Annotated in this window: 144 protein-coding genes, 1 tRNA gene and 3 pseudogenes; 77 read left to right on the plus strand and 71 right to left on the minus strand. The window is 67.1% G+C overall.

The window, feature by feature from the left end:
• The first annotated feature begins 222 nt into the window (after nucleotides 1-222).
• Nucleotides 223-984 carry an SDR family oxidoreductase gene (locus J2X98_RS11630; protein ID WP_307308165.1) on the plus strand — a complete coding sequence of 254 codons (762 nt, stop codon included), beginning with the start codon at nucleotides 223-225 and terminating at the stop codon, nucleotides 982-984.
• Between the two features lie 23 nt (nucleotides 985-1,007).
• Here the strand turns inward: J2X98_RS11630 and J2X98_RS11635 are convergent, their stop codons facing one another.
• The 3 genes from J2X98_RS11635 to J2X98_RS11645 all read right to left on the minus strand — a co-directional run bounded on the left by J2X98_RS11635 (nucleotide 1,008) and on the right by J2X98_RS11645 (nucleotide 4,106).
• Nucleotides 1,008-1,385 (minus strand): sterol carrier family protein, encoded by a 378-nt coding sequence (locus J2X98_RS11635; protein ID WP_141945923.1) that lies wholly within the window; start codon nucleotides 1,383-1,385, stop codon nucleotides 1,008-1,010.
• 37 nt (nucleotides 1,386-1,422) lie between these two features.
• Nucleotides 1,423-2,439 carry an asparaginase gene (locus J2X98_RS11640; protein WP_307308169.1) on the minus strand — a complete coding sequence of 339 codons (1,017 nt, stop codon included), beginning with the start codon at nucleotides 2,437-2,439 and terminating at the stop codon, nucleotides 1,423-1,425.
• A 71-nt stretch (nucleotides 2,440-2,510) separates the two neighbouring features.
• Nucleotides 2,511-4,106 carry a molybdopterin-dependent oxidoreductase gene (locus J2X98_RS11645; protein WP_307308172.1) on the minus strand — a complete coding sequence of 532 codons (1,596 nt, stop codon included), beginning with the start codon at nucleotides 4,104-4,106 and terminating at the stop codon, nucleotides 2,511-2,513.
• 98 nt (nucleotides 4,107-4,204) lie between these two features.
• On the opposite strand from J2X98_RS11645, the gene purD reads away from it, so the two are divergent.
• Both purD and J2X98_RS11655 read left to right on the plus strand, forming a co-directional pair.
• On the plus strand, nucleotides 4,205-5,521 hold the full coding sequence (gene purD, locus J2X98_RS11650; protein ID WP_307308476.1) for a phosphoribosylamine--glycine ligase: 1,317 nt from the start codon (nucleotides 4,205-4,207) through the stop codon (nucleotides 5,519-5,521).
• Between the two features lies 1 nt (nucleotide 5,522).
• Entirely contained in the window at nucleotides 5,523-6,461 is a 939-nt protein-coding gene (locus J2X98_RS11655; protein ID WP_307308174.1) for a phosphoribosylaminoimidazolesuccinocarboxamide synthase, read from the plus strand.
• A gap of 56 nt (nucleotides 6,462-6,517) precedes the next feature.
• Here the strand turns inward: J2X98_RS11655 and J2X98_RS11660 are convergent, their stop codons facing one another.
• On the minus strand, nucleotides 6,518-7,783 hold the full coding sequence (locus J2X98_RS11660) for a helix-turn-helix domain-containing protein (RefSeq protein ID WP_307308177.1): 1,266 nt from the start codon (nucleotides 7,781-7,783) through the stop codon (nucleotides 6,518-6,520).
• A 128-nt stretch (nucleotides 7,784-7,911) separates the two neighbouring features.
• Here J2X98_RS11660 and J2X98_RS11665 point away from each other — a divergent pair, with 128 nt between their 5' ends.
• Entirely contained in the window at nucleotides 7,912-8,139 is a 228-nt protein-coding gene (locus tag J2X98_RS11665) for a hypothetical protein (protein ID WP_307308178.1), read from the plus strand.
• Nucleotides 8,140-8,276: 137 nt separating this feature from the next.
• Here the strand turns inward: J2X98_RS11665 and J2X98_RS11670 are convergent.
• The 5 genes from J2X98_RS11670 to J2X98_RS11690 all read right to left on the minus strand — a co-directional run bounded on the left by J2X98_RS11670 (nucleotide 8,277) and on the right by J2X98_RS11690 (nucleotide 15,574).
• A tRNA-Pro gene (locus J2X98_RS11670) sits at nucleotides 8,277-8,353 on the minus strand.
• Nucleotides 8,354-8,446: 93 nt separating this feature from the next.
• The gene (locus tag J2X98_RS11675; protein ID WP_307308181.1) at nucleotides 8,447-10,273 is read right to left on the minus strand and encodes an ABC transporter ATP-binding protein; all 1,827 of its coding nucleotides are present in this window, start codon (nucleotides 10,271-10,273) and stop codon (nucleotides 8,447-8,449) included.
• Complete coding sequence (locus tag J2X98_RS11680) at nucleotides 10,270-12,078, minus strand: ABC transporter ATP-binding protein (RefSeq protein WP_307308184.1); 1,809 nt, start codon at nucleotides 12,076-12,078, stop codon at nucleotides 10,270-10,272. The genes J2X98_RS11675 and J2X98_RS11680 overlap by 4 nt, the downstream gene beginning before the upstream one ends.
• A 190-nt stretch (nucleotides 12,079-12,268) precedes the next feature.
• Entirely contained in the window at nucleotides 12,269-13,213 is a 945-nt protein-coding gene (locus J2X98_RS11685; protein ID WP_307308187.1) for a metallophosphoesterase, read from the minus strand.
• A 6-nt stretch (nucleotides 13,214-13,219) separates the two neighbouring features.
• Complete coding sequence (locus J2X98_RS11690) at nucleotides 13,220-15,574, minus strand: transglycosylase domain-containing protein (RefSeq protein WP_307308190.1); 2,355 nt, start codon at nucleotides 15,572-15,574, stop codon at nucleotides 13,220-13,222.
• A gap of 37 nt (nucleotides 15,575-15,611) precedes the next feature.
• On the opposite strand from J2X98_RS11690, the gene J2X98_RS11695 reads away from it, so the two are divergent.
• The 3 genes from J2X98_RS11695 to J2X98_RS11705 are packed head-to-tail and all read left to right on the plus strand — an operon-like array spanning nucleotide 15,612 to nucleotide 17,232.
• The gene (locus J2X98_RS11695) at nucleotides 15,612-15,767 is read left to right on the plus strand and encodes a DUF4177 domain-containing protein (protein ID WP_009359196.1); all 156 of its coding nucleotides are present in this window, start codon (nucleotides 15,612-15,614) and stop codon (nucleotides 15,765-15,767) included.
• A gap of 1 nt (nucleotide 15,768) precedes the next feature.
• Nucleotides 15,769-16,305, plus strand: a complete 537-nt coding sequence (locus J2X98_RS11700) for a RidA family protein (protein ID WP_307308194.1) — start codon at nucleotides 15,769-15,771, stop codon at nucleotides 16,303-16,305.
• 15 nt (nucleotides 16,306-16,320) lie between these two features.
• Entirely contained in the window at nucleotides 16,321-17,232 is a 912-nt protein-coding gene (locus J2X98_RS11705) for an NUDIX hydrolase (RefSeq protein ID WP_307308197.1), read from the plus strand.
• A 76-nt stretch (nucleotides 17,233-17,308) separates the two neighbouring features.
• Here the strand turns inward: J2X98_RS11705 and J2X98_RS11710 are convergent, their stop codons facing one another.
• Nucleotides 17,309-17,986 carry a Crp/Fnr family transcriptional regulator gene (locus J2X98_RS11710; protein ID WP_013602309.1) on the minus strand — a complete coding sequence of 226 codons (678 nt, stop codon included), beginning with the start codon at nucleotides 17,984-17,986 and terminating at the stop codon, nucleotides 17,309-17,311.
• 196 nt (nucleotides 17,987-18,182) lie between these two features.
• On the opposite strand from J2X98_RS11710, the gene J2X98_RS11715 reads away from it, so the two are divergent.
• Nucleotides 18,183-19,367: a MarP family serine protease gene (locus tag J2X98_RS11715; RefSeq protein WP_141945946.1), complete on the plus strand. Its 1,185-nt coding sequence runs from the start codon at nucleotides 18,183-18,185 to the stop codon at nucleotides 19,365-19,367.
• A gap of 11 nt (nucleotides 19,368-19,378) precedes the next feature.
• Here the strand turns inward: J2X98_RS11715 and aroQ are convergent, their stop codons facing one another.
• The 7 genes from aroQ to acs all read right to left on the minus strand — a co-directional run bounded on the left by aroQ (nucleotide 19,379) and on the right by acs (nucleotide 28,591).
• Nucleotides 19,379-19,843: a type II 3-dehydroquinate dehydratase gene (gene aroQ / locus J2X98_RS11720; protein ID WP_141945948.1), complete on the minus strand. Its 465-nt coding sequence runs from the start codon at nucleotides 19,841-19,843 to the stop codon at nucleotides 19,379-19,381.
• An 83-nt stretch (nucleotides 19,844-19,926) separates the two neighbouring features.
• Nucleotides 19,927-22,140, minus strand: coding sequence for an alpha-galactosidase (locus J2X98_RS11725; protein ID WP_307308205.1), 2,214 nt, complete (start codon nucleotides 22,138-22,140; stop codon nucleotides 19,927-19,929).
• Between the two features lie 101 nt (nucleotides 22,141-22,241).
• Nucleotides 22,242-23,030, minus strand: coding sequence for a DeoR/GlpR family DNA-binding transcription regulator (locus tag J2X98_RS11730; RefSeq protein ID WP_141945953.1), 789 nt, complete (start codon nucleotides 23,028-23,030; stop codon nucleotides 22,242-22,244).
• Between the two features lie 58 nt (nucleotides 23,031-23,088).
• On the minus strand, nucleotides 23,089-24,003 hold the full coding sequence (locus J2X98_RS11735; RefSeq protein WP_141945954.1) for a carbohydrate ABC transporter permease: 915 nt from the start codon (nucleotides 24,001-24,003) through the stop codon (nucleotides 23,089-23,091).
• The gene (locus J2X98_RS11740; RefSeq protein WP_141945956.1) at nucleotides 24,000-24,965 is read right to left on the minus strand and encodes a carbohydrate ABC transporter permease; all 966 of its coding nucleotides are present in this window, start codon (nucleotides 24,963-24,965) and stop codon (nucleotides 24,000-24,002) included. The genes J2X98_RS11735 and J2X98_RS11740 overlap by 4 nt, the downstream gene beginning before the upstream one ends.
• Nucleotides 24,966-25,052: 87 nt before the next feature.
• Nucleotides 25,053-26,363, minus strand: coding sequence for an ABC transporter substrate-binding protein (locus J2X98_RS11745; RefSeq protein WP_307308211.1), 1,311 nt, complete (start codon nucleotides 26,361-26,363; stop codon nucleotides 25,053-25,055).
• A gap of 206 nt (nucleotides 26,364-26,569) precedes the next feature.
• Entirely contained in the window at nucleotides 26,570-28,591 is a 2,022-nt protein-coding gene (gene acs, locus J2X98_RS11750; protein ID WP_307308477.1) for an acetate--CoA ligase, read from the minus strand.
• 406 nt (nucleotides 28,592-28,997) lie between these two features.
• Between acs and J2X98_RS11755 the strand changes: the two genes are divergently transcribed.
• Genes J2X98_RS11755 through J2X98_RS11765 form a run of 3 tightly spaced genes read left to right on the plus strand, consistent with a single transcriptional unit; the run spans nucleotide 28,998 to nucleotide 31,955 of the window.
• Nucleotides 28,998-30,443 (plus strand): NADH-quinone oxidoreductase subunit J, encoded by a 1,446-nt coding sequence (locus J2X98_RS11755; protein ID WP_307308214.1) that lies wholly within the window; start codon nucleotides 28,998-29,000, stop codon nucleotides 30,441-30,443.
• A gap of 43 nt (nucleotides 30,444-30,486) precedes the next feature.
• Nucleotides 30,487-31,281, plus strand: coding sequence for an endonuclease III (nth, locus tag J2X98_RS11760; protein ID WP_307308480.1), 795 nt, complete (start codon nucleotides 30,487-30,489; stop codon nucleotides 31,279-31,281).
• Entirely contained in the window at nucleotides 31,278-31,955 is a 678-nt protein-coding gene (locus tag J2X98_RS11765) for an NUDIX hydrolase (RefSeq protein ID WP_141945961.1), read from the plus strand. Before nth ends, J2X98_RS11765 begins: the two co-directional genes overlap by 4 nt.
• Before the next feature lie 3 nt (nucleotides 31,956-31,958).
• Here the strand turns inward: J2X98_RS11765 and J2X98_RS11770 are convergent, their stop codons facing one another.
• The gene (locus J2X98_RS11770; protein ID WP_141945963.1) at nucleotides 31,959-32,147 is read right to left on the minus strand and encodes a YegP family protein; all 189 of its coding nucleotides are present in this window, start codon (nucleotides 32,145-32,147) and stop codon (nucleotides 31,959-31,961) included.
• Between the two features lie 159 nt (nucleotides 32,148-32,306).
• On the minus strand, nucleotides 32,307-34,043 hold the full coding sequence (locus J2X98_RS11775; RefSeq protein WP_307308219.1) for a bifunctional 3'-5' exonuclease/DNA polymerase: 1,737 nt from the start codon (nucleotides 34,041-34,043) through the stop codon (nucleotides 32,307-32,309).
• A 274-nt stretch (nucleotides 34,044-34,317) separates the two neighbouring features.
• On the opposite strand from J2X98_RS11775, the gene ssd reads away from it, so the two are divergent.
• From ssd to J2X98_RS11810, 7 genes are all read left to right on the plus strand, one after another.
• On the plus strand, nucleotides 34,318-35,358 hold the full coding sequence (gene ssd, locus J2X98_RS11780) for a septum site-determining protein Ssd (protein WP_307308484.1): 1,041 nt from the start codon (nucleotides 34,318-34,320) through the stop codon (nucleotides 35,356-35,358).
• Nucleotides 35,355-36,656, plus strand: a complete 1,302-nt coding sequence (locus tag J2X98_RS11785; RefSeq protein WP_307308223.1) for a TadA family conjugal transfer-associated ATPase — start codon at nucleotides 35,355-35,357, stop codon at nucleotides 36,654-36,656. Before ssd ends, J2X98_RS11785 begins: the two co-directional genes overlap by 4 nt.
• Complete coding sequence (locus J2X98_RS11790) at nucleotides 36,653-37,450, plus strand: type II secretion system F family protein (protein WP_307308226.1); 798 nt, start codon at nucleotides 36,653-36,655, stop codon at nucleotides 37,448-37,450. Before J2X98_RS11785 ends, J2X98_RS11790 begins: the two co-directional genes overlap by 4 nt.
• Complete coding sequence (locus J2X98_RS11795; RefSeq protein ID WP_141945972.1) at nucleotides 37,447-38,049, plus strand: type II secretion system F family protein; 603 nt, start codon at nucleotides 37,447-37,449, stop codon at nucleotides 38,047-38,049. Before J2X98_RS11790 ends, J2X98_RS11795 begins: the two co-directional genes overlap by 4 nt.
• A gap of 168 nt (nucleotides 38,050-38,217) precedes the next feature.
• Nucleotides 38,218-38,628, plus strand: a complete 411-nt coding sequence (locus J2X98_RS11800; RefSeq protein ID WP_141945974.1) for a DUF4244 domain-containing protein — start codon at nucleotides 38,218-38,220, stop codon at nucleotides 38,626-38,628.
• 128 nt (nucleotides 38,629-38,756) lie between these two features.
• Nucleotides 38,757-39,164, plus strand: a complete 408-nt coding sequence (locus J2X98_RS11805) for a TadE family type IV pilus minor pilin (protein WP_307308231.1) — start codon at nucleotides 38,757-38,759, stop codon at nucleotides 39,162-39,164.
• Nucleotides 39,161-39,601, plus strand: a complete 441-nt coding sequence (locus J2X98_RS11810; RefSeq protein ID WP_307308234.1) for an Rv3654c family TadE-like protein — start codon at nucleotides 39,161-39,163, stop codon at nucleotides 39,599-39,601. The genes J2X98_RS11805 and J2X98_RS11810 overlap by 4 nt, the downstream gene beginning before the upstream one ends.
• Nucleotides 39,602-39,655: 54 nt before the next feature.
• Here the strand turns inward: J2X98_RS11810 and J2X98_RS11815 are convergent, their stop codons facing one another.
• Both J2X98_RS11815 and J2X98_RS11820 read right to left on the minus strand, forming a co-directional pair.
• Nucleotides 39,656-42,031 carry a DEAD/DEAH box helicase gene (locus J2X98_RS11815; RefSeq protein WP_141945977.1) on the minus strand — a complete coding sequence of 792 codons (2,376 nt, stop codon included), beginning with the start codon at nucleotides 42,029-42,031 and terminating at the stop codon, nucleotides 39,656-39,658.
• Between the two features lie 83 nt (nucleotides 42,032-42,114).
• On the minus strand, nucleotides 42,115-42,807 hold the full coding sequence (locus J2X98_RS11820; RefSeq protein ID WP_307308239.1) for a GNAT family N-acetyltransferase: 693 nt from the start codon (nucleotides 42,805-42,807) through the stop codon (nucleotides 42,115-42,117).
• A gap of 131 nt (nucleotides 42,808-42,938) precedes the next feature.
• Here J2X98_RS11820 and trhO point away from each other — a divergent pair, with 131 nt between their 5' ends.
• Complete coding sequence (gene trhO, locus J2X98_RS11825; RefSeq protein ID WP_307308241.1) at nucleotides 42,939-43,835, plus strand: oxygen-dependent tRNA uridine(34) hydroxylase TrhO; 897 nt, start codon at nucleotides 42,939-42,941, stop codon at nucleotides 43,833-43,835.
• A gap of 103 nt (nucleotides 43,836-43,938) precedes the next feature.
• On the opposite strand, the gene J2X98_RS11830 is transcribed toward trhO, so the two are convergent.
• Together J2X98_RS11830 and J2X98_RS11835 are read right to left on the minus strand one after the other, a co-directional pair.
• Nucleotides 43,939-44,502: a hypothetical protein gene (locus J2X98_RS11830; protein ID WP_307308244.1), complete on the minus strand. Its 564-nt coding sequence runs from the start codon at nucleotides 44,500-44,502 to the stop codon at nucleotides 43,939-43,941.
• Between the two features lie 51 nt (nucleotides 44,503-44,553).
• Complete coding sequence (locus J2X98_RS11835) at nucleotides 44,554-45,030, minus strand: hypothetical protein (RefSeq protein ID WP_307308247.1); 477 nt, start codon at nucleotides 45,028-45,030, stop codon at nucleotides 44,554-44,556.
• Between the two features lie 44 nt (nucleotides 45,031-45,074).
• On the opposite strand from J2X98_RS11835, the gene J2X98_RS11840 reads away from it, so the two are divergent.
• The 5 genes from J2X98_RS11840 to proC all read left to right on the plus strand — a co-directional run bounded on the left by J2X98_RS11840 (nucleotide 45,075) and on the right by proC (nucleotide 52,140).
• Nucleotides 45,075-46,712 (plus strand): DUF7059 domain-containing protein, encoded by a 1,638-nt coding sequence (locus J2X98_RS11840; protein WP_307308250.1) that lies wholly within the window; start codon nucleotides 45,075-45,077, stop codon nucleotides 46,710-46,712.
• A 112-nt stretch (nucleotides 46,713-46,824) separates the two neighbouring features.
• On the plus strand, nucleotides 46,825-49,551 hold the full coding sequence (topA, locus tag J2X98_RS11845; protein WP_307308253.1) for a type I DNA topoisomerase: 2,727 nt from the start codon (nucleotides 46,825-46,827) through the stop codon (nucleotides 49,549-49,551).
• An 83-nt stretch (nucleotides 49,552-49,634) separates the two neighbouring features.
• Nucleotides 49,635-50,054, plus strand: coding sequence for an SseB family protein (locus J2X98_RS11850; RefSeq protein WP_141945988.1), 420 nt, complete (start codon nucleotides 49,635-49,637; stop codon nucleotides 50,052-50,054).
• A 7-nt stretch (nucleotides 50,055-50,061) separates the two neighbouring features.
• Nucleotides 50,062-51,051 (plus strand): Ppx/GppA phosphatase family protein, encoded by a 990-nt coding sequence (locus J2X98_RS11855; RefSeq protein WP_307308257.1) that lies wholly within the window; start codon nucleotides 50,062-50,064, stop codon nucleotides 51,049-51,051.
• A gap of 255 nt (nucleotides 51,052-51,306) precedes the next feature.
• Nucleotides 51,307-52,140 carry a pyrroline-5-carboxylate reductase gene (proC, locus tag J2X98_RS11860; RefSeq protein WP_141945991.1) on the plus strand — a complete coding sequence of 278 codons (834 nt, stop codon included), beginning with the start codon at nucleotides 51,307-51,309 and terminating at the stop codon, nucleotides 52,138-52,140.
• Nucleotides 52,141-52,184: 44 nt separating this feature from the next.
• Here proC and J2X98_RS11865 read toward each other — a convergent pair whose 3' ends face one another.
• Nucleotides 52,185-52,823 (minus strand): potassium channel family protein, encoded by a 639-nt coding sequence (locus J2X98_RS11865; RefSeq protein ID WP_174237627.1) that lies wholly within the window; start codon nucleotides 52,821-52,823, stop codon nucleotides 52,185-52,187.
• 40 nt (nucleotides 52,824-52,863) lie between these two features.
• On the minus strand, nucleotides 52,864-54,297 hold the full coding sequence (locus J2X98_RS11870) for a TrkH family potassium uptake protein (RefSeq protein WP_307308262.1): 1,434 nt from the start codon (nucleotides 54,295-54,297) through the stop codon (nucleotides 52,864-52,866).
• Nucleotides 54,298-54,402: 105 nt separating this feature from the next.
• Between J2X98_RS11870 and J2X98_RS11875 the strand changes: the two genes are divergently transcribed.
• Together J2X98_RS11875 and J2X98_RS11880 are read left to right on the plus strand one after the other, a co-directional pair.
• Nucleotides 54,403-55,614 (plus strand): acetoin utilization protein AcuC, encoded by a 1,212-nt coding sequence (locus J2X98_RS11875; protein ID WP_307308265.1) that lies wholly within the window; start codon nucleotides 54,403-54,405, stop codon nucleotides 55,612-55,614.
• Between the two features lie 75 nt (nucleotides 55,615-55,689).
• Entirely contained in the window at nucleotides 55,690-56,319 is a 630-nt protein-coding gene (locus J2X98_RS11880; protein WP_141945999.1) for an ArsR/SmtB family transcription factor, read from the plus strand.
• Nucleotides 56,320-56,324: 5 nt separating this feature from the next.
• On the opposite strand, the gene J2X98_RS11885 is transcribed toward J2X98_RS11880, so the two are convergent.
• Nucleotides 56,325-57,662, minus strand: coding sequence for an alpha-hydroxy acid oxidase (locus J2X98_RS11885; protein ID WP_307308268.1), 1,338 nt, complete (start codon nucleotides 57,660-57,662; stop codon nucleotides 56,325-56,327).
• 66 nt (nucleotides 57,663-57,728) lie between these two features.
• Here J2X98_RS11885 and J2X98_RS11890 point away from each other — a divergent pair, with 66 nt between their 5' ends.
• The gene (locus J2X98_RS11890; protein ID WP_307308272.1) at nucleotides 57,729-58,448 is read left to right on the plus strand and encodes a FadR/GntR family transcriptional regulator; all 720 of its coding nucleotides are present in this window, start codon (nucleotides 57,729-57,731) and stop codon (nucleotides 58,446-58,448) included.
• Here J2X98_RS11890 and J2X98_RS11895 read toward each other — a convergent pair.
• Nucleotides 58,445-60,940, minus strand: a complete 2,496-nt coding sequence (locus J2X98_RS11895; RefSeq protein ID WP_307308274.1) for a beta-glucosidase family protein — start codon at nucleotides 60,938-60,940, stop codon at nucleotides 58,445-58,447. The two genes, J2X98_RS11890 and J2X98_RS11895, sit on opposite strands and share 4 nt — an antisense overlap.
• Entirely contained in the window at nucleotides 60,941-62,275 is a 1,335-nt protein-coding gene (locus J2X98_RS11900) for an MFS transporter (RefSeq protein WP_307308277.1), read from the minus strand. It lies immediately after the preceding gene.
• Between the two features lie 110 nt (nucleotides 62,276-62,385).
• Here J2X98_RS11900 and J2X98_RS11905 point away from each other — a divergent pair, with 110 nt between their 5' ends.
• Nucleotides 62,386-62,976, plus strand: coding sequence for a TetR/AcrR family transcriptional regulator (locus tag J2X98_RS11905; protein WP_307308279.1), 591 nt, complete (start codon nucleotides 62,386-62,388; stop codon nucleotides 62,974-62,976).
• Between the two features lie 6 nt (nucleotides 62,977-62,982).
• Here the strand turns inward: J2X98_RS11905 and J2X98_RS11910 are convergent, their stop codons facing one another.
• Nucleotides 62,983-64,017: a LacI family DNA-binding transcriptional regulator gene (locus J2X98_RS11910; protein ID WP_141946014.1), complete on the minus strand. Its 1,035-nt coding sequence runs from the start codon at nucleotides 64,015-64,017 to the stop codon at nucleotides 62,983-62,985.
• Nucleotides 64,018-64,304: 287 nt separating this feature from the next.
• Here J2X98_RS11910 and J2X98_RS11915 point away from each other — a divergent pair, with 287 nt between their 5' ends.
• The 5 genes and pseudogenes from J2X98_RS11915 to J2X98_RS11935 form a co-directional block, all read left to right on the plus strand.
• Nucleotides 64,305-65,717, plus strand: a complete 1,413-nt coding sequence (locus J2X98_RS11915; RefSeq protein ID WP_307308285.1) for a Gfo/Idh/MocA family protein — start codon at nucleotides 64,305-64,307, stop codon at nucleotides 65,715-65,717.
• 10 nt (nucleotides 65,718-65,727) lie between these two features.
• On the plus strand, nucleotides 65,728-66,687 hold the full coding sequence (locus J2X98_RS11920; protein ID WP_307308286.1) for an NAD-dependent epimerase/dehydratase family protein: 960 nt from the start codon (nucleotides 65,728-65,730) through the stop codon (nucleotides 66,685-66,687).
• Entirely contained in the window at nucleotides 66,684-67,589 is a 906-nt protein-coding gene (locus J2X98_RS11925; protein ID WP_307308288.1) for a 5-dehydro-4-deoxyglucarate dehydratase, read from the plus strand. Before J2X98_RS11920 ends, J2X98_RS11925 begins: the two co-directional genes overlap by 4 nt.
• Nucleotides 67,589-68,692: a mandelate racemase/muconate lactonizing enzyme family protein gene (locus J2X98_RS11930; RefSeq protein WP_307308291.1), complete on the plus strand. Its 1,104-nt coding sequence runs from the start codon at nucleotides 67,589-67,591 to the stop codon at nucleotides 68,690-68,692. Before J2X98_RS11925 ends, J2X98_RS11930 begins: the two co-directional genes overlap by 1 nt.
• 31 nt (nucleotides 68,693-68,723) lie before the next feature.
• Nucleotides 68,724-70,181: pseudogene (locus tag J2X98_RS11935) on the plus strand (aldehyde dehydrogenase (NADP(+))); the annotation flags it as partial.
• Between the two features lie 69 nt (nucleotides 70,182-70,250).
• Here J2X98_RS11935 and J2X98_RS11940 read toward each other — a convergent pair.
• From J2X98_RS11940 to J2X98_RS11985, 10 genes are all read right to left on the minus strand, one after another.
• Nucleotides 70,251-71,366 (minus strand): M24 family metallopeptidase, encoded by a 1,116-nt coding sequence (locus J2X98_RS11940; RefSeq protein ID WP_307308294.1) that lies wholly within the window; start codon nucleotides 71,364-71,366, stop codon nucleotides 70,251-70,253.
• Nucleotides 71,363-73,405, minus strand: coding sequence for a DUF6807 family protein (locus tag J2X98_RS11945; protein ID WP_307308297.1), 2,043 nt, complete (start codon nucleotides 73,403-73,405; stop codon nucleotides 71,363-71,365). Before J2X98_RS11945 ends, J2X98_RS11940 begins: the two co-directional genes overlap by 4 nt.
• A gap of 34 nt (nucleotides 73,406-73,439) precedes the next feature.
• Nucleotides 73,440-74,558, minus strand: a complete 1,119-nt coding sequence (locus tag J2X98_RS11950) for an acetylxylan esterase (RefSeq protein WP_307308300.1) — start codon at nucleotides 74,556-74,558, stop codon at nucleotides 73,440-73,442.
• A gap of 100 nt (nucleotides 74,559-74,658) precedes the next feature.
• Entirely contained in the window at nucleotides 74,659-76,683 is a 2,025-nt protein-coding gene (locus tag J2X98_RS11955; protein WP_307308303.1) for a beta-galactosidase, read from the minus strand.
• Nucleotides 76,684-76,746: 63 nt separating this feature from the next.
• On the minus strand, nucleotides 76,747-80,064 hold the full coding sequence (locus J2X98_RS11960) for a family 78 glycoside hydrolase catalytic domain (protein ID WP_307308306.1): 3,318 nt from the start codon (nucleotides 80,062-80,064) through the stop codon (nucleotides 76,747-76,749).
• Complete coding sequence (locus J2X98_RS11965; RefSeq protein ID WP_307308309.1) at nucleotides 80,061-81,266, minus strand: Gfo/Idh/MocA family protein; 1,206 nt, start codon at nucleotides 81,264-81,266, stop codon at nucleotides 80,061-80,063. Before J2X98_RS11965 ends, J2X98_RS11960 begins: the two co-directional genes overlap by 4 nt.
• 36 nt (nucleotides 81,267-81,302) lie before the next feature.
• Nucleotides 81,303-82,253: a carbohydrate ABC transporter permease gene (locus tag J2X98_RS11970; protein WP_307308313.1), complete on the minus strand. Its 951-nt coding sequence runs from the start codon at nucleotides 82,251-82,253 to the stop codon at nucleotides 81,303-81,305.
• Entirely contained in the window at nucleotides 82,243-83,184 is a 942-nt protein-coding gene (locus J2X98_RS11975) for a carbohydrate ABC transporter permease (protein ID WP_307308316.1), read from the minus strand. Before J2X98_RS11975 ends, J2X98_RS11970 begins: the two co-directional genes overlap by 11 nt.
• Nucleotides 83,181-84,482, minus strand: coding sequence for an ABC transporter substrate-binding protein (locus J2X98_RS11980; RefSeq protein WP_307308318.1), 1,302 nt, complete (start codon nucleotides 84,480-84,482; stop codon nucleotides 83,181-83,183). Before J2X98_RS11980 ends, J2X98_RS11975 begins: the two co-directional genes overlap by 4 nt.
• Nucleotides 84,483-85,216: 734 nt before the next feature.
• The gene (locus J2X98_RS11985; RefSeq protein ID WP_307308320.1) at nucleotides 85,217-85,690 is read right to left on the minus strand and encodes an ABC transporter substrate-binding protein; all 474 of its coding nucleotides are present in this window, start codon (nucleotides 85,688-85,690) and stop codon (nucleotides 85,217-85,219) included.
• 272 nt (nucleotides 85,691-85,962) lie between these two features.
• On the opposite strand from J2X98_RS11985, the gene J2X98_RS11990 reads away from it, so the two are divergent.
• Nucleotides 85,963-86,340, plus strand: coding sequence for a DUF7793 family protein (locus J2X98_RS11990; protein WP_141946065.1), 378 nt, complete (start codon nucleotides 85,963-85,965; stop codon nucleotides 86,338-86,340).
• A 17-nt stretch (nucleotides 86,341-86,357) separates the two neighbouring features.
• On the opposite strand, the gene J2X98_RS11995 is transcribed toward J2X98_RS11990, so the two are convergent.
• Nucleotides 86,358-87,380: a LacI family DNA-binding transcriptional regulator gene (locus J2X98_RS11995; protein ID WP_307308323.1), complete on the minus strand. Its 1,023-nt coding sequence runs from the start codon at nucleotides 87,378-87,380 to the stop codon at nucleotides 86,358-86,360.
• A 151-nt stretch (nucleotides 87,381-87,531) separates the two neighbouring features.
• On the opposite strand from J2X98_RS11995, the gene J2X98_RS12000 reads away from it, so the two are divergent.
• The 8 genes from J2X98_RS12000 (at nucleotide 87,532) to J2X98_RS12035 (ending at nucleotide 95,688) form a co-directional block, all read left to right on the plus strand.
• Nucleotides 87,532-87,885, plus strand: coding sequence for an L-rhamnose mutarotase (locus J2X98_RS12000; protein ID WP_307308492.1), 354 nt, complete (start codon nucleotides 87,532-87,534; stop codon nucleotides 87,883-87,885).
• Nucleotides 87,886-87,951: 66 nt separating this feature from the next.
• Nucleotides 87,952-89,118 (plus strand): L-rhamnose isomerase, encoded by a 1,167-nt coding sequence (rhaI, locus tag J2X98_RS12005; RefSeq protein WP_307308324.1) that lies wholly within the window; start codon nucleotides 87,952-87,954, stop codon nucleotides 89,116-89,118.
• Between the two features lie 7 nt (nucleotides 89,119-89,125).
• Complete coding sequence (locus J2X98_RS12010) at nucleotides 89,126-91,162, plus strand: bifunctional aldolase/short-chain dehydrogenase (protein ID WP_307308326.1); 2,037 nt, start codon at nucleotides 89,126-89,128, stop codon at nucleotides 91,160-91,162.
• The gene (locus J2X98_RS12015) at nucleotides 91,159-92,616 is read left to right on the plus strand and encodes a rhamnulokinase (RefSeq protein WP_307308328.1); all 1,458 of its coding nucleotides are present in this window, start codon (nucleotides 91,159-91,161) and stop codon (nucleotides 92,614-92,616) included. Before J2X98_RS12010 ends, J2X98_RS12015 begins: the two co-directional genes overlap by 4 nt.
• A gap of 70 nt (nucleotides 92,617-92,686) precedes the next feature.
• Nucleotides 92,687-93,706, plus strand: a complete 1,020-nt coding sequence (locus tag J2X98_RS12020) for an acetylxylan esterase (protein ID WP_307308330.1) — start codon at nucleotides 92,687-92,689, stop codon at nucleotides 93,704-93,706.
• A 242-nt stretch (nucleotides 93,707-93,948) separates the two neighbouring features.
• Nucleotides 93,949-95,070 carry a 3-deoxy-7-phosphoheptulonate synthase gene (locus tag J2X98_RS12025; protein WP_307308332.1) on the plus strand — a complete coding sequence of 374 codons (1,122 nt, stop codon included), beginning with the start codon at nucleotides 93,949-93,951 and terminating at the stop codon, nucleotides 95,068-95,070.
• A gap of 155 nt (nucleotides 95,071-95,225) precedes the next feature.
• A complete protein-coding gene (locus tag J2X98_RS12030; RefSeq protein WP_141946079.1) occupies nucleotides 95,226-95,438 on the plus strand; it encodes a helix-turn-helix domain-containing protein in 213 nt (70 codons plus the stop codon).
• 151 nt (nucleotides 95,439-95,589) lie between these two features.
• Nucleotides 95,590-95,688 (plus strand): 30S ribosomal protein bS22, encoded by a 99-nt coding sequence (locus J2X98_RS12035; protein ID WP_003792170.1) that lies wholly within the window; start codon nucleotides 95,590-95,592, stop codon nucleotides 95,686-95,688.
• A gap of 103 nt (nucleotides 95,689-95,791) precedes the next feature.
• Here J2X98_RS12035 and J2X98_RS12040 read toward each other — a convergent pair whose 3' ends face one another.
• Nucleotides 95,792-96,610 carry an HAD family hydrolase gene (locus J2X98_RS12040; RefSeq protein ID WP_141946081.1) on the minus strand — a complete coding sequence of 273 codons (819 nt, stop codon included), beginning with the start codon at nucleotides 96,608-96,610 and terminating at the stop codon, nucleotides 95,792-95,794.
• Between the two features lie 78 nt (nucleotides 96,611-96,688).
• On the opposite strand from J2X98_RS12040, the gene J2X98_RS12045 reads away from it, so the two are divergent.
• Nucleotides 96,689-96,943 (plus strand): glutaredoxin family protein, encoded by a 255-nt coding sequence (locus J2X98_RS12045; protein ID WP_141946083.1) that lies wholly within the window; start codon nucleotides 96,689-96,691, stop codon nucleotides 96,941-96,943.
• A gap of 9 nt (nucleotides 96,944-96,952) precedes the next feature.
• Complete coding sequence (locus tag J2X98_RS12050; protein WP_141946089.1) at nucleotides 96,953-97,657, plus strand: redox-sensing transcriptional repressor Rex; 705 nt, start codon at nucleotides 96,953-96,955, stop codon at nucleotides 97,655-97,657.
• A gap of 76 nt (nucleotides 97,658-97,733) precedes the next feature.
• On the opposite strand, the gene J2X98_RS12055 is transcribed toward J2X98_RS12050, so the two are convergent.
• Complete coding sequence (locus J2X98_RS12055; RefSeq protein WP_307308347.1) at nucleotides 97,734-98,522, minus strand: hypothetical protein; 789 nt, start codon at nucleotides 98,520-98,522, stop codon at nucleotides 97,734-97,736.
• 221 nt (nucleotides 98,523-98,743) lie between these two features.
• Nucleotides 98,744-99,292 (minus strand): YceI family protein, encoded by a 549-nt coding sequence (locus tag J2X98_RS12060; protein ID WP_141946093.1) that lies wholly within the window; start codon nucleotides 99,290-99,292, stop codon nucleotides 98,744-98,746.
• Between the two features lie 200 nt (nucleotides 99,293-99,492).
• On the opposite strand from J2X98_RS12060, the gene J2X98_RS12065 reads away from it, so the two are divergent.
• From J2X98_RS12065 to J2X98_RS12110, 10 genes are all read left to right on the plus strand, one after another.
• Nucleotides 99,493-100,173: a histidine phosphatase family protein gene (locus J2X98_RS12065; RefSeq protein ID WP_307308351.1), complete on the plus strand. Its 681-nt coding sequence runs from the start codon at nucleotides 99,493-99,495 to the stop codon at nucleotides 100,171-100,173.
• Between the two features lie 56 nt (nucleotides 100,174-100,229).
• Nucleotides 100,230-100,790, plus strand: a complete 561-nt coding sequence (locus J2X98_RS12070) for a TlpA family protein disulfide reductase (RefSeq protein WP_307308495.1) — start codon at nucleotides 100,230-100,232, stop codon at nucleotides 100,788-100,790.
• Nucleotides 100,791-100,805: 15 nt separating this feature from the next.
• Nucleotides 100,806-101,561 carry a cytochrome c biogenesis CcdA family protein gene (locus J2X98_RS12075; RefSeq protein WP_307308352.1) on the plus strand — a complete coding sequence of 252 codons (756 nt, stop codon included), beginning with the start codon at nucleotides 100,806-100,808 and terminating at the stop codon, nucleotides 101,559-101,561.
• A complete protein-coding gene (gene resB / locus J2X98_RS12080) occupies nucleotides 101,561-103,324 on the plus strand; it encodes a cytochrome c biogenesis protein ResB (RefSeq protein WP_141946099.1) in 1,764 nt (587 codons plus the stop codon). Before J2X98_RS12075 ends, resB begins: the two co-directional genes overlap by 1 nt.
• Nucleotides 103,324-104,412, plus strand: coding sequence for a c-type cytochrome biogenesis protein CcsB (ccsB, locus tag J2X98_RS12085; RefSeq protein ID WP_307308356.1), 1,089 nt, complete (start codon nucleotides 103,324-103,326; stop codon nucleotides 104,410-104,412). Before resB ends, ccsB begins: the two co-directional genes overlap by 1 nt.
• Nucleotides 104,413-104,594: 182 nt before the next feature.
• The gene (locus J2X98_RS12090; RefSeq protein ID WP_444964469.1) at nucleotides 104,595-106,667 is read left to right on the plus strand and encodes an Hsp70 family protein; all 2,073 of its coding nucleotides are present in this window, start codon (nucleotides 104,595-104,597) and stop codon (nucleotides 106,665-106,667) included.
• Between the two features lies 1 nt (nucleotide 106,668).
• Entirely contained in the window at nucleotides 106,669-108,756 is a 2,088-nt protein-coding gene (locus tag J2X98_RS12095; RefSeq protein WP_141946101.1) for a LuxR C-terminal-related transcriptional regulator, read from the plus strand.
• A gap of 162 nt (nucleotides 108,757-108,918) precedes the next feature.
• Nucleotides 108,919-109,947, plus strand: a complete 1,029-nt coding sequence (locus tag J2X98_RS12100; RefSeq protein ID WP_307308361.1) for an IniB N-terminal domain-containing protein — start codon at nucleotides 108,919-108,921, stop codon at nucleotides 109,945-109,947.
• Between the two features lie 26 nt (nucleotides 109,948-109,973).
• Entirely contained in the window at nucleotides 109,974-111,887 is a 1,914-nt protein-coding gene (locus J2X98_RS12105; RefSeq protein ID WP_307308363.1) for a dynamin family protein, read from the plus strand.
• The gene (locus J2X98_RS12110) at nucleotides 111,884-113,377 is read left to right on the plus strand and encodes a dynamin family protein (protein WP_307308365.1); all 1,494 of its coding nucleotides are present in this window, start codon (nucleotides 111,884-111,886) and stop codon (nucleotides 113,375-113,377) included. Before J2X98_RS12105 ends, J2X98_RS12110 begins: the two co-directional genes overlap by 4 nt.
• 9 nt (nucleotides 113,378-113,386) lie before the next feature.
• Here the strand turns inward: J2X98_RS12110 and J2X98_RS12115 are convergent, their stop codons facing one another.
• A complete protein-coding gene (locus tag J2X98_RS12115) occupies nucleotides 113,387-113,953 on the minus strand; it encodes a hypothetical protein (RefSeq protein WP_307308368.1) in 567 nt (188 codons plus the stop codon).
• Nucleotides 113,954-113,957: 4 nt separating this feature from the next.
• Nucleotides 113,958-114,347: a PLDc N-terminal domain-containing protein gene (locus tag J2X98_RS12120; RefSeq protein WP_307308498.1), complete on the minus strand. Its 390-nt coding sequence runs from the start codon at nucleotides 114,345-114,347 to the stop codon at nucleotides 113,958-113,960.
• A gap of 64 nt (nucleotides 114,348-114,411) precedes the next feature.
• Here J2X98_RS12120 and J2X98_RS12125 point away from each other — a divergent pair, with 64 nt between their 5' ends.
• Complete coding sequence (locus J2X98_RS12125) at nucleotides 114,412-114,720, plus strand: DUF4229 domain-containing protein (RefSeq protein ID WP_307308371.1); 309 nt, start codon at nucleotides 114,412-114,414, stop codon at nucleotides 114,718-114,720.
• Here the strand turns inward: J2X98_RS12125 and J2X98_RS12130 are convergent.
• The 5 genes from J2X98_RS12130 to J2X98_RS12150 form a co-directional block, all read right to left on the minus strand.
• Nucleotides 114,717-115,598 carry a 1,4-dihydroxy-2-naphthoate polyprenyltransferase gene (locus J2X98_RS12130; protein ID WP_307308373.1) on the minus strand — a complete coding sequence of 294 codons (882 nt, stop codon included), beginning with the start codon at nucleotides 115,596-115,598 and terminating at the stop codon, nucleotides 114,717-114,719. The genes J2X98_RS12125 and J2X98_RS12130 overlap by 4 nt on opposite strands.
• Before the next feature lie 76 nt (nucleotides 115,599-115,674).
• Nucleotides 115,675-116,886, minus strand: coding sequence for an AMP-binding protein (locus J2X98_RS12135; protein WP_307308374.1), 1,212 nt, complete (start codon nucleotides 116,884-116,886; stop codon nucleotides 115,675-115,677).
• Between the two features lie 12 nt (nucleotides 116,887-116,898).
• Nucleotides 116,899-117,852 carry a 1,4-dihydroxy-2-naphthoyl-CoA synthase gene (locus J2X98_RS12140; RefSeq protein WP_141940268.1) on the minus strand — a complete coding sequence of 318 codons (954 nt, stop codon included), beginning with the start codon at nucleotides 117,850-117,852 and terminating at the stop codon, nucleotides 116,899-116,901.
• 22 nt (nucleotides 117,853-117,874) lie between these two features.
• Nucleotides 117,875-118,315: a VOC family protein gene (locus J2X98_RS12145; protein ID WP_307308380.1), complete on the minus strand. Its 441-nt coding sequence runs from the start codon at nucleotides 118,313-118,315 to the stop codon at nucleotides 117,875-117,877.
• A gap of 55 nt (nucleotides 118,316-118,370) precedes the next feature.
• Entirely contained in the window at nucleotides 118,371-119,132 is a 762-nt protein-coding gene (locus J2X98_RS12150) for a CPBP family intramembrane glutamic endopeptidase (RefSeq protein ID WP_307308383.1), read from the minus strand.
• A 208-nt stretch (nucleotides 119,133-119,340) separates the two neighbouring features.
• Between J2X98_RS12150 and J2X98_RS12155 the strand changes: the two genes are divergently transcribed.
• Nucleotides 119,341-120,801, plus strand: coding sequence for an amino acid permease (locus J2X98_RS12155; RefSeq protein WP_141940271.1), 1,461 nt, complete (start codon nucleotides 119,341-119,343; stop codon nucleotides 120,799-120,801).
• Between the two features lie 103 nt (nucleotides 120,802-120,904).
• Here the strand turns inward: J2X98_RS12155 and J2X98_RS12160 are convergent, their stop codons facing one another.
• A complete protein-coding gene (locus J2X98_RS12160) occupies nucleotides 120,905-121,639 on the minus strand; it encodes a dienelactone hydrolase family protein (protein WP_141940272.1) in 735 nt (244 codons plus the stop codon).
• A gap of 99 nt (nucleotides 121,640-121,738) precedes the next feature.
• Here J2X98_RS12160 and J2X98_RS12165 point away from each other — a divergent pair, with 99 nt between their 5' ends.
• On the plus strand, nucleotides 121,739-122,809 hold the full coding sequence (locus J2X98_RS12165; protein WP_444964468.1) for a DNA polymerase IV: 1,071 nt from the start codon (nucleotides 121,739-121,741) through the stop codon (nucleotides 122,807-122,809).
• A 90-nt stretch (nucleotides 122,810-122,899) separates the two neighbouring features.
• Here the strand turns inward: J2X98_RS12165 and J2X98_RS12170 are convergent, their stop codons facing one another.
• The gene (locus tag J2X98_RS12170; protein ID WP_307308389.1) at nucleotides 122,900-123,076 is read right to left on the minus strand and encodes a CsbD family protein; all 177 of its coding nucleotides are present in this window, start codon (nucleotides 123,074-123,076) and stop codon (nucleotides 122,900-122,902) included.
• A gap of 129 nt (nucleotides 123,077-123,205) precedes the next feature.
• Here J2X98_RS12170 and J2X98_RS12175 point away from each other — a divergent pair, with 129 nt between their 5' ends.
• From J2X98_RS12175 to J2X98_RS12190, 4 genes are all read left to right on the plus strand, one after another.
• The gene (locus tag J2X98_RS12175; protein WP_307308392.1) at nucleotides 123,206-123,880 is read left to right on the plus strand and encodes a pentapeptide repeat-containing protein; all 675 of its coding nucleotides are present in this window, start codon (nucleotides 123,206-123,208) and stop codon (nucleotides 123,878-123,880) included.
• A 118-nt stretch (nucleotides 123,881-123,998) separates the two neighbouring features.
• On the plus strand, nucleotides 123,999-125,225 hold the full coding sequence (locus J2X98_RS12180) for a thiolase family protein (RefSeq protein ID WP_307308395.1): 1,227 nt from the start codon (nucleotides 123,999-124,001) through the stop codon (nucleotides 125,223-125,225).
• Entirely contained in the window at nucleotides 125,225-126,028 is an 804-nt protein-coding gene (locus J2X98_RS12185) for an enoyl-CoA hydratase/isomerase family protein (RefSeq protein ID WP_307308397.1), read from the plus strand. Before J2X98_RS12180 ends, J2X98_RS12185 begins: the two co-directional genes overlap by 1 nt.
• A gap of 4 nt (nucleotides 126,029-126,032) precedes the next feature.
• Nucleotides 126,033-126,905, plus strand: a complete 873-nt coding sequence (locus J2X98_RS12190) for a 3-hydroxyacyl-CoA dehydrogenase family protein (protein ID WP_307308400.1) — start codon at nucleotides 126,033-126,035, stop codon at nucleotides 126,903-126,905.
• Between the two features lie 9 nt (nucleotides 126,906-126,914).
• Here the strand turns inward: J2X98_RS12190 and J2X98_RS12195 are convergent, their stop codons facing one another.
• On the minus strand, nucleotides 126,915-127,148 hold the full coding sequence (locus tag J2X98_RS12195; RefSeq protein WP_141940277.1) for a DUF6480 family protein: 234 nt from the start codon (nucleotides 127,146-127,148) through the stop codon (nucleotides 126,915-126,917).
• A gap of 72 nt (nucleotides 127,149-127,220) precedes the next feature.
• Here J2X98_RS12195 and J2X98_RS12200 point away from each other — a divergent pair.
• Nucleotides 127,221-127,841 (plus strand): annotated as a pseudogene (locus J2X98_RS12200) (GNAT family N-acetyltransferase).
• A gap of 1 nt (nucleotide 127,842) precedes the next feature.
• On the opposite strand, the gene J2X98_RS12205 reads toward J2X98_RS12200, so the two are convergent.
• The gene (locus tag J2X98_RS12205) at nucleotides 127,843-128,019 is read right to left on the minus strand and encodes a hypothetical protein (protein ID WP_307308404.1); all 177 of its coding nucleotides are present in this window, start codon (nucleotides 128,017-128,019) and stop codon (nucleotides 127,843-127,845) included.
• Nucleotides 128,010-128,168 (minus strand): hypothetical protein, encoded by a 159-nt coding sequence (locus tag J2X98_RS12210; RefSeq protein WP_307308406.1) that lies wholly within the window; start codon nucleotides 128,166-128,168, stop codon nucleotides 128,010-128,012. The genes J2X98_RS12205 and J2X98_RS12210 overlap by 10 nt, the downstream gene beginning before the upstream one ends.
• A gap of 82 nt (nucleotides 128,169-128,250) precedes the next feature.
• On the opposite strand from J2X98_RS12210, the gene J2X98_RS12215 reads away from it, so the two are divergent.
• On the plus strand, nucleotides 128,251-128,982 hold the full coding sequence (locus J2X98_RS12215; protein ID WP_307308408.1) for a tyrosine-protein phosphatase: 732 nt from the start codon (nucleotides 128,251-128,253) through the stop codon (nucleotides 128,980-128,982).
• Between the two features lie 58 nt (nucleotides 128,983-129,040).
• Complete coding sequence (locus J2X98_RS12220; RefSeq protein ID WP_307308409.1) at nucleotides 129,041-131,674, plus strand: trypsin-like serine protease; 2,634 nt, start codon at nucleotides 129,041-129,043, stop codon at nucleotides 131,672-131,674.
• Between the two features lie 43 nt (nucleotides 131,675-131,717).
• Here J2X98_RS12220 and J2X98_RS12225 read toward each other — a convergent pair whose 3' ends face one another.
• Entirely contained in the window at nucleotides 131,718-132,161 is a 444-nt protein-coding gene (locus J2X98_RS12225) for a PaaI family thioesterase (RefSeq protein ID WP_307308411.1), read from the minus strand.
• A gap of 144 nt (nucleotides 132,162-132,305) precedes the next feature.
• Between J2X98_RS12225 and paaZ the strand changes: the two genes are divergently transcribed.
• Together paaZ and J2X98_RS12235 are read left to right on the plus strand one after the other, a co-directional pair.
• Nucleotides 132,306-134,417 (plus strand): phenylacetic acid degradation bifunctional protein PaaZ, encoded by a 2,112-nt coding sequence (paaZ, locus tag J2X98_RS12230; RefSeq protein WP_307308414.1) that lies wholly within the window; start codon nucleotides 132,306-132,308, stop codon nucleotides 134,415-134,417.
• A 182-nt stretch (nucleotides 134,418-134,599) separates the two neighbouring features.
• A complete protein-coding gene (locus tag J2X98_RS12235; protein WP_141940283.1) occupies nucleotides 134,600-134,995 on the plus strand; it encodes a VOC family protein in 396 nt (131 codons plus the stop codon).
• A gap of 89 nt (nucleotides 134,996-135,084) precedes the next feature.
• Here the strand turns inward: J2X98_RS12235 and J2X98_RS12240 are convergent, their stop codons facing one another.
• The 5 genes from J2X98_RS12240 to J2X98_RS12260 form a co-directional block, all read right to left on the minus strand.
• Nucleotides 135,085-135,390: a hypothetical protein gene (locus tag J2X98_RS12240; RefSeq protein ID WP_307308417.1), complete on the minus strand. Its 306-nt coding sequence runs from the start codon at nucleotides 135,388-135,390 to the stop codon at nucleotides 135,085-135,087.
• Between the two features lie 13 nt (nucleotides 135,391-135,403).
• Entirely contained in the window at nucleotides 135,404-136,543 is a 1,140-nt protein-coding gene (locus J2X98_RS12245; protein WP_307308420.1) for a S1C family serine protease, read from the minus strand.
• A gap of 103 nt (nucleotides 136,544-136,646) precedes the next feature.
• Nucleotides 136,647-137,303: a TetR/AcrR family transcriptional regulator gene (locus tag J2X98_RS12250; RefSeq protein WP_307308423.1), complete on the minus strand. Its 657-nt coding sequence runs from the start codon at nucleotides 137,301-137,303 to the stop codon at nucleotides 136,647-136,649.
• 61 nt (nucleotides 137,304-137,364) lie between these two features.
• A complete protein-coding gene (paaK, locus tag J2X98_RS12255) occupies nucleotides 137,365-138,750 on the minus strand; it encodes a phenylacetate--CoA ligase PaaK (RefSeq protein ID WP_307308425.1) in 1,386 nt (461 codons plus the stop codon).
• 7 nt (nucleotides 138,751-138,757) lie between these two features.
• Complete coding sequence (locus J2X98_RS12260) at nucleotides 138,758-139,228, minus strand: hotdog fold thioesterase (protein WP_307308428.1); 471 nt, start codon at nucleotides 139,226-139,228, stop codon at nucleotides 138,758-138,760.
• Between the two features lie 269 nt (nucleotides 139,229-139,497).
• On the opposite strand from J2X98_RS12260, the gene pta reads away from it, so the two are divergent.
• On the plus strand, nucleotides 139,498-141,594 hold the full coding sequence (gene pta / locus J2X98_RS12265; RefSeq protein WP_307308431.1) for a phosphate acetyltransferase: 2,097 nt from the start codon (nucleotides 139,498-139,500) through the stop codon (nucleotides 141,592-141,594).
• A gap of 83 nt (nucleotides 141,595-141,677) precedes the next feature.
• Here pta and J2X98_RS12270 read toward each other — a convergent pair whose 3' ends face one another.
• Nucleotides 141,678-143,009, minus strand: a complete 1,332-nt coding sequence (locus tag J2X98_RS12270) for an MFS transporter (protein WP_141940288.1) — start codon at nucleotides 143,007-143,009, stop codon at nucleotides 141,678-141,680.
• Nucleotides 143,010-143,252: 243 nt separating this feature from the next.
• On the opposite strand from J2X98_RS12270, the gene J2X98_RS12275 reads away from it, so the two are divergent.
• From J2X98_RS12275 to J2X98_RS12290, 4 genes are all read left to right on the plus strand, one after another.
• On the plus strand, nucleotides 143,253-143,975 hold the full coding sequence (locus tag J2X98_RS12275; protein ID WP_307308435.1) for a GntR family transcriptional regulator: 723 nt from the start codon (nucleotides 143,253-143,255) through the stop codon (nucleotides 143,973-143,975).
• Between the two features lie 165 nt (nucleotides 143,976-144,140).
• Nucleotides 144,141-145,487: an L-fuconate dehydratase gene (locus J2X98_RS12280; RefSeq protein WP_307308438.1), complete on the plus strand. Its 1,347-nt coding sequence runs from the start codon at nucleotides 144,141-144,143 to the stop codon at nucleotides 145,485-145,487.
• Entirely contained in the window at nucleotides 145,484-147,028 is a 1,545-nt protein-coding gene (locus J2X98_RS12285) for an aldehyde dehydrogenase (NADP(+)) (RefSeq protein ID WP_307308440.1), read from the plus strand. Before J2X98_RS12280 ends, J2X98_RS12285 begins: the two co-directional genes overlap by 4 nt.
• Nucleotides 147,025-148,233, plus strand: coding sequence for a fumarylacetoacetate hydrolase family protein (locus tag J2X98_RS12290; RefSeq protein ID WP_307308442.1), 1,209 nt, complete (start codon nucleotides 147,025-147,027; stop codon nucleotides 148,231-148,233). Before J2X98_RS12285 ends, J2X98_RS12290 begins: the two co-directional genes overlap by 4 nt.
• Nucleotides 148,234-148,316: 83 nt before the next feature.
• Here J2X98_RS12290 and J2X98_RS12295 read toward each other — a convergent pair whose 3' ends face one another.
• Nucleotides 148,317-148,607 (minus strand): hypothetical protein, encoded by a 291-nt coding sequence (locus tag J2X98_RS12295; RefSeq protein WP_141940292.1) that lies wholly within the window; start codon nucleotides 148,605-148,607, stop codon nucleotides 148,317-148,319.
• A gap of 139 nt (nucleotides 148,608-148,746) precedes the next feature.
• On the opposite strand from J2X98_RS12295, the gene J2X98_RS12300 reads away from it, so the two are divergent.
• Nucleotides 148,747-149,907 (plus strand): acetate kinase, encoded by a 1,161-nt coding sequence (locus J2X98_RS12300; RefSeq protein ID WP_307308445.1) that lies wholly within the window; start codon nucleotides 148,747-148,749, stop codon nucleotides 149,905-149,907.
• 5 nt (nucleotides 149,908-149,912) lie between these two features.
• Entirely contained in the window at nucleotides 149,913-150,479 is a 567-nt protein-coding gene (locus J2X98_RS12305; protein ID WP_307308447.1) for a GNAT family N-acetyltransferase, read from the plus strand.
• Here J2X98_RS12305 and J2X98_RS12310 read toward each other — a convergent pair.
• From J2X98_RS12310 to J2X98_RS12320, 3 genes are all read right to left on the minus strand, one after another.
• Nucleotides 150,476-151,672, minus strand: coding sequence for an NAD(P)/FAD-dependent oxidoreductase (locus J2X98_RS12310; protein WP_307308449.1), 1,197 nt, complete (start codon nucleotides 151,670-151,672; stop codon nucleotides 150,476-150,478). The genes J2X98_RS12305 and J2X98_RS12310 overlap by 4 nt on opposite strands.
• Nucleotides 151,673-151,676: 4 nt before the next feature.
• Entirely contained in the window at nucleotides 151,677-151,883 is a 207-nt protein-coding gene (locus J2X98_RS12315) for a hypervirulence associated TUDOR domain-containing protein (protein ID WP_307308451.1), read from the minus strand.
• An 81-nt stretch (nucleotides 151,884-151,964) separates the two neighbouring features.
• Complete coding sequence (locus J2X98_RS12320) at nucleotides 151,965-154,181, minus strand: S9 family peptidase (RefSeq protein ID WP_307308453.1); 2,217 nt, start codon at nucleotides 154,179-154,181, stop codon at nucleotides 151,965-151,967.
• 133 nt (nucleotides 154,182-154,314) lie between these two features.
• Between J2X98_RS12320 and J2X98_RS12325 the strand changes: the two genes are divergently transcribed.
• The 4 genes and pseudogenes from J2X98_RS12325 to J2X98_RS12340 all read left to right on the plus strand — a co-directional run bounded on the left by J2X98_RS12325 (nucleotide 154,315) and on the right by J2X98_RS12340 (nucleotide 157,424).
• The gene (locus J2X98_RS12325; RefSeq protein WP_307308456.1) at nucleotides 154,315-154,878 is read left to right on the plus strand and encodes a hypothetical protein; all 564 of its coding nucleotides are present in this window, start codon (nucleotides 154,315-154,317) and stop codon (nucleotides 154,876-154,878) included.
• A 13-nt stretch (nucleotides 154,879-154,891) separates the two neighbouring features.
• Nucleotides 154,892-155,452, plus strand: a pseudogene (locus tag J2X98_RS22235) (FAD-dependent monooxygenase); the annotation flags it as partial.
• Nucleotides 155,453-155,487: 35 nt separating this feature from the next.
• The gene (locus J2X98_RS12335; protein ID WP_307308459.1) at nucleotides 155,488-156,546 is read left to right on the plus strand and encodes an FAD-dependent monooxygenase; all 1,059 of its coding nucleotides are present in this window, start codon (nucleotides 155,488-155,490) and stop codon (nucleotides 156,544-156,546) included.
• A gap of 455 nt (nucleotides 156,547-157,001) precedes the next feature.
• Complete coding sequence (locus tag J2X98_RS12340) at nucleotides 157,002-157,424, plus strand: Hsp20/alpha crystallin family protein (RefSeq protein WP_141940300.1); 423 nt, start codon at nucleotides 157,002-157,004, stop codon at nucleotides 157,422-157,424.
• A gap of 176 nt (nucleotides 157,425-157,600) precedes the next feature.
• Here the strand turns inward: J2X98_RS12340 and J2X98_RS12345 are convergent, their stop codons facing one another.
• From J2X98_RS12345 to J2X98_RS12365, 5 genes are all read right to left on the minus strand, one after another.
• Complete coding sequence (locus J2X98_RS12345; RefSeq protein ID WP_307308462.1) at nucleotides 157,601-158,548, minus strand: ADP-dependent NAD(P)H-hydrate dehydratase; 948 nt, start codon at nucleotides 158,546-158,548, stop codon at nucleotides 157,601-157,603.
• The gene (locus J2X98_RS12350) at nucleotides 158,532-159,323 is read right to left on the minus strand and encodes a histidine phosphatase family protein (protein WP_307308465.1); all 792 of its coding nucleotides are present in this window, start codon (nucleotides 159,321-159,323) and stop codon (nucleotides 158,532-158,534) included. Before J2X98_RS12350 ends, J2X98_RS12345 begins: the two co-directional genes overlap by 17 nt.
• Nucleotides 159,324-159,496: 173 nt before the next feature.
• Nucleotides 159,497-161,179 carry an alkaline phosphatase D family protein gene (locus J2X98_RS12355; protein ID WP_307308468.1) on the minus strand — a complete coding sequence of 561 codons (1,683 nt, stop codon included), beginning with the start codon at nucleotides 161,177-161,179 and terminating at the stop codon, nucleotides 159,497-159,499.
• A gap of 211 nt (nucleotides 161,180-161,390) precedes the next feature.
• The gene (locus J2X98_RS12360; RefSeq protein WP_307308471.1) at nucleotides 161,391-162,518 is read right to left on the minus strand and encodes an LCP family protein; all 1,128 of its coding nucleotides are present in this window, start codon (nucleotides 162,516-162,518) and stop codon (nucleotides 161,391-161,393) included.
• A gap of 79 nt (nucleotides 162,519-162,597) precedes the next feature.
• Nucleotides 162,598-163,323, minus strand: coding sequence for an arsenate reductase/protein-tyrosine-phosphatase family protein (locus J2X98_RS12365; RefSeq protein ID WP_307308473.1), 726 nt, complete (start codon nucleotides 163,321-163,323; stop codon nucleotides 162,598-162,600).
• Nucleotides 163,324-163,526: the final 203 nt, after the last annotated feature.

Genomic DNA, 163,526 nt, shown 5'->3' on the forward strand with positions numbered 1-163,526 from the left:
ACTCAACCCACTCGGCAGTCTCTTCCGGATCACGATCAGGCAGCTGGTTAGTCAACCCGCTGAGGATATGGGAGGTATCTTCTCCTGCAGCCACGGCAGCCTCTTTTCATCTTTGAATGCGTAGGCAGTGTTTTCGTATGGTGAGAAAACACTTTTGCCATTCGAGATTAGGGAGGCTTGGACGTACGATGCAATTATGACTGGCCGAGCAAGGAGAACGCCATGAGTACCCCTGATCAGATCCGAAGAGTCGCCGTCGTCACCGGGGCCGGCTCCGGCATCGGCCGTGAGGTTGCCCGGCAGATGCTGGCCGACGGCTACTGCGTCGTGCTGGCCGGCCGCCGGGAGGCGCAGCTCAAGGAAACGGCTGACGGCCACGCGGACGCGTTCGTGGTGCCCTGCGATGTCACCCGGCCCGACGACGTCGAACGCCTCTTCCAGGCGGCGCTGCAGCAGTGGGGGCGTGTGGACGTGCTGTTCAACAACGCAGGCGTGTTCGGCCCCGCAGCCAGTGTTGACGAGATCAGCCTGGCGGACTGGAATGCCACCCTGGCCGTAAACCTCACCGGGTCCATGCTTTGCGCCGCAGAGGCCGTCCGGACCATGAAGGAGCAGGAGCCGCAAGGCGGCCGGATCATCAACAACGGCTCCATCTCGGCCCACTCGCCCCGGCCGCGGACAGTGGCATACACGGTCACCAAACACGCCATGACAGGGCTGACCAAGAGCATCGAACTGGACGGCCGCGAATACGGCATCACCTGCGGGCAGATTGATATCGGCAACACCGCCACGGACATCATGGACACCATCGGCGTGGGCTCGGGGGCGCTGCAGGCGGACGGCAGCCGGAAGGTGGAACCGATGTTCCCGGTGGCGGACGCGGCGCGGGCAGTGCTGATGATGGCGAACATGCCGGCAACGGCCAGCGTGGGCTCGGTGGTGGTCACCGCCGCCGGTATGCCGTTCATCGGCCGCGGGTAGGCACGCAAAGGGGAAGGCGCGGCCTACAGCGGGAGCAGGGCCGAGAGGTCGGCACGCAGCCCCGACGCCGCAACCTTGCCGGCCGCGACTGCGTCCGCCCAGTCAATCCTGCCGGTGACCATGGCGAGCCAGGTAGCGGCGTCGCACTCAATGACGTTGGGCGGGGTGCCGCGCGTGTGCCGCGGCCCCTCCACGCATTGGGTGACGCCAAACGGGGGCACGCGGACTTCCACCGAATTTCCCGGGGCACGCGCGGTCACCTCCTCAAGGGTGTACCGCACAGCCGTAGCCAGGACGGTGCGCGGCGGGGGCGCGTCCGACGGCGGTTGGGCAGCTTCCAGCCACGCCTTCAGCGCTGCTTTGCCTTCCTGGACGTCAATACGACGGCGGGCTACGGCCATGCGTTCAGTCTTTCCTTTTGTATCGGGGAGGTAAGGGTCAGTCCAGGAGCGCCGAAACCGCCGGGCCCAGCCGGATCTTGCCCACGGGGCGGCCGCCGCCGAGTACAGGTTCCACCACCTTTTCCAGGGCGTTGGCCACGCCAGGAATTTCGATGGCCCCCGCTGCAGCGAGAAGGGTCAAGGCAACGAGCGAGGTGGCACGGACGTTGCCGTCCAGGATCTTGACGGCAACGGAAACACCCTGCGGCGTGGCCATGGCCAGGACACCCTCGGCGCCTATCTTGGCGATGATCTCCAGCTCGTCCATCACCACGGTGTTGGCTTCGCCCTGGCCCTGGACGGCCCATGGGTAGTCAAGCATTGAGGTGGCGATAGTGGCGGCACGGGCACTGAAACTATGGTCACCCGGAGCCTTGGCCAGCTGCGAGTACGCCCTGGCCAGACCCTTCAGGGATACGGCTGCCACGGGCGCGCCGCAGCCATCAATCCCCAAGTGCGCGATCTTTTCGCCGGTGTATTCCTCGATAACGGTGCGCACCCGCTGCTGCAAGGGGTGGTTCGGCTCCAGGTAGCTGTGCGTGTCCCACCCGTTCTCCGTGCAGGCCCAAAGGAACGCGGCATGCTTGCCGGAACAGTTGTACGCCAGCCGCGACCTGCCCTTTTCCGAGCGGACCAGCCAGTTCCGTGCCGTTTCATCCTGCGGCCAGGCTTCAGGACACTGCAACTGGTCTTCACGCACTCCGGCCGCGTTGAGCATCCCGGCCACCACATCCATGTGGTCCAGGGAACCTGTATGGCTTCCGCAGGCGATGGCCACCTGCGCGCCGCGCAGCGGGACTCCTGACTGCATGGACGCCAGCGCCTGGAACGGTTTCAGCGTGGACCGGGCGTAGATGGGAGTATTGATGTCGCCCAGCTCTGTCACGACCGACCCATCGGCGGACATGAGGACTGCGGAACCAATGTGGCGCGACTCCACAAAGCCGCTGCGTTCGATCACGGCCAGTTCGACGGCGGAGTCCACGGTGAAGGTTGCATGCGGATTATGCGGCATACCGCCAGTCTATGGGCCACCCCGATACGGCACGGGCATCCTCTGCACACGACCACCTACTGCACGGTGACCTACTGCACGGTGACCATCACGGACTGCCAGCCGGAGGCGCCGTCTGGCACGGGATCCGCGCGCTTGTCCGTCTGGACTTCGCCGGTGCCGTCAGTGGCGCGCACTTTGATGTAGTGCGGGCCGGGCGTGGCGTCCCATTCGTAGGACCACTGGCGCCACGTGACCGTGGAGGCTTCGGTGGAAAGGGTGGTTTCCACCCAGTCGCCGTTGTCGATCTGGATCTCCACTTTGGCGATTCCCCGGGTCTGCGCCCAGGCGGTGCCGCCCACCGCCACTTTCCCTGCCGGAACTTTGGCAAAGGACTTGGGCACCTCCACGCGCGCCATGGTCTTGATCGGACCGCGCTCGGACCAGCCGCGGTTGGTCCAGTACGCCTTGTTGTCGGCGAAGCGGGTGACCTCCAGGTCCACCACCCACTTGGTGGCAGAGACGAACCCGTAAAGCCCTGGGACCACCATCCGCACCGGGTAGCCGTGCTCCAGCGGAAGCGGCTCACCGTTCATGCCGATGGCCAGCATGGCGTCGCGGCCGTCCTGCAGGACCTCGAGGGGAGTGGAGGCGCTGAACCCGTCGATGGATGTGGAAAGCACCATGTCCGCACCGTCTTTAGGCCTGGCGCGGGCCAGCACTTCGCGGATGGGCAGGCCCAGCCACTTGGCGTTTCCTGCCAGGTTGCCGCCCACCGGGTTGGACACGCAGGTAAGCGTCACGTGTGATTCGATCAGTTGGGCGTCCAGCAGGTCCTTGAACCTGAGGGTTACCTCCTGCTCCACCAGTCCGTGGACCCGCAGCTCCCAATCGTCAACGTTGATTTCGGGCACGCTCAGGGCCGTGTCGATCCGGTAGAAATCGTTATTGGGCGTCAGCCACGGCGTAACCCCCGGCACAGGGGACTGGACGCCTGCCGGCACCGCGGCTGCGGCCTTGGCCGGCGCCGGCAGCGAGAGCGCTTCGCGCGCCTTGGCGACGTTGTTTCGGGCGGCCCCGAGCAGCCGGCCGCCCGTTGCGGCGACGCCGGCGGCCACGGCAGTAATCCCGGCGGCAGTGAAGAAACCGCGGCGGCTGGTGCCGGCGCCCTGCCGCCGCGCGTCGTCGTCGGCTGCCTGGTCAGCCGGCGCTTCCGGCCAGGGCTTGGGCTCTTTCAACCGCCACACGGACGCCATAAGCACGCGCAGGACCACCAACCCGGCGATGGTCCCCAGCACGGACGGGATCGCGTCCACTGCGCTGACACCGGCGCGGGTTACCACGCAGGCAACGATCACGGCCCCCATGAATAGGACCCCCAGAACGCCCAGCGCCCACTTCCGATAGGCAACCACGCCAAGGACGCAGGCAAGTATCGCAATGGTCAGCCCCATCCCCACGAACAGCGCAGCCTTGTCGTTAGTGCCGAATGTAGCGACCGCAAAGTCCTTCAGCTTGGGCGGCGTGAAGTCGATGAACGTTGATCCCAGGGCGAAAAGCGGGGTTGCCCTGGCGGTGAAGAACGCGCCGATCAGCTCCGCAACGGCAAGCACGACGGCGGCCGCCACCACGCCTGCCAGCGCGGCCATGGCGGTGGGGCCGGTAATCCTGTTCCGAAGCTTTGTCATGTATATGGTTCGGAGCGGGAGGCGACCCGGATTGACCGGCGGGCAGGGAAGGACACAGCTTAGGAGCGGGAAGGGTGCACAAAGTACCCTTGGAGACTGTGAAGGTACTCGTCATTGGCCCCGGAGGCCGCGAACACGCCATTGTCCGCTCCCTGCTTGCCGACCCGAACGTGTCCGAGGTCCACGCGGCGCCGGGCAATGCCGGCATCAGTAAACTGGTCCCCACTTACAACATCAACGGCAACGATCCTGAGGCTGTAGCGGAGCTGGCAACACGGCTCGGCGTTGACCTTGTGGTGGTGGGCCCCGAGGCTCCGCTGGCAGCAGGCGTGTCAGATGCTGTCCGTGAAGCCGGAATTCCCGTCTTCGGTCCCAGCAAGGCCGCCGCCCAGCTGGAGGCCTCGAAAGCGTTCGCGAAAGAGGTCATGGCGGAGGCCGGCGTTCCCACAGCGATGGCCATGGTGGCCACCAACGCAGAGGAAGCAGCGTCGGCCCTGGATACATTCGGCGCGCCCTACGTGGTGAAGGACGATGGCCTGGCCGCCGGCAAGGGCGTGGTGGTCACCAAGAACCGCGACGAAGCCCTGGCCCACGCCCAGTCCTGTTTCGACGCCGGCGGATCCGTGGTCATCGAGGAGTTCCTGGACGGACCGGAAGTTTCCCTGTTTGTCCTGTGCGACGGCCAAAACACTGTGGCACTCTCGCCTGCCCAGGATTTCAAGCGCATCTTCGACAACGATGAAGGGCCCAACACCGGTGGCATGGGCGCCTACACCCCGCTTGAGTGGGCCCCCGAAGGCCTGGTGCAGGAAGTCCTTGACCGGGTGGCCCAACCCACCGTCAACGAGATGGCACGCCGCGGAACCCCCTTTGTCGGCGTGCTGTTCGTCGGGCTGGCGCTGACCTCTCGCGGCACCCGCGTCATCGAATTCAACGTCCGCTTCGGCGACCCCGAAACGCAGGCCGTTTTGGCCCGGCTCAAGACCCCCCTCGGTGCCCTGCTGATGGCTGCTGCCAAGGGCGAACTGGATAAGGCAGAAGAGCTGCGTTGGGCCAAGGAGTCCGCCGTCGCCGTCGTTGTGGCCGCGGAGAACTACCCGGGCACGCCCCGCACCGGTGACCGGATCCGCGGGCTCAAGAAGGTGGAAGCCCTCGACGGCGTGCACGTCATCCACGCCGGGACCGCCCTGGACGGGAACGGCAAAGTGGTTTCCGCCGGCGGCCGCGTCCTGGCCGTTGTTGCCTTGGGCAGCGACCTGGTGGAGGCGCGCGAAAAGGCGTACGACGGCGTTGAGCTGGTCCAGCTGGAAGGCTCGCAATTCCGCAGCGACATCGCCCGCAAGGCCGCACGTGGCGAAATCAAGGTTCCGTATGGCGCCACCGGCTCACTGCCCATCGTGAAAGCAAAGGCCTGACATGAGTGAAACTTCCCAGAACCGCGGCTACGCCACCCAAACCCTTGACCTGGCCGGTTGGACGCACGTCTACTCCGGCAAGGTCCGCGACCTTTACGAGCCCGCTGACGCGTCAATCGTGCAGCGCCTGGGGCAGGACTGCGTCCTGGTGGTGGCCAGTGACCGTATCAGTGCCTACGACCACGTCCTGTCCAGCGAGATCCCGGACAAAGGACGCATCCTTACCCAGTTGAGCCTCTGGTGGTTCGACCAGCTGGGCGTGGAACACCACGTGCTCGGTTCCACGGCGGAGGACGGCGTGCCTGCCGAGGTTGTGGGCCGGGCCATGATCTGCAAGAAGCTGGACATGTTCCCGGTGGAGTGCATCGCCCGCGGCTACCTGACGGGATCCGGGCTGCAGGAATACAAAGCTTCCGGCACCGTCTGCAACATCCCGCTGCCCGAAGGCCTGGTGGACGGTTCACGGCTGGAGCACGCCATCTTCACGCCGTCCGCCAAGGCGCTGATCGGCGAGCATGACGAGAACATCACCTACGACGCCGTCGTGGCGTTGGTGGGTGACGACATCGCGGCCCGCCTGAGCGAGCTGACGTTGAAGATCTACACGACGGCGGAGAAGATCGCCCGGGAGCGCGGCATCATCCTTGCGGACACCAAAGTGGAATTCGGCTACGACGCCGTCTCCGGGTCCATCACGCTGGGGGACGAGGTGCTGACCCCTGATTCCTCGCGTTTCTGGGATGCTGCCACCTACAAGCCGGGGCAGGCCCAGCCGTCCTATGACAAGCAGTACGTGCGGGACTGGCTGACCTCGCCGGAGTCCGGTTGGGACAAGTCCTCTGACGCCCCGCCGCCGGCACTGCCCGCAGAAGTAGTGGAGCGCACGCGGAGCCGGTATGTCGAAGCGTACGAAAAGATCACGGGAAAGACGTTTTCGTAACCACGCTTCAAAAAGCCAGGTAAGCCCCCCATCTGCGGGCTTACCTGGCTTTTTGGTCAGCTGGCCTTGGCAGCAGCCGCGGCCCGCTTCTGCGCCAGCTTGATCTCAAGGATCGCGTCGAGCGCCTGCTGGACCCGGTCCTGTGCGCCGGCGGTGGCGAAGGCCTTTTGGGCTTCTTCGAGGTGCACCAGTGCTTCATCCGTGTCGCCTGTGGCCTTGAGTGACTTGCCCAGCAGGAGCGAGACCTCACCCGCCGTGTGCTTGCCCAGCGCGTCACGCTCTGTGTGGATCTCCCGCAACTTTTCGACGGCTGCGACAATATCCCCGGTCAAATACAGCCAGCGGGCGCGGATGAAGGCCACTTCCAGTTCGTCGCTCTTGGTTCCGCCAACGATGGAGAAGGCCAGTTCTGCCCGTTCGATGGCTGCCAGCGTTTCCGGCTCGACGATGCCCGATGAAAGCCGGACAGCGGCCGACGCCTTGTTGAAGCGCGCCCACAACTCAATGTCATTGGCAGGGGAGAGCAGGCGGGCTGCCCGCTCGTGATGCGTGACGCCCTCCGTGTAGTCGTGCCGCATGAAAGCCACGTTGCCGATGACCCAAGCGACTTCGCCGGCGAGCTGGGACATGGAATGCTCGTCCACCTGATCGAGCAGGGCCTGGCAGTACTTCCACGCCTCATCCAGCCGTCCGCTTTCAGCCAGGGCGCCGATCAGGATGCGGTGTGCGCCGATGAGGACGGTTGAACCCCGGGGGAGGCCGGCGGACAGCCTGACGGCTTCCAGCGCATGCTCAACAGCAACAGACAGCTGGCCCTGGCCGTGGCAAACTGCGGCAAGCATTTGGCGGGCGCGGACGCCAAGACCAACAGACTCTGTTGCCATGGGGTGCTCAATGAGGCGTTCAATGATCTTCCGGCATTCCTGAAGGTCACCCTGTTTCATGAGGCACTCGGCCTGCATGTAGGTCATGTTCCACCAGGCGCTGGTGTTCTTGCCGTCCAGCGCAATTTGTGCCGCGTTTGCAGCGTGGCTGGCAGCCAGCGGGTAGTCACGCAGGTCCCACGCCTGACGGGCGTAGAGCCCGGCCAGGACGTATTCGGCGTCGCTAACTGAAATTGGCTGGCTCCAAGCCTCCAGTGCCTTGGGTGCCAACTCCAGCCTGCGTGCGAGTTCTTCAATAACTTCAGCCGTCGGTTCGCGGCGGCCGGTCTCTAGAAGCGAAATGTAGCTGGGTGAATACAGGTCCTTGCCCAGTTCGGCCTGTGTCAGTCCACGCTCAAGGCGCTCCGCCCGGAGCTTTTCTCCGAATCCGTTGCCCACGCGTTTCCTCCTTCTGGACACTGGGGCCGCCGAATGCTTGACAGGCCCTGTGGAAAATATTTTACAATGTGTGTCAACAAGGACAGTGCTGGCTTTGTAACGAATCCGACTCGTATTGAGGAACTTATATGTTGAAGAAGATCGCAACCGCGGCCGCCCTGGCTGGGGCCCTGGCTTTTTCTGCGGCAGCTCCGGCTGTCCTGGCTTCAGGTTCCGTCGCCGATAATTCGGGTACGTCGGTAGCTATTGGCAACTGGCCTGACCCCGCTTCCGCGAAGGTCAAGAAGGACAAGAAGACCACTACCACCGACACAACCATCATCACCTACATCGGCAACTGGCCCGATCCTGCATAAACAGCTTCCTCACATCGGGAGGCGAGGGTAGGCCCCGGAGCAACAGCTCCGGGGCTTTTCCCTTTAAGGCCACAGGAAGACGCCTCACTGGGGGACGAAAAAGAGGGCCTCCCCAAGGAGACCCTCTTTTTCCATTATGGTCGGGATGACAGGATTTGAACCTGCGACCTCTTCGTCCCGAACGAAGCGCGCTACCAAGCTGCGCTACATCCCGATCCGCTGCAAAAGCAACTTTACAAGGATAGCCGATTCCGGGTCCCGATGCGAAATCGTCGTCCAGAGAACCGGCACGCCGCCGGCCGCTGGTTCACACCAGCGAATCCTTCCATGCACCGTGCAGGTCCGCGAACCGTCCGCCGCCGCCGATCAACTCTTCCGGGGTGCCATCCTCCACGATCTGGCCGTCATGCACTACGAGGACGCGGTCCGCCGTTTCCACCGTTGAGAGGCGGTGGGCAATGATCAGCGCTGTCCGCCGTGCAGCTTCCGTTCCCGCCAGCAGCCGGGCCAGGCCGGCCTGCACCAGTCGTTCCGAGGGGATATCCAGGGAGGATGTGGCCTCGTCCAGGATCAGGACCGCCGGTCGCGCCAGGAAAGCCCTGGCGAAGCTGATCAGCTGCCGCTGACCGGAGGAAACCCTGCCGCCACGCTTGTTGACGTCGGTGTCGTAGCCCTCCGGAAGTTCCAGGATAAAATCGTGCGCCCCCACCGCCTTGGCGGCCTCCTCAATCTCCGCGCGGGAGGCGTCCGGGCGGCCCAGGGCGATGTTGTCCGCCACAGAACCGCTGAAGAGGAACGCCTCCTGCGTGACCATGACGATGTTCCGGCGGAGGTCGCTGGTGGCGAGATCGCGGAGGTCAACGCCGTCCAGGGTGAGCGTGCCGGAAGTCACGTCATAGAACCGGGCGATCAGTTTGGCCAGCGTTGATTTGCCGGCGCCGGTCTGCCCCACCAGCGCCACGGTCTGGCCGGCCGGGATGTGCAGGTTCAGGCGGGGCACCACCAGGGGTCCGTCGCCGTAGCGGAATTCCACGCCGTTGAAGTCGATGCGGCCCGTGGCGGTGGGCAGGGCGACAGGGTTCTTCGGCGGCCGGACGGTGGGTACTTCTTCCAGGAGGCCCGAGACCTTTTCCAGGGCTGCCTGCGCGCTTTGGAAGGAGTTGTAGAACATGGCCATCTGGTCCACGGGCTGGAAGAACCGCTTGGTGGAAAGGATGAGGGCGAGAAGGACGCCGATGGCAAGGTCACCGCCCAGCACCCGAAAGCCGCCGAAGAGCAGCACCAGGGCAACGCAGACGTTGCCGATCAGCACCAGGCCGGGCTGGAAGATCCCGTTGAGGTTGATGGAGCGGACCGTGACCAGCCGGTAGTCCTCGGCGAGCTTCCCGTACCGCTCCGAGTTTTCCTTCTCCTTCCGGAAGGCCTTGACCGCGCGGATGCCGGTCATGGTCTCCACGAAGTGCACGATCAGCCGGGCAGAGACCACCCGGGACTCGCGGAAGGCGATCTGTGAGCGCTTCTGGTACCAGCGGGAGAGGAAGAACATGGGGACGCCCGCCGCCAGGACCAGCAGGCCGCTCCGCCAGTCCAGGGCAAAAATAGTGACGGCTGTGAAGGCCATGAACAGGATTCCCGAGGCGAGCGAGCTCACCCCGGAATCGAGGAGTTCGCGGAGCGCCTCCAGGTCAGAGGTTTGCCGCGCGATGATGCGGCCTGAAGTGTACTTTTCGTGGAACTCCAGGCTGAGCCGCTGCGTGTGCCGGAAGACGCGCACCCGCAGGTCCAGCAGCATCGCCTGGCTGAGACGGGCGGTGGAAGTGACGTACAGGGCGGTGAGTCCCGCCGTCGCGATGGCTGCCAGAAGGTAGGCGGCACCTGTGAGCACCAGCGGGAAGTTGTCCCCCGACCGGAGGGCCGGCAAGGCGTGGTCGATGCCGAACGCAATCAGGGCGGGCCCGGCTACCCTTGTGGCCTGGGAGAGGACCACCATGGCGATGGTCAGCCAGAACCGTACCCGCACCGGGCGGATCAGCGAGCCCAGCAGGGCAAGCGACCGCCGTCGTACTGCCCTGCTGTCACTCCTGCTGAGGTGGGCGTTGTCTTCGTTGGCGGTGCCAAACGTCGCGGTGCTCATCGGGTCACTTCCTCAGCATGGTCCTCAAGCGCCGACAGTTCGGAGTCCAGGTCCCGGGGCTCCCGCTCCAGGCTGGCGATGACGTAGCGGTAGTGCTGGTTGTGCGCCAGCAGCTCCGTGTGCGTTCCGACGGCGGTGATGCGGCCGTCCTCCAGTAGTGCCACGCGATCGGCAAGGGCCACCGTGGACGGCCGGTGCGCGACGATCAGCGTGGTGGTGTCCTTCAGGACCTCGCGGAGGCGGGCTTCCACCAGCTCCTCGGTGTGGGCGTCCAGGGCGGACAGGGGATCGTCCAGGACCAGGACGCGTGGGCGGGCAGCGATGGCACGGGCCAGGGCAATGCGCTGCCGCTGGCCGCCGGACAGGCTCAGGCCTTCCTCGCCTATCAGCGTGTCCACGCCCTCCGGGAGGGAGTACGCGAAGTGCGCCTGCGCCACATCGAGGGCCTCGTCCAGGACCTCCTCCGTTGGGGCCGGAGCACCCAGCAGGACGTTGTCCCGCACGGAATTGGAGAAGAGCGTGGTGTCTTCGAACGCTACGGCCACGATGCTGCGCAGCTCCTCGACGTCGAAGTCCCGGATGTCCACACCGTCAATGGTGATGGCGCCCGTGGTGACGTCATACAGGCGCGGCACCAGCTGGATCAGCGCACTCTTTCCGCTGCCGGTGATGCCCACCAAGGCCATGGTTTCGCCGGGAAGGATGTCCAGGCTGATGTCCTTGAGGATGGGCTTGTCGGGCGCGTCCTCGAAGGCGAACGTTGCTTTGTCGAAGCGGAGTGCGCCTGAGAGTTGTGCGGGCCGGCGGGGTTCGGCGGGGCTGGTGATGGTGTTCAGGGTATCCATCACTTCGTAATGGCGGTCGACGGCGGTCTTCGCCGTAAGTGCCATGGCCAGCAGCATGCCGGAGAATTCCACGGGGGAGGCAATGACTGCCGCGGTGGCGAAGAACGCCACCAAGGCACCGATGCTCAGTTGCCCGCCGGCGCAGAGCATGACGCCCACCACCAGCGCCGTCCCCAGCGCAAGCTCGGGAAGCAGGGTGACCACCATGGTGAACGTTGCCTGGTGGCGCGCCTTGGCGATCTCAATCTGGCGCAGCTCCTCGGCCTGCTCATTGAAGTTCTCCAGGGCCTCCCGGCTGCGTCCAAAAGCCTTCAGCACGCGGATGCCGTGGACGGATTCCTCCACGGTGGTGGCAAGGTCGCCGGCCTGGTCCTGGCTGCGCCGGGCAACCTTGCTGAAGCGGGTGCGGAACCGGAAGCTGTTGATGGTTATGGGAACGGCGGCAGCGAGGAAGATCAGCGCCAGCTGCCAGCTCATGGCGAACATGGCCACGATCCCAATGATCACGGTAAGCGTGGTGACCACCAGCATGATGGCGCCGAAGGCCATCCATCGGCGCAGGAAGTTCAAATCTGTCATGGCCCGGGACAGCAACTGGCCGGACCCCCACCGGTCGTGGAAGGAGACAGTCAGTTCCTGCAGATGGCCGTAAAGGGAGACGCGCATGCGGGTCTCCACGGTGGTTGCGGGGTTAATGACGAATTGCCGGCGCAGAGCCACCAGTCCTGCCTCTGCGATGCCCAGCACCAGGACGACGCCTGTGGATGTCCAGAGAGCCTGGGGTGAGCCGCCCGGCTGGAGCGCCGTGTTGACCAGGATGCGCAGCACCTGGGGGATAGTGAGGGCCACAACGCTTGCCAGGAGTGCGCACAGAAGCCCCATCAGGAGCCTGGGGATGATGGGCCGGACGTGCGGATAAAGACGGCTGATGGATTGAAAGAATCGAGTCTGCTTGGCCATGCCCGCTTCTCAAGCTCTAAAACGAATGTAGTTTTCCTCTGGCAGCCAGCCTATGCCATGGAGGGGGAGCACTCCCATGGATTACCGGGTCCACGCACGTCCCGCGCAGTTTTGCATCCGTAATGCCGGATGTTTATCAGATATGGTCCCAAAACCTCATTTTGGGGACCATATCTGATGGAGCGAGAGGTCAGTTGGCAGAGGTAAGGGTCAGCAGGACAGCCTCGGGTCTGCAGGCGATCCTGACCGGCGCGAAGCGTGAGGTGCCGATCCCGCCCGAGACGTTGACCGGCGTCGTGTTGCCGTTGCTTGACCAGTCGTTCAGGCCCTTTGCACGCCAGGTGGGAAGGTCGCAGTTGGCGACGACGGCCCCGTAGCCCGGGATGCATAGCTGTCCACCATGGGTGTGGCCGGCCAGCAGGAGGTCTGCACCGCTCTCGGTGAAGTGGTCCAGCACCCGCTGGTAGGGCGCGTGGATGACAGCGACCTTGAGGTGGTCGTTGGCGTCCTGGCCCACCGTTCCGCGGGGCCAGCCGGCGTACCGTTCACGGTTCAGGTGCGGATCGTCCACCCCGGAGAAATCGAAACGCATGCCGTTCAGGACCAGCGACTGGTGGCGGTTGGTCAGGTCCACCCACCCGCTCATGCCGAAGCCCGAACGCAGCCGCGCCCAGTCCAGGACAACCGGCTTCGGCTTCGCCTTAGACGGCCCAAACAGGTACGACGCAGGGTTTTTGGGAGTGGGCGCGAAGTAGTCGTTTGAGCCAGGAACGAAAACACCGGGGAACTCCAGCAGGGGCTGCAGTGCGTCCAGGAGGGGGTCCACAGCCTTGATGTGGCTGAGGTTGTCACCTGTGTTCACCACGAGGTCCGGGCGGAGGTCTGCCAGCGATCGCAGCCAGTCGGCTTTCTTCCGCTGTCCCGGCACAAAGTGGATATCACTCAGGTGAAGGATCCGGAACGGGCCGCGGCCGGGCGGGAGGATGGGCAGGGTCTCTTCGCGGAGGACGAACTGGTTCTTCTCCCACAGGCCATACCCCAAGGCGGCCAGTCCCGCAGCGGCTCCGGCGCCTGCAGTAACGGCAAAGCCGCGCCCGATCGATCGGGCGCGGCTTGCCAGGCTATCGATGCTCATGCGTGCTTAGCCTTTTCCCTTGGCATTGTTGCCGGTCCCGTTGGTGACCGGAGCCGGCGCCTGGGTGGCGGGAGCCTGGGTGGGCTGCGGTGCCGGGGCGGGGGCCTGGGTGGCCTGCGGTGCCGGTACAGGGGCCTGGGTGGTGGTCTGGGTAGTTCCATTGACCATGTTGCTCGGCGGTGCAGGGAACGGATTGGTGCCGTAGGCGGGAGCGATCGCAGACATGAAGTTGGAGAACATGGGACCGGCGATCATGTAGCCGTCAATGCCCTGGTAGAACTTGCCGTTGATCGTGACGTTCTGACCTGCCCGTGTCTGTCCCCCCAGTGGGTCGCCGAACCAAGCCGCGGTGGCCAGGCCGGTGGTGTGGCCAACCACCCAGGTGGAGCCGTTGAGGTTGGACGTACCGGTCTTGGCGCCAATGGGGAAGCTGGTCTTAGTGGAGATCCGGGGCCTGATCAGCGAACCTGAACCCTTGTTCAACACTTCCTGCAGCGCGTAGTTCACACCGCGGGCAACCTCCGGCTTGATGGCGTCACGGCAGTTGCTGGACTGCGCCGGGAGCTGTTTGCCGGTGCCATCGACTACCGAGGTGATGGCAATGGGTTCGCAGTACTTTCCGTCATTCGCGAAGGTTGCAAATGCGCTGGCCATGGTGAGCGGCGACGTCTGGGTGGACCCCAACAGGTTGCCCAGCGTCATCATGTCCACCTTGGGGTTGGGATCCGCAACGTTGCCTGCGTTATCGAGGACGATGTTGCCATTCCCATCCGTCTGGGGGAGGCCGCTATGGAGTCCTACGGCATCGGCAATCTTCTGGATTCCACAGAAGTCCAGTTGGGCCGCGGAGGCGAACGTCACGGTGTTGATGGAGTTGTAGAGGCCCTCCAGGACCGTCAGCGGGCGGTACCACTGGGGCTCAGCGTTCTGGAGGTCATCCGCCGCGCCCAAGGACTTCTGCGCCGTGTTGTAAGCACCGTTGACCTTGCCGCAGGTGTCCCGCCAGGGGTAGCCAATCGGATAGACACGCTGGGCGGCGTTGACCACGGTATTCATGGTCTTGCCTTCATTGAGCCACTCTGCAAAGGTGAACGGCTTCATTGTGGAACCCGGCTGGAAGCCGCCCACGCCGTTAAGGTCGTTGCCGTCCTTGTCCAGCTTGTCCACGTTGAAGTTCAACTGGGAATCGAAGCCCTGGCCCGGCAGGAACGTAGTGTTCTGGGCCATCGCAATGATTTTGCCGGTGCCGGGCTGGACCGACACCATCGAGGAACCCCACTTATCCGGATTTGCCCCGGTGGCGGCAGCTACCTGCTCCTGGGCGGTGGCCTGGGCTTTGGGATCCAAAGTGGTGGTGATAGTGAGGCCGCCGCCGTAAATGACGTGCTGCCGTTGCGATTTGTCCGCACCATAGGCCGGGTTGTTTTCCAGCAAGTGGAGAATGTAGTCGCAGAAGTAGGGTGCCGTGGCGGCATAGGCACAGCCCTGCTTGGGCTGGGTCACCTTCGGTTGCACCGGTGTGGCCACAGCGGCCTGGTATTCCTCGGCGGTGATCTTGCCCTGGTCCTTCATCAGACCCAGCACCAAGTCGCGGCGCTGCTTGGACTTCTCGGGATTGGTGATGGGGTCAAATGCGGAGGGACTGTTGACCAGGCCGGCCAGGAGCGCTGCCTGCGGGAGCGTCAGGTCCTTGGCGGTGGTGCTGAAGAAGTAGCGTGAGGCGGCCTCGATGCCGTACGCGTCACGGTTGAAGAAGACGATGTTCAGGTAGCCCTCAAGGATCTGGTCCTTGCTGAACTCCTTCTCAAGGGCGATGGCGAGTTTCATTTCGCGCAGCTTGTCGCCCACGCCCTTGTTGACACCGTTGAGCTTAATCTGGTCCTCTTCACCGGCGGCCGCGAGGTTGGCGTTGAGGACGTTGTTGACGTACTGCTGCGTAATGGTGGAAGCGCCCTGCTTGTTGCCGCGCACCGTACTTACCAGGGCGCGCAGGATGCCCGTGGTATCAACACCGCCGTGCTCGTAGAACCGGCTGTCCTCCACGGCGATGATGGCGTTCTTCATGTTCGGTGAAATCTGGTCCAGCGGAACCTTGGTGCGGTTCTCTGTGTAGACGCTGGCGATCTCGCTGCCGTCCGCGGCCAGGATCCGCGTGGTCTGGCTGGGCGGATCGACCTTCAGTTCCGCTGGAAGGGAATCGAAGAAGCTGATTGAACCGCTCGCCGCGCTGCCGGAGACGGCCGCGGCGGGGACCAGCAGGCCCGCTACGAGGACACCGCAAATCGCGCTCACACCAAGGAAGAGAAGGATCTTACCCAGTGTGGTGGCAGTGTCGAATAAGGGGTTGTTGCGAGTCGCCATGTTTTCCACTTTACCGGCAAGGGCTACGCTTTCTCTCATGACCAAATGGGAGTACGCGACGATTCCGCTCATTATCCACGCCACAAAGCAGATCCTTGACCAGTGGGGGGAGGACGGCTGGGAGCTCGTCCAGGTAGTCCCGGGACCCGACGGCAACGGCCTTGTCGCCTACCTCAAGAGGGAGAAGCAGTAGCATGGGCACCACACCCGCAGAAGCCCAGTCCAGTGCCGCAACGGCGCCGGCATCCGCCGTCGAGCAGCGCCTCGCCGAACTTGGCATCACCCTCCCGGAGGTAGCCGCACCGGTGGCTTCCTACGTTCCCGCAGTGGTCTCCGGAAGCCACGTCTACACCTCGGGACAGCTGCCGTTCATCAACGGCAAACTCGAAGCTACGGGCAAGGTCTCCGCCGGCACCGAAGGGTTCGCGGACGAACCCACCGTTTCACCGGAGGATGCCCAAAAGTACGCCGCCGTCTGCGCCGTCAACGCCCTGGCCGCCGTCAAGAGCGTCATCGGAGACCTCGACCGGATCACCCGCATCGTCAAAGTTGTGGGCTTCGTTTCCTCGGACCCGTCGTTCACGGGCCAGCCCGCCGTCGTCAACGGTGCGTCGGAGCTGCTCGGCCGCGTCCTCGGTGACGCCGGGCAGCACGCACGTTCCGCCGTCGGCGTTGCCGTTCTTCCGCTCGACTCTCCCGTAGAGGTCGAGCTCATCGCCGAATTCAGCTAAGACCGGACACTTCCCTTGCCTCACCTCGCACGACGCCTTTTTGCACTTCCCCAGGACCTTGAAGGGGCAGCGCAAAGCTGGCTCGAACACGGCGAGCGGACCCCCCGGGCCGCCCGCTACGCCTCATCAGTAGTCCTTCTGCGTGATTCACCCACCGGCCTGGAGACGTGGCTGGGCTACCGGCCCGGCTCCTCGCCGCTGGGGGTCCTCGCCTTCCCCGGCGGCTCCCTTGACCCGGCCGACGACGAGCCCATGGGTTGGCTTGGCCCATCGCCCCAGCATTGGGCTGAACAGATGGGAACTGACGACGTCGCGCTGGCCCGCCGCCACGTGGTGGGCGCCATCCGGGAGCTGTTCGAAGAAACCGGTGTGCTGCTGGCCGGTCCCGACATGTCCAACACGGTCGAAGCCACGTCCACGTCCGAGTGGATGCGGGCACGGGTGGCGGTCGCGGACCAGGAGAAGACGCTCGCCCAGGTCCTGGGCAAGCGCGGACTCTCCCTGCGCACCGACCTGCTTAAATCCCTGGTCAACTGGCGCAGCCCTGACTTTGCACACCGGCGGTTCGACACCCGCTACTTCGCTGCCACCCTGCCGCCGGGCCAGGAGCCGTCGCTGTTGGAAGGCAAAGGTGTGTGGGGCCGCTGGGTGAACGCGGCGCAGGTGGTCCATGAACGGGACACCACCGCCCTCGGCGACGAGGCGGCCCAGGAGAACACCGTGGGCCGCACGCTGGGAGAGCTGCTGGTTCCCGGGTCCGAGATCATGCTCGAGAAAATGGCCGCGGCCAACGGATGCATCGCGTACCTGAGCTACAAACGCAAGCCCCACGTTTACCAGGCGACACTGGTTAACGAGGACGGGAAGCTCATGCTCGAAGTCGAGGCTGCCAAAACCGTAGCCGGAGACCACCAGCGCGAACGCTAGGAGCCAGGTAGGTTCGGACAACGAAAAAGGCCGCCCCTCGGGGCGGCCTTTTTCGCTGCGTTCTATATGCTGCGTTCTAGCGGGAGCGCTGGCGTAGGCGCTGCATGTCCAGGATGACCACGGCGCGGGCTTCCAGGCGCAGCCAGCCGCGCTGGACGAACTCGGCCAGGGCTTTGTTGACCGTTTCACGGGACGCGCCAACCAGCTGGGCCAGTTCTTCCTGCGTGAGCTCGTGTGCCACCAGGACGCCGTCGGTTGCGGGCCGGCCGAAGCGGTCCGCAAGATCCAGCAGGGCCTTGGCCACGCGGCCGGGGACGTCAGAGAAGACGAGGTCGGAGAGGGAATCGTTGGTGCGGCGCAGGCGGCGGGCCAGGGCCTGCAGCAGCTGGGCCGAGACCTCCGGACGCGTGCGCAGCAGGGTGTTCAGGCTCTCGTTCTTGAGCCCGGCCAGGCGGGTCTCGGACACCGCGGTGGCGGTGGCGGTGCGCGGGCTGGGATCGAAGAGTGCCATTTCGCCAAAGAGTTCGCCCGGGCCGAGGATGGCCAGGAGGGACTCGCGGCCGTCAGGGGAGGTGCGGCCGAGCTTCACCTTGCCGGAGACGATGAAGTACAGCTGGTCACCCTGGTCGCCTTCACGGAAAACGGATGCGCCGCGGGACAGGTCCACCTCGGTCAGTTCGTCCGTCAACAGCCGGAATGCGTCGTCGTCAAGCGTGGCGAAAAGTGGTGCTCGGCGCAGTACCTCGATGTCCATGAAATCTCCTGAGTAAAAGTATCGGCTGTGGGCGCTTTTGCCATTGTTTCAGAATTTTCAAGGTTCTGTGACGAACTTGGCACGCGAAACACCCGCCGGCAGCTGACCGCAGGTGCGCCGGACCCCGCTGCAGCCCACAGAAGATTGTCAGCGGCCACCACTAGAATGGAGGTTCAACTGTAAATAAGGAGCCTTTGTGGTCGGCCTGACTGTCCTGGACATTGTCCTGATCCTGGCGCTGCTGTCATACCTGATCTACGGCCTCCGCAATGGGTTCCTGGTCACTGTCGGCGGCCTCGCGGGCTTTGCCGCCGGCGCCATCGCCGCCTTCTTTGCCGTCCCCCTTGTCAGCACATTCGTTGAGGACTCGGGGTGGAGGCTGACGGCGATCATCGCTGCCGCCGTCGTGCTGATGGCGCTGGGACATGGCCTGGGCACCATGGCGGGGCGGCAGCTCCGCGGGGTGGTCCGGATGCGGCCGCTGCGGGCAGTGGACCGGCTGGTGGGCGGGGCGCTGAACCTGGTGGTGTCCGCACTGGTCATGTCCATGCTGGCATTCAGCGTCAGCTCACTCGGCGTGCCCGTGGTGTCACAGCAGCTGGCCGAGTCCAAGGTGATCCGCTTCATCGACGGGCTGACCCCCACGCCGGTCAAGGCCACCATGGCGCAGCTGCGGTCCACGGTGATCGGCAACGGCATCCCTACCCTGATCGAAGGGCTGGACCAGGGCCAGGCCGTCCAGGTCCCCAATACCAGCACCAACACTCCCGCGCTCAACAAGGCCGCCCAGTCCGTCCTGAGGATTGCGGGCACGGCGTACGAGTGCGGCCAGAACCAGACCGGCAGCGGCTTCGTGGTGTCCGCAGACCGCGTGGTGACCAACGCGCATGTGGTTGCGGGAGTTTCGCAGCCCGTGGTGGAAATGCCCGACGGCGGAGCGATGCCGGGGCGGGTGGTCTACTTCGACACCAAGCGGGACCTGGCCGTCCTGGCCGTGGACAACCTGCCCACCCAGCCGCTGCCGCTGAGCCGCGACCTGCCCGGCGGAAGCCAGGCAGCGTTCGCAGGCTACCCCCACGGCGGTCCCTTCCAGTCCAAACCTGCCACGGTCCAGGACATCGCCACCGTCCTGGTGCCTGACATTTACGGCAACAACCCCTCGCCCGAGGACATCTACCGCCTGGCCGGCGACGTACAGCCCGGGAATTCCGGCGGCCCGCTGCTCACCACCGACGGCCAGGTGGCCGGCGTGGTCTTCGCCAAGGCGACGTCGGACGCTGAAGTGGGATTCGCCATCACCATGAATGACGTGGAACCCGTCGCAGAGCAGGCCCCGTCACTGTCCTCGCCCGTTTCCTCCGGGCAGTGCATCAAGAAGTAGAACCCGCGTGGTTACAGGACCTCTGCCAGGTAGTCGATGGCGAGCTTGTAACCGAAGATTCCGGCGCCCACGATGACTGCGGAGCAAACCGGTGACAGGTACGAGTGGTGCCGGAACTCCTCCCGCTGGTGCACGTTGGTGATGTGAACCTCGACGGCGGGAAGCTGGACGGCGGCCAAAGCGTCGCGCAGAGCCACGGACGTGTGCGTGAAGGCCCCGGCGTTCAGGACGATCCCCTCTGCCGTGCCCCGTGCCGCGTGGATGGCATCAAGGAGGACACCCTCGTGGTTGGACTGGACGCAGTCCACGGCAAAGCCATGCTTTTCGGCAGCAGACGCCGCCAGCTGCTCCACGTCGGCAAGGGTGGAGGTGCCGTATTTCTCCGGCTCCCGGGTACCCAGCAGGTTCAGGTTGGGGCCATTGATGACCAGGATGGTGCGGCGGCCGGTTTCAACGGTGGAGGAGGCTTCAGTCATGCCAGCAAATCTATCGGTTGCCCCCTGCCTGCCGCGCATTCTTACGCCGGGAATGCACGGCGCGCAGGGCGGCGCGGCTGATCCTAGGCGGCCGTAACCTTCAGCAGCAGCGCGTGCTCGGGATTCAGGATGGGCATGGGCAGCCCCACTTCGGCAAGGAACTTGCCGCTTGCCACCGCGCCGTCGGCCAGCCAGGCAGGCGGCTGGACCTGGGTGAAGGTGTGCGGGTAGTCGGCGTCCTCCGCCGTCGGGAAGACGGCCTCCACCCGGTAGGTGGCTGCCGGGTCGAGCCCCGGCAGGCCGATCCGGCCGGGGACTTCCGCTGCCGAGGTGCGGGTGCTGACCAGGGCGAACAGTGCCGCCGTCGTGCCTTCCGCGGTCGTCCCCTCCGCAACGACGCCGTGCAACAGCAATGCTTCGTCGGCGACGTCGGCGTTGACGCGGCGGCCGCTGTGGATCAGGTCCCGGTGCTCCTTGTACAGCCCCACGACGCGGCGGAGCTCCTCGCGGTCCTTGCCCTGGACGCCCCGGATGTCCCATTCCATGCCGAAATGCCCGAACAGCGCCGTGATGGCACGGAAGGACAGATCGTGGGTGCGGGCGGTGGTGTGCGACGTGGTGGGGCCGATGTGGCTGCCCACCAGTTCCGGCGGAACCACCGCGCCGGTCCAGCGCTGGATGGTCTGCCGCTCCAGCGCGTCGTTGCAGTCGGATGCCCAGATCCGGTCCGTCCGCTCCAGGATGCCCAGGTCCACCCGGGCGCCGCCGGAGGAGCAGCTTTCAATTTCGACGCCGGGATGGGCCTTCCTGAGCTCATCGAACAGCCGGTAGGCGGCCAGGGTCTGCGCGTGGACTGAGGGGCGGCCGGCGTGGCCGTGTTCGGTCAGGTCGCGGTTCTGGTCCCACTTCAGGTAGCTGATATTGTTCCCGGCCAGGAGGGCATCGATCCGGTCAAAGACGTACTGCCACGCCTCGGGGTTGACCAGGTCGATGACGTGCTGGTTGCGCCATTCCAGGGGCAGCCGGCCGCCGTCCTTGTGCGGGGCAGCGGAGGGGCCCACTATCCAGTCCGGGTGTGCCCGGGCGACGTCCGAGTCCAGGTTGACCATTTCCGGCTCAACCCACAGCCCGAACTCCATGCCGCGGGATGTGACAGCCTCGATCAGCGGGGTGAGGCCTTCCGGCCAGACGGTCTCGTCGACGTACCAGTCACCCAGGCCGGCGTGGTCGTCACGGCGGCCACGGAACCAGCCGTCGTCGAGGACAAACCGTTCCACGCCAAGGTCGGCCGCGGATTCGGCCAGCTCGATCAGGGTGTCCAGGTTGTGGTCGAAGTACACCGCTTCCCAGGTGTTCAGCACTACCGGGCGTGGTTTGCCTGCGGGCAGCCCGGTGGACGCTGCGGGCAGCCCGGTGGACGCTGCGGGCAGGACGTGGTGGGCGCGGGAGCGGAACCAGCTGTAGAAAGCTTCGGTGATTCCGTCCAAACCGTGGTCCGAGTAGGCAGCAAACAGGGCGGGGGTGGTGTAGCTGCCGCCCGGCTCCAGGATGACCTCGGCAGGACCCAACAGCTCGGAGCCGCCGATCGTGGTCCGGCCGTCTCCGATGGTGTCCGCGAACTGTTCGTGGTTGCCACTCCAGGCCAGATGGGTGGCCCAGACCTTGCCGTGGCGGTTGCCGAAACCGCGGGTGCCCGCGGCGAAGAGCAGGGAAGAGTCGTGCCCGGTGCGGCCGTGCCGGCCGGTCCTGACCCAGGTTCCCTGCTGGATGCTGTGCCGCTGCGGGTGGCGTTCCCTGCACCACCGGCCGGTCAGGTCGAGGAGTTCGACGGCGTCCGGCGCCACGGGCAGGACGGTCGCCAGTTCATCGACCTGGAAAGGGGTGCTGCCCTCATTGGTGAGGGTGTGGCGCAGTTCCAGCAGGCCGCCGTCGTGGAGCGTCAGGTGGGACGAGACGCTCAGCCCGGCGTCGGCGTCGGCCTGCACAATGGTGGCGCCGGCACCTTCGGCGTTCACGGACGTGACGCGGAGGCGGGGCGAGAAATCGAAACCGGCGCCGCCACCCGTGATCCGATGCCCACGCAGGGCCGGGCGGCCGCGCCAGGACGAAGAGGCTTGGGGGAGGAGGCCGGCGGGGACGCGCGCGTCGATGGAGGAATGCCCGACTGGTCCGCCGAGGACGCCAAGGTCCGGCAGCGCGGCACCGAGGTCCGCGCCCCAGTGGATGACCTCGGCCTCGCCGCTGTCGAAGCTGACCAGCAGGCTGGTGCCGGCGGAACGGAGGTGCAGGGGATCCATAGGAGGTCTCTTTCAGCGTTCGGGTTGCGTTCTGACTTGTGACAAGAGGAAAAAAACCGGGATAGCGAGGATCCCGCAGTCCTGCGGCTGCCCTTAGCGTTTCAGGGCTGCCCGGCGATCCGCAGCCGGCTGACACTCTCCTCAAGGATGCGGCGTGCATCGGCGGAAAGGCCGGCGTCGCTGATCACCTCGTCCGCCTCCTCAAGGGCGGCGATGGTGCTCATGCCCTGGGTGCCCCACTTGGTGTGGTCCGCCAGCACAACGAGCTTGCGTGAGGCGGCCACGAACGCCCGGTCCGTCTCGGCCTCCAGGAGGTTGGGAGTGGTGAAGCCTGCATCGGGGTCCATGCCGTGCACCCCCAGGAACAGCAGGTCAAGGTGCAGCTGCTTCAGGGCCGCCGTCGCGATTGGTCCCACGAGGGCGTCCGAGGGAGTGCGCTCGCCGCCAATCAGGATCACGGTGGAGCCGAAAGGTGCACCGGCCGCTGCACCCTGGTGGAAGAGATCGGCGATGCGCACGGAGTTGGTCACCACCGTGATCCGGGGGCCCTTCACCAGTTCCTGTGCCAGTGCCCAGGTAGTGGTCCCGGCGCTGAGGCCCACCGCCATTCCCTCGTGGACCATCCCCGCGGCTTCGACCGCGATGGACCGCTTTTCGGCCGGAAACTGCGTGGACTTCAGCTCGAATCCGGGCTCATGGGTGGTGGCGCCGCCGGGAAGTTTGGCGCCCCCGTGGATCCGCTCCACCTTTCCGCTTTCCTCCAGGAGCTCAATGTCCCGGCGGACGGTCATGAGCGAGACCCCCAGCTGCTGGGCGAGATCTGACACGCGGACCACCCGTTCCCGCTGGACTGTGTCCACGATGGCCTGGTGTCGTGCGGCGGGGAGCATTGAAATCCTTTCAGGAGTGGATAGGGGGAGGTGCGTCCCCGTCAGTGTCCATCTTCACCTACCCTTTGCTGGAACCCAGCGTCAGGCCCGCCACAAACTGCCGCTGCAGGAGGAGATAGATCACCAGCGTGGGGATGACGGTGATGACCGCACCCGCGGCAAGGAGGTTGTAGTTGCTCAGGAACTGTCCCTGCAGGTTATTGATGGCGGTGGTGATGGGGAGCCGGTTGCCGCTCTGGATGAAGAGGAGCGGCCAGAAGTAGTCGTTATAGATGAAGATGACCTCAAGGGTGCCCAGCGCGGCGAACGCGGGACGGCAGAGCGGCATGATGATCTCGCGGTACTGCCGCCAGATACCCGCACCGTCCACCAGCGCAGCTTCGGTCAGGTCCGGGGAGAGCGCCTTCATGTAGTTGGAGAGGACGAACGTGCAGAACCCCATCTGGAACGCGACGTGGATGGCGATTACCACGATGTACGTGTTCAGCAGGTTGCCGGAGTCGCTGAACGAATACGGCACCTCCAGGTGTTTGGCCATCTCGAAGAGGGGCGCAGCCAGGACCTGCGGGGGCAGGAGGTTGCCGGCCGTGAACATGATCAGCAGGGTGATGTTGAATTTCCAGTTCACCCGGCTGACGGCGAATGCCATCAGGGAAGCAAGGAATAGCGTCAGAAGGACGGCGGGGACCGTGATGATGACCGAGTTCCAGAAATACGTGGCGAACCCGCCTTGGGTCCAGGCCTGGACGAAGTTGTCGAAGTTGAAGTCCCCCGCCACGCTGAAGTAGCCATGCTCGTTGGTGGAGGCAACGGGCCGGAGCGCGGTGAACAGGGCCCACCCCAGCGGAACCAGCCACATGACAGCCATGGCCACAAGGAAGATGTGTGTCCCGTAGTGGCGCTTGGGCCGGCTGCCGGAGCGGGACAGGATGGTGGTGTCGTTCCCGGCGGTGCGGGCAGTGGCAATGCTCATGATTGGTTCTCCTTGCCGAAGGTCCGGCTGAGGTAGAAGACGATGGGGACGAGCGAGATGACCAGGAGGACCACCGCCAGGGCGGACCCGACGCCGATGACTTGTCCCTCGCCCACCAGGTTCTGGATCACCAGGGCGCTGAGCATTTCCAGGCCGTTGGTGCCGCGGTTGATGACGTATACGACGTCGAAGGCGCGGAGGGACTCGATGATGGTGATCACGACGATGACAATGTTGATGGGGCGCATGGCCGGGAAGACCACGCGGAAGAAGGTCTGTACGGCATTGGCGCCGTCGATGGCTGCGGCTTCCTTCAGGCTCGGATCGACGCCCTTCAGCCCTGCCAAATAAAGGAGCATGACGTAGCCGGCATGCCGCCAGGTGGCTGCGATGAGGGCCGCCCAGATGTTGACCGAGGAGTCTCCGAACCAGTCCACGGCGTTCGGCGTGCCGGCGGTGCCCAGGAGGAAGTTCAGGAGCCCGTTGTCGCGCTGGTAGAAGAGCTGCCAGATGATGCCGATCAGGGCGAGGGACAGCATGACGGGCGCGAAGAAGATGCTTTGGTAGATCTTGCTGCCGCGGATGTTCTGGTCCAGGAGCACGGCCAGCAACAGGCCCAGCGGCGTGGCGATCAGGGCCAGGAAGAGAAGCCAGAGCATATTGTGCTGAACCGCGGGCCAGAACGGCGGGTAGTCCTGGGAGATGAATTGGTAGTTTTCGGCTCCCGCCGGACGGATGTCCGCCAGGTCCAGCCCGTTCCAGCGGGTGAAGCTAAGTCCCACGGACATCAGCGTGGGCAGCCAGACGAGGGCAAGTTCGATCAGGGTGGGGATGCCTACCATCAGGGACAGGACCAGTTTGTCCCGCCCGGACAAACGGCGGACGCGCCCTCCTTTGATGGCGCGGGGGCGGGCAGGTTCCCGGGCTTCCGGCGGGATCAGTTCTTGTGCGGTGCTGCTCATGGAAATCTTTCCCTTGCTGGGGCGTGGTGCAGGTGGGAAGGACGACGGCGGAAGTTCCCTGCCGCCGTCGGCCTCCCTTTGATGGGACTACTGCGCTGCGTAAAGCGTCTTGGCCTGGGCCTCAAGGTTCTTGACGTCCACGCTGCCGTCCTTGATGAAGCTCTGCAGGGCGGGGATCATCACGTTGTTGGCCATGGCCGGCAACGCGTCGCGGTCAAAGAACTGGCTGATGTACTTGGCGTTCTTGATGGTGTCCGCGCACTTCTTGTTGAGTGGCGTGAACTTTGAGGTGTCCGCACCATTTGCGGTTGCGATATTCGAGTTGTCCACCTTGGCGTAGGCGTCCTGGGCCTCGGGTGTGCCGAGGAACGCCAGGAAGTCCCGCGCCGCCTTGTTGTCGCCGCCCTTCTTGGACAGCAGCAGGCCGTCGATGGGGGCTTCGACCGCATCGCGGCCTTCCATGGCAATTTCAGGGAAGGCAAAGAAATCGATGTCGGCGAGGACCGTGGGGTCGGTGAACTGCTGGGTGACGAAGGAACCAAGGAGGTACATGCCGGTCTTCTTCGCTTCCAGTGCCTTTGCCGCGTCCTGCCAGGTCTGGCCGAGTGCCGCCGGATCCTGGAACGGAAGGAGCGCCTTCCAGGTGTCAAAAACGGTGCTTACCTTCTGCTGGTCCCAGGATTCCTTGTGGGCGCAAAGGTCCACGTGGAACTGGTAGCCGTTGAGCCGCATGTTCAGGTAGTCGAAGGTGCCCATGGCGGGCCACCCGTCCTTGTCGGCGAATCCGATGGGGATGATGCCGTCGGCCTTCATTTTAGTGGCGAGCGTCTTCAGCGCGTCGAAGGTTGCCGGAACCTCATAGCCTTTTTCGGCCCAGAGGCTCTTCCGGTAGAAGAACCCCCACGGGTAGTTGTAGTTGGGAACGAAGTACATCTTCCCGTCGGGGCCGGTGGAGGCCTTCTTCAGCGCATCGGAGAAATTGCCGCCGATGGTCTGCCACACGTCGTCAATGGGGGCCAGGAGCCCCTTGCCGGCGTAGTACTGCATCCGGTAGCCGGCAAACCACGTGAAGGCATCGTCCGGTGAGCCCTGCAGGTAGGAGTTGATCTTGTTCTGGAAATCGTTGTGGGGGACAACGTTGGTGGTGACCGTCTTGCCGGTTTTGGCGGTGAAGGCGTCGGTGACGGCCTGGTAGGCCCGCTTGGGGACGTCGTCCGAGGCCCCCGAACCGAAAGTCAGGCCGGACGATGCCGAACCCGTGGCCGAGGGGCCGCTGCCGCCCGTGCAGGCCGCCAGGAACGGGATGCCGGCAAGGCCTGCTGCCCCCACACCGACGGTCTTGAGGATGGTCCGCCTGCTGGGCAATGCCGTGGCCGACGCATCGAACTTTGAAGGCATGTTCTCTCCCTTGAAAAAATAGCCGCGTGTGAGACACCTCACATGGAATGACTATAACCTCGCAAAAGCGAACATGGAAGAACGTCAAGTAACATTTCTGACATCAAATTTTTTGAATCGTCACAAACAAAGTTGGCGCCGCCTTCCCCGTGATCACGGGTCAAGCGGCGCCAATTAGGGCCCGATGGCGGAATACTAAGCCGATGTTACTTTCTGAGCGACTGTGCTATTTCCTGCATGATCGTGGGGTCGGACAGGGTAGTGGCGTCGCCCGGATCCCGGCCTTCGGCGACGTCCTTGAGGAGGCGGCGCATGATCTTGCCGGACCGGGTCTTGGGCAGTTCAGGCACCACCAGGATGTTCTTGGGTTTGGCGATAGGCCCGATTTCCTTGCCCACGTGGTTGCGCAGTTCCTGCACCGTTTCGTCGCCGTTGTTTGCGGCATCGCCCCGGAGGATGACGAAGGCGACGACGGCCTGGCCGGTGGTTTCGTCCGTGGCGCCCACGACGGCGGCCTCCGCCACTGCCGGGTGGCTCACCAGGGCGGATTCGATCTCAGTGGTGGAGAGGCGGTGCCCGGAGACGTTCATGACGTCATCCACCCGGCCGAGCAGCCAGATGTCGCCGTCCTCGTCCTTCTTGGCGCCGTCCCCGGCGAAGTACATGTTCTCGAACCGGGACCAGTAGGTGTCCTTGAACCGCTCGGGGTCGCCCCAGATGCCGCGGAGCATGGAGGGCCAGGGCTCGCGGATCACCAGGAAGCCGCCGTGGCCGTTGGGGACCGATTCACCCATCTCGTCCACCACGTCCACGGCGATGCCGGGCAGCGGCACCTGCGCCGAGCCGGGCTTGGTGGCGGTGACGCCGGGCAGGGGGGCGATCATCTGGGCGCCGGTTTCGGTCTGCCACCAGGTGTCAACGATGGGGGCCTTGTCCCCGCCGATGACCTTGCGGTACCACATCCAGGCTTCGGGGTTGATCGGCTCGCCGACCGAGCCCAGCACGCGGAGCGAGGTGAGATCGTACTTGGCCGGGATGTCCGAGCCCCACTTCATGAAGGTGCGGATGGCGGTGGGGGCCGTGTACAGGATGGAGACCTTGTACTTCTCCACAATCTCCCACCAGCGGCCCTGGTGCGGGGAGTCCGGGGTGCCTTCGTACATCACCTGCGTGGCGCCGTTGATGAGTGGCGCATAGGTGACGTAGGAGTGGCCGGTGACCCAGCCGACGTCGGCCGTGCACCAGTACACGTCCGTTTCCGGGTGCAGGTCGAAGACTGCCCGGTGGGTGTAGGCGGTCTGGGTGAGGTAGCCGCCGGTGGTGTGCAGGATGCCCTTGGGCTTCCCGGTGGTGCCGGAGGTGTAGAGGATGTAGAGCGGGTGCTCGGAATCGTGGCCCACCGCGGTGTGCTCGGCCGATGCCGTGCCCACCGTGTCAGCCCACCAGTGGTCCCGGCCCTCCTGCCATGCCACGTCCTGTCCGTTGCGCTTGACCACCACGACGTTCTGCACGGTGTGGCCGTCGTGGGCAAGCGCGTCGTCGACAGCGGGCTTAAGGGGGCTTGGCTTGCCACGGCGGTAGGTGCCGTCGGCGGTGACCACCAGCTTGGCCTCCGCGTCGTCGATGCGCGAACGCAGGGCTTCTGCGGAGAACCCGCCGAACACCACGGAGTGGACCGCGCCGATGCGGGCGCAGGCCAGCATGGTGATGACGGCCTCGGGGATCATGGGCAGGTATACGGCTACGCGGTCGCCCTTGGCGACGCCCAGGGATTCGAAGGCGTTGGCGGCCTTCTTCACCTCCGTGGTCAATTCCGCGTACGTGTAGGTCCGGGTGTCGCCTGGCTCGCCCTCGAAGTAGATGGCGACGCGGTCCCCGTTGCCGGCCTCAACGTGCCGGTCCAGGGCGTTGTAGGCGGCGTTGAGCTCACCGCCCACGAACCACTTGGCGAACGGCGGATCGGACCAGTCCAGGGCCTGCGTGAAGTCCTTGCTCCAGGTCAGCAGCTCCCGGGCCTTCTTGGCCCAAAAGGCCGGGCGGTCGGCATTGGCTTCCCCATACTCTGCTTCGGTGACAACCGCGTTGGCCGCGAATTCGGGGCTGGGCGGGAAGGCACGTGTCTCGTGCAGGAGGTTCGCAAAGGCGTCGCCCTGATGGCCTTGCTGATCTGCGGCCTGGGCGGAAGCGGACGGAACGGTGGCCGTGGAGCTGGGAGTGTCCTGGGACATGTGAACCTCATCATTCATAGATCTTTGCTGCGCGGGACGCCGCCGCGGCAGGACCCGCCGCTTGCACGGCGCCGGGCTCCAGCCGGGGCGGACGAACCGCAAAGAGCTGTTCCGCAACCAAGCCTAATGCTTGCCGCGCGCCTCTGTGCGCCGCGTCACAAATGCACCAGCGAGCGGCATTTTTTAAGCGGTGAATGGCGTCTTGATGATGCCGCCGCCGGCCCCCGCGGCCTGTGCCAGGTAGTGATCAGCTTGGCTGTTGACTAGGCTGAGATGGAATTGTGACTTCACTTGGGACCGCTCCGGCAGCAGGCGAACAGTGCCTCGCCGGGTCCGGACCGCTTGTCAAGACGGCACAGTCTTCGGGTCCCGACAGGCCCGGTGCCGCCACGCTAAGGAGAGCAGAATGAACCAGCAGAGCTTTGGGCAGCGATCGGGCCCGCAAACCGGGGCGGAGGCCGGTGGCCGCGGACCCGCCGCCGGGGGATCGGCACCGGCTGCCGCCGGCACCGCAGCCAAGGGACAGGCTGCAGGGCAGAAGGCTGGCTCCGGAAAGCTCGACCCCAACGCCAACCAGGCCGTCCTCGGCCCGTTCACGGTCCGGGACCTTGCCGTCTTCGCCGGCACCCTGATCCTGTTTGTCGCTTCACTGCTGCCCCTGTTCGGTGCCAGGTACAACCTGTGGAACCTGAACAACCTGTTCTTCCTCGGACTGGGCATCATCCTGCCGCTGATCGCGAGTGCCCTTTTCGCCGCACGCCGCTTGGCACCCGCCACCAAAATCCGTGTGGGTTCGCTCTCGATCGACCAGTTCGCCTCCGTGGTGGCGTCCTTTGCGCTGGCCTTCTTCTTCCTTTCGGTGGCAGGAGCTTACGTGGCCAGCCTGCTCGTGGGCCTCGTAGGGTCCGTGGTCCTGTTCGCCGCCACGGTGCTGGGCCGTTTCCTGCCCTACCTGTCCGGCGACTTCAAGGACCGACCGGAAGCGCCGGCGCACCTCGTGGCCCGGGAAGCTGCGGTCCCCACCCGGAAGCCGCGGGCCCCCAAAGCGCCCAAGCCCGAATCCGGCTCCAACCAGTCAAAGGGTGGCTTCAAGGGCCCCGGTATCTTCGGGGGTGCCGGTGCCGGGTCCTCAGCCGTCCAGCCTGGAACTCCTGGACCTGGCCCTGAGCGCGACGGGTCCGCCCACATGCCCGCCACCGCAGCAGTGCCCGTAACCACCGCGGGGGCTGCCGGCGCTGCAACCGGCGCCGCCGGCAGCCATGCCCCGGCGGCCGAACCCGGGGCAGCAGCAGGCCACGCAACCGCGCAGCCGCCCACCCCGGCTTCGCCTGCGGCACCTTCGCCTGCGGAAGCTTCGCCCACCGCAGGCGCCCCCGCGCCGGCTGCCGCATCGCCCGTGTCAACCGCACCCGAAGTCTCCGACCGGACACCCGACGTGGATGCCGGACCGCCCACCCAGGCAGCCGACGTCGTCCGCCCTGCTTCCGCACCCGCTGTGGAGGAGACCCGGCACGGGGACGTCCCGGCAGGCAACGCTCCGCAGCCGGCGTGGGAGCCGCCCGCTGCCACCGCCGTCCACCAGCAGGTCCGTGCAGATCAGCCCATCGGTGCAACAGTGGACCCGGCCGGACGGAACGACGATACTGATGGCCATCCAACCCACGAGGCCTTTTGGTTCGCCGTCGCACAGCACCGCACCGCGTTCGATCCCCGCACCGGCGCGCCTGCTTTCGTGATCGAACCCGGCGGGTGGGTGCTGGCGCTTGAAGACCGGGGCCATGAATTCCTGGTCCAGCACACTGACGGACGGCTGGGCGTCCTGCGCGACCTCAGTAACATCGAGCGCGGCTGACGCCGTGGCCGGGGTCCGCTCCAAAGCCGGCCAGGCCGCCGGGATGCCGGTGGTCTCGTCGGAGTCAGTCCTCGCCCTGAAGCGGCGCGCACGGCGCATCCACCGGGCCCTGGCCGAAAAATACCCCTACGCCCATGCGGAACTGGATTTCCGCAATCCGTTCGAGCTGCTTGTGGCCACCGTCCTGTCGGCACAAACCACTGACGTCACCGTCAACCAGGTCACCAAGGTGCTGTTTGCGCGCTGGCCCAACGCGCGCTCGCTGGCCGAGGCGGACCCCGCCGAGCTTGAGACCATCCTCAAGCCCACGGGATTCTTCCGCGCAAAATCACGGAACGTCCTTGCGCTGTGCACCCGCCTGGTGGACGGCTTTGACGGTGAGGTCCCCGGCCGGATGGAGGACCTGGTCACGCTGCCCGGCGTCGGCCGCAAAACGGCCAACGTGGTGCTGGCCAACGCCTTTGGCATCCCGGGCATCTCCGTGGACACGCATTTCGCCAGGCTGGCCCAACGGTTTGGATGGACGCAGTCCGGGGATCCCGTGCAGATCGAACAGGACGTGGCAGAGCTGTTCGAGCGCAAAGACTGGACCATGCTGTCCCACCGCGTGATCTTCCACGGCCGCCGCGTCTGCCACGCCCGCAAGCCTGCCTGCGGTGCCTGCCCCGTTGCAACGTGGTGCCCCAGCTACGGCCTGGGGGAGACCGACCCCGTCAAAGCCGCCAAACTCCTCAAATACGAGCTTGCCCCCGGCAGCGAGGAACTGCTTGACCAGTACCTCGCTGAACAGCACAGGGCTGCCCAGATCAGGATGGCTTCGCAAAAGAGGGTTCCATGAGCGCACGCCACGACCTGGCGGAGCTGGTCCGGCGGGCGGAATCCGGAAGGGCCGGCCCACCGGACCCGCGGTGGGCCGCACTCACTGTGGATGCTGCACGTGCCCGGAGGGCCGCCGTCCTGATGCTCTTCGGCATACTCGATGACGTCCCTGCTGAATCGGACAAACCGCTGGCGCCCGCAGACCTCGACGTGCTGCTCCTGGAGCGCGCGCACACTCTGGGGTCGCACCCGGGGCAGGTGGCGTTCCCCGGCGGCACCATCGACAGGGGCGAAACGCCCGTCGCGGCGGCGCTCCGGGAAGCCGAGGAGGAAACCGGGCTGGACTCGGAGGGCGTGGAGGTACTGGGCACGCTGCAGGACCTCGGACTGGCGCACAGCAACTTCCTGGTGACCCCGGTCCTGGGCTGGTGGCATTCCCCGTCGCCGGTCCGGGTGGTGGACTACGCCGAATCCTCACAGGTGTTCCGCATCCCGGTCCGGGACTTGCTGGACCCGGACAACCGGGTGATGGCCACCGTGCACCGGGCAGGCCGCACCTTCGACAGTCCTGCCTTCACCGTCAACGGGGTGGTGGTGTGGGGATTCACCGGGATAGTGCTGAGCGGCCTGTTCGACCAGCTCGGCTGGTCTGTCCCGTGGGACCGGAACCGGCTGCATCCCATCGGGGCCTAGGTATCAGGCCTGCTGGCGCAAGTCCACCACGATGCCGGTAGCCGCGTTTTCGCGCATGGCCCTGATGCCGTCGCGGAGGTGGTTCAGGGACTTGAAGGTTGGCGAAACCGCAACAGTGTTGCCCTCGGAGTCGGTGAGCCGCAGCCGGTACGATTCATCGCCTGCACGGTGGATTTCAAATCTTCCCGCCATGGACGGGGACCTCCCTGGATATGCGTCATTGCATCAGTGTGGACCGGTCTGCTTCAGTCGCCGCCTTTGACTGTAACGTCCGTCACCGGGCCCGTATAGCTACCACCGGGTAGGTTACTTTGCGTCTCGTGAATCCGGCAGCAGCCCCATCTGACCCTGCTATTTGGCCAGGTCATAGGAGTCGACGACGGCGAGGCTGACCGGGAACTCCACGGGGATGGGGCCGAACAGGAGCTCCTTGGCAGCTTTGGCTGATTCTTCGATAGCCCTGATGCAGGGGTCCACGCTCGCCGACGGCGCATGCACCATCACCTCGTCGTGCAGGAAGAAGACCAGTTCAGGCCGCACACCTGCGTTGGAGCCCCCGGCAGCTGTCGTTTGGAAGGTGCGCAGCCGCCGTCGTAATTCTGCAAGCCAGCACGCCGCCCAGTCCGCCGCCGAGCCCTGGACCACGAAGTTACGCGTGAAGCGGCCCCGCGACCGGGCGATCGACTCGGCCCGCCGCTGCTCCTCGGCCGTGGCCGACCGCTGGCTTTGGAACCAGCGCTCCGACGGGGGAGGGCTGCTGCGGCCCAGCCTCGAGGTGACCGTTTGGCCTGCTTCGCCCGCCCGTGCCGCCCGCTCCACGAAGTCGACGGCGCGTGGATAGGTGCGGGCCAGCTGCGGCATCAGCCGGCCCGCTTCCCCGGACGTGGCCCCGTACATGGCTCCCAGCAGGGCCATTTTCGCTTTGGCCCGGTCCCCGCCGAAACCCTTGGCCGCGATCCCGGCGTAGAGGTCCTGGTCCCGGGCCGCCTCCGCCATGGTGGAATCCTTCGCGAGGGCCGCCAGGACGCGCGGTTCAAGCTGGGATGCGTCGGCGACGATGAGCTTGTGGCCGGGATCGGCGTGCACGGCACCGCGGACCTGCCGCGGAATCTGCAGGGCACCGCCGCCGCGCGATGCCCAGCGCCCTGACACCACTCCACCCACCACGTACTCGGGGCGGAACCGGCCGCCGTCCACCCAGGCGTCAAGCCAGGACCAGCCGTTGGCCGTGTGCAACCGGGAGAGCTTCTTGTACTCGAGAAGCGGCTCGATGGCCGGGTGGCTGGACTCCCTCAGCTCCCACTTGCGGGTGCTCTTCACCTCGATCCCGTTGCGGTGCAGGGCCCGCATCAGGTCCTGTGGCGAATCCGGGTTGAGTCCGGGGGCGTTAAGCAGGGAACGCAGCTCCGCGGCAAGGGCTTCGAGCTTTTGCGGACGCTGGCCGGCAGGCGGCCGCGGTCCCAGGTGATCGGCCAGTATCTTTTCGTGCAGGTCCTCGCGCCACGGGACGCCTGCGTGCTGCATCTCCGCTGCCACCATCGCGGCCGCAGACTCCGCCGCCAGCAGCAGCTGCAGCCGGTTCCGTCGGTTTTCCGCCGTGTCCACGGCAGCCACGGCGGCCTGCTGGGCGGCATATTCGCCCCGGAGGTCCGCCAGGGACCAGCCAGGCGCGGTCCCGGCGGAGGGGGCGTCGAACAGTGCGCCCTGGTCTGCCGGGGGACGCGGCGGCAGCAGCGCTTTGGGGGGAAGCGCCGGGTCCTCCACGGGCACCCGCTCGCTGTTCAGGGCGTACTCCGTGTGGGCGCTGAACTGTGAAAACGCCAGGATGTTGCCGCAGAGGCTGACGTCGTAGCACCGCTCCACCTCCACCCCGGAGGCGAGCAGCCGGGGGTACCAGTCCTGCGTGCGGCGCCAGATCCAGCGCGGCGGCTGGCCGCCGGGGCGCTGGGCTTCCATTTCGCGGACGACGGCGGCAAGGTCGCTCAGTGCCACCACTTTGGGTTCGGAGTTGGCTGGCTGGGTGCTGCCCGCCTGGGTCAGTTCCTGGATGGCCGCGCCGCGGGGGTGGGCGGCGAGCAGCAGGTACATCCTCCCATTCTGCCCTGTCCGGGGAGCGTCCGGATCCGGGTTGTCCACATAAGGGATGTGCTCCCTTATCTGCGTTCCGCCCCCGCGGCAGAGTGGCTCCATGAGCAGGCACCAGATGAACGCATCCCCGTCCCGGCCGGAGGGTCCGGGCGGCTCCTTGCCGCCGGGGGGAACGGCGGCATCTTCCCGCGGGAGTTTTCTGCCTGACAGCGGCGCCGGGGCCGGTGCTGCCTGGCTTCCGGATAGATCGGTTGCGGATGGGACAGGCGGAGTCCTGCTGGTCAGCGCCTCCACCGTCCTCCGCGGCGAGGTGGAGCGGATAGTGGCGGCCGCAGGCGCCCACCTGCGCGTCGTCCCGGATGCGGTGGAGGCCGGACGCTACTGGGATGACGCCTCGGCTGTCCTTGTGGGCAGCGATATCAGGGAGCTTCCGCCGCGGCGGCGCACTCCCGCGGTAATGGTGGGCCCCGCTGGCGAGGGCGACAGCCTGTGGCATCTCGCGGCTGCGCTGGGGGCGGAACGGGTTGCCGTGCTGCCCGATGCCGCCGCGTGGCTGGCCGACCACCTCAGCAGGTCGCGTTCACCTGGGCCCGGCGGCCTGGTCCTTGGCGTCATCGGCGGCTGCGGTGGGGCCGGGGCCACTACCGCGGCCATCTGGATAGCCCAGGCAGCGGCATGGCTGGGCGTCCGCGTGCTGCTTGTCGACGGCGACCCCTGGGGAGGCGGCCTGGAGCTGGCACTCGCGGCTGAGGAAACTCCCGGCCTCCGGTGGCCGGATCTCGCGGAAGCCAGGGGCAGCATCGACCCCCTGCAGCTTGCTGATTCCCTCCCTGTTGCCGGCGGCTTCTCCTTCCTGTCCTGGCCGGCCACCCGCGAGAAGCCGTTCCCGGTGGCGGCTGCCGCCGCGGCCGGTGTGCTGGATGCCGCCCGTCGCGGCTATGAGCTGGTGGTTGTCGATGTGGGTCGGGGCGCGGCACCCATCCACACGGTGGCGTGGGACTGCGACAGGATCATGGTGGTGGTGCCGGCCCAGCTGAAGTCGGCCGTGGCGGCCGTGCGCATGCTGCAAGAGCTTCCCCCGGTGGAGGCGGCGCTGCTGGTGCGTGGGCGGACCGGCACCGCGCTGGACGGTGCGTTGATTGCCGACGCCGTGGGGCTGCCCGTGCAGGGCCGCATACCGGAACTGCGTGCGGTGGCAGGGGCCATGGAATCAGGACGACTGTTGGATCTGGGAAAACGGCGCAATATCCGGCGTTTCGGTGCAAACGTGCTCGACTGGCTCGGGGAGGACCTGCAGGCAGGGGAATTGACATGATGCGGGTGCCGGGCAGTTCTACGGATGCTGCGGCCCGGAACGCGGTCGGTGCAGCAGGGGGCAGAGACGTTGGCGGGCGGCGCAGCGCACGCATCCTGGAAGCGAACCGGGCTGACCGCCGGGAACGCGTTACCGCCGGCATTGGCAGGACGGTCGACCCGGGGCTGCTCGAATCCGTTCGTGAGTCGATGATGGCAGAGGCCGGAGCCGTGACGCCTTCCAGGGTGGCCGCAGCCGTCCAGGCTACCGGGAAGCTGTTGGGCACCTCGGGCTCGCTTGCCGCCGTGGAGCGGATCAGCGCCGAGCTCAACGGGCTGGGGCCGCTGCAGGAGCTCACCCGGGACCCTGGCGTAACGGACATTTTCGTTAATGCTCCCGACTCCGTGTGGGTGGACCGGGGCCAGGGCATCGAACGCGTTCCCGTCCTGTTCGATGGGGAAACGCAGTTACGTGCATTGGCCTGCAGGCTTGTGGCTGCAGGCGGGCGCCGCCTCGACGACGGTTCGCCCTGCGTAGATGTCAGGCTTGCCGGCGGTTACCGTGTCCACGCCGTGTTGCCGCCGGTATCCACATCCGGGACCCTGCTGAGTGTCCGGATCCGGAGGGAGCGCGTCTTCAGCATGGCGGAGCTGGCCTCGGGCGGCATGTTCCGAGGGGGAGTACAGGCGGTGCTGGAAGCAGTTGTGGCCAGGAGGCTCAGCTTCCTGGTCAGCGGTGCCACGGGCTCCGGAAAGACCACTTTGCTCTCCACGCTGCTGGGCCTCTGTTCGGCAGAGGAGCGGCTGGTGCTGATCGAGGATGCGTCTGAACTGAATCCTGTCCACCCCCACGTGGTCGCCCTGGAATCACGTCACGGAAACCTTGAAGGCGGCGGCGCCGTGGATCTGGGCGAACTCGTGCGGCAGGCGCTGCGCATGCGGCCGGACCGGCTGGTGGTGGGGGAGTGCCGCGGGGCTGAGGTGCGGGAACTCCTGACCGCCATGAACACGGGGCACAGCGGCGGCGGAGGCACCATCCACGCAAATACGGCGGCAGCAGTTCCGGCCAGGTTGAACGCCCTCGGTGCGCTCGCCGGCCTGGGCACCGAAGCCGTGCGGCTTCAGGCTGCCAGCGCGCTGGACGTCATCGTCCACGTGGGCAGGACGGGGCGGGACAGGCAAGTCCTCTGCATTGGGCTGATTGACGACGGACCGGACGGCCTGACGGTGGTGCCGGCCCTGGGGAAGTCGGGTGCGCCCGGTCCCGCGTGGCCGGCTCTGGCCGCCCGGTTGGATATGGACCCCGAGGAGATTCTGTGACCCTCCTCTTCAGCGGACTCCTGTGCAGCGCTGTGCTGCTGCTCCTCAAGCCGCCTCTGGATGCTGCTTCGAGGTTGCGGGCAGCAAGCGGCCGGCGCCTCGGGCCGCCGGTCTTACGGAAGGGCCGAAGGCTGGCACGGGCCAGGACGGCCGGTGGAAGAACGGCCAGGAAGCCGGGGCCGGGCCTGACCCTGATGGTGCAGCAGTTGGCTGCGCTGCTGAAGGGTGGACGGACGGCCGGGCGGCTGTGGGACGAGCTGTGGACCGTGTACGGCGCCGGGGGCGAAGACAGGCAGCGCATGAACGAGCAGATCCGGTCCGGGGCGCTGTCAGTGGGCTCAACTACTGTCCTGGCATCGGCCCGGGCAGCCGCGGCAACAGGCGCGCCGGTTGGTGAGTCCATCCGGCGCGCGGTTTCCACCGTGTTTGCGGGCAGGGATGGGGAGGCCCGCACCTGGTTCCAGTTGGCTGCCTGTTTCGACATCGCTGAAGCCAGCGGTTGTCCACTGGCCGACGTGCTGACCCGTTTTGCGGCCCAGCTTGAAGCCGAGGAGGACTCGGACGCGGCCCGGCAAACAGCGCTCGCCGGGCCCAAAGCCACGGTCCGCCTCCTGACCTGGCTCCCCCTGATGGGCCTTGGACTCGGTGCGGCCCTGGGAGTGGATCCGCTGGCCACGCTGCTGGGAACACCCCTCGGCCTGGCTGCTTTGATGGGCGGAGTGGTCCTCACCCTGGCTGGCAGGGCCTGGTCCGCCCGTCTTGTTTCGGCCGCTGCGGGGGTATCAACCCCATGACACCGGGCTGGGCTCCGGGACTGTCGCTGTTCCTGCTGCTCGCGGCGGCCGCCTGGCTTTCCTGTTCGGACCAGGGACGGCCCCGGCAACGGTTGCGCCGGCTGCCCCGTCCGGGCCCGGGGATGAAGCTTCCCGGCAGCGCGCAGGGAGGGAACCCGGGCATTGGCTTGAACGATTCGGCCATGATGCTTGAACTCGTGGCGGCGATGCTTGATGCCGGAGCCGGCATTGGGCGTTCCCTTGAGCTGGTGGCCGGCTCGGCCGCACCCCAATACAGGGACGCCCTGCGGCCGGTGGTCTCAGCGCTGGCCATCGGAGCCGATTGGGATACAGCCTGGCGCAGCTCAGCGGTCCGCCGTCCGGAAATCCTGGAACTTCGGGACGCCCTCGGCTTCGCAGCGCTGACCGGGGCGCCGTCGTCCGCGATCCTGTACGCCCAGGCGGCAAGGCTTCGCCGGGAACGGTTCCGGGCAGCGGAAAAGCGGGCGGCGTCGCTCGGGGTGAAGCTGGTGGTTCCGCTCGGCCTCTGTTCGCTCCCTGCCTTCATCTGCCTGGGAGTGGTTCCGGTGCTGCTCGCCATGGTTCCATCCGGTACCTAGCAGACCTGGCATCTGCCTGCATCCGGACCCAACCCGTCCTCCACATCGAAGCAGGAACCAGGCTTTTCCACTTAGCGCACCTTGTGCCTTACCGGCGCCGGCCGGGCCGGGAAGAGTCAAAGCAGCCGGCAAAGACCGGCCACCGGCGAACAACGGAAGGAAGACCCGATGTCCATCAACCACCAACGCAACTACTTCGCAGGAACCTCTGCGCCCCCTGCTTCCTGGCAGCGTCCCACGCCGCGGAGTGGGCGGGTGCGCAGCGGCGCCGGCCCATACACCTTCGGACCGGAAAGTGTCCCGAACCGGAGCCTGGCGGACGCATCCGTCCCCGGCGCCGCGGCCGTGCCAGTGCCCGGCAACGTGGTGGAGCTGTATCCAGGATCCGCCGCAGTCCCGGCCGCGTCCCGCCGCAGGCGGAGACTTCCGGGATCAGAGGCGGGGATGGCCACGGCGGAATATGCCATCGCCACCCTGGCGGCGGTAGGGTTCGCCGGGCTGCTCGTGTTCATTCTTCGCAGTGATGAGGTGAGGGGCTTCCTGCTCACGCTTATCCGCACCGCCCTGGCGCTGCCGTGACCCGTGGGGCCGGCTGGCCTTGTCCCTGGCGGCCCCGGCCGGGTGTGACCGGCTCGGTCGGGAGCAGGCACCTCGCTTTCGGCCAAAGAGCCGGTCTGCGGCGACACAGCGGAACAGCTGATCAAGCGATGGGCACGGCGGACGCGGACCGGGGTACGGTCACGGCCGAATTTGCTGTCGTGCTGCCTGCCGTCCTGGCGTTGCTGGCCATGCTGTTGGCCGGAGCCGCGGCGGGCATTACCCAGCTGCGCATCGAGGAAGGCGCCCGGGCCGGTGCCAGGGCCCTGGCCAGGGGTGATGGCCCGGCTGCGGTTGAACGGACGGTCCGGACACTCGCCGGCGGCTCAGCCGCCGCGTCTGTTGCCGCCGACGGCGAGTGGTTCAACATCACGGTCACCGACCGTGTCGCCGGGCCCTTGGGATCGGCCATTCCGTGGGTCCTCACCGCCCGCGCCTCAACCCGCAGCGAAACGGCGGGGACGGGAGCCGGTGTGCCAGGTGGTGGCAGCGGCGTGACCGGTGGCGGGCTTAGATGAGGAGGAATGGCTGGCCCCAAAACCCTGCTGGCGGGTGCTCCCGGAAAGCTGAACCCCGACGGCACCGCGGGAAAAGGCGGCGGCCGGAAAAAGGGGACGGGTGCGAGCGTGGGGCCGGGACGGTTCTGGCTGCAGGGGTTGCCCTCGTGGTCATGACCGCGATGGCAGTCATGCTCCTGCTGGTCCAGTCAGCCGTGCTGGCAAGCCGGGCGGCAGCGGCGGCAGACCTTGCAGCCCTTGCCGCAGCTGACGCTCTCCGTGGCATCAGCACCGGAGAGCCCTGCACGGTAGCCGCGGAGGTAGCTGCCCGCCATGCGGCCACGGTCCTCAGCTGTTCCGAGGGCCCGGGGCAGACAGTGGAGGTGCGGACCGGGCTGACCGGCAACCCCTTGCTGGGAACCGCAACCGGACATGCCCGTGCAGGACCTCCACCCTAGGGGCACACCGGGCAGCAGGGACATACTGCGCACCAGGGAGCCGCCGGGCAAGAGTCAGGTTGTGGCGTGCAGGCCCGCCGGCATGGCTTCCGTGGCGTCCTTGAGAAGGACGTCCAGCAGGGTCACAGCGGCCGCCTTGTCCAGCGGGTTGTTCTTGTTCCCACATTTGGGGGACTGGACGCAGGAGGGGCAGCCTGAGTCGCACTCGCAGGCATTGATGGCGTCCCGGGTTGCCCCCAGCCACACCCTCGCCTTGTCGAAACCCCGCTCAGCGAACCCGGCACCCCCGGGGTGCCCGTCATATACGAAAATGGTGGGCACCCCGGTGTCGGCGTGCAGCGCCGTGGAGACGCCGCCGATGTCCCAGCGGTCGCTCGAGGCAACGAGGGGCAGGAGGCCGATGGCGGCGTGCTCGGCGGCATGCAGGGCACCAGGGAACTGCGCCTCGATGAGCCCCGCTCCGGTGAGGGAGCGGTTATCCACCACGAACCACACCGCTTTGGTGAAGAGCTCGCGTGCCCCCAGTTCCAGCGGCTCTTCGCCAAGGACCTCATTGGAGATCAATGCCTTGCGCTGGAAGGAGACAACCTGGGTAGTGACCTTCACATCGCCGAAGTGGACGGTAACGTCGCCCCACTGCATGGTCCGCAGGGTGTCCAGGACCTCGATCTGGGTCACGTCGCGTGCTGTGGTGTAGTAGTCCGGGTTCGCCCGGCGCACCATCACGCAGTGGTCGTCTTCGTTCAGGTCCTCAACCACGTAGGTGTCGCCCTGGTGGACATATACCGCGCCCGTATGCGCCTGGTAGTGGGTCTGCGGGGAGTCCATTGTTCCCAGGAGCGAGCCGGTTTCGGCGTCGACGATGCTGACCGGACCCCCGCCGTCGGCGCGCAGATTCACCATACCCGCGGCGCTCTGCGAGTGCGTCCAGAACCACCCGGCGGGGCGCCGCCGGAGATAGCCCTGCGCCACCAGCCGGTCCAGGAGCATTTCGGCTGTGCCGCCGAAGAGGTCCAACTCAGCCGGTCCCAGCGGAAGTTCAGCGGCTGCCGCGCACAGATGCGGTCCGAGCACGTAGGGGTTGGACGGGTCGAAAACCGTGGCTTCCACCGACACGTCGAATATCGCTTCCGGGTGGTTCACGAGGTACGTGTCCAGCGGGTCGTCACTGGCCACGAATGCGGCCACGGCATCCTGACCGGCGCGCCCCGCCCTGCCAATCTGCTGGAACAGTGATGCCCGGGTCCCGGGCCAGCCAGCCACCAGGACCGCGTCGAGGCCCGAGATATCTATGCCCAGCTCCAAGGCGGAGGTGCTGGAAACGCCCAGCAGCTGGCCGGAGCGCAGCGCTTTCTCCACAGCACGGCGTTCCTCCGGCAGGTATCCGGAGCGGTAGGCCGCCACGCGTTGGGGGAGGCTGGGGTCCACCTCGTCCAGGAGGCGCTTGGTGATGGCGGAAATGGTCTCGGCGCCCCGGCGTGACTTGATGAAGGCAATGGTGCGGATACGGGCGGACACCAGGTTGGCCAGCAGGTCAGAGGTTTCCGCCACGGCCGTGCGCCGTTCCTTGGCGCCGTTCTCCCCACGGACCTCTGTCAGCGCCGGCTCCCAGAGTGCCACCGTGGTGGCTCCATGGGGTGAACAGTCGCGGGAAACCGCCTTCACGGGTGCGCCGATAAGGCGAGAGAAGGACTTATCAGGCTCGGAAGCTGTGGCTGACGCTGCAATGAACACGGGTTCGGGAAAAGAGGTTCCCGCCCCGTAGTAGGCGCAGATCCGGCGCAGGCGCCGCATTAGGTTGGCCACATGCGATCCAAAGACACCGCGGTAGCTATGGGCCTCGTCGACGATGACGTAACGCAGCCGGCGGAAGAATGCTGCCCACCAGGCGTGGTTGGGAAGGATGCCAAAGTGCAGCATGTCCGGGTTGGCCAGGATGAAGTTGGCGTGGTCGCGGATCCAGCGGCGAGCGGCGGGATCAGTATCCCCGTCGTAGGTCTCAGCGCGGACGGTGGGCAGTCCCAGGGCACGGACCGCATTTAATTGGTCGGCGGCCAGCGCCTTGGTGGGGGAGAGGTAAAGGGTGACGGCGCCGTCGTCGTGGATTTTTCCAGGGTCCGCGAGCACCCGCAGCTCCGAACGGTGGATCGCGTCCAGCGCAGGCAACTGGTACGCCAGCGACTTCCCGGACGCGGTTCCCGTGGCCACCACAACGTGCTCGCCCCCGTGGGCTGCCTGGGCCGCGTCCACCTGGTGCCGGTACGGTTCCCGGATACCCAGGGACGCATACGCCTCCACGATGTCCGGATGCAGCCACTCCGGCCATGGTGCGTGCACGGCCGCCCTCGCCGGGATGGTGCGGACATGACGCAGCTGTTCCGGATCCGGGCCGCGGCCCAGCAAAGGAATCAGCGAGTCATGGGGGTTCACCCCACCATTCTTTCATCCGGCGCCCAGCCGGAAGACAGCGGTTCGCCGATGGGAAAACCTGGGCGGCGGAACGGGCCGGCAAATCAGCTCAGGGAAAGGTCCGTTCCATCGTGCGATGCCGAGAGCATGAGGACCTGTGCGACGGTGGTCCAGCCGAGATGCGAATAGAGTTTCTGCCCGTCAACGGATGCAAGCAGGAGCCCAGTCCGGACATCGTGGCCAAAAGCCTGGGCCGCAAGCGCACGCATGATGAAACTACCCAGGCCGCGGCGCTGGAACGCGGGCTGGGTGACGATCTTGTCGAACACCGCAGTATCGCCCACCACGAAAACGCGGCCGCTGGCAGCCACGGCGTCCCCGGACCGGACCTCGGCGTAGTGGACACCATCCTGCTCATAGGTGAAGAGCCTCAGGTCGTCGTCGGAAAGCCAGGGATCCTCGGCGTCCTGCGTCTCCATGTCCACGATCATCATGGTCTGTGTATCCGAGGTGACATTGAGTCCGTGGCGGGCCGCCATGGCGGCATAGCGTGAGGGGCCGTTGGTGAGGATGGTCAACACGCGGGCCGGCGTTTCCGCTGTCCTGGCGGCCAGTGCGGCGAACTCGTCATCGGTGGGCTCGGACGCGAAGACTTCCCACTCCCCGGTCTTGTCGGTCCGGAGCGCGGACGGAAAGCGGCCCTCGGTGGAGGTCCGGTAGCCGCGGCATCCGGCCCAGCCGGCAACCCATACTTCAAGCAGGCCAGTGATGTCTTCAACCATGGTTTCCGGACTCATGGCAAGAACAATATTCCAGCCCGATCGCCAGCAACAGGGGGTGGTGAAGTGCTTATGCAATTGTGATCCGTACCCAGCCAGGGTCGTGGAGCCATGCCGGCGGCGGCGGCCCAGACGGTACCCTTAAATACGTGGCTTTAAACAAGATTGTGCTCTTTTACGGCTTTACCCCCATCGCTGATCCGGACGCAGTACGGCTCTGGCAGCGTGCCCTCTGCGAGAAGCTGGGCCTGACGGGCCGCATTATCATCTCCAAGGACGGGATCAACGCCACCGTTGGCGGGGAAATTGGCGCCGTTAAACAGTACGTCAAGACCACGCGCGAATACTCCGGATTCAAGGGTATCGACGTGAAGTGGTCCGACGGCGGCGCGCAGGACTTTCCCCGACTCAGCGTGAAGGTGCGGGACGAGATCGTGTCCTTCGGGGCACCCGGGGAGCTCAGGGTCGACGGCAATGGCGTGGTGGGCGGCGGGACGCACCTCAAACCCCGGGAACTGCACGAGCTCATCGACGCCAGGAAGCAGGACGGCCAGGACGTGGTCTTCTTTGACGGCCGGAACGCGTTCGAGGCCCAGATCGGCCGGTTCAAGAACGCAGTGGTGCCGGACGTGGCCACAACCCATGACTTCATCAAGGAGCTGGACTCCGGCAAGTACGACTCCCTGAAGGACAAACCCGTAGTCACCTACTGCACCGGGGGTATCCGCTGCGAGGTGCTCTCCAGCCTGATGGTGAACCGCGGTTTTAAAGAGGTCTACCAGCTCGACGGCGGCATCGTGCGGTACGGCGAGGCCTTCAAAGACCAGGGCCTGTGGGAAGGCTCGCTCTACGTCTTCGACAAGCGCATGCACCTGGAGTTCAGTGAGGACGCCAAGACCATAGGCGTGTGCACCCGGTGCTCCGCGCCCACCAGCAAGTTCGAAAACTGCTCCAACCCCAGCTGCCGCACTTTGACGCTGTACTGCGCCGAGTGCGCCGCAAGCCCCGAAACACTGCGCTGCCCGGAAGGCTGCGCGGCAGCATAGCAGCCGCCCCGGATGGAAATCCTTCCCGTCCGGCAGGCACGACAGAGGCGGGACGTGACGGGGCAGGCCTGACAGAGACGGGACATGGGAGGGGCGGAGCACGTCAGAGCCGGTGCACCCGGAACGCATAATTGGCTGCGGTCCTTGCCTCCAGCCTGACCGTCAGGACACTGTCCGTGGACAGGTAGATGACGTTCTCGCGGTTAATGCCGCACCTGAGGGCCAGGTCCACCAAGGTAAGGGTGTCGCTGCGCACCGTGAATGTGACGCGGCGCTGGCTCCGGCAGGCGATGGCCAGGATGTAGGTTCCGGTCCCCAGCACCGGCGACGAAAAACTCCGGACCTCCCCTGCGACCAGGAGTCCGGCATCGGCCTGGACCACGGGCCCGGTGCTGTCCGGGAGCGCACGGGACACCCAGTCGCCGAGTTCGGCGTCGCTGACAGGGTCCTGCTGCAGCGGGTCGCGGGAGAAGGCAGGAGCGGGCGCAACGCTGGCGGTGGCCTGCGCGTTGCCGGCCCGGCCGTCGTCGTACGTATATTCACAGCCAGCCAGTGCACCTGCCGCAAGCACAAGTCCGAGGGCGACGGCGGCAACCGGCTTCGGTGCCGGGCACGCCCGTGCTGCCCCTTGGGAAAGGGCCGCGGAGAGTCTCCGCCCGCTGGGCATACTTCGACTTTAAGCCCGCCCAGGCCGCCCGGCCATAGCCGGAGCGGCGGGTTATTGCGCCGGTGCCATCTGGTAGGCGTACAGCAGCGGCGCGTCCACGCTGGAACCGCTGATTTGCACCCGGCCAGCCGCGGGAAGGGTGATCCTGGTGGTTTCCTGCCGCCCGTTGCAGGCTGCCCCGGCTTCCGCGACCGGCTTGCCGTCCAGCGATACGGCGAAGAAGGCCTTGCCCGTCCCCTCGCATACGGCCGTGACCATGTACTTGCCGGCTGGAACCCTGGCGGCCTCCCGAACGATGGGGTCACGGTTGAGGATCTTTCCCGAATCCTGGAGCACAACACCGGGCGCGGAGGTCGGCATGGCCGTTGCCCGCCACTTCGGAACATCCGCGTTTTCCACAGAGTTGACCGGCGCGCAGCCGGCCACTGCAGCGCCGAGCGCCGTGGCAACCAGCATCAAAGGCAGAATGCGCCGGGCTGCTGCGGGGGCCTTGGGGGCATGCGGCATGACGGGGAGGCGGGAAGGCATGGCTCCACCGTACCCCCGCCGGCACACCGGACTAAACTTGAGCGGTGCCTAGATCCCCTTACGAGTTCACCGCCGGCAACACCCCCGACGCGCCCCGCAGCGACCTCCCGGAACTGCTGGCCGCGCTGGCCGCAGACCTGCGGCGCCTGGAGTACACGCTGGACGGCGTGGCCGGACTGCTGGGGCCTGCAGCCTCCGCGGCGCTGAACCGGGACCAGATCATCCCCGCGCTGCTTGCTGCCGAGCAGGCAGTAGGGAAGGACAAAGGTGCGGCGCCGCTTGCCGCCGTCGTCCGCCTGTGGCTCCTTGCCGAGCCGCAGGACCGGGAAACGCTCGACGCGGCCCTGCCCGGCACCGGCGCGGAAGGCCTGCTGAAGCTGGGCCTGGTGCAGCCCGTTCCCGGTTCGGACCTGCTGACCGCCAGGGCAGACCTGCGGCCCTACGGCTGGGACAAAAACGAAGACGGCAGCGGCGGCGCCGAGCTGTGGGTCGCCAGCGACCTTGCCGCCCACCAGCAGGCGGGCGTGCTGCGGCACGACCACGTCCTGGGCATCGGGCAGGCATCCACCACCCTGGTGCAGACCACCATCCGCCGCCACACTGAGCGCGCCCTGGACCTGGGCACAGGCTGCGGGATCCAGGCCTTCCACCTGCTGCACCACTGCCAGCACGTGACGGCCACTGACATCTCCGAGCGCGCCCTCGCCTACGCGCGGTTCAACATCCTGCTTAATGCCGGGCAACTTTCCGTCGACCCGGACCGCCTGGAGGACAGGGTGAGCCTGCGCCTGGGCTCCCTCCTGGAACCGGTGGCCGGCGAGGAATTCGGCCTGGTGGTCTCCAACCCGCCGTTCGTCATCACCCCGCGCAGCGCCGGCGAGGAGGCGTCGGGCCAGTTCACCTACCGCGACGGCGGCCTGCCGGGCGACGAGATCGTCGCGTCCCTCGTGGCGGACCTGCCCGGTGTCCTGGCGCCCGGCGGATGGGCGCAGATGCTGGGGAACTGGGAAGTCCCCGACGGCGCGGACTGGGACGGGCGGCCAAGGTCATGGGTGCGGCCGGGCACCGACGCCTGGTTCATCCAGCGCGAGCAGGTCAGCCCGGAACAATACGCCGAAACCTGGCTGCAGGACGCCTCCGAGTCCCGGGACCGGAAGCACTACCGGGAGGCGTACGCCGCCTACCTCGCGGACTTCGCCGCACGGAACGTGGCCGGGATCGGCTTCGGCATGGTGTGGCTGCGCCGCCATGCTGACGGCGGGCGGGCCACCATCAGCCGCTTCGAGGAAATCAGCTACCCCATCGAGCAGCCCATCGGCCCCCACCTGGGCGCCGCCGTCGAACGCAGCGACTGGCTCGCCGCGCACGATCTTGCCCAAACGCACCTGCTCGTTGCCGACGACGTCACCGAGGAGCGCCACCAGCGTCCCGGCGCCGAGCACCCGGGGGTGATCCTGCTCAGGCAAGGTGCCGGCCTGCGCCGCACCAACCTGATGAGCACGGAGCTGGCCGGGTTTGTGTCCGCGTGCGACGGCGACCTCACCGCAGGACAGATCGCCGGTGCCTTGGAGGCCCTCCTGGGTGGAGAGGCCGGCTCATTCCAGCGCTCGCTGCTTGCCGATGTGGCCAACCTGGTGCGGGACAGGTTCCTCATTCCGGCCGCGTTTCCGGCCGAACAGTAAGCCCCCTTATGCCCCCGTCTTTTCCACATGAATGCGCACGATTCCCCAAAATATGGTGAACTAGGCGAACATGGGCTCATCTGCCCCAGCAACCCTTTTCTGTAGGAGCACCGTGCCAAGCAAGGCCAAAACCGGCAAGAAACTCGTGATTGTGGAGTCTCCGGCCAAGAGCAAGACCATCGCCAAGTACCTCGGCGAGGGCTTCATCGTGGAGGCTTCCATCGGTCACATCAGGGACCTGCCGCAGCCGTCCGAACTCCCCGCCGAGCTGAAGAAGACGTCGGTGGGCAAGTTCGCCGTCGACATTGAGCACGACTTCAAGCCCTACTACGTGGTCTCCCCGGACAAGAAGAAAAAGGTCACTGAGCTCAAGGCCGCGCTCAAGGATGCCGACGAACTCTATCTGGCAACAGATGGGGACCGCGAGGGTGAGGCCATCGCGTGGCACCTGCTGGAAGTCCTCAAGCCCAAGGTTCCGGTCTACCGGATGACCTTCGGTGAAATCACCAAGGAAGCCATCCAGCGCGCCATGGGCAACCTGCGGGACGTCGACCAGGACCTGGTGGACGCCCAGGAGACCCGCCGTGTCCTGGACCGGCTCTACGGTTACGAAATCTCGCCCGTGCTCTGGCGCAAGGTGGCGCGCGGCCTCTCCGCAGGGCGCGTGCAGTCCGTGGTCACCCGCATGGTGGTGGACCGCGAACGTGAGCGCATGGCATTCAAGGCCGCGTCCTACTGGGATCTGACCGGCCAGTTCGGCGCGGAATCAGGCTCCTTCAAGGCGAAGCTTGCCGCCGTTGACGGTGCCAAGGTGGCCACGGGCCGCGACTTCAATGACAACGGCGAGCTCACCTCCCGCAACGTTGCCCATCTCAACCAGGAACTGGCGACGTCGCTGGCGGCCGGGTTGCAGAACGCGGACTTCCGGGTGCGCTCGGTGGATACCAAGCCGTACACCCGCCGCCCCGCTGCACCGTTCACTACCTCCACCCTCCAGCAGGAGGCCGGCCGCAAGCTGCGGTTCTCGTCCAAGAGCACCATGCAGATCGCCCAGCGGCTGTATGAAAACGGCTACATCACCTATATGCGTACGGACTCGTCCGCATTGAGCGACGAAGCCATCACGGCCGCCCGCCGGCAGGCTTCGGAACTGTATGGTCCGGAGTACGTCCCGCAGTCGCCGCGCGTGTACTCGAACAAGGCAGCCAACGCCCAGGAAGCACACGAGGCCATCCGCCCCGCAGGTGACTCCTTCCGGACACCGGCCCAGGTTGCCAAGCAGCTCTCCGGCGACGAGTTCCGGCTCTACGAACTCATCTGGAAGCGCACCGTCGCCTCCCAGATGGGGGATGCCAAGGGCTCGACGGCGACCATCCGCCTGGGTGCCGTGTCCTCTGACGGGCGCGATGCGGAATTCTCCGCCTCCGGTACCGTGATCACGTTCCCCGGCTTCCTTGCCGCCTACGAGGAAGGCAAGGACGAGACCCGCGGCGACGACGATTCAGACGAGGCGCGCCGCCTGCCCAACGTGGCCAAGGACGATTCCCTCACCGCCTCCGACATCCAGGCAGTGGGCCACGAAACGTCTCCGCCGCCGCGTTACACCGAAGCGTCCCTGACAGCGGAACTGGAGAAGAAGGGCATCGGACGTCCGTCCACCTACGCCTCCACCATCTCCACTATCCAGGACCGCGGCTACGTCCGTAAGCAGGGATCCGCGCTGGTACCCAGCTGGATTGCGTTCTCGGTGATCCGGCTCCTGGAGCAGCACTTCTCCGACTACGTGGACTACGAGTTCACTGCCGACATGGAAGGCGACCTGGACAAGATCGCCAACGGCCAGGAGGCCGGCGCGTCCTGGCTGCGGCACTTCTACTTCGGTGAGGGGACCGATCCCGGGCTGCTGAGCATTGTCAACAACCTGGGCGAGATCGACGCCAGGGAAATCAACTCCATTCCCATCACCGACGAGATCACGCTCCGGGTGGGCAAGTTCGGCCCCTACCTGGAAAGCTCGGCCGCCGTGGTGGACCCCAAGACCGGCGAGATCGTTGAGTCGGCCCGCGCCAACGTCCCGGAGGACCTGGCCCCTGACGAGCTGACTGCCGCCAAGGCCATCGAACTGATGGAGACGGCGGCACCTGAGGAGCGTGTGCTGGGCACCGACCCGCACACGGGACACACCGTCGTGGCCAAGAACGGCCGCTACGGCGCCTACGTCACCGAAATCATCCCCGAGATGACCGAGGAAGAGCTGGCCAGCCAGCCGGTGGAGTACTACAAGAACGGCAAGCCCAAGCCGCCCAAGAAGCCGGTGAAGGCCAAGCCGCGTACGGGATCGCTGTTCAAGTCCATGACGGTGGAGTCCGTCACGCTGGACGAGGCACTCCAGCTCATGAGCCTGCCCCGCGCCCTGGGCGAGGACGCCGAAGGCAACCTCATCACCGTCCAGAACGGGCGGTTCGGCCCCTACCTGAAGAAGGGAACGGACTCCCGCTCCATCGGCTCCGAAGAGGAAATCTTCACCATCACCCTGGATCACGCCCTGGAGATCTACTCCCAGCCCAAGCAGCGCGGCGCCCGTGCTGCGGTGCCGCCCCTGGCCGAGTTCGGCCCGGACCCGGTGTCGGAGAAGAACATCGTGGTGAAGGAGGGCCGGTTCGGTCCCTACATCACCGACGGCATCACCAACATCACCGTGCCCCGCGCCACCTCGCTGGAGGAGCTCACGCGGGAACAGGCAGTGGAACTGCTGGCGGAAAAGCGCGCAAAGGGTCCGGTCAAGCGGACGGCAACCCGCAAAGCGCCGGCCAAGAAGAAGGCAACGGCCAAGAAGTGACTGCCGTGGTTGAGCGCGGGGCGCAGCCCCGCGCTCAACCACCGGGGTTTGCATGCGCTTCGGTATCGTGATCGGCTAGTCGTATGACTGAACAGCAGGGAATCGACGACACCAACCCGCTCAATGACCTTGAGGAGAAGCTCGCCACCGGCGGACAGCCCGATGCGAACCCCGTGGACGTCATCCTGTCGTTCCTTAACAGCGAGGTCTACATCATCAGCTCGGACACGGTGGAGGGCATCGACTCCCAGGTGGAGCCGCTGGTCCTGGCCAACGCCGACGGCGACCCCGTCCTTGCCGTCTTTTCGCACCCCAGCAGGGTGGACCAGCAGTACCTGGAGGCGGCTCCGAACGTGCTGGGCACCCAGGGGGCGGCCATCATCGCCAACATCGGCGATGAACTGGGCATGGTGATCAACCCGGGCGCAGCCTACGGCTTTGAGATCAACCCGGAGGGCGTGGCCAATATCAGGCGCGACTTCAAGCGCGCTGACGAGCAATAATGTCCCCATGCGTCTAGGCGTCCTCGATATAGGGTCCAACACTGTCCATTTGCTCCTGGTGGATGCCCACCCCGGTGCACAGCCTGTCCCGTTCGCGTCGCACAAACGGCCGCTGTCCTTGGTGCAGTACCTTGAGTCCGATGGCAGCATCAGCGACGAGGGCCAGCACGAGCTGACCGAGTTCGTCCTGGAGGCCTGGGAATTCGCTGCCCGGCACAAGGCAGAGGACCTGCTGGCCTTCTGTACATCCGCCATCCGCGAGGCCACCAACGGCCCCGCAGTCCTGGCCCGGGTCAAGCATGAGACCACCGTGACCCTTCAGGAACTCAGCGGCAGCGAGGAAGCGTCCATGACCTTCTTTGCGGTCCGCCGGTGGCACGGATGGGGCGCCGGTCCCATCCTGAACCTGGACATCGGCGGCGGTTCCTTCGAAATGGCATTCGGCCAGGATGAACTTCCCGAGGTGGCCACCTCCGTTCCCCTTGGTGCCAGCCGCCTCACCAGGGACTGGCTCGCCGAGGATCCGCCGTCGGCCAAGAGTGTCAAGGAACTCCGGCGCTACATCCGGGCAACGCTCAAGCCCGCCGTCCGTGAATTCGACGGCCTGGGCCGGGCCAACGTGGTGGCCGGGACCTCCAAGACCTTCCGTTCCCTGGCCCGGATCGCCGGAGCCGCCCCCAGCGCCGAAGGCCCGTACGTCAAACGCGAACTGCATGCCTCGGACCTGGGCATTTGGACCCAGCGGATCTCCGCGATGAGCTCCGAGGACCGGCTGCACCTTCCAGGTGTTTCAGAGGCCCGGGCCCACCAGCTGCTGGCCGGGGCATTGGTGGCCGAGGCTGCGCTGGAGATGTTCAAGTTCAAGAAACTGCGCATCTGCCCATGGGCACTTCGTGAAGGACTCATCCTCCGGCGCCTGGACCAGCTCGTGTTTTCCGGGCCGCTGGAGCCCGCTCCCCATGTGACCGCCGCGCCGTCGGTGGACGCGACAGTCTAGCTACCTGCAAATCAGCGTTCCGGCAGGCGGTTGGCCGGCAACTGCAGTTTAAATGCGGAAGCACCGGGGCCGGCAACAGGAAAATGGGGGAAAACCTGTTGCCGTGCCACCGGTGCCCTGGCAGGCATCCCCATGCCTGCCGCATCACTCGCACCCTCAATGAGGTAATAACTACGTTAGGACCCCAAGTTGTGCGCTGCCTGCGCTGAAGATGGGAGTTGCCTGTGAATGCGTACCAACTGCAATGATGGAGGCATGAGCAACCGAATCGCATTCCTTGGCTGTGGATCCATGAACGAAGCCATTCTTGGCGGCCTGCTGGAGGCAGGAACAGATCCGGGGGATGTGGTGGCAACCGTCCGCCGCGCCGGGCGCGCGTCCGAGCTGGCCGAGCGGTACCAGGGGATTACCGCCATCGCCGGCGAGGAAGAACCGGACAACAACCGGCAGGCCACCAAGGGGTCCGCCGTCGTCATCCTTGGCGTCAAGCCCGTTGGCATCGCTGACCTGGCCCGGGAGATCAGCCCTGCCCTTTCGCCGGACACCGTGGTGGTCAGCGTGGCGGCCGCCGTCTCCATCGCCCAACTGGAGGCCGCCCTCCCGGAAGGGCAGCCGGTCATCCGGACGATGCCCAACACGCCGGCAAAACTGGGCCGCGGTGTGGTGTCCGTTTCGCCCGGCACCCATTGCACGCCTGAGCAGCTTCAAATGGTCAAGGACATCCTGCAGGGCGCCGGGACCGTCGTGGAGGTTCCGGAGGAACAGGTGGACGCGCTCTCGGCCATCAGCGGATCGGGTCCCGCGTACGCCTTCTACCTGGCCGAAGCCATGGCCTCGGCGGGCGAAAAACTGGGCCTGGACCACGAGCTGTCGCTGCTGCTGGCCCGCGAAACCGTCGCCGGCGCCGGCCTCATGCTCGCCCAGCCCGGGGCGGACCCGGCAGCGCTTCGCAAAGCTGTTACCAGCCCCAACGGGACCACCGAACGCGCCATTGCCACCTTCGACGAACAGGGCATCCCGGCAATCATCGCGGCCGGCGCCAGGGCAGCAGCGGACCGGGCAGCGGAAATTACCAAGCAGCTCGGCTAGGGGTGTCGACGGGCTCAACCACCGGTGGTGGAGCCCGTCCTCACTTACGGGCGGGCGGCGAACCGTTCCAGCAGGTCCACGTGGCCTGACACGATCAGCATGTCCCGCGAGGACACCTTGGTCTCCGGCCTGGCGTAGGTAAAGTCCTCACCCGGGGACTTCACGCCCACAATGGTCACCCCGTACTTGGAGCGGACCTTTGACTCGTCAAGGGTGAAGCCCACCGTTTCGCGCGGCGGGTACATCTTCACGATGGCGAAGTCGTCGTCGAACTCGATGAAGTCCAGCATGCGCCCGGAGACCAGGTGCGCGGCACGGACGCCGGCGTCGGCCTCGGGATAGATGACGTGGTTGGCGCCGATCCGGGTGAGGATCTTGCCGTGGGACGGGGTAATGGCCTTGACCCAAAGATGTTCGATGCCGAGGTCCACCAGATTGACGGCGATCAGCACGGAAGACTCGATGGAGGTGCCCACGCCCACGACGGCGGAGCTGAACTCCTGTGCGCCGAGCTGGCGGAGTGCGTCGATGTTGGTGGCGTCGGCCTCCACCACGTGGGTCAGCAGCGGCGCCCATTTCTGCACCAGGTTCCGGTCCCGCTCGATGGCGAGGACTTCGCGGCCCTGCTTGACCAGCTGCTCGGCGGTGGACGATCCGAAGCGGCCCAGCCCGATCACCAGCACCGGGGCGTTGTGGGCGGGGCGCCGGGGGGCGTCTGTGGAACTAGCCAATGATCGGCCTCTCTTCGGGGTAGTGGTACAACTGGCTGCGCTGGCGCAGGGCAAGCGCAGCGGCGAGGGTAACGGTACCCACACGGCCGGCGAACATCAGCACCGTGAGGACGTAGACCCCCGCAGGAGGCATTTCCGCGCTCAGGTTGGTGCTGAGCCCCACCGTAGCGAACGCGGAGATGGTTTCGAACAATACGCGGTCCAGCGACTGGCCGCTGATGTGGAGCAGCAGGAACGCCGATACGGAGACCAGGGTGGCGCCTGCGACGATGACCGAGATGGCAACGCGCATGCTGCCCTGTGGGATGGTCCTGCCGTAGACCTTGACGTCGGCGTCGCCGCGGGCCTCGGCGATGATTGCCAGGAACATCACGGCGATGGTGGTTACCTTGATGCCGCCTGCTGTTGACGCTGAGCCGCCGCCGGCGAACATCAGGGCGTCGGTGAGCAGCATGGTGGTGGAGTCCATTTGGTTCTGGTCCACCAGGTTGAACCCGCCGGACCGCATCATCACGGAGGCAAAGAGGGCGTGCGTGATTTTGTCACCCACGCTCATGGAACCAATGGTCCGGGCGTTGTCCCACTCCATCAGGGCCCAAAGGAATGCCCCCGCAAACAGCAGGATCAGGGACACCTGGATGGTGAGTTTGGTGTGGAGGTTCCACTTCTTCCAGTTCAGCCCGTTCTGCTGCAAAACCATCACCACGGGGAATCCCAGGCTGCCCAGGAAGACTCCCACCATGAGGGGGATGAGGATCCACAGGTCTGTCTCGTAGGGCACGATGCCGTCCGAGTGCGGGGTGAAGCCTGCGTTGTTGAACGACGAGATGGAGTAGAAGATGCCGTGCCAGACGGACTGCCAGAACGGCTCGCCCAAGGTGAGGAACCGAGGGACCAATGCGAGGGCCAGGACTGCCTCGATGACCACGGATGTGGTGATGACGATCCGCAGCAGGGTACCCACTTCGCCCAGCCGGCCGGCGTTGTTCATGGACTCGGCAGCGATGATCTTGCCGCGCACGCCCAGGCGTTTGCTGACCATCAGCGCCAGCAGGGACGCCAGCGTCAAAGTTCCCAAACCGCCGATGAAGATGCCCAGCAGGATCACCAGCTGGCCGAAGAAGGACCAGTGGGCGGCGGTGGACACGACGGTTAGGCCGGTGACGCAGACTGCCGAGACGGCGGTGAAGAGGGCCTCGTCGAGGGGAGTGGCGGTCCCGTCGGCCGCAGACACAGGCAGGGACAGCAGGAACGTGAACACGATGCATATAGTGGCGAACGCGGTCAGGGCCAGGCGGGCGGGGGACGTGTTGGCGATATCGTCTATGAAGTCGCGCAGCCGCGTGAAGATCCACAGGCCCTCCCGCTCCTGCGCCGGGGGGTGCCAGGTGGCCGGGGTGCGGGGCCTTGACTGGCTCTGCGTCATGTGTGGCTTTTTCCTCGGTTGAAACGGCTTCCCCCAGTAGTAAACCACTAAAGCGCGGGTCATGGCCGGGAGGACGGCGGTGCGGGCTCGGGTAGCCTGTGATTGATGACATACCTGCCCGGCCTCAGCCAGCCCTCGCCGCCTACGGTGGTGGCGTGGAGTCCTGACATGACAGCCTACAACTTCGGCCCGGGGCACCCTATGGCGCCGGAGCGGATGGACCTGACCGCCCGGCTGGCCCGCAGCCTGGGCCTGTTCGACCTGGAGCATGTTGACGTGGCGGCGCCGGAAGTGGCTTCCGACGCCGACCTGCAGTCCGTCCACTCACCCGGCTATGTGGCTGCAGTCCGCAGGGTCAGTGCCGACCCCTCCCGGCCGGACGAATCCCGGGGGCTGGGCACTGAGGATGACCCCGCGTTTGCAGGCATGCACGAGGCGGCTGCCCGCCTGGCCGGCGGGTCGGTGATGGCGGCCCGGCGCATATTGGAGGGTACGGCCGTGCATGCCGTGAACTTCGGCGGCGGCATGCACCATGCCGCCAGGGACCGCGCCAGCGGATTCTGCATCTATAACGACGCGGCAATGGCGGTGCAGAAACTGCTCGACGGCGGCGTACACAAAGTGGCCTATATCGATGTCGATGCCCACCATGGGGACGGAACGCAGAACATTTTTTGGGACGACCCGCGTGTCCTCACCATCTCGCTGCACGAAACAGGCCTCACCCTTTTTCCGGGGACCGGCTTTGCCAACGAAATTGGTGGCCCCGCAGCGGAGGGGACGGCCGTGAATCTCGCACTGCCCGCAGGCACCGCTGACGCCGGCTGGCTGCGGGCCTTCTACGCCGTGGTGCCGCAACTGGTGGGTGCTTTCGAACCGGAGGTCATCGTCAGCCAGCACGGCTGCGATTCACACCGCAGTGACCCCCTCACGCACCTCAACCTCAGCGTTGACGGACAGCGCGAGGCAGCGAACGCCGTCGGACATCTCGCCGAGCGCTACTGCGGCAGCCGCTGGATCGCGACGGGCGGCGGGGGCTACAACGTACTGGACGTGGTGCCGCGCGCCTGGAGCCACCTGGTGGCCATCGCCGCGGGACGCCCCGTGCCGCTGCGGACCCCGGTGCCCGGGGACTGGCGCCGGTACGTGGTGGAGAAGTTCGGCGTCGATGCTCCCGCGCTCATGGGGGACGAGGTGGAGCTGTGGTGGCGGTCGTGGGAGGTGGGTTTCGACCCCAACGACGCCGTGGACCGCACTGTCATGGCCACGCGCAAGGCCGTGTTCCCGCTGCACGGCCTGGACCCCTGGTTCGATTAGGTGCCGGTTCGCAGAAAGCGCGGACGGCCGAAATAGTTGATGCCTTTCGGCGTATATGTCGCTAGGGTGGGAGGCATGGTGACAGACGACGTATTTGCCGTCATAGCGGAATCCACCCGGCGGGACATCCTGGTGGCCCTCCGGACGGGGGACAAAGCCGTGGGGGAGTTGGTGGAGGAACTGGCGGCGAGCCAGCCCACCATTTCCAAGCACCTGAAAGTCCTGCGTGAAGCGCAACTGGTCAGCATGCGCGCCCAGGGCCAGAAGCGCTACTACGCCCTGAACCGGGGACCGTTGGAGGGCATCGCCAGCTGGCTGGAGACGTTCGACGTCGGCTCCGGCGCCGCGGCGGCCGCCTCAGCTGCTGCCACGGAAGCACCCGGGAAAGTGGCCGGCGGACCGGACCAGGCAGTCCCGGCCCACCTCCGGGAGGGTGTTGCGGCGGCAGCGTCGCTGCCCACCGCCGCGCGGCCCCAGGAACCGGCGCCCGCGCAACCTGCGGCGGCAACGACGGACGAAGTTCCGTCGGCCGTATTGGTGCGCGAAGGAGCGGAACTGAGTCCCGCCGTCGTGATTCCCGGTGGTACCGCCGCCCCGTTGAGCGATGACACCGTTCCGCAGCAGATCGGCCGCACCGTTGGCCGTGCCGCCACCAAGGCCGCTGACCTGCTGGCCAACCTGCCGAAATTCGGCCGGAAGAAGTAGCCCCTTTAGTTGCCCGGCAGCCGAACGTGGTCCGGGGTCAGCTCTGATATGCGGCTGGCGCCCAGCAGGGCCATGGTGCGGGCCATGTCCTTTTCCAGGATCTGCAGGGTCCGGTCCACGCCCGCGCGCCCACCGGCCATCAGGCCGTAGAGGTAGGCGCGGCCGATCAGGGTGAAGTCCGCGCCCAGGGCCAGGGCCGCCACGATGTCCGCGCCGCTCATGATGCCGGTGTCCAGGATGATGGCCGCATCGCTGTTGTCTGCGGTGAAGGCTTGCTTGACCTCGGGGAGCAGGTGGAACGGGATGGGTGCCCTGTCGAGCTGGCGGCCGCCGTGGTTGGACAGCACCACGCCGTCCGCGCCGTGGTCCACCACGCGGCGGGCGTCCTCCACGGTCTGGATGCCCTTGACCACCAGCTTGCCCTTCCAGGTTTCGCGCAGCCAGTCAAGGTCCTCGAAGGTCAGAGTTGGATCGAACATGGAGTTGATCAGGTCCGCAACGGTGCCGGTGTAACGGGACAGCGAGGCGAAGGTCAGCGGCTCGTGGGTGAGGAAGTTGAACCACCAGGCCGGCCGGTAGGAGGCATCAAGCACGGTCTTGAGCGTCAGCGCCGGCGGGATGGTCATGCCGTTGCGGACGTCCCGGAGCCGGGCGCCGGCCACTGCGGTGTCCACGGTGACCATGAGTGTGTCATTTCCGGCCTTGGCGGCGCGTTCGATCAGTTCCAGGGAGCGGTCCCGGTCCGTCCACAGGTACAGCTGGAACCAGTTGCGCCCGTTGGGAGCAGCCGCGGCCACATCCTCGATGGAAGCAGTGCCCATGGTAGACAGCGTGTATGGGATGCCGGCGGCCTCGGCTGCCTGCGACCCGGCATACTCGCCCTCGGACTGCATCATGCGCGTGAAACCGGTGGGGGCTATGCCGACGGGCAGCCGTGACGGCTTGCCCAGGATCTCCGTGCTGAGGTCGATGGCGGAGACGTTGCGCAGGATGCCCGGACGGAACTCGATGTCCAGGAACGCCTGCCGCGCACGGCGGAGGGTGATCTCGTCTTCGGCGGCGCCGTCAGTGTAGTCAAAGGGGGCCTTGGGCGTGCGGCGCTTGGCCATGGCGCGGAGCTCCCAGATGGTGCTGGCCCGCTTCAGCCGCGCCTCCTTGCTGAACTCCGGCTTCTTGAACTGCATCAGGGGCGCGAGGTCCGAGTACTTGGGGACGCGGCGCCTGAGTGCGTCGGGCAGGGCGGTCGACGACGGAGCCTTGGCAGGTGCCGGGGCTGTGGGGACGTCCGTGGCATCCGGGGCCGGGGTGGCCTCGGGATTGTTGGGCTGAATGGTGTGCGTCATTGCTCCTCCTATGGTCCAACCACACTCTAGGTCATATGGTCCAACCACATCAACTACTATTTGGATATGCGCACCCACCAGCTGGTCCTGCACTGGATCGAGGATCAACTATCGGCCGGCAACCTCGCCGTAGGGGGCAGGCTCCCGGCCGAGCGCGCCCTGGCGGAACAGCTCAAAGTCTCCAGGACCTCCGTCCGCGAGGCCATCCGGATTCTGGAAGCCATGGGCGCGGTGCGCTCCGGTGTTGGCTCCGGCCCCGACGCCGGGACGGTGGTGATCTCGGATCCCACGGCGGCGCTCGGCTCGGCCCTTCGGCTGCACGTGGCCACCCAGCACCTTCCCGTGGCGGACATCGTGCAGACCCGCGTCCTGCTGGAGTCCTGGGCCGCCGCCCACGCCCGCCGGGGTGCGCCCGAACTTGAGGAGGCGGCCGCACTCCTGGGCGCCATGGATGCCCCGGAAGACATCCCGGTGGGCGAGTTCCTGGCCCTCGATGTCCGGTTCCATCTGGCCCTGGCCAACGCCGCAGGGAACGCGGTGGTCAGCGCCATGATGGGATCGCTGCGGGAATCAATCCAGGGATACGCCGCCGAGCTGACATCCCACCTGCCGGACTGGGGTACCACGGCATCGCGTTTGCGCACTGAGCACCACGCCATCCTTGCTGCGGTCAGGAGCGGCGACGGCGCCAGGGCGGCGGAGCTGGTGGCTGCCCACATCGAGGGGTTCTACAAAGAGGCCGGGCTGGGCAGGGATAATCCCGCCCAGCCCGGCCGAGGGGACTAGCGGACCTCGATTTCCAAAATCTGGAAGTCGTCTCCGGAGTGCCGGCCCACGAGGATCCGGAAGATGCCGGGCTCAAACTGCCAGCCGCCGTCGTAATGCGCGAAGGAGCGGGCCGGGATCCGGACTTCCACGCTCTCCGTGCCGCCCGGCGCCAGATGCGTTCCGGCGTGGCCGGCGAGCCAGCGGACGGGCCGCTCGACCGCGGAATCGGGGCGGTCCAGGTACACCTGCACCACTTCGCGGCCGGACCGGCTTCCGGTGTTTCGGACCGGAACGTGGACCGTCACGTCAGCGCCGGCCGGGACCGACTCGCGTGCGTGGGCCGTGCCGAGCTCGAAGGTGGTGTAGCCCAGGCCGTAGCCGAAGGGAAGGGCCGGGGCGGCACCGCCCGAAGCCTGCTGCTTCAGCCAGGCGCGGTAGCCGACGTGGATGCCCTCGGAGTAGACCACGTTGCCGTCAACCGGGTGGGTGTCCAGGACCGGGACGTCGGACAGGGCCGCGGGCCAGGTGGTGGGCAGGCGGCCGCCCGGTTCCTCGGCGCCCAGCAGGATGTCGGCGAGGGCCCGGCCGAATTCCTGGCCGCCGAACCAGCCCAGCAGGACGGCGCCCACCCGGTCCAGCCACGGCATAAGGACCGGTGAACCGGAGTTCACCACCACCACGGTGCGCGGGTTCACGGCCGCTACCGCCTCCACCAGTTGGTTCTGCCGGCCCGGGAGGTCCAGGTCCTGGCGGTCGAAGCCCTCGGATTCGATGGCTGCGCTGGTTCCCACCACAACCACGGCTACGTCGGCGGTCCGGGCGGCCTCCACGGCCGCGTCGATCTCGGCCTGCGGGTCCTCCACCACCGTTTCCTCGCCCAGGAGGATGGCCGTGAAGGGGATGGCCTGGTTCGTGGGCAGCTCGTACACGGCCTCGATCCGGACCGCGTCTCCCGCGGCAGTGGTCACCGGGTGGACGGTCTTGGGCGGATCGAACAGGGCCGCGCCGAGCACGTCGGTGTCATCCTCGATCTCGCCGTTGAACACCTCGTCACCGTTCAGGGACAGCCGGATCCGGCCCACGGTGCCCACGCCCAGGTGGTGGACGCCCGCCCTCGGTGCGGTCCAGTCCGCTTCCATGCGGATGGCCGCGGTCCCCTCCGGGATGCCGACACCGAACCAGATCAGGTGCGAGGCCAGACGGTCCTCGCCCGAGATTTCCGAACGATCCTCCGCCAGGAAGGTCACCCGCATGCCGGGCACTCCGGACACGGGGTTGTGCAGCGAGGCTCGGGAGAAGGCCTGCAGGCCCTCTGCAACCTTGGCGCCGCGGGCGTAGCTCACGCTGACGCCCGGCAGCGCTTCCCGCAGGCCCTCAAGCGGCGAGACGTTCTGCTTGGGCATGACGGTGGCGCTGCCGCCGCCCTGCGTGCGTGCTTCCTCTGCATTGTGGCCGCTGACGGCCACGCGTGCCAGGGCCTGCGGATCCAGGGGCAGGAGGCCGTCCCGGTTGCGGACCAGGACGGCGCCACGGACCGCCACTTCACGGGCGACGGCGGCCGGGTTGAGGGGTGCCGGGAGCTCCGTCACGGCGGGGGAGACGCCGTCGAGGGAGCCCACGCGGGCGGCCAGCCGGAGGATCCTGATGACCTTTTCGAGGATGGCGGACCGGCTGACCCGGCCGTCATTCACGGCCGCCAGCAGCTTGGGGCCCCAGTGGCCCACCGGTCCCGGCATCTCCAGGTCCTGGTTGGCGTTGGCGGCTTCCACGGAGCGGACACCGGTCCAGTCGGAGACAACCACACCGTCGAAGCCCCACTCCGTGGACAGGGGAGTCTTCAGCAGCTCGTTTTCGCTGGCGGTGGTGCCGTTGATGGAGTTGTAGGAGCTCATCACCAGCCAGGCGCGCGCCTCGGTGATGGCGTCCTCGAAGGCTGCCAGGTAAAGCTCCCGCAGGGGCCGCTGGCCCACCACCGAGTTGGAGGTGAAGCGCTCGGTTTCAGCCTCGTTGGCGAGGTAGTGCTTCGGAGTCGCGCCCACGCCCATCGACTGGACCCCGGCAACGTAGCCGGCGGCCATGGTGGCGGTCAGGCGCGGGTCCTCGCTCATGCATTCAAAGTGCCTGCCGCCCAGCGGTGACCGGTGCAGGTTGATGGTGGGGCCCAGGACGGCGTGGACGCCCTTGCGGCGGGCCTCCTGCCCCAGGACCTGGCCGTACCGGCGCGCCGTCTCCACGCTCCAGGTGGCGGACAGCGCGGACGACGACGGCAAGGACACCGAGTCGTGCCGCTCATCGAAGTCTTCGCCCCGGACACCGGAGGGGCCGTCGGACATGACGACGCGGGAGAGGCCGATGGAGGGCAGTGCATGCGTTGCCCAGACATCGGCGCCTGTCAGCAACTGGATCTGCTCCTCGAGGGTGAGGCGTTCAGCCAGTTCGCGGATGCGTGCCTCCGCATCCGGTGAGCCGGCCGCAGGCGCTGTGACGGCGGGGGAAAGTGTGGGATTCATTTACTTGACTCCTTTGATGCGGGTGACGAGGACGGCGCCGATGATGCCGACGACGGCTCCGCCGATGAAGAGGGCCGGGTAGCCGCCGAGGGTGATCACCGGGAAGGCGATGGCGGGTACGAGGGACTGGGGCAGGGCCTGGGCGATATTGAAAACGCCGAACGTCTTGGCGTTCTCGCTCTGGCTTCCAGGGAGGAGGTCCGCGATGAGGGCCACGTCCACCGCACCAAAGCAGCCAAGGCCCAGGCCGGCGAGGGCCTGCCCCAGCAGGACCTGGTCCGTGGTGCTGCTGGTGGCAATGACCATCAGGCCCGCCATCATGATGATCGCGGAGGCAATGACCATGGCCTTGCGCTTTCCGATCCGGTCGCTGATCCAGCCGCCGCCGATGCTGGTCACCACGGTTCCCGCGGAGCTGACCAGGGTCGCCTGGAAAACGAGTCCCGGAACGGCGGTTTCTGCAACGTGGAGGTGGTCCGCGAAGAAGTAGGGCAGGTACAGCAAGCCGGCGCAGTAGCCCATGTAGACCAGGAACTTGGTGAACCAGGCCCACCCCAGGCCCGGGTAGGTGCGGGGGTTGAAGTAGAAGGAGCCTGCGATCTCCCGCAGGTTGAGCGGGGCAGGCTTTTCCGTCAGCACGCGGTCCTTGAAGGTGAAGGCGAAGACGAGGGTCACGGCGGTTCCCACCATGCCGGGGACCACGGCCATCTGGAAGGCGTTGTCGAACAGCTGGGCAAAGAACGCGGCGGCAACGAGGCCCACCGGCAACGTCATCCCGATGAGGCCTGAGAGGCGGCCGCGCTCGGTGGGCGCTGTCTGGTCGGGGAGGGTGGCCACCAGGGCCGCCAGCGCCGCATTGAAGCTGAGCTGGGCGAGGACCCAGGCAACCAGGACTCCCGTCACGTTGGTGGCAGAACCCAGCAGCACCAGGGATGCCAGGCCTGCCAGCGAGCCGCCCACAATCCATGGCTTGCGCATGCCGAAGCGGGATGTGGTGCGGTCACTGAGCCGGCCGAAAAAGGGGTTGGCCAGCAGTGCGATAAGGGCTCCGACGCCGGCAACCAGGCTGAGCGCGCCGGCACGCGTTTCCGGGGTGGTGATTTCTGAAACTTTGATGGCCAGTACTACCAGGGCCGGGGCCAGGACGGCCATCCAGAGCCCGGCGCTGGCAATGGGCATGCCGATCACGTAGGCACGGGGTGTGCGGATTGGTGCCCCGGCGGGGACGGTTGAGGTGCTGGACGTTGAAGCAGTGCTGGGGTTTGAAACGGTGTTTGAGGGCGTTCCGCCGGCAGGCAGTCCTGCGGAATCCTCGCTGATGGTCTTGATGGCCACGATGCCTCCTGACAAAAAAGTGACCCTCCGTTGGGTCCTGCAGAAGATGGTACCCGCAAAAACCTAGTGTGACTAGGTTTTTTGAATTGGCGTTGAAATACACTGGCCTGATGCCTTCATCAAAGCCGCGCGGCCAGTACGCCAAAGGCGCGGAACGCCGGGAACAGATCATCCAGACGGCCACGGACGTCTTCGCTACCGAAGGCTTTGAAGGCACGGCGCTCAAGCGCGTGGCAGAGCTGGTCGGGGTGAGGGAAGCAACCCTTTTCCATTACTTCCGGGGCAAGCAGGAACTCTTGACCGCCGTCCTGGCTGAGCGTGACCGGCGCAGCCTCGCGGCAATGGAAGCGGACCAGGCGGGGTTGGCGCTGATGGTGCGCTCCGCGGAACGGAACCGCCGCGAACCCGGGCTGACCACGCTGTACGCCGTGGCATCCGCCACCGCCAACGATCCTGACCACGACTCGCACGCCTACTTCAAGGAACGCTACGCCGAGGTGGTCGGCGTGCTGGCGGCGGACATTGAACGCCGACAATCAGAGGGGGCGGCCCGCTCGGACCTGCCGGCGGAGGACCTGGCCCGCATGGTGGTGGCCGTCTCCGATGGCCTGCAGCTGCAGTGGCTCTATGACAAAGGCGTGGACGTGGCGGACGGCCTGCGCGATTTTATCGATGTACTCCTGAAACCGCCGCCCGCCTAGCCCATATCAGCCGTGGACTGTGGTCCGCGGCGCTTTCGCCGGTCCCGTGCTGGCCCGGACTTCCAGGCGCGGCTGGTACCAGCCGCCGGGAGGCTCGTCACCTTCCTTGCGGATCAGGGCCCGGAGCTGGCGCCATGCCTGCTCGCCCAGCTCGGTAATGGGCACCGCCCCGGTGGTGAGGGCCGGCGTCGTATACCTGGCAAAGGGGATGTCATCGAAGCCGGTCACGGAGATGTCGCCGGGAACCTCCAGCCCGCGCTCGTGCAGGCCGCTCATCAGGCCCATGGCCACCAGGTCGTTGAAGGCCAGGATTCCGGTGGCCCCGCTGGCCAGTACGGCATCGACGGCTTCATGGCCGGTGTCGAAATCCGAGCCGCCCTCCAGCATGGTTACGTCAACGTGCGGGTGGGCGGCCATGAACGCCTCCAGCCCCTTGAGCCGCATGTCGTTGGAGGCGCTCCCGTGCGGGCCTGCCAGGAAGGCCAGCCGCGCATGGCCCAGTTCCACCAGGTGCTCCGCAATGTCCTGGACGCCCTGGCCGTAGTCAACCACCAGGCTGGGAACGCCCGGCGCCGCGGTGGTCCGGTTGATCAGGACCAGGGGATGCAGCGACGGTGCGATCTCCTCCAGTTCGGCATCCGACATTCGCGGGGCGCACAGGACCAGTCCGTCGCACCGCCGGCGTGCCTCGCCGGCAAGGATGGACTCCTCGCTGGAAACTTCGAACGAGTCTGCGATGAGCACGCGGTAACCGTCCTGGGCTGCTGCCCGGCTCAGGCCGCGAAGAATGGCTTGGAACGTGGGGTTGGCCAGGTCCGGCACCACGATGCCGATGGTGTCCGTTTTGCCAAGGGCCAGGCTGCGTCCCACCGGATTGGGCTGGTACTTCAGCTCCGCCGCAGCCGCACGTACCCTGGCAGCGATTTCCGGATCCACGGTGAAATTCCCGTTCATGACCCGCGAAACGGTGGCATGGGATACTCCGGCCTTTACGGCGACATCCGCGATGCCGATCCGGCCGCTTGCCGATTTCCTGGCCATGGGGGAACCCTTCCTTGAGCGTGAAACCACAGCATATAACGGAGCATGAAAGCGGTTTCTTCCGCTTTTCAGTGTTTCACGGGCGATGTCGGTTTCAGTGCTGACGCGCCTGAATGAGAAAGCGGTTTCCATTAGTGCGGAGAACGGTTGACGGATCGGCTGTGAGGTTGGTACAAATTTTATAACCGGATCGAGAAAACGCTTTCTCGAGTAGCTGGCGCCGAGAAACGCCAGCGAACACCAACGGCCGTCCCGTCGGCCGGTACTGAGCTTTCGAAAGGGACCCCATGGTCAACACAGCGCAAACGACGCCGGCCCACGCTGCTTCCCGGCACGGCACGGCTTCGGGCAGGGCGCGTATCGCGCTCATCGGGACCGGCGGCCGTTCCGAGATGTACATCCGCGCCATCTTCGGAAAACACGCGGACACCGCCGAACTGGTGGCGTTTTCCGACGTTAACCCGGGCCGCGTGGAGTTCTACCAGAAGCTCATCCAGGAACTGGGATCGCCGGGGCCGGTGGCGTCGTTTGAGCCCGCAGACCTCACCGCCTTCGTCCAGGCAAACAACATCGACCGCATCATCGTCACCACCCCCGACTACACCCATGCCGACTACATCGTGGAGGGCCTGCGCGCGGGAGCCGATGTCGTCGTCGAAAAGCCCCTGACCATCGACGCGGAAAGCTGCCGACGCATCGTCCAGGCTGTCCACGAAACCGGCCGCAACGTGGTGGTCACATTCAATTACCGCTACTCGCCGCGCAACAGCGCCCTCAAGGAAATCATCCAGAGCGGCGTGATCGGCAAAGTGACCTCCATCGACTTCAGCTGGGTTCTGGACACCGTGCACGGCGCCGACTACTTCCGCCGCTGGCACCGTGAGAAGAAGAATTCCGGCGGTCTGCTCATCCACAAGGCATCGCACCACTTCGACCTGGTCAACTGGTGGATCGACGACGTTCCGGAACGCGTCTTCGCCTCGGGCGGCCTGAAGTTCTACGGCGACAAGAACGCCGCCGAGCGCGGCCTGGGTCCACGCCCCGAGCGCGGCACGCCCGACGCCGAGGCGCCTGCCGGCGAAAAGGATCCCTTCGCGCTTGACCTGAGGGAGGACGAGCGGCTCAAGGCCCTCTTCCTGGACAACGAGCACTACGACGGCTACCGCCGGGACCAGGACGTGTTCACCGGCGGCATCACCATCGAGGACAACCTGGCACTGGTGGTGGAATACCAGGGCGGCCCGCGGCTGAGCTACTCACTGAACGCCCACAGCCCGTGGGAAGGCTACCGCGTGGCCGTCAACGGTACCGAGGGAAGGGCCGAACTCGAAGTGGTGGAGCGTGCCGCGGTCCTGCACAGCGCGGACCAAAAGACCGTGGTTGACCCCAGCGCCACCCCCATCGAGGAAGAGGACGCGGTGCGCCGGAACGGCGAACGGCTGGTGGTCCAGCGCCACTGGGAGGCCGCGTACGAGGTGCCCATCATCAACGGCGAAGGCGGCCACGGCGGCGGCGACGAGCTCCTGCTCTCGGACCTTTTCAACGGGCCGGGCGAGGATCCGCTGGGCCGTCCCTCCGGCTACCTGGACGGGCTGCGCTCGGTGTCGGTGGGCATCGCCGGCAACCGCTCCCTGGAAACGTCCCTGCCCGTCAGGGTCGAGGACCTGGATCTTGGCGCCGACCTCCGCCGCGGCAAGTAAGGGACAAACCATGAGCAGGATACTTGTCACCGGCGGCTCCGGCCGCCTGGGCCGCAGCGTGGTGGCCGGACTGGCCCGGTCGGGTCACCAAGTGGTCTCGGTAGACCGCGACGGCGTGCCCGCTGGACTGCTGCCGCCCGGCGTCGTGCAGGAAACCACGGACCTGCTTGCGCCGGGGGAGGCCTTGCGGCTGATCGAGGCAACAAAGCCCGACGCCGTCATCCACCTTGCGGCAATCGCCGTGCCGTTCAGCGCGCCGGAGGACGTCATCTTCACCACCAACACCCGGCTCGCCTTCGCCGTGATCAGCGCGGCGACGCAGGTGGGGGTGCCGAAGATCGTCACTGCCAGCAGCCCCACTGTCCTCGGCTACGGCTGCCCGGCGGGCTGGCTGCCGCCGTCGTTCCCGCTGGATGAACGGACCCCGCCCAAGCCCTGGAACGCCTACGCGCTGTCCAAGCTCATCGCAGAGCAGACCATGCAGATGTTCGCCGCAGCCCAGGGGGAGAAGATCCGCTACGCGGCGTTCCGGCCGTGCTTCGTCATATCCCCAGAGGAGTGGGAGGGCGCCCCCACCCAGCAGGGCCACACCCTGGCCGAACGGCTGGCAGACCCGGCCCTCTCCGCGCCGGCACTGTTCAACTATGTCGATGCGCGGGACGTGGCCGACTTCCTGGACCTGCTGCTGCAGAAGATGCCGGACATCCCGAACGGGGAAACCTTCTTCGTAGGGGCAGCAGATGCGCTTGCCACCGCGCCCCTTGCGGAGCTGATCCCCAGGTTCCTGCCAGGATGCGAAGCCCTCAGCGCCGGCCTTAGCGGCACCAGCCCCGCGTTCTCCATCGCCAAGGCACAGGAACTGCTCGGCTGGCAGCCCAAGCGCAGCTGGCGCACCGAACTCAAGTCCATCCTCAACGACGACGCCTCCACGCTGGTGACCGCCGGCAACCGGGGCAAGGAGGCATCATGAAATTCGACGGCGTACTTTTCTTCCCCGTCACCCCGTTCACGGCCGAAGGGGCGGTGGACGTTGAACTGCTCAAGGAACACATCGGCTCCCGGCTGCCGTTCGGACCCGGCGGCGTTTTCCCTGCCTGCGGGACCGGGGAATTCCACGCCCTCAGCATCGATGAGGTCCGTACCGTGGTGGCGGCCGCCGTCGAAGTTGTTGCCGGCAAGGTTCCGGTGGTGGCAGGTGCGGGCGGACCGCTGGGCCATGCGCTCGCCGCGGCGCGCGCCGCCGAGGAAGCAGGCGCCGATGCCCTCCTGGTGCTGCCGCCGTACCTGGTGACCGGCCCCACCGACGGTTTGGTGGCCTACATCGAGGCCGTGGCGAACGCCGGCAGCCTGCCGGTCATCGTCTACCACCGCGGCAACGCAAAGTTCACTGCCGCGGCCATGGCCAAGCTCGCCGCCAACCCCAAGGTCATCGGCTTCAAGGACGGCCTGGGCGACGTTGGCCTGGCCCAGGAGATCGTGACCGCCGTCAAGGCCACCGGACGGACTGACTTTGCTTTCTTCAACGGCCTGCTCACCGCGGAACTGACCCAGGGCGCCTACCGCGGCCTGGGCATCCCGCTGTATTCGTCGGCCGCGTTCGCGATGGCGCCGGAGATCGCCAAGGCGTATTACGACGCCTACGTCTCCGGCGACGAGGACCGCCGCAACGCGCTCCTGGAGGGCTTCTATGCGCCCCTGGTCCGCCTCCGCGACCAGACCCCCGGCTTCGGTGTTTCCCTGATCAAAGCCGGTCTGCGGCTGGGCGGCCTCCCGGTCGGTTCCGTGCGGGCGCCGCTGGTTGACCCCACGGAGGAGCAGTTGGTGGAGCTGAAGGCCATCCTGGCCAAGGGCTACGAGCTGGCCGGCCGCTGATGAGCGCGCCCGCGGCCGAAACCGTCCGCACCATTCCCCGGATCAGCGGCCTGTCCAGCCGGCTACTCACCGTTCCGCTCCGCCGGCACTGGGGTGCGGGGGCGCCCGAAAACCATGTGATCGCCACCGAGCTTCACACGGACGACGGCGGCACGGGCTTTGGCTTTTCCTGGACACCTACCATCGGCCCCCAGGCAGTCAAGGCCTTGCTGGACTACGACATCGCCCCGTTCGTCACCGGCCTTCCGGCCGAGCCGGAAACGGTGTGGGACGCGCTGTGGAAGCGGCTGCACGAGGCCGGCGGCGGGGGACTGACCACCATCGCCATGGCTGGTGTGGACCTTGCGCTCTGGGACCTGCGGGCCCGCCGCGCCGGAACGTCCGTTACCGGCTTCATCGGGCAGCGGCAGGAGTCCGCCGAGGTCTACGGGTCCGGGGTAAACCTGCATTACACGCTCGAGGAGCTGGTGGCCCAGGCCGAACGCTGGGTTGCTGCCGGCCACCAGGCGGTCAAGATCAAGGTGGGCAAGCCGGACCTCCGCGAAGACTACGAACGCGTGCAGGCCGTCCGTTCCGTCCTGGGCCCGCACCGCAGGCTCATGATCGACGCGAACCAGCGGTGGGACCTGCCCACAACCTTCCGCGCACTCGATGTGCTGGCCGAATTCGGGCTGGAGTGGCTGGAGGAACCGATCCGGGCCGACGACCTCTGGGCCTACCGCAGGCTCCGGAAGCACTCGCCCGTGCCCATCGCCCTTGGCGAAAACCTCCACACCATCTACCGGTTCCGCGATTTCATTGAAGCGGAGGCGGTGGACATCATCCAGCCCAACATCATCCGGGTGGGCGGCATTACCCCGTTCCGGCGGATCGTGGAGCTGGCCCGGACCCACAGCATCAAGGTGATGCCGCACCTGCTGCCGGAGCTGTCCGGGCAGTTGGCGCTCACCATGGCAGAACCCACCATGGTGGAGGACGTGGAGGAGGCGTCCTTCGAACAGCTGGGCGTCCTGGCCGGGCCCTCGCCGGTCCGGTTCGGGAACAGCCGGGTCACCCTGGCGGGCCAGCCAGGCCTGGGTTTCCGTTTCCGGGACGCGCTGTGACCATGAATCTCCGTACGACGACGAACAGGTACCTGACGTGACAACTGCAACGCTTTCCCTGACAGGGATCACTTCCGCTGCCACCGCAGCAGCCCGCATCTCCGCTGCTGCCTCCGACGCCGAGCGCGCGGGCTGGTTGAACGCGGTAGCTGACGCCCTGGATGCCAACACAGCAGAACTGGTGGAGATCGCAGACGCCGAAACCAGCCTGGGTGCACCGCGCCTGACGGGGGAGGTAGCCCGCACCACCGGCCAGCTGCGCCTTTTCGCCCGCGTGATCACCGAGGGTTCCTACCTGGAAGCCATCATCGACCACGCCGACCCGGCCGCCACCCCGCCCAAACCGGACCTGCGCCGGATCCTCAAGCCCATCGGTCCGGTCGCCGTCTTCTCGGCCTCGAACTTCCCGTTCGCCTTCTCCGTGGGCGGGGGCGACACCGCCTCAGCCCTCGCCGTCGGCTGCTCCGTGATCGTCAAGGCCCACTCCGGCCACCTGCGGCTTTCCGAGCGCACGGCGGAGATCGTGGCGGAAGCACTCCGCGGCGCGGGTGCGCCGGAGGGCCTGTTCGCCCTGGTCAGCGGCCGCGAAGTGGGAACTGCATTGGTCCAGGACCCGGCCATCAAGGCCGTGGGTTTCACAGGCTCCATTCCGGGCGGAAGGGCCCTGTTCGACCTCGCCACCTCCCGCCCCGATCCCATCCCGTTCTACGGGGAACTGGGCAGCCTCAATCCCGTGGTCATCACGGCCGCAGCGCTGCAGGCGCGCTCGGGGGAACTCGCCGCCGGGCTTGCCGGGTCCTTCACCCTTGGGGCGGGCCAGTTCTGCACCAAGCCCGGCCTGGTGTTCATCCCCGCCGGGACCCGGTTCGCCGCGGAAGTGGCTGAGGCCAGCCAGGACAAGCCTGCGGCCCGCATGCTGACCACCCGCATCGCCGAGGCCTACCCGGACGGGCTGCGCAGCTTCGCTGCTGTTGACGGCGTGCACGTGGCCAGCGGCAGCGTGGACCAGGACGCCGTGGCCCATGGCGCCGCTCCCGTGGTGTTCTCCACGAGTGCCGCCACGGTGTTGGAGCAGCCGGACAAGCTGCTGGAGGAATGCTTCGGACCCACCACCATCCTCATTGAGTACGCGGACCAGGACGAACTGTCCGCCGTCCTGGCCAAGGTGCCGGGCAGCCTGACCGCCACCCTCCACGCCGGGCCCGGAGAGGACATCGCCGCCTTGGTGGAGCAGCTCTCCGGCCTGGCCGGCCGGGTCCTGTTCGACGGCTGGCCAACCGGCGTCGCCGTGAACTGGGCCCAGCAGCACGGCGGCCCGTACCCTGCCACCACCTCGCTGTTCACATCGGTTGGTGCGACGGCGGTCCGCAGGTTCCAGCGCCCGGTGGCCTACCAGGACGCCCCGGAAGCAGTGCTGCACCCGGCGCTGCGCGAGGACAATCCGCTGGGCATCCCCCGCCGCGTGGACGGGGAACTGCAGCTTCCGTAGAGCGCGGTTTCGACAGCACAACAAGTAATCCCCCGGGCCTTTCGGCTCCGGGGGATTACTTTGTGCTTCCTACAGCTGCAGCGTCGCCGGCCGCTCCAGGCCGTTCACGGTGGTCACTGGCCAGCGCGGGTCCACGGTGAGGACGCGAAGTCCGGACTCCGTGAGCTGGACCGTGTCCTCGATCTTGACGTTGGGACCGGACGGGTTCCAGGTGAAGGCCTGGTCCAGCACCACCGTATCGGTGGCATCCGCCGTCACACGGGGGTCCCGGCCGGCGTATCCGGCCGGACCGCCCTGATGGTGCTGCTCCCACTGGTCCGCGCCGAAACCGTGCCGCACGTAGGCGGCCTGAATTTCGGCGAAAATCCGGTCCAGGCGCGCGCCGGGAACGGTGGCTTCGAAAATGTCCGCTTCCACTGCTGCGATGCGGGCTTCGGCGTCGTGCTCTTCTGCGGTGCCGGCGTCGAACCTGATCCAGCGGGTGATGTTCGCAATCAACCCGTCCCGGCGGGCGCACACCACGGCCATGGCACGCCGCCCCAGGGCTGCGTGGGTTGCCAGCGGGTGCCGGAAGGTGCTGCGGGAGCTGCCGTTGCACAGGAGGACCAGCGGTTCCGCGCCGGCGGCCACCACCCGTGCGGCGAGCGCCGAGACCAGTCCGAATTCGGTGGTCTCCGGCCGTGCGGTTGAGAGGACGTCCGTCATGATGCCGGCCAGTTCGGCGCTGAGCCGTGAGTAGCGGGCGCTCTCGGCCGGGAGGAGCTGACGGCGGGCGCGCCGCAGCTGCGCGGCGACGTCCGCTTCCGCCAGCGGCGGCCGGGAGGCGCTTCCGACGGCGGCAGCGGCCTGGTGCAGGTTGCCGTACCAGGGCACGGTGTGCAGGGTGACCCCGGACGGCAGTTCCTCCGCGGCGATGCGGCTTGCTTCGTTGCTGAACGTCACCAGGTGGTCACCTCCGCGGTCCACCAGCAGGGCTGCGATGGGGTCGCCGGCCAGGCTGACGTGGACGCGGCTGCCGTCCAGGTACCAGGCCAGGGCGGTGGGGGTGGTAAGGAGCAGGGAGTCGTGCCCTTCGGCGTCCAGGATGTCCAGGATGCGCCGGCGCTTGATGGCACGGTCCGCCGCTGACCCCGGCGCCACCCGTGCCCCGCGCTGCGGAACTGCTGTGTTCGTTGCCTGCGTCATGACGGGTCCCCCTGCTGGTTGATCAAACGTTCAATGTCTGCGGTGGCCAGGATTCCGTCGGCCACGAAAACGGTCACCTGCCGTCGGACCGGGCTGCCCGGTTCGGCGGTGACGGGGCTGTCCCACGCCAGCGACTGGCCCACCCCGGGGTAGCCTTCAGCGCGGACAAACCACGGGTCGGTGCAGCGTTCCGGGGCGACAAACGCCAGCGTGGCCGGGCCGCCGTCGAACGTTCCGGACCAAGCCAGCCAGGGCGTGACGCTGCCGTGGATCTCCGCCTCGCCGGCACCGGAGGCCGTCCAGACGGCGGCGTCCCTGCACTCGGGCAGGCGCCAGAAGAAACCGCCGTAACCGCCCTCATAGCGGCCATTGGACCCCGGGCTGCCCAGGCTGACCGGCTTGCTGCCGACGGGGGACAGCGCGAAGTCGAGGGACAGCCGCCAGATGGAAGGCGCGACGCCGGACCACTTCCAGGTGCGGTCCTCCACGAGGATCGGGGTGCCGTCGGGGCCGTTCCAGGCCAGCGTCTCCTGAAGCCGGCCCTCCTGACCGCTGCCGGCGCGGGTCAGGTGTGAAGCCGTGACGGTGATGCTGCCGTGGTCCGGGCGCCAGACGTATTCCCCGGCCTCGCGGGTGTAGGTGCGGCCGCCCCAGAAGTTGACGCCGCCCACGTCCTGCAGCGCCACTCCGGCGCCCAGGTGCCACACGTGGTCCAGCGGCATGTGGTCCGTTACCGCCACTCCGCTCAAGGTCCGGACGGGATGCAGGTAGGGGCGCGGCGAGGAGACAGCGCGGACATGGCTGCCGTCCTGGTAGTCCGCCACGGGGTGGCCACCCACGGTGAGGGTGCGGACGGCGGGGAGGGGCCGGGCCCAGGGGACGCCCAGTTCGACGAAGGTTCCCTGCGCCTTGACCGCCCGTTCCAGCAGGTTGGTAATGTCCCTGACCACGGGGTGCGCGGCGGCATCGCCCCCGCCTTCCCAGGAGACGAACTCCGGGCTGATACGGGCGGGTGCGGGCGAGGTGCGGATGGCTTCGAGGACCCCGGTGAACGCGCCGGTATCCTCCAGCGCGCACAGCAGCGGAGCCCCGGTGGCGCGGGCGTCGAGCAGGTTCTCCAGCAGGTCGGTCCGGCCGTAGGCTTCCCGGCGCTCGCCGTCGGGGGTGGTGATGAGCACTTCGTCCTGTGTGTAAAAGAGGGTGATGTCGCCCAGGGTTCCGTGCACGGTGACGGTGGGGTCAAGCTGTTCGGGGGCGCAGAGCGTGAGGGCGCACAGCAGGGTGCCTCCGTTGGCCGTGCGCACCCGGAGGACCGAGGTGTCGTCGCTTTCGGTGTCGTGCGCCCGGTACAGGTCCGTTTCCACCGAGGCCACGTCGGTGCGGGTGTGTGCGCCTGCCAGGAACAAGCCGGTGGCCACGGCGTGCGCCAGCGCGTTGGTGGCCACGCCGTCTACCACGTCGGTGCCGTCCAGCCTGCGCTTGCCCGCCCAGCGTGAACGCTTGAAGTAGGCCTTGGTGCGCAGCCACTGGCCGGTGGCACTGATGCCCAGGACGGTGCCGATGTCCCCGGCGGCCACCATCTCCCTGATGGCGGGCAGGGCATGGGAGCCCAGGCTCTGGAAACCAACCTGCACCAGGCGCCCGTTCTCCCGGGCAACGGCCAGGACCTGCTCGAACTGGGCCATGGACGCAACCGGCGGCTTCTCGACGTAGACGTCCATCCCGGCCTGCAGCGCGGCGATGGCCAGCGGGGCGTGGGTCTGGATGGGCGTGGCAAGAATAACGACGTCGGCACCCGGCCTGGCGGCCAGCAGCCCGTCCAGATCGGCGAACACAGCGACCGACCCGGCCAGGGTGCCCGGGCTTGGCGGGTTGGGATCGGCCACTGCCACCAGTTCCACGGCGCCTGCCTTTTCCAGCCGGGCCAGGTTGGCGAGGTGGCGCTCGCCAAAGCCGTGCACGCCCACCAGGGCAATCCGCGGGATGGCTCTGGAAGCGGCCTGCTGGTACGGGGATTCCGGAAGGTGCTGGGTGGTCACATGGGTCCTTGGGAGCTGTTGGAAGGGGTGGTCATCAGGCCAGTGTCCTGGCGAGGAATTCGATGGCTTCGTCCTGCATGGCCGCAGTGAAGACGTGGCCGCCGGGCCAGAAGCTGCCGGTGTACGTGTCCGTGCCGCGGTGCAGGGACTCCAGTAACCGGTGCGCGCCACGCATCCCGTCCTCCGGAAACAGTTCATCCGCCAGGGCATACTGCACCAGGAACCGCGCGGCTTCCGCCCGCAGGGTCAGCTCGGGCCAGTCGCCCAGTTTCCATAGCCCGGGCGTCTGCAGCAGCCAGGAGTGGGCGTCAAGGTAGGCGGGGAAGAGGGAGTCGAAGGTGGTCATCATGCAGGTCACCACTGAGGCCCGGATGCGGGGGCTCAGGGCGGCCAGGGCCAGGGAACGGCCGCCGCCGCCGGAGAAGCCGATGCAGCCCAGGTTCTCCTGGTCCACCCCGGGGAGGGCGGCCAGGATGTCCAGGGCGGCCAGGTCGTCGTGGGCCACCATCCCTGCCAGGCTGGTGCCCAGCAGGCCGGCCGCCTTGGCGACGGTATCTTCGTGGAAGCCCGCCGAGGCGTTGTATTGCTCGGCTTCGGAAGGTACGACGCCGTCCTCCCGCCACTGCGCCTGCCTCGCCTCTGCAGCGGAAGCGGTGCGCCACGGGGGAGTTGAGAGGTCGAATTTCCGGCTTCCCCAGGCGAAGGTGTCATGGGCCAGGACGGCAAAGCCGCGGCGTGCGATGTCCGTGGCCAGGGCGTGTCCATCGTAGAGGGCGGCGCGCGCGGCCGCCGCGGACGGGTGGTTGTCCGGCAGCGCCACCAGGCGGTCTGCTCCGCCGAACTTGTTGCCGCCGTGGCAGTGCAACGCCAACACCCCGGGCAGGGGCCCGGAACTTCCGGCCGGCCGTACCAGCCAGCCCGTAGTCCGTGGGCCGAAGCCCAACTGCCAGCTGAGCTGTGAGGTGGTGGCGCCGTCGTACGTTTCCTCCCACTGCACCGTGACGTGGGGAGGCGCGGAGGCGCCGGGAACGCCGAGGGCATCGGAAAGCTCCTGGGCCGGGTGCGTGGCGGCGCGTTGGCGCGGATGTTCCCGGACGTAGGCGGGCCAGTCTTCGTAGCCTCCGATGGCGCTGGGCCGTGCTGCCGGGACCATCGACGGCCTCCCTTCACGAGGCCTGCCGGTCTCCAGAAAACGGTTTCTCACAGATTAACAAAGCTCCCCGCAGGCGTCAACGAGGCGCTTCCCCTGACCCTCACCGCGCTCCTTCGTGAGTTTCCGCCACCACCGCAACGCCGCCTGCAGGGACGGACCCGGGGAACGGCGCACCGGTCAGCAGGTCGGTACCCGTGGCGGATACCGGGGCGTCAGCGCGTGTGTGGTTGATGGCGAACAGGAAGTTTTGACCGTTGGGCGAATGCCGGCGGACCAATTCCACGCCGGGACCGGCGGCCGCAGCGGGGGAAACTCCGGACTCGGCAAGCAACTTGTCCAGGAGGGCATCAATCCCCTCGGGGTGTGGGAACGTGGCGAGGTACCAGGCCGTGCCCGAACCCACAGCCCGGCGGGTCAGGGATGGGACCCCCACCAGGGGGTATTCGGTGAAGGTCTGCACCGCTTCGGCGCGTTTGAGGTGGACGTGCTCGCTCCAAACCGACGCCTCGGTGCCGTCGCTGAGCTTGAGCCGGGACCCGCTGAGCAGGGGGTGGAACTCCTCCACCCGGATACCCAGGAGCTCACGGAACGCCCCGGGGTAGCCGCCCAGCCGCACGTGGTCCTGCAGGTCCACGATCCCGCTGAAGTAACTCACCAGCACCGTGGCGCCGGCATGGGCAGCGGCGGCAATGGTGGCCGCATTCTCATCCGATACGGCGTACAGGGTGCACACCAGCACAAGGTCATACCCCTCCAACGGGCCGGACGGATGCACCATGTCCACCGAAATCCCTCGGAGGAACAACGCGCGGTGGAAGGCCCGCAGCACGTCCAGGTACTTGACGTCGATGCTGGGCTTGGAATCGATTTCGCTGGCCCACCAGGCCTCGTAGTCAAAGACAATGGCTGCACGGGACCGTACCCGGGATCCCCGCACGGGCTCCAGCCGTTTCAGCGCGGCGCCGAGGTCCACCACCTCCCGCCACACGCGGGTGTCCCGTCCGCCGTGGGGGACCATTGCGGAGTGGAACTTTTCCGAACCGGCGAAGCTCTGGCGCCACTGGAAAAACATCACGGCGTCCGCCCCGCGGGCCACGTGCGCCAGCGAGTTCCGCAGCATCTCCCCGGGCATCTTGGGCTGGTTGCGGGGCTGCCAGTTCACGGCCGACGTCGAATGTTCCATCAGGATCCATGGGTCACCGCCCGCAATGCCGCGGGTGAGGTCCGCGCTGAACGCGAGTTCGATGTGCCGTTCCGGGTCCGCCGCCACCAGGTAGTGGTCATTGGCGATGACGTCCAGGTCTTTGCTCCAGTCGAAGTAGTCCATGGATTTGGTGGCGCTGGAGGCCATCAGGTTGGTGGTGCAGGGAATGTCCGGCGTCACCTCGCGCAGGACGGCCACGAGCTCCCGGTAGTAATCCATCAGCGCCCAGGAATTGAACCGCTGGAAGTCCAGCTGCTGGCCAGGGTTCAGCGTGGAGGGCGCGGCCGCGGGTGGCAGGATTTCGTCGAAGGAGCTGTAATTCTGCGACCAGAACGCCGTGCCCCAGGAGGCGTTGAGCGCCTCAATGCTCCCGTACCGGCGCTGCAGCCACACCCGGAAGGCGGCGGCGTCCTCCTCCCCGTAGAACTCCGAGACGTGGCAGCCCAGCTCGTTGTCCACGTGCCACAGTGCCAGGGCCCGGTGGCCCTTGTACCGTTCGGCGAGCATGCGGGTGATGCCGGCGGCGTAGCGGCGGTAGATGGCCGACGACGGCGTATAGTGCCGCCGCGAGCCCGGTCCCAGCACCGTCCCGTCGGCCGTGACCGGCAGGATCTCCGGATGCTTGCGGACCAGCCATGCCGGGGGAGCGGCCGTGGCGGTGGCCAGGGCCACCTTCACCCCGATCCCGGCGAGGTTGTCCATGACCTCGTCCAGCCAGCCGAAGTCGTAGTGCCCTTCAGCCGGTTCCAGGAGGGCCCAGGAGAAGATACCCACGCTGAGGAAGTTCACCCCGGCTTCCTGCATGAGATCCAGGTCCTCCAGCCGGACATTGACCGGCCACTGCTCGGGGTTGTAATCGCCACCAAAGGCGATGCCCTCCACCTTGCTCCAAACACTCGGCGGGCGGTTGGTTTCCTGCATCTCCGGGCTCCTCTGGTCTCTGTCTGTTTCCGGCCGTGCCTTCACTTGCGGCAGCAGGTCCTTCTACGCGGGTGTGAAGGTCCACGTTCCGGTGTGCACCCGGAAGTCGCGGGGCCCCCGGTGCTTCCCATTGTCACCAGCGGGAGGGGAAGTGGCTACGGCGGCATCTGTGCCCGGGGTCCTCACCACGTAACTGCCCGGGGGCAGCCGGACCGTGGCCGTGACTCCCGGAGGAATGGTGCACTCCAGCTCCACCCGTTGGCCACGCCGCCGCCAGCGGGCCTGCACGTACCCGTTGCCCACGGGGACACTGCCGCCCGCGTGCTCCAGCCGGCACAGCGGCGGTTCGACCAAGACCTCGTTGCCGCCCGGCGCGGTGTACCGGACGCCCAGGAGGTGCTCCAGGATCTCTTTGATGACGGACGCGGACCACGCATGGGACTGGCTGTAGTCCGTTCCCTCCTCCAGGTCCCAGGCCTCCCACGTGAACGTGGCGCCGCGGTCCAGGAGCCGCGCCCATCCGGGCTGCTCCTTGTTGGTGAGGAGGTCCAGGACCGCGTCCGTCATCCCCTGGTGCAACAGCGCGCGGACCAGCCGGTGCACGGTCATTGGTCCCTGCCGCATGCCCATTGCGGCCATCCGGGCCGCATCCGCCGCAGCGTACTCCGGGCCGGTGATGCCCAGGGACAGCGGGAAGGAGGTGGCATGCTGGGAAGCGTGGGAGCTGGGCGTCCCGTCGGCGTGGAGCCCGTCCACCATGACCCCGCCCACCCGCAGCCGTGCGCGGACCGCCTCCGCCAGGGTGCGGGCCGCCGCGGAATAGTGGACCGCCCCTTCCCCGTCCCCTGCCGCGCTGCAGAGCCGGGCCGTGGACACAAGGGCCGAGTAAGCCTGGGCGTTGACGGTGGTTTTCGCTGCGCAGCCCATGTCGTAGCTGAACCGGCCGGGCGCGGGCCAGTCAACGATCCCGTGCAGGTAGGGCCCCGAGCCGCCGCCCAGTGTGGTGACCAGTCCCGCCGTCGGGCCTTCCGCCGGAATGTGCCGCAGGGCATAGTCCGCAGTGTCGCGAAGGTGGGGGAGCAGGTCCTGCACCAAGCCAAGGTCGCCCGTGCGCAGGTGGTATTCCTCCGCCCACTCGGGCAGCATGAGGGAAAAATCGGGGATGTCCCGCTTACCGTCCCCGTTGGGATAGACGGCGTTGTAGCGCCCCTTCTCTTCGGCGGACGTCCAGTAGCGGCGGGCGGACCAGGCGAACTCCCGGAGCGCCTGTGCCGTATAGGCATGCTCACCGAAAAGCGCCATGGTGGCGTAGGAAATGTTCGCGGCGTCGGCCAGGAACTGGCCCTTTTCCCGGGTGGGCGTGTCCACAAACTGCTCCTGCACGCCGTAGAGCGCAGAATCGCGGAGCAGCCGGAACACCGCGTCCAGGACGGGGTCCGAACTGCTGAAACTCCCCTCGGCGGGGTGTCCGGCATGGACAGTGCGGGCGCCAACGCGGGACACCTCTGCCGCTTCGACTCCGGGCAGCTCCAGGTAGCGGAAGCCCAGGTGCACTGAGGCCCGGTACTGCTGGGGCCCGGACGCCTGGGTGTAGGGGAAGGACATGTCCGTGTTCTGGCTGGCGGTCTTTCCGGCGTCCACCCTGCCATCGGGGCTGAGCACGTACCCGGCCCGCATCATCACGGTCCGCCCTGGCATGCCGTCCAGGAAATCCACTTCCGGCCGCGCCGGAAGGACCTGGCCAAAGTCGGCCACAAGGGTGCCGTCACCGGCGGTGAGGAACTGCGCCGGGGGCACGAATTCCCCGGCCAGGAAGGTCCTGCGGGGGTGCAGTCCGGGAAAGTCCGACGACGGATGGGCGCCGGAGCTGACCGCGGCCGGAAGGTCCCGGGCGGCTGCGAGGGATGCGGCGGCAGCGCCGTCCAGGTGCTCCACCGGGTCACCCTCATCGTTCCGGTAGCCCGACTGCCGGTAGGGCGCTTCCACAGCGGACCAACCCGGCCCGGACGTGAGGACGTCGCGTCGGCCGTCGTCGTAATCCACCGTGAGCCGGACCAGGAGGCCTGGGACGCCGGCCGCGCGGCCCTGGCCGGGACCGTACCAGTGCAACAGCGCGGTGACCGGCACGGGCGTGTCCGCAGGGTGCCCGCGGAGCGCATCGGTGATATCCGCGGCGTCGTAATACCCCTCGCCCGGATAGCCGAAGGAGGTGGTGCTGAGACAGTGCCTTCCAGCCACCGAAAGCTGGGCGTGGTGGTGGGCGGCCGCGTAGAGGCGGGCCCGCCGGACCGTCCCGGTGAGCTGGAGGGTGGTCCGGAACAGGGTCCACTCGTCGGGTTGGCGGTGTTCGGTCGTCGGGGACCACTGCGTCAGGCAGGCCGCCGCTTCCCCGTGCGCATCGAAGCGGTGGTCCAGCAGCACGGTCCCCGCCCTGCCGGCGGCAGCGTCGGTGATGCGCAGCCAGGCGTATTCAGCCTGGCTGCGCGGGCCCTGGTGCAGCGCGGGCCTGCCTTCTGCCGTGCCGCCGGGCGCTTCAACGGCGAGCAGGTCCGCTCCGTCCACGTGGACGCGGATGGTCCGGCCGTCATCTGTGACGGTGATGTCGCGCCAGGTCCCGGACGGTTGTTCCCCCGCCTGGGCCGACGCCAGGACTTCGGTGTCCGGCACTGTGGGGGAGGGGATCTCCCATTTCGGTGCGCGGCGGAGCACCACATCTCCATCGGCGCCCAGTTCCAGCAGCAGGCCGGTTCCGGCGCCGCTGCTGCGCAGGAGCAGGCCGGCGCGGCCCATCACGGGACGAACCCGGGCCTCCATGCGGTACCTGTGGAGTGCGGGGCAGGGAAGGGGCAGGAAGGGCGACGCCGCCACGCGGAGAGCGTTGTTGAGGATCCCGAGGGGAGCGCGTCCGCCCGGCGGACGGCCGATCCAGTCTGCCTCCCAGGAGCTGTGCCCGAGTCCGGTGCTGAACTGCTGCAGGGCTGACCAGCCACCAAAGACACCGGCTGCGTCACGGACGCGGACACGCCACGCGTAGTCCGCGTCGTCGTCGAGCGCCGGGCCGCCGCGGGAGACACCGCGCTGGGTGTTCCCGGCCACCGGCCCGGAAGTCCACAGAACGGAACCCCCGGCGTCCCGGACCTCCAGCTCGTAACCGGTCTGCCGGGCAAGGGCGGGATCGCCGCCGTCGTCCAGGTTCAGTTCCCAGCTGAAGGCAGGCGAGGGAGCAGCCGTCAGGCAGGAAGCGACGCCGTCGGTCAGGAGGTTGACGGCGTAAAGCCCGCCGGCGCCGCCGGCCAGGGCTGCGGTGTCCGGGGCGGCTGTCTCCTGCAGCCCCGTTTCTCGAAGCCCTGGGTCCCGGCGTTCCGTGTCATCGAGGCTCATGAGGGCGGCAGCTCGAAGGCAGTTGAGGTGGAGACGGCCCAAGGCAGTCCCAGTTCGCTGAACGTGGCATGCCGGCGGCCCGCGCGTTCCAGGGCGTCCTCAATGCCGGCCACTATGGGGTGGGCGGCGTCGCCGTCGCCTTCCCATCGGATATGGGCGGGTTCAATCCGGGCTGGTGCCGGTGCCGTGCGGACGGCTTCCAGAACCAGCATGAAGGCGCCGCTGTCCACCAGGCTGCTGATGAGCGGAACGCCGGTGGCGCGGTGGGCCAGGAGGTTCTCCGTCAGGTCGTCACGGCCGAAGGTTTCCTCGGTGCGCCCGGAGGTTGTCTCAACGGTCAGCCTGTCTTCCGTGTAGTGGAACACCGCAGTGCCGGCCGAGCCCTGGAGGGTGACGTACGGCTCCGCCGGGTCCGACGCGCAGATCGTCAGGGCGCAGGTGATGGGCAGCCCGGCGGCCGTGCGGATCCGGACCACCGAGGTGTCATCGGATTCAATGTCGTTCGCGCGGTACAGCTCGGTTTCCACGGAAGCCAGCTCCGCGGTGGTGCGTGCCCCGGCAATCCGGAGTGCGGTTGCCACGGCATGGGCCAGGGGATTCGTGACCACGCCGTCCACCACGTCCACTCCATTGATGCTCCTCTTTCCCGCCCAGCGGGATCGTTTGAAGTAGGCCCTGTCCCGGACCCAGCGGCCCGTGGCGGAGATGCCTTCCAGCGTGCCAATGGTTCCGTCGGCGAGCAGGCCTTCAATGGCCTTCAGGGCGTGCGAGCCGAGGCTTTGGAAGCCGACCTGCACTCCGTGCCCTGATGCCGAGGCGGCCGCGCGCAGCCGGGCAAAGTCCGCCAGCGAGGCGACGGGCGGCTTCTCAAGGTACAGTTCCGCATCCGTGGCCAGGGCGGCCAGCGCCAGTGGGGCGTGGGTCTGGATGGGCGTGGCCACGATAATGGCGTCCAGGTCCCGGGTGGCCCCAAGGAGGTCATCGAGCCCCGGATAAACAGCGGCCGACGGCGGGACGGTGCCGGGTGCCGGGGGCTGCGGATCCGCCACGGCAACCAGTTCAACGCGTCCCTGTGACTGGAGGCGTTCAAGGTTCCGCAGGTGGTGGGTGCCAAAGCCATGCACTCCCACCAGGGCAACCTTTGCGGCTGCCGCGGTGGCTGTTCCGGTCGCGCTGCCGGCGGCGTCCATCGCCGTTTCCATGGTTCTCCGATCTGCCCCGCAGGGCGGTCCCTGTGCCTACTTGATGCCCGTTGTCGCGATGCCTTTGACCAGGAATTTTTGGCCGACGAGGAAGGCGATGAAGACGGGAAGGAGCGAGACGACCGACATGGCGAACATCGCGCCCCAGTCGGTGCTGGATTGGGCGTCGACGAAGCTCCGGAGCGCCACGGGGACGGTAAAGACGTCGGGGGAGGTGAGGTAGATGAGCTGGCCGAAGAAGTCGCTCCAGGTCCAGATGAACGTGAAGATGGTGGTGGTGGCCAGGGCCGGTGTCATCAGGGGGAGGATGACCTGCAGGAAGATGCGTGGGTGGCCGGCGCCGTCGATCCTGGCTGCTTCATCCAGCTCCCGGGGGATGCCACGGATGAACTGGACCATGAGGAAGATAAAGAACGCGTCGGTGGCCAGGAATTTCGGCACGATGAGGGGCGCGAAGGTGTTCACCCAACCGATCTGGGAGAACAGGATGTACTGGGGCACGATGACCACGTGGATGGGGAGCATGATGGTGACGAGCATGGCGCCGAACATCCACTTTTTGCCGCGGAAGTCCAGCCTGGCGAAGGCGTAGGCGGCCAGCGAGCAGGAGACGAGGTTTCCGATGACCGCGCCCAGGACGACGAGGGCCGAGTTCAGCAGGTAGGTGCCGAACGGTGAGGTCAGGGCGTTCCATCCGGTGGCGTAGTTCTCCGTGTGGACCTCGGTGAGCCAAAGTCCCGGGGCACGGAAGACGTCCGCACTGGGCCGGAAGGACGAGGCGATCATCCACAGCAAGGGGTAGATCATGATGATCGCGGCTGCGATCAGGACCGCGTGTTTCAGTACGCTCTTCGCGCGTTGCCTCGGACTCGGGGCATAGCCGGCTCTCCGGGTGATGGTGGTGCTTGCCGGGCGGCGTTCCCGGACGGGGCCGGGGACAGGTGGTGTGGCGTCGGTGGTGATGCGCGGGGCTGATTCAGTCGTCATAGAACACCCAGAATTTCGATGCGTAGAAGTTGATGGCGGTGAAGACGCCGACGATGACGAGCAGGACCCAGGCCATCGCCGATGCGTAGCCCATGTCGAACTGGCCGAAGCCGCGCTGGTAGAGGTAGAGCGTGAAGAACATGGTCGAATCGGACGGGCCGCCGGTGCCGCCGGAGACGATGAAGGCCTGTGTGAAGGACTGGAATGCTCCGATGATCTGCAGCACCAGGTTGAAGAAGATGATCGGGCTCAGCAAGGGCAGGGTGATTTTCAGGAACCGGGTTGCCCGGCCTGCGCCGTCCACGGCGGCGGCTTCGTAGTACATGCCGGGGATTTGACGCAGCCCGGCCAGGAAGATGATCATCGGCGAGCCAAAGGTCCATACGTGCAGCAGGATAATGCTGCCCAGCGCGGTGCTGGGGTCGGAGATCCAGCCCGGCCCGGTGATTCCCACCATGGCCAGGAGTTGGTTGACCAGGCCCGAGGTGCCGAACATCTGCTTCCAGAGGATTGCCACCGCCACGGAGGACCCCAGCAGGGACGGAAGGTAGAACACCGAACGGTAGAACGGCAGGCCCTTGAGGCCTTTGTCCAGGGCCATGGCCACGGCCAGGGCCAGGCCCAGTTGCAGCGGGACGCCGACGATCACGTATGTGAGCGTTACCCGCAGGGAGTTCCAGAACCGGTCGTCCTGCATCATCCGGGTGAAGTTGTCGGTACCGATCCAGTTTGGATCCTGGATCAGGTTGTAGTCCGTGAAGGACAGGTACAGGGAGATCAGCATCGGCCCAACCGTGATGGCTACCAGGCCCACTATCCAGGGGGCCAGGAAAACCATGGCGGCGCGGTTGTCCTTATAGGTCCGCTTGACGTTGGGGCGGCCGCCGCGGGACTTCTTCCCGAGGCTGCCCAGTTCAGCGAGTGCGCTCATTTCTTGGCACTCTTGATCATGTTGTCCGCGTCGCTCTTGAACGCTGCGGCTGCGTCCTGCGCGCTCGCGCGCCCGAAGAGGACATCGGTGGTGTGGCGGCCGAGGGAGTCGGCGGCCTTGCTCGACCCTGTGGGCGGGACGGCGGGCGGCTCTCCGAGTTCGGGCTTGATCTCGGAGAGGAAATCGAGGGCGCTCTTGTCGGTCGGGGTGAGCAGGGGCTTGATGGCGTCCTGGATCTTCTGGGACGTCGAGAAGCCGCGCTCCGTGGTGATGATCTTGGCAACGTCGGTGTTGTTGACGAGGTAGTCAATGAACGTAGCCGCTTCGGCCGCATGCTTGGAGCGGGATGACGCGGACCAGTACATCGACGGCTTGTAGAAGAGCCCATCGTCCTTGGGGTTGCCGTCCTGGCTCGGAACGCGCAGCAGCTTGATGTCGCTCCCGCTGGCCTTGGTCAGGGGCGCGAGCTGGTTGGTCCACCAGAACGACAGGCCGGTCTTGTTCGTCGCGGCGAGAGTCTGCTCGACGGGGGCGCCGATGTCCTCCTGTGCCACGCTGGCCGGGGGCGCCGCGTTGGCGTCCATCAGTTTCTTCTGGAAGGCCATGTAGGAGGCCACGCCGTCGACGGTAAAGCCGGTCTGGCCATCCTGCGTGTAGAGCTGCTCTCCCCGCTGGCGCAGCCAGATGCTGAGGCTCTGGTCCGTCAGGCCGTACGAGGATCCATAGTTGCCCGCGCCGGCGGCGAGGGCCTGGGCCGTCCTTAGGTAGTCGTCCCACGTCCACTTCGAGTCGTCAGGGATGGCGACGCCGGCCTTCTTGAACACGTTGACGTTGGCGAAGACCGCCAGGGCGTTCTGGCCAGTGCTGATGCCGTTCAGCTTGCCGTTGTACTGGCCTGCCTTGATCGTGTTCTGGTCGAAGGCGGACAGGTCCAGCTGGCTTTGCTTGGAGAGGTCGAGGAGCGCGCCCCGTCCGCCGTACTCCGCGATGTAGGCCAGATCCATCTGGATCACATCGGGTGCGTCGTTTGCGGCGGTCTGGGTAGCCAGCTTGTCCCAGTATCCCGACCACACGCCGGGCTCTGCCTGGATCTTGATGTTCGGATGGGCCTGCTGGAAGGCATCGATTACCTGCTGGGTCTGGTTGTTACGCACATCGTTGCCCCACCAGGAGACACGCAGGGTAACGGATCCGTCAGCGTTCTTCGAGCCGGCTCCGGTACCACAGGCGGAAAGGGCCCCCACGGCAGCAGTTCCCGCAAAGAGTGCCAGTGCCGATCGGCGGGTCAAGGTAGTCATTGTCTCTCCTTTGAGTTCATGGGTTGCTGTGCAGGGGGTCCGGGTCCGGATCCAGGGCGTGTGTCCTACGCCACGTTGCTCATGTATAAGGAAAGCGCATTCCGCAAAACTTGGCAAGCCCTTTCCGCCGGATTGGGCCCGTGATATGTAACGATTCAAAAATTGTCGCGGCCAGCGGGCTGCTGCTGGTCCGGATTTTCGGGAAACCGATTACTCGCGCGATGGGGACTATGTCCCGTCTCGCCGGTGCGGGGGTGGGGGAAGGAATCCTGCCACGCCGGCGGGGACCTTCAGTGCGGGTGCCTACTCATTTCTCGACACCCTCGCCTGGACTGCGCGCCCGAGCCTGCCCTGGATTGCCTTCGCCCTTTTTGCCCGGGTCCGGCCTGGGCGGGCTGTACCCGGCTGGAGGTGCTGAAGGGCGGGCCCTCGATGGCCTTTCGTCAATGGACTGTGCCTCTTCGAGTGGGCGTCTGCAGCCAGGGTGCTGGCGGCGGCCGGATCGGCTTCCGGCAGATGGCTCCGCTCCGGGCCGCCTGCCGCAACCTGGTGGTGGAGAAGCTTTAGCAGCAACGCAAGGCGGGCGGCCCGGAAGGGCCGCCCGCCTTGTTTGTCGGTTCCAGGTTATCGACCTGCCGGAAACTAGAGCCCCAGGAGGCGGTTGAGCAGGTTGGTGAGGCCGCTGAGTCCATTGCCGCCATCGAGGAGGCCGGTGACGGCGCAGAGGAGGTTGCCTACCAGGTTGCCCGCCCCGGTCTGGAGGTGATGTTCAGGACAACCTGGTTCAGGTCCACGTTGAGTCCCAGGAGATTCAGGTGCAGTGGCCCGAGGGCAAGGTTAAGGACATCGCAGCTGCCGCCGGAGGCGAGCGCGGCAGCTGTGGAGGGCGCGGCCGCAGCGGTGGTGGTCAGTGTCTGGGAGACCGGGGTGGCCACGCCGTTAAGGTCCGTGAAGGTACCCTGCACGAGACCCGTGACGGTCAGTTGGCCGTTTTGGGTGCTGAAACCTGACGGGGTGAAGGATCCCACGAAGGTGCCGACGCCGTCGATGGTCTGGTTGATGGTTCCCGTCACGTTGGCGACCCTTGTCGATTGGGTGGCGGTGGAAGGAGCCGCCGGCGCCGCAGCGGTTGCGGGACCTGCCATGCCGAAGAGCATGGCGCCGGAAAGGGCAATGGCGGTGACTGAAGCTGAGACCTTTGTTCGCATTTTTGGTAAATCCTCTCAGCGCCGGGATGCGGCGCATCGAACCCCCCGAGGCTCCGCCCCCATGGAGAACCCCGGCGGAACTGGTTATTCAAATGCAGTTTTCAGATGCAGCCCTGGTGGGCCGCGACACGTGGCGCCGAAGTGATCCAGGCCACGGACACGCCGACCACCGTATTAGTAAGTATGCTGATTAGTCAAGCGGTGGAGTGTCCTCCCTTGGATTGGTGCAAGATAGAGGGGTTCGTGATCTGCCCACTGGAGGGAGGCGTGATATGGAACCCGTAGTGGTTGACGGCGGCAAAGGCACCGTGGAGCTGCGTGCCGACGGCATCATCCACCTCATTTGGGAACCCAAGGTCCGCATAGAAGCCGAGGATGCCCAGGCCGCCATGGCTGCCGTGAACCGTCTGGCCGGTGACGGCAACTATCCGATGCTGGTGGACATGGCCACCACCGAAAACGTCAGCATCCAGGCGCGGTCGGTTTTCTCCATCCCCTGCGCAGCCAGCCGCATTGCCCTGCTGGGCTCGAGTCCTGTGGACCGGATCATCGCCAATTTCTTCCTCGGCGTCCACGTTCCGCCGTGCCCTACCCGTTTCTTCACGTCCCGGGATGAGTCCATGAAGTGGCTGCGGCAGGACGGAAAGTAGCAGGTACTTTTGCTGCCCTAACCTGCGGCGGGTGTGGCGGTGCTCTGCCTGACCACCAGCTCGGGAGTGAACACGACGGCCCGGTGGACCGGACTCTGGGACTCCACCTCTTCGGACAGCAGCTCGATGGCCGTCCTGCCCAGCAATTCGGTTGGCTGGCGGATCGATGACAGCGGGACCACTGCCGATGCCGCAAAGTCGATGTCGTCGTAGCCGATCAGCGCCACGTCCGCCGGGATGCGGAACGTGTGGGTCATGGTGAGCGACTGCATAACGCCGAGGGCCAGGAGGTCGTTGGCGCAGAAAATTCCGTCCGGCAGGTCCGCCCGGCCGCGCTGGACCAGCGCGTCGCCCACGCTGCGGCCGGCCAGTACTGTCTGGCCTTCCGCGTCCAGCACCTCCAGCGTGGCATCCGGTTCCTCTTTCACGGCCCGCCGGGCGCCCTGGAGGCGGTCCGCGACCTGCCGGATGGACGTGGGTCCGCCAACAAAGGCCAGCCGGCGGCGGCCGGTGTCCAGCAGGTGCCGGGCGGCAAGGTACCCGCCGGCGTCGTCATCCACTGCAACCGAGCTGAACTTGGACTCGTCAGCCAGCCGGTCCACCACTACCGTAGGCACGCCGCGCTCGCGGAGGAGATCCAGCCTGGCCGTCACATCGCCCACCGGTGAAATCAGGAGTCCCTGGACGCGCTGCTCCTGGAAGAGGTCGATGTAGTTCGCTTCCCGGGCGGCGTCATGGCCGCTGTCGCCCAGCAGGACGGCGCTTCCCTGCAGCGCGGCCGCGTCCTCTGCTGCACGCACCACGGAGGTGAAGAAGGGGTTGCCGACGTCCAGAACAATGAGCCCGATGGTGCGGCTGTGGCCCACGCGGAGCTGGCGGGCGGCATCATTCCGCACGAAGCCAAGGTCATCGATGGCGCGCAGCACCCGCTCCTTGGTCCTTTCCGACACCCGGTCCGGGTAGTTCAGGACGTTGGAAACTGTCCCCACGGCCACCCCCGCGTGGGTGGCCACGTCCTTGATGCTGGCTGTGCGGTTCATCGATTCTCCGTGCCGGTCTGCCCGTGGAGGTCGGTTCCGCGGGGTGGATCAAAAATTTCTGCCGTTGCTTGACACCTGCTCAATTCCAAGAGTACTTTGAATCGTACCAATGAAACGATTCAAAGGAATCGTGGTTTCCGGAGGGGTTCCCATGCGCGTGTGCTTCCGTTCCTCGGTCCAGCCGGCTCTGATGGCCGAATACCGGCGCCGGCACGCCGCTGTGTGGCCGGGCATGCTCCTCGCCCTCAAGAACGCAGGGTGGCACAACTACTCCCTGTTCCTGGGGGAGGACGGGCTCCTTGTGGGCTACGTGGAGTGCGACGACTTTGACGCTGCCCGCGCCCGCATGGCCCTGACGGAGGTCAACGCCCGCTGGCAGGCGGAGATGGCAGCACTTTTCGAGGACTCCGGGCAGGCGCCGGATGAAGGGTTCCAGGTACTTGAGGAAGTCTTCAACCTGGACAGCCAGCTCGCAGCCGCCGGTTCCCAGCAACCACAGCACTAACGCTCCAGCAGCGGGGCACCCACCATGAAGCATCAGACAGACGCTCCACCACCGGAAAGAACTAACATGAATGACGTAGCAACGGCGCTGGGCAGGCTTGGGGAGCTTGCTATCGAGGTCCCTTCGTGGGCTTATGGAAATTCGGGTACGCGGTTCAGGGTGTTCGGCACGCCCGGTACCCCGCGGACCGTGCAGGAGAAGCTGGCGGACGCCGCAAAGGTCCATGAGCTGACGGGCCTTGCCCCCACAGTGGCCCTGCACATCCCGTGGGACAAGGTGGACGATTACTCGGCCCTCAAGGAGTACGCCGCCGGACTGGGTGTCGGCTTGGGCACCATCAACTCCAACACCTTCCAGGATGATGAGTACAAGTTCGGCTCCCTGACCTCCTCGAATGAGGCTGTCCGGCGCCGGGCGATCGACCACCACCTTGACTGCATCGAGATCATGCATGCCACCGGCTCACGCGACTTGAAGATCTGGCTGGCGGACGGCACAAACTATCCGGGCCAGGACGATCTGCGTGGCCGCCAGGACCGGCTGGCCGAGTCGCTGCGGGAGATCTATGCGGCCCTGGGGGATGGGCAGCGTTTGGTGCTGGAGTACAAGTTCTTCGAGCCGGCTTTTTATCACACGGATGTTCCGGACTGGGGCACCTCGTACGCCCAGACCCTGGCGTTGGGGGAGAAGGCGTTCGTCTGCCTGGATACCGGCCACCACGCGCCGGGCACCAACATCGAGTTCATCGTGATGCAGTTGCTGCGGCTGGGCAAGCTGGGCTCTTTCGACTTCAATTCGCGCTTCTATGCCGATGACGACCTGATAGTGGGTGCCGCGGATCCGTTCCAGCTTTTCCGCATCATGCATGAGGTGATCCGGGGCGGCGGGTACGGGAAGGATTCCGCCGTGGCCCTCATGCTGGACCAGTGCCACAACCTGGAGGAGAAGATCCCGGGCCAGATCCGCTCGGTGCTTAACGTCCAGGAGATGACGTTGCGTGCCCTGCTGGTGGATACCGCTGCATTGGGCGAGGCCCAGCGGGCGGGGGACGTCCTGGCCGCCAACGGCATCTTCAATGATGCGTTCTACACCGACGTCAGGCCGATGCTGGCCCAGTGGCGTGAATCCCGCGGCCTGCCCGCGGACCCGATGGCCGCCTACAGGGCCAGCGGCTACCAGAAACAGATCAACGAGGACCGCGCAGGCGGCCAGCAAGCCGGATGGGGCGCCTAGAAAAGCCATGAGCAACAAGACTGTTGAAGACCTGATTTCCCGTTCCAACCGCCTGGGCGCGGACAAGCGGAACACCAACTTCGCCGGCGGCAACACCTCCGCCAAGGGCACCGAAAAGGACCCCGTCACCGGGGAGGACGTCCAGTTGCTGTGGGTCAAGGGCTCCGGCGGTGACCTGGGCACGCTGAAGGAGCAGAACCTTGCGGTGCTGCGGCTGGACCGGCTGACCGCGCTCAAGAACGTGTACCCCGGCGTTGAGCGGGAGGACGAGATGGTGGCCGCGTTCGACTACTGCCTCCACGGCAAGGGCGGTGCTGCTCCCTCCATCGATACGGCCATGCACGGGCTGGTGGACGCCGCGCACGTTGACCACCTGCACCCGGACTCCGGCATCGCCATCGCCACCGCCGTGGACGGTGAGGCGCTGACCACCAAGATCTTCGGCACCAAGGTGGTCTGGGTGCCGTGGCGCCGTCCCGGTTTCCAGCTGGGCCTGGACATCGCCGCGATCAAGGACGCCAACCCGCAGGCCATCGGCACCATCCTGGGCGGCCACGGCATCACCGCCTGGGGCGCCACCAGCGAAGAAGCGGAACAGAACTCGCTGTGGATCATCGACCAGGCCGAGAAATACATTCGGGACAACGGCAAGGCCGAACCCTTTGGGCCCAGGCTGCCCGGGTATGGCGCCCTGCCCGAGGCCGAGCGGCGTGCCAAGGCCGCCGCGCTGGCACCGGTGATCCGCGGCCTGGCCTCCACGGACAAGCCGGTCCTGGGGCACTTCAGTGATGACGCCGTCGTCCTGGACTTCCTGGAGTCGGCGGAGCACCCAAGGCTGGGAGCCCTGGGCACCTCCTGCCCGGACCACTTCCTGCGCACCAAGGTCAAGCCGCTGATCCTGGACCTGCCGGCTGACGCCTCCATCGGGGATTCGATCGCCCGGCTTCAAGAGCTCCACGCCGACTACCGCGAGGACTACCAGGCCTATTACGACCGGCACAAGATCGCTGATTCCCCGGCGCTGCGCGGCGCGGACCCGGCGATCGTGCTGGTGCCGGGTGTGGGCATGTTCTCCTTCGGCGCCAACAAGCAGACCGCCCGGGTGGCCGGTGAGTTCTATATCAACGCCATCAACGTGATGCGGGGCGCCGAGGCGATCTCCACCTACGCCCCGATCGAGGAATCCGAGAAGTTCCGGATCGAATACTGGGCGCTGGAGGAAGCCAAGCTGGCCCGGATGCCCAAGCCCAAGTCGCACGCCACCCGCATTGCGCTGGTGACCGGCGCGGCATCCGGCATCGGCAAGGCCATCGCCACCCGCCTCGCGGCGGAAGGCGCCTGCGTGGTCATCGCCGACCTGAACCTGGCCAACGCCCAAAAGGTCGCCGAGGAGCTGGGCGGCCCGGATGTCGCCGTCGGCGTCCAGGCGGACGTGACGGATGAAGCCCAGGTCGCGGCAGCGATCGACGCCGCCGTGCTGGCGTTCGGCGGCGTGGACCTGGTGGTCAACAACGCCGGCCTGTCCATTTCCAAGCCACTGCTGGAAACCACCGAAAAGGACTGGGACCTGCAGCACAACGTCATGGCCAAGGGCTCCTTCCTGGTAGCCAAGGCCGCGGCCAGGGTGATGATCGCCCAGGGCATGGGCGGGGACATCATCTACATCTCCTCCAAGAACTCCGTGTTCGCGGGCCCGAACAACATCGCCTACTCCGCCACCAAGGCAGACCAGGCCCACCAGGTGCGGCTCCTCGCGGCCGAACTGGGCGAGCACGGCATCCGCGTCAACGGCATCAACCCCGACGGCGTGGTCCGCGGCTCCGGCATCTTCGCCGGCGGCTGGGGCGCCAAACGCGCAGCGGTCTACGGCGTGGACGAGGAGAAACTGGGCGAGTACTACGCCCAGCGCACCCTGCTCAAGCGCGAAGTCCTGCCCGAGCACGTGGCCAACGCCGCCGCCGTTCTTACCAGCAATGAACTGTCCCACACCACCGGCCTGCACATCCCCGTGGACGCCGGAGTGGCGGCAGCCTTCCTGCGGTGAGCACGCTGTCCAACGGTGTCGACGGCGGCGTGTTCGCCGCCGTCGACATCGGAGCTTCGTCCGGCCGCGTGATCCTGGGACGTGTCTCCCGGAACGGGGTGGCGCTGGAGACCGTCCACCGCTTCCCCAACGGCGTGGTGGAACTCGACGGAGGCCTCCGCTGGGACTTCGACGCCCTTTACGCGGAGGTGTTCACGGGACTCCGGGCCGCGGCCACCGTGGCGGCCGTGCAGGGCGAGACGATCGCCAGCATCGGCATCGATACCTGGGCCGTGGACTACGGCCTGGTGGATGCGGACGGGAGGCTGGTGGCGCAGCCTTACAGCTACCGCGACGACCGCAGCCGTGCCGCCGTCGCGCCCGTCCACGCCAGGCTGGATCCCGCGCGCCTGTACCAGACCACCGGGCTGCAGTTCCTGCAGTTCAACACCATCTACCAGTTGGCCACCGAGCAGGACCTGGACGGGCTGCAGGCGCTGCTCATCCCGGATCTGATCGCCTTCCTGCTCACGGGGAAGCGCCGGACCGAAGCCACTAACGCCTCCACCACCGGGCTGTTCGATGCCGTGGCGGGGGAGTGGGCCACCGAATTCTTCACCGCGCTGGGACTGCGGAAAGACCTGTTCCCGCCGCTGATCCAGCCCGGCGACACGTACGGGGTCCTTTTGCCGGACGTTGCCGCGGCCGCGGGACTTCCCGCCGGAACCCCCGTGGTGGCCGTTGGTTCCCACGACACCGCGTCCGCCGTCGCGGCCGTTCCTGCCACGGAGGACGCGTTCGCCTACATCTCGTCAGGCACCTGGTCGCTGGTGGGACTGGAACTCAAGCACCCCGTCCTGACCCAGGCAAGCCGGGAAGCGAACTTCACGAATGAACGCGGCGTGGACGGCACCATCCGCTACCTGCGGAACGTGGGCGGCCTGTGGCTGCTGAGCGAGTGCCAGCGGACCTGGGCCGGCGAAGGCTTCCACCCGGAGCTGCCGGCACTGCTGGAAGCCGCGGCTGCCCTGCCCGCCGGAGGGCCGCAGATCAACGCGGACGATCCCTACTTCATCGCCCCGGACAACATGCCCGAACGCATCCGCGCTGCAGTCCGCCGCACCGGCGACGTCCTGCCCGACCATCCCGTAGCCATCACCCGCTGCATCATGGACAGCCTCGCCAGTGGCTACGCCCGCACCATCACCGCTGCCGAACGCCTCGCCGGCCGTGCGGTGGAGGTAGTGCACGTGGTAGGCGGCGGTTCGCAGAACACCCTGCTCTGCCAGCTCACCGCCAACGCCACCGGCCGGCCCGTCGTCGCCGGTCCCGTCGAAGCGACGGCGCTGGGCAACGTGCTGGTCCAGGCCCGCGCCGCCGGGGCCGCGGCAGGAGGGCTGCCGGAACTACGCCGAATCATCACCGCAGGAACTACGCTTCGCCGGTTCGAACCGTTGGACCTCATCGTTCATTGAGGATTCATGCACTAGAAATAGAAGATCTCCTCCGCGGGCCCCCGGACCACCAGAAACCAGAAGGACAACGATGCCCCTCTTCGACCTTCCCCTTGCACAGCTCCGCAGCTACACCTCCGATGTCACTCCGCCGGAAGACCTTGCCGCCTTCTGGGATGCCACGCTGGACGAAGCCCGCGCCTTTCCGCTGGACGCGACCTTTGAGCCTGTGGAGAACTACCTCACGGTGATCGACACTTACGACGTCACCTTTTCCGGCTTCGGGGGTGCTCCGGTCAAAGGCTGGCTGCACCTGCCTGCCAACCGGGAGGCGGGGGCCCGGCTTCCGGTGGTGGTGAACTACATCGGCTATTCGGGCGGCCGCGGCCTGGTCAACCAGGACACGCGCTGGGCTCAGGCCGGGTACGCCCACTTCATTATGGACACCCGCGGCCAGGGGTACGGCGGCATGGTCGGTGACACGGCTGATCCGCACCCGTCGGCCGGCGACGTGGCGCACGCCGGCCTGATGACGCGGGGCATCGCCAGACGCGAGGACTACTACTACCGACGCGTCTACGTGGACGCCTTCCGCGCCGTGGAGGCTGCCCAGGCCCACCCCGCCGTCGATCCCGCCAAGGTGGTGCTGGCCGGAGTCAGCCAGGGCGGCGGACTGGTGGTGTCCACTGCGGGGCTCACCGCCGGACGGCTCGACGGCGTCATCGCCGCGCTGCCGGACGTGCCCTTCCTGCAGGACTTTCCCCGCGCCATCGACATCACCCCGCGCGGGCCCTACCCGGAGATTGCCCAGTTCCTGGCCCGGCACCGGGACCGTTACGACGCGGCGCTGGCCGTCCTGAGCTATTTCGACGGCGTCAACCTGGCCCGCTACGCCACCGCGCCGGCGCTCTATTCCGCTGCCCAAATGGATGACATCTGCCCGCCGTCCACGGTGTTCGCCAGCTACAACGCCTACGGCTCCGGGACCAACGGGTCTTCCGCCTCCGGTGCCGCCAAGGACATCGAGGTGTACCGCTTCAACAACCACGAAGGCGGCCAGGAGCACCACTGGATCCGTCAGCTGCAGTTCCTTCGCAAGCTGCTGGGGTAAATCCGGGACGGATTGTGACGGCAGCTGATTTTGCGGACGAGGTGACGCGGGCTTATGGTCTTTGCCATGACTAACCGTTGGTATGCGTATTTTTCGTTGGCTCTGGAGGAGCCCGCGTCTAACTGACACGCATCCAACTTTCCTTCAGAGCCAACAGGGCAGAGATGATTCTCTGCCCTTCGCCGTTTCTCCGGCGGGTTCTGAAATCCGGGCCCGCTTCCCATCTGGAACAGGACCCGAACATGAGCACCGCAACAGCAGCAGCCCCCGCTACCGAGACCAAGTCCACCTCCAACCTGCGGGTCAGTGAATTCACTCCGCTGCCCACTCCTTCCGAACTCCTCGCCGAACTGCCCCTGGACGCCCGGGCCGCGGACGTCGTCGAGCGGGGACGCGACGAAGTGCGCGCCATCATGGACGGCGTGGACGACCGCCTGCTCGTCATCGTGGGACCCTGCTCCATCCACGATCCAAAGGCGGGCCTGGAATACGCCCGCCGGCTGGTCAGCCAGGCCGAAAAGCACAAGGAAGACCTGCTGATCGTGATGCGGACCTACTTCGAGAAGCCGCGCACCACGGTCGGATGGAAGGGCCTGATCAACGATCCCCGGCTGGACGGCAGCCACGACATGGTCACGGGCCTGCGCGCCGCCAGGAAGTTCCTTCAGCAGGTGACGGCGCTGGGCCTGCCCACCGCCACTGAGTTCCTGGAGCCCATCAGCCCCCAGTACATGGCTGACCTCATCTCGTGGGGTGCCATCGGCGCCCGCACCACCGAAAGCCAGATCCACCGGCAGCTTGCCTCCGGCCTCTCCATGCCCATCGGCTTCAAGAACGGGACCGACGGCGGCCTGCAGGTGGCGATCGATGCCTGCGGTGCTGCGGCGGCGGCCCAGGCGTTCCTGGGGATCGACGGGGAGGGCCGGGCTGCACTGGTGGCCACTGCCGGCAACCCCGATACCCACGTAATCCTGCGCGGCGGCCGCAAGGGGCCCAACTACTCAGCGGCGGATGTGGAGCGGGCCTCCAGCGAGCTGGCAGGCAAGGGGCTGAACCCGCGCCTCATTGTCGATGCCAGCCACGCCAACAGCGGCAAGAGCCACCACCGCCAGGCCGAGGTGGCGCTGGAGATCGGTGCCCAACTGGAGGACGGCGGGACGGCAGCGCGGGCAGTGGCCGGCGTGATGCTGGAGAGCTTCCTGATGGGCGGCGCGCAGAACCTGGACGTCGCCGAGCACGCGGCGGGGCGATCCGAACTGGCCTACGGACAAAGCGTCACGGACGCCTGCATGGACTGGGACGTTTCCGCCTCAGTGCTGGAGCAGCTGGCAGCCTCGTCCCGGAAGCGTCGGCAGTCGAAATAGGGGACCGAAATAGGGGCGCGCACTACTTTCACATCTGCCACATGAACATCTAGAGTATCTATTTAGGTGGTTGGTGGATGGCTCAGCATCGTAACACCGCATTGGCACGTACCTGGGGTCACTGTTTCCATCCGTCAGCAAAGGAAAATAGGGAAATGTCGGCAGAACAGAACTTCTCCAACGCGAAGTTCCTGACCGTGGCTGAAGTAGCCGAGGTCATGCGCGTCTCCAAAATGACTGTCTACCGGTTGGTCCACTCCGGTGAAATGCCGGCTGTGCGCTTCGGCCGCTCCTACCGGGTACCGGAAAACGCCGTTGAACAGTACCTTAGGGGTGCCGTGGTGGACGGCCACACTGAGACGGCCTGAGGCAGCTTGTCCCGAGCCGCCCCCGATAGGCGGTACCCTGTTAAGGAACGTTTTACGTCATTGTAAGAATCTGTCAGTTGTTCAGTTCGTAGCTTTGTCCACGGACATTCCCCATCAGGCAGGTACTGCATCTAGTTTGTAAGGAACTTTCGTGGGTTCAGTTATCAAGAAGCGTCGCAAGCGTATGGCCAAGAAGAAGCACCGCAAGCTGCTTCGCAAGACCCGTCACCAGCGCCGCAACAAGAAGTAGCAATACTTCGTTCAGCGTGGAGATGCCCGTCCCCTTCCCAGGTGGCGGGCATTTCGTTTGTCCCCGTTGTAGTGCCGGCAGCGAGAGGCCAGCGCCGGCAACGCTAGGCGCGCGGGCCGCGGAAGCGGGCGAAGCCCTTCCACAGGCCGTAGACGACGCCACCGAAGGTTGCCGCCTTGAGGCCGAAGGTGGCGGCGCGGCGGCCGGCGCGGAAGTCGTAGACCGGCCAGTTGCGGTCGCGGGCGTGGCGGCGCAGCCGGGAGTCCGGGTTGATGGCCACAGGGTGTCCCACCAGCGACAGCAGGGGGATGTCGTTGTAGGAATCGCTGTACGCCCAGCAGCGCTTGAGGTCCAGGGCCTCCTCGTCGGCAATGGCCTGCACTGCGACGGCTTTCGCAGAGCCGTGCAGGATGTCACCCACCAGGCGTCCCGTGTACATGCCGTCCGAAACCTCGCCGACTGTGCCAAGTGCTCCGGTCAGTCCAAGGCGGGTGGAGATCACGGTGGCCACTTCGATGGGCGTGGCCGTCACCAGCCAGACCCGCCGGCCTACCCGCAGATGCTGTTCCGCCAGGGCCTTGGCGCCCGGCCAGATCCGTGACGCGATCATTTCGTCATAGACCTCTTCGCCGAGGGCCTTGATGTCGTCAACGCTGATGCCCACTGCCAGGGTCAGGGCCGAGTCCCGGACGGCGTGGACATCATCCATGTTTTCACCGCGGGCCACGAACTTGAACTGTTTCCAGGCCATGCCAGCCGCCTGCCTCAGGGTGAACGCTCCCCGCTGGTGCATCTTGCGGGCTACATGGAAGAGGCTGGCGCCGCGCATCAGGGTATTGTCCACGTCGAAAAACGCCGCTTCGCCGGGCTGCGGCGCAGCAACCGGCCGGGTGACTACGGCGACGTATTTCTCCTCGGGCATGGACTCGAGTCTAGTCAATCCACCGGCCTGCCGCCGTCGGCGTCACCGGCAACCCGCGAACGGCGATACCGTTAAGCCATGGCTACACCCCGCGTCGTCCTGGTCACCAAAGCTGACTGCCACCTTTGCGAAGAGGCGCGCGACGCCGTCAGCCGGGTCGTTGCCTCGCTGGGGCTTACCTGGAGCGAGGAACGGGTGGATAACCAGCCGGAACTCCGGGAGCGCTACGCCGAGGAGATTCCGGTGGTGCTGGTGGACGGGGTCCAGCGCGACTTCTGGAAAATCGACGAGGCCCGGCTGGAACGCGTGCTGCAGCGCGCCATGGCCCAGTAAGGGAGCGCCGTGACCTCCCTGGACTCAACATCGCAGCCTGTCCCGGAACTTCCCGATGCCGGCGGCACGCCGCCCAAACAGATACCGCCTGCCGCCGTGGCCCGGCTGACGCTCTACCTGCGGGCCCTCAACACCCTGCTGGCCGAGGGTGTGGAACGTGTCTCTTCCGAATCCCTCGCGGAGGCCTCGGGCGTCAGTTCCTCCACGCTGCGCAAGGACCTCTCCCATGTGGGTTCGTACGGCACCAGGGGGGTGGGTTACGAGGTGCAGTACCTCAGCCGCCACATTGCCGCGGCCCTTGGCCTGACCCACGACTGGAAGGTTGCCATTGTGGGCGCCGGCAACCTGGGCAAGGCCCTGGCGCGGTACGGCGGCTTTGAGTCCCGCGGATTCGACGTCGTGGCCATCTTCGACGCCGACCAGATGGTGGTGGGCAGCGAGGTGGGGTGGCTGCGGGTCAGCGACGTGGCAGACCTTGAGACCGTCCTGCACCGCACCGGCGCCAACATGGTGGTGCTGGCGCTTCCGGCCGCGGTGGCGCAGGGCGTCTGCGACCGCGTGGTGGCGGCAGGAGTGCGCAGCGTGCTGAGCTTCGCGCCGGTGATGCTGCAGGTTCCCGAGGGCGTAAACCTCCGCAAGGTGGACATGGCCACCGAACTCCAGATCCTGGCCTACCATGCCCAGCGGGCCCAGACGCCAGGGCAACCCGCCTAGGACCACTCGACACAGCAAAACGGCCCGGGAGACATTGCTGCCTCCCGGGCCGTTCTGACGTCAGCGGACGGGGCCGCTACCGCCCGTAAGGGTTGCCGAAGCCGCCGGTATACGGATTGGTAAAGGGCTGCTGTTTCCGGAAATAAGGCGCAGCTGCAGGCAGGTAGAGCAGCACGATGGCGGCAATCCCGAGGAGCGTGCCGATGGTCGAGAGGCTGGGAACCCCGAACAGACCGAATAGGGACAGCGCCGCAAATACCGTGCCCAGGATGCGGGCCCAGTTCCTGCCTTTGCGGACGAAGAAGGCCACAAGCAGGTACAGGGCCGCCCCGATGATGGCAAATACCACCAAGGTGCCGGCGATGAAGCCCTTCATGTTGTCGTAGCTGATGTCGGCCCCGCCGGCTTTCATCTGCTGGTCAAAGAGCTGCCGCAGCTGGGGGTCATCAAGCTGGGTGAGCCCCAGGATCATGCCGAAGACAAAAAGGACACCTGACGCGATGAGCAGCCAGAAGGAGATGTTTACCAGTTGCGGGACCCCGGCGCTGCCGGCGGCCTGAGGCTGCTCGGAGGGGTACTGGCCGTAGGGAGACTGCCCGTACGGCGGCTGCCCCTGCCCGTACTGCCCGCCATACTGGGGAGCGTTCTGCCCGTACTGCGGCGCTGCCGGCGGCTGTGATCCATACTGCGGCGGGTTTTGGCCGTACTGGGGAGCGTTCTGCCCGTATTGGGGTGCGTTCTGTCCGTACTGCGGCGCATTCTGGCCGTAGCGTGGCTGCTGGGAGCCGGACTGGCCGTTCCCGGGCTGGCCGTTGCCGGAGTGGGGGTCTTGGGGTGCGGGAGGCGGGACGGGAGGCGTGCTCATGGGCGTTCCTTCTGCGGGTCGGGATCCAGGTGGGCTGCCGGGAATCAGTCCTCAGCCTTCCCCCCAGCATGGCTTACGTCCACCGTACCCCCGGCCGTCGGTGATGTGGATGATTCATAACTTATTCACGCCGGCTGGTGCCTTGTCGGTTCCGCCCGTTAAACACCGCACCCCGGAGCCTGCCTCGTGGGCCGCTGCCGGGGGTGCGGTGTTGGGGGAAATTACGCTGCGGGAGCGATGAAGGCGAGCTCCAGGTTGATGGCAACCTTGTCGCTGACCAGTACGCCCCCGGTTTCCAGCACGGCGTTCCAGGTCAGGCCGAAGTCCTTGCGGCTGATGGTGGTCTCAGCGGAGACGCCGGCGCGGGTGTTGCCGAACGGGTCAACGGCCACACCGTTGAACTCGGTTTCCAGGGTCACCGGGCGGGTGACGCCCTTGATGGTCAGGTCGCCGGTGAGTTCGTAGCTGTTGCCCTTGGCCACCAGGCCGTTGGAGACGAAGGAGATCTCCGGGAACTGCTCCACGTCGAAGAAGTCGCCGCCCTTGACGTGGCCGTCGCGGTTGGCGTCACCGGAATCGAAGCTGGCGGTCTGGATGGTGGCGTTGATCTTCGAGTCGGCCACGTCCTCGGCCAGCTCCAGGGTGGCGGCGGCTTCGGTGAACTGGCCACGGACCTTGCTGATGCCTGCGTGCCGCACGGTGAAGCCAATCTCGCTGTGGGAGTTGTCCAGGGTCCAGGTGCCGGTGGTGACGTCTGCGGGAAGTGCCATGATGTTGCTCCTTGTGTTGATACCTGTCGAGGTCGTGATGTTGAAGCTTCATCTGTTGAAGTCTCAACTAACTGCTGCATCCAGTATAAACATGCATTTGCATCTTTTGTTCCCGCCTTTGGAACATTTCTTCAAAAACTTCAGTTCTACTCGACGTAGAAGATTTCGGATCGCACGCCATCTTTGAGAAACTGGTACACATGCCCCAAGCCACTGTCCATCTGCTCCGCCACGGCGAGGTCCATAATCCCGACGGCGTTCTCTACGGACGGCTCCCGGAATTCCACCTCTCCGAACTGGGGCAGGAGATGGCGCGGATGCTTGCCGAACACTTCCGGCAGCGCGCGGAGCGCGGCGCCCGCATCACCTACCTGGCCGCCTCACCGCTTGACCGTGCACAGGAAACCGCACGGCCGACGTCGGAAGCCCTGCACCTGCAGATCCACACCGATGAGCGGATCATCGAAGCGGAAAACTACTTCGAGGGCATGAAAGTCACAAGGGCGGAACTCAGGCGCCCCAAGCACTGGCCGCGCCTGGTCAACCCCCTGCGCCCGTCCTGGGGTGAGCCGTACAAGCAGCAGGCTGCACGGGTGGCGGCTGCCGTGCAGGACGCGCGGCTGCAGGCCATCGAACGTGCTGCGGGCGACTTTGGCACCGCTGGTCCCGAGGCCATCCTGGTAAGCCACCAGCTGCCCATCTGGGCCACCCGGCTCAGCGCCGAGGGCAGGCCCCTGTGGCACGACCCCCGCAAGCGCGAATGCACCCTGACCTCCGTCACGTCCCTGGTATTCGACGACGACGGCTCGCTCCTGCGGGTCGAGTACACCGAACCCGCGGCGTCCCTTCTTCCCGGTGCCGCCAGCACCCCTGGAGCCTAGCCGTGAGCAACAACCACAACCTTCCTTCCCGCCGCCGCCTCCTGGCCGCCGGTGGCATGGCCCTGAGCGCGCTGACCCTTGGCCTGTCCGGCTGCGCCCAGGAGGATGCGCTGGCCAAGCAGGCCAAGGCGGGGGACAACAAGAACTACGTTGCCGGGGACGGCTCCGTGACGGAGTTCACCGCCGCGGACCGCAAGGAAGCCGTGCAGGTCCAGGGAGCCTTGTTCGACGGCACCAAGGTGACACCGGCCGATTTCCAGGGAAAGGTCAGCGTCCTTAACTTCTGGTTCGCGGCCTGCGCCCCGTGCAGGGTGGAGGCGCCGCTCCTGGAATCGCTGCACCAGGAGTTCAAGGACCAGGGCGTCCAGTTCTTCGGCGTTAACCTCCGCGACGAGAAGGCAACGGCCGAGGCCTTCGAGAAGACATTCAACCTCACCTACCCCAGTTTCAATGACAAGGACGGGGCCGTCCTGCTGTCCGTGTCCGGCCTGGTTCCCCCCGGCGCCGTGCCCACCACCCTGGTCCTGGACAAGCAGGGACGGGTTGCCTCCCGCGTTCTCGGCGAGATCGAAAAGGGCACCCTGAAGGCCCTCATCACCGCCGCCGTGGCGGAGTAGGGACAGGCCGGGACCGTGAACAGCCCCTTTGCAGAAGCCATCCTCAGCGGATCCCTGCTGCTGGCCATCCCGGTGGCACTGCTCGCCGGCCTGGTTTCCTTCCTTTCCCCCTGCGTCCTTCCACTTGTCCCGGGCTACCTGGGGTACGTGACGGGCCTGAGCGGCGTGGACCTGCACAAGCAAAAACGCGGCCGGATGCTGGCCGGGATCGGCCTGTTCGTCCTGGGCTTCTCCGTGATCTTCGTCCTCCTGGGCGGCGCGTTCGGCCAGCTGGGCACCCTTATCACGGGCAGCCAGAACGCCTGGATCAGCCAGCTCCTGGGGCTCCTGGTGATCATCATGGGCATTGTGTTCATGGGCGGCTTCAGCTGGCTCCAGCGGGACGCGAAAATCCACGCCAAGCCCCCGGCAGGCCTCTGGGGCGCGCCCCTGCTGGGGCTGACCTTCGGGCTGGGGTGGGCGCCGTGCATCGGCCCCACCTACTCCGCGGTGCAGCTGCTCAGCCTCTCCGGCGGGTCCTCTGCCGCCAAGGGTGCCTTCCTGGCCTTTGTGTACAGCCTGGGGCTGGGCATCCCGTTCCTGCTGATCGCCCTGGCCCTGCGCCGGGGGATGGGCGTCATGGCCTTCTTCCGCAAGCACCGGCTGGCCATCCAGCGGACCGGCGGCGGAATCCTGGTGGTGCTCGGGCTGCTGATGGCCACCGGCGTGTGGGGTGCCTGGGTGACCGGGCTGCAGTACTGGTTCCAAACCGATGTGAAGTTGCCAATCTAATGAGCGAGCGCGTGAACGTAAAGAAAAAGCAATCCGCCCCCATTGCGGAGGCAAAAGCCCAGGCTGCCCTTCCGGCACTCGGGCTCAAGGGCATGCTCCGATGGGCCTGGACTCAACTGACCAGCATGCGCACCGCTCTGTTCCTCCTGCTGCTCCTCGCCGTCGCCGCCGTGCCCGGCTCGTTGTTCCCGCAGCGGCCGGCCAACCCGGCCAACGTCACCCAATACATCACGGACCACCCTGACTACGGCAAGCTGCTGGACAACCTGCAGCTCTACGACGTCTACTCCTCGGTCTGGTTCTCGGCTATCTACCTGCTGCTCTTCATCTCGTTGATCGGCTGCGTGGTTCCCCGCGCCATCGCCCACTACAAGGCCATGCGCTCCCAGCCGCCGCGGACCCCGCAGCGCCTCTCCCGGCTGCCCGAATACGGCACGCTGGTGATTCCCTCCGGTGCCGGCATTCCGGCGTCGGACGCCATCAACAATGCCGCCGGGATACTCCGGAAGCGCGGCTACCGCGTGGAGGTGAGGGATGCCGACGGCGCCCTTCCGTCCCTGGGTGCCGAGCGCGGCTTCCTGAAGGAAGTCGGCAACCTGGTCTTCCATACCTCGCTCATCGGCGTGCTGGTGTCCGTGGCCGCGGGCGGCCTGTTTGGCTACAGCGGCCAGCGCATCCTGGTGGAGGGCGACACGTTCGTGAACACCCTGGTGGGCTACGACCAGTTCAGCCCGGGCACTAACTTCCAGTCGAGCCAGCTGCAGCCGTATTCCCTGCAGCTGGACAAGTTCAACATCACGTTCGACCGCGAATCCAAGGGCAAGTTCGGCCAGCCCATCGACTTCGCAGCCACCGTGACCACCAAGGAAAACCCCGACGCCCCGCCCAAGCAGGAGCTCCTGAAGGTCAACGACCCCGTGAGCCTCGGAGGGACCAGCATCTACCTCACCGGCAACGGCTACGCGCCGGTGGTAACCATCCGGGACGGGACCGGCAACATCGCCATGCAGGGCCCGGTGGTGGCCAAGCTGCAGGGCCAGAACTACTATTCCTCGGTGGTCATCAAGGTTCCGGACGCCAAGCCGGACCAGCTCGGGTTTGTGGGCTTCTTCCTGCCCACCGCCTTCGTCAATGACAAGAACGTTTCGTTCAGTGCCGATCCTGAGTTGTTCAACCCGCAGCTGACCCTCAACTCCTACTACGGGAATTTGGGCCTGGACACGGGTGCTCCGCAGAACGTCTTCGAACTCGACGTCAAGAACCTTACCCCGCTTAACGCCCGCAACCTGGCCGCCGGCGGCATCACGCTTGCCCCCGGCTCCACCTACACGCTGCCGGACGGCAAGGGCAGCATCAGCTTCGATGGCGTGAAGCGCTACATTGGCGTGGACATCCACCACAATCCCGGGCAGGTGTCCGCCCTGGTCTTCGCACTCCTGGCGGTGGCCGGCCTGATCCTGTCGCTCTACGTCAACCGCCGGCGCGTCTGGGTGCGCACGGGCACCGCGGACGACGGCCGCACCATGGTGGAATACGGGCTCCTGGCCCGCGGCGAAGACCACCGCCTGGCCGGAGAAGCGGCAACCCTTCGGAAACTCTTCTCCACCGAGTGGCAGCTGCCCGAAGATTCCGCCGCCGAAGACAGCGCCACATCCCAGCAAACTCCCAGCCGGACAAGCGATAATGTCGCAGGCTCCGTCGATAATGCCGCAGGCTCCCTCACCACCCCAGCAGGCCCCACCGGGCCCGAAAAGGACCAGTAATGCCATTTGGAATCAACGAAACCATGGGCCAGTACAGCGAACTCTTCATGCTGCTGGCGGCGGGAACCTACACCGTGGCCTTCATCGCCTTCGCCTGGGACCTTGCCAAGAGCAGCAAGGCGCTCCGGGCCGTGGACCTCAAGGCCGCCCAGGCTGGGACCGCCGCCAAGGTCCCCGTAGCTGCCGGGGTGGCCGCGGGCTCTGCCGGGGCCCGCCTGGACGGGCCGGCCGACCGGGCCGAGCGTCCGTCGTCGTCTGCTGCCAGGGTCGGCGGTGCAGGCACCGGGGGTGTCAGGACGGCCGACGGCGACATGAAGTACGCCGCGGAGCGCCGGGTTCCGGCGCGGGTCGCCGTAGCCCTGACCACCCTTGCCGCCGTCATCCACGGCGCGGGCGTGGTCACCAGGGCCCTGGGCGCCGGACGCGTGCCGTGGGGGAACATGTACGAATTCCTCACCACCGGCGCATTCCTGGTGGCGGCCGTGTTCCTTCTTTCGCTGATCCGCCGCGACCTCCGCTTCCTGGGCACCTTCGTAGTGGGCCTGGTGATCATCATGATGGTGGCTGCCTCCGTGGCGTTCTGGACCCCGGTGGGCCACCTCGTTCCCGCCCTGCAGAGCTACTGGCTGGTCATCCACGTCTCCATCGCGGTTCTTTCCTCCGCACTGTTCACCCTGACGTTCGCGATGTCCGCCCTGCAGCTGGTGCAGTCGCACCGGCAGAAGACGGTTGCCGCCGGCGGCGCCGACAAGCTCGGTTTCATGCGCCTGGTGCCTTCAGCACTGAGCCTGGAAAACCTGTCCTACCGCATCAACGCCATCGCCTTCATCGGCTGGACCTTCACCCTGATGTTCGGCGCCATCTGGGCGGAAAAGGCCTGGGGCCGGTTCTGGGGCTGGGACACCAAGGAAGTGTGGACCTTCGTTATCTGGGTCGTCTACGCCGGCTACCTGCACGCCCGCGCAACACGCGGCTGGACCGGAACCCGGGCGGCGTGGCTGTCCATCGTGGGCTACCTCTGCGTGATCTTTAACTTCACCATCGTCAACACGCTCTTCAACGGCCTCCACTCCTACTCCGGCCTATAGGGTCCTGCCCGGGCCCGGCAGCCGGGACTTTCGGCCCCTTTTCCGCCGCCAGGCGGCATGGATCGGCCGAATGGCAATTCGATGTAGCAACAGGGGTGTTCCCCCGTCCTTCGATGGTGCTACGTTGGTGACGTTCACTGTGATGAAGCTTGCATGTGGACCACCAGCCTTTCGAGGTACCCATGAGCTACGCTCTCGCCGTTGACGTCGGGACAAGTTTCACGGCGGCCGCCGTGGTTCGTTTTCACAAGGGTGCCTCCCCTGTGCCCGAGAGCCTGCCCCTGGGGTCGCGCGGGGCTTCGGTGCCTTCGGTCCTGTACTTCCCGGAAGAGGGAGCCGTCCTGGTAGGCGAGGCGGCGGAGCGCCGCGGGCTGGACTCGCCGGAGCGCGTGGTGCGGGAATTCAAGCGCAGGATCGGGGACGACGTACCCATCATCCTGGGAACCCTGGCGCTGCAGCCTGAGGAGGTCTTCGCCACCATGGCCCGGTGGGTGGCAGACCGGGCTGCCGAACGGGAAGGAGGGCCGCCGTCGGCGCTCTTCCTCACCCACCCAGCCGCATGGGGAATCCACCGCCTGTCCGTCATCCGGGACGCCCTCGCAGCCCACGGCCTGGAGAACATCACGCTCCTTCCGGAGCCAGAGGCCGCGGCACTGCATTACGCATCCCAGGTCCGGGTCGATGAGGGAAGCACCATCGCGGTATACGACCTTGGCGGGGGTACCTTCGATACGGCCGTCCTGAGGAAGTCCGGCAGCAGCCGCTTTGACCTGATGGGGCGCCCGGAGGGCATCGAAGACCTGGGCGGCGCCGACTTCGATGCCGCCGTATTTGGCTACGTTGCCGCGCACACCGGGACCGCACTCAATGACCTGGATCCCACCGATCCAGCCGTGCTGGGAGCCCTGGCCCGGCTCCGGCGCGAATGCGTCGAGGCCAAGGAAGCGCTGTCCGTGGACAGCGAGGCCAATATTCCCGTGTTCCTGCCGGGAGTCCACCAGCAGGTACGGCTGGTGCGTTCCGAGTTCGAGGCGCTGATCGACGAGCCCCTGCGGGAAACGGTGGAGGCGCTGCAGCACTCCCTGTCCCAGCTGCACCTGGAGCCGGCCGACCTTTCCACGGTGCTGCTGATCGGGGGGTCCTCCCGGATCCCGCTGGTGGCCGAACTGGTGTCGGAGCGGCTGGACCGCCCCATCGCCGTGGACGCGGACCCGAAATCCTCCATCTGCCTGGGGGCCGCCGTGGCGGCGCTTCTCGCTTTCACCTCCGCAGCGGAGGCTGCAGCAGCGGAGGCCGAGGCAGCGGACGGGGCTGAAGCGCCCGGGTCCCGGGGGGACGGCGCAGGGGCGACTGCCGCCGTCGGGCCTCCCGTCCCAATCGTGCCCACCGCCCCGCCTGCTCCCACAATGCCCAGCTGGTCAAGGAAATACACGACGGTGGCAGGAGACGGTAAAGGGAAGGGCGGCGCGCACGCGCCGAAACCCACCGTCCGGGTCACGGCCGTCGCCGCAGCCGCAGCTGTCCTCACCATCCTCACGGCGACGGCCGCGCAGAGTCCGGACGGTTTCGGGAACCTGACCGCGATGTTCGTCCCGCAGGCGGGTGCCAGTACCACGGGCGGCTCCGTCGGGGCCGGGGGGACAGAGGGACCCCATGCAGGGGGAGCGGCGGCCGCCGTGCCCCGGCCGCTGGCCGGCGTCGAGGCCAGCGCCAGCACGCAGGCCAGCCAGGAAGCCACCGCCAGCGCGTCCGCCCAGCCGACGGGACACCATGCAACCGGCGGCGAGGGGACGGCGGCCGCCGGCGGGGCACATGCAGGGAGCCCTGTGCCGGCAGGCGCAGCTCCTGCAGCCAGCGCCCCATCCAGTTCCAACGGTTCTACTGCCGGCAGCGGGATCGTCCTGGATGCGGCAACCATAACTGCCACGCCGCCGCCCGGCACCCCTTCGCCGGTTCCGACAACGCCTCCCACCACCATCACCACGCCGACAGCCAGCCCAACTCCTACGGGATCCGGCGCGGGTGGCACCGCAACGCCTGTCCCGACGGTTTCGCCCACGCCGGTCAGCGCCACCGGCACGCCCGTACAGACGGATGTTCCAACCGCCACGGCAAGCCCGGACCCGGGAACCACTCCCACCCAGCTCAGCGCTGAGGCCAGCCCGACGCCGCAGGACACGGCGCTTGAGCCCACTGCCACGGCAACTGAAACTGCCGTGGCAACAACGGACCCGACCACCCCGCCGGCGGCCTGACATGGACGGGCACCTCCAGCGGGCAGAGCACTTCATTCCCCTGCATACCTCACCGGACCACCAAGGGCAGCCGCCCCCTGGCGCGGAGCTGATGGCCAATCACCTCAAGGGGGCGAACGCGGCCGTACGTGAACTGCTGCTGGCACTCTCGGTGGGCTTCGCCCTGCCCGGGCCACTCCCTGCGGACCTTCAGCACAAACTCGCCGGGGGAGCAGTGGAAGATCTTGATGCACTGGTGGACCGGGCCGAGAGTGCCGGGCTGCTAAGGCCCGATGGCACGGTGGTGGGCACCGCCCAGCACGCACTGCTGGCGGCCACCCCGGCCGCCAAGGTCCACGCCCTCCAACGTGAGCTGGTGACTGTTTTCGCTGCCACGGGACAACCCCTCGGAGCCCTTGCCCGCGAGCTCGCCAGGGGCGGCCTGGCTGATCCACGGGTTGCGCTGGAACTGGAACAGGCTGCGAACGCTGCCCTGGAGCGTGATCCCCGGCTCGCCGGGCAGCTTTACGAGGAGGCGCTCCTGGCTGGCGCCGACCCGCTGGCCACTGCGGCCCGGCGCGCCCAGGCCGCAGCCGGGGACGGGGAACTCGATGCCGCCGCCCGCATCATCGACTCGCTCCTGGTCAGCACAGAGCCGCCCGACGTGCGCCGCGGGGCAGATGTCGGTGCTTCCGTCTGGGCGCAGCGGGGAATGCTGGCGCGCGGCGCGGACGTCTACAGCTGGCTGGGCCCGGGCCGCGTAGGTGCCTCGGCACCCCTTGCCGCCGTCGCCATGATTGGCTCCGGCGACCGGGCAGGAGCGGAGGCCTTCTTCCAGCCGGACGCGCCCCCGGCGTCGCCGACGCTCCTGTCCGCCGCCCTGGTCCAGACCGGACAGGGAATCCTCGCGTCCCTGGGCGAAAAGCCGCAGCAAGGCATTTCCATCCTGATCCATGCCTCGGACATGCTGAACTCGGCCGGGACGGCCCTTCCGTTGCCGGAAACACCCGCTGCACTGGCAGCACTCCTGGCACTGCACAGCGGTGAGCCACACCTGGCGGAGACAGTCTGCAGGGCGGCGGCAGCCGCGGGGCAGGGCGGCAACGCGGCCCAACCCAGGCTCCTGCTGCTCCAAGCCTGGGCAGCCATGATGCAGGACAAACTCGAGGACGCCCGGCTTGCCGCCACCGAAGCGGCCAAGGCCAACCATTGGCCGCTGGTCCCGCGCGATGAGTTCCTGTCCGCCGCATTGGAAGTGGGGCTGGCGCGCCGGAACGGGGACGTGCCCGAGCTCATCCGCGCATGGGAACGGGCCCGCGAGGCCATGCTGCACACCTCGGTTGACCTTTACAACCTGCTGCCATGGGGGGAGCTGCTGATCGCCGCTGCCCGCTTGCGGGAGACGCGCCGCGTGGCGCAATACCTGGAGGACGCCTGGAAGCTGCTGGGGCGCCTCGGCGAACCCGCTCTGTGGTCCGTTCCCCTGCACTGGTCCGCCGTCCAGGCCGCGCTGCTGAATGAGAGGCCCGCAGACCTGGCTCCACACGCATCGGCGCTGGCCAAGGCCTCCGCCCACAGCCAGCTTGCCGCGGTCCTGGCCACGGCCGGCAAGGCCTGGGTGTCAGTGCTGGCAGGCCGGTTCCGCACCGCTGACGTGGAAGGCGCCGCCCGGCTGCTGGCAGCGGTCGGAATGCCCTGGGAAGGCGCGCGGCTCGCCGGGCATGCGGCCGCCCGGGCCGACGAACGGCGGGACATGATGCGCCTGCTCTCCTGCGCCCGGGACCTCCATCCCCAGGGTCCTCCGGCCGGCGGGCCACCAGGATCCGGCGAGGTGGACGCAGGAAACGGTGCGGACGGACCCGGCAAAGCGGGGCAGCCGGACGCATCCGGACTGAGCGAGCGCGAAAAGGAAGTCGCCCGGCTGGTGCTTGAAGGCAAGACCTACCGCGAAATCGGGGAAGCGATCTACATCTCACCCCGGACCGCAGAGCACCATATTGCCAGAATCCGGCGCCGGCTGGGTGCCGAAAACCGCTCTGACCTCCTGGCACGACTGCGCCTTGCGCTCGGTGTTGAGAGCTCCCAACAGCTCAACCCGCAACAGGAGTGAGCCCCTAATGCCCCTATGCGCACCATGCCAATCACCCCGGAGCGGAACCAGCGTGTAGGGGGAACGGGCCCGATGCCATGCAGCGGAAGCGAACCTAGGTTTGAGGCAAAAGGGAACGCCGCCGGATGATCGCAACTCGAAGAAGATGTGAGGACCACGCATATGCCAACACTCGCAAACGACCTTGTCCAGTTCCTGATGCACCTTTTCGGCGACCGGGAGGCGGTCCAGGCGTTCCTGGCCGACCCCGAGAGGGCGCTCGCGGAACACGGCCTGGGCAACGTGGGCTCCGCTGACGTTGACGCCGCTATGCCGGTTGTCCTGGATTACGCTCCCATCACTGTAAATGCGGCATCCTTTGACCGCGCCCCCAACCTCGGCGCCAACAGCGCATGGGTTGGGCAGCCGGGTGCAACTGCCGCCCATGCCGGGGCCCTGCCGGCGGTGTACACGGGTGGACGTGGCCTGGGACAGGGCGGAAACTACGACCATGACGATCACGCCAACGCAGTCCAGCAGCTCCACCACGTGGTGAACCACTTCTCGTACACCACCAACACCACCATGCTGGATGACCGGGGGATCTTCACGGACCAGTCCGTCAGCCAGAACATCTGGGCACACGGAGACGTGGAGCAGTGGTTCGACAACGCAGCGGTGGCTGCCACCGGTGACCACGCTGTTTCCGCCGGCGATGACGCGGGTGCCCGGGACGCCGGCAACATCAGGGATACCTACAGCACGGACCACTCAATGGACCAGTCCACCCACGCGGGCGGAGACGCTGGAATGGGCAGTGGCCAATCCGACGCCTTCGACACCGACGTGGTCCTGGACACGGACAACTCCTTCGACGACAACCTGGACCGTTCCCACGGCATGGACGGCCACCTGGCAACCACGGACCATTCCGTCAGCATGGACACAACCCCCGACGCCAGTGACTCGTCCAGCGACAACTCCGCCCACACCTTCATCCAGGCCGGGGACCCGTACAGCCCGGACACCTCCACAGGTACGGCGGCGGAAACGCACGTGGACGATTCCTTCCAGGACCATGCGGCAACGGGCCTCATGGAGGGCGACCTGGGGGAGGCGGATAACCACCTCGGTCTCCCGGAGGACAACTCCACCCACACGGATGTGGACCCGGACCACCACGCCCCCATAGACGACTCGACAGCGCTCTAACACCTAACTGGAACAGGGGACATGCTGTGGCAGATTCAGGACCGGTGAGGCAGCAGGGGCCGACGACGGCCGGTCAGCTGGCAAGGCTCCTGGAGCAGGGGGTTCAGCTGGTGGGCAGCGGTGAACGTGCTGACCTGCGCAGGCGGCTGGACCAGGCCTTGGGCCGCCTGCAGGATCCCAGCATCCGGGTCATTGTGGTGGGGGAATTCAAACAGGGGAAGAGCAAGCTGATCAACGCCCTGGTGAACGCCCCGGTGTGTCCGGTCGATGACGATATTGCCACGTCCGTGCCCACCATCGTCAGGTACGGGGAGACACCCTCCGCCACGGTCCTGGTCCCCGCGGTGAAAGACCCCGGCGCTTCCGGCGATGACGGAAGCGGGGACGGCGCCGACGGCACGATCGAGCGCCGCCCCGTGCAGCTCGCGGACCTGCCCGCGCTCGTCTCCGAGCAGGGCAACCCGGGCAACGGCAGGAAGCTCGCCGCTGCGGAGGTCTGCCTGCCCCGCCGAATCCTTACCGGGGGACTGGCCATCATCGACTCCCCGGGAGTGGGTGGAATGAACTCCACCCATGCGCTGACCACGCTCACGGCCCTGCCCGCCGCGGACGCCATGCTGCTGGTCTCGGACGCCTCGCAGGAATACACCGAACCTGAGCTGCGGTTCCTGCGCCAGGCCATGCGGATCACCCCAAACGTTGCGGCCGTCCTGTCCAAGACAGACCTCTACCCGGACTGGCGCCGGGTGGAGGAACTTGACCGGGGATACCTGGACCAGGTGGCGCCGGAGATCCCGTTGTTCCCCTTGTCCGCGGATCTTCGCCTGGAGGCTTCACGGCTGCAGGACAGCGAGCTCAACTCCGAATCCGGATTCCCTGCCTTGGTGGCCCACCTGCGTAACGACATCGTGGGCAAGGCGGAACGCATCCAACGGCGCTCCGTCAGCCAGGACTTGCTGTCCGTTACCGACAACCTGCGGCTGGCCCTGCAGTCCGAGCTCGACGCGTTGGAAAACCCGGGCGGCACGCCGCAGATGCTCGCGGCCCTGGAACAGGCCAAGACGGAGGCGGACCACCTGCGGAAGCGGTCCGCACGGTGGCAGCTGACACTGAGCGACGGCATCAACGACCTCATCTCTGACATGGAGTACGATCTCCGGGACCGGCTGCGCCGGATCCAAAAGGAAGCCGAAACAGCCATCGACCAAGGTGATCCGGGGCCGGTATGGCCACAATTCACGCAATGGCTGGAAGAATGCGTTGCCGCGGCAGTGTCGGACACCTTCGTCTGGACCAGCGAGCGCTCGCAGTGGCTGGCAGCGCAGGTGGCCGGGCACTTCGCCGCCGACGAGGTGTCCCTGCCGGTCCTGCAGGTCTCCGATTCCGGGGACGCCCTGGACCCGGTGGACCGGATGCCGGAGCTTGATCCCGGCCGTGTGAACCCGATCCAGAAAGTCCTCATCGGAATGCGCGGATCCTACGGCGGTGTCCTGATGTTCGGGCTCCTGACCGGTATCTTCGGAATGGCCCTGATCAATCCGCTGTCCGTGGGCGCCGGGCTGCTGCTGGGACGCAAGGCCTACCGCGAGGACAGGGAAACACGCTTGAAGCGCCGCCAGGGTGAAGCCAAGGCGCTGGTGCGGCGCCAGCTGGACGATGTCATATTCCAGGTTGGAAAGCAGCTGAAGGACCGCCTCCGCCTGGTCCAGCGGACCATCCGCGACCACTTCACGGAGATCGCCGATGAATACCACCGGTCGCTGTCCGATTCGGTGGCTGCTGCCCAGAAGGCTGCAAACTCCTTCACGCAGGAGAGGGAAGGACGGATCCGGGACATCCGGACCCAGCTGGCAAAGGTCGATGCCCTGCACAGGGCCGCGGAAGCTGTCTCCGCTGAAGCCATTGCGGCAGGCACCCGTGCCTCGGCGGGGGTGGGATGACGGCATCCACCACAGCGGGGGCCGCCGCGCTGATCCGGGAAGCGCTTGAGGCATACGCTGACGACCCGCAGGCTTCCGCCGCGCTCCAGGGGTATGCGCAGCGGTTGGCTGAGCCGCTGCGGATCGCCGTCGCCGGCATGGTGAAAGCGGGCAAGTCAACGCTCCTGAACGCCATCCTCGGCGAGGAAATTGCGCCCACGGACACCGGCGAATGCACGCGGATTTTGACGTGGTACCGGCACGGCCACACCCCACGCATCACGCTGCACCCCTTTGCGGGGGAGCCCCGGAACCTGCCCCTGAAACGCGTCGACGGCCGCCTGGTCTTCGTCCTGGACGGCATCCGGGCCGAAGAGGTGGAGCGCCTCGACGTCGAATGGCCGTCGCCGGCCCTGCGCGCGATGACCCTGATCGACACTCCCGGGATCGCGTCCCTCTCCCGGGATGTCTCCGCACGGTCGGTACGGTTCCTGGCCCCGGAGGATTCGCCGTCGGAAGCTGACGCGGTCATCTACCTGATGCGCCACCTTCACGCCTCCGACCTCCGGTTCCTGGAATCCTTCCGCGATACCGGTGCCGGCCGCTCCGGTACGGTCAACGCTGTCGCTGTGCTGTCCCGGGCAGACGAAGTGGGGGCCGGGCGCATCGACTCCCTCCTTTCTGCCGCCACCATTGCCGAAAGGTACAGCCGCGACCCTGGACTGCGGAAGCTGGCCTTGGGCGTGGTTCCCGTGGCAGGGCTGCTGGCGCAAAGCGCCCGCACCCTGCGGCAGCCGGACTTCCAGGCCCTCCAGTCGCTGGCAGCCATGGACCGGACAGCACGGGAACGGCTGATGCTGTCCGCGGACCGGTTCCGCCGGTCCACGGAACCTGAGGGGCTGACGGAAGAGGCCCGTGCATCGCTGCTGGAGCGCTACGGGCTTTTCGGCATCCGGCTTGCCGCGGTCCTGATCCGGAACGGGTTTGGTGAGCCCACGCCGCTGGCGCACGAGCTGGCCCGGCGCAGCGGATTGGATTCCCTGCTGGAGGTGGTGAACCGGCAGTTCCAGGCCCGGGCAGAAGCGCTCAAGGCCCGGACTGCGCTCGTGGCGGTGGCAGACCTCCTGGAAAGCCGGCCCCGGCAGGGGACGGAACACCTGGCGGCGTCCCTGGAGCGGCTGCAGGCCAGCGCGCATGAGTTCCGGGAGCTCCGGCTGCTGGCGGCACTGCGGACCACCGGGGCGGCCCTGCCCCCCAACCTCGCGGCGGCGGCGGAACAGCTGTTGGGGGGAGGCGGTCCGGATCCCTGCACACGCTTGGGCCTGGTTGCGGGTTCGGGCCTGGAGGAAGTGGCGGCGGAGGCCAGGCGCCGCCTGGTTCAATGGCGGGCAGTTGCGGAAAGCCCGCTGACCGCGCGGGCCGCTGTTGAGGCATGCCGGGTTGTCATCCGGAGCTGTGAGGGAATCCTCGCGGACTGCAGCGGCAGGGACAGGCAACGGCAGCCGGCGTAGGACCAGGCGTTAGCCGCGTGCGCCCTCGTGCTTTACCCAGGCCCCGGCGGAGGGCAGGAACAGGAGCGCCAGCCCGGCAAAGGCCAGGAGCAATCCGGCGGCCCAGAGCATCACCACGTAGCTGCCCGCAGCACCGCCGGGTACCAGGAAGGCGGACGCCGGAATGAGGAGGAGCAGGTGGGTGGCCAGCAGGGGGACCAGCGTCCACCTGGCCCAGGCCCGGCGTCCCAGCAAAGCGGCAAGGACGGCCGCCTCCAGCAGGGTCATCAGCAGCAGGGCAGCGATGCTTCCCCAAAAGACGGTGCTGGCGGTGGTGGCCACCCCGGCGCCGCTGCCCCCAGCCATGCCCGCCACCACCCCGCGGAGGCGCTGCAGGTTCGAATCACGGGCCACGAAGGACCCCAACAGGACGGCAAGCCCCGCTGCGAAGCTGAGGAGCCAGAGCGTCCGTGCGGCGCGGACCGCGCCGGGGACACGGGGAGCCACCGGGATGGGCGGGGGCGAGGAGTAGGAGAGCCCGGGCCTGGGCGGGGGCGCGGACACGGGCCGCTCTTCGCCGCCGGCCGGGGACACCATGGGCCTATTTCAGCCCGTCGGCGTCGTGTTCGTCCGTACCACGCCGGCCCTTGCCGCCTTCCTCCTTGGCCTTGGCCTCGAGTTCATCGCGGAGTTTCTTCAGGCGGTCGGCCTCTGCCTGGTTCCGGCGCCGTGCCTCAAGGTTGCGCAGGAAGTCAGGATCATCGTCCGGCGCAACGGGGTGCGGGTAGCTGGGACGCGGCTGCGCCGTGCCCCGCGGGCGGCCGATCAGCAGCCAGAGGATGGCGCCCAGCACAGGCAGGACGATCTGTACGATGATCCAGGCAGGTTTGGAAATACCCCGGGTCAGGCGGCCTTCAGTGCGGATCACGTCCACCAGGCCATACACGAAGATGACGAGGACTGCGACGGCCAAGGCCACACGGAACAGCAGCATGCTATTAAGTCTATCGTCAGGACGGGCAGGGGCCGTTGGCGGAGGCGGCTAAACTTGAAGAGTGGCCTTCTTGAAATATTCCCTCATCCGCCTGGCGATCTTTGTGCCCCTGTTCGTCCTGTTCGCTCTGCTGCAGCTAGGGGCGTTGATGTCCGTGATCTGCGCCGCGGTCATTGCCTTCGCCATCAGCTACCTGTTCTTCCAGAAGCAGCGCGATGCTGCGGCAGCAGCCCTGCAGCACCGGTTCTCCGGAAAAGCCAAGCCGCTGCGCTCAGCCGGCGAGGTCCAGGACGCCAACGCCGAGGACGCCCTGCTGGACGCCAACCCCGACATCACCATCAACAACGCCAAGGGCGGCAAGAACAGCTAGAACCCGTGGCTGAGGACCAGTCCCAGTGAGAACAGCACGCTGTAGCCCAGGTTGATCAGGCCGGTCTGCTTCAGGACCGGGATCAGGCTCTTGCGCTTGCGCCCGTTGATCATCAGCCAGGCCGGCATCAGGCAGGCTGGGATCAGCAGCAGCACGATCAGGATCCACGGCCGCGCCGGGGCCAGGATTACCACCAGCAGGATGGCGACGGCGAGCATCAGGACGTAGCTTTCGCGCGCATGCTTGTCCCCGAGGCGCACCGCCAGGGTCTTCTTGCCGGCCTGCATGTCGGTGGGGATGTCCCGCACGTTGTTGGCCATGAGCAGCGCCGTGGCGATCAGCCCGGTGCCGATGGCCCCAATCACCGCTGAGAGGTTGATATGGCCGGCCTGCGTGAACGTGGTGCCCAGCGTGGCCACCAGCCCGAAGAACACGAACACGAAAAGGTCGCCCAGGCCCTTGTAGCCGTAGGGGTTCTTGCCCCCGGTGTATCCCCAGGCGGCCATGACGCAGCCCAGCCCCACCAGGATCAGCCACCATGCCTGGGTGAGCAGCACCAGGACCAGCCCGAACACCATGGCCACGGCGAAGGCGCCGAAAGCGGCCCACTTGACGTGATCAGGTTTGGCTGCACCGGAGCCCACCAGCCGCAGCGGACCCACGCGGTCATCATCGGTTCCCCGGATGCCGTCCGAGTAGTCGTTCGCGAAGTTCACACCCACCTGGAGCAGGAGCGCCACCAACGCGGCGAGGATGGCGTTGGGCAGGATGAACGAGTCCATCTCGTAGGCGGCGGCAGAGCCGATCAGCACCGGCGCGATTGCGGCCGGCAGCGTCCGGAGTCGGGCGCCTTGGATCCATTGGGCGGCTGTGGCCACGGTTAGTACCTCGTGTTGTTTCGGTAAGACGGCAGGATGATACGTGCGCACCCGCCGCGGTGGTGCAGGTCCAACTCTACTTTCCCCCGTGCAGGGCGCTGAGTTGTGCGGTCATGGCGAGCCGGTCCGGTTTCCCGTTGGGCAGCATCAGCAGTTCCGGTGCGGCGAGGACCGTCTTGGGCGCCAGGACACCCAGTTGGGTCTGCCACTGCCGTTGAAGGGCGACGGCGGCGTCACCGCCCTCGGGCCCGGCTGCACCTTCCCGGCCGTCCCCGCCGGCGGGGACGATGGCCACGTAGGCCGCCACGGCCTGGCCCCACTCCGTGGACGGAACCCCTGCCACGAAAGCGGCCGCGACGCCGTCGGACTGTTCCAGCTGCTCCTGGACGTGCCCTGCGGAAACCTTCACGCCTCCGGTGATGATCACGTCGTCGGCGCGTCCCAGCACGGTGAGCCGGCCGTCGTCGTCGATGGAGCCGAGGTCGCTGGTGCGGTACCAGCGCACGCCGTCCTCCTCGAAGAACGTGCCGGTTTCCTCGTCGGGGGCCTCGATGTAGCCGGCGGCCACCGTGTCCCCGCCCAGGAGGATACGGCCGTCCGGATCCACGCGGACCGAGACGCCTTCCAGCGGGTAGCCGTCATAAACGCAGCCACCGGAGGTCTCCGCGGAGCCGTAGGTGGTGATGACCCGGACGCCGGCGTCCCGGGCGGCTGCCAGCAGGGCCGGCGATGCAGGCGCGCCACCCAGCAGGACGGCGTTGAACCGCCGGAGCACTGCTAGCGTTTCCGGCGAGGGATTGTCCAGGAGGCGCTGCAACTGCGTGGGAACCAGCGAGGTGAAGCGGATCTTGTCCGTCAGCTCCAGCGCGGCTGCGGTGAAGGCCTCCGGGGTGAAGCCGCCGGACATGTCCATGACCCAGGGCCGGGTGCCGGCGAACAGGGAGCGGACCAGCACCTGGATGCCGGCGACGAACTGGACGGGCAGCGCCAGCAGCCACTGGCCCTCGCCCTTGAGCCGCAGGGCTGTGGCCATCGAGGAGGCCGCCAGGGATTCCACGGTCAGCAGCGTTGCCTTAGGGGTGCCGGTGGATCCGGACGTGCGCACCACGGCCACGGCATCATCGCACCCGGGCGTCTCCACGTGCCCCACGACGAGCCCGCCGTCCGGGCCCACGGAGAGTTCGACGGCGGGACCCTCGCCATGGAGGGCGGCCGCGAGGGCCTTCAGGGCCAGTTCGATGTTGAGGGGTCCGCCGTGGGCGGAAGGGGTGGAGGTTTCGCTGTTCATTGCCGTCCTGCCTCAGAAGTAGTGCGGGAAGCGTGACCAGTCGGGGTCGCGTTTTTGCAGGAAGGCCTCCTTGCCCTCCACAGCCTCATCCGTCATATACGCCAGGCGGGTGGCTTCGCCGGCGAACACCTGCTGGCCGGCCAGGCCGTCATCGGCAAGGTTGAAGGCGAACTTAAGCATCCGGATGGCCTGCGGCGATTGCCGGGCGATGTCCGCTGCGTATTCCAGGGCCACTTCCTCCAGGCGCCCGTGGTCCACGGCCTCATTCACCGCACCCATCCGGACCATGTCCTCAGCGGAATATTCACGGGCCAGGAAGAAGATCTCGCGGGCGGTCTTTTGCCCCACCTGCCGGGCCAGCAGCGCGGAGCCGTAGCCGGCGTCGAAGCTTCCCACGGTGGCGTCCGTCTGCTTGAACTTGCCGTGCTGCCGCGACGCGATGGTGAGGTCGGAGACGACGTGCAGGGAGTGGCCGCCGCCGGCTGCCCAGCCGTTGACGACGGCGATGACCACCTTGGGCATGGTGCGCATCAGCCGCTGGACCTCCAGGATGTGCAGCCTGCCGGCCCGGGCGGGGTCGATGGTTTCCTGGGTCTCGCCGTCGGCGTAGCGGTAGCCGTCCCGGCCGCGGATCCGCTGGTCGCCACCGGAGCAGAAGGAGTGGCCACCGTCCTTAGGGGAGGGGCCGTTGCCGGTGAGCAGCACCGTGGCGACGTCCGGCGTCATGCGGGCATGGTCCATGGCGCGGTAGAGCTCATCCACGGTCCCCGGCCTGAACGCGTTCCGGACCTCAGGCCGGTTGAAGGCAATCCTGACCGTGGGCAGGTCACGCACCCAGCCGCCGTCGGAATCCCGCTCCACCTGGCGGTGGTAGGTCATGTCCTGGAAGTCCTCGAAACCGGACACCACCCGCCAGCGCAAGGGATCGAAGACATCGGACACCGGGGCTGGGATCTGGTTGCTCACCGTCCAAGTCTAGTAATCGGCGTCAGCTGATGCAGAACTCGTTGCCCTCGGGGTCCGCCATGGTGTGCCAGGAATGCGGGCCCTGCCGCGCCGACCAGAGAAAGGAAGCGCCCCGGGCCTCCAGTTCCCGCCGCACCTCGTCCTTATCCCGGCCGTCCAGCCGGACGTCCCAGTGCACGCGGTTCTTTACGGTCTTCTCCTCGGGTGCGGTCTGGAACAGGATGCGCCGGGCGGGGGCCTTGGTGTCAATTTCCTCCGGCGGCCGGATGGCGGCACCGTCCTTCCACACCAGGTTTCCGCGGTGCGTCATGGTCTGGTCCACGGTGGCATAGCCCTGCCCGATCATGGAGCGGATGAATCCGGCATCCTGGGGTTCCACGGCCCACTGCAGTGTTTCCGCCCACCAGTCGGCGAGTTCATGCGGCCTGGCGGAATCGACAACGATCTGGATATTCAGTCCCATCCGTCCACCGTAGAGGCGGGTGCTGCGTTGCGGAAGATCCTCCGTGCAGGAGGCCCTAAGCCTGGACGTTCTGCATTTGGTTGAAGACTTCCGGCGGGATGGCATAGACCAGGATCAAGGCCAGCAGGTTCTTTGCTGCATGCACAAAGTAGGAGAACATCACGTTCCTCCCGGTCCACATATAGACGAAGACCAGCGTGGCGCCCATGGCCAGGTAGGGGAGCAGCGCGGTAAGGGTCACCGCCTCCTGCCCCACGATGTGGAGAGCAGCGAACAGCACCACGGACAGGATGCAGCAGATCCAGATGTTGACCCGCCTGCCCAGCTTGCCGATCAGCAGGTGGCGGAAGATGTATTCCTCCACGAAAGGGCCCGCCACCACCAGCAGCGGAACCATCAGCCAGGCCGGGACCTGCTGCATCAGCGCCTGCAGTCCAGCTTGGTTCCGGGACGTTTCCACCTGCCCGTACGCGGCCACCACCACGGCGGTGAGGATCATCATGGCAATCACGGCCGCGGGGACCATCAGCAGCGTGAACCAGGGGCGGGTGGCCAGTACCTTGAGGTCGCGCACCACCACTTTGCGGGCCGCCACCAGCGCCAGCATTCCCACCGAGGCGTAGAAGAGCAGGTTCACGGCGTACGACGCTGCCGCGGGGGACGGGGCAATCTGCCGGAGCAGCGGGGCCACCAGGCCACCGGCTGCGGCGAAGAAGCCCGCGATGGCAACGTAGAGGCACAACGTGGCCAGGTCCATGGAGGAGAACCGGTACAGCTGGGGCTGCGGAGCGGGCGGTAAGCGGTGGGCTGTTGCCATACCCCCAGCCTATCGCCGGGCGCGGCGCGTGTTGTGCGCGTCACGTACCACCCCGGACTGTCTTGTAGGATGGTCAGGTCGCGTGAAGCTTCGGCAGTTCGCCGGATCGCCCTCACATTCGCAGGTCGAAAGGCCTTCAAGCCGAATTTTGTGAGCTCGATCATACGAAGACCGGATGCGGCCAACCCCCAACCCACAAGGAACAGTTGTGCCTCAAAGTACCCCCACAGACCTAATGAACAGCACGGCGCCATCCTCCGCCGTCGACTCCTCCCTCAGCGCCGAGGGCTACAGCAAGACCCTGGGCCGGCGCCACGTCACCATGATCGCCATGGGCGGCGCCATCGGCGTGGGCCTCTTCATGGGAGCCGGCGGACGCCTGGCCTCCACCGGACCGGCCCTGATCTTCTCCTACGCCATCGCCGGCGTGATCGCCTACCTGCTCATGCGGGCCCTGGGCGAACTCATCATGTACCGCCAGACCTCCGGCTCCCTGGTGAGCTACGCCGGCGAGATGTTCGGCAAAAAGGGCGCCTACATGTCCGGCTGGATGTACTTCATTAACTGGGGCATGACCGGCATCGCCGAGCTCATCGCGATCGGCCTGTACTTCCAGTTCTTCTTCCCCAACGTCCCCGTGGAAGCCTCGGCAATCGCCGCGCTGGCGCTCCTCGTGGCAGTGAACCTGCTCAGCGTCAAGGCCTTCGGCGAATTCGAGTTCTGGGCATCCTGCCTGAAGGTCGGCGCCATCCTGATCTTCCTGGTGGTGGGCACGTTCATGGTGGTCACCAACGCCCAGGTGGGTGACGGGCACGCCTCGGTCAACAACCTCTTCGCCGCCGAGGGCGGAATGTTCCCCAAGGGCGCGCTGGTGATGGTCCTGGTCCTGAACGCCGTGATCTTCGCCTACAACGGCATCGAGCTGGTCGGCGTCACTGCCGGCGAGATGGAAAAGCCGGAACGCGAAGTGCCCAAAGCGATCCGCGCCGTCGTCCTCCGTATCGTGGTGTTCTACGTAGGGTCCGTCCTGCTGCTGGCCATGCTGCTGCCATCCGACCAGTACAAGGCCGGCACCTCCCCCTTCGTCACCGTGTTTGGCCAGATGGGCCTGGGCTGGGTGGGCGATGTCATGAACATGATCGTCATCACCGCCGCCCTGTCCTCGTGCAACTCCGGCCTGTACTCCATCGGCCGTGTGTTCCGCACCATGGCCAACAACGGCCACGCCCCGCAGTGGCTCACCAGGATGTCCAGGCGGCACGTGCCCTACGCGGCCATCCTGGCCATCGCCGCTTTCTATCTGGTGGGCATCCTGCTGAACATCTGGCTGGGTGGCTCGCACGCGTTCGACCTCGCACTGAACACCGCCTCGATTGGTGTGATCTTCTGCTGGGGCTCCATCTTCGCCAGCCAAATTGTGCTGCGCCGGCGCAAGGGCATCACCTCCACCCTGCCCATGCCTGGTTCGCCGTGGACCAGCTGGGCCGGACTGCTGGGCCTCCTGGCGATCACCGTGCTCATCGGCTTCGACACCATGACCAGCAAGGACGGTGAAGTGTTCTACCTGGGCCTTTGGACCCTGGGGACCATCCCGTTCTTTGCCGTCCTCCTGTGGCTCGGCTGGCAGAAGGTCAAGAACAACCAGCCCAGGAACTCCCTGTTCACCTAAGCCTTCCCGGCCTTTCTGAAGATCGTTCGACGGCGGGCGTCCCCTTGGGTGGGGGCGCCCGCCGTCGGCGTTTCCTCCTTGGCGTCAGGGCGCGCCCAGGCCGTCAGGTAGTGGAGTCTTTCAGGTACCGGGCGAAGTAGTCCTCGATCCGCTGCCATGCTTCGGGGGCGGAGTCCGGGTCCGGCCCCACGCCCATGACGCGCATGAGCGGCCGCAGGAACCTGGGGCCTTCTTCCGCGTCATTCAGGAAGGCATGGCCAGCCCCCGGGAATTCCTTGACACTGTGCTCGATTCCCAGCCGCTCCAGGGCCGATTCGAGCCGGCTGCCGGCCCCCTTCAGGGGCTTGTCCGCGCCGCCGTAGTTGGCCACGATGGGGCAGGCGCCGCGGAGGGCATCGTCCAGGTTGCCGGGAAGGCGGCCGTAGTTCACGGAGGCCACGTCAAAACCGTCCCTGGCCACCAGCAACGCGAAGCCGCCGCCCATGCAGAAGCCGATCACACCCGTCTTTCCGGTGGACTGCGGGGACGCCGCCAGCCACTTCCGGGCCGTCGCGATATCCGTGAAAGCCCGGCCGGTGCCGGCGGTCATGCTGCGCATGGTGCTGACCAGGCAGCGGCGTGCCCCGCCCTCGCTGAACAGGTCCACCGCCAACGTCAGGTAGCCCGCCCGGGCCAGCCTGTCCGCGTGCCTGCGGGTCTGGTCGGTCAGCCCGAAGGCCTCGTGGATCATCACGACGCCGGGAAAAGGACCCTGGCCCTGCGGTGTGGCGAGGTAGCCGCGCAGGGAAGGGGAGCCGCCGGCGGCGCTGCTTTCGGTGCTGAGGTCAACGTAGGCCATGGCTAAGGCTAACCGGGCAGCGGACGGAAACGGTGTGGATTTCTGGAGCGGGCCTCCGGAGGCTGGTGCACTGCCCGGGGCCCGGGCAGACTGGGGCTTGTGAGCGAACCATGGGTGCTGCATGTGGACCTGGACCAGTTCATCGCTGCCGTTGAAGTGCTTCGCCGGCCGGAGCTCGCCGGAAAGCCCGTGATTGTGGGTGGCCGCGGGGACCCCACCGAACGTGCCGTGGTGTCCACCGCGTCCTATGAAGCAAGGGCTTACGGCGTGGGTTCAGGGATGCCGCTGCGCGTCGCCGCCCGGAAAGTGCCGGACGCGGTCATCCTGCCCGTGGACCAGGAAGCCTACTTCGAAGCGTCCGAAAAGGTCATGGCTGTCCTGCGCTCCCAGCCGGGAACCACGGTCCAGGTACTTGGCTGGGACGAGGCATTCGTCGGCGTCCGGACCGCTGATCCAGAAGCCGTTGCCCGGCAGCTGCAGCAGGCCGTCCTGGCCGAAACCCGCCTGCACTGCAGCATCGGGATCGGGGACACCCTGCTCCGGGCCAAGGTGGCCACCACCTTCGGCAAACCTGCGGGCGTCTTTCGGCTCACGGCGGCGAATTGGCTGGACGTGATGGGAAGCCGCCCCACCATCGAACTCTGGGGCGTGGGAAAGGCGGTGTCGCGGCGGCTCGCCGCCCTGGGCATCAGGACTGTTGCCGAGCTCGCGGCGGCCAACCCCGGGGACCTGGTCCCTGAGTTCGGCCCAAAGATGGGACCGTGGTACGCCCAGCTGGGACGCGGCGACGGTGCGCGCGTGGTTGACGACACTCCCTGGGTGGCCCGGGGGCACAGCCGCGAGACCACCTTCCAGCGCGATCTGACCGACGGCGCCCACATTGAGGACGCCGTCCGTGAGCTGGCGGCGCGGGTGATGGAGGACGTCGCGGCTGAGGGAAGGCCCGTCATTGGCCTGACGCTGAAGGTGCGCTACGCCCCGTTCACCACCAAGACCTACGCGCGGAAAATCGCGGGGACGTCGGATCCCGCAGAAGTGCTGTCAAGAACGCTTGAACTGTTGGCCAGGATCGAGCCCGGGCAGCCCATCCGGCTGCTGGGGCTCCGGGCCGAGATGACCATGCCCGAAGATTCCCGAAAAGGGCACACCCCCACCCGCAGCGGGTGGTGAGTGGGCACGAAACGGCGGCAGATCCGTTGGGATCCGCCGCCGTTTGGGGTTGGTGCAGCACGCCGTTCGCCGCGGCTGCGCCGGCAACAGCTAGTCGCGCTTGAACTCGTCCTTCACGCTTTCGCCCACCTTCTTGGCGTCCGCCTTGACCTGGTCGGCCTGGCCTTCCGCCTTCAGGCGGTCGTTGTCGGTTGCGTTGCCTGCAGCTTCCTTGGCCTTGCCGCCAAGGTCTTTTGCCGCGTTACTGATCTTGTCTCCGAGGCCCATGGTTCCGGCCTCCTTTCGTTTCCTTCGATCAACCGTGCTCTTTCACGGTAAACAAAGCCTACTTACTATTTCAAGCCCCGGCCAGCGGCCGGGCGTTCCGCGCTCAGCCCCGGCGATAGGCTCAGGTACATGGACAAAGCGCGCAGCAAGGCCCCGGGCAAGGTGAGCCCGCCCCGGCTTTCCAGGATTCAGCTGCAGGATCCCGAAGACCTGCCGGACCCGGCCTTCCATCCCGGCGTTCGGTATGAAAATGTCCGGTTCAGCCGTCCGGCCATGGATGGACTGGACCTGGCGGATGCCTTTTTTGCCGAGTGCCGCTTCGATGCCGCTTCCTTCAACGAGGCCCAACTCCGCGGCGCCTCGTTTCGGGACTGCCTCCTGGCGGAGGCGTACGCGCCGGTCTTCCACGCTGCCCGCACTGCCTGGCGCGAGGTGGAGTTCCGTAATCCGCGCCTGGGCTCCGCCGAGCTGTACGAGAGCGGGTGGCAGTCTGTCCGGATCGACGGCGGGAAGGTTGACTACCTGAACCTGCGGGGCGCCAAGCTTACCGACGTGCTGATCAGCGGCTGCATCATCAACGAACTGGACCTCGGAGCCGCGGCCGCAACCAGGGTGAAACTGGAGGACTGCACGGTGGGATCCCTGGACCTGGGCGGCGCCAAGCTGAAGGACTTCGACCTGCGGGGGACCGAATTCCGGAGGATCAGCGGACTCGGCAGCCTTTCGGGACTTGTGATCGACGACTACCAGCTGGGCCTGCTCGCACCGCTCATCGCCGCACATCTGGGGGTGACGGTCCTGTAACCGGATGCGCGCCGTGAGCCTGCCGTGTACCATTTACAGAACGAACGGTCGGTAAGTGGGGGATTCCTCTGCATCGGCCGCCGATGACAATGCTGTTTATCGCGTGAAGGGTGTTTCCATGGCTGCTTCTGCAGGTCCGCAGGCTTTCCTTGTAGGCGGGGTCCGAACGCCCGTGGGCAGGTACGGCGGCGCGCTGTCGTCAGTCCGGCCTGACGATCTTGCGGCCCTGGTGGTCCGGGAGGCCGTGGAACGCGCCGGCCTGGATCCGGAGAGCATCGACGAAGTCATCCTGGGCAACGCCAACGGCGCCGGCGAGGAGAACCGGAACGTGGCCAGGATGGCCACCCTGCTGGCCGGTCTGCCGCTCCACATCCCCGGCATCACCGTCAACCGGCTCTGCGCGTCCGGCCTCAGCGCCATCATCCAGGCCAGCCACATGATCAAGGCCGGGGCCGCGGACATCGTGATCGCCGGCGGCGTGGAGTCCATGAGCCGGGCACCCTGGGTCCAGGAAAAGCCAACCGCGGCGTTCGCCAAGCCCGGCCAGATCTTCGACACCTCCATCGGCTGGCGCTTCACCAACCCCCACTTCCAGCACGGTTCCCTGGCCCGGGACGGCAAGATGACATACTCCATGCCGGAGACTGCGGAGGAAGTGGCGCGTGTGGACAACATCTCCCGCGAGGACGCTGACGCGTTCGCCGTCCGCTCCCACCAGCTGGCCCTGGACGCCATCGAGGCCGGCCGGTTCAAGGACGAAATCGTGCCTGTTACCGTCAAGACCCGCAAGTCCGAAACCGTGGTGGACACTGACGAGGGCCCCCGCCCCGGCACCAGTCTGGACGTGCTGGCCAACCTGAAGCCGGTGGCGCACGGGGGGTCGGTGGTCACCGCGGGTAACTCATCCTCCCTGAACGACGGCGCCTCCGCCATCATCATCGCCTCGGAAGCGGCGGTCGAGCGGCTGGGCCTGACCCCGCGCGCCCGGATCATCGATGGCGCCTCAGCGGGCTGCGAACCCGAGATCATGGGCATCGGCCCGGTCCCCGCCACCCAGAAAGTGCTCAAGCGGAGCGGCTTGAGCGTGGGTGACCTGTCCGCCGTCGAACTTAACGAGGCCTTCGCCACGCAGTCCCTCGCGTGCATCCGGCGCCTGGGCCTGGAACCGGAGATCGTCAACCGCGACGGCGGTGCCATCGCTTTGGGACACCCGCTGGGTTCCAGCGGCTCACGGATTGCCATCACCCTGCTGGGGCGGATGGAGCGCGAAGACGCCAAGATCGGCCTGGCAACGATGTGCGTGGGCGTCGGCCAGGGTACCGCCATGCTGCTGGAGAAAATCTGATGGCCGCCACCGTGGACCTGGGAAAGGAAAAGTTCTCAGCGCTCCTTGTCGACGAGAAGGACGACCGGGTGGTGGTGCTGCTCAACCGGCCCGAGGTGAAGAACGCCATCGACCAGCAGATGGTGGACGAACTGCACACCGTCTGCGCCGCGCTGGAACAGAATCCCAAAGTGCTGATCATCGCCGGCGTGGACGGAGTCTTCGCTTCGGGAGCCGACATCGCCCAGCTGCGCGAACGCCGGCGGGACGACGCCCTGCAGGGAATCAACTCCACCATCTTCGTCCGGATCGCCAAACTGCCCATGCCGGTCATTGCCGCGCTGGACGGCTACTGCCTGGGCGGCGGTGCCGAGCTCGCGTACGCTGCCGACTTCCGGATCGGGACACCCAACGTTCGGATCGGCAACCCGGAAACGGGGCTGGGAATCCTGGCCGCCGCCGGTGCCAGCTGGCGGCTCAGGGAACTCGTGGGCGAACCGCTGGCCAAGCAGATCCTGCTGGCCGGGCTGGTCCTCGGTGCGGACGAGGCCAAAGCCGCCAACCTCATCACCGAAATCCACGACCCCGCCGAGCTGCTGGATGCGGCGCACAGCCTGGCCAACAGGATCGGGCGCCAGGACCCGCTGGCCGTCCGCATCACCAAGTCGGTGTTCCACGCACCTGCCGAAGCACATCCGCTCATCGACCAGCTGGCCCAGGGCATCCTCTTCGAATCCCAGGCCAAGTTCGACCGCATGCAGGCGTTCCTGGACCGCAACGCGGCCAGGAAGGCCAACGCCGCCAACCCTGCCGACGGAAAGTAGACCCATGAGTGATCCATCAGTGAACCCCGCCCTGCCCACCCTCGTCGGAGTCCTGGGCGGTGGCCGCATGGGGGCCGGGATTGCCCACGCCTTCCTGATCAAGGGCGCAGACGTCCTGGTGGTGGAGCGCGACGACGTCTCCGCGGAGGCTGCCCGGGAGCGGGTGGAATCGGCTGCTGCGAAGAGCATCGAGCGCGGGGCCGTGGACGCCAACTTCGAGGAACTCACGTCCCGCCTGGCCGTCAGCACCGACTACGACGACTTCACAGGCCGCCAGCTGGTGGTGGAAGCCGTCCCGGAAGACTGGGACCTCAAAGTCACGGCACTGCGGGGCATCGAGGAACGGCTGGCAGAGGACGCGTACGTGGCGTCGAATACGTCGTCGCTGTCCGTCAACGGCCTGGCCCGCGAGCTGAAACGGCCGGAGAACTTCCTGGGCCTGCACTTCTTCAACCCCGTGCCCGCCTCCACGCTCATCGAGGTGGTGCTGGGGGAGCGCACGTCTCCCGGACTTGCCGCCGCAGCAAAATCCTGGGTGGAGGCGCTTGGCAAAACCGCCGTCGTCGTCAATGATGCCCCGGGCTTCGCGTCCTCACGCCTGGGCGTGGCCATCGCGCTGGAAGCCATGCGGATGGTGGAGGAAGGCGTGGCCTCTGCCGAGGACATCGACAACGCCATGGTGCTGGGCTACAAACACCCCACTGGGCCGCTCAGGACCACGGATATCGTGGGGCTTGATGTCCGCCTGGGCATTGCCGAATACCTGCACTCCACCCTTGGCGACCGGTTTGCGCCCCCGCAGATCCTTAGGGACAAGGTGGCCCGCGGCGAACTCGGACGCAAAACCGGGAAGGGCTTCTTCGACTGGCCCAGCTAGGGGCACTCCTTAGCCGAAGAAGTGCAGAATGTAGCCGATGAAGTACAGGAGGCACAGCAGGACAACGACCCCGATAATGCCGATCCACAGGAACTGCGTGCCCTTCCTGGTGCCGTGCTCCTCGTGACCCTGCGGGCCGGCAGTCGATGCTTCGCCCGGCGGGGTTTCGCCGGGCGGAACTCCGCCGCCGGGCTCCAGGCCGGTGATTTTGTCGTCCTCGGGATCCGGGTTGGGTCCTGACACAATAACTCCCTCGCTCGAGGTCGCGGTGCTTCCCCAGCCTAACCGCCCCCTGGGTGGGCCTAGGCTGGTGCGGTGACTTTCCTTGAACCCCTTACCCTCACCGGCCGCTACGTAATCCTGGAGCCGTTGGCGGAGGAGCACCACGACGGTTTGGTGGAAGCCGCCCGGGACGGCGGGCTGTGGAAGCTCTGGTACACGTCGGTGCCCGCGCCCGGCGCGATGGCGGCGGAAATCCGGCGCCGTCTTGCCCTCCAGGAGCAGGGATCCATGCTTCCGTTCACCACCCGGCTCATCGATGGAGCCACGGGCGGCCCGGGGCGCATCATCGGCATGACCGCCTAGATGAACATCGACGCCGCCACACCCCGCGTGGAGATCGGCTCCACCTGGAATGCAGCGTCAGCGCAGGGGACCGGCACCAACCCGGACTCCAAGCTCCTGCTGCTCCGCCACGCCTTCGAAACCATCGGCTGTCCAGCAGTGGAATTCCGTACGCACTGGCTCAACCACCAGTCGCGGGAGGCAATTGCCCGGCTGGGCGCCAAGCAGGACGGCGTGCTTCGGAGCCACTCACGCACCAGCGACGGGAACCTCCGGGACACCGTGGTGTTCTCCATCCTGGACCACGAATGGCCCGCTGTCCGCGCCGGCCTTGAGTACCGCCTGGACCGGCGGGGACAGGGGCCGCGCTGATCTACGGGGCGGCGGGTTGAACCGAACTGACGGCGCCCAACAAGGCTGACGCGTAGGCCCGGTATCCCGCCGCGTTGGGGTGGAAGTTGTCATCGGCCGCGAAGTTGTTCGGATCAAGCTGCAGCCACGGATCGAGCGAGTTGGCCGCATGCCCTGCAAAGCGCCCCGTCACATCCACGTAGCGGCATTGGTCCCGCACGCGGTGTTGGCGGCGTCCACGGCACCGGAAATGGTGGCATTGACCGTCAGCGTGGCCTGGTTGATCAGCACCTGGTTGGCCACCGGAATCGGGGCGTAGCAGGGCTGCTCGGGACACCCCTGGTGCACATTGGGTCCGGCAGCCCTTTCTTCGGCGGCGGTTATCCGTTATGTGCCGAGGTCTCCCAGGAGCGTGTGGTTAGCTGTCCCGATGAGCATCAGGGGCAGATCCATGGACTGGGACGGCGCTGTGAATGCATGGCACGTTTCCGGCGGCATCTACCGGATGGGGCGCCGCGAGTGGCTGACGGAGGGTGGGTGGAAGCAGGCGTTCGACGACGGCGTCCGCACCGTGGTGGATCTTCGTAACGTTGGCGAGGGGCGGCGCCGGGACACCGATCCCGTGGTGCCTGCCGCTGCCTTGACGGGCATCGATGTGGTTTACGCACCTACCGAGGAGCCGGACGATCCGCGCTTCACGGCCTTGACTGGCCCCTACCTCAACGATCCGGCGCACTACGCCGGGAATGCGCGCCTGTTCCCGGAGAAGCTGGTGGGTGTCTTTCGGGCCCTCGCCTCCGCCGCGCCCAAGGGGGACGTGCTGCTGCACTGCGCCGCCGGCCGCGACCGCAGTGGAATGGTGGCGGCCATGGTCCAGGACCTGGCCGGTGACTCAGATGAAGCGATCGCCGAGGGCTACCGGCGTGCCGCCCGCGGCATCAACGAGCGCTACCGCACCCATGGGCCCCCGCACAGCCGGGAGAGGTACCTCGAGGACCCGGAATTAGGGCCGCTGCTGGAGCGGCGCGGCCTCGCCGTCGTGGCGTTTGTCCGGAACCTGGGCACCCGCAGCTACCTGCTGGCGAACGGGCTCAGCCCTGCCGAGCTGGATGCCGTCCTGGTCATATGCCGGCCAAGCGTAGATACAATGGGACCAGTGTGACGCCTGTGACGTGAGGTGCTCTTGTTCCTCAGTCACGTTGATCGGCAGAGAGACGGACATGAGCGGAACAGCAGCACCAAGGACCAGGACCTCCTCCGAGCACCGGCGGGGGTCGAACACGGACAAGCTGCGCCGGGTACTCGCGCTGGGCGCGGCCGCCGGCATGATGGCATCCTCCGCCTACGTGGGGGCGCCGGCTTTTGCCGCCGGCGAGACCTACCCAAGTCCCGCTCCGGCGGCTGGGGCAGCAGCGACCGGAGCACAGGTACCGGCGCCGGCTGCCGGCACTTCGCCGTCACCCTCCGCGTCCAGTCCCTCGGCGTCCTCCGGCCTCTCCGAGGCAGCGCTCGCCGACGCAGTGCAGCGGGACCTGAAGCTCACCCCGCAGCAGTTCGCGGCCGCAGGCGAGCTGGGCGCCCAGGCAGCGGCTGCAGCGGTCCAGCTCCGCCAACTTCCCGGTTATGTGGGCATCCGGATTGAGGGCAGCTCGATTGTGGTCACCGGCTCGGGACAACAACTTCAGGCTGCGGTAGCCGCACTCGCCGGGAGCATCCACGGGCTGTCACTCGAAGCACCCCCCGCCGGACCTGCCGCAGCAGCGCCGGCTGGTGTGGCGCCGTCGCCCTCTGCTCCCGCCGCCACGGTGCAGGCCGGCGCGCCGGCCGCATCCGCGGAGGGCCAGCGGTCCCAGCTGGCAATCAGCGCCGAAGAGCTCTTCCAGGAGTATGTCCGCGACGTGGGAACGGCAGGGCTGCAGGCAGTAGTCGTCTCCTCCAGCGGCAAATTCGTGATCCGGACGGGCGGCATTGCCTCCGCGCAGTCGACCCAGGGCGGCGGTACGGGTACCGCCTCCAACCCAGCGGCCGCAGATGCCGCGGCTCCCGGCAAGATCTCCCCGTCGCAGTTTGTCTCGCGGTACGCCAACGTGGAACTCGACCGCGGAGCTCTCCTCAAGCCGGAAGCAGCTGAGGTACCCGGGGGAGTGGGCTACCAGACGGACCGGCAGACCATCTGCTCCACCGGGTACTCTGCCTTCGACCCCTCCGGCCTGCCCGCCGTCCTCACGGCCGGGCACTGCGCCGAAGACGGGACGGCGAAGACCGCCGATCTGCTGTTCCAGGGCCTGCCTAACGGGCGGCTGGGCTCCTTCCAATTCAGCCAGTTTGGCGGCCCGGGGAACTCCACTGTCCTGAATCCCAACAGTCCCCAACCCGGCAATGTGGGCGTTGACATCGCCGTCATTGGCAGCATCCGGCAGGGCCTCGACCCGCTGCCGGCGGCGAGTACCTACGGCGATCCGTCCGAGCCGGGCCCGGACGTCAAGATCATCGGCACCTCCGCCCCGGTCATCGGCATGCCGGTGTGCCGCTCCGGCTGGCGGACCGGATGGTCCTGCGGGCACATCAGCGCCGTGGGAGTCTTCCTGGTGGGCGGACACAATTACCCCACCGACCCAACGGACATCCGGGCGTTCAACGGTTTCCTGTCGTACGACGTACAGTCCAACGGCGGTGACTCCGGAGGTCCCTGGATCAGCGGGAACTACGCGGTGGGAACCCACAGTGCGGGCGACTGGGGCGGGACGCAGAACTTTGCCGTCGCCGCCACCCTGGACGACTCCCTCAAGGTGCTGCCCGGCTACCAGTTGGAACTCTTCCTCAACAAGCCCGCACTCGCCGCACCGACGGGCGGGACGTTCAAAGCCGGCACCAGCATCACCGGCCGGGTTCCTGCCGCGCCCGCCTCCGCCGTCGCCGAAGGTTCCCGGGTGCGCATCACGTATGCGGGCCGGCAGCCGTTCGACGTGCCCGTGCAGCCCGATGGCACCTGGTCCTTTACGGCACCGGACGCGCCGGGTCCGTTCAGCTTCACGGCAGAGACCGTAAACGGGTTCAGCCGCTCCGGTGCGGTGTCACTGGACACGGTCATTTCGCCATCGTCCCTTCCCGCGCCCACCATCACCACGGCGGCCAACCAGCCGCTGCAAGGGTTGAAGACCGTCGACGGCACGGGAACGCCCGGGGCCACCATCACCCTGTCCGGTGACGTCGCCGGCACGGCCCTGGTGGGGGCAGACGGCCGCTGGACTGTTGCCCTGCGGGCCCCGGCACCAGCCGGAAAAGTCAACGTTACTGCGGTCCAGTCCTACGCGGGCCTGGCGGACAGCCCGCCAGCCAGCGTGGTCTTCTCCGTCATGCCGCCGCCACCGGCCGTCACCAGCCTCGCGGACGGGCAGCACCTCAAGCAGGAGGCCCTCCCCGCATCCCTCCAGGGAACCGGCCTCAACGGCGCGGATGTGGCGGTATCCATTGACGGGAAGCCGCTTCCCGGCACTGCTGGATCGGCCGCCCCCGGCCCGACAGGATCCCGCTCAGTGGGAAGCAGCCTTGCACCGTTGGTCCTGGTGGCCGGTGGAACCTGGACGGTTCCGTTCCCCTCCGGGCTGGCCCCTGGCGCCCACACAGTGTCGGTAACCCAAGCCGTTGACGGAGTAACCTCCACACCGGCGCAGCTCACGTTCACCATCGACGCGCCGCCGCCGGTGCTTCCCGCAGGAAACATCACGGCCGGCAGCCTCGCCGCTACCGGCGCCTCCGGTGTGCTTCCCGCGGCGCTTGCCGCTGCGGCCGCGCTCGCCGTCGGGGTCGTGCTGATGGTGCTGGTCCGGCGCCGGAGGGGACGCGCGGACTAGGTTTCAACCGGCTCAACCACCGGCCGGGCGGGCTTAACGACCGCTATTTGTGGCGCTTCATCAGCAGGTTGGTGATGCGCAGGGTGCAGAGCCGCTGGCCTGCCTCGTTGGTGATGAGCACCTCGTGCGTGGTCAGGGTGCCGCCCAGGTGGATGGGCGTGGCCGTGATGGTCACTTGGCCCTCCCGCGCGGATCGGTGGTGGGTGGCGGACACGTCCACTCCCACCGCCGTCTTGCCCATGGTGCTTGCATGGATGACGGCGGCCCAGGACCCCACGGCCTCACCCACGGCAAGGGAGGCGCCGCCGTGCAGGAGGCCGAACGACTGCCGGTTGCCCTCCACCGGCATGGTGGCCACCACCCGTTCCACGGACTCCTCCAGGATCTTCACGCCCATCTTCTCGTCCAGCTCACCGAGGGTTATCTTCCAGAGCTCGTGCTCCAGGGGCTGGTTGCCGGCGGCATCCGTGGGCGACGGGGCGTTCATGGGATCTCCTTATAACTGGGCTGATTCAGTCCTGGCCTTCTAGTGTGCAGCATGGCACTTCATGTATGGTGAATATATTACCGAACGGACGGTCAGTAATGACTGCCCTGCCTGCCTGCCCCCTTGTTGGAAGGACCGTCAACGATGACCACCACAGCCACAGCTCCCCAGGCCACGGTCGACACCGTGGAGACAGTGCCCAGCTTCGTCATGGATGCCTGGTGGACGCCCGACGCCGGTGCGTCGGCTTCCGCCGTCCCCGTCCGGGATGCGAGCACGGGGGAGATCCTGGCCAAGGTCAGCACGGAAGGCCTGGATCTCGCTGCCGTCGTGGACTATGGCCGGACCACCGGCCAGGCTGAACTCGGCAAGCTGACCTTCCACCAGCGGGCCCTCAAGCTCAAGGAATTGGCCCAGTACCTGAATGCCCGCCGGGAACATTTCTACAACTTCTCCTTCCAGACCGGCGCCACCAAGATCGACTCCATGGTGGACATCGACGGCGGCATCGGCGTCCTGTTCACCTTCGGCTCCAAAGGCCGGCGCGAACTGCCCAACTCGCAGGTTGTGGTGGACGGACCCATGGAGGTGCTCTCCAAGGACGGCTCCTTCGCCGGCGAGCACATCTACACCCGAATCCCCGGTGTCGCCGTGCAGATCAACGCCTTCAACTTCCCGGTCTGGGGCATGCTCGAGAAATTCGCTCCCGCCTTCATCGCCGGCGTCCCCACCATCGTGAAGCCCGCCACCCCCACCGGCTACGTTGCCGCCGCCGTGGTCAAGGCGATCATCGAATCAAACATCCTGCCCAAGGGCTCTCTCCAGCTGGTCTCCGGCTCGGTCCGCGGGCTGCTGGACGTCCTGGACTACCGCGACCTGGTCGCCTTCACCGGCTCCGCTTCCACTGCCAAGTCCCTCAAGGCACACCCAAACGTGGTGGAGGGCGGCGTGCGCTTCACGTCGGAAACGGACTCCCTGAACGCCGCCATCCTGGGCCCGGACGCGGTGGAGGGCACCCCGGAGTTCGACGCGTTCGTCAAGTCCGTGGTCACGGAAATGACCGTCAAGGCCGGCCAGAAGTGCACCGCCATCCGCCGTGCCATCGTGCCGCAGGAACTGGTGCCCGCAGTCACCGCCGCGATTGGCAAACGGATTACCGAGCGCGTTGTCCTGGGCGACCCGCGCGGCGAAGGCGTCACCATGGGTGCCCTGGCTTCGGTGGAGCAGCTTCAGGATGTGCGCGCCGCCGTCCAGTCCATGCTCGACGCCGGCGGTGAGCTTGCGTACGGAACGCTCGATTCGCCGTCGGTCACCTCCGCCGACGGAACCACCGGGGTAGTGGACGGCGGCGCCTTCATGGCACCCGTCGTCCTGAACTGGGACAACCCGGAAGCTGAAGCCATCCACTCCCTCGAAGCCTTCGGGCCGGTGTCGTCCGTGATCGGCTACAAGGACCTTTCCGACGCCGTTCGCCTCGCCGCCCGTGGCGGCGGCTCCCTGGTGGCCTCGGTGTGCACCAACGATCCCGAGGTGGCACGTGAACTGGTCACCGGTATCGCCGCCCACCACGGCCGCGTCCTGATGCTCAACCGTGAGGACGCCCGCACCTCAACAGGCCACGGCTCGCCCGTCCCGCACCTGGTCCACGGCGGACCCGGGCGGGCTGGCGGCGGCGAGGAACTGGGCGGCATCCGGTCCGTGCTGCACCACATGCAGCGCACCGCAATCCAGGGCTCGCCCAACATGCTCACCGCCGTCACCGGCGTGTGGCACACCGGGGCTGACCGGACCTTCACCCAGGAGACGGAGGGGGCGCACCCGTTCCGGAAGTCGCTGGAAACGCTGCGGATCGGCGATGCCGTCCGCTCGGACCTTCGGCAGGTCACACTGGCCGACATCAGCGCCTTTGCCGAGTCCACGGGCGACACGTTCTACGCCCACACCAACCAGGAGGCTGCGGAAGCCAACCCGTTCTTCCCGGGCATCGTGGCACACGGCTACCTGCTGCTGAGCTGGGCTGCCGGCCTGTTCGTGGAGCCGGCGCCGGGTCCCGTGCTGGCCAACTACGGCCTGGAGAACGCGCGCTTCCTCACCCCTGTCGCGGCCGGAGACTCCATCCGGGTGACCCTCACGGCCAAGAAGATCACTCCGCGTGAAACCGACGAATACGGCGAGGTGGCCTGGGACGCCGTCCTGACCAACCAGAACGACGAAATCGTGGCCACCTACGACGTCCTCACCCTCGTCGAGAAGTAAACCCCCAACGCCCCATCACTTACTGCCCGGTTTTCCCCAACGCGCCATCACTTTCCGCACGGAAGTGATGGCGCGTTGGGGGGGATTGGTGCGGGAAGTGATGGGGCGTTTGGGCCCGGGTCTTTTTGGGTCCGCCGGGCGTAAGATTCTGCCCGTAGGAGGTGGCCCCAATGACCCTCAAAATGAACACAGCCACAACCATCCTGCCGGTCGATGATGCAGCCCGCGCCCGCAGCTTCTACACGGAAAAGCTCGGGCTCCCGCACCGTGGAAAGACCGACGACGGCAGCGAACTGCTCGGCGCGGACGGCGGTCCCATGCTGCAGCTGATGCCGGTCTCCGACGGCAGGCATTCGGAACACACCGCACTAAGCTTCGAGGTCACGGACATTGAGGACACCGTCCGCGACTTGGAGGCCCGGGGCGTCATGTTCCAGGATTACGACCTGCCCACACTTAAGACCGAAAACCACGTCTGCACCACTGAGTCGGAGAAGAGCGCGTGGTTCATGGACACCGAGCACAACATCCTGTGCGTCCACCAAAACCTTGGCGGCCAGCTCGAATACCAGGTCTAGGCGTACCGGACGCAGCAACTGAAAACACGGCAGCAGGGGTGCCCCGGTCGGATCGGGGAACCCCTGCTGCTTGGCCTGGCGGCCTGGCGTCAGCTTTCGGCGCCGCCGTGCAGGCCGTCGTCGCTGCTGTCGTCCTCGGGGCCGGTGCCGTGGCCGCTTTCGCTGCGGTCGGACAGGTCCATGTTGCCGCGGGCCTCATCCATGGTGGGCCCGCCGGAGGGGACGCTGTAGGTGTCCGGGCGGACGCCGTGCGACTGCTCCTCGATCAGGGCCTGTTCCTCGCTGAAGCGGATCACGTTGGCCTCGTCGCCGGCGTCGCCGGGGACGTCCTCGCGGATCTTTGAGGGGTCCGGGATGATGAATCCTGTCTCGGGCTCTTCCTTGGGGTGGCTCATGTGCTTTTCCTTCCTATCGGGTGGTTGTGGTGGCGGGCCTGTCAGTGAGGCCCACCTTAATGTCCAGGCTTTGGTCGCCGCGCTTGACCTTGAAGCCTACGGTGTCGCCGGGGTTGTGCTTGCGCAGTTCCGCCAGGAGCGTCTCAGGGGTGGTCAGCTGCACGCCTTCCATGGACTGCAGGACGTCGCCGGGACGGATGCCTGCGCGTCCCGCCGGGCCGTCCGTATCGGCAGCGAGCACCACCACCCCGGATCCTCCCTGGATGCCCAGCTGATCGGCGATCTGCGCCGTGAGCTCGCCGGGAGTCAGGCCGAGGTAGGCATGCTTGGCCGTGCCGGTGGCCAACAGTTCCTCTGCCACGTCCACGGCGGTGGCGGCGGGGATGGCGAAGCCCAGCGAGACGGCCCCTGCGGAGGGCGGGATGTAGGCCTCACTGATGCCGATCACCTCGCCGCGCATGTTGATCACCGCGCCGCCGGAGTTGCCCGGGCTGATGGGTGCGTCGGTCTGGATGAGGTCCACCAGCGACAGGCTGTTGGACGCGGAGCCGGGGATGGAACGGTGCAGGCCGGAGATGATGCCTGCGGTGGCGGTGTTCTCAAAGCCAAGGGGCGAGCCAAGGACCAGGGCGCCCTCACCCACCTTGGGCAGGTTGCTCTGGTACGTGGGCTTCGGCAGGCCGGTACGCTTGGCCTGCACCAGAGCCAGGTCAGTCACGGCGTCGCTGGCCTTCACCGTCCCTTCGACGCGCTGCCCGTCGGCGAAACCTACCTCCACCGAGGTGGCGCCGTGGATGACGTGCTCGTTGGTGAGGATCAGCCCGTCCGCCGAGTACACCACACCGCTGCCCAGGCCGCTTTGCGTGAAGATGGTGACGACGGACGGCGACAGGTTTTCCACGAGTTGCGGCAGGTTGCCCGCCGCGGTGCCGGAGTCAGCACCCCCGCCGGTTGCCGGTGCGGAACCCGACGCGGGTGCCGGTGCGGAGCTGGCCGCGGACGACGACGGCGCCGGGCTTGAGGAGGAGCCGCTGGGTGCAGGAGGGCTTGGCGTACCGGTGCATGCGCCCAGTGCCAGGGAGGCCGCGAGTACCCCGGCGCCAAGCACTGTTTGGAGGCGGCGTGAACGCTGCGGATCGCTGGCCTGGCTCATCAGGACCTCCCTGCGGATGGTGGCTTTCTACCACCGTAGCGGGGGAGCGGGAAAAATACCAAGCACCCTTATTATTCCGGCCGCCGTTCCGGAGCGGGGCCGCCTACGCGTCTGCGTGCAGGCCCTCGAACGCCATGGTGATCACGTCATCGGCCAGCCGCTGCGGGGAGAGGGAACCGCCCGGCTTGTACCACTCCACGATCGAGTTGATCATGCCGAACAGCAGCCGTGAGACGGTGCGGGGGTCGATGTCCCGGCGGAGCGACCCCTCGTCGCGGGCGGCTGAGATAACCGCCGCCACCTTGTGGTCGAACGTGCGGCGCCGCTCCAGGGCGTCCCGTTCGATCTCGGTGTTCCCGCGCAGCCGCAGCAACAGGGTGACGAACGGCAGCCGGTCCACCAGGACGGCCACCGTCTGGCGCAGCACAAACTCCAGCCGCGCGTCAGCGGCGCCGGAGGTGGCCTCCGGCTGCTCCAGGATCGCTTCGAGGCCGCCCAGTGCGTGGTCGAGGGCGAGCTTGAGGAGGTCGCCCTTGGACGGCACGTGGTGGTAGATGGCGGACTTGGAGATGCCCAGGTTATCGGCCAGGATGCCCATGGAGGTGGCGTCGTAGCCGTGCCGGTTGAAGACGTCGACGGCGATGCGGAGCACCGACTGCTGGTCATAGCCGGGGCGGCCGCGCTTGGCCGTGCCGTTAAGGGCAGTCCCGTCGGTGCTGGCGGTTTCGGTGGTGCTGGCAGTTCTGCTGGCGCTGGGCATAGTGGCTAGTTTCTCACGAACGGTCGGTAAGTCCGGGGACGGCGCAGCACCACCGAAACACTCAGGCCTTCGGTCGGAGGTCGTAGATGCGGCGCAGCTTGCCGTTGGACCGCTCCAGCGAACCCGGCTCCACCACGTCCACGGTGCATGAAGAACCCACGTGGATCTTGATCTGTTCCTTCAAGGTGCGTGCCGCCGTCGTGCTCTGCTCGATGGTGACCGCGTCCCGGCGCTCGATGCGCACGGTCAACTGGTCCATTCGCTGGCCCTCGGGGCGGGTGAGTTCGAGCTGGAAGTGCGGGCTGAGCCCCGGGATGCGCAGGGCGATTTCCTCAATCTGGGACGGAAAGAGGTTCACGCCGCGCAGGATGATCATGTCGTCGCTGCGGCCCGTGATGCGGCCCATCCGGCGGTGTGCCGGGCGGGCCGTGCCGGGCAGCAGGCGCGTGAGGTCCTTGGTGCGGTACCGGATGATCGGCAGCGCTTCCTTGGTCAGCGAGGTGAAGACGAGTTCGCCGTGTTCGCCGTCGCGCAGGACGTTCTCCTTGCCCGGGGCGGGGTTGAAGGGGTCGATGATTTCGGGGCGGAAGTGGTCCTCCCAGATGTGGCTGCCGTCCTGCGTCTCCACTGCCTCACCGGCGACGCCTGGACCCATGACCTCTGACAGGCCGTAGATGTCGCAGGCCTTGATGTTCATCATGACCTCGAGCTCGTGCCGCATCTCCTCGGTCCACGGCTCGGCGCCAAGGACGGCGAACTTCAGGGAGGTCGAGGCGGGGTCGATGCCCATGTGGGCCATGGCGTCGGCGATGGTGAGCAGGTAAGTGGGGGTGGCCAGGATGGCATCCGGCTTGAAGTCCTGGATCAGCTGGATCTGGCGTTCGGTCTGGCCGCCGGACATCGGGATGACGGTGCAGCCCAGGGCTTCGGCGCCGGCGTGCGCGCCCAGGCCGCCGGTGAACAGGCCATAGCCGTAGGCGTTGTGGACCTTCATGCCCGGACGGATGCCGGAGGCGCGGAAGCTGCGGGCAACGAGCTTGGCCCAGTCGGCCAGGTCCTGCTTGGTGTAGCCGACGACGGTGGGCCGGCCGGTGGTGCCCGAGCTGGCGTGGATGCGGGCTACCTCGTTCTGCGGCACCGCGAACATGCCGAACGGGTATTCCTGGCGCAGGTCCTCCTTGGTGGTGAAGGGGAAGTTGCCCAGGTCGCTCAGCTCGCGCAGGTCATTGGGGTGGATGCCGGCCTCGTCGAACTTGCGCTTGTACAGCGGCACGCGCTCATAGGCATAGGCCAGGGTGTGCTGCAGCCGCTGGAGCTGCAGCACCTCGAGTTCGTCGCGCGAGATGGTCTCCTCGCGGTCCAGGACGGCGTCGGTGCCGGCGTTCGCCTCGGTGTCCGCCGGGGTGGAAACGGCAGCGGCGGGGGATTCTGGGGCATGCAGGGTCATGGTTTTCCTACTTCTTGGGGATGGTGCGGCTGCGTCCGCGGAACTCGGCGATGAGCTCGCCCGGGGAACTGGACTGGTTGCCGGATGCCGGCGCGCCGGCGTCGGCGGCGAAGATCTGGATGTCGTAGAGGCCGCTGCGCCCGGCGCTGGAACGGCGGTCCGCGACGGCGGTGAGCACCTGGCCGCGGAACGCCGGCTTGAGGAAATTGATGTCGACGCCGGAGGCAACGGTGATGGTGTTTTCCTCGCCGGGTGCAGGCTGGATGGGGTTGCACGCGAGGGCGAACGCGGTGTCGCCGAAGGCGAAGATCATTCCGCCGTGGGCCATGCCGAAGCCGTTGAGCATTTCCTGCCGGAGGGTCATCCGGATGGTGGCGTGGCCGTCGCTGACGGCGAGGACCTCGATGCCCATCCATTCGGAGGCATAGTCGTTTTCCAGGATGGGGTGGGTGGCCCCGGAAAGGGTGGTCTCAGCCATGCGTCATTGCCTCCAGCTTTATTTACCGAATGTTCATTAGGTAATCCCATCGGGGGGTCGACTGTCAAGGGGGCGGGGGATAACCGGCGACGGCGTCGCACCGCTTCCGCGGATGGACCGGGCCGCTTCATCGATTGCTGCGTAAACGTCCTTTTGGGCGCCCATAACGACGTTTACGGAGCAGTCGACGCTGGATGAGGTGCCACGCGCGCGGATCGAAGTGCAAGGATGGGGGAACCGGCACCGGCAAGAACAGCAAAGGGCGGACCATGGCCAAAGGCATCTACGTCAGCGCAACCACTCCTGGATCGGGCAAGTCCCTGATCGCCCTGGGACTGGCGGACACCCTGCACCGGCATGCGGACAGGATCGGCTTCTTCAAGCCGGTGGTCCACGGGCCGTCCGCGGCCAATGACCCCATGGTGGCCCTGATGAGGGCCCGGTTCGCGCTGGACGATGACCGGTGCCGCGGCGGCCTGACCTACGGCGAGGTCCGGACCCTGCTGGCCGAAGGGAACCGGGCGGAGATCGACGCGCGGTGCGTGGAGATTTTTGCGGACATTGCCCGCCACTGCGACGTGGTGATCGTGGAGGGGACGGACCTGGTGGGCCAGGACGCCGCCGTCGAGTTCGACCTCAACGCCCGGCTGGCCAATAACCTCGCCACTCCCGTCGTGGCCGTGGTGGGCGCCAAGGGGCGGACCGTGCCCGAGACCGCTGCCGCCGTCGAGGTTGCCCGCAAGGAACTGGCCGCGGAAAAGTGCGCGCTGCTGGCCATTATGGTCAACCGGGCGAATGCCGATGACCTGGATGCCATTGCCGCCGCCCTGAAGCCCGGCGCCTCCGGCCGCCCCGTGTACATCCTGCCGGAGCTGGAGGAGATCGCCCGGCCCACCACCGGCGAGGTGGCCATGGCCCTGGGCGTGCGGCAGATCGCGGGAACCCCGGACATGGAGCGCGATGTCAAGGACATCAAGGTGGCCGCCATGAACGTGGGCAACTTCCTGAATGTGCTGGATGAGGGTGCGCTGGTGATCGTGCCGGGGGACCGGGCGGACGTGATGGTGGCCTGCCTGGCCTCCTCCTTCTCGCCCGAGTTTCCGGTGCCGTCGGCGCTCATCCTCACCGGGGGCCTGGCCCCGGACGCCAACATCTACCCGCTCCTGGCGCAGGCACCGTTCCCGGTGTTCGCGGCGGACGAGGATACGTACCAGACGGCGCGCCGGGTGTCCGAGGTGCGCAGCGAGATCTGGTCCGGCCACCGGCGGAAGGTGGCCTCGGCCCTGGGCCTGTGGTCGCGCCGGGTGGACGAGGCCGAACTGGTGGAACGCCTGCACCTCCCCAGGGCGGAACGGATGACCCCGCTGCGGTTCCTCCATGACCTCATCGAGCGCGCCCGGACGCAGCGGCGGCACGTGGTCCTGCCGGAGGGAACCGACGTCAGGATCCTGCGCGCGGCCGAGATCCTGCACCGCCGTGACGTCTGCGACCTGACGCTCCTGGGCCCGGAGTCCCAGGTCCGGGAGCTGGCCGCCGCCAATGGCATCGACCTCACGGGCATCAACGTCATCGACCCCGCCACCTCTGACCTGCGGCAGAAGTTCGCCGAGAAGTACGCCGAGCTGCGGGCCCACAAGGGCGTGGACCTGCCCAAAGCGCTGGAGATCATGCAGGACGGAAGCTACTTCGGCACCATGATGGTCCAGCTGGGCGTGGTGGACGGGATGGTCTCGGGAGCGGCCCACACCACCGCGCACACCATCCGCCCGGCGCTGGAGTTCGTGAAGACCCGTGAAGGCGTGAAAATCGTGTCCTCGGTGTTCCTGATGCTGATGCCGGACCGCGTGCTGGTCTACGGCGACTGCGCGGTGAACCCGGATCCCAACGTGGAGCAGCTGGCGGACATTGCCCTGGCGTCCGCCGAGACCGCCGCCCAGTTTGGCGTGGAGCCGCGTGTGGCCATGCTGTCCTACTCAACCGGCGGTTCGGGGTCCGGTGAAGCGGTGGACGAGGTGCGGCAGGCCACCGAGCTGGTGCGGGCCCGCCGGCCCGACCTGGCCGTGGAGGGTCCCATCCAGTACGACGCCGCCGTGGATGCTTCCATTGCCGCATCCAAGATGCCCGGTTCCTCCGTGGCAGGCCAGGCGACGGTGTTCATCTTCCCGGACCTGAACACCGGCAACAACACGTACAAGGCCGTCCAGCAAAGCTCCGGCGCCGTCGCCGTGGGGCCGGTCCTGCAGGGGCTCCGGAAACCGGTCAACGACCTCTCCCGCGGCTGCACGGTGGAGGACATCGTGAACACGGTGGCCATCACCGCCATCCAGGCGCAGGCCCAGGTCCCGGTCCAGCAGCCGGCGTCCTAGGACACCACGCACAAAGGACGACGCCGGCACCCGGGTGGGTGCCGGCGTCGTCCGGTGGCGTGGGCGGGGACAGCGGACAGTGCCTAGGCGGCTGCCTTGACCTTCAACGGCTCGATCTTGCCGATGACGAACAGGTAGTTGGCAGCGCCGACCAGTGAGATTGCGCCGATCACGGCCAGCGGTGCCACGAACGACCCCGTCTGGTCCACCAGGATGCCGATCAGGACGGGCGTGAAGATCCCGGCCAGGTTGGAGGCGAAGTTCTGGAGCCCGCCGATCGAGCCGACGTGCCGGGAGCTGGGGGCGACGTCGGCCGGCAGCGACCAGATGCCGGTGGCGGCCACCGCGAGGCTGGAGTAAGCGATGGACAGAAGGGCCAGGGCCATCCAGGCTTCCGGGACTATCGCGGCGAACATGATGACCGAGCCGCCGGCCAGGCCGCCCGCGATGACCGTTTTGCGGACCTTGCTGACCGGGGATCCTGCCCGTACTGCACGGTCCGCAAGGTAGCCGCCGAGCCAGCCGAACAGTACGGCGCAGATGCCCGGAATGGCGCCGAAGAAGCCGAGCGTGAGGAGATTGAAGCCACGCTCCTTGACCAGGTAGCTGGGGAAGAACGTGATGAAGAAGTAGATGGCGCTGTTCAGGCAGAAGAAGCCGAACATCATGCTGAGGATGGCGCGGTACTTGAAGAGTGAACGCCAGGGGAGCTTGGCTGCGCCTTCGTCATCGTTTGCCGAGCCGCGGGCACCGCCCTCCTGGATGTAGCTGACTTCGGCAGCATTGGCGCTGGGGTGTTCTTCCGGGCTCCGGTAGTACTTCCACCACACGGCGGCCCAGATGATTCCGAGGACGCCGATGATGATGAAGACGGCATGCCAGGAGGTGAAGGCGACAATCAGGGTGACGATGGGCAGCGCGATCACTGCTCCCACCCTCGATCCTGAATCCCAGATGCTGGTGGCGAACGCGCGTTCGCGGACCGGGAACCATGTGGCCACTACCTTGGCGGCGGTGCTGGGGGCGGGGCTTTCACCGGCGCCCAGCAGGAAGCGGGCCGCAAATAGGGACCAGAAGCTGGACGCTGCGGCGGTAACCATGGTGAAGACGGACCACCAGAGGGCCGCCAGGGAGAACGACCGGCGGGGGCCCACCTTGTCCACGTACCAGCCGGCGGCGAGCTGGAAGAAGTCGTAGGCCCAGAAGAAGGCGGCGAAAATCAGTCCCTGCTGGGTGGCGCTGAGTTCGAAGTCCTTGCCCATGAACGGCAGGGCGACGCTGAGGCTGGAGCGGTCAAGGTAGTTGATGCTGAGGCCCACGAAGGCAAGCCAGATGATCACCCAGCGTTTGCGGGTCATGAGGCGGGGCTGCCGGGGTGAGGTGGTGGTGGACGTCTTACTTCCGAGCGTAGTCATGCGGTCTCCTTCGACAGATACATGGCTTCGGGTGCGGGATGCACGGGTGGGAGGGGGAGGCGCAGAAGAGCCCGGCGCCAAAATCGTATAGGAATCTGGTTAATCATATAGAAAGTGTGATCCGGATCAAGTCCCCTGCAGAAAAAATGCATCTGTGAAGGCTGCGGTGCCCGGTGGCTTATGATTCCCCCAAGCGACTCCCCGCCCGTCAGTGCCAGCCAACCCAGTGCAAGAGGTAACCGCGTGCCCCCACGTCAATCGTCCGAAACTTCCCGCGGCAAGGCGGCGGTGCCCGACGTCTATTCGGCGATGCGTGCCTCCATCCTGGAAGGCGAGATTGCGCCCGGCACCAGGATCAACATCGACGCCGTTGCCCGCAGCCTGGGCGTGTCCCAGACGCCCGTCCGCGAGGTGCTGCAGCGGCTTGAGGGCGACAACCTGGTGGTTTACAACCCGGGCCGCGGCTACAGCACCACCCCCTTGCTGGACCTGCCGGAGCTGCGCTCGCTGTTTGAGTTCCGGCTCCTGGTGGAACCGTGGGCAGCCCGGGCGGCTGCCGTGGACCGCCTTGCCAATCCGGCCGGCTCGCTGGAGAAGGAGCTGGGCAGCTTCCGGGCCGTCATGAAGCGGAGCAAGGACCTGCGGCAGGATCTGGTAGCCCATGACACCCGTTTCCACGACACCATCCTCGCCGCCTCCGGCAACCCTGTGGTCCGGCATGCCTTCGCGCAGACCCACTGCCACCTGCACACCTTCCGGCTGTACCCGGCGGACGTTGACGGCGCCATTACCGTGGCTGAGCATACGGCCGTTCGGGAAGCGATCGAGGCGTGCGATCCAGAGCGGGCCGAGGCAGCCATGACCACCCATATCCGAAACTCCTTCGACCGGTTCGCCCAGGCCTTCGAGGGTGAACTGCCGCCGCTGGAAGACAGTGGGCCGCCGCGCAGGCGCATCATCACCTAGGTATTGGCGAACAGCCCCGGTCCGTAAAGGCCGGGGCTGCTGCGTTCCTGGAGCGCCTGCGGCCGTGGGGGGCTTGACCTGGATCACGCGTCCTATATGATTTTAGAAATTCGTATAGGAATCGAATCTTTCCCTTCTCCAGTTCTGCTCCGAAAGTTGAGATCCATGCCTTCCATCACGTCCATCAACACCCAGGACGTCCGCTTCCCCACGTCCCTTGAGCTCGACGGTTCAGACGCGGTCAACGTAGACCCTGATTACTCCGCCGCCTACGTGGTCATCCGCACCGATGCGGGCGACGAGGGCCACGGCTTCGTCTTCAGCTGCGGCCGCGGCAACGAAATCCTGACGGCCGCCATTGACGCATACGCCCGCCTGCTGGTGGGCCGTGACATCGACGAGCTGATCGGCGACCTCGGCGCGGCGTCCAGGCTCCTCATCCACGACTCCCAGCTGCGCTGGCTTGGCCCCGAGAAGGGTGTGACCCAGATGGCCTGCGGCGCCCTGGTCAGTGCCCTCTGGGACATTCGCGCCCGCCGGGACAACAAGCCACTGTGGCTCCTGCTTGCCGAGATGACGCCGGAGGAACTGGTCAGCGTGGTGGACTTCACCCACATCCGCGACGCCCTCAGCCCGGAGGAAGCCCTCGAAATCCTCCGTACCGGCCAGGACGGCAAGGCCCAGCGCATCGCCGAACTCAAGGCCAGCGGTTTTCCCGCCTACACCACCTCCCCGGGCTGGCTGGGATACAGCGACGAGAAGCTGGTCCGGCTGAGCAAGGAGGCCGCGGCTGACGGATTCTCCATGATCAAGCTCAAAGTGGGCGGGGACATCAACGACGACCGCCGGCGCATGGCCTTGGCCCGCGAAGCCGTGGGCGGCCTGCCCATCGCCATCGACGCCAACCAGCGGTGGGAAGTATCCGAAGCAATTCAATGGGTCAACCGGCTGGCAGAGTTCAACCCCTACTGGATCGAGGAACCCACCAGTACCGACGACGTCCTGGGCCACGCCGAAATCCGCAAGGGCGTGGCACCCGTCCGGGTTGCCACCGGTGAAGCCGTGGCCAGCCGCATCGTCTTCAAGCAGCTGCTCCAGGCAGGCGCAATCGACGTGCTGCAGCTCGACTCCACCCGCGTGGCCGGCGTCAACGAGAACATCGCCATCCTGCTGCTGGCCGCCAAATTCGGAGTACCGGTCTGCCCGCACGCAGGAGGCGTGGGCCTGTGCGAGCTGGTCCAGCACTTCTCCTTCTTCGACTACGCAGTATTGGGCCGCAGCCAGGAAAACCGGATGATCGAATTCGTGGACCACCTGCATGAGCACTTCGCCGAACCCGTCCGGATCATCAACGGCCGCTACGCTGCACCCGAACTGCCGGGCACCGGTGCGGAGATGTTCAGCGCCTCCCGTTCCCACTGGGAATTCCCCAACGGCCCCGGATGGCAGGAAGTGGGCAACCGCGCCGCCGTTACCGGCGCAGCCCTGGCCCCTGCCGGAGCCCGCCGATGACCGCCGGAGCTGATGCCGCCGTCGGACTCGCCACGGACCATCCCGCCGGGCCCACCACCCCTGGTGCCCTGGACGCCGCCGTGGAAGCAGCGGCAGCCGCCTTTGACCAGGGCCGCCCGGCAACCCCGGACATCCGCGCAGGGTGGCTCGAAGCTATCGCCGCCGGCCTGGAGCAGGACGCCCGCGGGCTGGTTAAAACGGCCGTCCGCGAAACCCACCTGGGTACCGCCCGGCTGGAGGGGGAACTGAAGCGGACCGTCTTCCAGTTGCGGCTGTTCGCGGAGGAAATCCGCCGCGGCGAGCACTTCGACGCCACCATTGACCACGACGACCCCGCCTGGGGCATGGGTCCGCGCCCGGACCTCCGGCGGTACAACGTGCCCCTTGGCGTGGTGGGGGTTTTCGGCGCCTCCAACTTCCCCTTCGCCTTCAGCGTGATGGGCGGGGACAGCGCCTCGGCACTGGCAGCCGGCTGCGCCGTGGTGCACAAGGCACACGACGCGCACCGCGAACTCGCCGCCCGCACCGCCCGCGTGGTGACCGAGGCCCTGGAAGGTGCCCGGGCGCCGTCGGGCCTCTTCTCCATGGTGACGGGCAGACAAGCGGGTGAGGCCCTGGTTGACCATCCCCTGGTCAAGGCGGTCGGCTTCACCGGTTCCACCGCGGGCGGCCGTGCCCTGCTCAACAGGATTGCCGCCCGGCCCGAACCCATCCCGTTCTTCGGTGAACTGGGCGGCATCAACGCTGTCTTCGTGGCGCCCAAGGCATGGGCAACCCGGCGCGCGGAGATCCTCAGCGGCTACGCCGGCTCCTTCACCCTGGGGATGGGCCAGTTCTGCACCAAGCCGGGCCTGCTGTTCGTCCCCGCCGGCGACGCAGAGGGCATCCGCAGCCAGTTGGCGGAAGCGCTTGCAGGCTTCGCTCCCGCACGGCTGCTCAGCGACCGCCTGCACGCCGGTTACGCCGACGCCGTGGCCACACTCCGGGACAGCGGGGGAGTACGGGTCCTGCTGGAAGGGGACTTTGCGGAGGAACCGGCCCCCACCGTCCTGCACACGACGTCGGAGGAGGTGCGGAAGGACCCCGGGCTGCTCCGGCAGGAGATGTTCGGCCCCGCCAGCCTGGTGGTGGAGTACCGGGACCAGGCTGAGCTGCCCGGGCTGGCACGGCTGCTGGAAGGGCAGCTGACCACCACCCTCCAGGCCGAGGAGGACGACGACGTCTCCGAACTCGCTGCCCGGCTGGCGGACATCAGCGGGCGCGTTTTGTGGAACGGCTGGCCCACGGGAGTCACGGTCAGCTACGCCCAGCACCACGGCGGTCCCTACCCCGCCACCACCTCGAACACCACGTCGGTGGGGACGGCGGCCATCCGCCGCTTCCTCCGCCCGGTGGCGTACCAGTCATTCCCTGCGTCGCGGCTGCCCGCGCCACTGCAGGACAGCAACCCCTGGCGTGTCCCGCAAAGGGTCGACGGCGTGTGGCAGCACCCCGCCGAAGGTGCCGTCAGCCGCGATACCGGGAACGAGGGGCAGTCATGAGCCCGGTGTCCGAGGCAGTGCGGTCTGTCCTTCCCGAAGACGCGGACCAGGCCCTGCTCATCGGCCGGGTCTGGGATGTGGAAACGGGCGGCCCGCGCGTGGTCGCCGTCAGCGGGGGCACCGTCTTCGACCTGCAGCGGCTGGCCGCCACCGTTGCCGAGCTCATGGAACTGCCGGACCCGGCAGCCGCTGTCCGCTTTGCCCTGCTGGATCCCACCCTGGCCGAACCGCGCTGGGCGACTGCCGACGTCGTCCGCGCCTCCCTGGCCGGGAGCGCTTCGGTGGAGAGCGAGGGGCCCAGGCTCCTGGCGCCCATCGACCTCCAGGTCATCAAGGCCTGCGGCGTGACGTTCGTGGACAGCATGATCGAGCGGGTCATTGAGGAGCGCTGCGCGGGAGATGCCGGCCGGGCTGCTGAGGTGCGGGAGCTGGTGGGCCGTGCCCTGGGCGGAAGCCTGGCCGACCTGCGGCCCGGCTCCGCGGAGGCGGCCGAAGCCAAGCGGGTCCTGATCGCTGAAGGGCTGTGGTCGCAGTACCTGGAGGTGGGGATCGGCCCGGACCCCGAGGTCTTCACCAAAGCGCCGGTCCTGTCATCGGTGGGACTCGGCGATGGAATCGGGATCCCGGCCTTTTCGTCCTGGAACAACCCGGAACCGGAGCTGGTCCTCATTGCCACCTCCGGCGGGCGCGTGGTGGGCGCGACGCTGGGCAACGACGTGAACCTTCGCGACGTGGAAGGCAGGAGCGCCCTGCTGCTGGGCAAGGCCAAGGACAACAATGCGTCGAGCGCGCTGGGGCCGTTCATCAGGCTGTTCGACGGGAACTTCACCCTGGAGACGCTGCGCGGTGAGGAGATCCTGCTCCGCGTGGACGGCCCGGACGGGTACCTGCTGGAGGGCCGGAACAGTGTCTCCCGCATCAGCAGGCCCTTCGAAGAACTTGTGGCCGCCACCCACGGTAAGCACCACCAGTATCCGGACGGCTTCGCGCTGTTTACGGGGACCCTGTTTGCGCCCACGCAGGACCGGGACGAGGCGGGCCAGGGTTTCACCCACAAGCGCGGCGATGTCGTCACCATCCGCAGCCGCCACCTGGGTGCCCTGGTCAACACGGTGGGTCCGTGCGAGGAGTTGCCGGAATGGACCTTCGGCCTCCGCCAGCTCTTCGATTACCTGGCGAGGCAGCGACAGGCAGCACGGGCCTAACCCGCCACAGATCAAGGCCGACGCCGGCACTCGGGGGAGTGCCGGCGTCGGCCTTTTGGTGCGGGGAATTAGTGCGGGAACAGTCAGCTGTTGTCCGGCTTGGCCAGGCTCTCCGGGTCCTCCTGCTTGGCCGGTTCATCGGAGAGGCCCTGTGGGGTCAGGTCCAGGTCTTCCCGGTTCTCCGGAGCTTCCGGCGCTTCCCCAGTCTCGGCGGCCTTGAGGTGGCCGGTGTCGTCCAGGGCCGGGTTGGCGCCCTCCACCCCCGTGGGATCGTGCTTGCTGCCGGAATCCGGCTGCGCGTTGAGCGGGGCGGTGCTGCTGGATCCCGTGTTGGTGGGGTCGTTCTCGTCGATCGAATTGGGCTCGTTCGTCATGGAATTTTCCTCTCGGCGTCGTCCAGCCTTGTCCGCCGACCATAGGCACAGCAGGCCGTCATCCGCAAGGAATCAGCCGACGCGAGCGGCACATATAGTGGGGTTTGAACTGCAGACGCCAGGCTGAGGAGGCCACCGCATGCTCGTGCTCGTCATCAACTCCGGTTCATCATCGCTCAAATACCAGGTCAGGGACGTGGCCGCCGGGACGGTCCTCACCGAGGGACTGATCGAGAAGATCGGCATGGGCAACGGCGGCGGTGGCGACGGCGAGCCGGTGGGGCCGCGGGACCATGCGGAGGCACTGGAGCAGGTGGACGCGGCCATCCACCAGGAGCTGGGCGACCTGGAGCTCGGCGCGGTGGGGCACCGGGTGGTCCACGGCGGAGAACGGTTCTCCGAGCCCGTGCTGGTGGACAACGAGATTACCCGCGCGATCGAGCGGCTCAACCCGCTGGCGCCGCTGCACAACCCCGCCAACGTCCTGGGCATCCGCGCCATCACCAAAAAGTGGCCCAAGATGCCGCAGGTGGCCGTGTTCGACACCGCCTTCCACCGCACCCTGCCCGAGCACGCCTGGCGTTACGCCGTCCCGGACGAGCTCTACACGAACCACGGCATCCGCCGCTACGGCTTCCACGGCACCTCCCACGAGTACGTGGCGCGGCGGTCGGCCGCGCTGCTGGACCTCCCCATCGAGGAATTCGACGCCGTCATCGCCCACCTGGGCAACGGCGCCTCCGTGACTGCCATCCGCGGCGGACGCTCCGTGGACACCTCCATGGGCTTCACCCCGCTCGAGGGTTTGGTGATGGGCACCCGCTCGGGCGACCTGGACCCGTCCATCCTGGTGTTCCTGGGCCGGGCCGGCTGGTCTCCCGAGGACATCGACACCATGCTGAACCGCGAATCGGGACTCAAGGGCCTGGCCGGGAACAACGACATGCGCTCCGTGGTGGAGGCCTCGGAGGCCGGCGACGAACGCGCCTCCATGGCGCTCGCCGTCGCGTCCTACCGGCTGGCCAAGTACATCGGCGGCTACCACGTGGCCGTTGGCGGGGCCAAGGCCCTGGTGTTCACCGCGGGGATCGGCGAGAACTCGCAACAGTTCCGGGCACAGGTGGCGGACCGGCTGGGTGCCTTGGGCATCGAGCTCGACGGCGGGCTGAACGCGGCGCGGTCAAAGGAACCGCGGGTGATTTCCACGCCGTCCTCCGCCATCCCCGTCCTGGTGGTTCCCACGGACGAGGAGCTGGCCATCGCGGAGGCGACGGCCGCCGTCGTATCGGCCGCCCGCTGACACTTATGCCCGCCATTTCCCTGCCCATCCGCACCCGCCGGCTGGTCCTGCGCCGCTTCGACGGCCGCGACCTGGATGCGTTCCATGCCTACCACTCGCTGCCGGACACAGCCCGGTACCTTCCCGGCCCGGCAAAGACCTACACCCAGTCCATGGAAAGGGTGGGCCGCTACGCCAACTTTGTCTTCGAGAAGGAAGGGGACTGGGTGGCCCTCGCCATCGAGGCCGCCGATGAACCCGGGCTGCAGGGCGAGGTTGTGCTCAAGTGGCTGCCGGGCCGCGGCCAGGGCGAAGTCGGGTGGACGCTGGCCCCCGGAGCCAGGGGCAAGGGCTACGGAACGGAGGCCGCCCAGGCCGTCCTGCGGCTGGGTTTCGAGGACCTGGGCATGCACCGGATTGAAGCCCGGCTGGATGAGCTCAACGCGGCCTCAGCGTCGTTGTGCACCCGGCTGGGCATGCGTCTGGAGGCGCGGCACATCGACAAGTGGCACTACAAAGGGCAGTGGGCCACCGAACTGGTCTACGCCGTCCTTGCCGATGAGTGGCGGATCGGGTCCTGCAGCCAGCCTTAGGCGCGGCCCTTGAGGATCAGGTTCCAGTAGATCTTGGGAAACAGGTCCCGGTCCACCACCCAGGACAGCTTGCTTTCGTTCCAGGTGGGCACGCGCGGGATGGTGGGCATGGGCCGGTAGCGGTCATCGAATTCTGCGAACACCACCGTGTCCCGGGAGACCGTGAACGGGCACACCGAGTAGCCGTTGTACTTGGCGCGCAGCGGCTTGCCCTTGCGGGCTGCCACCAGGTTCTTCGCCACCACCTTGGTCTGCTTGCGCAGCGCGCCGCCGGACTTGGAGTTGGTGGTGCCGGCGGCGTCGCCCAGGGACCATACGTTGGGATACCGGAGGTGCCGCAGCGTCTGCCGGTCCACCTCCACGAACCCGCCCGCGTCCCCGGTGGCCGGCAGGTCGGTGGCCTTGAGCCAGTCCGGTGCGGACTGGGGCGGAACAGCGTTCAGGACGTCGTACGTCAGGTCCTCAATGGTGTTCGCGGCGTTGTCCCGGATGGTGGCCCGCCGTCCGGAGGGGCTGACCGCCACCAGTTCGCTGTTGGTGCGCAGTTCGATGCCATACTCGGCGATTTTGCGGTCCAGTTCCCGGTCCACTTCAGGAACACCGAAGACGGTGGGGTACGGCTGGACCATCACCACCCGGATCTTGTCCAGGACCCCGCGGGCGCGCCAGTAGTCGCAGGCAAGGTACATGGGTTTCTGCGCGGCGCCGCCGCACTTGATGGGGCCGGCCGGCATGGTGAAGATGGCCGTGCCGGAGGTCAGGCCGCTGAGCAGGGTCCACGCCTTGGGGGCAAGGTCGAACTCGTAGTGGGACGCGCCGTAGGCGGAATGTACGGCGTCGGCGAGGCCGGGCACCGCGTTCCAGTCGTACTGCAGCCCCGGGCATACCACCAGCTGGCCGTAGCCCACCCGGGTCCCGGACGCCAGCGTCACCGTGTTGGCATTGGCGTCGATATCAACGGCGGCATCCCGGATCCAGGTGACGCCGTTTGGGGTTACCGATTCCTGCGGACGGATGGCTTCCTGGGCCTGCGCCCGGCCGCCGGCGATGTGCGAGAACAAGGGCTGGTACAGGTGGTGGTCCTTTGGCTCGATCAGCGCAACGTCCTTGACCCCATACCGCTCCAGCCGTGCCGCCAGCGACACCCCTGCGTTGCCGCCGCCAATGATCACCACCTCATGCTGGGCAGCCATGGCGCTACTTCTTCTCGGTCAGCGCGGACGCCTTGTGCGCTGCACGCGCCCCGGTCTTTCCCGATTCCACCACGTACTGCGGCTCATCCTCGCTCGCCCGGTGCGTATTGCCGTCGAGTTCGAAGTCGCTGGTCTTCTTTTCCACAATCCTGCCGTGCGTCCTGCCCTGCGAAGTGTTCCACTCCACGCGGGTTCCCTTGCTCAGTGACATGCCTGCTCCTCTGGTATTCCTGCGGAAAACAAGTGCCCAACAATAGTAAGCATGGTTAGCTTTTCCGGGTACGGCGATGGGTTACTTCACGCCCGCTCCCGGGAGCAGTTCGGTGGCGCCCAGGGCATCGGCGATGAATGCGTAGTCCCAGGCCCGTTCACGCCACTGCACGTAGCGGCCGGACGCGCCCCCGTGGCCGCCGTCCATCTCGATCTTCATCACGATGGGTTCGGACCCCGTGGTCTTGTTCCTCAGCTCCTGCACCCACTTCGCCGGTTCCACGTACAGCACCCGGGTGTCGTTGAAGGACGTGACCGCGGCAATCTTGGGGTAGGCCACCTCCCGCACGTTCTCGTAGGGGGAGTAGGACTTCATGTAGGCGTAGGCCTGGGGGTCCGTAATGGGGTTGCCCCACTCCTCCCACTCCAGCGCGGACAGCGGCAGGTCCGGGTCCAGGATGCTGGTGAGCGGATCCACGAACGGGACCTGCGCCACGATGGCAGCGAACTTCTCCGGCGCCATGTTGGCCACGGCGCCCATCAGCAGGCCGCCGGCCGAACCGCCCAGGGCCGCGATCCGTGACGGGTCCACCCAGCCGGAGGCTGCAAGCCAGTCGGTGGCGTCCACAAAGTCGGTGAAGGTGTTCTTCTTGGTGAGCTTCTTGCCGTCCTCATACCAGTGCCGGCCCAGCTCGCCGCCGCCGCGGATGTGGGCAATCACGAACACCACACCGCGGTCCAGCAGGGAGAGGCGGGCAATGCCGAATCCCGGATCCATGCTCATCTCGTAGGAACCGTACCCGTACACCAGGCCGGCCGCCGTCGAATCCTGTTTGACGGCCTTGTGCCGGAGGACGGAGAGCGGGATGCGAGTGCCGTCACCGGCGGTCGCCCACTCACGCGCAGCCACGTAGTCGCTGCCGTCATAGCCGCCCAGCACGGGGCTTTCCTTGCGCAGCAGCAATTCGCCGGCTGGCTGTTCGGGAGTGGGCAGGACAAAGTCGTAGATGCGCGACGGCGTGAAGTAGGACGTGTAGCCCAGCCGGATCACGGGGGCGTCGTAGTCGGAGCCGCCCACGCCGGCTGTGTAGAGCTCTTCGTCGAACGCCGGCTCCACCGGCGCCTGCTGCGCCGGCGTCCCCAGCCCGGCCAGCCCCATCACCTGGACGCGTTCGATGGTGTCCTTGCGGATGGACACGATGAGGTGCGTGGCGGTGACGCCGGCGCCGTTGACGCGGACGTCGCGGGAATGTTCGACGACGGTCTGCCAGGCCTGTTCGCCCAACGGCTTGTGAAGCCCGGCCGGGTCCGCCAGCGAAACCATGGAATTGATGGCGCCGCGGTTGTGCGTGAGCAGGATGCGTTCCTGTCCGTCGAGCAGGAAGGGCTCGGCTTCATAGAGTATGCGCTCGTCCCTGGAAATGACGGTGGTGATGGTTCCGGAGGGGTCGTCAAAGCGCAGCAGCCGGGTTTCGCTGTATTCCGAGCACCCGATGCCCAGCACCAGGTGGCGACGGTCGGCGGAGAGTTCGAAGCCGAGCCACATGGCGGGATCGTCCTCCTGGTAGACCACCTCGTCCTCTGCCACGGGGGTGCCCAGGACATGCGCCTTCACCTGGTAGGGCCGCCAGGATTCATCCACCACCGTGTAAAAGAGGCGCGTGCCGTCCGGGGAGAACGCAACCCCGTAAAAGATGTTTTCGATGACGTCCGGCAGCAGTTCGCCGGTGCGCAGGTCCTTGATCCGGAGCGTGAAGCGTTCGTCGCCGGAGTTGTCCACGGCGTAGGCGTAAAGGTTGCCGTCGACGGTGACGGCCGTGCCGCCGACGGAAAAGAAGGGCTTGCCTTCAGCTTCGACGTTGCCGTCCAGCAGGATCTCCTCGCCGGGAATCCCCACGCCGGGCTCAACGGCCGGCGGAGTCCAGTCGGCCACCTTGTCGCCGGTGTCCTGCGCCTTCACGCGGCAGTGGATGCCGTACTCCTTGCCTTTTGCGGAGCGGCTGAAGTACCACCAGCCGTCCTTGCGGTGCGGGACGGAAAGGTCCGTTTCCTGGGTGCGGCCCTTGATCTCCTGGAAGATGGCCTCGCGGAGCGGCTCCTGGTGCGCGGTGACGGCTTCCTGGTACGCGTTCTCGGCGTGCAGGTGTTCAACGACTTCCGGTGATTCCTTGTCCCGCAGCCACTCGTAATTGTCCACGAACGTTTCGCCGTGGTGGGTGCGTTCGGTGGGGATCTTCTTGGCAACCGGGGGAACCGGGACGGCAGTGCCGGTGGAGTCCTGCAGGGGAGTGGAGGTCATGGATTCAATATATAGACCCCCTCCGGCAACCCCGCAGGCCGTTCGCTACCGGGGGAGCCGAAAAGGGCGAAGGACTCTGGGGCCCCGGCCCGCTGGCGGCCACGCTGGAAGCGTTGAGAGGAAAGGAGACGCCATGAAAGTCGAATCCGGACCGGCTCCCCGGGTCCAGGCCTGGCTGGCCGTTGCCCGCTGCGTGGGCAGGTCCTGCGTGATGCTGGCCCGCAGGCAGGTGCACCTCCCGAAAGACAACGTGGGGCGCGTGCTGCGGTTTGCCGACGGAAGCACGTCGCGGGTGTACCGGGAGACCGCCGTCGAACGCCAGGCCGTCGAGCCCTGCGTGCTGGTGGTGGCCTTCACACTGCGGTGGGTGCGGGGCAGGGCCCACCGCCTGTTCGAAGCGGAAAGCATCCTGAACACTCCGCTCTTCGTGGGCTTCCCGGGTTACGTGTCCAAGCTCTGGTGCGCCCACGACACGTTCGGCGCGTACCGGGGGCTGTACGAATGGGATGGCGCCGAGCGGGCGCACCGGTACGCTGCAGCCCTCTGGCGCGTCCTGGAGCTGGTGAGCGTTCCCGGGTCCATCAGTTACAAGGTGCTGCCGGGACTGCGCCGCGACGAGGTGGTGGCCAATCCTGCGCGGATGCAGGGACTGCCGCAGTCCGACCACGCCTGGTGGCGGCTCCTCACGCAGCCGTGACGGCCGGCCCCTAATGGCAGCCGGGAAAGGCACGACGGCGGACACGGACGTCTTGGTGGTGGGCGCAGGTCCCGCCGGCCTCGCCACCGCCCTCCAGGCCCATGCGCACGGGGCATCGGTGCGGGTGGTGGACCGGCGGCAGCACCGGATCCGGCCCTCCCGGGCGATGATGCTGCATGCCCGGGCGCTGGAGGGGCTCCGTCCACTGGGCGTGACGGACGAGCTGCTCAGCCGTGCGGACACCACCCCCGAGGCGCGCATCCACTTGGGCCGGCGCACCGTCGAAGCGCTGCTTGGCCACGCGGACCTGCCGGACACCGCATTCCCGCACCTGACCCTGGTCCGGCAGGCCGACGTCGAGGACGTTCTCTGGCAGGCGCTGCAGGCCCGCGGCGTCCCGGTGGACTGGGGTGTCCAGTTCCACGGGCTGCACCGGGACAGGGTTGGGGCTTCCGGTCCGGCGCTGGTCCACGCGGAGCTCCACAGGGCCGACGGTGGGCAGGAGCAGCACCGCAGCCGGTTCCTGGCCGGCTGCGACGGTCAGTCCAGCACGGTCCGGGCCTCATCGGGGCCCGGTGGCGCGGCGGCCCGTATGGGGTGGATGCAGTCATGGCCGACCTCGAACTGGACGGCCCCCTGGACGCAGGGCTGCTGCACGTTGCGGTGGGCAGCGCCGGGCTGGTCTTCCTGTTCGCGCTGGGGGAGGGGGCCGCGTGGCGGATGCTGGCCACCCGGCCGGCGGTGCCGCCGCCCGGTGCCCGTTTTGGCCAGCTGGGCCCGGCCGTCCCCGGGGAGGAGGTGGTGCGCCTGGTGCATAATTCCGGGCTGGGCGCCGTTGTCCGCGGGGTGCGGTGGTCGGCGCAGGTGCCGCTGCAGCACCGGATCGCCAGTACATTCGGAAAGGATCCCGTCTTCCTGGCCGGTGACGCCGCGCACGCCCATTCGCCGGCCGGCGGCCAGGGCATGAACAACGGCATTCTCGACGCCCTCAACCTCGGCTGGAAGCTCGGGTTCGCCTCGACGGCAGGCAGGCCACTCCCGGAGCTTCTCGAGAGCTATGGGCAGGAGCGGCGGCCTGCCGCCCGGCGGGTGCTGGCCCTGACACACGTCATCTTCTTTTGGGAGGCCTCGCCCCATCCCGTGGCGCGCCTTGCGCGCAGTATCCTGCCGGCGCTTGCTCCGGCACTGCCGCTGGTGCTCCGGCAGCGGTGGCTGACGTCCAAGGGGATCCGGCTGCTGGCCCAGCCGTTCGTGCACTACTGGAGCAGCCCCCTTTCAGTCGACGGTCCGCCCCGGGCCGGCGGATGGCCGCGGCCGGGGGAACGGCTGCCGGATGCGCCGGCTGCGGTGGGCGGCCGGCCCACGCGCCTTCACGACCTCACCGCCGGGCCGGGGATCCACCTCTTCCTGGAGCGCGACGCCGGCCCGGTCACCCTGGGCGTAGCCCCCACCGTGCCGGTCACGGGGGAACAGGCACGGTTGCAGGGGCAGCTGCTCCACGTCCACCGGCTCACCAGCCATCCCGGCCGCGGGGTGGTCGCCGTACGTCCCGACGGGTACGTGGGGTTCCGCTGCGGGGACGCGGACGCAGACCGGTTGCACCACTGGCTCCGGCTGGTGGGCGTGGCCGGGGACTGGAGGGTGGTTGCGGGCGGACGGCAAGCGTAGTCTGGTCAGTTCAAGGCACATACGCCCAGTGTGAGAGGGGAAGTTCCATGACCATCCCGCCAGTGCACGAACCAGAGCCGTTTCCGCCGGATCCCGGCCCGGAGCCCACGTCCCCGGACCCCACGCAGCCACGGCCCCCAGGGCCGCCGTCCCCCAATCCGTTCCCGGCACCGCCGGCCCCAGGTCCGCTGCCCGTGCCGGATCCGGGTCCGGCCCCGTTGCGCCCGGACCCCACGCGGGACTGAACCGCGAACCCGCGAAGGGGGCTTCCACCGCTGCACAGGCAGGGGTGGAAGGCCCCTTTTCGCTGTCCTGGGAGGAGCGGAAAATCTTAAGAAATCCGTCCCGCAGACCCTTGCGGACCTGCTTCGCCAGTGCTAAAAAATCTATATCAGCCACTATAGATCGGTTGATAGGGAAATTGTGTTGGACCGTCTCTTACGAGGAGGGAAGCCATGTTGATGCGAACCGATCCCTTCCGCGAGCTGGACAGGCTGGCCCAGCAGGTCCTCGGCACCGCTGCTCGCCCGGCGGCAATGCCAATGGATGCATGGCGTGAGGACCAGGAGTTCGTCGTGGCCTTTGATTTGCCTGGCGTGAAGGTGGATTCGGTGGACCTGGATGTTGAACGGAATGTCCTGACGGTGCGGGCCGAGCGCCCTGATCCCATGGGCAAGGACACCGAACTCATTGCCGCTGAGCGGCCGCGCGGCATCTTCAGCCGCCAGCTGATCCTCGGTGACACGCTGGACACCGAGCATGTGAAGGCCAGCTACGACGCTGGCGTCCTGACGCTGCGGATCCCGGTCGCCGAAAAGGCCAAGCCGCGCAAGATTGAGATCGAAACCAAGGGGGCAAAGCAGGAAATCGCCGCTTAGCTTCACACAGGCTCGGAAGGCGGGCAGATCTGTTGACTGCCTTTTTGGGGCGAATCGCCATTCTGTGCACGCCACAGCGCCAGACAGCGCATCGGCAGCTAAGGCCTTAACCTTCCGACACGGCGGCCCCGGCTTCGGCCGGGGCCGTCCGCGCTTAAGCGAGCCCGGCCCGTATGTCAGACGCTGAATTCCAGCATGAGCGCCGGCAGTTCGTCGGCAAGTTCGCGGGCCAGGAATCCCAGCGGGCCCAGCCGAATGGCCAGACGGTCTGCCGCGGCTGCGTGCAGGTGGGTTCCCCAGCACGCAGCCTGGGCACCGGTGGTTCCGCGGGCCCGGAGCCCTGCGATGGCTCCGGCCAGGACGTCGCCGCTGCCGGAGGTGCCCAGTCCGCCGTATCCCGTGGTGATCTTCCACAGCGCGGGCTCATCCGGGTCCGGTCCGGGCGGCTGGGTGATCAGCCCCTGGCAGCTGACCACGGCGCCGTACCGTTCGGAAATCTCGGGCAGGTCTTTTTCGAGGTCGTCCACGTCCCGGCCCAGCAGGATCGCCGCTTCAGTGGGATTCGGGGTGAGGATCAACCGGCCGCGCCAGGGGTTCAGCTGGTCCTCCAGCGGCACCAGGGCGCCCAGGGCGTAGGCATCGAGGACGACGGCGGCGCCTCCTGCGCCCCCAGCGTCGCCGCCGGAGCCGCGGGGACCGCCGGGTCCACCGCTGGCCTCGCGCTTGAGCATTGCTTCAAGCAGTTCCCCTGCAAGGTCGGGATCATCCAGGCCCGGTCCCACCAGGACGGTGTCCGCCCGGTCCAGGTAGGAGGACATGGGGTCCAGGTCCGCCTTGACTGAGCCGCCGGCGGTCTCGGGGAGCCCGATGGAACCGCACTCCGGCAGCGCCACCCCGAGCTGCACGGAAACGGACTCTGCCACCGCCAGCGTGAGTTTCCCGGCCCCGGCACGCAGGGCCGTTGTGCCGGCCAGCAGGGCCGCGCCGGGGGTGGCGCGGGCTCCGCCGACCACCAGTACCGAGCCGCGGGAATACTTATCCGCGCCCGGCGCCGGCAGCGGCCACTCCCGCAGGAGCGACGGTGTCACCAGGGTTGCGCCGGAAGCATCACCGCGGCCGGACATTGGTATCTCCCGCATGCTGGGTGACGGTGACGCCCTGCTCCGCCAGGTGATCGGCCACATTGAAACTCTCCAGTGTCCAGGGGCCGACGCCGGAGGGACGGACGAACCGGGTCACCGAGGCATTGAGGATCGCCTCCCGGGCTGCAAGGTCCAGCAGTTCCTTCTCACTGAGTCCTTCCAGCACGTACCGGAACAGCATGATCACGGCGTCGTGGCACACCAGCATCACCCGGTGGCCGGTGCCCAGATTGTTCAGTTCCGCCAGCACGGACCGCAGCCGCAGCGCCACATCCGCCCAGGATTCCCCTCCCGGCGGCCGGTAGTACAGCTTCCCAAGCCACTCCCGGCGCTCGGATTCCTCCGGGTAGCGGTTCTCCACGCCCAGCCGGGTGAGCCGGTCCAGGATGCCCAGCTCGCGGTCCCGCAGCCGCTCGTCGATGGTCACCTGGAGCGGCCAGCCCGCCGTTTCCACCGCAATCTCAGCCGTCTGCCGGGCCCGCGCGTAGGGGGAGGACACCACCGCGTCAGGGCGGAGCTCCCTGGCAGTCCGCGCCAGCGCCGTACCCAGTGCCTTGGCCTGGTCCCTGCCGGTTCCGGACAGGTCCACGTCGGCGTCGCGGGCGGGAACCTGGATGACCTCCACGCCGGCCTCGCGGGCTTCCGTGGCCGCTACGTTGCCTTCGCTCTCCCCATGCCGGATGAGCAGCAGCTCCACCGCCCCGGCCTCCTGGACCGCTTCGGTCAGTCCGTCGTCGTTCGAAGATCCGCCCGTCAAAAAACCACCCCGTCCTCGCCGTTCACCTAACCGTGCCGGATGCCGTGCCGAATGCAGGAACACTACCAACGGCGTACCCAGGCGGCGGCGGAAAATAACGGACGACGGCGGCCGCACACCCCAGGTGCGCGCGCCGCCGTCGCGATGGCTACAGAAAGTGGCTCGGACCCGACCTACCGTTCGGGCGTCAGGACCTTGGAGAACACCGTGGCCCCGTTGGCGTTGCGGAGGCTCACCGTGAAGCTGTTGTCTTCGCCCAGCTGGACGTGGCCGAAGAACTGGTTTTCGCCGTCGCGCGGGGACTCGCCGGCAAAGCGCCCTGTCTTGGAGAACACCACCTCGGGGCCGAACGTGCCGTCCATGCTGTTGGGGCCAAAGGAGCCGGCGGCGATGGGGCCGGCCACGAACTCCCAGAACGGATCAAAGTCGGTGAAGGCGGCGCGCTCCGGGGAGTAGTGGTGGGCTGCGCAGTAGTGCACGTCCGCGGTCAGCCACACAGTGTTCTTCACTCCGTTGCGCTTGAACGCGCTCAGCACCCCGGCGAGCTCCAGCTCACGGCCCAAGGGGGCGCCGTCGTCGCGGTTGGAAACGCTCTCCTCGTTCACCGGGCCGTCCGGGACCACCACGCCCAGCGGGAGGTCGTTGGCGATGACCTTCCAGGTCGCCTTGGACTTGGAGACCTCGCTGACCAGCCAGTCCACCTGTTCCTGGCCCAGGATGGCGGTGGCGTAGGGTTCCTTGCCATCGGTGTTGGGCGACTTGTACGTGCGCATGTCCAGGCAGAAGATGTCCAGCTGCGGGCCGCGGGAAATCTTCCGGTAGATCCGGGCCGGCTGGTACTGGCCGGCGTCGTCGAACGTTCCCGGGCGCCAGATGGCGGAGCTGTCCGCGATGGGCATGTTCTCCTGCCATGCCTGCCGGCCGCGGGCGGCGAGGGTGTTCACATCACGCACGGTGTAGCGGGAGTCGTCCAGGATCTGGCCCGGGTACCAGTTGTTGTGGGTCTCGTGGTCATCCCATTGGGCGATCACCGGTACATCTGCGAACAGGGCGCGCATGTTGACGTCCATGGAGTTGTAGCGGTGCCGGCCGCGGAACTCGGTCAGCGTCTCGGCCACCTTGGAGACCTCCGGGGTCACCAGGTTGCGCCACACCTGGCCGTCCTTTTCCACCACCGATTCGGCGATGGGCCCGTCCGCGTAGATGGTGTCGCCGGAGTGGATGAAGAAGTCCGGACGGGTCTGGTGCATCGCCCGGTAGCCGCGCATGCCGCCGATCTCCTCGTTAATCCCCCATCCCTGCCCGGCAGTGTCGCCCGTCCACACGAAGCTTTGCCCTGACGACGCCGGGATGTCGCCACCGTTGCCCGTGGCACCGGTGCGTCCCTTGCCGTTGACCGTGCCGGCGTCGGGGGCCGTCCGGAAGCTGCCGCGGACCGTCTCACTGGCCGCGCCGCCGTCGTCCTCGAAGCTGATCTCCAGGGCGAACCTGGTGTTGGACGGGAGGTTCCCGGCGTGGATCTTGGCGGTGAAGTCCGAAGCCTGGGTGGCGCGGGGGCCGCGGAGGACCCGCTCAAAGGCGCCGCGCCCGCGCAGCACCTCCCCGCCGTCGTCCACCGCACGCAGGACCGCCGTCATCCGGCCGGCGCCCGAGGCCCGGGACCACAGCACGGCCGAGTCGGAGGTGACGTCGCCGGTGGCGATGCCGCTGGGCAGGGTGAGCCGGTTGCGCACCAGCGCGACGCCGGAGGGAGTGGCCTGGCTTGCCTGGGCTGCGGCGGGGACGGAGGCCAGGGCGGCGGCCAGGACTGAGCCCTTGACGACGGTGCGGCGTGAAACATGAAGGTTGGAGGTCATGCCCTCAGGGTTCCCGCAGCGGACGCACAAACATCATCCTGTCGGTGAACCGGAGGTAAGCCGGGGCTAAACTTCGCGGTATCAGGGAAGTTTCGACGCGCGAAGCACTCCGGGACCCGCAAAGTCAGCGGCGCACGCCGAATACCGCCGCGTCAGGGAATATGCGCGTCGCGAGAAAATGGGCGCGTCACCGCCGCCTCCTCCACCAGCGCTACGGCACGGCGAAATCGGCGATCCGTCCCTCCCTCAGCGCGGCGCCCACCGCGTTGATGCCGCCGTAATCCGGGAACACCACCGACTGGCCCGCCACCATTCCCGTTCCGGCCGTGGGCAGCGTCATGGTGCCGATCGCGTTCACGTCCAGGTTGCGCAGGCTGTAGGCGAGGATCGCGGCCTGGACGGGATCGAAGCCCTTGTCCACGGTGAGGCAGCAGGCGGCGTAGTCCACCAGCGAGCGGACGGCGTTGACGTCGTTCAGGGCGCCGCCGGCGGTGAGCCGGGCCAAGATGGCCCGGAGCATGGTGCGCTGGTTCTGGACCCGCTGGAAGTCGCCGTCGGTGAAAGCGTAGCGCTCGCGGCTGAACTCCAGCGCGGCCTGACCGTCCAGGTGGTTGATCCCCTGCGTGAAGGAGTGCTGGGTTTCGATGGTGGACTGGAAAGCGAACGGGACGTTGACGTCGATGCCGCCCAGGCCGTCCGTCAGTGCCTTGAAGCCGTTGAAGTCGAGCATCAGCGTGTGGTCGATGGTGATGCCCAGCAGTTGCTGCACGGTCTGCGTGGTCAGGTCGATGCCGCCGTACTGCAGGGCTGCGTTGATCTTTGAGCCGCCCACGCCGGGGACGTCCACCCACAGGTCACGCATGATCGAGATGACGTAGAGGGTGTGCCGGTCCGCGGGCACATGGACCAGCATGAGGGCGTCCGAGCGCTGGTCGGAGGCTTCGCCGGTCTGCGCAGTGTGGGCGGCCTGATCGCGGGCGTTGTCGCGGCTGTCGCTGCCAATGACCAGGATGTTCATCTCCGTGGCGGGCAGTTCGGGGATAGGTGCAGGCGGTGGCGGTGGGGGCGGGGGAGTTGCGGACGGCGTGGGAGTGGGCGTGGCGCTGGGCGACTGCGTCTGGGTGGCTGCCGGTTGCGCTTCCTTGTCCGCGCGGTTGAGGCTGAAGATTGCCACGCCGGCGGCCGCGAGGACCACCAGCGCCAGCAGGGCGGCAATCCAGCGCCTGCGTCCCAGGGCCGCCATCCAGGCAGGCCGGTGGCCGGATGCGCCGGTGGGCCCGGAACCGGGATCGCCGGCGCCGCCGGGCCCGGATGGATCAGAACCGCCTGGAATGCTCATGACGCCTCCACCTCATTGTGATTGGTGGGATCAGTCTGCGTCGGGCAGCACCCGGTTGGCTACAGGAGTATCCAAACCGTCACCTGCCGGTTTCAGTCCTGGCAGGGGCGTTGAGGCGGGCATGGCGCAGGATGGAGACGATCGCCGGAGCCAGTTGGTCCTCCATGTCCCGATAGACCTCGGGCGCTCGGCGGTAGGGGTCCACGATGTCGTTGTCGGCCGGGTCGGCCGGAAGGGAGAGGTGCCGTACCCCGGCGGCCCGCGCCGGCAAGCCGCGCCATAGGGCGGCGTTGGCAGCCAGCAGGTGGTCGCCGTCGGACGCGTTGGCTTGGGAAGGTACGACGGCGGCGCCCCGGCTCCCCGCCAAGGCCCCCCGCTGTCCGTCGGCAGCTTCGCGGGTCTCCTGGGCGCCTGAGGCCTCGGCGGCGCGCTGGCCCAGGACATCGAGCATGCGTGCGAACTCGCGGATGGTGAACGTGCGTTTGAGCAGGGAGGCGTCCAGCTGGAGGACCTCGCCGCGGTGCCCGGACGTCATGGTCAGCACCAGGTCCACGCCGCGCAGGATCTTTGGCGTGAGCTGCCGCGCAGCGAAGCCGTCCGGGCTGCCGCCGTAGGTCCGCACTATGTCCGCGGAAATGGGCTGCATGGGCTCGCCCACCATGGCGCGGGTGCCGGCGCTGGCCACGTGGAAACCACCCGGCACCACCTGGTCCAGTCCTGCCTGCAGCAGCCGTTCGGCCACCGGCGACCGGCAGATGTTTCCGGTGCAGACGGTCAGGATTCGTACTGGCGCGGAAGTGTCCAAGGAGATGTTCTCTTTTCCCAGCTGGTGGCGGATCCGTTCGGGCCCCTGCCCTTCAACTTAACACGCACCGGCGTGGGGGGGGGGGCCCGGGGGGGGGGGCCCCCCCCCCCCCCCCCCCCCCCCCCCCCCCGGGGGGGGGGGGGGGGGGGGGGCGCCACCAAGGAAAAACCGGGGGTATTACCCCGCACGGGCGAGCCCCAGTC

It is taken from the genome of Pseudarthrobacter enclensis (genome assembly GCF_030811655.1).
Classification (GTDB): Bacteria; Actinomycetota; Actinomycetes; order Actinomycetales; family Micrococcaceae; genus Arthrobacter; species Arthrobacter enclensis_A.

Coding starts and splice junctions, on each gene's coding strand:
- J2X98_RS11630 (WP_307308165.1), top strand. CDS start 223: ATGAGTACCCCTGATCAGATCCGAAGAGTCGCCGTCGTCACCGGGGCC.
- J2X98_RS11635 (WP_141945923.1), bottom strand. CDS start 1,385: ATGGCCGTAGCCCGCCGTCGTATTGACGTCCAGGAAGGCAAAGCAGCG.
- J2X98_RS11640 (WP_307308169.1), bottom strand. CDS start 2,439: ATGCCGCATAATCCGCATGCAACCTTCACCGTGGACTCCGCCGTCGAA.
- J2X98_RS11645 (WP_307308172.1), bottom strand. CDS start 4,106: ATGACAAAGCTTCGGAACAGGATTACCGGCCCCACCGCCATGGCCGCG.
- J2X98_RS11655 (WP_307308174.1), top strand. CDS start 5,523: ATGAGTGAAACTTCCCAGAACCGCGGCTACGCCACCCAAACCCTTGAC.
- J2X98_RS11665 (WP_307308178.1), top strand. CDS start 7,912: ATGTTGAAGAAGATCGCAACCGCGGCCGCCCTGGCTGGGGCCCTGGCT.
- J2X98_RS11675 (WP_307308181.1), bottom strand. CDS start 10,273: ATGAGCACCGCGACGTTTGGCACCGCCAACGAAGACAACGCCCACCTC.
- J2X98_RS11680 (WP_307308184.1), bottom strand. CDS start 12,078: ATGGCCAAGCAGACTCGATTCTTTCAATCCATCAGCCGTCTTTATCCG.
- J2X98_RS11685 (WP_307308187.1), bottom strand. CDS start 13,213: ATGAGCATCGATAGCCTGGCAAGCCGCGCCCGATCGATCGGGCGCGGC.
- J2X98_RS11690 (WP_307308190.1), bottom strand. CDS start 15,574: ATGGCGACTCGCAACAACCCCTTATTCGACACTGCCACCACACTGGGT.
- J2X98_RS11695 (WP_009359196.1), top strand. CDS start 15,612: ATGACCAAATGGGAGTACGCGACGATTCCGCTCATTATCCACGCCACA.
- J2X98_RS11700 (WP_307308194.1), top strand. CDS start 15,769: ATGGGCACCACACCCGCAGAAGCCCAGTCCAGTGCCGCAACGGCGCCG.
- J2X98_RS11710 (WP_013602309.1), bottom strand. CDS start 17,986: ATGGACATCGAGGTACTGCGCCGAGCACCACTTTTCGCCACGCTTGAC.
- aroQ (WP_141945948.1), bottom strand. CDS start 19,843: ATGACTGAAGCCTCCTCCACCGTTGAAACCGGCCGCCGCACCATCCTG.
- J2X98_RS11725 (WP_307308205.1), bottom strand. CDS start 22,140: ATGGATCCCCTGCACCTCCGTTCCGCCGGCACCAGCCTGCTGGTCAGC.
- J2X98_RS11730 (WP_141945953.1), bottom strand. CDS start 23,030: ATGCTCCCCGCCGCACGACACCAGGCCATCGTGGACACAGTCCAGCGG.
- J2X98_RS11735 (WP_141945954.1), bottom strand. CDS start 24,003: ATGAGCATTGCCACTGCCCGCACCGCCGGGAACGACACCACCATCCTG.
- J2X98_RS11740 (WP_141945956.1), bottom strand. CDS start 24,965: ATGAGCAGCACCGCACAAGAACTGATCCCGCCGGAAGCCCGGGAACCT.
- J2X98_RS11745 (WP_307308211.1), bottom strand. CDS start 26,363: ATGCCTTCAAAGTTCGATGCGTCGGCCACGGCATTGCCCAGCAGGCGG.
- acs (WP_307308477.1), bottom strand. CDS start 28,591: ATGTCCCAGGACACTCCCAGCTCCACGGCCACCGTTCCGTCCGCTTCC.
- J2X98_RS11755 (WP_307308214.1), top strand. CDS start 28,998: ATGAACCAGCAGAGCTTTGGGCAGCGATCGGGCCCGCAAACCGGGGCG.
- nth (WP_307308480.1), top strand. CDS start 30,487: ATGCCGGTGGTCTCGTCGGAGTCAGTCCTCGCCCTGAAGCGGCGCGCA.
- J2X98_RS11765 (WP_141945961.1), top strand. CDS start 31,278: ATGAGCGCACGCCACGACCTGGCGGAGCTGGTCCGGCGGGCGGAATCC.
- J2X98_RS11770 (WP_141945963.1), bottom strand. CDS start 32,147: ATGGCGGGAAGATTTGAAATCCACCGTGCAGGCGATGAATCGTACCGG.
- J2X98_RS11775 (WP_307308219.1), bottom strand. CDS start 34,043: ATGTACCTGCTGCTCGCCGCCCACCCCCGCGGCGCGGCCATCCAGGAA.
- J2X98_RS11785 (WP_307308223.1), top strand. CDS start 35,355: ATGATGCGGGTGCCGGGCAGTTCTACGGATGCTGCGGCCCGGAACGCG.
- J2X98_RS11795 (WP_141945972.1), top strand. CDS start 37,447: ATGACACCGGGCTGGGCTCCGGGACTGTCGCTGTTCCTGCTGCTCGCG.
- J2X98_RS11800 (WP_141945974.1), top strand. CDS start 38,218: ATGTCCATCAACCACCAACGCAACTACTTCGCAGGAACCTCTGCGCCC.
- J2X98_RS11805 (WP_307308231.1), top strand. CDS start 38,757: ATGGGCACGGCGGACGCGGACCGGGGTACGGTCACGGCCGAATTTGCT.
- J2X98_RS11810 (WP_307308234.1), top strand. CDS start 39,161: ATGAGGAGGAATGGCTGGCCCCAAAACCCTGCTGGCGGGTGCTCCCGG.
- J2X98_RS11820 (WP_307308239.1), bottom strand. CDS start 42,807: ATGAGTCCGGAAACCATGGTTGAAGACATCACTGGCCTGCTTGAAGTA.
- J2X98_RS11830 (WP_307308244.1), bottom strand. CDS start 44,502: ATGCCCAGCGGGCGGAGACTCTCCGCGGCCCTTTCCCAAGGGGCAGCA.
- J2X98_RS11835 (WP_307308247.1), bottom strand. CDS start 45,030: ATGCCTTCCCGCCTCCCCGTCATGCCGCATGCCCCCAAGGCCCCCGCA.
- J2X98_RS11850 (WP_141945988.1), top strand. CDS start 49,635: ATGACTGAACAGCAGGGAATCGACGACACCAACCCGCTCAATGACCTT.
- J2X98_RS11855 (WP_307308257.1), top strand. CDS start 50,062: ATGCGTCTAGGCGTCCTCGATATAGGGTCCAACACTGTCCATTTGCTC.
- proC (WP_141945991.1), top strand. CDS start 51,307: ATGAGCAACCGAATCGCATTCCTTGGCTGTGGATCCATGAACGAAGCC.
- J2X98_RS11870 (WP_307308262.1), bottom strand. CDS start 54,297: ATGACGCAGAGCCAGTCAAGGCCCCGCACCCCGGCCACCTGGCACCCC.
- J2X98_RS11875 (WP_307308265.1), top strand. CDS start 54,403: ATGACATACCTGCCCGGCCTCAGCCAGCCCTCGCCGCCTACGGTGGTG.
- J2X98_RS11880 (WP_141945999.1), top strand. CDS start 55,690: ATGGTGACAGACGACGTATTTGCCGTCATAGCGGAATCCACCCGGCGG.
- J2X98_RS11885 (WP_307308268.1), bottom strand. CDS start 57,662: ATGACGCACACCATTCAGCCCAACAATCCCGAGGCCACCCCGGCCCCG.
- J2X98_RS11890 (WP_307308272.1), top strand. CDS start 57,729: ATGCGCACCCACCAGCTGGTCCTGCACTGGATCGAGGATCAACTATCG.
- J2X98_RS11895 (WP_307308274.1), bottom strand. CDS start 60,940: ATGAATCCCACACTTTCCCCCGCCGTCACAGCGCCTGCGGCCGGCTCA.
- J2X98_RS11905 (WP_307308279.1), top strand. CDS start 62,386: ATGCCTTCATCAAAGCCGCGCGGCCAGTACGCCAAAGGCGCGGAACGC.
- J2X98_RS11910 (WP_141946014.1), bottom strand. CDS start 64,017: ATGGCCAGGAAATCGGCAAGCGGCCGGATCGGCATCGCGGATGTCGCC.
- J2X98_RS11915 (WP_307308285.1), top strand. CDS start 64,305: ATGGTCAACACAGCGCAAACGACGCCGGCCCACGCTGCTTCCCGGCAC.
- J2X98_RS11920 (WP_307308286.1), top strand. CDS start 65,728: ATGAGCAGGATACTTGTCACCGGCGGCTCCGGCCGCCTGGGCCGCAGC.
- J2X98_RS11925 (WP_307308288.1), top strand. CDS start 66,684: ATGAAATTCGACGGCGTACTTTTCTTCCCCGTCACCCCGTTCACGGCC.
- J2X98_RS11930 (WP_307308291.1), top strand. CDS start 67,589: ATGAGCGCGCCCGCGGCCGAAACCGTCCGCACCATTCCCCGGATCAGC.
- J2X98_RS11940 (WP_307308294.1), bottom strand. CDS start 71,366: ATGACGCAGGCAACGAACACAGCAGTTCCGCAGCGCGGGGCACGGGTG.
- J2X98_RS11950 (WP_307308300.1), bottom strand. CDS start 74,558: ATGGTCCCGGCAGCACGGCCCAGCGCCATCGGAGGCTACGAAGACTGG.
- J2X98_RS11955 (WP_307308303.1), bottom strand. CDS start 76,683: ATGCAGGAAACCAACCGCCCGCCGAGTGTTTGGAGCAAGGTGGAGGGC.
- J2X98_RS11960 (WP_307308306.1), bottom strand. CDS start 80,064: ATGAGCCTCGATGACACGGAACGCCGGGACCCAGGGCTTCGAGAAACG.
- J2X98_RS11965 (WP_307308309.1), bottom strand. CDS start 81,266: ATGGAAACGGCGATGGACGCCGCCGGCAGCGCGACCGGAACAGCCACC.
- J2X98_RS11970 (WP_307308313.1), bottom strand. CDS start 82,253: ATGACGACTGAATCAGCCCCGCGCATCACCACCGACGCCACACCACCT.
- J2X98_RS11975 (WP_307308316.1), bottom strand. CDS start 83,184: ATGAGCGCACTCGCTGAACTGGGCAGCCTCGGGAAGAAGTCCCGCGGC.
- J2X98_RS11980 (WP_307308318.1), bottom strand. CDS start 84,482: ATGACTACCTTGACCCGCCGATCGGCACTGGCACTCTTTGCGGGAACT.
- J2X98_RS11985 (WP_307308320.1), bottom strand. CDS start 85,690: ATGCGAACAAAGGTCTCAGCTTCAGTCACCGCCATTGCCCTTTCCGGC.
- J2X98_RS11990 (WP_141946065.1), top strand. CDS start 85,963: ATGGAACCCGTAGTGGTTGACGGCGGCAAAGGCACCGTGGAGCTGCGT.
- J2X98_RS11995 (WP_307308323.1), bottom strand. CDS start 87,380: ATGAACCGCACAGCCAGCATCAAGGACGTGGCCACCCACGCGGGGGTG.
- J2X98_RS12000 (WP_307308492.1), top strand. CDS start 87,532: ATGCGCGTGTGCTTCCGTTCCTCGGTCCAGCCGGCTCTGATGGCCGAA.
- rhaI (WP_307308324.1), top strand. CDS start 87,952: ATGAATGACGTAGCAACGGCGCTGGGCAGGCTTGGGGAGCTTGCTATC.
- J2X98_RS12010 (WP_307308326.1), top strand. CDS start 89,126: ATGAGCAACAAGACTGTTGAAGACCTGATTTCCCGTTCCAACCGCCTG.
- J2X98_RS12020 (WP_307308330.1), top strand. CDS start 92,687: ATGCCCCTCTTCGACCTTCCCCTTGCACAGCTCCGCAGCTACACCTCC.
- J2X98_RS12025 (WP_307308332.1), top strand. CDS start 93,949: ATGAGCACCGCAACAGCAGCAGCCCCCGCTACCGAGACCAAGTCCACC.
- J2X98_RS12030 (WP_141946079.1), top strand. CDS start 95,226: ATGTCGGCAGAACAGAACTTCTCCAACGCGAAGTTCCTGACCGTGGCT.
- J2X98_RS12040 (WP_141946081.1), bottom strand. CDS start 96,610: ATGCCCGAGGAGAAATACGTCGCCGTAGTCACCCGGCCGGTTGCTGCG.
- J2X98_RS12045 (WP_141946083.1), top strand. CDS start 96,689: ATGGCTACACCCCGCGTCGTCCTGGTCACCAAAGCTGACTGCCACCTT.
- J2X98_RS12055 (WP_307308347.1), bottom strand. CDS start 98,522: ATGAGCACGCCTCCCGTCCCGCCTCCCGCACCCCAAGACCCCCACTCC.
- J2X98_RS12060 (WP_141946093.1), bottom strand. CDS start 99,292: ATGGCACTTCCCGCAGACGTCACCACCGGCACCTGGACCCTGGACAAC.
- J2X98_RS12065 (WP_307308351.1), top strand. CDS start 99,493: ATGCCCCAAGCCACTGTCCATCTGCTCCGCCACGGCGAGGTCCATAAT.
- J2X98_RS12070 (WP_307308495.1), top strand. CDS start 100,230: ATGGCCCTGAGCGCGCTGACCCTTGGCCTGTCCGGCTGCGCCCAGGAG.
- resB (WP_141946099.1), top strand. CDS start 101,561: ATGAGCGAGCGCGTGAACGTAAAGAAAAAGCAATCCGCCCCCATTGCG.
- ccsB (WP_307308356.1), top strand. CDS start 103,324: ATGCCATTTGGAATCAACGAAACCATGGGCCAGTACAGCGAACTCTTC.
- J2X98_RS12090 (WP_444964469.1), top strand. CDS start 104,595: ATGAGCTACGCTCTCGCCGTTGACGTCGGGACAAGTTTCACGGCGGCC.
- J2X98_RS12095 (WP_141946101.1), top strand. CDS start 106,669: ATGGACGGGCACCTCCAGCGGGCAGAGCACTTCATTCCCCTGCATACC.
- J2X98_RS12100 (WP_307308361.1), top strand. CDS start 108,919: ATGCCAACACTCGCAAACGACCTTGTCCAGTTCCTGATGCACCTTTTC.
- J2X98_RS12110 (WP_307308365.1), top strand. CDS start 111,884: ATGACGGCATCCACCACAGCGGGGGCCGCCGCGCTGATCCGGGAAGCG.
- J2X98_RS12115 (WP_307308368.1), bottom strand. CDS start 113,953: ATGGTGTCCCCGGCCGGCGGCGAAGAGCGGCCCGTGTCCGCGCCCCCG.
- J2X98_RS12135 (WP_307308374.1), bottom strand. CDS start 116,886: ATGAACAGCGAAACCTCCACCCCTTCCGCCCACGGCGGACCCCTCAAC.
- J2X98_RS12145 (WP_307308380.1), bottom strand. CDS start 118,315: ATGGGACTGAATATCCAGATCGTTGTCGATTCCGCCAGGCCGCATGAA.
- J2X98_RS12150 (WP_307308383.1), bottom strand. CDS start 119,132: ATGGCAACAGCCCACCGCTTACCGCCCGCTCCGCAGCCCCAGCTGTAC.
- J2X98_RS12160 (WP_141940272.1), bottom strand. CDS start 121,639: ATGGCCTACGTTGACCTCAGCACCGAAAGCAGCGCCGCCGGCGGCTCC.
- J2X98_RS12170 (WP_307308389.1), bottom strand. CDS start 123,076: ATGGGCCTCGGAGACAAGATCAGTAACGCGGCAAAAGACCTTGGCGGC.
- J2X98_RS12175 (WP_307308392.1), top strand. CDS start 123,206: ATGGACAAAGCGCGCAGCAAGGCCCCGGGCAAGGTGAGCCCGCCCCGG.
- J2X98_RS12180 (WP_307308395.1), top strand. CDS start 123,999: ATGGCTGCTTCTGCAGGTCCGCAGGCTTTCCTTGTAGGCGGGGTCCGA.
- J2X98_RS12185 (WP_307308397.1), top strand. CDS start 125,225: ATGGCCGCCACCGTGGACCTGGGAAAGGAAAAGTTCTCAGCGCTCCTT.
- J2X98_RS12190 (WP_307308400.1), top strand. CDS start 126,033: ATGAGTGATCCATCAGTGAACCCCGCCCTGCCCACCCTCGTCGGAGTC.
- J2X98_RS12215 (WP_307308408.1), top strand. CDS start 128,251: ATGAGCATCAGGGGCAGATCCATGGACTGGGACGGCGCTGTGAATGCA.
- J2X98_RS12220 (WP_307308409.1), top strand. CDS start 129,041: ATGAGCGGAACAGCAGCACCAAGGACCAGGACCTCCTCCGAGCACCGG.
- J2X98_RS12225 (WP_307308411.1), bottom strand. CDS start 132,161: ATGAACGCCCCGTCGCCCACGGATGCCGCCGGCAACCAGCCCCTGGAG.
- paaZ (WP_307308414.1), top strand. CDS start 132,306: ATGACCACCACAGCCACAGCTCCCCAGGCCACGGTCGACACCGTGGAG.
- J2X98_RS12235 (WP_141940283.1), top strand. CDS start 134,600: ATGAACACAGCCACAACCATCCTGCCGGTCGATGATGCAGCCCGCGCC.
- J2X98_RS12240 (WP_307308417.1), bottom strand. CDS start 135,390: ATGAGCCACCCCAAGGAAGAGCCCGAGACAGGATTCATCATCCCGGAC.
- J2X98_RS12245 (WP_307308420.1), bottom strand. CDS start 136,543: ATGAGCCAGGCCAGCGATCCGCAGCGTTCACGCCGCCTCCAAACAGTG.
- J2X98_RS12250 (WP_307308423.1), bottom strand. CDS start 137,303: ATGCCCAGCGCCAGCAGAACTGCCAGCACCACCGAAACCGCCAGCACC.
- paaK (WP_307308425.1), bottom strand. CDS start 138,750: ATGACCCTGCATGCCCCAGAATCCCCCGCCGCTGCCGTTTCCACCCCG.
- J2X98_RS12260 (WP_307308428.1), bottom strand. CDS start 139,228: ATGGCTGAGACCACCCTTTCCGGGGCCACCCACCCCATCCTGGAAAAC.
- pta (WP_307308431.1), top strand. CDS start 139,498: ATGGCCAAAGGCATCTACGTCAGCGCAACCACTCCTGGATCGGGCAAG.
- J2X98_RS12270 (WP_141940288.1), bottom strand. CDS start 143,009: ATGACTACGCTCGGAAGTAAGACGTCCACCACCACCTCACCCCGGCAG.
- J2X98_RS12280 (WP_307308438.1), top strand. CDS start 144,141: ATGCCTTCCATCACGTCCATCAACACCCAGGACGTCCGCTTCCCCACG.
- J2X98_RS12285 (WP_307308440.1), top strand. CDS start 145,484: ATGACCGCCGGAGCTGATGCCGCCGTCGGACTCGCCACGGACCATCCC.
- J2X98_RS12290 (WP_307308442.1), top strand. CDS start 147,025: ATGAGCCCGGTGTCCGAGGCAGTGCGGTCTGTCCTTCCCGAAGACGCG.
- J2X98_RS12295 (WP_141940292.1), bottom strand. CDS start 148,607: ATGACGAACGAGCCCAATTCGATCGACGAGAACGACCCCACCAACACG.
- J2X98_RS12300 (WP_307308445.1), top strand. CDS start 148,747: ATGCTCGTGCTCGTCATCAACTCCGGTTCATCATCGCTCAAATACCAG.
- J2X98_RS12305 (WP_307308447.1), top strand. CDS start 149,913: ATGCCCGCCATTTCCCTGCCCATCCGCACCCGCCGGCTGGTCCTGCGC.
- J2X98_RS12310 (WP_307308449.1), bottom strand. CDS start 151,672: ATGGCTGCCCAGCATGAGGTGGTGATCATTGGCGGCGGCAACGCAGGG.
- J2X98_RS12315 (WP_307308451.1), bottom strand. CDS start 151,883: ATGTCACTGAGCAAGGGAACCCGCGTGGAGTGGAACACTTCGCAGGGC.
- J2X98_RS12320 (WP_307308453.1), bottom strand. CDS start 154,181: ATGACCTCCACTCCCCTGCAGGACTCCACCGGCACTGCCGTCCCGGTT.
- J2X98_RS12325 (WP_307308456.1), top strand. CDS start 154,315: ATGAAAGTCGAATCCGGACCGGCTCCCCGGGTCCAGGCCTGGCTGGCC.
- J2X98_RS12335 (WP_307308459.1), top strand. CDS start 155,488: ATGGCCGACCTCGAACTGGACGGCCCCCTGGACGCAGGGCTGCTGCAC.
- J2X98_RS12340 (WP_141940300.1), top strand. CDS start 157,002: ATGTTGATGCGAACCGATCCCTTCCGCGAGCTGGACAGGCTGGCCCAG.
- J2X98_RS12345 (WP_307308462.1), bottom strand. CDS start 158,548: ATGTCCGGCCGCGGTGATGCTTCCGGCGCAACCCTGGTGACACCGTCG.
- J2X98_RS12355 (WP_307308468.1), bottom strand. CDS start 161,179: ATGACCTCCAACCTTCATGTTTCACGCCGCACCGTCGTCAAGGGCTCA.
- J2X98_RS12360 (WP_307308471.1), bottom strand. CDS start 162,518: ATGAGCATTCCAGGCGGTTCTGATCCATCCGGGCCCGGCGGCGCCGGC.